Origin of the sequence: Ruminococcus sp. XPD3002 (assembly GCA_900119535.1) — a bacterium.
Classification (GTDB): Bacteria; Bacillota; Clostridia; order Oscillospirales; family Ruminococcaceae; genus Ruminococcus; species Ruminococcus flavefaciens_H.
Window position 1 is genome coordinate 153,710 of the sequence record FPJT01000001.1, and the last position, 220,430, is coordinate 374,139.

The window sequence follows — 220,430 nt, forward strand, 5'->3', positions numbered from 1 at the left end:
ATGACTGATTCCATATACTACAACAGCAAGTATTACTATGCTAAGTCCAAAACAGCTATGACAAACGGAGCAAAACTCGGCGACATTATCACTCCCACTGACTCCGATTTCATAACACTCAGCGTGGCTGCAATGGGAACAGATTTCCACACTGCATGGAGAAAGTCCGACGGCTCACCTGATCCCCGCGGCTTCGCTGAGACCCTCTCTGACGGCAAATACTCATCAATCGGCTATCACATGTCAGGCGGAGTTTCACAGCCTGTAGTTACCACACCTTCAGTTCCTGCAACAACACCTGCGGCTCCTACCACAGCAGCTCCACAGGTACAGCAGACGACTACAAAGGCACAGTCTGTAACACCTGTTGCAGGGGGCTATACTCACGATTTCACAGCAAACGGCAAGGAGAGCAGCTTCTATACTATCAACGGAAATCTCTCAACAGCCAAGGGTACAGTCAGCTACGGCGGAAAGACGCTTTCACAGGCACTTAAGATAGAAACAGCAACAACTATCGACTTCACAGCACCATCCGACGGAAAGTTCACCCTCGTATTTGCAGAGCCTTCCGCAACTATAAAGATAGACGGCACAAAGTATACAGCTGACGGCAGCGGTATAGTAACCGCAGACCTCAGAGCAGGCAGCCACACTGTTACAAAGGCTGATGCAGCTAACCTGTTCTATATGGACTATTCTGCAAACGGACAGCAGTCCGCACCGACAACTACTCAGCCTGTACAGGATGATATTGTATACGGTGATGCAAACGGCGACGGAGCAGCAAGTCTCTCGGATGCACTGGCAATACTCCAGTATATAGCAAACAGCAAGAAGTATCCTCTTACAGCTGAGGCACTGGACAGGGCTGATGTATTCAACAGAGGCGACGGCCTTACAGCTATGGATGCGCTTTCGATACAGAAGTTCGATGCAAAGATACTGCCTTCACTCCCTGAGTCGTATCAGCAGTGATATGACGAAGGTCCCTAATATAATGATATAATGAGAAAAGGAGCTTCCCCGAGCTCCTTTTTTCATGTATTGCCTTATTTTATCAGACTGAATGCCTGTTTAAGCGTCGAAACTGGTATTATTTCAATGCTGTAGTCCTTCGGATCAATGGAGGATGCGGACTGACGCGGTATCACGCACCTTCTGAATCCCATGCGCTCGGCTTCTCTTATGCGCTGAGCGGCATGTGAAACGGAACGTATCTCGCCGCCGAGACCTATCTCGCCGAAAGCGATAAGCTCCTCGTCTATCTGCTTGTCCATTATTCCCGAATACAGCGCCATTGCAACAGGAAGATCACCTGCCGGTTCGTCAAGACGGAATCCGCCGACTATATTCAGGTAAACATCGAGGGTACCCATGAATACCCCGAGACGCTTTTCAAGAACGGCGATGATTATATTCAGACGGTTGAAATCGAATCCTGTAGCCATACGTCTTGGAGCGGCATAGCTGGTTTTTGATGCAAGTGCCTGTACTTCGGCAAGTATGGGACGTGTTCCCTCGATGACACAGGCAACACATGTCCCCGATACATTGTGGGGACGTCCTGCAAGGAGCATCTGTGAGGGATTTGCGACTTCGGCAAGTCCCTTGTCCAGCATCTCGAAAACGCCTATCTCATTGGTAGAGCCGAAACGGTTTTTGACTGCACGGAGTATCCTGTAGCTCTGATGACGTTCGCCCTCGAAGTAGAGAACGGCGTCCACTATATGCTCCATGACTTTCGGACCTGCGATAGCGCCGTCCTTATTAACGTGACCGACTATCAGAACGGGTATCTCCTGGTCCTTGGCGGTGTGCATGAAGAGGTTCGTACACTCTCTCACCTGTGTAAGGCTTCCGGGACTGGAGGAGATGCCGTTTATGCTCATGGTCTGTATAGAGTCGATAATGGCTATATCAGGAGCGGATTCGGTAATAGTAGCCGCAATTGCTTCTGCATCGGTAGCTGTAAGGAGGTAGAGATTTTCCGAGTCTACTCCCAGACGCTGGGCACGGAGCTTTATCTGTCTTGCGGATTCCTCTCCCGAAACGTAGAGTATTGAGTGTTCTTTGCCGAGATACTGGCATATTTGAAGGAGAATGGTACTCTTGCCTATACCCGGTTCGCCGCCCAGAAGCACAAGAGAGCCCTTTACAAGTCCGCCGCCGAGAACACGGTTAAGCTCACCGATGCCCGTATCATAGCGTATATCGGTATCTGCGCCTATATCTTCAAGTTCGAGTATATTGTCGCTGAGACCGTGTACAGACTGAGAAGCTCCCCTTTTTGCAACGGGGGAGCTGTCCAGTGTTTCTTCTTCAAAGCTGTTCCAGGCTCCGCAGGAGGGACATTTTCCGTTCCACTTGGAGCTTTCGTATCCGCACTGATTGCAGACGTAAACGTAACGTGACTTAGCCATATCACTCAGCCTCGTCGGTCTCGGTATCGGTTCCGTCTGAACCTGCGGAGAGTGCTTTTTCTATGTTCTTCTCGCTGAGCTCAAAGAGACGTCCGCAGTCGATAATGCTGTCTGAAGCCTTATAATCAGCGGCAGAGAAGCTCTCTGCACCGAGACTCCAGTATGAAGTTCCTGTTGAACCAACGGAGTAGAATACATTGCATCCGATATCGAAGGATATCTGTCCGTAAGCGCCGTAGGAACCTTCAAGTTCGATGAGTTCTTCGCCGCTGAAGTAGTAGATGTGGCAAAGTGCGCCCTCTTCGGTGCCGTCGGAAATAAGAAGCTCGGGGATGAGGTCGGCGTTCAGGTCGCAGAACTCGAAAGCGGCATTGCGGTTTGCATTAACCGCATTGTTGTTTGCCTCTGTAAGGAGGTTCCTGCAAAGCTCTTTCTGCGAGTCGGTAAGAGCGCCGCCCCAGCCGTATGCACAACGTACAGCCTCGTGGATAGATTTCTCGCCGAAAGTGCATTTTCTGCCTGCATCGAAGGAGAAGTTGTTATTGAAGTCGGCAAGAGCCGCATCGAACTCTATACGGCTGACGTCCTCGCCGTTTATTTCGTGGAATATAGTAGCACCTGATGAAGCGGAAGCAGTGTTGTCGCTGTAGGACATTACCTCGTTGAGTACTCCCTCTTCGATATTTACGAACTTGCCGAGCATGAATCCTTGTCCCTCGTATTCGTTTCCGAGGATGTGTATATCGGGATAGTATCTGAAAGTTCCGTAATTGCCGATCTCGCCTGCAGGGGAGAGAGTTGAAGCGGAGTAGGTGTATATCTCGCAGGGTGTGGCAAGGTCTGTATCGGGAGATATTATAAGTTCGGGAGTATCATCGCCGTCCAGGTCACGTATCTCAAACATAGACTGTCCGATGCTGCCTTTTTTATTGGCGAGGTACTTATCAGAGCTCATAAAGTCTTTGAGCTTATTCTCGTAAGCGTTCTGCCAATCGAAGGTTATAGTTGCAGGATCTGTTATCTCAGGTTCTTTTACTTCCGACTCCGTCTGACTTGCAGAGCAGCCTGCGGTAGAGAGTAAACCTGTTACAGCTAAAGCGAGCAGTATGCATTTTGATCTATTCACGATATATTCCTCCGTAATTATACTATATATATTTTATATTGTATCATTTTTGCAGATTAATGTCAATTAAGATATTATTACAACTGGAAATAAACTCTGAAAAATAAGTGTCAGGAATGTGATAAAAATTTGCTGATGTACATATTCTTTTGGTAAGGGACGTTTTTCCTTGAAGGAGATGATGATATGACAGATGAGAACAGAGTGGAAGATGAGATGTATGAGGATGAGCAGACTGACGGTCTCATAGAGCTGAAAAAAGAGCCGCGGGCTGACGACTCTGCGGCTGTACAGGCAGTAGTATGCATAGTTATAGCGGCTGCACTGATAGGTATAAATATTTTCAGACCTGACCTCGGTGGAGAGCTTATCGCACTGCTAAAGGAGCTGAGCAGCCGAGAGGGATTTATAGAGGATCCGATAGGGATGATACTCAGGAGATGGATGGGATAAAGCTTGGCGGTACGGCTTTCAGAGTAAGGTATTCTTTCCTTGTGTTCAATGCGCTGATATTTCTTCTCAGGGACAGCAGAGTGATACTCGCATTTTATGGAGTATGTCTCATCCATGAACTGGGACACTGCATTGCGATACGTTTTTTCGGCGGAAAAGTCAGCAGTGTCGAGTTCAGTGGACTGGGTATCCGTATAACTGCACCTCCGCCCCGTTCGCTCAGGGAGGGGATAGCTGTTCTGATGAGCGGACCTGCGGTCAATATAGCCGCATTTCTGCTGCTGGAGTTGTTTGGCAGGAATTGTTATGCCGCAGAGCTGAATCTGGCTGAGGGACTGTTCAATCTGCTTCCTTTTCCTTTTCTGGACGGCGGAGCGCTTCTCCTGCTGATAGCTGAGGGCAGTCCCTCGGAAGCGCTGTGGAGAAAAATTATGACCGTACTGCAAGCGGTCGCTGTCTGTGTTCTGGTATATTTATTGTTTAGTCTGAAGCAGTAAATATGAAAGTATTTCCCATATAGGCGGTATCAGGTGTTCTTTATCTCGGTATAGTAAAACACTGCAAGCTGAGTTCGGTCACGGAGAGACAGCTTATCAAGGAGCGAACTGATGTAGTTGCGGACTGTTCCTTCGCTGAGGTAAAGCTCGGAGGATATCTCCTTGTTGCTTTTGCCCTCTGCCACAAGTTCGAGTATCTCTTTCTCCTTGTCGCTGATGCCGTATGAAGCGTAGTCGAAAGCGGACTTTGGCTTCATCAGTTCGGGAAGCTTGGTTACTATCTTGTCTCCGAAAACGCTTTGTCCGCCCATAACCGCTTCAAGTGCGGGAGCGATGCCTTCAAAGTCCTGTTTGAGGATATATCCCTTTGCACCGATGTTCAGTGCCTTAACTATATACTCGTCGTCGGAGAAGGTCGTGAGATAGAGGATTTTTGCTTCGGGGAAGTCACTAAGTATCTTCTCGCCTGCTTCAAGACCAGTCATTCCTTCCATACGGATATCCATAAGCATGACATCGGGGCGGACTTCCTTATATATACCGATCGCCTCACTTCCGCTTGAACCCATAGCCGCAACGGTTATTTTGCCTGTGCTTTCCAGGATAGTTTTCAGTGAAAGCGCTACAAGCTTGTCATCATCTATTACTGCGATATTCATACCTTTATTTCCTTTCTTTTACTCTTTCGGAACTGACATAAAAATGCGGAATCCCTTATCCGAAGGGTTGAAACTGATATTACCGTTTACAGCGGCGGCACGGTCCTCCATATTTCTGAGGCCGATGCCGCTTTCTTTTATTGTTCCGCAGCTTCCGTTATCTTCAATGAGAAGCTGATAGAATGCGGGATGCTCGCGAAGTATCACATGGAGTCTGTCTCCGTTTGAATGTTTCAGAGCATTTGATACGCCTTCCTTTACAATGCCTGCAAAGCAGAATTTCAGCTTTCCCGGGATGTCACTGCTGATATCATAGTCAAGGGATGTTCTGAATTTTTCATTGGCACTGCTGATGGATTCCTCCAGTATTTTTTTAAGGTCAACGGATTCGTCGTGAAGACCGTGGACACTTTCGCGTATACTTGTCATAGCGCTGTCAAGGGTGTTTTTCAGACTTGAAAGCGGCTCTTTCATATTCTCGTCCTTGTTTACTATCATGAGGGCACCTGCCTGAAGCAGTGAACGTGTCAGCATATGTCCCACGTTATCGTGTATCTCTCTTGCTATGCGGTTTCGCTCGCTTAGAGTTGCCATTCGTATCTCGTTATCCTGCGCCTCTGTAAGACGTTTGTTCCTTTCGGAGAGAAGTACGTTCTGTTCTTTTACCTTGTCACGGAGTTCGGTAACTTTTTGTAGATTCTGTTCAAATCCCGATATCCTGCGGTATATTATAACAGCGATAAGTATTCCTGCGGCGGTTATCATGTACTGATACGGTTTAAGACCTGTCGGCGTAATGAGAACTAACGAAGCAGGAAGTACAGCCCACCATTTCTTTTCGTACAGAGCGTCGTAAAGCATAAGGGGGACGGTGCAGAAACAGGACGGTATAACGCCGCATACAGCTGAACATACCAGAATTACTGCCGCAGCCTTTTTAGTGCCCGAGAATATCTGCACAAGCGAAGAGCCTGCCATAGCGATTAGGAGAGATGCAACGGGAGCTGCGATATTCTCCGATAGTCCCAGAGCCAGCAGGCAGAGAAGGAGTATCACGCTTTTGTCGATAAGTCTGCTCATGCTTTAAACCTCCTTGAATTCTTTGATCAATCTCATTATAACATATGACGCAGATTCTTTCAAGTGCGGGTATCGGGAGAAAGTTCATGACAAATGTCATGTGAAAATACTGACTGCGGACACTACCGCATCTGTTTTTCATGGTGTATAATGGATACATAAACCAAAGGAGGTACAACAGTATGGCAAATTCAGTTGTAAAGATAAATAACCTTGTTAAAAGATACGGAGAGCTTATAGCTCTCGACCATTTCAGTCTTGATATAAAAGAAGGCGAGGTATTCGGACTTCTCGGTCCGAACGGTTCGGGCAAGACCACTACGATAAACTGTCTGCTTTCACTTCTTGCCTTTGACAAGGGCGATATCGAGGTCTTTGGTAAGGAAATGAGCCCCACAGCCTATGACATAAAGAAGGAAATAGGCGTTATAATGCAGAATGTTGCGGTGTATGAGGAACTCACCGTCAGCGAGAATATCGACTATTTCTGCGGCCTTTACATAACCGATAAGGAGGAGCGCAGAAAGTGTGTTGAGGACGCTATAAAGTTCGTGGGACTGGAGGATTTCAGGAAGTTCTACCCGAAAAAGCTTTCGGGAGGTCTTCTACGCCGACTGAATATAGCCTGCGGTATCGCTCACAAGCCTAAGCTGATAATCCTTGACGAGCCAACAGTTGCGGTCGATCCCCAGAGCAGAAACAATATCCTCGAGGGCATACAGAAGCTTAACAAGCAGGGCGCAACTATTATATACACCTCTCACTACATGGAGGAGGTCGAGCAGATATGCACCCGCATAGCTATCATGGACAAGGGACGAAAGATAGCTGAAGGCACTAAGGATGAGCTGAAGCGGATGATACGCAATACCGAGACCGTGAATATAGAGATTCTCGATGTATCAGAGGATATCATCAAGGAGATATCTGCTCTTCCTCATGTATATGATACAGCCTACGACGGCGAAAAGCTGACGGTTTACTGCTCGGGCGGCAAGCACAATCTCATACGCATCCTTGATGTGCTTCAGAAGCACGATATGGCTTTCGGCAGAGTTTACAGCGAGCTTCCCACACTTAATGACGTTTTTCTTGAGATAACAGGCAAGGCTCTCAGGGACAAGGAGGATTAATATGTTTTTCCATGATCTTAAATACATGCTGATTTCGGGATTCAGGGTAAAGAGCTTCCTTTTCTGGCTCATGCTTTTCCCGATCCTGCTTGGAACTCTTTTCAAAGTTGCGTTCGGCAATGTTTACGAGAATGATGTGCTGTTCAGTTCCATTCCGACAGCAGTAGTTGAAACCACGTCTGATCCTGTCTTTCATCAGGTCATCGATTCTATTGAAGAATCCGACGAGCCGCTTTTAGATGTTGAGTATACCGATGAGGAAAATGCAATGAAGCTTCTGAAAGACGGCAAGGTAAGCGGTATAATCTATGTCGGCGACAAGCTTTCACTCTCGGTTACCGAGCAGAAAATGGATCAGGTGATACTGAAGACCTTCGTTGAGCAGTACGGTGTCAACGAGAAGATAATAAAGGAAACAGCTGAAAAAGATCCGTCGAAGATACAGGCAGTTGTGGGCAAGCTCTCTGAGGATGTTTCAGCATGCAGGGATATCCCTGTGACACACGGTGATCCTGATATCTACGTGCAGTATTTCTACAACCTTATTGCAATGGTGGCTATGTACGGCTCAGTAACAGGACTGCATATCACCGTTCAGAATCAGGCTAATCTCTCAGCTCTCGGAGCAAGAAAGAATTGTTCTCCTACACCTAAATCCGTCTCAATGCTTGCTGATCTTACGGGAAGCTTTATAATGCAGTCGGCTTGTATGATACTATGTGTTACGTTCACTCATTTCGTGCTGAAAATAGACTTCGGCGACAGACTGCTTCTTGTATATGCTGCGGCAATACTTGGAGGAATACTCGGAGTTTCATTCGGTTTCTTTTTCGGCGCTGTGAATCGTTTCAGCTTAGAGGCAAAGATTGGAATAGTTATGGCAGTATCGATGCTTTCATGTTTCCTGAGCGGTCTTATGATGGGACAGATGAAGGGTATCATAGCTGAGCACATCCCGTGGCTCAACAAGATCAATCCTGCAACAGTTGTGGCTGACTCGCTGTTCAGCCTGAATATGTACAGCGATTACTCACGCTTTATTTCAAGAATAATAACAATGCTTGTCATTACGGTTGTTTGCACAGCTGCAGGCATAATCATTACAAGGAGGAAGAGATATGCAAATCTTTAAGGTATTCATGAAGGTCCTTAAGAAAAGGATCAGATTTGCGATGCTCTATGTGGGAATATTCCTCGGTATAGCGATCCCTATGTCGCTGAATTCGTCAAATCCGGGTTCAACAAAGGAAATGTTCGCCAAAGAGAGCAAATCGCACATCGGTATATGCATATTCGATGAGGATAATACTCCCGAAAGCCGTGAATTTACAAGCTATCTTGCTGAGAAGTACACTATCAAGGAACTGAAAAACGACGACGAAGTTATAATGGATTCCCTTTTCTATATTGCAGTTGACCGTGTAATAAACATAAACGAAGGATTTGCGGACCGCCTTGCAAAGGGTGAGACTGACGGCATCATCGATTCAAGGCATATGCACGAGAGCTATAATACCATGCTTCTCGAACAGGACATAAACAGCTACTTCTCGTCTGTTTCAGCTTTTATTGCAGGCGGCGAGGACGCTCTCAGTGCATCTCAGAGCGCAAAAGAGGCTCTTCTGGAGGATGCGGATGTGAACGTTATCAGCTTCACAGGCGATGAAAATGAAGACTATCCACACGGTTTTGCAAGCTATTACCGCTATATGGCATACATCCTTATCGCAGCAGTTGTCGGTACTCTCTGCCCCGTACTCATGGCAATGAACAGAAAAGAACTTCGTTTCCGTACAAATTGTTCAAGCCTTGATTCATCCTCATACACAAAGCAGGTTCTTCTCGGCAGTGCAGTATTCGTTATCGGTGTATGGCTCGTATTCGTCATTGCAGGAATGATACTCTATGGAGGCGTATACAATGGCAGGGCGTGGCTTGCGGTCCTTAACAGCTTTATCTACGCTATGGTCGCAGGTTCGATAACAGTATTCCTTTCAACGTTCGTAAGCAACATGGATATAGTCAATTTCATAAATCAGGTTATAAGCCTTGGAATGAGCTTTATGTGCGGAGTGTTTGTGGAGCAGGAGCTTCTTGGAGCAGGAGTTATCGCAGCAGCACGTTTCATGCCTGCATTCTGGTACATCAAAGCTAATATGATGCTGGACGGCACAGAGGTTTTCAACAGCACGAAATTAGCGCAGTATTTACTTATAGAAGCTTCATTTGCAGTGGTTATGGCACTTCTTACGATAGTTATGAGCAAGGCGCGTTATAACAGTACAGCATTACAGAAAAAAGCGGCAGTTGCAGCAGTTAAAGGCTGAACGCACCTGTCGTTATAGGATGATAATTGAAAATTCGGAAAAAACAGGGTATCTTTCAGATGAAAGGTACCCTGTTTTCGTTACGTATTTTTTTGCGGTAAGCTTATATCGCTTATATATTTACCGTGTTTATGGACTTGTTAAGGTAGTTTGCAGCAAAGTCATTGAAGGTAGTTGGCTTCGAGAAATAGTATCCCTGGTAGACATCGCATCCGCATGCTGAAAGAAACTCTACCTGATCAGGGTGCTCGACGCCTTCTGTAATGACCTTCATATCGAGTGATTTTGCAAGATCAATGATAGTTCTGAGGATAGTACGTCCGCGTTCGGGATTATTGGTCTTCTGCAGGAAGCCCATGTCTATTTTCAGAACATCTGCATTGATATCCTTCAGTGAATTGAGGGATGATGTACCGCTTCCGAAGTCGTCTATTTCGACGATGAAGCCGAAGTTACGCAGCTTATTAACGAGTGGAAGCTGCTTTTCTGGAGAGCTCATTATAGCTGTCTCGGTTATCTCCAGGTGGAGGGAATGCGGATCAAGTCTGTATTTACTGATGAGAGAGGTAAATATCTCGTAAACATCAAGCAGGAAGAAGTCTTTTTTGGAGATATTTACTGATATATAGGTGTTTTTTACGCCATGATCGTTCAGGTATCTGAGGTAGATGCAAGCCTGTTCCCAGACATACTGATCCATTTTGCTTATCAGACCTGTTTTTTCAAATATCTTTATGAATGCCGAGGGAGGTATCTGACCTTCACGGGGATGTATCCATCTGACGAGAGCTTCTCCGCCGTAAATTACCCCGTCGGAGCAGACCTGCGGCTGTATATATACCTGAAATTCGCCCTTTGCAATAGCGCTGTCGAATTCACTTATCACCATCTGCTCGCGGATAGTATTTGCACGGAGAGAATCGTCGAAATACGCCACTGAATTGCGATAGTTGTCCTTGATCCTGCGGATAGCGAGGTTAGCTCTGTCCACCATGACTGATACTCTAAGGTCTCTGTCCCTGACTTTATAGACTCCGATATGGACGAAGACCTTGAAAGAACTGTTGTTCAGGAATGAAGATAAAGCCTCGAATCTTGAAAGTATCTCAGCCTCGCTGAATTCATTTTCCGGTATACAGATAGCGAATCTGTCCCCTGAAAGCCGTCCGTAGCAGGCGTTGCTTCCTGCTGCTTTTTCTACTGTTGCAGCGATCTGTTTCAGGAGTGCGTCGCCCTTTTCAACGCCGAAGATATCATTGATTATCTTGAAGTTCTTGATATCGGTCGTTATGATGCAGTAATCGGTATCGGGATTTTCCGAGATGCGTTCCTTTGCGGATTCAAAGAAATGATCCTTGTTATAGATGCCTGTAAGTGCATCGTGTGTTGCACGGAACTGTTCGATTGAAAAGCGCTGGAATTCGTCGGTCATATCGCGTATAAGGAAGAAGCTTCCGAGGTATTTCATCTGTGAATCGAAAATGCGCTGGAACTCTATCTCGTAATGATGTTCAACGCCTTCGATTCGGCGTACAGATTCCCATTCGTGGTAGTCATAGGAGCCTTTCAGCTGTTCGCCGAGCCATTTATTTACCTGTGTTTCGATGTTGTTCTTGTCTGTAACGGCATCGCAGTAAAGCATTGCAGGCTTATTGTAGTGGATACATCTGCCGTCGATATCGATACAGATGATACCGTCCTTCATATTGGCGACTGTAAAATACAGGAGTCTGTCCATAAGTCCGCGTGGGATATAAACTATTGAGAAATAGAGTATAACATAGGATAGGAGCGCATAGCAGATGAGCGAATAGTCGAAATTGAGAGAAGCACGTCTGTAAATGCAGTGGATCACTATAGTTATGCAGAGGGTTATGAGTATACTTGCGTATTTTACCTTATAGATCTTCGGAGAACGTGAGATCTTCTTAAGAAGGTCTATGATTATGATAAGGAGCGAACCATATACAATGAGTATATGGAATTTTCCTAAGATGCCCCGTTCCTTTATTATATTGAAAGAAAGGCCGAGTCCGTCGTGTATGGTACTGAGTTCAAACTCGGTATCCGTAAAAATATTGGCAATAAGGAATATACCGTCTATCACAGCGGCGATACTGAGTATAGAGGCTTCTTTTCTCAGATTCTTCGGCATTCCCGTATAACGCTTTATAAATACCATAAGGGATATCAGCGTTACATCGATGAAGAAGAAATATGCACCGCTTATGATAAGCGCGACAGTTTCGTTCTTGATAAAAATAGCTGTAGCATAGCATGCCACAGCTGCGGCACTTGCAATCGTTACGCGCCTTACGGGGTGTGCTATGACAATATCATAGGACCGCCGCAGGCTGAAATAGCAGCCGAACAGGATAAGACCTGCCGTAAAATACAGACAGATAATAAAAAACAATATCATATTCCATCACCCTTTAAATACCTCTTAGAAAAGTCCATGTGAGCTTTAATATTAAGAGGCCGTCATATCACCATAGCCGTCACTCATCCGACGGTATCATTCTATCTGAATTATACAATTTCATTTTAGCATACGTGAAAAAGGTTGTCAATCATATGTAATGTGTTTTTTAAAAAATAAATATTATAACTTGCTATTTAAAACGTATGGTATAAAAATGGGGCGATATTACTAAAAAATTTTGTATGCTAATTGACAAATAGTGATAATTGTAGTAAAATTATATTAGGATTATTATACTGCATATAGTATTGATCCGCGTCTGTTTCACGTACTTATCGTGCGTGATGCGCATCAGGACACAGCGCAATAAAAGGATGAAAGAAACTTTTTAATGGAGCAGAATATGCGTAGATCTATAAGAAACAATGTAAGCATGATAACTACAGTTGTTATGACCGCTTTCGTTATCTTTGGGTTTATACTTACTTATGTCTGCGTGAACAGGCTTGATTACAGGGATCAGAAACAATTAGCCGAAGCGTCTCTTGAATTTGCAGCTATAACTATCGATGCTGATAAGGCGAGAGAGTGCCTTTCAACAAGGATGCCCGATTCAGAGTATCTTGATACTCTGGAAAAGCTTAAGGTTTACCGCAATGATAACAGTGAATGGCTCAAAAGGATATCACTTGTAAGCTTCAACAGTACCAACGGAAGCTATATCTATGATACCGAAGGCAGCGGACTCGGAACTAAACTGGAGTTTGACAGATATAAATCATCGGTGAAAGCCGAACTTATAAACGGAAGAAAAACATGGACCTCAAAACTCAACGGGGCATACTATGCGTTTCGTCCCGTAAGAACGCTTGATGATGTTCTTGCGGGATATATAATCATAGAGATGGATACAGGCCATTCAAAGAATTACTTTGCAGCGATCGCATCGGTCTATGCCCTTGTGATGCTGGGAGGCCTTGCTTTTGCTGCCCTTCTGAAAAAATATATGTACAGCACTATATTCCATCCCATAGAGCAGATAACGGAAATGGCAGAGATCTTTTCTTCGTCCTCAGAACGAGAGGTGCCTGCGGATAAGGCGGATTTCATCAATTCCGATAATGAGGACGAGATAAGCGACCTCGGACGAGCTGTAGGCAAGATGTTCATGGATATAAACAGCGGTGAGGAAAGCCTTTCAAAGGCGATATATGACGCTAACCATGACGGTATGACTCAGCTTTTCAATAAGCGCTGCTATAATTCTATGGAGGGACTTTTCAGGAACAGCTCTGCTGTCTGTATCATCTATTTCGACGTAAATAATCTTAAGCTTATGAATGATACCCTCGGCCACGAACGGGGCGATATGGTAATAAAGAATGCCGCTGACTACATCAGGAAGTTCATCGGCGAAAATGACTATTGCTTCAGAATGGGCGGAGACGAATTCATGATGGTGATGACGGAATGCACCTACAGATCGATCGACCGTGTGATCGAATGTGTTGAAGAAGACTCTCCGTACATTCTTAACAGAAGTTCGGATTCTGTTAAGTGTGCGCTTTCTTACGGCTATGCCTATTCAAAGGCGCCTTATAATTACGATGCGCTTATGACCGAAGCCGAGGAAAACATGTATGCCAAGAAATCAGAGCTCAAATCACTGCTCAATATGCCTGAAAGGTAACGGAGGTATCGTTTTGTTCGACAAATTAATATGGAAAAACGGAGCTGCTGTCCTTTCGGATGTCAAGCTGAGGACAAAGATCCGTATCATCAATATCATATCGGTGGTAGCTGCGCTTGTGATGGCGGCTGCACTGATAATCAGCATGTTCGCTGTCAGCAGCAGAAACGAGAAATCTATGGAAAAAACAGCTATTTCAGTTGCGGACGAACTGCTTAAAATGGAACTTGACAATGCTGTATCCATAGCAAGAAACATCTATGCAGACAGCACTATGTATGATTTCTTTGATACAGAATATACGTCTTCTTCAAAGTATTATGAAGCGTATTATCAGTTTCAGAACAATAATCCGCTTACAAAGGCGGAGCTCAATACTATCAAGAGCTATACCGTTTATACCGAGAATCCCACTATCCTCACAGGAGGAATAATAGATACTATCGACAGCATAAAACGAAGCGAATGGTTCCAGAAGTATAAGAAGTATGACAAGGCTATGCTTGTTTACTGCGATCCCGAAACAGGTATCATATCGCTTGTACGTAAAATGGATTTCAACCGCATGACTCACGGTGACTGCTATCTTAAAATAGATATCAATACCGAACTGCTGAAAAAAGCCTGCGATTCCCTTGATTTCGACGGCGGTATACATATTTTCAGCGGAGGTACGATGATCTACAGCAACAGCAGTGAGGAACTGAGCGAGATCAGCATAGATCAGGGATACGAGTGCCTTACAAGGAACTATTATTCCGCCGACTTTGAGTACTATGCCAATGTTGAAGGCTATTCCATCGGCAGTATCCTCATGGAAAACCTGCCGTATTTCATAGTTTTCCTGCTTCTCATACTTGCTGTGCTTGTTCTCGGACAGCTTTTCGCTCATGATATAGCAAAGCGTACAGAGAAGTGCAGGGAGATGTTTGAGCATGAGGGAAATCTTTCTGCGCTTGCAAAAGGTGATATCGGTGCGGATGAGATAGGTCAGATGGCGGATATATGTGTTGAGCTGTCGGAAAGGCTTACCCTGCGAAGCAGTGAATATCAGCAGAAAAATGAGGATATACGTGCAAAGGATCACGATTATAACGACCTGTTCGGCACTGCTATGCGCCTTGATGCCGAACTCAATGTACGTGAACTCTTTCCTTCACTGGTCAAGGAGAGTTATTCCGAAATGGTGCCTCTTTCGGCAGAAGCTGAAATGGTAAAGCGTGTGGGCGAGGCTCATCCGAAGGCAAAGGTCTATGTATCGGAGGATACCAATAATAAAAAGGCTGTTCCTGCATACTGCCTTATGCTCATTGCGAACAATCTCCTCGGATATGAGGGAAATCCTTCACTTAACCTTGAATGTACGGGCAACAGAGTCATACTTCGTTATGATAACGATGTAAAGCCTGCTGCCACACGTATACTAAAGCTCAATGCTATATTTGAGGACGCTGATATCAGTCAGGAGTATTCATTCAACCACAGAAACGTCTATAACCCCTATCTCCGCCTTAAGCATTCCTTCGGAAATAATGCCGAGATAGAGATAGACGCCAAAACGGGTTTCAAGCTCGTTCTGACTATAATAGTTAATATGGAAATGAGGAATGACTGATGGATCTGAAAAGAATAGTGTCATTCACTGCGGCGGCATGTATGCTTCTGGCATCGGCCTCCTGCGGAGAGAAAATAAATGAGCAGAACAATGAAGTGCGTGTATATACGAGCTTTTTTGCCACTACGGGCAATCCTATTGCGGAGGATAACGATATACAGCAGATAATCGCCGAAAAGATAGGGGCGAAGTGCGAGGAGACATGGCTCAACGAAAAAGAGGACCTTAACTCCAAGTTTACGGATCTTATGGTGTCCAACAAATACCCCGATCTTATATATCCCGATTCAGCGAATATGAATAAGCTTATCGATGCGGGCGCTCTCATTCCTCTTGATAATTACTGGGACGACTACCCGTATCTTAAGAACTTCTTCGATGAAAAGACCTGGGACAGGATAAGGAATAAGGACGGGCATATCTACTATATACCGCTTTTCTCGAACGTTTACCTTCAGGACACCAATCCGAACCACACCGATGAGGCGTTCTGGATACAGCTCAAAGTCCTTGAATGGGCAGGCTATCCCAAGCTGTATACCCTTGATGACTATTTCGGACTTATAGAGGGATATATGGAGGCTCATCCCGAGGATGAAGCAGGTGATCCCTATATAGGTTTCGAGCTTCTTGCTACTGATACCATGTTTTTCAGCCTTGATAATCCGCCGATGTTCCTTGACGGCTATCCCAATGACGGCTGCTGTATCGTCGATCCAGAAACTCTCACTGCAAAGGACTATAATCTCTCTCCCACAGCTGAGAAGTGGTTCAGGAAGCTGAACGATGAGTATTCAAAGGGCGTTATCGATCCGGGATGCTTCATGCAGAATTCGGAGCAGTATTACGCAAAGATAAAGACAGGCAGAGTTCTCGGACTTGTGGATCAGAAGTGGAATTTTGATTCAGCGTCAAGAGATCTGCCCGTCGAGAGTACATATATACCTTTCGGCATAGTGGCTGAAAAGGGCATAGAAGAGCATTATCATTCGCGTCAGGCGTTCAACGGCTCGTCGGGAGTTGGCGTATCTATCAGCTGTACCGATCCCGAGGGAGCTGTAAAGTTCCTGAACGATATCCTTTCTCCCGAGATAATGAATCTCAGGTTCTGGGGCGTTGAAGGAGTGGACTACAGCGTTGACGAAAACGGTGTATTCTACAGGAGCGATGAACAGAAGAAGCTTTTGTCAACACCTGACTACGCATATAATCATAACTGCGTATACGGCTATCTGCCCTATGCTTTCGGCATGGCGCAGGACGGAATAAATGCCTATTGTCCTGCATATCAGCCTTACGAATACTATAAATCACTCGATCCCGAGATACAGAAATGCTTTGATGCTTATGATGCAAACACCTATGTGGAGCTTCTGAATCCTGCACCCGAAAATGAACCCTGGTACCCTATGTGGACGTTTTCAAATGCAATGGATGATTCAACTCCCGGAGGAAGAGTCATGGCTCAGATAGATGCGCTGAAGCATAAATATCTGCCACAGGTAGTAATGTCTGATGATTTTGAATCGGAATGGGCGCAATATAAAGAAGAATACGGAAAGATAGACTCACAGGTCTATTTCGATGAACTGACGGAGGAAGTCCGCAGGAGAAGCGGACTGTGATGAGGTGAAAGGACCGCTGTAATTTGCAGCGGTCCTTTTTTGCATATCTGAAGATATCTGCACAAATAATCTTCTCCGCATTGACGGCGGAGCTTCGGCGTGGTATAATGTGAGTAATATAATTGATAAGGAAGTTAGAATATGAAAAGAGCAGTAACTATTCAGGATATATCGTGCTTCGGCAAATGCTCGCTTACCGTTGCACTGCCGATAATCTCGGCAATGGGCATAGAGACCGCTGTTATACCTACTGCGGTCCTTTCAACTCATACAGGCGGTTTCAGCGGATATACCTTCCGTGACCTTACGGGAGACATCCCTGCTGTTGCTGAGCACTGGAAGAATCTGGGACTGAAGTTCGATGCGCTTTATACAGGCTATCTGGGCTCTATAGAGCAGGTGAATATAGTTTCCGATTTCTTTGATACGTTCGGTACGGACGATAATTTCATCGTTGTGGATCCTGCTATGGCGGACGGCGGCAAGCTGTACGCAGGCTTTACGGACGATTTCGTAAAGGCAATGGCAGGACTCTGCTCCAAAGCCGACTACATAATACCGAATATCACCGAAGCTTCAATGCTTCTCGGTATACCATATTCCGAGATACACGATGAGAAAAGCGTAAAGGAGATACTCCGCCGCCTTACTGAGCTGGGATGTCCTACTCCTGTGCTTACGGGAGTGCGCTTTGACGATGTACACCACGGCGCAGCTGCCTATGATTCGGAAAGGGACGAGTTCAGCTTCTATTTCCGCGAACACGTAAAGAGGACCATGCACGGTACTGGAGACATTTTCTCCAGTGTATTCACGGGAGCAGTTACTCTCGGCAAGAGCCTTGAACAGTCCGTGAAAATGGCTGTGGACTATACAGCCGACTGCATACACGCTACGCTTCCCTATGCGGATGAGGTGTGGTACGGAAGCTGCTTCGAACTTTGTCTCGATAAGCTGATAAAATACGTTAAGGAATGATTTCCATTTATTACCGCTGATTACATTTGTTGACTCTGTCCATAATAATACCACAGACAATTTACGGAAGAGGTATTGTTATGGCGTACAACAAGGTAGTAATATCAGGGATAAACACATCCGAGCTCACTGTACTCAAGGAAGAGGAGAAAACTGCTCTCCTGAAAGAGTACAGAGAAACAGGGAACAAGTCGGCAAAGGATAAGCTCATCAAGGGCAACCTTCGCCTTGTGCTCAGCGTGATACAGCGGTTCACAGGCAGGGGAGAGGATGTGGACGACCTTTTTCAGATAGGTGTTATCGGACTTATCAAGGCGATAAATAACTTCGACCTTACAAAAGAGGTGCGATTCTCTACCTACTGCGTACCTATGATAACAGGCGAACTCAGAAGGCATCTCAGGGACTACAGTCACGTTAAGGTGAGCCGTTCGCTCAGGGACCTTGCATACAAGGCGATACAGGCTAAGGAAAAGCTGATACTTCAGAATCAGCGTGAACCCGATATAGAGGAGATAGCCAATGAGATAGGCGAAAAGAGAGCGGACGTTGTCATTGCACTCGAAAGCATAGCCGATCCCGTTTCGCTTTATGAACCTGTTTACTCGGATTCGGATGATACACTCTATATCATGGATCAGATAGGCGATAAAAACGACGTCGAGAGCAGACTGGACGAGCTTTCTATCCGCGATGCTATAAAGGCACTTGGCGAACGTGAGAAAAATATACTCTATCTGCGCTTTTTGCAGGGTAAGACTCAGATGGAAGTCGCCCGTGAGATAGGCATATCTCAGGCGCAGGTCTCACGACTTGAAAAGGGTGCGATAAAACAGATTAAAAACAGCGTGTAGCGCTGTACGATACGGAGGAAGTATGATAATAAAAGGTTTAAACCGAAGATCTCTGCCTGTAGACATAATTACGGGCATAATAATAGCGCTTGTCTCGATACCAATATCCATGGGATATGCTCAGGTAGCGGGACTTCCGCCTGTTTACGGACTTTACGGTTCTATTTTCCCGATACTCATTTTCGGCCTTTTTTCAAGCTCTCCGCAGTTCATATTCGGCGTTGATGCGGCTCCTGCGGCACTTGTAGGAGCTTTTCTCGTATCATCGGGGATAGAGTCAGGCTCTGAACGTGCAGTTGAGGTAGTACCTGCGGTGACGTTCTTTGTGGGGATGTGGCTGCTGCTTTTCTTTGTGCTGAAAGCAGGAAAGCTTGTGGCGTACATATCTACTCCTGTTATGGGAGGCTTTATCAGTGGTATTTCCACAACTATCATACTGATGCAGATACCCAAGATACTCGGAGGTTCGAGCGGTTCGGGAGAACTGATAGAGCTTGCGGAACACATCGTACATACCTGCCGCAGTCAGCTGAATCCAATGTCACTGTTGCTGGGAGCGGTTTCACTTGCGGTTCTGCTTGTGTCGAAAAAACTCGTCCCCAAGCTGCCGATGTCCGTATTCGTAATGGCTGGGGGAGCGCTGCTCGGTTACTTCGGATTTGCGGACAGATACGGAGTTGCAAAGCTTGCTGCTATAGAAAGGGGACTGCCCTCGTGGAGATTTCCTCATTTTGAAGCGGATATGCTGACGGATATCCTTACAGTCAGCTTCACTGTAGCTATCGTTATAATGGCCGAGACTCTGCTTGCATCGAACAACCTTGCCAACAAGAACGGCTACAAACTTAACGAGAACAATGAAGTCCTTGTTTACGGACTTGGTAATATAGCTGCCTGTCTTACGGGATGCTGTCCCGTTAACGGCTCTGTTTCGAGAAGCTCAATGGGTGAACAGTACGGCGGAAAATCGCAGGTCATGTCCGTAACAGCATCCCTTACCATGATGCTGATACTGCTTTTCTTCACAGGATTCATACAGTATCTGCCTGTACCCGTGCTTACGGCGATAGTTATATCGGCACTTCTCGGTGCAGTCGAGTTTGAACTGATAGAGCGTCTTTACAAGCATGACCGAAGGGAGCTTTTCATTTTCTTCGGTTCGTTTTTCGGTGTACTTGTTTTCGGTACTGTCTACGGCGTAATGATAGGAGTTATCCTCTCTTTTGTATCGCTTATCTTCAAGACCGCAAACCCGAAACGTTCCTTCCTGGGTATCATCCCGGGCAGAGAAGGCTTCCACAGCATCGACAGGAATACATATTCTGTACCCCTTAAAGAGGTAGTGCTGTACAGGTTTTCGGGTAATCTGTACTTTGCAAATATAAACCTGTTCATTGCCGATATCGAGAACGCTGTCAAGCCTGAGACCAAGTGCGTTATAGTGGATTCGGGAGCGATATGCAATATCGACATAACAGCTGCGGACAGGATAGCAGCACTTCATAAGTCACTGGAGCGTTCGGGAATCAGCTTCTACTTCGCCTCGCATATTGGTTCGCTGAACGACCGTTTCCGTGAACTGGGCATAGGTTATCTTGTCGAGCAGGGACACTGCCGAAGGACTATTCCTGCCGCACTTGCCGCCGCAGGCTACCGTCCGCCCTATGAGCTTGCGGATAACGAGTTCAGCAAGGATGCGGTACTCAATGCGGGAAATCAGCGCAGACTGGAGTTTGAGTGGGCGTTCGGTTCGATGGCAGAGGAGGAGCTTGAAAGATACACAGAGCAGATGCTTGCCGAGATAGATACCGACAAGGAGAACGCTGAGGAACAGCTTCACCGCATAATCAAGGCTAAAGGCATATGGAAGGGCATCAGTGAGCTGGATCAGGAGGAGCTTCTTGTGCATCTCCAGACTCACCTGAGTGAATTATCCATGAAGCTTGGCATAGACGAGGACAAGATAGAGGAAGCCATAGAGCTGAGAAGGATAAAGCTTGCCATGCGCCTTGAACAGCACGATCCGAAGGCCTTTGAGACTGTCAGGGAGTACGCAAGGCGTTTCGAGAAGGAGCTTGAAGCCAATAAACCCGAGCTGTATGCGGAGCTTATCCGTCACCGTAATGAAGCTGCGGCGCATATCAGGGAGACTGATCCCGGGTATGCGGAGTATATAGACGAGCTGTACGGAAAGGCTGATAAAAGTTGAATTGTTAAAACGATTAAATATGTCTCTTTGCTATGGAAAAATAAACGTCAATATGATATAATAAGAAATACTATTGTTTTTTGGAAAGGTATGGTTCCCTTTGATTTATCTTGATAATGCGGCAACAACAAAGCCGTGCAGTGCGGCAGTAAAGGCAGCCTGCGAGGCTATGACTGATAATTTCGGAAATCCCTCTTCACTCCACCGTGCAGGGCTCAATGCTCAGCTTACAGTGGATGCCGCAAGGAAAACTATCGCTGACTCTATTGGTACTGAAAGCGGATGCATTTACTTCACTTCAGGCGCAACCGAGAGCAATAACCTTGCTATTCGCGGAGCTTCCGCTGCCTACGGAAGGAAAAAACACAGGATAGTGGCTTCGTCTGTCGAACACGCATCTGTGGACGAGACTCTTGCGGATATGGAGAAAAAAGGCTTCGAGGTAGTACGTGTTTCGCCCCGTGAGGACGGCAGATTCTGTGCAGAGGACTTCATTTCCGCATGCACCGAGGATACAGTCCTTGTTACGATGATGTACGTGAACAACGAAACGGGTTACATACTCCCCGTCAAGGAAGTCTTTTCCGCAGTAAAGAGACGTTTCCCCGAGACTGTTACCCACTGCGACTGCGTACAGGCATACATGAAGCTGCCTGTAAAGGTGAATCAGCTTCAGGCGGACCTGATATCGCTCAGCGGCCATAAGGTACACGGCGTAAAGGGATGCGGCGCATTATACATAAAAAAGGGGATAAGAGTTCTACCCATAATAACAGGCGGCAAGCAGGAAAAGGGTATCCGTTCGGGTACAGAGAGCGTACCGCTTATTGCGGCATTCGGTGCGGCAGTTAAGGAGCTTTCTCCCACCATTTCGGAGCGCTATGATACCGTTTCGGGACTTAAAAACAGTCTCATCAACAAGCTTTCGTCCGTTGATGGAGTTACAGTCAATTCACCTGAGGACGGTTCGCCGTACATAGTAAATATATCAGCGGAGGGAAAGCGTTCGGAGATAATGCTCCACTTCCTTGAAAGCAAGGAGATATATGTTTCCAGCGGTTCGGCTTGTTCAAAGGGACAGCAGAGCGGAGTTCTCGGAGAATTCGGCATAACGGGAAAACGTGCTGACAGTGCTGTACGCATAAGCATGACCGCAGAAACTACAGAGGAAGAACTGGAAATGTTCTGCGATGCCGTTCGTGAGGGAATGGAAAAGGTTAGAGGCTGACAATATACATTATTAATAGTATAGGAGAATAAATATGAAAGAGATCGTACTTGTAAAATACGGAGAAATGGTCCTTAAGGGACTCAACAAGAAAAGCTTTGAGGACATGCTGGCTAAGAATATAAAACGCAGACTAAAGGTTCTGGGCAAATTCAGCTATTTCAGCGCACAGTCCACACTTTACATAACACCGCAGGACGAGAATATCGACCTTAGCGACGTTCTGGAGCGTCTCAGCAAGATATTCGGTATCGCAGCATTCTGCCGTGCGTGTGTGTGCGAGAAGGATTTCAGCGACATTTCGGCAAAGTGCCTTGAGTATACAGCTGATATCCTCAGCGGTGCAAAGACCTTCAAGGTAACATCCAAGCGTGCTGACAAGGCATTCTGCATGAAATCCCCTGAGATATGTGCTGAACTTGGCGGAGTCATCCTCGACAAGTTCCCGCATCTGGAAGTGGACGTAAAGAACCCCGAAGTTACTGTTACAGTAGAGATACGTGATACAAACGCCTACGTTCACGCAGAGAATATCAAGGGTGCAGGCGGACTTCCTGTAGGCAGCAGCGGCAAGGCACTTCTCCTGCTTTCAGGCGGTATCGACAGTCCCGTTGCAGGCTATATGATGGCAAAGCGCGGAGTTCATATCGAAGCTATTCACTACGTGAGTCCTCCCTACACTTCCGACCGAGCACAGCTCAAAGTTGAGCAGCTCTGCGAGAAGCTTACGGAATACTGCGGAGGCATCGCATTTCACTGTGTTCCCTTTACCGAGATACAGGAGGCTATCAAGGATAACTGTCCCGAGGAGTATTTCACCATAATAATGCGCCGTCTGATGATGGAGATAGCTCAGCGCATCGCAGAAAAGGATAACTGCCTTGCACTTATTACAGGTGAGAGCGTTGGACAGGTAGCAAGCCAGACAATGGCTGCAATGGTATGCACGGACGCTGTATGCAGGATACCTGTATTCCGTCCCTGCGTAGGCATGGATAAGACCGAGATAATAGAGATATCCCGTAAAATAGACACATTCGACATTTCAACTCTCCCTTATGAGGACTGCTGTACAGTATTTACCCCTCGTCATCCGAAGGTTCGTCCCCGCCTTGAAGATATAGAGAAGGCGCAGAACAGCTTCGACTTTGAACCGCTGATACAGAAAGCGGTAGAGGGTACACAGCTTAAGACATTCTCATTCCCGAAATAAGGAAAAACACGTCCGGACACCTGCTGTCCGGACGTTTAAAGTGACAGACAAGTGATGAGAGTATGAATATTTTATCGTAATCCTTGACAAACCATATGCTTTTGGTGTACAATAAAGAGAATAGTAAAGTGCGATATTATACGCACTTGCAAATAAAAACTGCCTTTTCGGCAAATATTTATGATTGCTGAGGAGGCGAAAGGGTCATAATGAACGAGAATCAGAATCAGAACGATACAGAGGCTCTTTCCAGAGCCGAAAGAATAAAAGCAATAAAGAATTCGCTTCATAATCTTCAGGAAGAACAGGCAGAGAAAAGCCATGAAAGTGCAGAAGCGGCTGCTGAAGCAGAAGCTGTACCTCCTGTTCGGATACAGGAAGAGATACCCGCTGATGATGAGGAGCTTGCCAAGACAAGGATAATGCCTGTACCCGATGAGAGACCGCCTTCACCGCCGCCAGTAAGAGAAAATGTGCAGCCTGTAGGCACAATGCCCGGCGGACCTGTACCTCCTCCTATGCGCGCGGTACCCGAAGGTGCGGCAGCAGTGCCTAAAAAGAAGAAAAAGAAGAAGAAAAAGACCGTCGGACAGAATCTCCGCGGACTTTTCCCCGAAAAAGGTGACAGCTTCTTCGAGGTCCTCAGAAAGATAATATTCCTCATATCTATCATAGCTATAATAGTATGCGGATATCTTGTTGCGGATTATTACCTTGATCTCTGGCGCAACAGCCTGGAGAACAACAGCCTTGCAGAGCTTTACAATACTTATCCCGTAAACAATCAGCCTGCTGATGAGACAAAAGAGGAAAAGTACTACGAAATGCTCACTGGTGCAAAGAAGCTGATGGACATAAATCCCGAAGTTATCGGATATATGACTATCGAGGATACTCCTGTTGACCTTCCTGTTGTTCAGGCATCGGATAACGACAAGTACCTCAATATCAATTTCAACGGAGAGGAGTCCCGTGCAGGCGCACTGTTCCTCGACTACAGAAACCACTACGATGATGTTACAGATCATCATCTCAACTGTGAAAACTCGGATAACCTTGTGGTATACGGTCACAATATGGGCGATGACAGCATGTTCGGATGCCTTAAGTACTACTACCGCAATGTTGATTACTATGAAAAGCATCCCGTTATACAGTTCAATTCCAACTATGCGGCTTATACATATAAGATATTCGCTTTCTTCATCGTTGACGCCGATGACGAGACCGATACAAAGTATGACTGCTGGAATAAACTCGATTTCGCTGACGAGAAGGAATTCTATAAGTTCGTCAACGAGGCGAAGCGCAGGACTCTCCGCATTAATGATGTTGATGTGAAGTACGGCGATAAGCTGCTCACACTTTCCACCTGCAACGATGACGTTCTTGTGGACAGGGGAAGACTTATCGTAATGGCAAGGCTTGTACGTGACGGTGAAGATCCTGTCAAGGGTACTGTCGGAAGTCAGGCTAACCCCAACATCAAATGGCCGTCTATGTACTACGCAACAAAGAAAAACGAGAAATATGACACAGAAGCAGAATTTGTGCCTTATGGTCCCGAGAAATAACGGAAATAAAGGAAAGACACTTAGCAATGGATAAAAAGGCAAAAACTATCGCTGCCTGCGCAGGAGCACTTGTACTTATCGGAGCAGGCGTGATAACATACACAGTTACAAGAAAAGACAATGAGGAACCTGTATCGCAGTCCGTGGCAGAAGTTACAGAGGCTCCTACGGAAGCGCCTACAGTTCCCCTTTACGATTACGTCCCCTCAGAGGAGGGAATGACTGAAAGAGCGAAGATGCTCCTGAAAAAGAACAAGGATGTAGTCGGCTGGATAAGGATACCGAATACCGATGTCGATTATCCCTTCGTAAGAGATCCCGGCGCGATACCTGCCGGAAAGGATTATTACGGCGGCGAGGCTTATGAAGAAAACTCCTACTACCTTGACCACGACCTGGACGGAAGCTTCCTCCGCTGCGGAACACTGTTCATGGACTGGCGTGACAGGTTCGGTGCAGATGAGGACGATCAGTCCGAGAATATCATAATCTACGGACACAACATGGCAAACAACACCATGTTCGGTTCGCTGAGAAGATACCGTCAGGACTTCGATTTCTACGAGCAGGCACCTTTCGTTCAGCTCAGCTCCAATTACCGTGATTACGATTATGTTATCTGCGGATTCCTCATTACCAGCGGAAACTGGTACTCCGATTTCCTTTACTGGAATATGGAGGAACTCGACAACGAGAAGGAGTTCAAGGAGTTCATGGATACCGTTCATGCACGTCAGATGTATGATACAGGCGTTGATGTAAAGTACGGCGACAAGCTGGTAACTCTTTCCACCTGCTACGCCGATGAGGATAACTCACGTTTTATAATAGTTGCAAGAAGACTCCGTGACGGCGAAGTTGCAGGAGACCTCAACTCTATAGAACGTACAGAAGAATATAAAAAGGCACACGCACCTACCGAAGCTCCTAAGGAGACCGAACAGGCTGCTCAGGGACAGTAAGGTACTTATTTAAGATGGAGTGTATTTATGAATATCAAGAAACCATTTAAAAGAGCGGCAGCTCTGCTTGCGGGATTTGTGATATCATGCACGATGCCTGTAAGCTCGGCATTTGCCGCAGAAACTACAGCTGAAACTACGGCTGCGGAGACTACAGAGACTACCGCAGTTACTTCAACTGACACTGAATCAGCTACAGAAGCCTCTACAGAAGAGACTACGGCGGCTGAGGAAGATGAAAACAAGGAGATAGAGTGGTACAAGGCTGAACTTGATGAGTATGATGACAGCCTTTCACTCATCAGCTACGAGACTTCTCCCGAAGCTTCTGCCGACGGAAAGGCTAAGGCTAAGGACAAGAACAGTGCTAACGGCAAAAGTAAGGATCCTACACCTGTTGAACTTAACGTCACAGGCGGTTACGTCGGAGACATCCCGTGGTTTGAAAGTGAACCGCAGATAGACAGCGTACCGGGTAAATTCGCTGTCGTTACCTACGGTTGGGGACACGGAGTAGGTATGAGCCAGAATGGTGCAAACTTCTATGCACAGTACAGCGGCTGGACCTATCAGGACATCCTCTTCCACTATTATCCCGATACATACCTTATGAATACGGGCATGGCAGAGGAAGAACAGATAACTGTTGCAGGCGTTTCGGGTGATGTACTTTCAATGGTATCACAGATAGTTTACAACGAAGTCGGCGGAAGCATGGCTTACGAGGCTATCAAGGCTCAGGCTGTTGCAGTATATACTTATTGTAAGTACAACGGAAACGATTCAAGTGACCTTCGCTGCAAGCCGTTCCCGCCACAGAACGTGGTTGACGCTTGTGCAGAGGTACTCGGACAGGCCCTCTACTATGACGGCGATTTCGCCCTGACTATGTTCTCGGCATCAAGCGGCGGCGTTACTGCAAACTGCAGTGAGGTATTCTGGTCCGATCCTCCTTACCTCAGAAGCGTTTCAAGTGACTACGACAGGGCTTACGATCCGCATTACGGTACTGTTACATACTTCGATGACTTCCAGCTTAGAAATATGATACAGGCAGCTTACGGAATAAAGCTCTCGGATAATCCCGACAGGTGGATACAGCCAAGCTATTCCGACGAGACGGGATATGTCACATACGTAAACATCGATGATAAAAAGACGGTCAAGGGTTACGAGTTCAAGCTTGCTATGGGACTTAAATCCTCGAAGTTCAACGTTTACTATACTCCGAGACCTGACGGCGAACCGATACCTGAGGGCAGCTCGACTCCTGTAGTTGTTGATCCGAACTACGCACCAACTCCGTCGATCTACTACTCCAACGGTTATCCGACGGATATCGGCGGAAATATGATATTCCCGACAGAACCTGAGGATCCGAACGGAGAAGGCGGTACAGAGATGCCTACAGAGGCTTCTACAGACTGGGGCGTCCAGACTCCTACAGATCCTTCCGGCTGGACCGATCCTTCACAGCCTTCAACAGGCTGGACTGATCCAACATGGACTGATCCTTCGGGAACAGAACCTGCATGGAGCGATCCCGGCAACAGCGGATATACCGATCCGAGCGCCGCTTCATGGAGCGGAGACACAGGAGCAGCTGCATGGACTCCCGATACAGGAACACTAAACGGCGATATAGATTACAATTACAACGGATATTAATCTTAATAACTGATCTGAACTGATAAGATAAGTCTTTGAACGGGCGGAAAGAGAGTCCCGTTCAGAGACTTATTGCCGTTTTTTGGAAAAAGGGTGCTGAGAGGGGATAAAAATGCCCTGATGGGCACCAAAAGGCACCGAAAGGTGAAAAATCAAGAAAAAATTTAACCAAATAAAGAAACTTTGTTCTGCTTTTTGCTACGCTGACAGCAAAATCACTAAATCGGACTTTGCGATTTTAAACAACATTGTGTGAAATGTACATTGCTTATTTTGCTTTAATGTTATATAATATTTGTAGAGGTAAATTAAGGTGATGAAATCCAATTTAAAGTCATTTTGAGGTGATGAGTTGCATCAGTTTAGCAGAAAGTGAGGCGAAGAACATGAAAGAGCCATTATTTGGTACGTATACTCCAAGTATCGATCAGAAAGGCCGCATGAGCTTCCCAAACAAACTGCGTGAGATACTGGGCGCTGAATTCTACCTCTGTGTTGGCTATGAGAATAATTACATCGCCGTTTACTCTCCTGAGGAATTTAATGAATACTGCCAGAAACTCTACTCCATCGAGGGCGAGGTTGGTACCGCTTTAAGACGTGATCTTCTTGCAGGCACCGATAAACAGGTCCCCGATAAGCAGGGCAGAATTTTTCTCGCCCAGCACCTTAGAGACTATGCAGGTATCTCCGACAATGTAACGGTTGTGGGTGCTCTTAATAAAGCCGAGATATGGGATACAGAAAGATATCTTGCTGTTAAGAATTCTATCGATCCCGAGGCTAAAAAGGCTGCATTGGCTCACATGGTATTATAATACATTGTTAGTGCGCCTCTTTTGGAATGGTTTATGGTGCACCAAAGGAGTTATCTATGGAAATGGAATTCAGACATATTCCTGTACTGCTCAATGAGTGTATAGAGGGACTCGATATTCGTCCCGACGGCATTTACGCCGACCTCACAGCAGGCGGAGGCGGTCATTCCTCTGCAATTGCCGCAAAACTCAGCGATAAAGGACGACTTATCGCTTTCGACCGTGATCCTGATGCGGTAAAGGCTGCTTCGGCACGCCTTGCTGAATACAGCAACGCTATGGTGGTCCACAGCAATTATTCGGACCTGCGGTCTGTCCTTGACGACCTCGGTATCGATAAGGTCGACGGCATACTTATGGATCTGGGGGTATCTTCCCACCAGCTCGACGAGGAAAGCAGAGGCTTCTCTTACCACTCGGACGCTCCTCTCGATATGAGAATGAGCCAGACAGGTATGAGCGCCGCAGATATCGTGAACACTTTCTCAGAGCGTGAGCTCGCTGATATCATATTTGAGTACGGCGAGGAGAAATTCTCCCGCAGGATAGCTTCAAATATCATAAAGCAGCGCGAGATCGCTCCGATCGAAACAACACTTCAGCTTGCAGACATCATACGTGCAAGTGTTCCGCAAAAGGCAAGGAGAGAAAAAAACCCCTGTAAAAAAACTTTTCAGGCTATACGTATCGCTGTTAACGGCGAACTCGATCACCTTTCAAAAGGTCTTGACGAAGCTTTCTACAGCCTGAAACCCCAAGGCAGACTTGCAGTTATAACCTTCCACTCATTAGAGGACAGACTTGTGAAACAGAGGTTTGCAGGGTGGTGCAAAGGATGCATATGTCCGCCTGACTTCCCCCAGTGTGTATGCGGTCGCAAGCCGCAGGGAAAACTTGTGAACAGAAAGCCAATAGAGGCAAACGAACAGGAACTTGAAAGTAACAACAGAAGCAGAAGCGCAAAACTGAGAATAATAGAAAGGAGTGCGGAGTGCAATGGCTGAGAGAGCCTCTATCTATTATTACGACGATAATAGGTACAGAGCTGAGGCTGCCGAATATGCAAGATCGGGCAGTGGGCAGAGATTGCCGGAAGAGAGACCGCAGATCGAAATGAGACGTACAGAAGTAAGAAGCGGATCTGTGATAGCTATTATTCTTGGTTCATTAGTTGCAGCCGTGCTGCTCGGGTCTGTTATTTACAGTCTTGACAAGCGCAATACCGCATACAATAAGGTAGCGGCACTTAACGAACAGCTGAGTCTTGCAGAAGCAGAAAACGTAAGACTACAGTCGGAACTTGAAAGCAGAATGTCTGCTAAACACGTCGAGGAATACGCCGAGAACGTTCTGGGAATGAAGAAGATAGATTCATCACAGATAACGTATATCAGGATACAGACAGACGACGTGGTAAGTATCCCGCAGCAGGATGACGGGCTGATAGCCAAGGTAAAAAGATTTTTTGAAAGCTGTGTGGAATATTTCAGAGGGTAGTACCAATATATATAAATCAAAGGACTGCCAGCAACAAAACATTTAAATACTAACGGCATAAAAAATATAAACGCCGTAGTGATAGTAGAACACGGAGATACAGCGGGTGTCGGAATACGAGATCACCTCCCCGGTCTGTGGGCGCAGATCGGGGGACGGTGGTTTCACGCTAACGTCGTATCAAACAACAGGAACATCGCAAAAAATAAAAAAAGATGTTCAGGGGCGGGGCATGAAAATATCCCGCCCTTTTTATTGACTGCCTGTGGAATGTATGCAGACGTCAGAAAGGATAGTCTATGGATAATCGCGCTCCTTCGGGAAAAATGAAATTCAGGGCAAAGGTCATCATGACCTTTATATTTGTTATCCTGTTCACAGTCGTGGCGGGTAATTTTTTCCGTATTTCAGTGCTTAACAATAAAAAGTATCAGGAAATGGCTAACAATCAGCATTTCGGTTCTATAGTCATTTCTGCAAACCGCGGTTCTATCTACGATGCAAAGGGAACTCCCCTTGCAAAAAGTGCAACGGTATATAAGCTCATCATCGATCCGAAGAAGTTCCGTGAAGAGCTTGAGGACCTTCAGTCACGGATAGATAAGCGCAACGAAGCCAAGAAGAACGGCACATACCAGCCTGAGTTCGACGAGGAAACAGGTCTTGAAAAAAATTCTCTTCCCGAATCGGCAGAGACTTTCAAGAACGAGGCTGTGGCTCTGCTGTCCGAGAAACTGGGTATATCTCCTGAAAAGGTTCAGGAGGCGATGCTTGCGGACACTCAGTGGCAGATGCTTCAGGATCAGGTGGAGAAGCCTGTTTCGGACGAAGTTCTCGCTTTTTTCACTAAGTATGGCTTTATATCGGTAAACGTCGAGGAGGACACCAAGAGATACTATCCGCAGAATGAACTTGCCGCATCAGTTATCGGATTCACAGGTTCCGACGGATACGGTATCTACGGACTTGAAGCTTCCTATGACGAATACCTTGCAGGTATCGACGGACGTACTATCTCCGCAAAGGACTCTAACGGAAATGCCCTTCCTTACAGGTATTCAAAGACATATCCCGCTCAGGACGGCGATGATGTCTACCTTACACTTGATATGAATATCCAGTACATACTGGAAAAGCATCTTCAGGAAATGGTCACCAAAAACGAAGTAAAGAACCGCGGATGCGCTATACTCATGAACGCCAAAACAGGTGCGATATACGGTATGGCAACATATCCGAGCTTCGACCTCAACTCTCCAATGGAGCTTGCAGATCCTCTTGCAAAGCAGGCTATAGAAGGCCTTACGGGCGATAAACTCGATGCAAAGGTGATCGAGGAAAGAGAAAAGCAGTGGAAAAACAAATGCATCAGCGAAAGATATGAGCCGGGTTCTGTATTCAAGGTAATAACCAGTGCTTCGGCAATTGAAGAAAACCTCATTGACTTTGATGCAAAGGAGTATGTCTGCAACGGTAAGGTCGATTTCCCCGGAGTTGAAGATCCTGTTTACTGCTGGGAGAGAGGGGGCCACGGTGCACAGACCTTCCAGGAGGCACTTACTCACTCCTGCAACCCTGCATTTATGACGATCGGTGCAAAGCTTGGCATCGATAAGTTCCTTTACTACTTCGATGCCTTCGGAATGAGAGAACCGACAGGAATAGACCTTCCTGCTGAAGCAAACGGTTACAACAAGGATAAGACAAACAACCCCATGACGGACTTCGACCTTGCTATCTGTTCCTTCGGACAGTGCGAGACCGTAACTCCCATTGAAATGCTTGTGGGCGGATGTGCGACCATAAACGGCGGATATCTCCTTCAGCCGTATGTAGTTGATAAGGTCCTTGACGAGGATGGAAACGTAGTAAAGAAAAACGAGCGTACAGTAAGACGTCAGGTAATATCGGAAGAGACTTCGGCAAAGATGCGCGAGTGCCTTGAAAATGTCGTTACAGGCAACAACGGAGGAAACGTTACTATCAAGGGCTACTCCATCGGCGGTAAATCGGGTACTTCACAGCGACTCAGTGAGACTCGTCAGGGTGACAAGGAAGGTACAAAGCAGGAATACGGTGCATCTTACCTCTGCTTTACACCTGCCGACGATCCCGAGATAATCCTTCTTGTACTTGCTGATATGCCTAACGAGCAGATCGACTACTACGGAAGCAAGGTAGCTGTACCTTGTGCAAGAGATATACTTACGGAAGTGCTTCCGTATATGGGTATCAGTCCGCAGTATTCAGAGAGCGAACTTGCTAATCTTGATGTAAAGGTACCGCTTCTTGAAGGTTCCTTCGAGAACGCAAAGACCGAGCTCATGTCTATCGGACTTGAACCGCAGAGAGTCGGCGACGGTGCAACAGTAGTGGCACAGTGTCCCGAGCCGGGCGAGACCGTTGCGAAGGGCGGCACAGTATATCTGTATACCGATCCTACTCATACAGCGGACTTCACTACAGTTCCCGACCTGAGAGGACTCGATCCGCAGGTAGCAAACGATTCGCTGATATACTGCAACCTTAACTACGTATCACGCGGTGCATCAATAGATCACCCGGGCGCTGTAGTAAACAGTCAGAGCATAGAGCCGAATACAAAGGTGCCGAACGGTACTGTTATCGAGCTTGAATTCATAGTTGACGATCCCGGAGACTGATGCCGCGGGATCACAGAAAAGAGAGGAATTGGAATGAAACTTAATGATCTTCTTGAAAATAACGCCGTAACTTCTGTCGGCGATACAGAGATAACGTCCGTAACGGACGATACCCGAAAGGTAGTGGAAGGAAGCCTGTTCTTCTGCGTAAAGGGCGGAAGCTTCGACGGTCACACCGCTGCTGCCGAAATGCTTGAAAAAGGTGCTGCGGCTGTAGTCTGCGAGCATGACCTCGGACTCGGAGAACGTCAGATACTCACTGACAACTCACGTTTCCTTTACGGCAAGGTATGCTCTGCGTGGTTCGGACACCCCGAACGCCGCATGACTCTCATCGGAGTTACAGGTACAAACGGAAAGACTACCACCACAAACCTTATAAAGCACATCCTCATGTCAGCAGGTCACAAGACGGGACTTGTAGGCACTATACAGAACGAGATAGGTGACGAGGTGCTTCACACCGAGAACACCACTCCCATGACCTACGACTTCATGGCACTTCTGAAGAAAATGGCAGACGCAGGCTGCGAGTACGTTGTTATGGAGGTATCATCCTTCGGACTTGTACAGAACAGGATAGGTTCATCATGGTTCAGGACTGCGGTTTTCACGAACCTCACTCAGGATCATCTTGATTACCATAAGGATATGGAGGACTACTATCAGGCAAAGAAGATGCTGTTCGATATATGCGATATGGCGCTTATAAATACCGATGATGATTACGGCAGAAGACTTTACAGTGAAGTGAACTGCGAAAAGAAGTCCTTCAGCGTAAAGGAAAATGCAGACTGCTATGCTGACGGCATAGAGATAAAGTCCACGGGATGCCGCTTCTGTCTGCATGCCGACGACAAGGACTACGAGATAACCTCACGTATCCCGGGCATGTTCAACGTATCGAATCTTACGGCGGCTATATCGGTATGCCTGAGAGAGAACATCCCTGCGGAAAAGATAATTTCAGCTATAGCTGAGTACAACGGAGTCAAGGGACGCTGCGAAGTCATTCCCACAGGCAGGGACTTCACAGTTATCTGCGACTACGCCCACACTCCCGATGCAATAGAGAACATCCTCAGAAGCGTCAAGGAATATACCGATAACAGACTTATCTGCCTTTTCGGATGCGGAGGAAACCGCGATGCGGCAAAGCGTCCCAAAATGGCGGCGGCTGCGGCAAAGTATGCGGACAGACTTGTTATAACCTCGGATAATCCCCGAAATGAAGAGCCTGAAGCTATCATCAGCGACATCCTTAAAGGCATAGAAAACGACAAAATACCATACGATGTAGTGACAGACAGAAAAGAAGCTATATTTCATGCCTTGAAAATTGCTGAAAAAGGTGATATAATAGTCCTTGCGGGTAAAGGCCATGAGGATTATCAGGTGCTTGCCGGCATGAAACACATCCATTTCGATGAACGTGAAGTGGTTGCAGAGGGAATGAAATTACTGGATTGAGTCCCCTCGGAAGGAAATTAATAGATCAGGAGCTGTATATTTAAATGATGATGTCATACTGGATAATAAATCTGCTGACAGCGATGCTGTCATTTGTGATCGCAGGAGTTTCGGGCAAGTGGCTTGTACCGTTCCTGCACAGGATAAAGTTTGGTCAGCCTATAAAGACCGAGGACGGTCCACAGTGGCATGCCAAGAAACAGGGAACTCCCACAATGGGCGGATTTATGTTTATCATATCGACTATCATAGCGACTATGGCAGGATACTGGATATATCGTCTCAGGTCCGCACCTGATGTGACTGCTATCGCAACACATCATGCTTTCTACAGAGTGCTTGCCTGCCTTATATTCTCTCTCTGTTTCGGACTCATCGGATTCATCGATGACTACACAAAGGTTGCAAGGAAGAACAACGACGGCCTTACACCGATGCAGAAGATAGCTCTCCAGCTTGTTTGCACCGCAGGATTCCTGCTGGCGCTTTATAAGTTCGGAGACGTTTCCACAAGGATAGACCTCGGATTCTGGCGCAGTCCGTCACTGGGCATATTCTACTATATACTCATGGTGCCTGTGATAATCTACCTTACCAATGCGGTAAACCTTACGGACGGCGTTGACGGTCTCTGCGGATCGGTAACATTTGCGGCAATGCTGATATTCACAGTATGCTGTGCAATACTGAGACAGTTCGAGCTTTCATACTTCACTATGGCTCTTGCAGGCGGATGCCTCGGCTTCCTTATCTGGAACTTCAACCCTGCAAAGTGCTTCATGGGTGATACAGGTTCGATGTTCTTAGGCGCAGCTGTAACAGCTGTGGGACTTGTGCTCCACAATCATCTTCTCCTTCTTCTTGTTGCACTTGTTTACATCATCGAGGCTCTCTCGGTTGTTATTCAGGTAACCTACTTCAAGTACACAAAGAAGAAATACGGCGAAGGCATACGTATCTTCAAGATGACTCCTATCCACCATCACTTCGAGATGAGCGGATTCAGCGAGTACAAGATAGTTATAACATTCACTGTAACAGGCATTATTTTCGGAATACTGGGCATAATTACCCTGTTGGCATTCAATAAATAACCGATAAATCAGTCCCGTGCAAAGGGGCATTCAGGAGGAACTATGGCGGCATCTGTCAGCAATGAAAACAGAAGACGCAGAAGTCATGCGGGACTTTGGACCCGTTTTACAGGCGACAGCAGAAAGACTGATATGAGCCTTTCTTTCTTCGCCTATGTAATGATACTTCTTGTAGGCGGACTTGTAATGATGGCGTCCGCAAGCTATGCGTGGGCTTACAGCGAACACGGCGACGGACTCTATTACGCAAAGAGTCAGGCGAAAAATGCTTTATACGGCGTTATTGCCATGATCTTCTTCATGAAGATGGATTACCACAACTTGAAAAAGAAACTGCCGATATTCAAGGGCGTGAGCGTAGCTTCACTGTTCTTCATCGGCGTCGGAGTACTGCTTGCAGCAGTACTTTTCATCGGTAACGATGAGGGCGGCAGCATGGGTGCCCGCCGCTGGATCGATATCGGTCCTATCAACCTTCAGCCTTCAGAGGTAGCGAAGCTTGCAATGATAGTGTTCTTTGCCTACTGCATGGAACGGGACGGAAAGAACATGGACCGCTTCGGCGTCGGAATCTGCAAATACGTTGTGATAATGGGCGTATACGTTGTACTTATCGCACTGGAGAAGCACATTTCGGGTATCATCCTCATCGGTACTATCGCTATTGCTATGATACTCTGCGGAGGTGCGAACATCAAGCAGTTCCTTCTCCTCGGAGTCGGAGCGGTAGCTGCTGCGATCGGATACATTTCGTGGCAGGCAAAGGTACCTGACAGTTACGTACAGGTCAGAATAAAGTCATGGAGAGATCCCTTTGCTGATATCCTCAATGATACATGGCAGACTGCAAACTCCATAATCGCTATCGGTTCGGGCGGACTTTTCGGACTCGGACTCGGTAACTCGCGTCAGAAGTATCTCTATCTCCCAGAGACCAAGAACGACTTCGTTTTCCCTATCGTGTGCGAGGAGATAGGCTTCGTAGGCGCACTTGCGATAATAATCGTATTCTTCCTTCTCATCGTGGAAGGCTATTCTATAGCAGTACGCTGCAAGGACAGATTCGGTATGCTTCTTGCGGTCGGCATAACAACTCAGATAGGCATACAGACAGTGCTGAACCTTGCCGTTGTCAGCAACCTGATACCTAACACCGGTATCAGTCTTCCGTTCTTCAGCTACGGCGGTACTGCGCTTATAATGCAGCTTGTGGAAATGGGCATCATGCTGAATATATCGCAGCAGAGATACTATCCCAAGAAAACAGCAGCTCCTCCGCCTCCGCCCCCGAAAAAGGAAGAGGATATAACGGTAGAGGAGTTCCTTGAAGAACTTAAAAACGCATAAAGGAGCATGAATATGAAGGTTCTCATAGCCTGTGGAGGTACAGGCGGACATATAAATCCCGGTCTTGCTATTGCGGACATAATAAAAAGCAAATATCCCGATGCGGAATTCCTCTTTGCAGGAACTCCGAAGGGAATGGAAGCAAAACTCGTGCCGCAGGCAGGATACAAGCTTGAAACTATAAAAGTTGCAGGCTTCCAGAGAAAGATATCCCTTGAAAACGTGGGAAGAAACATAAAGGCGGCAGCTTACCTTGTAACCTCGGGCAAGAGGGCAAAGGAGATAATCGAGGGCTTCAAGCCCGATATCGCCATAGGTACAGGCGGATATGCGGCAGGTCCCGTTATCCGCAAGGCTGCAAGAATGGGAATCCCTACAGCTATCCATGAGCAGAACGCTTACCCCGGAGTTACAAACAAGCTCCTTGCCAAGGAAGTGGACTACGTTATGCTCACTGTTATTGAAGCACTTAAGTTCATGGATAAGGATAAGTTCGAGTACAGCGTTACGGGACTCCCCGTAAGAAGCAACATCAACACCATGTCCAAGGCAGAAGCAAGGGCAAAGCTCGGGTTCAATGACGACTTCACTATCCTCTCCTTCGGCGGAAGTCTCGGTGCAGGCTGCATCAATGAGACTATGACTGCGACTATCAAGTGGCATGTGGGCGAGGGACTGAATATAAACCACATACACGGCTACGGCGGAATGGGCAAGGATACTTTCCCGCAGGCTATGAAGGCGGCAGGTATCCCCCTCAAGAGCGACAGGCTCCGCATAACCGAGTACATAAACGATATGGACGTATGCCTTGCGGCTGCGGACCTTGTTATATGCCGTTCGGGAGCTTCAACTCTTGCAGAGCTTGAAGCAGCAGGAAGAGGTTCGATACTCATCCCGTCTCCGATAGTTGCAGGAAATCATCAGTACCACAATGCAATGGTTCTCGGCAAGGCAGGTGCAGCGGTAGTCATCGAGCAGAAGGATATGACCAATGAACGCATGATAGCTGAGATAAAGAAGCTTTACGAATCTCCCGAAAAGGCTGCGGAGATGTCCGGAAAAGCAGCGGGACTCTGCGTGAAGGATACTAATGAGCGCATACTTGCGGTCATAGATAAGCTGCTGGAGAAAAAGAAAAATGGAAACAGGTAAGAAAGTTGATGTGGGCGGAACCGTCCTCAATGTATATACCGAAGGAAGAGGAAACGTAACAATAGTATTCCTCGCAGGCGGAGGAGTTACCTGTCCCATGCTTGAATACAAACCGATATACCGCAGAATGTCCGATAAATACAGGATAGCTGTCATAGAAAAGGCAGGTTACGGCTTCAGCGGCGAAATGAAGACTCCGCGCACTATTGAAAATCTTGTGAGTGAGAGCCGTGAAGCGCTTATGAAAGCAGGGATAGAACCACCTTATGTGCTTGCCGCTCATTCCTATTCGGGCTTCGAGACCGTTTACTGGGCAAATACGTATCCCGACGAGGTAAAGGCTGTTCTCAGCATTGATATGGGCATACCTGATTATGCGGTGCTTCAGGGCAAGGAGATATCTGAGGATAAGCGTGAAAAGCTACTTGAAAAGAACCACAAACTGCTTAAGACTATTGCTAAGAACGGCCTTATAGCAAAGCTTTTGAAGAACAAGACTGAAAATGTCTCCGGACTTCTCACGTCTGATGAGTTGACAGAGGAAGAAAAGAAAATTTACCGACAGCTTTTCTATAAAAATCTCGCTAACAGGGAGTATGTGGAAGAGTCGAGGCTTATGACATCTAATGCGGCGAAGGCTGCGGGCACAGGTGCCCTTAAATGTCCTTCCTGCTTTTATATAAGCAATATGAAGGGCATGTGCAAGAGCAAAACATGGCGTCAGGCAGGTCTGGACTATGCCGAAAAATGCGGCGCAGAGGTACATTTATCCGATAAGGGACACATGATGTACGGCTTTATCTCCGACGAGATGTCTGAAACTTTCATGAAATTCCTTGAGACTAAAGGAATAACCTGACAGTAACAGCATACCTCAATACAGCATACTATATTAAAAATGCTGTGAGGTGGTATGATGCAGAAATTGATAGTAACGGGCGGAAAACGTCTGGAAGGCGAGCTGGTGCTTCAGGGCAGCAAAAACAGCGCCCTTCCAATAATGGCGGCAGCGCTGCTTGCGGAAGGCGAATGTGTACTTAAAAACTGTCCCCGTCTTACGGATGTTTACTCCGCATCGAGGATTCTTGGATGTCTGGGATGCAAAAGCAGCTTCTCGGACAACACGGTGACTGTAGACTCCTCTGCGGCGGATTGTGCTGTTATCCCCGAAGAACTCATGAGGGAGATGCGCTCTTCCATTATGTTCATGGGAGCTATGCTCGGCAGGATGAAGGAGTGTACCATAAGCGTCCCCGGAGGCTGCGAGCTTGGTCCCCGTCCCATAGACATGCACCTTTCCGCAGTGAGGAAAATGGGCGTTGAGGTAAGCGAAACAGGCGGACGTATAGTCTGCCGCATACCGTCGGGACGTCCTAAAGGTGCAAAGATAACACTTCCATTCCCGTCGGTGGGTGCTACCGAGAACGTTGTTCTGTGTGCTGTGCTTGCCGATGGTGAGACTGTTGTGAACAATGCGGCAAGGGAGCCTGAGATATGTGACCTATGCGGTTTTCTCAGGGCATGCGGTGCAGATATCACAGGTGACGGCGAAAGCCGCATAGTTATAAGAGGAAAAGAACATCTTCACGGCTGCGAGTATACCATAATGCCCGACAGGATAGTGGGAGCAACTTATCTTTCACTTATCGCCGCAGCAGGCGGTGAGATAATACTTAAGAATACATGCAGCGCTGAAATGGAGCCGTTCATTTCGGTGCTTGAACAGACGGGATGCAGTATTTATCCCGCTAAAGACAGGATATATATGCGCTCGGGGGCAAGACTCCGTGCGGTAAGCAGTCCCATAAGGACCATGCCCCATCCGGGATTCCCTACGGACGCTCAGGCTGTACTTATGGCGGCACTTTCAGTTGCCGACGGTACCAGCGTCTTTGAGGAGAACATATTCGACTGCCGTTACAGACATACTGATGCCCTTATAAAAATGGGTGCGGATATACAGGTGATGGGCAGGATAGCGGTAGTCAAGGGTGTGAACAGACTTCATGGCGCAGACGTCAGGGCAACGGACCTGAGAGGCGGTGCGGCACTTGCCGTAGCGGCGGCTGCTGCGGATGGCGTAACGGAAATAAGCGGAATTTCACACATAGACAGAGGATACGAAAAAATAGAGGAGGCATTCAGGCAGCTCGGAGGCAATATGAAGAGAGTCTGAGATGAAAACGACATGAATGATGTAGAAAAGACCAATATAGAAAGGAAAAACAGCGGTAAGCGCATGCGCCGCCGAAAGCGCAACATGAACCTGTATGCATTTGTGGTGCTGGCGATCGTTGCGGCAGGTGTAGTCAGTGCGAGCCTGACTTTCCTTTTCACTGTTGATAATATCGTTATCTCAGGCGAATCTGAGACCTATACCTATATGGAGATAATCAACGCTTCAGGCATAAATGCGGGAGATAACCTTATCCGTCTCAATACAAAAGAGGCTGAAAACCGTATACTCGACAACATGCTTTATGTTGAGACTGCCGATATAACCAAGGACTTCCCCTCAACTGTAAAAATCAATGTAACAAGATGCATCCCTGCTTTCAATGTACCATACGACAGCGGAGTTCTTCTCGTCAGCCGAAAGGGAAAGATACTCTCCAACAACAATTATTTTGTTGATGAATATCCGATAATATACGGCTATGAACCCGATGTTTTTGAACAGGGACAGAATATCAGTTCCTCAAACGAAAACAAGAACGAGGCGTTTGAGGCTATAGTTTCAAGACTCAACAAGGATAAGGACACTGATGAGTCACAGGCTGCAATTGCCAATATCGACATGACCGACGAGTTCAGCATAATCGTTAACTACAGAAGCGGCATGATCTTCAAAATGGGCAACTGGAACGATGTTGAGTATAAGCTGGAACTTGCTTCAAGCGTAATGAACGATCCTTCCGTAAAGGGCAAGAAGGGATATCTCACGATGATAGGCTCTAATCAGTGCAGCTTCCGTTCAAGCGGAGAAGCTGCGGACAGCCAGACGCTGATACAGACTCCAACAGGCGAGGCGGCAACAGGTACAGGCACAGCAACAGGTACCGATACATCGGCATCTTCAACTGCTGTTACTACCGAGACTACAGCTGTAACGACTGCGGCTGCCGATAACAGCGGCTACGGCGGTGAGAATCAGTGGAGTGCTGATACCAACAGCGGTTACGGCGGAGATACTCAGTGGAGTGCCGATACCAACAGCGGCTACAGCGGAGACACTCAGTGGAGCGCTGATACGAATAACGGCTACAGCGGAGACACTCAGTGGAGTGCAGATACCAATAACGGTTACGGCGGAGATAACCAGTGGACTGCCGATACAAACAGCGGCTATGGAAGCTACGATAATAGTGGCGAAGGATACAATGATAATGTTTATTATCAACAATAATTTTGTACAAATTAGCAGAAAATTTTTTTAGTATATTGTAAGATATGCAGAAAATAAAAAAAATACGATTCTCTCTTGAAAAAATCAAGCTGTTATGGTAAAATTATAAGTGTATTTATAGCTTGACTTTCATTTGAAGGCGGCAGCGCACAGCGGCTGATCTTTTTCGGCTGCCGCGCGGTGCTGCCTTATAGAATAAAATCAGGATAAATAAAAGTAGGAGGAGTTTTAATGTCAGATTTTAATTACGAAGAGGCTATGGAACCCGATGTTAATATAAAAGTTATCGGCGTAGGCGGAGGCGGCGGAAACGCTGTTAACTGCATGGTCGAGTCGGGTGTCAGCAATATTGAATATATCGCGATCAATACTGACGCAAAGGCTCTCAATAAGTCAAGAGCGACAACAAGGATCCCGATCGGCGCTAAGCTCACAAAGGGAAGAGGCGCAGGTAACAAGCCTGAGATTGGTCAGCGCTCTGCAGAAGAAAACAGGGATGAGATAGAGGCACATCTTAAGGGTGCCGATATGATCTTTATCACCGCAGGTATGGGCGGCGGTACAGGTACAGGAGCTGCTCCTGTAGTTGCAAGGATCGCTAAGGAAATGGATATTCTCACAGTTGCTGTTGTTACAAAGCCTTTCCTCTTTGAGAGAGAGCAGAAAATGGCTCAGGCTGAAAAAGGTATCGCAGAACTGAAAAAATATGTTGATTCACTCATCGTTATCCCTAATGAGAGACTTCTCGACGGCCTCGATAAGCAGCAGCTTACTATGAAGCAGTCGTTCTCTCTTTCAGATGACGTTCTCAAGACAGGTGTAAAGAGCATCTCTGACCTTATCGTTGAAGAGGGCTACATAAACCTCGATTTCGCAGACGTTTCAACTATCATGCGCGGTGCAGGCTATGCTCACATGGCTATCGGTCACGGCGAAGGCAAGGACAAGGCAAAGGAAGCTGCAAATGCAGTTATCTCCAGCCCGCTGCTTGAGACTTCTATCTCAGGCGCTAAGCGTCTCCTTATCAATATCGCAATGTCAGAAGATATCCTTTCTTCCGATGTGGATGCTGCTACAAAGATGATCACAGATACAGCTGCTGACGGCGTTGAGTTCATCTTCGGTACTGCTTTCAAGGAAGATATGCAGGATGAGATGACTATCACAGTTATCGCAGCAGGCTTTGATGATCCTAACGATCCTAACGAGGGCGATTTCGGTCTCGGAAACAACGAGGAAGAGGAAGTTATCCCGATAGATAATCCTCTCATCGACGGACTTGGCTTCGGCAACGACAACAGCAGTCCCGCTCCTGCTTCAAGACCACAGACAAGTCAGGACTATGATCTCGACGATATCTTCAAAATGCTCGGAAATTGATAGCGTATCTAAAGGCAGTCTCTTTCGTGAGACTGCCTTTATTGTTTATTCCTACAAATAATAGTATTAAACTTTGTGCAGTATTCAACCTGTTTTGTAGTAAAATGCACTAAAATCAACGTAATTTTTCTACATTTTAATGGTTGAATCAGATTATAAAATGTGTTATAATTATTTAAAGGCGCATTGTTCCTTAATTAAAGTCCGCAGTCCTCTGCGGGGAAATGGAGTGTATCATGGACGAACCAACCGTATTAAGAACCGCTCGTGTGGGCGGATTTGTAAAAGAGGACGTAATGACGTACCTCGATGAACTTAATTCAAAAATAGTTTCCCTTGAGGACGAACTGAAAAAAGCTCAGGAAGCTGGCGGAAACGGCCCTGCTGACAATCACGAGCTTACAAAGTACAGAAATCAGGTGGATAACCTTCAGGAGAAGCTCAATGCTTCAAATAATGCCCTCAGACAGGCTAAGAAGGAAAACGAAGAACTCCAGAAGCAGATCGCTTCTCTTAAGGCAGGCGGTGCAGTTCCTGCACAGGGCAACGCTCAGATCAATGCCCAGACTGCTGCTGCTTTAGAGGCTGCTAAGAAGGAGATCGATTCACTCAGAAATCAGCTCAGAGCTGCTGAGCAGAAGAACGGCGGAAATGCTGTTAACCCACAGGCTGCTGTTGCTCTCGAGGCTGCTAAGAAAGAGATCGAAACTCTCAGAAATCAGGTCAAGGCTGCTGAGCAGAAGGCTGCAGCTGCTGAACAGAAACTCGCTTCTGCACCTGCTGGCGCAGGCGGAAATGCTGCTGACAGCGCTGAACTCGCTAAGGTCAAGCAGGAACTCGAAAAGCTCACAGGCGACCTTAAGGCTAAAACTGCTGAACTCGAGTCCAAGACCAGAGAGATCGCTGATAAGAACAGCAAGATAGACGAGCTTACAAAGGCTGGAAGCAATGCTGTTTCAGCTGAGGATCTTGCTAAGAAGGACGATGAGATCAAGGAGCTCAATGCTCAGATCGTCAAGCTCAAGGAAGAGGCAAGCAATCCTATCGCTCAGATGGGCGCTATGTTTGCTGAGGCTCAGAAGAACGTTAACCAGATCAAGCAGGCTGCTCAGGATGAGGCTGACAAGACTGTCAAGGATGCTCAGACCAAGGCTGAACAGATACTCAATGAATCAAATATCAAGGCTGAAAAGGCTATCAAGGATGCTAATGCTTCAGCTGAAAAGTGCATAAGCGATGCTAACAGGATCGCTAAGTCTACTGTTGACGACGCTAATACAAAGGCTGACAAGATCAACGAAATGTCTTCAACTGTACGCAATATGCTCATGAACGAGATCGACAGCATCAATACAAAGTTCAGCGATATTACAAGTGCTATAAGCAAGCTCACAGGTCAGGCTTCTGACAGAATGAGCGAAGCACAGAATATAATCGGCGAAGCTCGCAAGGCTATCGGCGATAAGGAAAGCAATACAGTAAAGAGGGCTGAGGCTCCTGTTGCTGCTTTTGAAGCTGCAAAGGCTCCAACTGCTACACTTGATGATATCGGCGCTAAGAAGGTTGAATCCAAGAACAGCGATCCTTTTGCTGATGTTGCTTCAAGCTCATTCGGCGGTTATAACAATAACCACAGCAATAATAACAACAGTTCAAGACCTGCAAACAGCTCTGCTCCACAGCAGGAACAGAAGAAGAAGAGCGCAAACTTCAATTTTGATATGGCTGAACTGCTTAAGGCTGCTGAGGAAGAGGCTGCTAACAACCCCGAGGAGAACTGATCTTCTCATCTGAAAACGATTTTTTCCTGCGGTCCGTGTATTTATCCGGACCGCGGGAATAATAATTCTGATGCCGTCTTGTCGGTACATCGGTCATACTTGAACACTGTTACTGAATGTTGGGTGGATATCTTGCTGGATTCTGATTTTGATCTGATTGATTTTCGCGGGACCTCGGATGAGGAACTTGCAGTTATGGCAAAGTCCGATAAATCAGCGGCAAATGCCGTTGCACTGCGTTTCCTGCGCCTGATCTGCATTAAAGCCGAGCTTTATGCGGGTTCTGATATCGACAGCGACGATCTGCGTCAGGAAGGTCTTCTCGGACTTCTAAGCGCGATCGCTTCGTTCGATCCTTCAAGAGGTGTTAAGTTTTCTACGTTTGCAGAGACTTGTATCGTAAACAGGATGTTTTCTTTCCTTTCAAAAGCAAGAAAGACAAGCTCCGAAAGCCTTGATGACGCTATCAAGGAACAGCTTTCAGAGGATGAGACTCCCGAAAGTATCTACATCAATAAGGAATTCTATTCGGAGTTTTTCAAGTATATTGCATCCGTGCTTTCTGAAAAGGAACTAAAGGTGTTCAATATGTGCATACAGGGCAGTTCGTATAAGGAAGTTGCCGAGAAACTCGGTATGTCTGTTAAGGCAGTGGATAACGCCATGCAGCGTGCCAGACGTAAGATACGGGACCTTCCGGAAGAATTGCAATTATGACCGCATAGCTTAAATCCAGAGCGTTGTTTATCAAAGGTGCAGGTGAAAGTCCTGCCGTGGTCCAAATATTTTAAGCGAGGTATGTAAAATGTACGAAGACAAGACATTAGTCTGCAAGGAGTGCGGAAACGAGTTCGTTTTCACAGCAGGCGAACAGGAGTTTTATGCAGAGAGAGGCTTCACAAACGAGCCGCAGAGATGCAAGGCTTGCCGTGATGCAAGAAAGAATGCAGGCAGACCGGAGAGAGTTATGTATACTGCTACATGCGCTACATGCGGTGCTGAGGCTAAGGTTCCTTTTGAACCAAAGGAAGGCCGTCCTGTATACTGCAGCGAATGTTTCGCAAAGCTCAACGCAGAATAATTTCTGATGATCCATCGGCACAGCCTCGGCTGTGCTTTGGGTTTTTATAGAGAATGATGAATAATCATTTAAAAAGTTAAATGTGAAAGGAAGATGTATCATGCAGATCACAAAGGATACTATCATTGGCGATATCCTTGATGCTGATTTTGACGTTGCCCCCTATTTCTTAGAGATCGGTATGCATTGTCTCGGCTGCCCCGCTTCAAGAGGAGAGACCATTGAAGAAGCGTGTGCTGTTCACGGTAATGATCCTGAGCAGTTAGTAGCTAAACTCAACGCTCATTTTGCTGCAAAGGCTAACTGACGCTGTGCAGCTTTCTCCGATATTGCTTCGGAGTATATTATGAAGGCTTTTCGGCGTGTCGGAGCTTCGACACGCTTATTTTTTAGGGTGAGCCGCCTCGCTGCTCATTCGGAACGGAGTGGATCATGATAGATAACAGACTGAAAAAGTGTGCAGAGCTTGTAAGAGGAGAAGGCGTAGTCTGCGATGTTGGTACAGATCACGCCTATCTCGCTGCCGAACTCATTACCTCAGGCAAGTGCAGCCGTGTTATAGCCTCGGATGTCAGGGAGGGACCTCTCGAATCCGCGCGCAAGACCGTTGAAAAGTACGGTATCTCAGATAAGGTGGAGCTTGTCCTGTCCGACGGACTTCAGAATATCGATACCGACGGCGTATCGGATATCGTTATTGCAGGTATGGGCGGAGAGACTATTGCTAAGATAATCGGCGAATCGGATCGTGATTTCGAGAACGTAAGACTGATACTCCAGCCCATGACAAAGGCGGAATTACTGCGAAAGAAGCTCTACGAGTACCAGTTTGAGATAGTCGGAGAGTATGCAGTCGAGGACGGTGACAAACTTTACGTTGTTATGGTTGCGGAGGAGTCGGGAGACTGGCGTACTCTTACTGAGGCGGAGTCGCTTTACGGCTTTTTCGACGAGGATGATCCGCTTGGAGAAAAGTACCGCAAGCGTGAATCACAGCGCCTTGAAAAGGTGAGTGAGTCCCTTGAATCGGCAGGAAATGCGGAGGCCGCACAGCATTATGCTGCCCTTGCGTACAAAATGGATAAGGGTACGGAGATAGTCCGCATAAGCGACGTTTACAGCTATCTTGACTCGATTTACCCGTTCTCAACTCAGGATAGCTGGGACAACTCGGGACTTCTGATCGAGAATTATGATATGGAGTGCAGCAAGGTCGTGCTCTCGCTTGATATAACAAACAGGGTAGTTACCGAGGCATCGGAGAAAGGTGCAGAGCTTGTAATATCGCATCATCCCGTTATTTTTGATCCGCTTAAAAAGATCACGAGAAACAGTCCCGTTTTCGGACTTGTTGAGAGCGGTATCGCAGCTATCTGTATGCATACGAACCTCGATATATGCGACGGCGGCACCAATGGCGTTATTCTTGACAGGCTCCTTGAAAAGTACGGCATATCGGGCGAACCTGAGCCATTTGAGGAGCTTGGTGACGGAAGACACTACGGCTGGATAATCAACCTTTCCGAGCCTGTAAAGACTACCGAATTCGCCGAGGAACTTAAAAAACTTTTCGGCTGCGAGTACGTCCGTATGAGCAAACGCCGCATGAAGATTTCAAGGATCGCATTCTGTTCCGGTTCGGGAGGTTCAATGCTTGAATTAGCGATAGCTAAAAATTGCGACGGTTATATCACAGGTGACGTGAAGCATGATGTGTGGATAGATGCGAACAACTCACATATCGCACTTTTTGACTGCGGACACTTCCACACCGAGAACATTGTACTCACCGAACTCAGACGAGTGCTTGAAAAGAAGTTCCCGCAGCTTGATATCGAGATAGCGGATCATTCAACTGATCCCGTTCAGTACATATGAGGTGAAACATGAGCGTGTATATGTGTCCTGTGTGCGGAAGATCCCTTGAAATGGCGGAAAGAAGCTATGTCTGCGGGAATCGTCACTGCTTTGACCTTGCCCGCAGCGGTTACGTGAACCTGCTTATATCAAAGCATACCGCGAAGACAGTTCACGGGGACAATAAACTCATGGTGCAGGCAAGACGTGATTTCCTCGATAAGGGTTACTACTCGCCCCTTTGTGATAAGCTGTGCGAAACGGTGGTCCGGTACAGCAAAAACGATAATATTTTACTGGACGCAGGATGCGGTGAAGGATATTACACTTCAGCTGTGAAAGCAAGTCTTGATAAGTCCGATATTGCTGCTGAGATATACGGCATCGACATATCAAAGACTGCTGTGGACTACGCTGCAAAGCGTGACAAGTCCATACATTACGCCGCTGCAAGTGTGTTCCATATACCTGTTGCGGACTGTTCCTGCGATATGCTGATCACACTGTTTGCGCCCTACTGCGGAGAGGAGTTCGCAAGAGTCCTGAAAAAGGACGGCATCATGATAATGGCGATACCCTCCGAGGATCACCTTTGGGAACTGAAACAGGCTATTTATGACACTCCATATAAAAATGAAGTAAAGCCGTATGAACTGGAAGGCTTCGAGTTCCTTAACAGCGAACGCATTACCTTTACCATGCAGCTTGACTCAGCGGAGGATATACAGAGCCTTTTCTCAATGACTCCATATTACTACAAGACGGGAAAGACTGAACAGGAGCGACTGTGTGCCCTTAACAAACTGGAAACTAAAGCAGACTTTGAACTTCTGACTTATCGCAAGAAAGGGTGAGTTATGTGAAAAAGCACTTGTCATTTATTGCAGCACTTATTTTATCGCTGATCGTTGTGTACTGCTGTGCTGTCCCTGCTTCGGCTGATATGGGACCTAAACCGAGCATCGAGCTTCACCTTGAAAATCCTCCTGATGGCGAATATTACGTTGATATCCTGTATGAAGGCGCTCGGGGTTACTGTTTTCTGGATGAGAAGGAATGTGCTGAAAGAGGCCTTAATTATGAAATGGTACAGGTTCTTAAGAACTTTGATCTTAACGGGCAAAGACCTCGCTTTGGCGGAGCTAACAGCGGAGACAACACTATCAACAAACCTGCTGCAGTTTATGAGTTTACCTACGATGTGCCGTCGAGATTCCGCATAATATTGGTTACGGAGGACCTGCGTACTATCGTAAGTCCCGAGATAGAGCCATATAGCTATAATTCCGTCATTACTTTTGACATTGCAAAAATGGGTACAGACAAGGAGAAGCATGCAGTCCGTGAAGAAATGGGCAGAACTGTCCGCAAGACCGTCAAAGTTTTTCTGGTGACTCTGGCTATCACGCTGTTTATTGAGTGGATAGTCTTTTTATGCCATAAGATCAGCTTTGAACCGCAACACAATGCACTTGTATTTTTTCTTGTCAATTTACTGACGCAGATAATGCTCTATATTACGTTGATTATAGCTTATCAAGCGGAAATAAGCTTCTTCCGTTCGATGTTCGTTATCGAAATAGTCATAATAATTGTTGAGGTGGCTCTGCTTCGCCGATTCTTGAAAGATGTCGATAAAACACGAGTCGGAAGTGCGACGGTAACTGCGAATATAGTCAGTGCGCTGCTAAGTCTTCCTGTGTGGTTTGTGATAGAATTTGCAAAGCTTCTGCACTGACGGGAAAAGGAGATATCAAATGAAGATACTGGTCACAGGCGGTACAGTTTTTGCGAGCAGATTTACTGCGGAGTACTTTGTCGGCAAGGGACACGAGGTTTATGTACTGAACCGAGGAAGCCGTCCACAGTCCGAGGGAGTCCGCCATATCTGCGCCGACCGCTTCTCCATTGGAAATGAACTGAAAAGCATCAGATTTGACGCTGTTCTGGACGTAACTTCCTACAATGAGAATGATGTCCGAACGCTTCACGAAGCTCTTGGTGAGTTCGGGGACTACATTTTTGTAAGTTCCAGTGCAGTTTATCCCGAGACGCTTCCGCAGCCTTTCCGCGAAGATATGAAGTGCGGTCCGAACTCCATATGGGGCGGTTACGGTACAAATAAGCTGGCTGCTGAAAACTACCTGAGAACCAATGTACCTCATGCCTATATTCTGCGTCCGCCCTATCTCTACGGACCTATGAACAACCTCTATCGTGAGGCATTTGTGTTTGAGTGCGCCGAGGAGGACAGACCGTTCTATCTACCGAAAAACGGTCAAATGCAGCTTCAGTTCTTCCACATCCGTGACCTCTGCCGCTTTATGGAACTGCTCCTTGAAAAGCAACCTCAGCAGCACATTTTCAACGTCGGCAACGAGGAAAGCATAGACGTCCGCAGCTGGGTTGAAGTGTGCTACGGTACACTTGGAAAAACTCCCGAACTTCGGTATGTGACTGATGATATCCCGCAGCGGAGCTACTTCCCGTTTTATGACTACGAGTACAAGCTGGACGTATCAGAGCAGATGAAGCTCATGCCTGATACGGTACCCTTTGATACAGGTATTGCGGAGTCGTATGAGTGGTACGCTAATAATCGTGAACTTATCGTCCGCAAGCCGCTTAACGAATTTATAAGCAAAAACTTCAAGTAAAGGAATGATCTTATGGCTCTTGACGGAGCATTTCTCTATACAATAAAAACCGAACTTATGCCGCTTATAGGTGCGAGAGTCGAGAAGATACACCAGCCCTCACGAGAGGAGATAATCATATCCCTACGCACTAAGCAGGGCGGCAAAAAGCTGTTCATATCGGCAAATGCAGGCAGTGCGAGAGTACATATGACAGAGAAGGCTGTGGATAATCCCCAGACTCCGCCTATGTTCTGTATGCTGCTGAGAAAGCACCTTGGCAGCGGTAAACTCATCGATGTGCGTCAGGACGGTCTTGAACGTATACTGTTCCTTGACTTTGAATGCGTGAACGAACTCGGTGACGTAGTTACAGTAACTCTTGCCTGCGAGATAATGGGACGCTGTTCTAACCTCATCATTATAGGGAATGACGGACATGTTATCGACAGCATCAAGCGTGTCGGTGAGGATATGTCCCGTGAGAGAATGGTCCTTCCGGGAATGAAGTACACCATGCCGCCCCGTGATGACAGACTGAGTTTTCTAACTGCAACACCTCAGGAGATAACTGACCGACTGAGAGCTGTAGGCGGAACGGAGCTTTCAAAGGCGCTTATTCGCGTGTTCGAGGGTATTTCTCCTGTTCTTGCAAGAGAGTGGAGCTTCTTCGCAGGACGAGGTGCTCACCTTGAAAGCGATACCATAGACGGCGACCAGCTGGACAGACTGCTCTTTGCCATAAAGCGTACAAAGGAGCAGCTCCTTGAAAACGACTGCTGTTTCTCGGTAGTTATGGATAAGGAAGGTATGCTGAAGGATTTCTCCTTCATACGCCTTTCCCAGTTCGGTACGCTGATGTATACCAAGGAGCTTACGGGGGCATCCGAGCTTCTTGACTACTTCTACTACGAGCGTGACCGTGCTGCACGTACCAAGCAGAGGGCAAACGACCTGTTCAAGCTGCTTGTGAACCTTACCGAACGTACTTCACGCCGTATCGGCAATCAGCGTGAGGAGCTTTCTGCCTGTGCGGAAAAGGACAGATACAAGCTCTGCGGAGACATTATATCGGCAAATATGTACCGCATAAACAAGGGGGACAGCACCGCAGTTCTCGAAAATTTCTACGATGAGAACTGTCCCACAGTGGAGATAGCTCTTGATGTGAGAAAGACTCCGTCCCAGAACGCACAGCACTACTACAGCGAGTACAAGAAGTGCGTAACTGCCGAGACTATGCTTGCTCAGCAGATAGAAAAGGGCGAGGAGGAACTACAGTACCTGGACAGTGTTTTCGATGCACTTACCCGTGCGTCTTCCGAGAATGATATCTCACAGCTCCGTCTTGAACTCAGCGAACAGGGTTATATCAGGTCGGGCGGCAGCAAGAACAAGCCTCCAAAGGCGCTTCCGCCAATAGAGTACAGGTCCAGTGACGGTTTCAGCATATATGTTGGACGGAATAATTACCAGAATGACCGCCTGAGCCTTAAAATGGCGGAAAAGACTGATATGTGGCTCCATACCCAGACTATTACGGGTTCCCACGTTATCATAGCTGCAAACGGCGCAGAAATACCTGACAGGACCATAGAGGAGGCTGCGATCATCGCCGCAGTCAACAGCAGGGGACGGGGTTCAAACTTAGTACCTGTGGATTACTGCCTTGCAAGGTACGTTAAGAAGCCTTCAGGCGCAAAGCCCGGAAAGGTCATATTCAGTAACTATCAGACTGCCTTTGTGAAGCCTGATACAGAGCTTGAAGAACGTCTGAGGGTAAAGTGATGATACTGACAGAGGAATTCTTTCACAGGGATGTACTGGAGGTCGCTCCCGAGCTTGTGGGAAAGGTGATAGTACGCAGACTTCCCGACGGAAGCGAACTTCGTGTACGCATAACCGAGACGGAAGCCTACCGCGGTGAAGAGGACAAAGCCTGCCATGCCGCAAAGGGACGCACTAAACGTACCGAGCTGCTTTACGGCAGGAGCGGACAGATATATGTATATCTGTGCTACGGTATACACTGGCTGATGAACGTTATAACAGGCGAGGAAGGTCAGCCGCAGGGCATACTTATACGCTGCGGTGAGGGACTGAACGGACCTGCGAAGCTGACGAAGTACCTGAAAATAGACGGCAGCTTCAATAATACTCCCGTTTGCGGCAGGGATGATATCTGCATCGAGGATGACGGTTTCCGTCCCGTGATAAAGACTGCCCCGAGAGTCGGGATAGACTATGCAGGGGAGTACTGGAAGGACATAGAATGGCGGTTTATAGCTGATCGGGGTGATATATGAACGTTAAGACCATATGCAGCGGTGCATTTTACCATGAGGACTACAGCTACAGGGATGATTCCGTGAGCGGAGACCATATGCTGCTGCTTACGAGAAGCAGAGCGAGACTTGATACAGGGGAGAGGTCCGTAACAGTTCCCGAGTACACTCTCATACTGTGGAGCGGAAGCTGTCCCTACGGCTTCGGTGCTGCGGACGAATATCTTCTCTGTGACTGGATATGCTTCGATCCCGAAGGGGATAAGGAATTTGCTGAAATGTTCTCTGTGCCTCTTGACGAGCCCCTTATGAATGTGGACGGCGAAATGATATCGCAGCTCATCCGCAGTATTTCCGAGGAATTCTATACTATCAACGCAAGGCGCAGCAAGATGTTAGAGACCATGATGCGTATAGTACTGATGAAGGCAGGGGAGTCCCGCAATGTACGTGCCGATGCACAGTCGGCATCCGATCCTCATTACAGGCTGCTGGAGGAACTGAGAGGGAAGATATACCGCAATCCGCAGCTTAAGTGGAACGTGGACGCTATGGCGGCGGACGTAAACATGTCCCGTTCGTACTTTCAGCACATCTACAGCGAAGTGTTCGGTGTATCATGCATCAATGACGTTATAAACAGCAAGATAGAAAAAGCAAAGGAGCTTCTTACCGAGACCTCATGTACTGTTTCGCAGATATCCGCAATGTGCGGTTATGACAACGAGGAGCACTTCATGAGACAGTTCAAAAAAATAGTAGGCAAAACGCCTACGGGTTACAGGAAGAAATGATCGCTGAAAGGCGGCTGTCATTATCGGGAAATACTTTATACACTGAAAGGAAACCGGTTATGTTTTTTAAAAAAAGTAAAGTGATCGATCTCAGAAAAATCTGCTCCTTCGAGACAGCTCGTTTTGGAGATAAATTAAAAATATCCTATGATAGTAAAAACCTCGAGCTTAAGTATCTTATTGAAAAAGAGGGCATCATGTACGTCCTCTTCAAAAAAGACCAAAACGGAGAATGCCGTGAGGACTTTATGTATTTTTCTTTAGATGATTCGGTCTCGAATGAGAATATAGATATCCCCGTGTATTCTATAACAGGAAACGGCTCGGAAGCCAGATTTGAGGATAGATTCCTTGAGATCCCTCTGATAATGAGGGAAGTCATCGAAGGCTACCGTGACTATGAAACAAGGAAAAAAATGGGACTTCCCGCTGATTATTCAACAAAGGAAATTGAAGTTGAAAAGGATGATTTTCAGGGTTTAAATGTAACAGAAGGCGTTATAGAGCTTGAAAACCCTATAGGACCTTCTGCTCAGTCATCCCAGGATCATGAGGATGATCTTCAGGGTTTAAATGTAACAGAAGGCGTTATAGAGCTTGAAAATCCTATCGGACCTTCTGTTCAGTTATCTCAGGATTATGAGGCTGATCTGTATCCTGCAAGACCATACTATTCTAAATTATATGACGGCTATTTCATAACTGTCAAAAACAGGCTCATGGACTATTTTGCAGCAGCAAATTCTATACCGTTTCTCCCGTTCCAGCAGCAGGAATCGGCAAAAGTCCTCGTAAAAAGGATTGACAGTTTCCTGAATAAGCGTTTATTGCCGACTGTGGAACAATTCATTGATCTGTATTGTGAGGAAAGTCCTGATGAGAGAGTATTAAAAAAATTTATTCATGATAACATGAATGGAGAACACAAATTCCTGTTTGTCAAGAATTATTTTTTCATGGAATACCTTACCTTCAAATCTATGGAGGAAAACGCAGGGAAAAGCTACTATCCCAATGTTTCTCTTATGACTACTCTGCCTGCTGAACAGGTGTTTCCCGTCCTTCAGCGTTCTGCCGAGGAATTCGACAAGCTAAGCAGATGCCGCAGCAGAGCTGATTTTACGGGACTGCTCTACTTCAAGGGACTGGATGAATTATTTACAGCTGCTATGGACTGTCAGATAATGTTGCGTGTAAATAATTCTGAGGAATCTGCTGCTATTGCAACAATAAAACCAAACTCAGAAGAACAAACAAGGAGCATAGTAAGATTCTTTGAGCTCAACTGGGATGAAAAAACTGACGGATGCAGAGGAACTACATGCTATTTTAATGAGTTTACAGGTGAACCTGAGCTTACTTTCAATCTTAGCTTCGGAAAGAATGATCCTGCGGGCAGAGAACGTTTCCATCTGTATCGTATGGGATTAAAGCCGACGCAGTATAATCTGACACGAAGCATAGATATAACCGACAGAGATATTCCTCTTGATCTGTTTGACGAGCTTTTCAATAATGAGGAGATGTTGAACTGGATGAAGAAATCAACAGGTCTTCAATAAGCTCGAGGCCTTGCTGACGGAATGAGCAATAATGATAAGAAAAGACCGTCCTTACTGTTTAATGCAGTGGGGACGGTCTTATTGATCGTGATATTATTTCCCTGCGGAGTATGTCTCTTCAAGCCAGACTATCATTGAATCGAAGCCTTCCTGTGAGCGCTCAAACTCCTTTTCGTTCTCTATTTCAGCCTTCATGGAGCATAATCTGCCGTGCCACGTAAGGCATTTGAGAGTTTCGCCTGTGATTACCTTGTAGGAAAAATCATCACGGCTTCCAGAATAGTCGTTTCCGCTGTCAAAGTAGTAGAATTTAGGGATATCGAATATTTTGGATACGCTTGTGTCAGCCAATTTCACCGCTCCTTTCAAAGAACTCCACAGCTTCATCGAGACTGTTGTAAACTGCGTTTATATAGGGCATTATCTCCTCATCGGGAGGAGTCATATCGGGGATCATGATAGTTTTGCAGCCTGCGCTGTGAGCTGAACGTATACCGTTCGGAGAGTCCTCAAAAGCGGCGCACTCTTCGGCAGGCAGACCGAGTTCTCTTGCGGCAGTCAGATATATTTCGGGATCGGGCTTGCCGACTGTGACCATATCGCCGCAGATCACCGCATCAAAGCGTTCCGCAGCACCTATCATGCCGAGGTATTTCAGTGTGCGTTCACGGGGAGTTGCAGTAGCAACAGCGATCTTTCTGCCTGTACTCTGAAGGTAGTCAAGTAGCTGAAAGAGTCCCTTTTTTACGTCGAAGCCGTGCTCTGAGATATACTCGTTCATAAGTTCTGTGCGGTGCTCCCTGACTTCTTCCGTAGGAAATTCCTCACCGAAGAAGCCTTTCAGCTTGGGAATGGAGTATTTTCTTGCCAGACTGCGGATAGCGTAAACGTGTTCGGGCTTCATATCGTAGCCGAAGTCCTTTGCGGACTGTATCCAGAACCTGAGATAGAGCTTTTCGGTGTCTATCATAAGACCGTCCATGTCGAATATTGCGCCTTTTAACATTCTTAGACTCCTTTATATAGCTGTCATAAAAAGGGACGCCGAGAACGGCGTCCCGAGATCGTTTATCGCAGTGAAGGGACGTTTCCGCCCGTCCATAAGCTTACCAGTTTATCATCCAGCTGTACATGCCCTCGTACTGACGTGCGGAGCTGTTCCACGAGAAGTCTGCTTCCATGCTTCTCTTGACCATTTTATCCCACTGGTCACGGTGGTTGTAGTAGATATGCTTGGAGTAGTTGATAACGCCGAGCATCTCGTCACCGTTGAAGTTAGCGAATGAGAAGCCTGTACCTGTTCCGTCGAACTCGTTGTAAGGCTGGACGGTATCCTTAAGACCGCCTGTTTCGCGGACTATAGGAAGAGTACCGTAGCGGAGCGAAATAAGCTGAGTAAGACCGCATGGCTCAAAGAGCGAAGGCATGAGCATAGCATCAGCCGCAGCATAGAGCTTGTGTGCAAGGTCGTCGGAATAGAGGATATTAGCGGAAACTCTGTCGGGGTATTTCCACTGATAGTGCTTGAACATATTCTCATAGCGCTGGTCGCCTGTACCGATTATCACAAGCTGAGTATTCTCGTCGCAGATACGTTCGATAGCGTAGTTGACCAGATCGAGTCCCTTCTGATCGGTAAGGCGTGAGATCATAGCGATCATATACTTATCCTTATCCACGGGAAGTCCGAGCTGTTCCTGGAGTTTTTCCTTGTTTACAGCCTTTTTAGCCTTTGCTGTAGCAGGTCCGTATTCAGCGAAGATCTTCTGATCGTTTGCAGGATCGAAGATATTATAGTCGATACCGTTGAGGATGCCTCTCAGTGAAGCTGAACGTGCACGAAGGAGACCATCAAGCTGTTCGCCGTAGAACGGGTATTTTATCTCCTCTGCGTAGGTCTCTGAAACTGTAGTGATATAGTCGGCATAAACCAGACCGCCCTTGAGCATATTTGCACCCTGATGGAATTCGAGCTTGTCTGAAGTGAACATATAATCAGGAAGTGCGGTATTGTATTTGAAGGTATCTATATCCCATACGCCCTGGAACTTAAGGTTATGGATAGTCATTATGGTCTTTGTCGAGCTGAAGAATGGATTTGTAGCGAAAGTTGAGTGCAGGAAAACGGGGATAAGTGCGGACTGCCAGTCATGGCAGTGGATAATGTCGGGACGGAACCCGATAACGGGAAGTATAGCGAGAACTGCCTTGCAGAAGAAGGTGAATCTCTCTATATCCCATTTTATATCGTTGGAATATGGAGTGTCGCACTTGAAATAGAACTCGTTATCCACGAAGTAGAACTTTATACCGTTGTATTCGTATTCCATTATACCAACATGAACACCTTCGCTGCGCAGACCGTAGTCCATATAGAAATGAGTAACATACTTGAACCGGTCGCGGTATTCTTTTGGGATACATGTATAATACGGCATTATAACTCTGACATCGAATTCATCTTTGTTTATATATTGCGGAAGAGCGCCTGTAACGTCTGCCAGACCGCCTGTTTTGATGAACGGGACACATTCTGAAGCAGCGAATAAGATATTTTTCATATTGATAACTCCTTTAAGAAAGATTACTGCGGCAGCAGCTTTCATAAATATATTATATACCAAAATACAACATTAGTCAATAGAAAAGTATAATTGTTGCACAAATCATACTAATATTCTGTCGGTTATTTTGTCGATTGAATATACTCTTGGGAAAATAGCCTGCGGAATGCAGATGTACTCTTCTTTTATTCGATCACAAGACCTATCGGACAGTGGTCGCTGCCTAATATATCGGTGTAGATCAGCGAATCCTTAACACGCTCCATAAGTCTTTCCGAAACCACGAAATAGTCTATACGCCAGCCGATGTTCTTTTCTCTTGCCTTGAAGCGATAGGACCACCATGAGTATTCCACCCTTTCGGGGTAGAGTGTGCGGAATGAATCGGCAAAGCCTGCCCCGAGAAGTTCAGTGAACTTGCCTCGTTCCTCGTCCGAGAAACCTGCGTTTCCGACGTTGGATTTAGGGTTCTTAAGGTCTATCTCGTTGTGAGCGACATTAAGGTCTCCGCAGTATATGACAGGCTTTTTCTTGTCGAGTTCTGAAAGATAGCTTCGCATATCGTCCTCGAACTCCATACGGTAGTCGATACGTTTCAGCTCATTCTGAGCGTTAGGTACATAGCAGCACACGAAATAGAAGTCCTCATATTCGCAGGTTATTACACGTCCCTCGTTGGTGTGAGTACCGTGTATTCCGAACTCAACGCTTATGGGTTCGGTTTTTGTGAATACCGCAGTGCCCGAATAGCCTTTTTTCTCGGCACTGTGGAAATAGCGGAAATAGCCTTCGGGAGCAAAATCCGCCTGATCTGGCTGCATTTTAGTTTCCTGTATACAGAATATATCGGCATCTGCCTGAGCGAAAAAGTCGCCGAATCCCTTTGTTAGACAAGCGCGGAATCCGTTGACGTTCCATGAGATAAGTTTCATAACATTCTCCTTTAGTCAGGGTATGGGATTGGTAAGGCTGAACTTGTAACAGCCCGGGAGTCATCATTTTTTATGATAAACTTTAATACATATATTGTAACTCATTTTGCATTATTTGTCTATTAATAATCTGTTAACAATTTTAAAAACTGCCTGTAAATAGCCGAAAATTAATTTTTATCGTCAATTATGGTGAATAATAATGCGTGAAATAATGAAAGTTTAGTGAAATCGTAAAAATCCCTTGACAATTCAATGATTATATTTTATAATATTCTTGTAGCCGATTTGCAGAGTGCAATTATGGCAAGTTCGCTGCCGCACCTGTTGTCTCGGTATACATATTGCTGTGAGGGGTTCACAGCTGTATGCATTATTTTTTCAATACATGACAGGAGGATTTAAAAATGGGTGTATTTGGAAGACTTATCGATTTACTGAAGTCAAATGTTAACGATCTTATCGACAGGGCAGAAGATCCTGAGAAGATGGTCAAGCAGATCATCATCGATATGCAGAAGGAACTGAACGATAATACTCAGAAATACGGCAAGGCTAAGGCAAGCGAGCGTCTTGCTCAGAAGAAGTATGAAGAGGCTCAGAAGGTTTCCGCAAACTGGGAGAACAAGGCTAAGGCTGCACTTTCTCAGGGCAATCAGGAAATGGCTAAAGAGGCTCTCGCTCGTAAGGTAAAGGCTGACGAGGACGTTGCTAACTATAAGGAAATGTACGATTCTATCGCAGATCAGACCGAGGCTATCGGCAATCAGGTAGAAGTTCTCAAGACAAAGCTCGACGAGGCTAAGGCTAAGCAGGCTATGCTCATCGCTCGTTCACAGGCAGCTGATACAAAGAAGCAGCTTGCTAAGAGCGTTGGCGGTATCGATACAGCAAGTGCTATGGAGAAGTTTGACCGTATGGAAGAGAAGGTTCAGCGCAAGGAAGCTGAGGCTGACGCTTTCACAGAGATCGCAGGATCAGGTCAGGACTTAGAGCTTCAGGACTCATTCCAGAAGATCGAGAGCGATGCTAAGGTAGATGCAGAGCTCCAGAGACTTATGGCTGAAATGGGCCAGACTCCTGCAGGCGGTAACGAAGTTGAAGCTGATATAGCTGACGAACAATAATAAATAAAGCGAAGGTAATTTTATGAGCAGCAAAAAAAATGAGATCACTCCCAATAAGGTTCTTGATATGTTCCTTCCGATAGTGGGTGCTGTGTTCATAGCAGTAAGCGCTATTCTCTATATTCTGTATAAGAGTTGGAGCAATAAGGTTTACTTTGAAAAATGGAAGGACTATGAGGACTGCGGAGTATAATGCAAAATTACAAAGCCGACGGGTAAAACCGTCGGCTTTTTTGCTGTATACATGTAAATTAAAAGGGAGACCATAAGGTCTCCCATATTTTTATATCAGTCGCTTACGTAAGGAAGCAGAGCGATCTGTCTTGCCTTCTTGATAGCGCTTGTGAGCTCACGCTGATGGAAAGCGCAAGTACCTGTAACGCGTCTTGGCAGGATCTTAGCTCTCTCAGTCATGCACTTTCTGAGCTTAGCGAGGTCCTTATAATCAATTCTCTCGATTCTGTCAGCACAGAACATGCAAACCTTCTTGCGAGGCTTCTTCGCAGGACGTGGATTTCTTTCCTTTTCCATGACATTTCCTCCTATTCATATAAAGTAAAGTTTTTCCGATCAGAACGGAACATCGCCGTCACTGAGTATCTCTTCAAAATCACTCAGGTTGCCGTAAGACATACTGTCATTATTTGGTGCGGGCTGCTGAGGAGCTGCCTGCTGTGGAGGAGCCTGGAAGTTATTCTGGGGAGCGCCGTAGTTATTGTTCTGATAACCGCCGCCGTTACCGTTTCCGCCGTCATTTTTACCGCCCACGAACTCTACATTATCGACCATAACGTCCATAGTATAGTGAGTTACATCGGGATGATTCCTGTCCTGATAGTTGTTATTTCTGAGTGAACCCTCAATAGCGATGAGTTTACCCTTGTTGAAATAACGTGAAACGAACTCAGCAGTCTGTCTCCATGCGATACATGTGATAAAATCAGCCTGTCTTTCACCGGTGTTCTTATCAGCGAATCTTCTGTCCACTGCAACGGTGAATCTGCAAGAAGCAACGCCGCTCTGAGTCTGTCTCAGTTCGGGATCAGCAGTAAGTCTGCCGACTAAAATAACCTTATTCATCTGACCGCCTCCTAAATAATGAAGTAGAATTATTCAACAACTGTTACGAGTGAACGAAGAACGCCGTCTGCAATGTTGAGACGTCTTGAAAGCTCAGCAGGATAATCAGGCTTAGACTCGAATGTGTAGATCACGTAGTAGCCCTCTGTCTCGTCTTCTATAGGATATGCAAGCTTGCGCTTACCCCAATCCTCGTTGACCTCAACAGCTTCAGCGTGACGCTCGATTCTCTCCTTGAACTTCTCAACGAGAGCCTTCATGGGTTCTTCACCGTTCTTGAGGCTGAAAACAACCATTACTTCATACTTAGCGGATACCTTTGCCATTATGCACACCTCCTTCTGGATTTCGCCCGACAACCAACTGTGGGCAAGGATAATATGTACCGCACAACACGATACTTGAATATTATATCATGCCTGTCTGAAAAAGTCAAGCATTTTTTTATTTGTCCGCAAGATTTTTCTTGCGTTTCTTTTTTCTTGTTATACCGATAATAGCCGGGATGAAGAGTGCGAAAGTTCCGCCTCCTGCAACAGCAGCTGTTTTTACGAACTGCTCATCGCCTTTTCGCTCGGTGTACTTGATTTCGCTTCCGTCTCCGAGTATTTCAAGGAAAGCCTTGCCCTCGCTGTTGAATACGAGAAGCTTTGCATTTTCCGCACCATTGCTGCGAACTATCCTTACGTCCCTGCCGCCGAGGGATACATTTTCCCATTTTTTCAGCGGTCCGTTCTCGGATGCAGCTCTGTTGATGGTGATGACAGTCCTGTCGTCGGAACCCTGTTTCAGCCTGATATCATCCTTGCCGTCGGGGATGAAGATGAACTTGTCACTGCCTGCAAACCGCATGGTTGTGTTTATAGTGCCGCGTTTTTCGGTGTCTGTTATATCACCGTCTCCGCTTATGCTTATAAGGAGCGAGTCTGTCTCGGCGCAGGAGAGAAAACTGCTGCTTTTTCCCGATTCAGCGAAGTCCATATAGCTTTGCAGGAGACTTTCGCCATCGAGACCGTTCACGGTATATGAATGACCGTACTGCGAGAACAATTCAGCCTTATCAAATGGCTGAGAGTCCTTTGGGGGAGTCAGGTCCTGAGAGCTGTGGAGATTGTGGATGCCTGCGTACTGAACAGAGCGCTTGTCGGAAAGAACGCCGTAGTATACGGCTTTTGCAGGTGAAAACGTGTAGGTGCAGACCTGTCTGTTCTCCTCGGAGAAATCGGCTGCCACAAGGTTCACGGCAGCACCGCCTGTACCTGCACCTGCGGCAATAAGTCCCCATTCTCCGCCGCCGTGTGAGGAAATGTAATTTTCCGCGGTATGCTTCATGTCCTTATAGAGCGCATATGGAGTTTTAAACACTCGCCTGTAGTCATCGTCTGCGGTCTCCGTATCATCGGGGATGTTTTCGCCGCTGTCCGCAGATATCAGCATGAGGTACTTTCTTCCGCCGTATTCAAGAGTACCGAGTATGTACTTCTGTTCGTCCACTGAAAACACCTCGAAGCTGTCACGGACTCCGCCTATATCGACGCAGGACTGCACTCCGAATACCGTATCCTCGGAAGCGTCTGTAATTAGCTTGGCAAGGGTGTACATCATGCTGTCGGAGTATAACTCGGGGTGGTCGAGGTCGGTGATGCAGAAGTCGTCAGGATCGATTTCGGTCTCGGCAGCGGTTATGTACCTGTCAGGGTGATGACCTGCCCAGTCAAAGAGACTTTTGTATTCGTAGCTGTCGAAGAAACGTTTCTGACCTACTACAGAGGCGTTAGCATAGGTCAGCTTTGCATTGAAAATATCCGCACCTGTTATGAGCTGTCCCGGGATATCGGTAACAATATCGCTTCTGTTTATGATGTTTATGATGTTGCTGCAATCATTCTTTGTCAGCTCTCCCGAGGCGGTTGTCGGACTTGCATAGGTGTAAACGTAAATATCGTCCTGAGCTGTCTTGCCGAGGGAGAATTCGTCGCTGTCGAGGTACGCTCCGAAGAGGTTTGCGCCTGCCGCACCGAGACTGTGTCCCGTTACGAGTATCTTGAGTTTATCTTCTTCGGCGGCTTTTGTGATATCAGGATTGTTTCTGATGTACGCATCCAGACCTTTTACGGCCTTGTTGCTGAAATCCGCAAAGCCCGAACCCGCCATTCCGCCGAGGTATGATGCGGCAAAAGCGGACATGAGGTCCTTGCTGACGTCTGTATCGTTTGTATCGTCCGTACCTCTGAAGGTGATAGCCATAAGTGTAGTATCGCCGAGCTTTTTGCTTACGATTGAGAATGCAAGGGAGTCATCAGCCATGCCTTCAGTCTTGTAGGGATCGTTTTTCTTGTGGGAGCTGTAGCTGAAAAAAGCAGTCTTATCCTCGGGAAAACCCAGTGCCTTGTAGGCATCCGAAATAAACGTGCCTTTTCCGCGGGTATCGGCAGTATCGTAAGCGGAACAGGCAAATGCCAGAGCGAGCATACCTATATCGTGATGATAGACCGAGCTGTCCTGCAGAAACATTTTCTCATCGAGCTCAACATCCATGACTATGCGGTCGGTAGTGGTTATCTGTGCCGTTACAGGCTCATCGGCCTTTGCTGGTATGTTTGCGGCGGCAAAGGATGCAGTCAGAACGACCGAACTCGCCGCAGAGATGTATTTTTTTAATGCCATCAGCTTTCCTCCCTTATTGTTGTTTGTATCATCCTTTTTCATTATACCATATAAGCGAAGCGATATGATATAATTGCCCGATATGCAGGGCGTTCCCTCTTTCAAAACAGTCCACCGGACTGTTTTGAAATTCACCCTTTGCGGGGCGCTTGATGTAATGTGGGACGCTGTCCCACACCCTGCCAAAGGCTCTGCCTTTGGAATCCGCTAAAGGGATGGTATCCCTTTAGAATCCCCGAAAAATGACTTCAGGCTTTTTTTACAATCTCAATATAATGAATGCTATACATTCATTATATCATACCATATATATATGTGCAATTCAATCAGGAAAAAGAAAAAAATAATTTTATAAGGCGTTAGCTGAGGGTAACAAATTGTTATACAGCCATAACATCGGAGTATAATTATATAGTGTTTGTTGACGCAAACTATTATTTTACGGAGTTGGTCACATTGGAAAATATATGCGGATCGGAAACAGGATACGTAAGAGGATATGTCTCCGGAATCCGTGCCGGAAATGAAGTAATCAGCGGTATTTCCGTGGCTTTTGCGGAGTATGATACAGATAAGAAAGTCGGGGCCAAAAGCGGCGTACTGTCGGTAGATCACTGCCGTGAGGGAAGCCTTGATATAATATGCGGTGACCGTACATACCGTCTGTCCGCAGGTGATATATGTGTTAGTATATGCTTAGAGAAACGGTATGAGATAAGCCCTCAGAGCGGAAAATACAGCGGTGCGGCACTTCTCATCGATCCCGAAAAAGCTCCGCGGAACCTTTCATCTGTGATAGAGGATATAAACGTCAGCACCTCGGAACTGACAGAACGTTTCTCCGAACCGCTGATTCTCCGCAGGTCGAATACCGCAGAGCGCATATTTACCGAGCTTTACAGCATCCCCGAGGGAATAAGGACTGCATTTACCAAAATAAAGGTGATAGAGCTGCTCCTTTATCTTTCCTGCATAGACACAAAACCCGAAAATACTGCAGGATGTACCCGTTCGCAGATAAGGCTTGCTGAACAGGTATCGCAGTACATATGCGAAAACACAGGCAGCAGGATGACTATAGCCGAACTTTCCGAGCTTTTCGGAGTTTCGCCCACACAGCTGAAAAACAGCTTCCGTGCAGTCTATGGTTCATCAGTATATTCATTTGTCCGCAAGCAGAAAATGCTCTCAGCCGCAAAGCTGCTGAAAGAGACGGACAGAAGTATACTTGATATTGCAGGCGAGTGCGGATACGATAACGGAAGCAAGTTCTCAAAGGCGTTCAGCAGCGTGATAGGAACTACTCCGAGCAGATACAGGCGTGAAAATTTTTTTACAGGTGAAATGTCAGATAATTACTTGAATCATAGTAAAGGAACGGCAGATAATACTCTTGCGGCAGATGCCGCAAAAAATGAGTAAAGGCAGTTGTTGCCCATGAGATACACTGCTTTAGCAGCAGGACTGCTTGCTGCTGCCGTAATACCAAACGGTGCAGTATATGCAGCGGATACGACAGTTAAAGGCTACGGTCAGGGCGTTGAGACAGATAGTCTGAACCGTCCTGTGGGAGCGACCGAATTCACCGACAGATACCGTGAACTCGGGGCAGTTGCGTTGTCCTCGGATGCGGACAGAGTGATACTGACCTTCGATCAGGGTTACGAGAACGGCTATACCGAAAAGATACTTGATACCCTCAAAGAAAAGAACGTGAAGGCGATATTCTTCCTTACAGGCGATTATGCAAAAAAGGAAGAGTCCCTTGTCAGACGTATGATAAATGAGGGACATATCCTCGGAAACCACGGAATGAAGCATGCAAGTCTTCCTAAACTTTCGGACAGCGAAGCGGAAGATGAAATAATGTCGCTTCATAACTACGTCCTCAACAACTACGGTTACGAGATGCAGTATTTTCGGCCTCCCTGCGGAGAATACTCGGAACATGCCCTTGAAACGGTACAGAAATGCGGATACAAAACGGTATTCTGGAGCTTTGCCTATGTGGACTGGAAGACCGATCAGCAGCCTTCCCCCGATGAGGCAAGGAAAAAGCTCTCGGATTCAGCGCACGGCGGAGAGATACTCCTTCTGCACTCTGTATCAGCTACAAATGCGGAGATACTGGGAGATGTCATAGACGATCTCCGTGCAAAGGGTTTCAGGGTATAGGACGCTTTTTAACGGATAATACCGCAGCTTGACTACAGCGATCATAAGCCATAGTATTTCTGATGTGATATCGGGAGTGCTATGGCTTTTTGCTGATATATCGACATATAAACTGTGCCCCGAAGCGTTAAAAGGCGTTTCGGGGCTTTGTGCGGTGCTTCCTATATGTTTTTTCTGTACAGTTCGGGAACAAAATCATAGTAGAGCGAGTGTATCTGCTCTGTTATCTCTTCAAATTCATCTTTTCTGAAATCCTTATCCGAACATATCACTTCAAGTTCAACATCATCGTAGTACAGATACCATCCTGTTGAGACCATTCCGTTATTGAGGTAAAAGTTTCTGCGGCGAATGCGGTTTTCCGGGTTATCACATTCCTCGTGTATCGACTCGATCTCAATAACGATCTGTTTATCACCGTAATAGTCCTTCAGGAGGTTGAATGTTCTGCTGCCGTAACCTTTGCAGCGGTGTTCGGGCGCTATTGCAAAATAGCCAAGATAAGCAAGCGATTTATATCTTCTGACGGAGAAAAAACCGATAAGTTTATCCATATGATAGATGCCTAATATATCAAGGTCGCCTTTATCGGATGCAAACAGATCATCGATAGAAGTAATCTGCTCTTCTGCAAAAGCGGTTTCGTTGATCCTGTCAAGTATTTCTTTGTCAGGGGAGTCCTTGCTCATTTTTCTGAGGGACATATCGCTGGTAAGCGACAATTTCAACAGCGGTACCCATTCATCTTCGATGAACCGTTCACCTGTCAGCTTGAATCCGTTTCTTTTATAAAATGCGATGCCGCGCTTGTTGTACTCCAATGCCCATAACCATGTGATCTTCAGTTCTTTTACGGCATATCCGAGCAATGCCGCACCGATACCGCAGCTCTGAAACTGCGGCTCGACATATAGTTTCACGAGTTCATCGCCGTTGACAAGAATCATGCCTTTTACTACTCCGTCATCATAAACATAGGTGTTCTTAAGAGCGTCTGCATCGAAATCCTTTGCAACGTCGAACACATTCAGCTCTGAAAAATAAAATGATTCGTTATGAAAGAATTGAAAAAAATTCATTCTGTAGTTTACCACGATCATTTCTGCGATTCGTGACAAATCGTTTTCTGTTGCTTTTCGTATCATATCCTTTTTCATCTCCTGTACATCGTTTAATCGTTGAAACAATTATATCATAGTGTCAAATCACTGTCAACAAATGAGGTAAGTTCTGCTTTGTATGCATTATAGTGATGTGAATCGTCACAATTATGGAGCTTATAGTGCATATCAGCCTGATATCAACATGGAGAATGTTACAAATAAATTTCTTATATGGGTATATAATATATTGACTTTGTAAAATTATCATGATATAATTTAATTGCTGAATTATAGAAGTTTGCCTGTATCTGCGCTTTTTTGCGGATAAGGCAGCGGACCGTGAGGAACGGTTCGGGGAAAATAACAGGAGGAATAAAAATGAGTCTGAAAAAAATGATAAGCGGACTTGCTTCGGCTGCACTTGCAGTCACTGCTTTTGCAGGTGCTTCAATTGCTCCGACGAATGTGGAGATAACGGCTGAGGCAGCAACGGTCACAGACTGGAAGTTCGATTTCGGAGGCGGCGGTACCGCAGGAGGCTACACAGGCGTTTCGGCTTCGGACGGCTATAACGCAGGAAGAGGCTACGGCTTTGCGCAGACATATAACATGTCAAACGTTGGAGCTTCAGGCGGCGGAGCACTGAGCGATGCAGTACAGTTCAAGGATACGGGCAAGGGGAATACCTTCAATGTGGACCTTCCCAACGGACTGTATCAGGTAACGGTGATACTCGGAAATACGAACCGTACAAGCGTAAGAGCAGAGGGAATGCTCCAGCTCATAAACCTTACGGGCAACAACTGCTCCGAGACCTTCCAGATACCGATAACTGACGGTCAGCTCAATATACAGGCGGTTCCCGGAAAAGACGGCTATGCCTACACAATGAGCGCTCTGGAGATAAAGCAGATATCCTCTGATGCAACAATGAAGCCGACTATCTGGCTCTGCGGTGATTCTACCGTATGCAACTACTATAACACTGCCGATACTGCTCAGCACGGCTGGGGACAGTTCCTCAAAGACTACCTCAGTGATAAGAAGTATGAAGTAAGGAACATGGCAGCAAGCGGTCAGTACGCAAAGGGATTTGTCGATGCAGGACAGTTCGATGCGATAGAATACTACGGCAAGCCCGGCGATATATACATAATTTCCATAGGTATCAACGATATCAACTACTCCAATGCCACAGAATATAACAATGTAGTTACCGATATGGTAAAACGTGCAAAGGCAAAGGGAATGGAGGTTATCCTTGTAAAGCAGCAGGGACGCCGAGGCGATTTCCAGCGCAGTTCAAAGCTTCCGGGACGCTGGTTCGGCGGTGAGCTCGACAGTATCGGTGCCGCACAGAATGTAAAGGTGCTGGACCTGTTCAACAAGTGGCAGGATTTCGGCTTCTCGGTCGGATATGAAGGAATGGCTTCATACTATGCTATACAGGCAAACGGTGATAATGACGACCTTCATCAGAGCATGAAGGGTGCCAAGAAAATAGCGGAGATAATGGCTTCTATGCTGGAGCTTGGCTCATCCTCCTCACAGCCTGCAACAGAACCTCCTCAGCAGCAGTTCATAGCTCCCGAGGCAGGCGTCAGCTACATGATAAAAAACGTCAACAGCGGACTTTATATGGACGTTGCGGACGGAAAGGCTGAAGAAGGCACGAACGTACAGCAGTGGGGAGCTTCAGGTCCCTCTGCAAACAATACATGGACATTCAAACAGGCAGTAGGCGAGTACTACTGGGTATACTCGAATGTAGGAGACGGAGCTACCTATATGCTTGATGTTACGGACGGAAGCAAGGACAATGGCACAAATATTGCTATCCGTACCTCCAATGGCTACAGTTCACAGTATTTCAAGCTCCTTGACAACGGTGACGGTACGGTAACTATGCTTACACGCGCTTCAAGGGATGCAAGTGCAGTCGAGATAATCAATGCGCTTACAGATAACGGCGCAAATGTGCAGCAGTGGGAGGTAAACGGTCACAATTGCCAGAAATGGATACTTGAAAAGACCGATTACGGTTCAGCACCTGTTATCGTGCCAACTGAAGCGCCCACCGAAGCACCTACCGAGCCGCCGACACAGGCTCAGCCAAAGCAGCGCAGAGTAGTCGGAGACGCAAACGAGGACGGAGATGTAGGACTTCCTGATGCTCTTGCTATCCTCCAGTATATAGCTAACGCAAAAAAATACAGTCTTACTGAGCAGGGCATAATAAACGGCGATATTTTCAGCGACGGTCTCACCGCAGCTGATGCCCTGTACATACAGCAGGTAGATGCAGGAATACGTGAACTGCCTGTGGAAGAGGATATCCCCGCACCCACAGAGCCTGCAACAGAACCGCCTCAGGAACCTTCCGAGAAGATGTATCTTGCGATAGATCAGCAGTGGGACAGCGGTATGACCGAGACCACCAATGAAGGATACACCGACCAGAGAGGCTATCTTAATCTTGATAATGCACTTGGTTCAAGCGTGATATTCAGCGTAGATGCTCCTACAGAGGGCAACTACATGACTCATATCCGCTTTGCCAACGGTTCAGCAAACGACAGAAGCATGAAGGTCATTGTAAACGGTGATACCAATGCTTACTGGATGCAGCCGTTCCCTTCCACAAGTGCGTGGACACAGTGGAACGAGTTCGGAATAGTTCTTCCTCTTAAGGCAGGAAATAACAGCATAAAGTTCGAGTCTGCAACATCCGAGGGCGGACCTAACCTGGATTATATCACACTCAATCTGACCGATGAGCCTTACGCTGAGATATATCAGCCTTCACAGGAACCTGCAACACCTGTTTCGGATAAGCCTGTTGTTTATCTTGCAGGTGACTCTACGGTACAGACCTACGGTGAGAGATACAAGCCTCAGCAGGGTTGGGGATACTATCTCGGTAATTACTTCACTGATAATGTAAGCGTTTCTAATCAGTCCATGGCAGGTCGAAGCTCCAGAAAGTTCTATGAGGAAGGCAGATGGAAGACTATCGCAGATAGCCTCAAGAGCGGCGACTTTGTAATGATACAGTTTGCTATCAATGATGCAGGTGCGAACAATGCTGACAGATATGCTCCTACATGCGGAAATGTCGATAATCCTTCAAGCGGTTCATACGAGTGGTATATGACGCAGTATATCAAGGAGACCAAGGAAAAAGGTGCAACTCCGATACTTGTAACGACTACACTCGGAATGAAGGCTTATTCAAACGGCAGATTTGTTAACAGCTACACCAACTACATTGATGCCTGCAAGGGACTTTCGAGAAAATACAACGTTCCTTGTATCGACCTCAACACTCTTATGGTGAACCACTATAATGCTGTAGGTTATGATACAGCTAAGTCATATCACCTTATGGGTGCAGTTTCGGGTTCAACTGACGGAACTCACTTCTGTGAAAAGGGTGCAGATATCATAGCAGGTATCGTTGCCAAGGACGTTAAGGATCAGGGCATAACAGGACTTGCACAGTACGTGAAATAAACATCGTTTCGGGGGAAACCTTTCTGAGGAAAGGCTTCTCCCGATTTTTTTCGGTTTTTCTGCCTGCTTATCAATATGAAGCAAGGCAGTTTTTTAATATATTTATCCGACTTTTCCTATGGTGAAAATATACAAATTTCATAGTTAGAAGTTGCTAACAAAAATAGGTTTTCAACAAAGTTGTCCGACGTTCGTTTTTATCAATTGACATGCGGTCACTTCTGATATATAATGAGTTTAGTTAGAAAAATCTAACGATTTATAGACCATTTATTTGCGGTATAAGGAGGAAAATATGATGCCGTTATCGTTTGCTGAGATCGGAAGCGAGCTTACGATCATAAAAGTCGGAGGAACTCCGGAAGTGAAGAAACACCTTGAGAATCTTGGCTTCGTTGCAGGCGGTAAGGTCCGTGTAGTTAATACTGTGGACGGCAACCTGATCGTCAATGTCAAAGAAGCAAGAGTCGCTATAAGCCGTGAAATGGCGCAGAAGATCATGGTGTGAGGAGGAGAAAAGAATGAATCTGAAGGAAGTTAAGATCGGAGATACTGTTACTGTAGTCAAGCTTAACGGCGAAGGCGCAGTAAAACGCCGCATTATGGATATGGGTATCACCAAGGGCGTTAATGTAACTGTAAGAAAGGTCGCTCCGCTTGGAGATCCTATCGAAGTAACTGTCAGAGGCTATGAACTTTCGATACGAAAGGAAGATGCCGAGAAAATAACTGTAAAATAGTTTGTTGGTATTAACACAATTTAATAGCAGCCTGAAAGTGAGGAAATGTTCAAATGAGTATGAGGATAGCTCTCGCAGGTAACCCTAACTGCGGTAAAACAACTCTCTTCAATTCACTCACGGGTTCAAACCAGTTCGTAGGTAACTGGCCCGGAGTTACTGTAGAGAAAAAAGAGGGTAAACTTAAGAAGCATGATGATGTTATCATCACCGACCTTCCCGGTATCTATTCGCTTTCACCGTACACCCTTGAAGAGGTAGTTGCAAGAAATTACCTTATCGGTGAACGTCCCGATGCGATACTTAATATAATCGACGGTACAAACCTTGAAAGAAACCTCTATCTTACAACACAGCTTACAGAACTTGGCATACCAATGGTAATTGCTGTCAACATGATGGACGTTGTAAAGAAGAACGGAGATAAGATCAATATTTCCGAGCTTTCAAAGTCTCTCGGCTGCAAGATAGTAGAGATATCGGCTCTTAAGGGTGACGGTATAACAGAAGCTGCCGAGGCTGCAATAGCTGCTGCAAAGGACGGCAAGACCGTTCCGAAGCACACATTCTCGGGACCTGTTGAGCATACTATCGCTCACATCGAGGAAGCAGCAGTACACGATATGCCTGAGGAGCAGCAGAGATGGTATGCAGTAAAGCTCTTCGAGCGTGATGAAAAGGTGCTTGAACAGCTTAATATCTCCGCAGATGTCAAGAAGCATATCGAGGAAGATATCGCTGCTGTTGAAAAAGAAATGGACGACGATGCAGAGTCCATTATCACAAACGAGCGCTATGAGTACATAACAAAGCTCATCAAGGGAAGCTACAAGAAGAAAAGTGCCGGTAAGCTCTCCCTTTCGGATAAGATAGACAAGGTAGTTACTAACCGCTGGCTCGGACTTCCGATATTCGCCCTTATCATGATCGTTGTATACTTAATCTCGGTTACAACAGTCGGCGGATGGGCCACAGACTGGGCTAATGACGGACTCTTCGGAGACGGTTTCCACCTGTTCGGCATGAGCGGAGATTATGATGACGAGGTCGACAAGTGGGCAAATGAATTCGTGTTCACAGATGATGTAAAGGCAATAGTTGACGCTGCTGCTGCCGACTCCGACATCAAGGGTGCAGAAAAGCTTCAGGGCGCTGTCGAGGACGCTGACTTCGGCGCATTCGAGGAAGCTTACGGCAGCTACGTTGACGAGTTCTACAAGAACGAGGAAAACGGCGGCGCAGTTTACGATATAGACGCTGCTCTCGGTGAGGCACTCGACGAGGAAGGTGAGTTCACAGCTCCCGATCCTGCTGATTATGGCACATGGGTACCGGGCGTTCCTGTTGTTGCTGAAAAGGGACTGGATGCTATAGGATGCGGCGACTGGCTCAAGAGCCTTATCCTTGACGGTATCGTAGCAGGTGTCGGTGCAGTTCTCGGATTCGTACCGCAGATGCTCGTGCTCTTCATATTCCTTGCATTCCTTGAATCATGCGGATACATGGCAAGAGTTGCATTCATTATGGACCGTATCTTCCGCAGATTCGGACTTTCAGGTAAATCCTTCATCCCGATCCTCATCGGTACAGGATGCGGCGTTCCCGGTATCATGGCTTCACGTACTATCGAGAACGAGCGCGACAGACGTATGACTATCATGACTACTACATTCATCCCATGCGGAGCCAAGCTCCCGATCATTGCCATGATCGCAATAGCACTTTTCGGCGGTGCATGGTGGGTAGGACCAAGCGCATACTTCCTTGGTATGGCAGCTATCATAGTATCAGGTATCATGCTCAAGAAGACAAAGATGTTCGCAGGAGATCCCGCTCCTTTCGTTATGGAGCTTCCTGCATACCATATGCCTACAGTAAGCAACATCCTCCGTTCAATGTGGGAGCGCGGATGGTCATTCATCAAGAAGGCAGGAACTATCATCCTTCTTTCATCCATCATCATCTGGTTCGGTTCAGCACACGGCTGGCCGGAGGGCGGTGCATTTGCATTCGATCCCGATATGGAGCTTGCTGATTCTATCCTCGGTCACATCGGTGACGCTGTAAAGTGGATATTCGCACCTCTTGGATTCGACGATGCTGCTGCTACAGTTGCTACATTTATGGGACTTGTTGCAAAGGAAGACGTTGTCGGAGTATTCGGCGTTCTCGACTTCGAGGGACTTTCAAAGCTCGCAGGCTACTCATTCCTCGCATTCAACCTCCTCTGCGCACCTTGCTTTGCAGCTATCGGTGCTATGAAGCGTGAGATGAACAGTCCTAAGTGGACTCTCTTCGCAGTAGGTTATCAGTGCGTATTCGCTTATGCAGTATCGCTCATAATCTATCAGTTAGGATGCCTGTTCACAGGAAACGTACACATTGTAGGACTTATCGTTGCATTAGCACTCATCGCATTCATGATCTATATGCTCGTTAAGCCATACAAGGAGGCTACAAAGCTTACACACAAGGTAAAAACAGCTTCATAAGCTTCCCGTTAAGGAGGGATAAGCAATGGGAAATATCATAGTTGCACTTATCCTTATTGCCATAGTCGGAGCAGTGATCTACGGCATGGTAAAAGACAAGCGTTCAGGAAAATCAGGATGCAGCCACGGCTGCGAGAACTGTGCGATGCATGGTCAGTGCCACAGCATCGGAACTGAAAAGAAGTAAAGAAAGCCGCAGGGGAGCATAAAGCTTCTCTGCGGTGATTTTTTTGAAAAAAATAACATTGTGCAAACAGGAAAAGTGTGATATAATAATGATATTGCTTCATCAATTAAAATAATTCGTTTTCGAGGTGAACTATGAAAAAACGCTATCTGATACCTGTTATAGTGCTGGTAATATCCGCTGTTCTTACGGTCACTGCAAGGCTTTGCCGTCCTTTTGCGGACTTCTATGCGAATAATATATTCCCCGTTATCTCAACGCCCTTTGCGTGGCTTTCGGGAAGGGTACCGTTTTCGGTTGGAGAGATAATGATAATATGCGGTATACTTCTTGTTGTTATCGGACTTCCGCTGCTGATAGTACTCCTTATAGTCCGAAAGAAAAAGCGGATGAGTACTTTGTGCGGAGCACTTACGGTATGCCTGTGGGTACTTGCGTACATAGGCGGTACCGAGACTCTCAACTGCTTCATGCTTTACGGCTGTACACGTTTTTCCGAGCGGTATTTCCCGCAGGGAGAGCATACCCGAAGCGAACTTGTGGAGCTTTACGGTATGCTCATCGATGAGACTAACGCACTCGCCATGCAGGTGCCGAGGGACAAGGATGACCGCTTTGAACTGACTATTGATCCCGAGACCGAATGTAAAAAGGCGATGCATAAGGCAGCGGAGTCCTATCCGCAGCTTTCGGGTTATTATCCTCCGCCGAAGCCGATAAAGTTCAGCTATTTCATGAGTCAGATGGACCTTCTCGGCATGTACATACCATTTTCGATGGAGTCCAATTACAATAACGATATGGTCAGGACTAATCTCCCTGATACCATTTGTCACGAGTACGCACACCTGAAAGGCTTCATACAGGAGGACGAGGCGAGCTTTGTAGCCTTTGCGGCGACTTTTCAGAGCGACGATCCGCAGGTAAGATACAGCGGATTCCTTGATGCACTGGCTTACGTCCGCAATCAGATAGTAAAGAACGATATAACAGAAGCCGAGGAATATACCGAGAAGATATCCGAACAGGTAAAGCGTGACTGGTACAGATTTCTGCCTGATACCTACTGGGAGGACAATAAGCAGAAGGAAGTGTTTGATACCGAGACCGTCAATACAGTATCGGAAGCGGCAGCAGATGCAAGTCTGAAAATGAACGGCGTAGAGGACGGCATAGAGAGTTACAGCCGCATGGTAAACCTGCTTCTGGACTATTTCTACCCGTCACAGAAGTGATAATGAAGCGATTTTTTTAGGGATGTTTATGCAGATATTTCAGGCGTATTATTGGGGCAAAAGTCTTTGGGGAACCCTTCCCTCAGAAAGGTTTTCCCCCGATAAATACATATAAAACTTTTTTGTATAAGTACAGTCCTTATGGCGAGTACTCATATAGAAGTTATGCCCCTGAGCATTTCAAAATGCTCAGGGGCATAGTACTTATTGTTACTAAGCTAAATCAGAATTTGCCGCTGAGCGAGCGACGGCGCATACCACGCTTCGCTCGTAAACTCGCTTACTCTCTTGCAGTGCCGTCAGTCTGCTTTCGCTCACTGTAATTATTCGCATAAATCAGAATTTAACTTTGAGATGATGAATCCATATTATCCTCATATTGTTCCATATGCAATTCTATCAGCAGAAGAACCACAAAAAGATTTTCCCAAATGAAGAATGTCTGAAACAAAGGAGTAAATCCGATAAAGTAGAATAAAACGAACATGATCGCATAGAAAATCGAGAACGCAGATACAGTTCTCCGTTTCCGTATTCTGGTGAAAATACAAGTCAGAATGAATGAGAGTGTTGTCAAAAGCATCAGAACGATCGCAAAGCTGTTATGCAGATTAATTGTCATAGCCGTCGGTGTATCACTGAATGTATTAAACGGAAAAAAAGCTGTCGCAAGTATACAGATCAAAATCAGCACATAAACTATTCTTTTTAGCAAGTTAATTTTTGTTTTCGTAATGTAATAAGCAAGCATCGGAACAAAGAGCGTCGCTATGATGAAATACAAAACAGAGGTCACCCGAAACATTCCGACATATGCTGAAAAAGATATGCCAAAATCATACTGATGAATTCCCAGTATCCAAGCACTTGAAACACAAATTATATTTGCCAGCAAAAATAATATTCCCGAGACAACAGGTATTATTTTCCTGAATCCGCTCATAAATGATTTCCTCCGCAAATTCCGATTTTTGTTAGTAGCAATTATAGCACAGTATTGAAGGTCTGTCAATAGAAACGCCATAGTACTTCTGACTTTGTATCAGAAATACTATGGCATAAAACTTCTATATCAGCGCTGCCTTTAAAAAACAGCTTTTTTGATAAGGGCAAGTTCTCTGAGGTCGATACAGTTATCGAATCCGTCCTCATCGATAACAGCGAGCATCTCATCGATCTCAGCCCAGCACACGTCCGAGACCTCTGATGACTGGAGTACAAGATCCTCGATATGGACCGTTCCCCTGTAGAGATATATCGAACGAAGCTCGTTGTCATTTATGTCTCCCTCGGAGTAGTGGCTTTCAAGAAGTCCTATATGTTCAAGCTCACTGCCGTGTATTTTCAGTCCGAGCTCCTCGGCGGTCTCTCTTACGGCTGCCTTTCTGAACTCGTCGCCCTGTGAAAGATGTCCTGCAGCCGATACATCATAGCAGTCGGGACTTATCTTCTTTTCATGCGATCTTTTCTGGAGAAGTACGAATATACCCTGATCCCTTCTGCGTATTATCCATACATGAACAGCAGGATGAAGGTCTCCGTCACGGTGTACAAGGCTTCTCGGCTTGCTTGTATCGGTGAGATGAGCGGTATCGTCTATCAGGTTGAGGAACTCGTCCTCGATTATCTCCATTTTTACGAATTTACTGTTCTTTTCGCACTCGCGGAACACTTCCGTTATCTCGTCTATAGTCTCGTTCGGAATGTCCTCATTGGATACATAGAGTCTGAACTTGCTCTCGCTGTCAACATTCATGAGCGCGCCTGCAAGCTCGTTTTTATCGGTCACAGCATTGCTGCCGAGCTTTTCTGCAAGTTCCGCATAAAGCTGCTTTTCCGAAGCGAAACGGTTAAGGTAAATTTCAACGTCTTCCATAATAACTCCCTGCCTGTCATATTATATGACCTGTAATTCTTTCAGCGTTAGTTATTATATACCTATTGAGCGAAAAAGTCAATGGTTTTGCGTAATTTCGGACAATTCCACAATTATTGACAAACCTCGTCACAAAAACGGTCAGAAAGCGCAACGATCACTCCTTGTGGTAGCCTACGGTCTTGACCTCCGCCGCAATATTGCCAAGGTCATCCTTTACCTGTATGCGGTAACAGCAGACTGTTCTGCCGTCCTTGACAAGAGTTGCTTCGGCAGTTAGTTTTCTGCCCTTTACAGCGCCTATGAAGGATATATCCGTACTCAGCGCAACTGTGCCCATATGCCTTACGTTTGATGCCACTGCAAAAGCAAAGTCCGCAAGTGTGAAGTGAACTCCTCCCATAACTCCGCCCATAGCGTTCATGTGGCGTTCGCTGAGTACGACACTGCATTTAGCGTAGTCTTCACCTATCTCGTCTATTACCATGCCGTTTTCTGTTGCGAAACGGTCTTTCCGGAATAATTCTCTTACTTCTTCAAGCTTCATTTTTATTGGTTCTCCTGTTCTTAACGCGTATGCTTTTTGCCCTTTTTGACCTCATACATAAGTTCGTCGGCTTTTTTGATGACTTTATAGAGAGTCATTCCCTCTTCTGCCCTGACGATTATACTTCCTATGCTTACGGCTATATCATATGGCTTTGATATTATCACGTTTATCTGGTCAAGCTTTGCTTCGATAAGTGACTTAAGTGCTTCGTCGTCGCCTTCTTCAACTCCCATGTCGAAGATAACGAATTCGTCTCCGCCGAACCTCGCACAAATACTGTTTTCATTGAGTTTACATTCATTTATTACGGAAGAAAGACGCTGTATCGCAAAATCTCCCTCATCGTGTCCGTAGTTGTCATTTATGAACTTAAGTCCGTCCATATCGATAAAGCTCATCATTATGCGGGTTTTGTTCTCGGCGCACTTGTTGAAAGCCTCATCAGCAAGCTTTATGAAGCCGTTGCGGTTATACAGTGCACTCAGCGGATCTATCACATAAAGTTTGTTCAGCTCGTCAACAGCAAGGTTTATATGATGTATCTTGCGGATATTCTCGATCGAATTGCTTATATTCATTGAAAAGCTGTGACACTGAAGGCTCTCTATCGGGAAATCACTGTTTGTGATTATGCAGTAGCCGAAACAGCGTTCACGGAAATGCAGAGGCAGGAAGTAGTTGATATTTCCGCCGTCCTCGTCCTCAACAGGAAACATATTGACGCTCATGAAGCGCTTGCGGAAAATGCGTATCCCCTTATCCCATATCAGCGGCACTGTCATGATATCCTCGTATGTCTTGCCGGAAGGCTTTATGTTGTATGTATCATGCCAGTTCTCGCTGAGGCAGAGCGTGAATCTCTCGCACTGAAGCTCGGGGACAAAGTCGCCGAGTGCTGAGAACAGTGCATCATCAGTCTCGGCATCTGCAAGCTTAGCCGTCAGTATATTCAGGCTGTGAGTATTCTCATAGTTGCTTTCCAGCTTCTTGTAGGTACGCTTCTTATAGTCCCGAAGGTCTCCGCTGTTTTCGGGAGAACATCCGCAGCTCTCGGTGAATACGGGAGAAGCTTCAAGGTCGATGCAGTGCTCTGTTTCCTTCCCTTCAAGAACATCAAGGATCATCCTGCAAGCCATACGTCCCGAATCGAAAAGCGGTCTCGCCACGGAGCTGAGTGCGGGACAGTAATTCTGTGCGTTGTAGGTATTGTCAAAGCCCGTAACTATAACGTCCTCGGGCACTCTGTATCCCAGACGTTCCAGCGCACTTAACGCCGTAAGTGCCATTGCGTCATTTGCACATATGAAGGCATCGGGCATCGGAAGTCCGGATGCAGAGAATTCCTCTATCGCACGTTTGCCGTCATGGGTACGGAATTCGCCGTAAAATATGCGCTCCTCATCTGCCTCTAAACCGTTCTCTGCAAGTACGCTCCTGAAGGCTTCAAGTCTGTCTCTTGCCTCGGGATTCTGCATAGGTCCCGAAATGTAATTTAGTACCCTTGCACCGTGATGCTGTATGACATGGCGGACTATTTCCTCCATTGCCCTGCGGTTGTTTATGCGTATATTGTAGAACTCCGGCTCGTCATCGCAGTCGAATACCACCGCAGGTATCCCTGCCCTTTTTACTCTTTTTGTAACGCGTTCTCTGACGCTCTGATCGTTTATCGTATTGGTAAGGAGTACAGCACCGTCAAAAACATCGAAATTCGCCACATTATAGATACTGTATTCTCCCGCATCAAAGCGCTTGCTGTCCAGCATACCGCCAAATGCCGAGAAATAAGATACATTTGTATTATTCTCTTTTACAAAGCTGTTTATTCCTCGTATTATATTATTCTGATATTCCTCGTCAAGTCCTGCTGCTATAACTGCAATATGCGGAACCCTGTCTTTTTCCATTGTCATCTCTCCTTCTTAATGGATCTCAATTGTTTCACGTACAAAAATATCCATTATGACCTATAATAAATATTATAACATCATTTCGCCAAAAATGAAAGAAGCGCTCATGACGAATAATTATTTTCGTCGCGTTGCACATCAAAGCAAGCATTTTGTTGTGCATAAAAACGAAACGTTCTTGCGGATATGTCCGGATATTTCCATTTTCACAAAAAATCGTTCACAGGGTATTTACTTTTTGAGTTATATGTGGTAAAATATATTCATGATTTTATTACTTTACAGCTTTTGTGCTTTTGCATATAAAAGCTGTCAGGAAAGGACAATTGAAATGCCTATAACAGAACTACTTGCAAGAAATGCAGAACTTTACGGAAATGACGTTGCTCTCGTTGAGGTCAACCCTGAGATAACAGAGATACGCCGTGTTACATGGAAGGAGTATGAGCTCATAGAGCCCGATCCCATGTGCCACTACCGCCGTGAGATAACATGGAAGGTCTTTGACGAAAAGGCTAACCGCTTCGCAAACCTTCTCCTCGAAAGAGGTGTAAAAAAAGGCGATAAAGTCGGAATACTCCTTATGAACTGCCTTGAATGGCTGCCTATATACTTCGGTATACTCAAAACAGGTGCACTCGCTGTACCGCTGAATTTCAGATATACTGCCGACGAGATAAAGTATTGTCTCGACCTTGCAGAAGTTGATATACTTATGTTCGGTCCCGAATTCATCGGCAGAGTCGAAGAAATTGCCGAGGAGATAAGCCGCAACCGCCTGCTGTTCTACGTAGGTGAGGGATGCCCGACTTTTGCTGAGCATTACGACAGCCACGTTGCGAACTGTTCAAGTGAAGCTCCCGATATAAAGCTCACCGATGAGGATAATGCTGCTATTTACTTCTCGTCAGGTACAACAGGCTTCCCGAAGGCTATACTCCACAACCATGAAAGCCTTGTACACTCGGCTAAATGTGAGCAGATGCACCACGGTCAGACTCGTGATGACGTGTTCCTCTGCATACCTCCGCTCTATCACACAGGCGCTAAGATGCACTGGTTCGGAAGCTTACAGTCAGGAAGCAAGGCTGTACTCCTTAAGGGAGTCAAGCCGAAGTCTATCATTGAGACAGTATCAAACGAGGGCTGCACTATAGTGTGGCTGCTTGTTCCGTGGGCTCAGGATATACTCGACGCTATCGACCGCGGCGACATCAATATGGATGATTACGACCTCTCACGCTGGAGACTCATGCACATCGGCGCTCAGCCTGTTCCGCCTTCGCTTATCGCTCGCTGGAAGGAGCATTTCCCGAATCATCAGTACGATACAAACTACGGACTCAGCGAGTCTATCGGTCCCGGCTGCGTACACCTCGGTGTTGAGAATATACATAAGGTCGGCGCTATCGGCAAGGCAGGCTACGGCTGGGAAGTAAAGATAGTCGATGAGAACGGCAAAACCGTTGAACGCGGTGAAGTCGGCGAACTCTGCGTAAAAGGTCCCGGAGTTATGACATGCTATTACCGCGACGAAAAGGCAACTGCCGAAACCCTTAAGGACGGCTGGCTCTTTACAGGTGACATGGCTCAGGAGGACGAGGACGGTTTCATCTACCTCGTTGACCGTAAAAAGGACGTTATCATCAGCGGCGGCGAGAACCTCTATCCCGTACAGATCGAGGACTTCCTCCGTTCACATCCTGCTGTCAAGGACGTTGCTGTTATCGGTCTTCCCGATAAGCGTCTCGGCGAGATCGCTGCTGCTGTAATTTCCATAAAGGAAGGTATGACCTGCACAGAAGAGGACATCAATAACTTCTGTCAGAAGCTTCCAAGATACAAGAGACCGCATAAGCTTATTTTTGCGGACGTTCCGAGAAATCCCACAGGTAAGATCGAGAAGCCGAAGCTTCGCCAGATCTACTGCGGCGAAAGTCTCGTTGCAAAGCAGATAAAGAACTGATAAAACTGTATCTGCCATAGCGGCGATGCTTACACAAATGCTTTTAAATGTATTATTGAGGGAAACTCTTTGAGTAAGGGTTTCCCTTAATCATTTTCAGCCTTACATGGTGCTCAAATATTACTTCCGATTCAGTAATATTATGAGGGAGTACCCTGTAAGGCTGAAAAAATTATGAGCAGATTGTCATGCCCTTTCCTTATCCACTTGTATATTATAACATTCAGAGAGAGTTTACCGGTTTTCTTCCTCTGCCATTCTTTCAAGAGCGCGGAAATCCACTTTTCCTACGGCTGTGACAGGGAAGTCATCTATCACGCTTGTCTTTCTCGGATGAGCGTAGGCGGCAAGTTTATCCTCGTATATCTTCATGACAGCATCCTCCTCCTTGCTCGTCCATTCAGAATCTGGAGTAAGCTTCACATAGGCTACAGGTACATAGCCTCTCAGCGGATCACTGCGCTTTACTACCGCACTTTTCTCAACAAAAGGAAGCGTATTTATCAACTCCTCGATACCATCAAGGATTATCTGTTCACCGCTCGATTTAATCATTCTGTCGACACGTCCGATTATCTCAACTCTGCCGTTCTTGCGTATCATGGCGTTATCGCCGGTGTGCAGCCAAAGTTTTCCGTCGGCATGACGTCGGAGAACATTCTTGTTGAGATCTGAGTCTTCATAACCCATCATTATCTGCGGTCCTGAGAGACAAAGCTCTCCGAGCTGTTCATATCCCAGTTCGTTTTCGGTTCCGGCACCGCATATCTTAACGCCCACACTGAAATTCGGTATGCCGTCAAAGATAACTCCGCCCGACTCGGTCATTCCATAACCGTCATGCACTTCTGCCTTGGAATTATGCGCCCTGAAGAACTCGGTTGTACGCTCTCTTTCTGTACTGTCGATCATTGCACCGCCTGACAGGATATACTTAACGTGTGAAAGATCAGCCTTCCTGAAACGGGGATTATTGCGGATAGCCGGGAACATATTGGGAACACCTCCGAAAAGGTTGTCCTTTGCCCGCAGGAAAAGCTTGTCAAGTCTCTCAAGATCAACTCTGAGGATCACGTCAAGCTCCACTCCGAGAGTAGCCGCAACGTGTGTGCCTATGATAAGTCCGAAGGTATGGTTCAGCGGAAGAAAGGCAGCTATCTTGTCTCCGCGTCTGAATGCGTATCTGTCGTTGTAGAACTGCTTTGAAGCGTATTCAAGATTCTCCTCTGAGAGCAGCACTCCCTTAGGTTTGATGGTTCCGCCGGTGAAAAGCTGTACCGCCGGATAGCTCTTGTCATAGGAAGTATCAACTTCGATATGCGGAGCCTTTCTCGCTTCATACACCTTGAAAGGTATCATATTCGCTGAATACTCAGGTATAGTTATTCCCTTCTTCGGAGCAATGAACTTTCTGAAGGCAAAAGCAGTAAGCTTAGGCATCGAATCAGATATGGATACAATGATCCTCTGTACATCTGCCGGGAAGATGTCCTTGAATCGGTCACATACGATATCTGACATGAATACTTTTGTAGAGGAAAAACCGGCAGCTCTGTTGCGCTCACAGATGTTACTGATCTTATCCTGCATATCCTCCTTTGTTGACATCGGGAATATTGGAGCTATCGTAGCTTTGAGTCTGAAGAGCGCATATACTATGATAATAGCTTCCGGAGTATTCGCAAATATGAGGGGCACACACATACCCTTGCGAATGCCGTCTGCATACATTACATCGGAAAGAGTTTCCACACGACGGAAGAATTCGCCGTAGGTGATCTTTTTGCCGAAGTACTCCATGGCATATTCATCATGCCAGTCCTGATTGGAAACGACTATTCTTTCATAGGGGGAAAGATCTTTGTCATTCCATCTGAGGTCTCCCTTGCGGTAATACTTCATCCATATCCTTTCCTCAGAGGGAAGACCTGATGGCTCTGTATCTTCGGGGATGACAGGCTCCCTGTTCTTCTCTATAACAGCGTTTATACAGTCAAGTATCTCCTTTGTGCTTTTTCCGAATGAACAGACGCTGTCAGTGAAGTGACCAAGGCTTTCGCAGATCTGCTCCGAGGGTGTTACGAATATATCTATATGATTACGGTCTGCCGCACCTGTTATATCATCCTTTCCTATACAGGCAAAACGGAAAGACGGTACTCCGTCCATACCGCACTTCCTGAGAAATCCTTTTTTGTACTTTCCTGATCCTTTCCTGTCAAGTCCTGAAGGAAAGAAGATGAACAATTCATTGCCGGAGCTCTCGAGAGTGGCAAATAGCTCCCTGATGACGGCAGTGTCATCTGAGGTCACATTTTCCGTGTCACTTACCAGTGAACGTAAATCAAAACCGATCTTCATTATATACTTTCCTTTTTCTCTATTGAAGCAAGGTACTCTTTATACTTTTCCCTTACCTCTTTCAATTCATTTGTTCTGTTTTTCTTTGTCAGATAATACTCAAAGTTTTCCATGCTGAGCTTTGCTACTGCGGCTTCTATTTCGCAGGTCTTTTCAGCTATATCATCTGTGGGCGATACATATATCAGCTCACCGAAACGCACCAGTCCACGGCTGCCGAAAGAATTGCAGGCAACCGGAAGTATGGCTGCTCTTGTTTTCTGTGCGAGTACTGCTGTACCTGCCTTGAAATGGTTCTGGAATTTTGCTCTGCCCTCGGGAGTCTTGTTCTTCCTTGTGCCCTCGGGAAATATGAGAGATATCCTGCCGTGTGCCATGTGTGAAGCCATCAGTTCGGCGGCGTTGTGCTTATCAGTCCGGTCATTGCGGTCGATGAATATGCAAAGACCGGTAGAGTCAAACAGTCTTCCGCGGAAGGTATCTGCTATCTCCTTTGCCGCATACCCAACGAATGGTCTGTTGCCGAATGCAAGTCCGAAGCGGTACTGGTCATAGCTGTTGCAGTGATTGCATATAACAATGAAGCCGTTCTGATAGGGGATGTTCTTTTTGCCGAAGGCCTTTACATGAAAAAACAGCTTTAAAGGAAGATTCAGCAGCCTGTAAATCCTGCGAAAGCGGTTCTCTCCTTTTTCAAGCTTTTCATGATCGAATGGTGTTTCCTGCAAATGCCGCTGATAGAGCCGGAAATAAATATTCTTCTCCTTATCGCTCAGTTCAGCTATCTGCTCACGTTCAAGCCTTGTCCAGCCTTTCTCAGAAGGGACAGGAAGTGTGGTCAGTATTTCCTTGACCTCATCCCAATTGTGAACGCGGGTAACGTTCTCATGAGAAATATCCTTGTTGTAGGGGGCATCGAACATGAGAACACGTATGCCGTTCTCTGCAAGGTACATCACATTATCCGGCCTGTCCTCTATCATGGCATCGACTCCGAGCTTGCGGCAGGCCAGAAGTTTGTCTCTCGGACTCTGTTTCTCGCTGCATATTTGCACCGAGCTGAAATTGAATTCACGTTTCTTCAGCCATCCTGTTAGCCAGCTGCGGGAAAGATATCCGAGGATCCCGCGGTAATCCGCAAACATGCGGGCTGTTATCAGGTGAAAGTCATACCCATTGCCGGAAAGCTCGTTGATCACGCTGAGAGCTTTCTCACGGGGCGGTTCTTTCTGACAGTAGCGGCGGAATATACCAACTGCTTTTGCATAACGCAAGACCACCGGGATATCGCTGATGTCATATACCTCGTCAACTCCGTAGGCATTCAGATCGACAGGCTCACGTTGGAAAACCTCTCTTCCTGCACGTACATTATGGGTATACAGATCAGTAAGAACTCCGTCGCAGTCGCATCCGATGATGAATCTGTACATTCTCGCTCTCCTTTTACTACACGATCTATGCTTCCGAATATAATAAACCTATATATGATCGGATAATTGCTAATATCTTTTAATATTGCTCCGCCAATTAACTCTTGAAGAATTATAGTGAAGGACAAGCAAGACAATTCAATAGTTAGTTGGTGGAGCAATAATACACTATGAACAAAGTTCGGGGCAATAACCGCCTTTAGACGGTTATTGAGTGCACATTAATTATAACATAAAAGAAAAAGTTTTTCAATACTATAGCCGCACTGAGAAAAATATTTTGTTCTTTAAAAAATAGTTGTTTTTCAGCCTGTCAAAAAAGTCCAGCTTTCGGCTGGACTTTTAGTGGCTTTTTTTACAGCACGCTGTGCAGGCAGTTCAATATGGTTTATCTGATGTTCCTATTAGTGATAAGTCATGGCTTTTATTGCAATAATCACCTGTTTATCGCACTTTTTGGCTGTTCGCAAGGTGCTGGGGGGAGGGGGATCCCGATAAATACATATAAATCTTCTGTATGAGTGAAGTACATAAAACGTTATTCGCTGAACTCGGAACGTTTTTCTCTTGACATGAGCTTATTTACTGCTGCTGCCGGAGGAGCTCCGTCATATACAACAGAGTACACCGATGATATGATAGGAAGCTCAACTCCGTAAAGTGCGGAAAGCTTCATAGCAGGCTTAAGAGCGTTTATTCCCTCAACTACCATACCTACTTCCTTTATTGCGCTTTCAGCTTCGTAGCCCTTGCCTATGAGAATACCTGCCTGATAATTTCTGCTGTGTACGCTGAGGGCGGTAACTATCAGGTCGCCCATTCCTGCGAGTCCGTAGAAGGTCTGCTCACAGCAGCCTATCTTCATGCCGAGGCGTCTTATTTCGGCAAGTCCTCTTGTTATCAGGGCAGCCTTTATGTTGTCGCCGAGGCCGAGTCCTTTAAGCATACCCGAAGCAAGAGCGATGATGTTCTTCAGAGCACCGCAAAGTTCAACTCCGTGGATATCGGGGTTAGTGTAAACTCTCATGCAGGTGTTCATGAACACATCCTGTATTGTCTCTGCGGTTTTAAGGTCGGGGCAGGCAGAAAGGATGGTAGTCGGCATATCGCGTATTACTTCTTCCGCGTGGGTAGGGCCTGAAAGAGCTGCTATCTTAATGGACTTCTCCTTTATTATGTCTCCAAGCTCGTCAGCTATTACTTCGGTCATAGTCATAAGGGTATCTTCTTCGATTCCCTTTGCAACGCTTACGATTATCTGACCGTTCTGAAGATGAGGTGCTGCAGTTTTTGCAGTCGAGCGGATATACACCGAAGGTACTGCGGCGATGAGAATGTCCTTCTCACTGCAGGCTTCAGCTATATCAGCAGTATATTTAATTGCCGCAGGAAGTACCACGTCCCTGAACTTAGGGTGAGTATGTGTGCTTTCGAGAGTATCGATCTCTTCCTTGAGAGCGGACCACACTGTAACGTAGTGACTGCTTTCGCTGAGCATTTTTGCAAGGGCAATGCCCCATGTTCCTGCGCCTAAAACTCCGATTTTCATAATTCTTCTCTCCTTTATCTGATTATTTCATCCTTTTATATCCTCCGCATCATCGTCCTCTTCTTCAGCAGGGGGAGCGTTGATACGGGTTTTTCTTTTTTCGAGATTGCTTATGATTATTTCTCTGTAGATATAATCCAGTATCGCTGCGGAAGGGATAGCAAGAAGGATACCTACGATGCCGTATATCCTGCCGCCTGCGATTATCATTATAAGGATCCACAGTCCGGGAACACCGAGGGTATTGCCGAAAAGTTTCGGCTTGATGACATATCCGTCCAGGAACTGAAGGACCAGCGTGAATACGATGAATATGAGTGCATGTACAGGCTGTACCATAAGAAGTATGAATCCTCCTATGACTGCACCTATCAGCGGACCGAATGTCGGTACGAGGTTGGTAACGCCTACTACCACAGAAACAAGACCTGCGTACTGCATACCTAATGCGGACATGAAAACAGCGTTGACAGTTCCCACGATGAGACCGTCGATGAGGTCGAAAATAACATAGCGGTTCAGTATCAGATTGCAGCGTGTCAGAAAGGTAGAGACTGTATTATAGCGTTCTGTACTGAGAAGTGCGTTGAGGAATCGCTTTGTGCCGGCTTTAAGCTTGTTCTTTGCCGCAAGGAGGTAGATAGAAAGCACGAATGCGATGAACCAGTTGATAACGCTTTTTCCTGCGGTAGTGGATATGTTGATTATTTTCGAGGAGTTGTCCATAATATAGTCAACAACGGTATTGATGATATTATCCGATGAAAGGACTATATTCTGCAGGCTTGGCGACTCGTGATCCTCCGGCATGAAGTCGTGGATAAGTCCCTGAAGCGTTGCCGCATATGAATCAAGGTTGTTGATAAATGTGGCGACGCTGTCGATAAGCTGAGGTATGAGGATACTCATTATGAATATCAGGAACATCAGTACCGTTACCACAGCAAAAACGATCGAAAGCGACCAGCCGAGGGATTCCTTCTTTATCTTTCTGAACAGTAACCGCTGATAGAGTTTTGCAAGCGGATTCATCAGATAAGCAAGAACGCATCCTCCTATGATAGTGGAGAAATAGTTCATGAACTGAGTTATACCGTTCCAGACGTCATTGATATTAGAAAGAATTATAAAGAAAGCGACGGTTATACAGCCTGCAAGTGTATTCGCGAACCATCGCTTTTGAATAAGTTCATTAAAACGTTTCATTTTATGTCAGTCCTTTGTATATCCTTATAATCAATTCTATCACAATTCAATTATTAAATCAAGTGGAAAAGAGATAAAAGAAAAGATTATTTACCTGTTTTTTATCAGATGCTTGTAAAAAAGCGAGATCCTACAAGATACACTTGTTTTTTCGGCTTGACAATAAAATACGGATATGTTACAATTATTATGCAGTTTCGCGCCACGCGGAATGAATTTTATTATAATACAGGGGATAATTATTATGATGAATATTGCAGTTGCACAGTCGGGCGGTCCGACATGTGCTATCAACGCCTCGCTTGTAGGCGTATTCAAGGAAGCACTGAAGGTAGCGGAGATCGACGCCATATTCGGTTCTATCAACGGTATCGAAGGTATCATTGAGAATCATCTGGTTGACCTTAAGTCTACGATCCTTACCAACAACGACATGGAGCTTCTCAGACAGACTCCCTCAACGGTACTCGGTTCATGCAGATACAAGCTGCCGGACTGGTCCGAGGACGAAGAGGTCTACAAGCGTATGCTTGAAACTCTGAAACAGCGCAATATCGGAGCGTTTCTGTATATCGGCGGTAACGATTCCATGGATACGGTAAATAAGCTCTCTGCATATTTTGCAAAGAACGATATCGATATCAAGGTCATAGGCATACCAAAGACCATTGACAATGATCTCTGCATCACAGATCATACTCCGGGATTCGGTTCTGCTGCAAAGTATGTTGCTACAACTATGCACGAGATAACCCGTGACAGTATCGTTTACAGTATACCGTCCGTAACCATAGTTGAGATAATGGGACGTCATGCAGGCTGGCTGACTGCTTCAAGTGCAGTCCTTCACGCTATGGGAGAATCTGCACCGCATCTGGTGTATGTTCCCGAAGTACCGTTCTCACTGGAAAACTTCCTGAAGGATGTACGTCAGGAGATGTCCAAGCATAAGGCTGTTATAATAGCAGTTTCAGAGGGAATAGAAGTACCTGAGGGTGTACAGTCAGGAGTTGTGGACAATTTCGGACATAAATATCTTTCGGGAATCGGAAAATATCTTGAGGACGTTGTACGCAGTGAGATAGGCTGCAAGGTCCGTTCCATAGAGCTTAATGTAATGCAGCGCTGTTCATCTCATCTTGGTTCAAAGACCGATATTGATGAGGCAGAGGCTGTAGGTGCAGCAGGAGTTCGCTGTGCCCTTGAAGGCGAAACAGGCAAGGTAATGGTTTTCCGCCGTATAGAAGACATACCTTACACAGTTGTCATCGAAGCTGCAGATGCAGGAGATATCGCTAATAACGAGAAGTTCCTGCCAAAGAAATACATCAATTCAGCAGGAAACAATATCAGGAAATTCGCACTGAATTACTTCCTGCCGCTCATACAGGGCGATCTGAATCTCATTACCGAAAACGGCATACCTAAACACTTCACTCTGCACGAATCGGTATTGAAATAAAAGGAGGAAATATAACATGAGCAGGATACTACTCGCAGGCGGTGCTGGCTATATAGGTTCACATACCGCCGTAGAGCTTTTAGAGGCAGGCTATGAGGTAATCATAGCAGATAACTACTCTAACAGCTGTCCCGAAGCAGTAAAACGTATCGAGGAGATAACAGGCAAGTCCGTAAAGGCATATGAGCTGGATATAAAGGACACCGAAAAACTCGAGAACGTTTTCAAGGAGAATAAGATAGACGCTGTTATTCACTTTGCAGGTCTTAAGGCTGTAGGTGAATCCGTTGCAAAGCCTGTTCTCTACTACAGGAACAATATCGATACCACACTTTCTCTTCTTGAATGTATGGAGAAGTATGGCGTTAACAATATCATATTCTCATCAAGTGCAACTGTTTACGGCGAGGAGAATCCTGTACCATATACAGAGGAAATGAACCGCGGTACATGTACTAATCCTTACGGATGGACTAAGGTAATGATGGAGCAGATACTTGAGGATGCCGCAAAGGCAAATAAGGATCTCTCCGTTGTACTGCTCAGATACTTCAATCCTATCGGCGCACACGTATCAGGCAAAATAGGCGAGGATCCTCAGGGAATACCTAACAACCTCATGCCGTATGTTGCACAGGTCGCAGTAGGACGCCGTGAGCAGCTTACCATTTTCGGAAAGGACTATGATACTCCCGACGGTACATGCCGCCGTGACTATATCCATGTTACCGATCTTGCGATCGGTCACGTTAAGGCGATCGACTATGTTCTGGAACATAAGGGCGTTGAGATATTCAACCTCGGAACAGGTACACCTTACAGCGTTACTGAGATAGTAGAGACCTTCGAGAAGGTAAATGATATAAAGATCAATCACGTTTACGGTGCAAGACGTCCGGGCGATCTTCCCGAGAGCTACGCAAATGCGGACAAGGCACTGAAGGTCCTCGGCTGGAAGACAGAGAGAACTCTTGCAGATATGTGCCGTGATACATGGAACTGGCAGAAGAATAATCCTAACGGATACAATAAGTAAGGTGTGCTCATTGGCCGTCCTTTTTCGGTTGTTGACACGGCATTGAATAGCATTGAATCGCCCCGAAGTCAGTGTTTACACTGATCCCGGGGCGTTTTTGTGTCAGCAAATACTCATTTTCTGTCACCTGATATGAAGTCGTTTATCCCAGCGAACAAGGTCATGGCTACCTTCTGGCGGTATTCCTCGGTATTCAGCATAGCCGCCTCATCGGGGTTCGATAAGAATCCGCATTCTGCCATGACAGTCGGATTTTTGCTGTAGTAGCAGAGAAACAGTTCCTTGCCGCACAGCTTTATCTCACGCTGATTATCAGGCTGTAACAGTTCGGCGAACCTGCTTTGAAGTGAACGTGCAAGTGCTTCGTTCTTTTTGTTAGTTCCCGAATAGAACATCTGCGCTCCGCTGTAGATCGGATCCGTGAACTGATTCTGATGTATCGATACGCATATCGCATCGGAACGGCTGTTGAACAGCGCAAGCCTGTTATCCATGTCCGAGCTTTTCTGGGCTGCGATACCTTCAATGCCGTCGTCATGTATCGAGCGGTCGCTGTCCCTTGTAACTTCAACTGTATAGCCTGATATGGTCAGCATATCCCGCAGTCTCAGCAGGATATCGAGGTTTATCCCTTTTTCGGGGACTCCCTCTGCTGAAGTGCATCCACCGTCGATGCCGCCATGTGGCGAGTCAACTAAAACCAAGTCGCATTTTTGGCTTAAAATAGTCTTTTGTTGATTTGTTCATACACTTAATATCCTTTCAAAAATTCAATGGTAGTACCATTATAGCATTATTTCAGCGTGATTACAAGACTTTGAACAAAAATGAGTACGCCCAGAACAGTAGTGATATAGAAGTTTTTTCTCCATTAATTCAGGCCGCAAAAAAATAGACATTATGAGCATATCATAAGTGGTCTGCTTGCTCTGTATGATGATCTTACGCCTGCGTTCAAGGGCAGCTCTCACAGTCTTGTCAGCATTGTCGATCTTAGCTTTGGTTGTCGTTCAAATTTCCATGCATTCAATTCATTACATGTTTTAGTTTGGATTTTTAGGACAACACCTGATGATTATATTATAGCGCGCAATAAAGCTGTTTGTCCAGATGTATTGCGCACGAACTTTCTGTTTCGTTAGAGTTTTACGTTCGACAGATCGTTATGGGGAAATAATAAAGCTGCGGAGCGGAAATATATTCCGCTTCACAGCTTTTGTGTCGTACAGACATTGTGTATTATTCGATTGGAAGCTGAGGTTTCTTAGGGTTGAACGGATGAGCTTTTTCATAATCGGCAGCGGCGGAAGATAATTCTTCAACACTCGCCTTGTCGAAATATTCTCTGCGCCATTTTGTGTAATCAAATCGTTCACTCAGGATATAGGATATGAAACGCTCAGTTTCAATCGTACCGAGATGTTCAAACAGGCAGCCATATCCACGCTCAACGATCTCAGCTGTAGTAATGTTATTATTCATCATCTTCAGTCCCTCCTAATATCATAATAAATTCGGTCGGGTTGACAACTTTGATCTTATCGCTCTTATACTTCAAGAGACGGTCGTCGGTAGTCAGCATATAATCGCAGTGTGCAAGGATAGCGCAAGCGGTATGCAGGGCATCAGCAGATTTAACACCAGTAGCCATGATCTCATTTGCGATCACATCTGCCTTTTCACGCCATTCACTGCTGACATAAACAGATGAATAGCTTTCCATGAATGAAGTGATAGCGTTACGCTTTTCTTCAATGCGGTTCTTTGAATTTTCAAAAGTGAGCATAAACGAAGTTACAAGCTCCAGCTCATCGTTACGTATCATGCTCTGTATATGCATCTTCGCTTGTGCTTCAAGTGATATGCGAAGCTGTGACTGATCGTCATAGGGACGATTGTAGCAACAGTTATCAAGGTAAATCCGCATAGTTATCATCTCCATTCTCCAACAATATTATACCATAGCAGAGTAAAAAAGTCAATGACAATTTAGTCGTATTTCAAGGAATATGCTTGCACTTTCCACAAGTCAGCACCGCCGTAAACTGTTCGCATTATGAATAGAAATCCAGTGTTGAATTTAGGCATAAGGGGGGTACCGGCATGAACAAAGTGTAAATTACTCGGAAAATCATTAGCAAATCCTCAAATTTCACGGTAGATAAGCAGAGGGAGATTTTCACCAGAATGCTGCTCATCCAGTACGATAACTGCTCCGTACCAGTTTACTATTTAAAGTGTGATGATATAGAGAGAATCACGCAGTTTTTTACCCTCAAAAAACTGCTCGAAAATGGATTGTCTAAGTTATCCAATCTCGGCTCTTTTTCTTGAAAAGTGGGATACAAGCTGAGAGTACGCCCGATGCGGGCGTACTCCTATAGCTTCCAGTGTATATTTATCTCACGACCGCCGTTTTCATCGGTCATACCTATTTCAATGAAGTCGATGAACTCATCGGCGACAGAACGGTCGAGCTTGTCGAAGTGAGTATACTTTTCAATGATAGCCTTCTGACTCTCAGCGCTCTCCTGACGCTTACGGCAGTCCTCTATCTGACCTTTGACTTCCGTTATCTGCTCCGAAAGAACTGTTTCCTCATGGCTGAGATTCTGACGAAACAGAGAGTAGTCCTCATCTGAAATAATTCCGTCCAGCTTATCCTTGTACATCTTCACAAGACGTTCTTTGGCAGAACTATGCCTGTCCTCAAGGGTGGAGAGCCTGAGTTCAAGCTCCATGAGCTGTTTGGAGTGAATATCCGTTAGCTGTATCGCATCAGCCTGACAGTAGTTCGCAATGATAGCGTTCAGCTCTGTCAGGATATGCTTTTCGAGGATAAGACCGCTGATGCTCGATTTGTTGGGACAGTTCATGGGACCTGTCTTGTAGGTCGCACACTGGAGTCCGTAATACTTGATAGTCTTAGTCTTGTTGTAGTAAACGTTCCGCTTCATGGGACGTCCGCAGCAAGCGCATTTAACCTTGCCGGACAGGGGAGAGAGCTCCTGTGAACGTTTGCCGACTCTTGTATGACTGTTCAGCCTTTCCTGTGAACGTTCCCAGGTATCAGCATCAATAATAGCTTCGTGAGCGTTGGGGATACGCACCCAGTCGGCCTTATCCACCTTTTTCCGCTTTTTATTTTTGTAGCTGATGTGGTGACTTTTCCCCTGCACAAGTGTACCTGTGTACATTTCGTTGGCAAGGATCCTTGCAACAGTAGACTGAGTCCACATTCCCTTTGAACTGCTTGAATCTGCGTTGCTGTTGACATATTTTGAACCCTTCTGACGCTTGTACTCTGACGGACTGACTATTCCCTCATCGTTGAGACGTTGAACTATTTTGCGGTAGCCCTCTCCGTTTACGTACATATTGAAGATCGTGCGGACAACAGGAGCCGTTTCCTTGTCGATAACAAGGTGATGCTTATCCTCAGTGTCGATCATATAACCATAAGGCGCAAACGAACCGATGAACTGTCCCTGTTCACGCTTGAATGCAAGAGTACGCCTTATCTTAGCCGAAATGTCCTTGACGTACATTTCGTTGTAGGCGCTTGTGAACAGGCGCATCGTTGAGTAGCTCTCGCTGTCCGAGTCAGCGTTGTCCGCAACGCCGATGAAGCGTATTCCCCATTCAAGAAACTTGTCGTTTATGTACTGCTCTATCACCACTGTGTCACGCGAAAAACGGGACTGATCCTTGCAGAGAACGATATCGATCCGACCTGCCTCGCAGTCACGCAGTAGGCGGTTGAATTCGGGACGGCTTCGGTCAATACCGCTGTAGCCGTCGTCAACGTAGATGTCGTACACTGCCCAGTCACGCTCACGGCAGTAGTCCCTGAGCATTGCCTTCTGATTCTGTATGCTTTCGCTTACATCATCTCCGACCTTGTCCCTGTCCTCTATAGACAGACGGCAGTATATCGCCACTTCAGGCATTGACCTCACCTCCCTTCAAATCATTTTCCTATGGTCAGCCTTATTTTTTGATCTTAATGTTTATCAGCTTTTCTACCTTCTCGGTAACTGCCTTGCGCAGATGCTCGGTATCAGCTGATTTGAACGTGTTTTTTGTATGTATCATATCTTTCATAGTGCTTACTCCTTTCCTTGAATATTATGCTGTCAGGGTTCAGTGTATTACTGCTTGACCGATTATGAATTTTGAGCTATAATGTTATGTAACAGATGAGTCCGATCAATCGGTATTTGGAGTTCCTTCTTCTTTTTTGATATATTCATCGGCTGGGAAAGGATAAATATGACCGCTGATCGTAGTTTGTAAATTACGTCCCTCTTCCTTATTAAAGAGACTGCCTTTGATGATCGCATCACCGCGGTTCATAGAGTCAAAGCGAGCCATATCAGCCTTATTCCAGCGAAGCTCCGCTGCGACCAGATTAGCACTGTCCTGTGTCGGACGATGATGTATCTGCATTCCAGCCTTACCGAGAGCAGAGCCTATCTCTGTGCTGCGGGCGTAAAAATCCTGTGTAGCAGCTACGATAGAAAGATGATGCTTGCGCCCCTCTTTCAATATCTTACGGATAGGACTCGAAGCCGAAAGATTATGATTCTGAACTTCATCAATGAAAATGGATAACGGACGCTGAGGATTTTCACGCTTGTAATTGAACAGACCTGCAAGCAGTGCGTCCACGATCTGATTTCCGTTCCCTGAGAAGCCCTCGTTGATCTGAACTACATGTATTCTATGTTCACCGCTGAAGAAATCTTTCCAGGTTCCCTGCGTAAGACCGTACAACTGAATATCCTCAATGAAGGGTTCTAAACGATTACGAAGGCTCTCATATGTAGCTCCTTCCTTATTAAGGGCTCTCAACAGATTATCTGGAGATATGGACTTGTCTGGATCAGGCTTTTCGAGCTGTTCTGATACAACTGAACGGAGAGCGTTTGTCTGCGGGACTGACAATTCTCCGACACCAGCTACAATAATACCTGTTACCTCCCTTTTCTGTGTGGGCAAGCTTGCTGCGCGATCAGTGTTGAAAATATCAATATTTAAGGTTCCATCATCAAGGCTATGGAAAATGACATTCTTGTCCACAAACTCCTTTGAAAGGTTAGCGCACAAGGCTTCATAAGTGGCTGAATCGCTTGTGTCGAAGACTAATATGTCGTATCCGAGAGCGAAACGACCTCCCATGATTTGCTGTTCGGTGAAGCTTTTGCCCTCACCTGCCTGACCATATATAGCGATACTTTCATTTTCAATATTATCGTAGCAGAAGAGCTTGCCGGCAAATTTGCCGCTTTGGTCACATATAATTGGCAAGAAGCCGGGCATCTGTATTTCCTCTTGTGTGAGCAGAAACGCAGCTTTTTCCGGATTCTGAAGCATGTAGAGTACATCCTCGTCGAGGATATCCGCAGGGAAATCGTAGAAGTAAAGGCGTTGGTATTTGCCTGTACTGTCGTGTGAATCGAACGGATGCGTATTTCCGTCAGTGCAAATAAGATCGCCGTCGGTTCGGAAGGCGTTTATCACACTTTCACTGCTTTTAATACTGGGCATCTCCTGCACTACGTTGTCTATCATCGAAGAACTGGTCAGCAGACGATCGCCTGAAATAACAGCTGTTATTCCGTCATCGTCCAAGCGGAGATTACGCACCTTTTTTACGGCGGTAAAGACTTTTGATCTGAATTTTTCACTGAGTTTAGCATTAAACTCTGTCTTTATAATTGTATTTGCGTTCATAACCATTTCTCCTTTATTGCTAATTGTTTTATTATAGTACAAAAGTAAGTCCGTGTTTAATCGCTTTATTCCTATGAAGTTATCCAAAAAAGCATCAATAGTAAGCATTGCTGTGAGTGTATCGAGACTTGAACCTGATACCTCTCTTGATAATTCCTGACGGAACATGGAGGCATTTTGAGTGAAAAATGTTTGCGCCTTCATCGGATCGGAAAATGCTTTTTGGTACACAAGAGCAGTCATTTCATCGGCTATGCTCTCGAGCTTCTCTGCTGTACAGTCAAGCTCAATGCCCTCTGTGTCTATGACGATAGCATTTTCCGGAGCAAGCTTTGAAGCGGTATATCCGGCATTCTTTGAGAGTATCATCGATATGTTCCTGCCAGAGTTATTCTTCTGAGCACATCGGATCATTGTCTTGACTCCGTTGATTATTTTGTTTTTCTCATCGGCAAAGGAATTATCCTTTACTAAGAATACGCCGTCATACACTTCGGAATGAGCCTGCTCGATCGAATCAGGAGACGATATCAATGTTGGAAGTGGGTGTTTGTGAAAATTGTTGGTCGAGAGCATCGGTATCAGTTTTTCTTCCGTTAAGCCTATTTCTGTATTTGAAGGCTTGATACACAGAAAGTCCATGATGATAATACCTGCATGTTTCAGAAAATACTGCATTACCCCCATAATGTACCAGTTGCTCAGAAAGCATAGTACAGGATGCTGACAGAGGGTTTTTCTCCAGTTTTCTATTACTTGCTCCTCAGATACAAAGCCTACTAAAGGCTTGCGTTTGAGAACTCCGGGAGATATGTATTTTTCAACCTCCTTTATGAATCCGGGGTTACAGGCAAAGCTGATAACTCTATTCTCAAATTCACATATTCCTTGGTGTGGGAAAAGTTTCTGTTTCTGACAGGGGGCTGTTTTAATTGCGAAACCTATCAAAGCATTAAGTTCGGATTTGGAACAACCCGGCAAGCGTATAATACCTTCAAAATGTTTATCGAATTTTCCGGCATTATAATCCTCACCCGGAATAATGGTAACGTAATTGACTTTTCGCGTATAATAATGCAAAATTGCAAATGCAATTTCACCTGAGTCATTGTAATTCTCAACCACATTACCAATGCTGAAACCGTTAGTTAATCTTTTTATCTTGACTTTACCCTTGCTGTTTATGAATTCGATCTCCATTGTGTCGTCGACGGAGTTACGTTTGTAGGATGTGTTGTTGACAGTTACATCCAACTGCTGTGGGGTGTATCCGGTGGTCGGACTGCCGTAGGGATAACCGTAAAGAGTGGGGGCAGACATGTTAACCGCATTCCAGTCGGGAAAGCGTCCCTTAGTTAATTCATCAAACATAATTATTTCTCCTTTTAACTTAGTGAAAAAAGATTCTGATTTTTCTGAAGTGTAGGTCAGTCGAACGAGCTGTAATCAGAACTTTTGAAAATCCCGGGTTTTTCATAAGTTTTTTTGAAGTTCAATGTTTTCTGACCTACGATTGCAGAAATCTTAAAGAGTTTCTTATGTATTTCTGCTATGATTTCATTCTAACATAATACAGCCTATAATACGAGGAATCGTTTTTAGGCATTTCTATTCCTAAGATAATTTGACAAGAGGTGTAAAATATATGAGCGAAGAATATATTACTTTACAAGAGCTAAGCGAAGAAATATATAAAGAGCAAATCTCAGATAAGCAAACAATGAATGAGAGTTTTAGAAGAAGTATTAGTAACAAATATAATTTTCTGGTGAATCGTATTGTCATGCGTAGCAAACTTGATTGGCGATATAAGAATAAGGATAGGATACCTTTACGAGATAAAAGCATTGTTAAAGCGCTGCTTATAAAGTCATATTTACCAAAACCAGATACTGATGACGAGCTCTTTGTAAAATGGTTTAATAATAGCATAGAAGAAACAGACTTTGAAACGATAATAAACCTGGGTTTCCGTGTTGAAAGCCTAATCAAAGACGAAGTCGCTTATGATGATTGGGATCTGGACGATGTTACTATAGACGAGTGGGTAAATGCAATACATTCATCTATTAATTTTTCCAGGGCGTTAAGCGTAAAGGAATTCGCCTATGAAATGATACAGCTATATGATGCTTCCAATGTTCTTAACCATGATATCCCATTTGGAGATCTTATAAGAGGAAATGAATATGGGCAGCGTTCGTATATATGGAAAGGACTTCATCCCAGTATTGATACTTCCTTGCCTCTTAATGAAGTATTAAAGGGCTGCTTTTCTCAAGAAGACTATGCTAACATTGTTATGCAATTTATGCATGTTATATTGCAGGATTCCCAAGATAAAACTATTGATTTCATAAAAGCGTATGCAGAACTCAAAAAGAAGACGGGTTACTCATGTGCTGATGAAATGTTAGACAAAGAATCCTTAGCTTCTGAATATACTAAATTTTTCCAGAACATTTACGATTATCTGTATGACAGACCTGAACTGACAAAGGATATTGAGAATGAGATAGGAACTGAGAATCTGCTTAATTTCTTTAAGATGAAGGACAGGAATGCTAAAAATCCCAAAAAGGCGAATAAGGATAAGTAAGATTTTTCTGAGAATGGATACACTATTTAATTCAAATATGTATGACATCAGCAGCACTTGATTTCTTTCTGAGATAATGGTATAATAATCGAAAAGCACACAGGAGGTGAGAGCAATGAAGTACACTCTTATGCACAAGAACATTGCAGTTGCAGACGTTGAGATAGACGAAGACCTGGGCGTTATAACAAGCATTGATAATATATCAGCTAAGAAGCATCTGCCCGTGGGAGTTGTTCATCAGCTCCGCCGCGAAAAGACAGTTGACAGATACGCCATGAATCACTGGTGGGCAGGACGTTCTATTCCTGCAAGTAGAATGGGTGTTGCTGATGCTCTTGAAACACTCGGAGTATACAGTTCCATGCAGCTGCTTACTAAGTGTCTTGGACTCAGTCTTTCCGATCACTACTGGCTCAGACCTTATGACAGCAACATCACATGGGAAGCAGTCAACTTTTTCGATAACGACTTCTCCGACGATATAGGAGACGTGCTGTTTGGTACTAATACTAAAAATGATGGTTTCGACTTCGTATCACCTGATAACACATCTGACGGTAACTTGAAGAAGCGTTGGAAAATCATTGACGGAAAGCGCTGCCTGGTGAAATCCGGTTCTGATCCATACAGTCAGCAGCCGTTCAATGAAGTCATTGCTGCTATTATAATGAAGCGGCTCGGTATAGATCATGTATCGTACTTATTAACGTGGCTGAACGATAAGCCATACAGCGTGTGCGAGGATTTCATTACAAAGGACACTGAGCTTATCAGTGCATGGAGAGTATTGCAGCTTCGTCCTAAAGCAAACCACGAAAATGAGTATCTTCACTATGTAAATATCTGCAAAGAGTTAGGCGTTGATATCGTACCTGCCATTGACCGCATGATAGTTCTTGACTATATCATTGCCAACGAGGACAGGCACTTCAACAACTTCGGACTTCTCCGTGATGCAAATACCCTTGAATGGATAGGCGCTGCACCGATATTCGACAGCGGTACTTCTCTCTGGTATAACAAGTCAGCTTCACGTTTTATATCCAGTGATATCATCTGCAAGCCGTTCAAAAAGACTCACGGTGAACAGCTCAAGCTTGTTTCATCATACGACTGGTTTGACATCTCAAAGCTTGACGGTATCGAAGGTGAGATATTGAATGTGTTGTGCGAGGATAAGGCTGTACGCTATGTTGAAGCTGAACGTGCTAAAGCTATAGCTGCTGAGGTGAGAAAACGTGTAGATGCACTTGAAAATATCGTTTCAAATTGTTCAGCATATGATGTATCGTCAAATGACGGTGATGTCGAAGGAAACACCGCTGCAAGTTATAACTAATTAAGAACAGCCTGCCCCCATGAAGGGGCAAGCCTATACTTACTTCTGATTTTTATTGTAAAGCCTGTAGTAGCATGAACGGGAGATACCAAGCTCCCGCATAGCTTCTACAGGCTTTTTGTTTCCGCAGCGGACTTCCGCCAGTACCTCACGCCAGTTATCAGGCAGCGGCTTTGACGGACGTCCAAAGCGGACGTTTTTCTTTTTGGCAGCTTCTATGCCTTCACGCTGCCGGGCACGTATTTTCTTACGCTCATTCTCTGCTATAGCACCGAGGACTTCGATGAGAATAGCGTTTATCATTTCGAGTACCCATGCCTGATCCGGCGGAAAGTCTGTAAGCGTTGTCGGTATATCAAGTATCTTCACCCTGACTCCCATTTCCTTGAACTGTTCAAGCTCACGCTTGATGTCGGACTTGTTTCTGCTGAGCCTGTCCAGTTCCTTGATAACAAGTGTATCGCCTTTGCGGAGTATCTGACGTTTGAGGTATTGATAGCCTTCACGCTCCGTGTCCTTACCCGAAGCCTTGTCAATTATAATGTTCTGCTCAGGCACTCCAAACTTAGTCAGAGCTTCAAGCTGCCTGTCCTCGTTCTGCCCGGTGGTTGATACTCGAACGTATCCGTAGATTCGGTTATCCATAATGCTCCTTTCTGTCCCAAAAAGTGGTGGTGACTTTCGGAACGTCTCAAAAGTCAAAAACGGACTTTTTGGAATGCTTTTTTCGCTGTTTTTCAACTTTGCCATAAAGTATACTTTTTGAGACTTTAATTAAACAAAAATAGCCGCCATTAACTGGCGGCATAGTATTCATATCAAATTTTTTATAGTATCAAAGTATCTCCTCATCTCGGCATTGTCAGGTCCAATTTGCATTGCAAACGCAATTTGTCCGAGAAGGGAACGCAAGTATTTGTCAGAGGGAATATCGAGTCCCTTTCGGTTGATACTTTCAACAGCTCCGTACTTCTGACAGTAGTATACTTCCTGACGTATGGCTCTGCGCTGACTACGGGAGAGAACAGGCTTTTCGTTTACAACTATACCTGTTACACGCTGCTGCTGCGACGAACTGATAAACACTGTCTTTTTATCATTGAGCGTAAATCCCATATGATACAGCTTACTCCTGACCTTACTTATGATCCGACTTTCACGAATAGCTGATTTTGTCCCGGAGAACGTCATATCATCGCAGTAGCGGGTATAGGTGATATTGTTTCTGCGGCACCAGCATCCCAGCTTTTCGTCGAATTGCTTCATTACCAGATTAGCAATATATGGTGATGTAGGAGCTCCCTGCGGAAGTCTTGTCTTATAGGTACAGAGGTGCGTCAGCAGTGCAGTTGCGGGAACAGATAGTCCAAGATGCTTCATCACAAGATAGACCATATCATCATCAATGCTGTCGAAGAAGTGTGATATATCGAGTTTCAGAACACATTCCTTTCCGACGTGAGGTGAGGCGTTATCAAGCAGGGACTTCCCCTTGCAATAGGCAGTTGAATGATCCGAGACTTCAAGCTGATACAGATAGCATTCAAGTATCCTGCGCTGTACCATTTTAAGGAAAGCATTAGGTACACTGAGCCTGCGGTTCTTGTGTCCACGTCCGTGGTGAATGACTACCGTGTGATAGTTTTCGTATGTACTGCCACGGCGCTTCTTGCGAGGCTTATAATTGTTGCTGAGCATATATAGCTTATTTACGGGAACATCGAGCGCTTCCGATATTTTTATAATGTCAGCATCAAGCATACCTGAAGTCTCCTTCCGTTTTAAAATAAACAGCCGACGGCACAAAAGCATTAAAATGTTCGGAGCCGAATTTCTATTAACGAAGTTAATTCATGATTCGGTGGAGAACTTTTTATATCGGTAATATTCCTGAAATCATCCGCGGCGACTCGCCGCAGCTTTGCTTGTGCAAATTCGCTGCCGACGGCTGTTTTATTGATTATATCACATTAACCTTATATTTACAAGTGTTATTTCAAAATACTCCGAAGCATCCTTCATACACATCTTCTCCAAGCATATACTTCACATCACGAAGAGCCTCATGAAGCATATCGGTATCAAACAGCATCTGTTCGACTTCATCATAGCTGTAGTATTCAAGCAGGAGTTCAACGTCCTCGCTGTCTACTCCATAGAATCCGCACATCATAAGAAGGTCATTTTCATAATTCTTATCATTTGTTCCGTAATCGAACCAGTCATACAGACGGCGCGAGCGATATATATAATGAGGTTCAGTATAGTCGAAGCTGCTTATCGATAGTTTACCGCCGCTGTCAATGCGGACAATATTACCGCTTTCGACCTTAGTATTTTCACACACGGAATTAAAGCGTAATTTCTTGAAGGCATTGAAAAGTATCTCTGTTGTTGACGCATACAGGTAAAGTCCGTATTCGGGAAAATGCATGAGCGTTAGCGGATTATCGCCTTTCAAAAGGAACAGCGTATTATCGTCTCTCAAAACGGTGAACACAAAGCTGCCGAGGACAGTCTCCGCAACTGATTTCAACGCAGTACTGTCAACTGCATCCATTTTTTCTAACAGCTGAACGGCAACATAGGTGTCTGTTTCAATTCTGGTTGCAGGAAGATGATTGCTCTTCTGTATCTCTCCGTCATTGTATAGAACGCCGTTATGAGCAAGGGAAAAGCTATGTGACGTAGTTCTCCCCTCAAAAGGATGATTATTGTAATTACGCTTAGCGTCACCCTGAGTTGTCATTCGGTTATGACCGATAAGAGCCGTTGTGTCAGTAGGAAACACAAGCTTCATTTTGTGAGCAGGTTTAGCCTTCTTGAACGTGACGATCCTGCCGTTTCTGACATAGCTTATCCCTGTTGCATCTGTTCCTCTGCACTCGGCATTTACTGATATTTCGCGCAATATCCGTGTTAACAGCTTGTGAGGTATCTTTTTTCCGTAGTTTAAAAGCCCATATACAGCACACATTTTTATTCCTCCTTTTCATCATCATAGCCGATACTGTCTATAGCTCCGCCTGCAAGCAGTATCGTTGCAATAACACCGACAGTCTTAAGTACATCTTTTATATCTTTTTCAGTTTCTTCGTCAATGTCGAAAATGTCCGATAATAAGCCCATTTTACATGTCCTCCTCTGCATTGATATTCTCGTTGATATACAGCCGACGTTCCTTCAGGTATTGTATCAGCTCAGGCTCTGTAAGCGTACCGACAAACTCGCTCCAGCTCATATTAGCAATACCGTCGTCGGTCAGACTGATAGCAAGGTCACAGATAGTGTTTACAAGCTCCAGTGCGGCTATCAGGGTATTGTATTTGAGCGTACCTCTGAACAATCTAAATTCGATAGTTGAATAATTGCAAAGATTTACCGCGGCATAGCGTCCTTGACAGCCCTTTTTAGCCTTGTCCAGTATTTCCTTACCTGTTTTTTCGTATCCGTAACGAGCTGCCCAACGATTGATTGAATATTCGCTTCGACGTGAGAACTTGAGAAGCTCCGCCCAGTGAGTCTCAACGAAGAACAGGATACGGCTGATAACTTCGTCCTGCTCCTCACGTTCTTCACCAAAACAGTCTCTGTTTACGTGTATGTGCAGTCCGCAAGTTGAAGTCTGGTGCGAGCGATAACCCAGTGATATAGCCTTTTGCATTATGTTGTCCCAACAGAAGGTTTTGTGATATTCAAGATCCATGGGATGCGTTACGAGCTCTAAACCTTCATCGAGTGAACCGTCCGATTTGACATAAATATGCTCACCGTGAACGTTGGCGATTTCCTTGAGAAAACGGGCATTATCATTATCTTTTCCACCACAATCAATTTCAAGCTCGACGCCAAAGAAACGCTTGCCTTCGCCATAAAATATCGGTTCCGGTTTGTAGTTATACTCTTCAATTTCAGTGCTCATATCGTCATAGCATCTGTCACAGTACGGATAATCGTCACGCCAGTTGACGTGGTCATCATGAATTATCCTGTTACAGCATTCACAGCGGTGATAGAAATCGTTATAACAGCCCTGACAAAGAGTGATATCATCATCTTGTACCGCATCATCGATGATAATTCTTTCTCCGCATCTGTCGCAGATTACGGTATTTTCGTCTATGCAGACGTCGCACCATATCTGACCGTTGACGGTATCATAGTCCTCGTTTTCAATGCGGTCACAGCAATGAGCGCAGTATATTTCGTTTTGGTTCTTTTCCATTTTAGACCTCCGTAAATAGATTGAGCCGTCCCGAAGGACGGCATTCGTGTTTAATATTCGCTTGAAAGCAGCATGGTGCTGTGACTGTCGTCATCAATGACGTACAGCTTTTCCGTGATCGGATCATCCGACGGGAGCAGGTACTCCATACGGTATTCCGGCTCTTCTGAGGTGTGAGTGATACACTGTAGATTCCCCACAGGTTTAAGCTCGAAGACCTGTAAATAGTCCTTCGGCTCGGGGAGACGCTCAACGCACTCCCACATAAAAAGCTGAAGTTCTATGGGAATAGTGCTGTCAACTCCGCAGGTGAGGTATCGGCTGTTGTCAAACACAGGTTGTTCCTCCTTTCTGAATTTGATTACCACGAACATGGTATCGCTATAATAATATATATACAGAAAAGAGAAATTCTCGGAACAGGCTATATATAGAAAAAAATAAAAGCTTTCATTATGAAATAATTATTATTTCATAATAATTATATATATTTACAAAATTGAAAAAATAGGATCCTGTCATTGCACTGAAAGAAAAATGCACTTCATTTCAGCTTCACCGCCCCATTACGGGGCGGCGGTATATGAAAAAAGCTGTATCGATAGCGACACAGCTGCGAGAAAAAGATATTATGCATCGGAAAGAATTAACCGAAGCATTCTGCTTATATAATAGTATATGTTTATGGACAATTCTGAGATCAGATATGCAGAGAAATTGTGATACGCATAAGAATCAGCGGCGAACATTCAGCGGTCAAGGTATGGAGAGCATATCTGAGTGATTATTTTTGGCTAAAACAGTACATATATGTAATTCCGTAATACGTTTTCTCTATACTTATATCCTGTAATATATAATAGCAAAATATCTGTATCGGATACACAACATAAGTATGTTGAAGATGTATACGGAATAATATATACACAGGAGTGATCATTATGAAAGATCAAAAAGAAAAGAAAGTACCGTTACCAATGAAAGTAAGAGAATCAACATTACAAGAGTTGGATCAGATCGCTAAAGAGAAAGGAGTTCCACGTTCTGATATTGCGGCATACAGGATAGAGCACTATCCGATCCCTCTGACACCGGAACTTATGGCGGAGTTACAGAATTCTGCAAACAAGAAATACGAGGAGCTTAAACCTGATATGCCGGAAGAAGCTGTCAGGATACAGAGAAAGGTGATGGAATTATGGAAACTCTTAAAGTGATATTACATACAAACGGCAATGATAAATGTCTGAAGAATGTTGTGAACTATCCAATAGGAAAGGATCAGGTGCTGAAGGAAGGATTCGGGATAGATGCGGATAATCCCCGTAACGCATACGAACAGTTCAAAATAGCAGCACATTTTTGGGGCAACGAGAATAAGACGCCTGTATTCCACTATGTGACATCATATACGGAAGAGACTGCGTCTACACCGGAACAGGCTATGGAACTTACAAAGGCTATATTCAAACCGCTCACAGATACGCATCTTGCGGGAATAGGTATACACGAAAAGCAAAGGGACGAATGCCGATATCACGGTCATACCGCCATGAGTCCCACTGATTTGAAGAGTGGTGAGATGCTTTATGCGGATAACACTACAAACTACGGTCTGGCGCAGCGCATGGCTGATGTAACAGGAAAACCTACTCAGCTCATTGTCAGGAAAGAGGACGGAACTGAATGGATCTGCAAACAGAAGTTCGTTCCACATGAGGATGAATGATTATGATTTGCTGCTTCCGGCTTAATGAAGGATACTGAGGCTGCTGAAAGTAATACCGGTATTCCCTTGACAAAGAAAAATGAAGTATGATATAATTAATCTGCAAACATGGAACAGAGTTGTTTTCAAAATGTTTACAATCATTATATGATAAAGGAGTTGACAGCTATGCAGAAGTTTGTTATAATGCGACAGACAGGGCATAGCTATGTAAACTCGCAGAATAATGGTGATCAAGGCGCATTATGCTTTTAAGGGCATAGTGTGCCTTTTTATATTTTAAGGAGGAGAAATAATGAAAAAGGGTTTATTTGCAATTTGTATGGCAGCGGTCATGCTGACAGGCTGCGGAAATGCTGCAACATCGGGGGAAAGCACCGTAGATACAAGCTCAAAGGCTGATACGGCTTCTTCGGCGGTTTCAGATGACGAAAGCAAGGATGAAGCGAATTCGGAGACAGAAACGCCTACTGAACAAGCTGAGGAAGAATTAAACTATAGTGGCAGCATTTCTTACGATGTTGAAATTCCTTATCCTGCAAGGTTATATAAGCATACGGCTTCTTCTTGTGAGCTTTATGCAACAGATGAGGTATCAAATCCGGATTATAACGAGGATACTGTAGTGTATTTTGCTGTTGACTCGTCTTCTTATGATGTGCCTGATACCCTTGAAGATTTTTTAGAGAAGGCGTTTTCCACTGATTTAAGCTCTAATATAACAGATATTATTTATTCTGCTTATAGCGAATCAGCAATTGATTGTGTCATTGATTCAAAGGAAGAAAAAGAGGTGTTAGGCTATAAGGCGCTTCGTGTATCCGGAAGAGTTTCTTTGTATAATGATGACCGCCAAGTCAACTTTGCGGCATATGTTTCTAAATTTAAGGATTGGGACGGCAAAGAGGATGAGGCTGTTATGTGGATCGCTTTTACCATTTCAAATAATGAAAAAGAGCTTAATGATATGAATTATTTTGTTGATCTTTCGTTAACAAAAGCAAAGCTTAATGATGCGATGGAGTCCTACAAAGAAGAACAATAAGACAAAGCACCTGCTTCAGAGGTGCGCCGATATAGAAGTTTTGATCCTAAGAAAAAAGGCTGCGTAACTTGCGCAGCCTTTATCTGTATGATATTTGAAGTCTTTACGTTGTTTTCAGTCTACCCTGAGCCTTTCAACAATGCTTTCCCTGCATATCTTATTATATGCCATTGAGGGGATCAATGCTGAAAGAAATACGAGTATCGGGATGCAGATAAGTATCGGAAGCAGTGTAAAATGATATGAGAAGTAGGAAAGACCTTCTGTGACCATTTTAACGACTGAATAGCTGAAAACTGCGCTGAAAAGGAATGAGCATACAGCAGTCAGAGCTGCATAATGGATGCCTTCCCACATCAGCATGGAAGATTGCTGTTTACCCGTCATACCGACTGCATTCATCATAGCAAGTTCGCGTTTGCGTGAGAGGATACCTGTCACGACCGCATTTACAAAATTCAGGATACCGATGAGTGCGAGTATACCTGAGAGCGTACCTCCGACCAGCTTAATCATTTTCATGAAGTCGCTGTATTCTTCTGCGTAAGTCTTCTTGCTTTTAATGATGAGGTCGGAATTGTAACTGCCTGTCAGCATACTTATCTGACTATCCGCATCTTCAAAGTGTCCGTCTTCAGCATTCACCAGAACTGTCATCGCATTCGGCTGGTTTACCAGTTCGGAGTATGCTTTTTCGGAGATCATCACCTGAGCGCCGAGGGGATAGTAGGACTGGGTGCTTAATGCATAGGGCATTTCACAAATAGCCATAACTTCAAAGTCCTGTGTTTTTCCGTCCCAGGTTGAAAGCGTGAGAGTATCACCGATCTCATAGAACTGATCGTCTGTTGAATCCTCAGCAGCACCGATATAATCTGTCATAACTAAAGCATAATTTCCGCTTTCAAATTTCTTAATGTCCGAAATTCCTTCTGTTGACTCGAAATAGCGAAGAAGCTCCGGTGAAATACCGTAAATATCAGTGATTACCTCTCCGTTTGCTGCTTCTTCAAATGCATCAAACGAATCTGTATCTGCATAGGTGTCAAGCAAAGCATTAAGACGTTCAAGAGGCTTTCCGCCGAGCTTGAGTCTGCCCCATGCGAAGAATACGGGATCAACTTCGGCAACGCCGTCAGCCTGACGCAGAGAGCTTATAACTTCGGGAGATATTTTCTGATAAGTATCCTCGTCATTCTGTGAAGCCTGATCCTGCTTTATAACGAAATCACCGACTATCTGTGAGCTGATATATTTGTCAAGATCGATCCCGCGCAGAACAGTGAACATAGTGTTTACAAGTATCAGACTGAGTGAAAGGGAGAGAACAACTATCACAGTTTTTTTACGGCTGCGTGACATATTGCTTCTTGCTGTTGAAAAGGGACTGACTTTAACAGTCTTTCTTGTTTTTTTACCACAGGAAATATCTGTGTCATTATAGCGAAGGGCTTCGATAGGTGAAACTCTGCCTGCTATCCTGCATGGCTTGCGGCAGCTTGCCATTACAGTTGCAAATGTAAATACTGCGGCTATAAGACACATCAGGAAAAGAAGCTTTGCACTGATTTCATAACTGCCTTCCGATCTGATATTCAGCGTTCTCATGATCGAGCCTGTAATAAGTTTACCAAGGAGGGATCCGAGTATCAGTCCTGACGGTATGCCGATAACACAATAAACTACAGCCTGAATACGTACCATGCGGCTAAGCTGTCTTGATGTGGTACCGATTGTTTTCAGCAGACCGTATCTGCGGATATTGGACGAAATGTTGATGTGAAAGATGTTATAGATGATGAGGTATCCTGCTGCAAAAATGACCAGCAGAATGAGTATTCCGCCTGCAAGTGCTTCACCGTCTATATTGCCTGCGGAGTATGCCCAGTTTATACCGATATCGGGACGATTTTCAGAAGTACCGTAAATACGTGTGAGCAGTTTTTTCGCCTTGCCTGAGATATCCCAGCTGCTGTGGAAGTTGAAATCCACCATATAATAGCCTGTATACAGCGGAGACTGCGGAGAAAACGGAGTACTCGGAGTAGGGGCATATATATCAGCAAAGGCTTTTGATACCCAGCTTTCCTGTGCCATAGCGAGACGGTCTCCCTTCCAGTAGCCGCAGAGCGAAAAACTATGCTCTGTGATCTCGCCGTCCCTGTCAAGAATAATGGGGACCTCTGTTCCGAGCTCATGCGGAAGTCCGAGTTCATCAAGGACAAGTGTGCTGACTGCTATCTCGTTCTCTTTCTCGGGAAGTCGTCCTGTTGTGGGCAGGCAGAACATTGCTTCCGCAGCTTCATCGTTTCCTGCACAGTTTAACTCGACTGAGATCTTTTTCAGTTCATCATTCACAGCTCGTCCGACAATGATACGATAAACAACATCGCAGGCAGCACTGTCCGCTTTAACTTTTTCGTGATCTTCGGGAAGAACGCATTTCAGACCTGCCATTCTGTTTCCGCCGACCTGACGCATAGTTTCCTGCTGTATACCGTTTATCAGGCTTCCGCCTACAGAAGTAAGTGCAGTGAAAAGGATACAGGTAAGAACGATTGAAAGAATGACTACAACATTCATTTTTCGGTTCGCTTTCAGTTCACGGAACGCAAGACGTCTTATGACCTGACGGTTATTCACTTTAGTCATTTTGTCAGCCCCCTCATATCCGATGTCAGAATACCCTCACTCTCGGCAGAATCCAAACTCGTGTAAGGGCGACCGCCTTTGATGATATGACCGTCCTCAATGCGGATGATACGGTCTGCCATCTGTGCAATGGCTTCATTGTGAGTTATCATTACAATGGTCTGGCTGAACTTCTGTCCCGTAACTTTAAGGAGACTCAGTACGTCCTGAGAGGTCTTGCTGTCAAGATTGCCTGTTGGCTCGTCTGCAAGGATAATGGCAGGCTTTGCGGCAAGTGCCCTTGCAATGGCAACTCGCTGCTGCTGACCTCCCGAAAGCTGGTTAGGCAGACGTTCCTGCATATTTTCAATGCCGAGAGCATTTATTACCTCTCCTACAAACTTCTCGTCTACTGTATTATCGTCAAGCTGTATCGGGAATACGATGTTTTCGTACACATTCAGCGTAGGTACAAGATTGAAAGACTGGAATACAAAGCCAATCTTGCGTCTGCGGAAGATAGTCAGCGCCTCGTCCTTAAGGGAAAAGATGTCTTTACCTTCCACAAATACCTTGCCCGATGTAGGTCTGTCGAGTCCGCCGAGCATATGCAGGAGCGTTGATTTGCCGCTTCCCGATGTGCCGACTATTGCCGCAAATTCTCCCTGTTCCACACTGAAATATGCCTGATCCAGTGCTGTTACTTTATTCTGCCCTTTACCGTATACCTTGGTAAGCGCTTCAGTTTTTAAAATTTCCATGTTATCACCTCACAAAAAATGCAGTGAATTTCTTTCACTGCACTTATTGTAACAAAGGATCCTTTCGAGAATCTTTCTGAAATCTAACAGTTCTGACAGAATTCACTTTGGCAGGAACACTCTGAACACCGAGCCTTTTCCTGCGCCCGATTCTGCTGTGATATATCCGCCCTGTCCTTCGATTATCTGTCTGCTGAGGTACAGTCCGATACCGACGCCGTTCTGCTCACGGACATTCTGTCCGCGATAGAATCTGCCGAAAATACGGGGGAGTTCATTCTCTGCAATACCGATGCCGTGATCGGATATGACAATGCTGACGAACATCTCAAACTCCTTCACAGATACGGTGATCCTGCTGTTGGCAGGGGAATACTTCACAGCATTATCCAGAATATTGAACAGTGCTTCCTGTGTCCATTTGCGGTCGAATTTTGCGGTACAGTTTTCGGGAGTATAAGCAATCTCTATCTGTTTGCTGTCGGCTTTGGGAGTGATCTGCTCTATTGTCGGTCTTATGACGCTGTCAGTATCACTTTCACAGGCTGAGAACTGAAATGTACCTGTTTCCAGCCGTGATGTCTTGACCAGTGACTGTATCAGGAATTCGAGCTTTTCCGCCTGTGTACGTATCTCGTCGGCAAGCTCACGGCTTTGTCCGCTGAGTTCCTGTTCCTGTAAAAGCTGTGTGTACAGCAGGATATTTGAAAGCGGTGTTCTGGTCTGGTGTGAAATATCCGATACAAGTTCTTTCAGTTTTTCACGTTCCTGTTCTGTTTTCTGCGCAGAGAGCTTCGAGGAGGTCAGATACCTCAGCCACTTTGATTCTAATTTGGAGAGCTTTGTTTCATCATAATCGGATTCGGAAAATGTACCGTTGATACCGTCCTCCAGCATTTTGTCAAGGTGTGCGATAAGCTTTTTGTCAGTGAACATTATTCAGCCCTCCACACATAACCGATACCGTAGACCGTCTGGATGCGTTCCGAAGCATTCAGCTTTTTGCGGAGTCTGCCGACTGTAACAGACAGCGCATTTTCATCCACATATTCCGCACCGTCCGTCCATATCCTGTCAACGAGCTGTTCTCTCGTGAGTGTCTGTTCCGGATTCTGCGTAAGAAGCCGCAGAAGTTTCTGTTCCGTTTTGCTTAATTTTGCGGAAGTGCCGTTGACATTGAATTCCATTTTCTCAAAATCGAACATATAACATGAATCAGAATATACGCCCGATTTCGGACGTTCAGATTTCCGCAGCACTTTATCTATCCTTGCCCGTAGTACCATAAGACTGAAAGGTTTTGTGATGTAATCGTCTGCACCAAGTTCGAGTCCCGTGACTTCATCGGTTTCGAGGTCGTTTGCCGTAAGGATGATAACAGGAACATCCGATGTCTGACGGAGTTTTCTGAGGAGATCGAAGCCGTTACCGTCGGGCAGGTTGATATCGAGGATGATTAGATCGGTGGGTTCTGATATACGGAATTCGCCGAGTGTGTGGAGCTGTTTGAAAGAATAGTCTGCATGTTTCAGAGCAAGGACAATACCGTTGTTCAGACCGATATCGTCTTCAATGATAGTGATGTGCTTCATAGTGGAACCTCGCTGATAAGTATTGATATAATTGTATCACAGATAGTACGAAAAAGCAAGGGAGAGGAATTATGAGTCGGTCTTTTGCTGTATACTTGCCATTATACAAGAAATGCCCTCCGAATATCGGAGGGCAGGCTTATATCATTTTAAGTCACTTTCAGAAGGACTTTATCTCACCGAGGATGAACTTGTTGAGCAGCTTCAGATCATCGGCATTGATAGCGTCATCGCCGTTTAAGTCGGCAGCTCCGAAGATCTCGGCTTCACCCGATGCGGCTGACGATCTCATGATGCATACATCATAAGCGTTGATCTTTCCGTCACCGTTGAGGTCTCCCTTGGTGTATTTGACTGCGGGACTGTCAGGTCTCCACCAGTTTATATTGAAGAGATATCCCTCTCCGCCCTTGAATACGAAATAAACATCGTGTTTGCCTTCGGTTTTCTCAACGTTGCAGGTCTGTGTAGTCCAAGTCTGCCAGCCGTTCGTACCCTTAACGTCCATTCTGCCTATTACCTTGCCTTCGGGACTGTCAAGACGTATTTCAAGAGATGCCATTGCGCCGTCCGAACCGATACGGAAATCGATATTGTTTACGTTGGTAAGGTCGATATCCTTGAATCCGATATAGTCGTTATTCTCGATATATGCCACATCGAGACCGCCTTCGGAGCAGTTTTCGGTATCAACACCTGACTTGTAGTTACAAGTTTCAGCCTGAATTACCTTTCCTTTTTTAGCACTTCCTGTCTGTGCAGGAGTTGTAGTTTCAGCAGGTGCATCAGTAGCAGGCTGTGAACCTGTACCGTAATCAGCTTCTATCCTTGCATCTGCACTGAGTTTAACGCTGATAACAGGTGAATCTGCGCTTCCCTTGGTTATTTCGGCACCGCTGATATTCCAGTGATAGAAGGTGCTTCCTTCCTTGGGGTTTGCTGAAAGAGTTATTTCGTAATCGGGGTGATAATAGCCGCTCCACTGGCTTATATCGCCGAGTTTAAGGGTATTGAGGTCAATGCTTCCGCAGTCGGAAGGATTTACGATACTGAGTTTATGAGGCTCGGAGGAGAGCTTCATAGCGGACCTTGTAGTACGCTCCGCATATGAATAACGCTTTGCGTAGAAGTCGGTAACAGTTGCTATCTCGTTCTCGAATCTTCTCTCTGCATTTGCACCTGACATGCTTCCCGAGTAGAAACGTGCAAAGGTGTCTGCAACCTGCTGCTTGTAGCTGTTCTTGTAGCCTTCTATGACTGCCTTTGTTCTGTCGGGAGTGAAGTTATAGTTTGCAAGGTCCATGAGAGTTCTTGAATATCTCAGTCTGAACTCCTCATTGTTGATGAGTCCGTTGAACATCTTTGCAAGCTGACCGTCAGTCTGACGTAAACGTCTGTAGCAGTCCGCAGAGAATGACTTGTCCTCAGAACCGTAGAGTCCCTGTCCCGATTCCGTATCGAAGAGCACCATTCTCCATTTACCGTCGGCATAGGGGTTGGTCTCATCTATTGCATCCGAGCGCCATGCGATGACGTTTCTCTGGGGCCAGTCTGCATTGGACCAGTATACCTGAGATGCAAAGTAATCGATGAATCCCTGAACGTCCACCTTATTGCAGAACTCTTCATAGGACACTCTGCCGTCTGCAACTCCGCTGCAAAGCTCTTCCCAGTCTCTGAGGTCATTTTCGGTACCTTCTTCGAGTTCATCGTTCTTTATCATTGCAACGTCGCTTTTCTTAACGCCGTAATGCTCACTGATATAGCTGTCGTCAGTCTTTTCCATAAGCTGATAGATGCCCCAGAATTCGCCGTCCAGGAACACGATACATTCCGTAGTTGCCTGATAAGCGAAGGCTCTGTCCGTAATGAGGCTCTGATTTATGCTGTCACGGAAGAAAGCGGCAGTATTGTCGTTTCCGCCGTTTCTGAGAACGATGCCGTCATACTTCTTTATAGCCTTGCCGTTTTTAGCTTTAACAGCCTTGCCTGAGAAGAAGTCGTAATCGAATTCTGCTGCACCGTACTCCTGACGAGTGTATATGTTGAAGCTCTTCTGAGGGAGACTTCTTGAATAGTTGCCCTTTATTCTGATACCAACGTTCTGTTCAAGGATCTTTTCGCCGTTCTCGAACAATGTGAAGCTTGCGGGACGCTCCCATTCTTTTCCCTTCATAGAGTAGTTTGCGAGGTATTCCCATGAATTCCTGCGGCCGCCATTTCTGTTCTCCTCGAAGACTTTTCCGAGGCAGTATATGCCCTTTTCGTTATCGAAGAGATTATCGGGATCGGTAACGAGAGAGACTACCTTCATCTGCTTATAGTATCCCGAGTTGGTCTTGCCTGTGAAATAGGTCTTTGTAACAGGTTCGCTGATATTGCCCTTGCTGTCCACTGATACCGCACGTATAACTGCACCCTTGTCCACGTTCTCACGGGGCGCTTCCGCACCGTCGGGAGCGATATCTGTACGCTTGCTGAGGCGGTTCGGAGTCTCGGACATATCCTCAATGGTTATCGGTCCTGTGTACTTCTCGGACTCGGTAGTAGGAAGGCTTCCGTCTGTTGTATAGTAAATGGTGCATCCTTCGTCAGCCTGAAGTGTAAGAGCGAAGCTGCTGTCATAGTATCCGCTGTCCTGTGAGAAAACAGGAACGTGTACAGCTGCGCTTCCCTGAGGGGCACTGTTAGCCTTATCGGGGGTACAGCTGAAGTTATAGAACTCACCGCTGCCGTCGGGGTACTGTCCGTAGGAAGTATCGGAAGCGAGAGCGCCGAATGTAAGGGTATTTGCGGCATTTCCGCTTTTGTCGGTAAGAATGAGAGTCTCACCTGATGCAGAAAGTCCGAATGGAGCTATCCTGCTGTTGATTGCTGCTGCATCGCTGTCGCAGTAAACGAGCAGACGTCCGTTTGCAGGGATACGGGTACCGTCGGGGAAGACGTACCTGTAAGGTTCACTTTCCTTGTCGGAAAGTCCCCAACCCGAGATATCGGCTTCATTCCTGTCATTGTTGTAAAGCTCTATCCAGTCGTAGAAATTGCCGTCTGACGAGGGATAGGAAGTGTTTTTCGAGCACACCTCATTAAAGGATACCTTTGCGTTTGAGTCTGCATTTGCAGGGATATAAGCGGCGCTCTGAAGCAGAACTCCGAGGCTCATTATCCATGCGGCAGTACGCATTCTTGATAATTTTTTCATTGTTTTCCTCCACATCTCAATAGATACACCCAGTAAGCAGAGTAAGTTATTTATATTTATTTACAGAGCGTATTATCTGTTATATATATTACAGCGTAATAATTATATCACATACAAACGTCTATTGCAAGCGTTTTTCAACTTTTTTACGGACAAAAACATTGGTTTCTGATGAATGTGTACTGATGATTGAATAGTATATTTATTTTATAATATAATTTGTGAACTGTATATATTTTTGTAAAAAATACCTATGAGTTAGAAAATCAAAAGCCGGTTTTGGGCATTTGTCCGATTTTTACTTAAAAGACTATTATTTTCGTGATTTTTGCGCTATAATAATAGTAGTGATATGTTCGGCGCTGCAAGATGGCTTTTGAGGTTTATGCCTGTGCATCGCCGGTATTGACACACAGTTAGGGCTGTGTATCGATATTTCGGGGGGCAAATAATTTAATGGATAAAAAACCAATACGGCGTGATTTTTTCAGGTACATATTGGCGAATGTTATCAGCTCTTTAGGCGTATCGGTATATATTCTTATCGATACCTTTTTTATTTCACGAGGAATGGGTACAAGAGGTCTTACTGCCCTGAATCTGTCCCTGCCTGTTTTCAATTTCATGAACGGCTTCGGACTTATGCTGGGTATCGGCGGCGGAAGCAAGTTTTCCATGCTCTACTGCCGGACAGAGCGAAAAGAGACAGATGCAGTATATACCAACTCGGTCGCAGCTATGCTTGTAGTTGCAGCGTTTTTCGAGGTTCTCGGCATCTTCTTTTCAAAGACGGTAACTCATCTGCTGGGTGCGGACGAAATTGTCTTTGAGATGTCCCACAGCTACATAAAGACCGTACTTCTCTTTTCACCTGCATTTCTTATGAATAACCTTATGGCTTGCTTTATGCGCAACGACAGCGCTCCGCGGCTTGCCATGCTGGGTATGCTGAGCGGCAGTTTCGCTAATATCATACTTGATTACGTCTTCATTTTCAAACTGGATATGGGAATGGGCGGTGCAGCTCTTGCTACCTGTATTTCGCCTTTCATAAGCATGGGGATAATGAGCATCCACTTCATTACAGGCTGGAACGCTTTCAGTCTGCGGCTCATAGTTCCTTCGCTGAAAAGTATAGGTGAAATAGTCTCGCTGGGACTTCATTCCTTCTTATCCGAGGTCTCGGGCGGAGTTGTGATAATGCTTTTCAACTTCGTTATCTACCGCATCTCGGGAAACACAGGCATTGCCGCCTACGGAGTAGTGGCAAATGCAGCAATAGTCTTTACGGCTATATACACAGGTATCGCAAGCGGTATTCAACCGCTTATGTGCAGATACCACGGACGAAGTGATGCTTCCGCAGTAAAATATGTACTCCGTCTCGCTCTGTGGACATCGCTGATATTCTCCGTTTTCGCATATGCTGCTGTTTTCTTCGGTACACCGTATATAGTCACCGTTTTCAACAGCAGAGGAAGCTCAGTGCTGAGGAAGATCGCTGAAACCGGTCTCAGGGAATACTTCCTGTTCATGCCTTTCATGGGTACAAACACGATCATTTCGGTTTACTTCACATCGAAGGAAATGCCGAAACAGGCTCAGCTCATATCGCTTCTCAGAGGAACTTTCCTCGTTATACCGATCGCATTTTTAGCCTATATGTTAAGGAGCATGACGGGCGTTTGGCTTACCGTTCCCGCATCCGAACTGATAACCACATTAATCGGTATGACGATCCTTCTGATGACGTTCAGACGTTCATGGACGGAACCGCAGGATCCGCGCACGATATATCTGATGAGATGACTAACTTCCTTAAGAGTGATATACATTTATATTGCTCCACCAATTAACTCTTGAAGAAATATTGCGACGGACTGGCAGAGAAAGGCAAGGAAGAAAGCCGCAGGAATGCTGTCGCATTTCAAGACTTTCTGACGCAGTATTTCGCTGTCAGGACAAGCAAGAAAATTCAGGAGTTAGTTGGGGGAGCAATAATAGATATACGCAGGCGATAAGTAATTATCGGGGTAGATCCTTTCTAAATGGATCGCCCCGATTTTTGTTTCGGGAATGAACTGTGCAGGGACATCTTTTCAGCAGTTCACCGTTATGCATTTTTGATAAATGAATAGCCGCAGAGTAGTGCAATACGCCAAAAGCGGGAAAATACATTGACATCGTGTCAGGATAGTGCTATACTATGAATAATGACGCTGTGTCAAAACACTCGTTCAGATATGGGTTACGGCGGTATTAGTCCCCCGTAATCATTGAAATATGAAATGCGAACAGGAGGTTAGATCTATGCAGAATTTTGACTATATGACTCCCACACGGCTTATCTTCGGTAAGGGCGTCATCGAAAAGCTCCCCGAAGTCATGGGAAAATACGGAAAAAAGGTGCTTCTCACCTACGGCGGCGGAAGCATTAAGAAGCTCGGACTTTATGACAAGGTGAAGGAACTGCTTTCGGACTTCGATATCGTGGAACTTTCGGGTATTCAGCCGAATCCGAAATACGATCCGAGTGTCCTTGAAGGTGTCCGCCTTTGCAAGGAACATAATGTGGACGTGATACTTGCTGTAGGCGGCGGAAGCGTACTGGACTGTTCCAAGGCTATTGCAGCAGGCGCAAAATACGACGGGGACGTATGGGACCTCATTTCATATAAAGCCTTCGCAAAGGATGCACTTCCGATAGTCGATATCCTTACCCTTGCCGCTACAGGAAGCGAATATGACTGCGGAGGAGTTATTTCAAGGACCGAGACAAATGACAAGATAGGTTATGTGGATCCACATCTGTATCCTGTTGTATCTTTCCTTGATCCGACATATACTTTCACGGTTTCCAAAAAACAGACTGCCGCAGGCTGTGCTGATGCTATGAACCATATAATGGAGCAGTATTTCTGCGAGGATGCTACTCTCCTTAATGACGGCTTCTGCGAGGCAGGTCTGAAGAGTCTGATGATAAATGCGAGAAAATGTCTCGATAACCCCGAGGATTACAACGCAAGAGCTGAAATGATGTTCACCTGCACTCTCGGCTGCAATGGCATTTATGCGCTGGGCAACAGCGAGTCCGGCTGGCCTTGCCACGGAATAGAACATGCACTCAGCGCTTACTACGACATAACCCACGGTGAAGGTCTTGCTATCATAACTCCAAGGTGGATGAAGCATATCCTCAGTGAAAAAACTGTGGATCGTTTCGTGAAATACGGCGTGAACGTCTTCGGCATAGACAGCAGTCTTGAAAAGTTCGATATAGCTGAAAAAGCAATACAGGCAACCTACGATTTCTTCGAGTCTATCGGTATACCGATGCACCTTAAGGACGTTGGCATCGACGAAAGCCGCATAGGTGAAATGGCTCACCATATCGCCGTGAATGAAGGACTCGAAAACGCATACGCACCGCTTACAGAACAGGATATCACCGATATACTGAACGCATCACTTTAATACAAAGGAGAAAACCATCATGAGAAAAAGTATCAAAACTACAGAAGCTATCTTCCCTATGCCTGTACTTCTCGTTTCAACTTACAACGAGGACGGCAGTATTGATGTAATGAATGCAGCATGGGGTACTATGGTCGAGAGAAACATAGTCGCTCTGAACCTGACTGAAACTCACCAGACTGTTGCCAACATCAAAAAGAGAAAAGGCTTCACCGTTGCTATCGCAGACGTTAAACACGTTACCGAAGCTGACTACTTCGGCGTTGTCTCAGGCAAGGATACTCCCGATAAGTTCGCAAACAGCGGCCTTAATGCAGAGAAGTCCGAACTTGTTGATGCTCCCGTTATCACCGATTTCCCCATTGTGCTTGAGTGCGAGTTCATCGAATATCAGGACAGCGAGTACGGTCTCGGCGTTATCGGCAAGGTGGTAAATGTTACTGTAGACGAAAGCGTCATGAAGGACGATAAGGTCGATGTTGATGCCGTTAATGCTATCGCTTTCGATCCGTATACCCACGGCTACTACAAAGTCGGCGGAAGAGTAGGAGATGCGTTCAAGGACGGTCTTAAACTGAAGAAGTAATAAGGTTTTGGCATTATATCCTTAAAACCGTAAAAATTTAAACAGGCAGATACTTGCACTCGTGACATTTACGTCTTTGAGTGCTGTATCCGCCTGTTTTATTTTTTAAATAGTATTATTAGCTTTAATATATCCGGAACTCTCTAAGTGTATGATAGTGAAACTGTAATATACCGTTGATTATATACTCGGTGTATAATTGAGCTTCGGCCTTATGATTTCCTTGAGTGATACCGTGAATTTATTTCCTTCTGAAAAAATATCGGATTATAGAGAAAAACATAATATTTCCGACTAAAATGGTATTATTTTCAAAATGAAAAAACGGTTGACAAATTATACGATCTGATATATAATTGAAGTTGGCATTTGGCTTAAGAATGTTATTATCGATATTTGCTTTTTTGTTTATATATACAAATTGCGTTCGTAATCTTGATATAAACTTGACAAAAGAAAATGGATGTATTATAATATGCTTTAGTGCTTGTATTATCATCATTCTTTTGATTTGTTGAGCAAACAATTTACAAATTAGGGCTAAAGCTATGATCATACGGTCAGAATGGTGGTTTGATTTTAATAAATAAAAAATCCATTTAGTTCCATCTGACCTACTACAGGCGAATATGCTAATGGTGGGGAGTTTGACGGAGTGTTGGGGCGGTAGTTGGCTTTGAGCATATAAATTCGTGTGAATTGTAGAATATGTGCGAATTGTTAGGTAGAAAATGAACTTGTAGAGTTCTGACGATGAACGGGTGGGCGTACTCGTTTATTGTTTTATTTAGAGAATTGTGAAATATGGATTTTGGTGGTGAGATTGTGGTGAACTTGAGTAGCCGTGATTTGCATGTGGTATATGCATCGGATGATAAGTTTGCGGAGATTCTTGGAGTCTCACTTGTTTCTTTGTATGAAAATAGCACTGAAATGAACGGGATTCACATTTATGTTCTGGATAGCGGCATTTCCGATAAGAACAAGAATCGGTTGCTCTCAATTTGTGACAAGTATGATCGAGAGCGTATTCAGTTTATCTCAGCTAGAGATATCAGCAAAATTTTATCAATGAATGTCAATACAGATCGCGGTTCTTTGAGCCAGTATGCACGGCTGTTTGTTTCCAGAGATCTCCCGGAAACTTTGGAGCGCGTACTTTATCTTGACTGCGATATTATTATAAACGGAAGCCTATACGACTTGTGGAATCTGGATCTAAAGGGCAAAACAATCGCTGCCCTGAAAGATGCATTTAGCAAGCAGTACCGAAAGAATATTGAACTTCAGCCGAATGATGTTATGTTCAATTCCGGTGTCATGCTGATAGACATGAAAAAGTGGAAAGATAAGCATATTGAAAAGAAGCTTCTTTCTTTTATCAAGCGACATAATGGCGTTATTCAGCAAGGGGATCAAGGCGCACTCAATGCGGTGCTGTCGAAGGATACTTATTGTTTCCACCCGCGTTTTAATTCAGTCACTATTTTCTATGATTTTACTTATGAGGAAATGCTGGCTTACCGTAAGCCTGTAGATTTTTATAGTAAAAGGGAAGTCAAACAGGCTGTGGAGTATCCGGTTATCATCCATTATACGACGAGCTTTACAAGCACACGACCGTGGATTGAAGGAAGCAAGCATCCGTATAAAGACAAGTGGCTGTATTATAAAGGGAGAAGTCCATGGGCGGATGAGCCATTGTGGAAACCGTCAAAACCAGGAGGCTTGAAGGGAGCATATGTAAGTATGTCAAAAAAGCTACCTAGAAAGATGATGATTCATATATCAAGTTTGCTGCAGGTGCATGGAAGACCATTAATTTACAGTATGAAGAAATAATCATAATAGGCAACAATGGGAAGATAGGTACAGGTGATACTGACGCGCACGATGTTATGGATGGCGTGGCTGCGGTGTTTTGTAACACAACTATCGAATGAAGAAATACTGTAAAGGAGATTTAAGTGTATAGGATATTATTTATAGAAGCAACGTCATCCAAGGGCGGCATAGAAACTTTTATTCTAAACACATGCAAGTACCTTGATAAGGATAATTACCAAATCACTGTTCTTGCAAATTGCCCCGAATGCTCTATTGAGTGTGAACTATCGGAGATAGGTATTTCAATAGAACATATACGTCCTGCTGAACAAGGACTTATCGCATACTATCGTGACTTGAAACGGGTGATCAATACAGGTGGTTTTGATATTGTTCATATCAATAAGAATTCGCTGGCTGATCCGTTGACTCTATTATTATGTAAAAAGAGGCATATTCCCAAAATTGTTCTGCATTCGCATAATACCCATCCCACGAGCAGGAAGATATCAACTTTGTTGCATCAGGTTTTTAGAAAATTATTAGTAAATAAACATATTATAAAAATCGCGTGTTCACAAAAGGCTGCTGATTGGATGTTTTCAAATCGCAGCAGCGATAATTGCTTATTGCTAAAAAACGGAATTGAGACCGAACGATATGCTTTTCGTCAGGATATACGAGAATGTGTGCGCAATGCCTTAGGAGTGCTGCCAGATGAACTTGCTATTTGCAACGTTGGAAGGCTGTGTGAGCAAAAGAATACACTCTTTTTAGTCGAGATTATGCGTGAAATCGTCAAATTACACCCGGCAGCAAGGCTGTTCTTGATTGGTACAGGAGAAATGGAAAGTGCAGTTAGGGAGAAAGTACAGGAATTGCGTCTCTCTGAGCATGTAACATTTCTTGGAAAACGCACAGATGTTAATGAATTACTTCAGGGAATGGATTTGTTTTTGATGCCATCTCTGCATGAAGGACTTCCGATTGCCGCAATTGAAGCGCAGGCTGCCGGATTGCCGTTATTGATTTCAGACACAGTGGATCAAGAGGTGAAACTCTTAGAATCCACGGAGTCAGAGTGCTTGACTTCAGCACCGAATGTATGGGCTTCACATTGCTTAAAGCTGGTTGGGGCGAATCGGCGAGACGATGCATACAAAAGGATTAAGACGGCTGGATATGATATTTGCGAGTCAGTCATTCGACTGGAGAATTTATATTCAAAATAAGTATTTTGCCATAGCCGATTTATAAGGATAGTTAAAGCATGATTTATTTGGCTGTATTTTTTTTATCGTGTGGTTTTTTGATGATATCAGAACGACTTGAAAAGAAGGAATTAAACTTTCTTGGCGTTTCGCTTGGTAAAAAAAGGCAGAGCCTTTTTTATTATATTTGCGTTGCAATTGGTCTGTTGCTGCCAGCAGTATTGGCAGGGCTAAGAGATTCTTCCATAGGCACGGATGTTGAACTGTATGGAAACTATTGGTTCATATATGCAGGAAAGTATAGATTTATTCCCTATATGAAAATGGCTTCTGAACAATCGATTGGTCCTGTATATGCACTTATGAATTACCTTGTATCAATTGTGACGGATGATGTGAAGGTGTTCTATTTTGTCCTGTCGCTTATAGAAACTGTCTTGGTTTATTTCGGTATACGTGGGTTTAAAGATAAGATATCAGTACCTTTTGGAATGTTTTGTTACTATACAATTTTTTACAACAACACACTAAATTTGCTTCGTCAGATGTTGGCAGTTTCAATTGTCTGCTTTTCTTATCGCTTTTTAGTAAAAAATCAGTATGCTGTTTTTTTCATTTTATCACTTTTGGCAATATTGAGTCATTCTTCAGCTGTATTTGTTATTCTGTTATTTTTTGGGTGGATATATTTGAAAAAAAACCAAGCAAAATCTGATGTCTATTTCTCAAATATTATCATTTTTGTTGTAATCGCATTTGTCATGCTTGCTTATAAGCCCTTTCTGAAAATGATGATTTCGAGTCATATATTATCTGCTCGCTTTTTAACGTACTTGGAGGAAACGGTTGTTGGCGGCAGAATGATTCGGCTTGGGTTTTGGGTGATTTTAGCTTGCTTTGCGTATTTTGCATTCTACCAGTTGGTTAATTATGATAAAAGAAATAAGTTTATAATTAGTTGTATTACGACGTCCCTTGCATTTTCACTTGTCATGTTCATGGGGAATGTATATGCAATTCGTATGGCGTATTACTTTGATGGAGCGGCAATCATTTTGATTCCAATGATTCCAAAAGTATATAAATTGCAGGTTGATGGTACAGGCAAAATGAAATATCTACTTTATATTATTTTAGGCTTATTTCTTATAGTACGATGGTATTTGGAATATGTGCGCTCATTGAATGGTGAAACATATCCTTATCAGTTTGCGAGTTTTTAGTGTATTGAAGAAGGAGAGTATGATGATATATATTGTTACACACAAAAAGTATAATATGCAAGAACTGGATGGATATTCACCAATTCAAGTTGGCGCTGCTTTACATGATGATTTAGGCTATTTGAAGGATTCTGGCGGTGATAACATTTCAAAGAAAAACCCGAATTACTGTGAATTGACTGCTCTATATTATATTTGGAAGAATAGCACTGAAGAAGTGGTTGGAATGGTTCACTACAGAAGATATTTTTGCACTCAAAAAACTATTCACCCCAAAAAGCACCTGCTTTCTTATGCTAATGCAGTGCAGCTTCTTCAGCAATATGATATCATTCTTCCTTACAAGATGTATCGCCGCGGACGAACGCTGCGGGAGGATTATGCGCTGGCTCATAACATCAGGGATTATGATGTTTGTCGGGATGTGATCGGACAGATCTATCCGGATTACTTACGGGCATTTGATGAAGTGTCGAATCAGAAAACACTTTATCAGTACAATATGCTGATTTGTAAAAAAACGCTGTTTGATTCTTATTGCAAATGGCTTTTCGATATCCTGTTTGAAGTGGAACGCCGTGTGGACATCAGGAAATATGATGCGTATAATCAGAGAATTTTCGGGTTTCTTTCAGAGAGACTATTTAATGTCTGGCTTTATCATGAACAGCTAAAGATTAAAAAGTTGGAGGTCTATAACATTGAAGACTCCACGGCACAACTGCTAAAAGCAAACATCAAAAATATCATTAAGCCTATCGTGGGAGTGGAGAGATAATGAAAAAAATAGGAATTATTACATTCCATTCCGCATATAATTACGGTTCGGTGCTTCAGGCGTTTGCGACGCAAGAAACTGTCAGGGCACTTGGATATGTTCCTGAGATCATCAACTACCGCCTTGCGGAACAGAGAAGGGTTTACGCGAATCTGCGGTTTAAGTATGGCGTTAAGGAACTGATAAAGGATTTGACACTGCTTCCAATGTACAGGAAGCGTAATCAGAAGTATGCTGCTTTTGAAGATTTCTTTGCAAAGCATCTGTTTTTGACACAGGAGGTCGCAGGTGTGGAGGAAACCCTTGCGCTCATGCAGCAGTATGAGACAGCAATCAGCGGCAGTGACCAGATCTGGAATAAACATTCCCTTGAGCTTGAGGCAAATAGCTGGGACTTTATGAAGCCCTACCTTCTTGCAGACTTTGCAGGTAAAAAAGTGTCCTATGCGTCCTCTACCGCAAATATGAGCCATGAGGAGCTGGAGAAGATAAAGCCCTATCTGGATAAGTTTGCGCATATAGCTATGCGGGAGTCGTCCAGTGCAGCAGTCATCTCCATAATGCTTGGCAGAGCTGTAGAATCGGTCCTTGACCCAACATTTCTGCTTGATCGCACAGCATGGATTAAAGCTCTGTCTTTAAAAGACGAACCATCCAATAATATCGTGTACTATTCTCTTGGTGGCCTGAAACGTTTCAATGTGATTCGACCTGTGCTAAATGAGTTGGCAAAACGTGAAAAGTGTAAGGTAATAGTTATTACTCCGTTTTGTTATGTGGGTGGAAACAGAGTCTTTGAACCGCATCCGGAATATGGCCCTGTTGATTTTCTTCAGGCACTTCGGAATGCAAAAATGGTCGTAACCGATTCCTATCATGGTACGATTCTATCTGTAAATTTAGGCAAGGATGTTTATTCTCTCTGTAAAAAAGGCGGCTCAGAGTTTAGAAAAACGGATATTCTGAAAGCAGTTGGTTTGGAGGAACGAGTCATCTATGAGCCCCAAAAGTTGGTTGAGGTGCGTATGACTCCAATCGATTATAATGTCGTGCAGGCGTATATTGAGCAGCACAGAGAACAGAGCATTGCCTATCTGAAACATGCGTTAGAGGGATAACTATGGGAAACGATTTTTTATGTGATCCGAAGAACTGCACTGGCTGTGGAAGCTGTGCAAATGCCTGTCCTAAGGCGTGCATTCAAATGCGCGAGAATCACGAAGGTTTTCCGTATCCGGTAACGGATATGGAGCAATGCGTCCGCTGCGGAAAATGCGGAAAAGTATGTCATGTGCTTCATGAGGCCGACAAGCATGAGGGAAGCTTCTATATGTGTTGGAACAACAACCGTGAAATTTTGAAAAAGAGCTCATCAGGCGGTGTTTTTACAGCACTCGCTATGACTGTACTCAACAGAAACGGTGTAGTTTATGGTGCGTATCAGGATTTTGAACAAAAATGTGTCTATCATACGGTAGTCAGAAGCGAGAACAGACTCGATAAACTTAGGAAGAGCAAATACTGCCAGAGTGATATGAAAGCTGTCTGTCGTGAGATATGTGAACTGCTGAAAGCAGATACTCCTGTATTGTTCTGCGGTACTGCCTGTCAGGTAGCAGGACTTTTATCATATCTGAAAAATTCGCCGGCCATAACAAAGCTGGAGTTGCTTTATACTGTAGATGTGCTTTGTCATGGTGTTGCAAGCCAGAAAACAGTGAATGCATTCCTCAAAAGCAAGGAGCGCATGAAGCATAAGAAGATCAAGCGTTATTATTTCAGAGTTAAGGATACCGGTGTTGGCTGGAAGTCAGGCTGTACAAGAGTGCGCCTTGTATATGAGGACGATTCCGTTTACGTTGCGCCTCTGGGAGCTGACACATTTTTCATGGGCTTCAATAATAATCTGTTTCTGCGTGAATCCTGCTATCGCTGCCGTTACTGCGGCACAGCAAGAATTTCGGATTTTACCATTGCAGATTATTGGGGAGTTCCCGAGGAATCACTTCCTGAGGGACAGACCCGCTACGGTGTAAGCGTCATGACAGTAAATACTGAAAAAGCAGAAGCACTGATGCCTGAGTTGAAGGATTCTATGTATATAGAAAAAATCAATCCTGACATTGCCGTTGCTAATAACCGTTCTTTCAAGAAGCCGAATGACAGGCCTGAAAAACGTGATGAGTATTTCAGACTGCTTGATACTACCGATTATGATACCCTCATCAGAAAATTGCTCCGGAAGACTTACTGGAAGGGAAAGGTCAAGGCACTGATTGGTGCAGAAACCATCAAGAAAATCAAAAAAATCATAAAAAGGAACTGATAGTTATGCAGCAAAAGCCCTTAGTTGGGATCAAGTGTTTGGCTTATAATCATGAAAAAACCATTCGTCAATGTCTTGACGGTTTTGTGAAGCAAAAAACCGACTTTCCGTTTATTGCTGTGGTGCATGATGATGCATCGACAGATCATACGGCGGATATTATTAGGGAATTTGCAGAAAAATATCCGGATATTATCAAGCCGATCTTTGAAGAGAAAAATTTGTATTCCACGGCGCCAAAGGGAACGATTACAAAGATTGTAGAAAAGGTCATGGCGGATTGCAAATATGTTGCGATATGCGAGGGCGATGATTTCTGGACATCTCCGGATAAACTACAACGTCAGATCTCATTCATGGAGCAGAATCCGGAATATACAATGTGCTGTACAGACGCTGCTGTGCTGACAGAACATGGGGAGGAAGATTGGCGTATCTCTGACAACGATATTGATTTAACACTTGAAAATTTGATTCGGCGCGGCGGACTGTATTTTGCAACAGCAGGGATCGTATATAGGCAAAGTGTAAAGTATGACTATCCGGAGTGCTGTTTACAATGCAGTGTGGGCGATCATCCGCTTCAGATCATGTGTGGATTAAAGGGAAGAGTGAGATATTTCAGTGACAAAATGGTTGCTTATCGCTATGCGATGGGGAATTCATGGTCAGCAACAAGAAAAAACGTTGACATCGACAAGCTAATCGGTTCGTGGAAAACATCTATCACAATGCTTGAGGGGCTTGATGCATACAGTGATTATCAGTACAGCGAATACTTCAAAGCAGGCGAGATCAGCATCATTCTGCGGAATGCCAGCACATTTCCGGACAAGGCAGAATATATATTGAAGGAAATGCTGAATCTTTGCCCCGACAGCGTAAAGTATGCAGACGGAAAGGAAAAAATAAAGTTATTTCTCATACAGCATCACATGGCATTTATATTGGTTTGGATCAAAAAGATGAAAAGCTGATTGATTCAGCGTAAGAAAGGTCGCCAGTCAAATGAACAAAAAAAACGTATTTTCCAATTTTATATGGCGATTCCTTGAGCGCTGCGGTGCGCAGGGAGTCACTTTTGTGGTTTCAATTGTACTGGCGCGGTTGTTGGATCCTTCCGTCTACGGCACGATCGCACTGGTAACAGTATTTACAACGGTCATGCAGGTTTTTGTTGACAGTGGCATGGGTTCTGCATTGATCCAAAAAAAGGAGACAGATGATCTTGACTTTTCAAGCGTATTTTACTTTAATATGGTAGTATGCTGCTTTCTGTATTTGGTCATGTTCTTGACAGCTCCACTTATTGCTATATTTTACGATATGCCTGATCTGGTACCTGTGATCCGCGTTTTGAGTTTGATCCTGATTATCTCCGGCGTTAAAAATGTGCAGCAAGCCTATGTATCACGGCATATGCTGTTCAGAAAGTTTTTTTTCTCTACATTAGGCGGAACAATAGGCGCAGCCGTCGTAGGCATTGTAATGGCATACTGCGGATTTGGCGTATGGGCGCTTGTGGCACAGATGCTTTTTAATACCATCATCGATACGACAATCCTTTGGATCACAGTCAAATGGAGACCTAAGCGGATGTTTTCAATGGAACGACTGAAAGGCTTGTTTTCATTCGGATGGAAAGTGCTTTTATCCGCATTGATCGATACGATATATACGGATCTTCGTCAGTTGATTATCGGTAAGATGTACACAAAGGACGACCTGGCTTTCTATAATCAAGGCGATAAGTTCCCTAAGCTTGTTGTTACGAATATCAACACTTCTATTGATAGTGTTTTGCTTCCGACCATGTCAAGAGAGCAAAATAATCCGGATCGTGTTAAGGATATGACACGGCGCGCGATCAAAACAAGTACATTTATCATGATGCCGATCATGGTGGGACTAGCCGTATGTGCTGAGCCGTTAGTCAGACTGATTCTTTCGGATAAATGGCTTCCCTGTGTGCCTTTTTTACGTATTTTTTGCTTTACTTATGCGTTCTATCCTATTCATACAGCGAATCTGAATGCAATCAAAGCTCTGGGTCGAAGCGACCTGTTCTTGAAGCTTGAGATCTGTAAAAAAGGCGTAGGTCTGATCGTTTTGTTGTCTACCATGTGGTTTGGCGTGATGGCAATGGCATACAGTTTGCTTTTCACTTCTGTCATCAATCAAATCATCAATTCCTTTCCAAATAAAAAGCTTTTGCACTATAGTTATCTGTCCCAGTTCAAAGATATGTTTCCGCAAATTGGGTTATCGCTCGCAATGGGTGGGATCGTATATTGTGTTCAGTTTATCGGATTAAATGATATCCTGACGCTAATGCTCCAGGTAATCGTGGGAGTGGTCACATATATTGTGGGTTCTAGGCTCTTCCATATTGAAAGCTTTGATTATCTTCTGAATATCGCGAAAGGATTTCTTCATAAGGGAAAGAAGGGAGTAGAATCGTGAAAAGAATCTTAATGCTTGGTGGCTCACCGCAACAGGTCATTGCGATCGATACTGCTAAAAGGCTTGGATATTATACCGTATTATGCGATTATCTGCCGGATAATCCTGGTCAATATAAAGCAGATAAGTTCTATCTGGCAAGTACCACAGACAAGGAACTCATGCTGAAAATCGCTCAAGAGGAAAAGGTGGACGGAGTCGTGGCCTATGCCTCTGACCCCGCTGCACCGACAGCAGCGTTTATTGCTGAGAAAATGGGATTGTCTTCCAATCCATATGAATCTGTTGAAATACTATGTAACAAAGACAGATTTCGCAGCTTTTTAGCTGAAAACGGATTCGCTGCTCCCGTATCTGCTGGGTATGGGGACATGGAAACTGCTCTTGCCGGGCGATCAAGATTTAGACTGCCTGTTATTGTCAAGCCAGTCGATTCATCCGGCAGCAAGGGCACAACCGTTCTGCGTTCCTGGGATGGATACGCAGAGGCCTTGCGGTTTGCTTTCTCTTTCTCACGCAGTAACCGCATCATAGTGGAGGAGTTCGTTAAAAAGCAACATCCCTATTTAATTGGCGGTGATCTGTTTATCTGGAAGGGCAAAGTAATCATGTGGGGGTTAATGAATTGTCACAGAGATCAGAACGTGAATCCTCTGGTTCCAGTAGGAAAAAGCTATCCGCCGCAGCTTTCACCAGAGAAACTGGCAAAGGTGAAGGGGACGTTGCAGTCTCTTGTGGATAAGCTGCATATTCAAAGCGGTGCCATGAATGTAGAGCTTGTGATCGATAAGAATGACAATGTATGGCTTATTGATGTGGGACCGCGGAATGGGGGAAATATGATCCCCGACCTTCTCGGATATATATTCGGGGTGGATGTAGTAGAAATGACCATCCTTGCTGCCATGGGAGAGGTCCCTTGTACGCAGGTAGAACGGACAGTGCAGTCACCCTATTTTGCTACACATAATCTTCATGCAGACCATAACGGCAAGTTTATAGGTGTTCGTTATTCCAAGGAACTGCAGCCATTTATAATTCGTGAGTGTGTCTATAAGAAAAAAGGAGATATGGTCGAATATTTCGATAATGCATCAAAGGCACTTGGAATCGTGTTTTTTAAGTTTGACACGGAAGAAACGATGTGCAGGCTCCTGGGAGATATCAATCATCATATTGAGATCTGTCTTGAACCTGCAATATAGGAGGCAATATGAAGGAATACGGCGGCTACATAGAGCTTGACACTTACAGATCATTAATGCTGCACGACGGAGCAATCGCATTGAATTGCGGAAGAAACTGCCTTGCCTACTTGATCGAAGCAAGGCAGATATCCAAGATAATGTTACCTTATTATATATGCGATAGTGTACTGAATTTATGCAAACAATACGACATTGCGGTACGCTTTTATCATATTAACGATCGTTTTATGCCGGAGAATGTCATTATTAATGACGATGAGTGGCTCTATGTAGTGAATTATTATGGCCAGTTAACGTTGGACTATTTATCCGGGTTAAAAAGTAAATATGGCAGAGTCGTGATCGACAATGCCCAAGCCTACTTTGATGCTCCTATTAATGAATCAGATACATTGTACACATGCCGGAAGTTTTTCGGGGTGGCTGATGGTGCTTTTCTGTATACTGATGCTGTTCTAGAAAAGGAGCTGCCAGTTGACGAGTCATATGACCGAATGCATTTTTTGCTAGGCAGATATGAAAGAACCGCTTCAGAATTCTATGAGGAGTATAATGCTAACAATCATCATTTTGCGAAGGAACCGATCAAGCGGATGTCCCGACTGACGATGAATTTACTCCATGCTGAGGATTACGGATTTGTCAAGCAGCGCCGGACAGACAATTTTACAGCCTATCACGGACTCCTTGCAGATCGGAATCCACTGCAGCTTCGTGTACCGGAGGGAGCATTTGCGTACCCTTTTTTTGTTGAAAATGGCAGTAAAACCAGAAAAGCACTTCAGCAGAAGAAAATCTATATTCCGTTGCTATGGCCGAATGTACTGGAGCAGCACACTGTACAGGAGCTGGAATATCGGTTTGCAGATGGTATATTGCCACTACCGTGCGATCAAAGATACAGTGCTGAGGATATCTATTATATCGTTGAAAACTTGCTTGCGGTTGTATCATAAGAGGAGGAAAAAAACTTGAAAATTGCAATTATTGGTGCTGGTCAGATGGCAAAGATTTTTGCTGTCAAAGCTAAAGCAATGGGAATAGAATCGCATTGCTTTGCATGGGAAAAAGGAGCTGTGGCTAAGGAATTTGTAGACCATTTTCATCCTGTCTCCATTTTTGAAAAGGACGAGATCGTAAAAATTTCCCGTAAATGTGGGATTGATGGTGTGCTTGCCACAACAGAATTGACCGTAGCGGTTGCTTCATATGTTGCAAATGAGCTTGGGTTGCCATGCAATCCGCCGGCCATTGCAGAGCAGATCACTGCAAAGGAGTGGGTACGCCAGAAAGTGGCAGGAGCTAAGCATTTGCATCAGCCTGAATTTTGGTATCTGAAGGATCAGCGGCAGGCGGGTCAACTGAAGCTGTTACAGTATCCTGTCATTGTGAAGCCTGTGGCAGAGGGTGGAAAAAGAGGTATCACTGTTGTCAACCAGGCAGCAGAGCTACCAGTTGCATTACAGACTGCATTTGCAGCAGATCAGCGCGGCCAAGGCGTATTAGTAGAGGCATTTCTCGCGGGCGGTCAAGAATGCTCCGTAGAATCTCTGTCCTTTCAGAAAACACATCAGATCATTCAGATCACCGAAAAGATCAGTTCTGGTCCTCCGCATTGTGTCGAGTTGGGACACAGTCAACCGGCAAATATATCTTTAGAGATGCGTGAAAAAATAATAGAAGCCGTTACGGAACTGCTGGATTGTGTTGGATATCAAAATGGACCTTCACACACGGAGATCAAAATCATAGATGATCAGGTGTATCTGATCGAACTGAATTCCAGACCTGGCGGGGATCATATCGCCTATCCGTTGACCGAACTAAGTACCGGATATGATTATATTGGGGAGATCATTCACGCAGCAGTCGGGATCCAGCCAAAAGCCAGAAATCATAAGTCTTGCATAAAATATGCCGGTGTTAGGTTTGTAGCGAAGCAAACTGCCTTTTTGAAGGAAGTGTTCGATCACTGTGATGCACAGCCGTGGCTGTACGAAAAACATGTCGAATCTGAAACGCTTCAGGAGATCGACCATAACGACTGCTGTCACTTAAATTATTTTATCTATTGCGCGGATAAGAAGCTGGAATTTCCAGAATGCTAAAGCAGGAGGTATCGTATGAAACGAGTAGTTGTATTAGGGGCAACAGGTACATTGGGCTTGCCTATATGCAGACATCTTAAAGAAAAGGGATATGAGGTCATCGCGGTAGGTCATAACGGAGCCGGACGTGAGCTGTTTCAATCACTCGGCATAGCCAGTACTGCGATTGATATTACGCGAAAAGAAGATTTTGACCTATTGCCGCAGGAAAATGTTGAATGTGTAATTCAGTTTGCTGGTGCTCTGCCTGCTATGATGAAAGAAGAAAATGATAATACAATGTACCCGGATACAATCATCTGTGGTGTAATCCATACGCTAGATTATATGCGGAAGATCGGATGCCGCAAATTGATTTTTCCACAGTCTGTTTATGATCTACATCATCTGTTTGGCACACCTGAACCGATTTCTCCTGATGCTGAGCGTGTCAATCCGCTGGAGGGAGATCATTCAATCTACGTAATCTGCAAAAACGCAGCATTAGATGTTATTTCATACTATGAGAATACATATGGCATAAAAGGGATCATCCTGAGGCTTCCAGGCGTATATCAGTATCATCCGAAGCCGTTCATTCTGATCAATGGAACAATGCGGGTGAAATCTGAACGTATCCTGATACATAAAGCGCAGAAAGGCGAAACACTTGAAATTTGGGGAGACCCAAAGCGTGTTTTGGAAAGTGTATGTGTAGAGGATTTCCTTCAAATCGTTGAAAAGTGTGTTTCCTCTGAAACAGCCAGAGGAATCTATAATGTAGGAAACGGTGGTTCTACTTTGGAGGAACGTATTTTGGGAATCCGTGAGGTTTTTTGTACTAAGGATCATATTTCTGATATTGTGTATCGACCTGAGAAAAAGGATTGCACGCAGTATTTGCTCGACATTGAGAAAACTAAGAGAGAGCTTGGTTATGTTCCTCAGTATACATGGACAGATTACTTGAAGAAGCTCAAATGGCATATGGAAAACCAGCCAAATCGCTCTGTATGGGGCGCTTTTGAGGACTACTATCATTTATTGGAACGATAGGAGGATATTCGCTATGGAACATAATATCTTAGTCACCCGTTCCTCAATGCCTGGTTTTGAGGAATACTGCGAAGAAATCAAAGAATTATGGGACAGCCACTGGCTGACCAATATGGGTGTAAAGCACAAACAGCTTCAGGCAGAACTGGAGAATCTGTTGAATGTACCGCATGTAACGCTGTATACAAACGGTCATCTCGCCCTTGAAAATGTGATTGCGGCAATGAATCTTCCGCAGGGGGGAGAGGTCATCACAACACCGTTCACATTCGCATCTACAACTCATGCGATCGTGAGAAATGGACTTACGCCTGTTTTCTGCGATATCAATGCAGAGGATTTCACAATTGATACTACGAAAATAGAATCACTGATTACTGACAGGACTTGTGCGATCGTTCCGGTTCATGTTTATGGTAATGTCTGCGATGTGGAAGAAATTGACCGGATTGCAAAAAAATACGGTCTGAAAGTTGTGTATGATGCGGCACACGCTTTTGGCGTGAAGTATAAGGGGATAAGCACTGCCTGCTTCGGCAATGCTTCCATGTTCAGTTTCCATGCAACAAAGGTATTCAACACCATCGAGGGTGGTGCTGTCTGCTTCTCCGATGATGCGCTTGTACAGCTTCTCAATGACATGAAGAACTTTGGCATTCATGGTCCGGAAGAAGTTGCATTTGTTGGCGGCAACGCCAAGATGAATGAATTCCAAGCAGCAATGGGTATCTGCAATCTGCGTCATTTGGATGCAGCAATCGTTAAGAGAAAAGCTGTTGTGGAACGTTATAGAAGTCATCTTGACGGAGTAGAGGGGATTCAGCTCAGTCCGATCCAGGCTGATGTCGAGTCCAATTATGCATATTTCCCTGTTGTATTCGACGAGAAGAAGTTTGGAGCATCGCGCAATGAAGTCATGGATGCGCTTGCTGAAAACGGTATCGGTGCGAGAAAGTATTTTTATCCGTTGACGAATACGTTTGCTGCATTCCATGGAGAATTTGATGCGAACAAAACTCCTGTCGCTTTACATATCAGTAAGCGTGTTTTGACACTTCCGCTTTATGAGGAGTTAGCATTAGAAGACGTTGAACGTATTTGCAAAGTTATTCTGAATTGTAAGAAGTAATCATGAATCAAATTTTATGATGGATGAGGTGGTAAAATGAAGGGAATCATCCTTGCCGGTGGATCCGGCACAAGACTTTATCCGATTACAAAGGTGACTTCAAAGCAGCTTTTGCCAATTTATGATAAGCCTATGATTTTTTATCCGCTTTCGACATTGATGCTGGCAGGAATTCGGGACATTCTCATTATTTCCACCCCGTCAGACACACCGCGGTTTCAAGAACTTTTAGGTGACGGAAGCAGTTTAGGTATCAACTTATCCTATGCTGTACAGGAATCACCGGATGGATTGGCGCAGGCGTTTCTGATCGGGGAAGCGTTTATCGGAAATGAGTCTTGTGCAATGGTTCTTGGCGATAATATTTTCTATGGTGGTTGGTTCAGAAGAAATCTTTCTGAAGCAGTCAAGAATGCTGAATCAGGAAAAGCTACAGTGTTTGGGTACTTTGTGAAGGATCCTGAACGGTTCGGAATTGTTGAATTTGACCAGAAACGCAACGTGATATCAGTCGAAGAAAAACCAGAACATCCAAAGTCAAATTATGCGATCACGGGACTCTATTTCTATCCCTCTGGTGTCAGCGAAATGGCGAAAAAGGTGAAACCTTCCGCACGAGGAGAACTGGAAATTACCGATCTGAACCGACTGTATCTGGAACAGGATGCACTTAAGGTTCAGATCCTTGGTCGTGGTTTTGCTTGGCTTGACACCGGTACAATGGAGAGCCTGATGGAAGCTGCGGAGTTTGTGCAAACCGTGCAGAATCGGCAGGGGGTTGTCATTTCTGCACCAGAGGAAATCGCGTATCATGAGAAATGGATCTCCAAGGAACTGCTTTTACATACAGCAGAATTGTACGGAAAGTCGCCTTATGGTGAGCATTTAAGACGTGTAGCTGAAGATAAATTTGTTTTTTAGGGAGGCATATATGACCATCATCGTAACAGGTGGCGCCGGCTTCATCGGCTCCAATTTCGTATTCCACATGCTGAATACATATCCGGACTACAGAATCATCTGTCTGGACAAGCTGACCTATGCAGGCAACCTGTCCACGCTCGCTCCCGTCATGGATAACCCGAACTTCCGCTTTGTGAAGCTCGACATCTGTGATCGTGAGGGCGTATACAAGCTCTTTGAAGAGGAAAAGCCGGACATCGTTGTGAATTTCGCAGCGGAGTCCCATGTTGACCGCAGTATTGAAAATCCGGAGATCTTCCTCCAGACCAATATTCTCGGTACACAGGTGCTGATGGACGCTTGCCGCAAGTATGGAATTCAGCGCTATCATCAGGTATCGACTGACGAGGTTTACGGCGATCTGCCGCTTGACAGACCTGACCTGTTCTTCACAGAGACGACTCCGATCCATACCAGCAGCCCGTACAGTTCTTCCAAGGCTGGAGCAGATCTGCTCGTAATGGCATATCACAGAACTTACGGTCTGCCTGTGACGATTTCCAGATGCTCCAATAACTACGGCCCGTATCATTTTCCGGAGAAGCTCATTCCGCTGATGATCGCCAATGCGCTTGCGGACAAGCCGCTTCCGGTTTACGGCGAAGGTCTGAATGTTCGTGACTGGCTGTATGTTGAGGATCACTGCCGTGCAATTGACCTGATTATTCATAAGGGCAAGGTCGGTGAGGTCTACAATGTCGGCGGCCACAATGAGATGAAGAATATCGACATTGTCAAGCTCATCTGCAAGGAGCTCGGCAAGCCGGAATCCCTGATCACGCACGTTGAGGACAGAAAGGGACACGATATGCGCTACGCAATCGACCCGACCAAGATCCACAATGAGCTTGGCTGGTTGCCCGAGACAAAGTTTGAAGATGGCATCAAGAAGACCATCAAGTGGTATCTGGAAAACCGCGAGTGGTGGGAGACTATCATTTCTGGTGAGTATCAGAATTACTATGAGAAGATGTACGGCAACCGGGCGGAGGTCTGAACTATGAAATACGATTACCTGATCGTCGGCTCCGGCCTCTACGGAGCAGTCTTCGCTCACGAAGCGAAGAAAGCAGGCAAGAGCGTACTTGTCATAGACAAGCGTCCTAACATTGCCGGTAACGTTTACACACAGGAGACTGAGGGCATCAACGTTCACATTTACGGTGCACACATCTTCCATACCAACAACAAGGAAGTATGGGACTATGTAACTCAGTTTGCTGAGTTTAACCGTTTCACAAATTCACCTGTAGCAAACTACAAGGGAGAGCTTTATTCACTCCCATTCAACATGTACACATTCAACAAAATGTGGGGCGTGGTGACACCGGAGGAGGCTGCTGCAAAGATCGAGGAGCAGCGCAAGGAGATCACAGGTGAGCCAAAGAATCTTGAAGAACAGGCTATTTCGCTTGTCGGACGTGACATCTATGAGAAGCTTATCAAGGGTTACACAGAGAAGCAGTGGGGACGTGACTGCAAAGAGCTTCCTTCCTTCATCATCAAGAGACTTCCTGTACGTTTAACATTTGATAACAACTACTTCAACGCACTCTATCAGGGAATCCCTGTAGGCGGCTACACTCAGATGGTAGCAAATATGCTTGAGGGTATAGAGGTTCGCCTTAATACAGATTATCTTGCAAATAAGGCAGAGCTCGATGCACTTGCTGACAAGGTAGTTTACACAGGTCCTATCGATGCATACTTTGATTTCAAGCTTGGTACACTTGAATACAGAAGCGTTCGTTTTGAGACAGAGCTTCTGGATAAGCCTAACTTCCAGGGTAATGCTGCTGTCAACTATACTGACAGAGAAACTCCTTGGACTCGTATCATAGAGCACAAGTGGTTTGAGTTCGGCAAGGATAAGAACGGAAATGACCTTCCAAAGACTGTTATCAGCCGTGAGTATTCTTCTGAATGGAAGCCCGGTGATGAGCCGTATTATCCTGTAAATGATGAAAAGAACGGTGCTCTTTATGCTGAGTACAAGAAACTTGCTGACAGCGAGAAGAACATAATCTTCGGCGGACGTCTCGGAGAATACAAGTACTATGACATGGATGCAGTCATTGCTTCTGCACTTGATCTCTGCAAGAAGGAACTGTAATATATCCTGACAGTTTTTGACTTGACTTTCAATAACAATTATAGTATAATTAAATGAACGGTACGTGGAAATCCATGCACCGTTCATTTGGTATATGCAGAAACAATCAATAATATCGGAGGTTATATATGAAGCACAAAGTATCGGAGATGCTGAACATGCTTGAACAGGAGCATATCGTAAAGCATTTAAAGTCTCTCAGCGAAGAAGAGCAGCTTGAAATGGTATCACATATCGAGTCACTTGATTTCTCTGTACTTAATGCAGGAGACAGTGAAGAGAAGCGCGGAAAGTTTGAACCGCTTTTTGCAACTACACTGTCTGACATAGCAAAGAATCACGAACGTTATACAGAAGCAGGACTTAAAGCGATACGTGAAGGAAAAGTAGGTGCAGTTCTGCTTGCAGGAGGACAGGGAAGCCGTCTCGGATTTGATCATCCAAAGGGCATGTACAATATAGGAGTAAACAAGGAGCTTTATATATTTGAATGTCTTATCAATAATCTCCTTGACGTAGTAAAAGAGGCAGGAGCATGGGTTCCGCTGTTTATTATGACAAGTGCTGATAACAACAAAGAGACAAGAGAATTCTTTGAAGAACATAACTATTTCGGATACAGCAGTGATAATGTATGGTTTTTCGTACAGGAGCAGCTTCCTACTGTTGATACCAACGGAAAGCTCATGCTTTCTGGCAAGGGAAGGATCGCTATGGCTCCTAACGGAAACGGCGGCTGGTATGCTTCCATGGCAAAGACAGGAATGCTGAAGATAGTTCAGAATGCACACATCGAATGGCTGAACGTATTTGCAGTAGACAATGTATTGCAGAGAATAGCAGATCCATGCTTTGTGGGAGCTGTTATAGAATCGGGAAAGGTATCAGGTGCAAAGGTAGTAGCCAAGGCTGATGCTGAGGAGAAAGTCGGCGTTCTCTGTCTTGAGGACGGCAGACCTTCTATCGTTGAATATTACGAAATGACTGACGAAATGCTTCACAGCCGTGAAGCTGACGGAACTCTATCCTACAACTATGGAGTTATACTGAATTACTTGTTCCGTGTTGATAAGCTGAATAATACACTGTCCGTAAAGCTTCCGCTGCACCGTGCATTCAAGAAGCTTAAGTATATGACCAATGAAGGAGAGATAATAACTCCTACAGAGCCAAATGCATACAAGTTTGAGACTCTTGCACTGGATATGGTCAAGCTTCAGGACGACTGTCTTGCTTATGAGGTGGACAGAAACAAGGAGTTCGCACCTGTAAAGAACAAAACAGGTGTCGATTCGGTGGATACTGCCCGTGAGCTTTTAAAGGCAAATGGCGTGGAACTCTGATAAGACGATAATTGTAACAGGCGGTGCAGGATTTATCGGTTCTAATTTCATATTCTACCTGCGAAAGAAGTATCCCGATATCAGGATAGTTTGTCCTGATAAGCTTACCTATGCAGGGAATATGACCACTGTTGCGCCGCTTCTGAACGATGATAAATTCCGTTTCGTAAGACTTGATATATGCGACCGTAAGGGCGTATACGAGCTGTTTGATGAGGAGAAGCCTGATATAGTTGTGAACTTTGCTGCTGAGAGCCATGTGGACAGAAGCATAGATTCACCCGAAGTTTTTCTTCAGACCAATATCACAGGTACTTCCGTACTCATGGATGCGTGCAGGGAATACGGCAATGTACGCTTTCATCAGATAAGTACGGATGAGGTGTACGGCGACCTTCCCCTTGACAGACCTGATATGCTGTTTACGGAGGAAACTCCGCTTGATCCGAGCAGTCCCTATTCAAGTTCAAAGGCAAGCGCAGACCTTCTTGCAATGGCTTATTACAGGACATACGGACTTCCTGTTACCGTATCAAGATGCTCGAATAACTACGGTCCCTATCAGTTCCCCGAGAAGCTCATACCTCTTATGATAGTCAATGCGCTGAATAACAAGTCTCTGCCTGTTTACGGCGAGGGACTCAATATACGTGACTGGCTCTATGTTGAGGATCATTGCAGGGCTGTTGATCTGATATTACAGAAGGGCAGAGTCGGAGAAGTGTATAATATCGGCGGGAACACTGAAATGAAGAATATCGATATAGTAAAGCTGATATGCAAAGCTCTTGGCAGGTCCGAAGAACTTATAGTTCACGTTGAGGACAGAAAAGGCCATGATAAACGCTATGCCATAGACCATTCAAAGCTCAGCAGTGAGCTTGGCTGGAAACCGCTTACCGATTTCGGCAAGGGGATAAAAAATACAATAGAATGGTATGTTGAACACCGTGAATGGTGGGAACCTGTCATAAGCGGTGAATATCAGCGGTACTATGAGAAAATGTACGGTGAACGTACTTAGAACCACAGCCCAAAAAAGAAAGTGATAAAATGAGGATAGAAAACAAAAGAAAATTCATTATGCTCCTTTTCGGAGTTTACATGATAGGCGTACTCAGTCTCACCTTCATTGTCCGTGAGACAATGGTACTTCGTACTCCCGAAAACCGCGGAGTAATACTCGAACCCTTCCGTGAGATACAGGCTATGATAGACGGTCCGAAACATTTTTTCTGGTTCATGCAGATATTTCTAAACGTACTCCTTTTCGTACCATTCGGCTTCTTGCTTCCTATGGTACAAAAGCGTTTTAACAATGTATTTGCGGTAACATTGCTTGGATTCATATTCTCCTGCGGGATAGAGTCCATGCAGTACATAACGGGACGAGGCCTGACCGAGATAGACGATATCATAAATAATACCGCAGGTGCTTTCTGCGGCTATCTGCTGTATGCTGTATTGTCAGCCGTGTATCGGCAGTTAAAGGAATACTGAAAAAAGGGGGAGACATTCACGTGGTGTCTCCCCCTTAATATTTCGAGAATATAGATGCATACGATTATTTTTCTTCGGCAGGAGCCTTGTCTTCAAGGAGCTTCCTTGCAACGTGACTGCTGAAAAACTCTATCAGCGGTCCCATGAAAAAAGCGGTTATTATAGTTCCTATGCCTGCGATAGTGGGTATCTCTCCGATACGTCCGCCGCCTGCAATGAACATTACCGAACCGAGTATGACACAGCATACATCGGTGCAGATGCGGATGAACTTGAACTTGCCTATTTTCCACTTGTTAGCCATTATCAGGGCAACTGCATCATAGGTTGAAACTCCGAGGTCGGCAGTGATATAGAGTGAAGAACCGATGCAGATGATAACTATGCCGAGTATCAGGAAAAGGGCACGCAGAGGCATTGAGGGTTCGGGGACGAGCCACCTGAAAAGCTTATAGGAGTATTCTGTCACATATCCTAACAGGAAAAGGTTGATAAAGGTAGCAATGCCTATGTAATGGCGGTCGAAGATAAGACTGAATAACAGCAGAGCCGCATTGACGATGACATACAGGGTGCCGAAGCTGATAGGTATGAGGTTACTGATACCGCTCATAAAGGACTGGAACGGATCTACGCCGAAGGCTGCCATTTTAAAAATGGCTACACTTACAGCACCGATCATGACACCGAGTACGGACATAATTATTCTTTTTTTCATGTTTTCTTCTCTTTTCATATAATTTTTTCTATATGATTATAACACAGGCGGATATTTTAGTCTTGTCGAAAATTGCGGTTTTTACGGACGTCATCTACAGCTCGTATTTACGGCGGTATTTCCGCATATATTCCACGGTTTTGTGGAGAGTTTCATAGTTGTATATCTTGTCCAGATTTGAAGCAAAGTCCAGTCCGTAACGTTCCTGAAGGCGGCTGAGGAGAGTCTCTCGTATCCTTGCATCGGCTTTCAGGTCATCTGCTAACATGTCCTCGAAGGTGAGCTGACGCTCCTCATCTTCGCCTGAGAGATTATACAGTCCCAAACCTATGAGACGGACGGGACGCTGTTCAAGCTGTTCGAGCATCTGAGAGGTCTCCTGATATATCGTAACGGCAGAATCGGTAAGCAATACGGTACGTGAACGGGATATCTGCTTCATATCGGAATAGGTCAGCTTAAGAGTAACGCCCTTGCCTTTCAGTCCGACACGCTTTGCGCGCTGTTCAACGCAGACAGCAAGGAGAACAAGTATGTCCTGCAATACGGTATAGTTTGAAACGTCCTGCTGAAAAGTTACCTCACGTCCGATAGATTTGGCGTCCTCGGGACGGTAAGGCGTTACCTTGCGGTCATCGATGCCGAAAGCCAGCTGAGTGAGCCAGCGTCCGTGTTTACCGCAAAGACGTATTACTTCTTCCGCATTGGTCTGTATGTCCCTTACGGTGTGGATGCCTGCCTTGTGAAGCTTTTCCGCAGTTTTTGCTCCCACAGTGTAAAGAATACGCACATCACGGTCGATAATAAGCTTTACAAAAGCCTCAGCCGACGGTATCTCGAAGTAGCCGTTCGGCTTTTTTTCTTCGCTTGCCATTTTTGCCGCAGTCTTTGAATAGGCAAGTCCCACCGAACAGGTCAGACCGAGTTCATTGAGAGTGCGCTGTTTGATAGTACGGGCGATGACTCGTGCCCCTTCCCATGTTTTAGCTGTTTCGGTAACATCAAGGTAGGCTTCGTCCAGTGCGATAGTCTGCGAAGCTGCGGCGTATGTGTCCCAAATCTCGTGGAGCTTATCCGATACCGCCTTGTATTTGTAGAAGTTCGGATGCATGTATATCCCGTGTGGACAGCGCCTGTAGGCTTCCTTAATGTTCATTGCGGAGCGGACACCGTATTTTCTCGCTTCATAACTGCATGTAGCCACAACTCCTCGCTCATTGGGAAGCGAACCGATTATCAGCGGTTTTCCGCGCAGAGAAGGATCATCCCTCACCTCGACAGAGGCAAAGAACGCATCCATATCCACATGTATGATTATCTGATCCACAGACGCTGCCTCCTTGTAATTGGTATCGTAAATCCATTTAAATAAAATATAATGAATGCTATGCATTCATTATATCATATATTTTGCAATGGTGCAATAAACATGGACTCTTACTCACTTACACACTTCATGTAGGGGCGCTTTCCGAGCGCCCGTGATATCATCGATAACTTGAATAGAACATTGTAGGGACGGCGATTCGCCGTCCGCATTATACAATATATACATGTTCAACAACAAAGGACCGCCAAAGGCGGCCCCTACACATTGTTTAACCATATATGTTCGGTTATCTGCGGACGACCAATGGTCGTCCCTACAGGGTTTAAGGGTTACGGGCAATTGTACGTGTACCAACGGGCGCTCGGAAAGCGCCCCTACACATTGTTTAACCATATATGTTCGGTTATCTGCGGACGACCAATGGTCGTCCCTACATGAAAGCGTTCAAGTGGCTATATGCAAAATGATTCATTTTTTGCACCTTTTCTTCATTTTTTTGGTTGTGGAGCTCTTTTTTTTCTGATATCATTTAAGTAGGGGAAAATTATAAATTTTCAAAGGAGGTAATCAATGAAAAAGCTAACAGGATTTGCGGCGGCATTTATCGCAGCCGTTTCGGCAGCTGTCAGTGCGGTTCCTGCGGTAACAATTGCAGACAACCCGATAGTACAGACAAGCTATACTTCCGATCCTGCACCTCTTGTGCATGACGGAGTGTTCTACATGTACACTGGTCACGATGCGGACGGCGCAAAGGACTATGTTATGCCCGACTGGAAATGCTTCTCGTCCACCGATATGCAGAACTGGACAGACCACGGAACGATCCTTTCCGAGTCCACATTCAAGTGGGCAGGTGAGAACTCCGCATGGGCAGCGCAGTGTATAGAGCGCAACGGTAAGTTCTATATGTACGTAACTGTAGTTCCTGCAAATGGCGGAGGAAGAGCCATAGGCGTTGCAGTTGCGGACTCTCCCACAGGTCCATTTAAGGACGCAATAGGCAAACCGCTCTGCGGTCCCGACTGGGCGTTCATAGATCCGACTGTATTCATCGACGATGACGGTCAGGCGTATCTTTACTTCGGCAACCCGAATCCATATTACGTTAAGCTGAACGAGGACATGATATCGTATTCGGGCAGTATCACAAAGGTGGATATGACGGCTGAGGGCTTCGGCACCAAAGCCGACGGCGGAAGGATGTATGTTGAGGGACCGTGGTTCTATAAGCGGGGGGATATGTACTATCTTCTCTATGCGGCTAACGGCATCCCCGAGAATATAGCCTATTCCACTGCACCTTCGCCAACAGGACCGTGGACTTACCGCGGTGTCATAATGCCCTCTGAGGGAAGAAGCTTCACAAACCACTGCGGTATCGTCGACTATGAGGGACATTCCTACTTCGCATATCACAGCGGCGCACTTCCCGGAGGAAGCGGCTTTCAGCGCTCGGTGTGCATCGAGGAGTTCAGCTATAATGCGGACGGTACTATCCCGACCATAAAGATGAGCAGTTCAGGTCCCAAACAGTTACATTCACTTGATCCCTTTGTGCGAAATGAAGCGGAGTGCTTCTGCTGGGAGGAAGGCATAGAGACGGAGAAGTGTTCGGAAGGCGGACTTGATATTGCCAACATCGAAAAGGGCGACTATGTAAAGATAAAGGGAGTTGACTTCGCAGAGGGTGCGGAGAGCTTCACCGCAAGTATAGCATCGGCGGAAAATGGCGGAAGTATCGAACTGCATATCGACTCTCCCGACGGTGATATCATCGGCGTATGTGAAGTGCCCTCAACAGGCGGCTGGCAGGAGTGGCAGGAAGTCACCTGCCCCGTTGAGATAAGCGGCGAACATGACCTGTATATGAAGTTCACAGGCGGAAGCGGTTTCCTTTTCAATGTGGACTGGTGGAAGTTCGGCGGTTCGGGTGAAACTGCGGATGACGGTTCTCTGTACCACAGCACCTTTGAGCGTTCAGCTGACGGCTGGAGCGGCAGGGCAGGTGCAGAAATATCGGTAACGGACGAGGTTTCATTCTCGGGAGAGAAGTCCGCAAAGGTCACGGACCGTACAAGCTCGTGGCAGGGTATAGTGAAAAAGCTCGGAAACGCCTTCGCAAGCGGAAACAGCTACAGCTTCAGCGCAAGGGCAATGTGTCCCGATGAGGACACGGTATTCCACCTGACTTTCCAGTACACGGAGGGCGAGGAAGTTAAATACACAAAGATAGACACAGTTGACGCCGAAAAGGGAAAATGGGTGCAGCTGTGCGGAAATGATTTCGGCATACCGGAAGAAGCTTCGGATATGTACGTCTATGTCGAGACCAACAGCGGAATTGCTGATTTCTACGTTGACGAGATGACGGCAGCAGGTGAGGGTACAGACCTTTCCTCGCCCGATTTCATGAAGGTTATAAGGGGCGACGTGGACAACAACGGCAGTGTTACCCTTTTCGACTTGGTACACGCAAGACGGGGACTGACAGAAGGCTTCACGGATGCTTATTCGGAAAAAGCGGCTGATATAGACCGCAGCGGCAGCGTACAGGTAAACGACCTTGTGCTGCTTCAGAAATATCTGCTTGGTGCAGTGAACGGTTTCACTGCTGAATAAAAAAAGCACAGAAGGGGTTAATCAAATGAAAAAGACAATTTTAAACAGGCTTGTATCGGCGTGTTCCGCAGCAGCTGTTATGTGCAGCGTCGGCGGATATATGTCAACTGACCATGCATCAGCTTATGAAGCTGATATCACGGATTTTTCCATTTCGGACGTTGCTGTTACGGACGATTACTGCACAAACGCTCTCAACAAGGAATTGGAGTATCTCCTGTCCTTTGATACGGAAAAACTGCTTGCAGGCTTCCGTGACAATGCAGGACTCAGCACAAACGGTGCAACACGCTACGGCGGTTGGGAGAATACAAATATCGCAGGTCACTGCGTGGGACATTATCTCACCGCGCTTGCACAGGCTTATCAGAGACCTGATATCAGCTCCGAACAAAGGGACGCTCTCTATAAGCGCATGAAGACACTGATAGACGGTATGAAGACCTGTCAGCAGCACTCCCGCGGAAAGACAGGCTTCCTGTGGGCGGCACCTGTTCCCTCGGACGGAAACGTTGAGCGTCAGTTCGACCGGGTTGAAATAGGCAAGGCAAATATATTCGATGATGCGTGGGTGCCGTGGTACACCATGCATAAGCTCATTGCAGGTATAGTGGACGTTTATAACGCAACAGGCTATGCGCCTGCAAAGGAAGTAGGTTCCTCACTTGGCGACTGGGTATACAACAGAGTCAGCCGCTGGAGCCAGCAGACTCGCAATACCGTTCTCTCCATAGAGTACGGCGGAATGAACGACTGTATGTACGACCTGTACGCAATAACAGGCAAGGACAGCCACGCTTCGGCAGCTCATTCCTTCGATGAGGACGCTCTCTTCCAGAAGGTCTCAAACGGCGGAAGGGACGTTCTCAACGGCCGACACGCCAATACAACTATCCCTAAATTCATAGGCGCCCTGAAACGTTATACCGTTCTGGACGGCAAGACCGTCAACGGTCAGAAGGTGGATGCTTCCGCATACCTTAAATACGCCGAGAATTTCTGGGACATGGTAACGACTCACCATACCTACATCACAGGCGGAAACAGTGAATGGGAGCACTTCGGCAAGGATGATATCCTCGATGCAGAGCGTACAAACTGCAACTGCGAGACCTGCAACTCCTACAATATGCTGAAGCTTTCCCGTGAGCTTTTCAAGATAACCCATGACAGCAAGTACATGGATTTCTACGAGAAAACCTACTACAATTCCATACTCTCCTCACAGAACCCCGAAACAGGTATGACTACCTATTTCCAGCCTATGGCTACGGGATTTTTCAAGGTCTACAGCACTCGCTGGGACAAATTCTGGTGCTGTACGGGAAGCGGTATGGAGAGTTTCACAAAGCTTGGCGATACCATTTACATGCACGATGACGATACTCTTTACGTCAATTTCTATCAGAGCTCCATACTTGAATGGGCTGAAAAAGGCGTGACTATTACTCAGGAAAGCAGTATCCCCGAGGGCGCTTCCGTCAAGTTCACCGTAAAGGGCGATTCGGCAATGGACCTTCGCTTCCGTATCCCCGACTGGATAGACGGTAACATGAATGTTTCGGTAAACGGTTCAAAGTACAACTATAAGACCGTCAGCGGCTATGCGGATGTTTCGGGTAATTTCAGAAACGGCGATGTTATCGAACTGACGGTGCCCTCTAAGGTAAGAGCTTATCCTCTCCCTGATTCACCCGATGTATACGGCTTCAAGTACGGTCCTCTGGTACTCAGCGCAGAGCTTGGCAAGGAGGACATGAAGACCGACAGTACAGGTATGTGGGTAACTATCCCGAAGGAGAAAAAGGTCGCAAGTGAGACCATAAAGCTCGCAAAAACAGGACAGTCCGTGGCTTCGTTCATGGCTGAGATAGACGAACACCTCCTCCGCAGTTCGGACGGCCTGACATTCACCCTCAATGATACCAATACAAAGCTGACTTTCACTCCGCACTACAGGCAGTATCAGCAGCGCTACGGCATATACTGGAAATTCGTGCCGAACGGTACAGTCATCGAGGAAAAGCTTCCCCGTGCAAAGACTTCCGTAACAGATACTGTACAGCCGGGTTACGGTCAGTACGAGAGCGATAATCTCCACGGCATGTTGGAAGTCGGTTCTCTTGGCGTTACAAACGACAGCACCTACCGCTATGTGAAAAACGGAGGCTGGTTCACCTACAGAATGGCTGTGGACGATTCAGCACCTATGCTCAGACTGCATATAAAGCTCCGCAAGTCCGATAACGGAAAGACACTTCGTGTAAGAGTTGGAGATGCAGTACTTATGGCGGAAAAGCTCAGCTACAGCGGCAGTCAGGACGTATACGACAGGACATTTGTTATACCCCAGGATGTACGCGACCGCTGTATCTACAGCCTTACAGCAGACGGTACCGAACACAGCGTTATCGATGTTACATTCTCGGCTGACGCAGATGGTGAGGAGTCCGCAAAGGTTTGCGACTTCATCTATATGGAGGCAGTACGTCCCGTTTACGAGTCCGACAGCAGTATCGCATATTTCGTGGACTGCGGCGACCATAATTCCGATACAGTTACAGGCAGGGACAAGCTCGGTATGTACAACAGCGTGACAGAGCAGAGTTTCGGTATCGATGAAGTTACAGGCAGAAAATGGGGACTTATCGACGATACTACCGACCAGTACAACGGTTCATCAAAGAGCGGCGGTCTTTATACCGCAAATACATGGTGCGACGAGGCTAATACTGCGGACGGCGCAGACAAGTCCAGCAGCTTCCGCTACACCAAAAACCAGTACGAGAACAATATCGCAAGACATATCGACTACAGCTTTGAACTGCCGAACGGTACATACTCAGTGGAGATGAGCTTCTGTGATCCTTGGGGATGCTCCAAGAATCCGACGGTTTACGGCAACTACGGTAAAACAGGTGAGACGGTCCTCGTGAAGAATGCACCTGTGGACAGAACTCCCGTAAGCGGTACGGTAAAGGTCACAGACGGCGAACTGACGCTGAATCTCCGCTCCGACGACAAGGCGATAAACATATGCTACATCATCATTCGTCCCGTTGAAACGATCCCTGCTTCAACAAGCGGCAGAAAGGGCGATGTGAACCTCGACGGAAGTGTTGATACATCCGATGCAGTACTGATGCAGAGCTATCTCCTCGGAAAGGAAAGCCTCAGCAGTGAACAGGCTTATGCTGCGGATATTATTCCGGATGCAGTACCTAACGTATTCGATATGGTCATGCTCAGAAAAATGATCGCAGAATAAAGAAACAGCCATAGAGCGGTAAGCACCGTTCTATGGCTGAAATTTTTATATTATGTCGCTTTTATTTATTTCCTTGTCTTGCCTTGAAGAAGTCTTCGGACTTTGTTGTTCCGCCTGTTGATGCGTGTGAATAGTATTCAAGTACCAGTGTTGCATCGCTGGCATCAAGGAGACCGTCCTTATTGACGTCACCGAGAGTTATGGACTCCTGTGTTACGTCCTTGCTTCCAGTTGAAAGCTTAGCATAGAGACCGAGTATCATTGTTGCGTCGTTTGCATCGATAAGCTTGTCACCTGTGAGGTCGCCAAGCAGTATGTCTGTAACTTCCATTGTTTCGATCTGTGTTTCAAAGCTTCCGTTATCGTCAGAGTCAACTGAAATGCCGATCTCGTCCTCGGTTATCTCGTGGATGAGTACCTTGTCGTAGTCTGTTGAGAAGCTGCATGCAGGCTCGTAGGTATTGCCGTTTGCAGAGACCTTTACATCTGTGAGGTCATCGCCTGAAAGGATGTAGCCGTCATCTGTAAGTCTGAACTCGACCTGAGCGCTTTCACCTTCAACATCTACCCTGTGCCAGTCAGCAGCCGAATATTTTACGTTGGATGCTGTTGATATGTTGAAGCCAGATTTCTCTCCCGTAACCTTTATCGTTCCGGAAGGATCAATTATAACTTCATCAGCATTTTCAAAATCAATATTGATAAGTCCGTTATCTGTATCAAGTGTCAGACCGATATCTTTTTTATCACCCGGTTTTAAAAGGTAAGCTTTGCTCTTGTCATTAAGGTAATAGTTGAGATGCTGAAGACCACTGTCATCATCATCGTCGAAAAGCGGCAGTATCTTTATATCCTGCTCTTCATCAGGACATATTGTATATGAACCGTCGTTGTTAAGGTCTATTTTCTGAACTGTACAGTCGGATTGTACTGAATATGCAGTCAGAACCGGTGCGAATTCATAATCCTCGGGGATTTCGTTAACTACAGAAGCAGATAATGGATTAGTATATGCTGGCGTTTCAAATAAACCATGATAATTCAGATAATTGATATCAGATGAACAATTTCCAAGTTTTGCACCTAATTTTGAATCAGCGTTTTTATTCAGATACCTTGGTATTATCCATGAGCCGTCATTGGTATTGATATATACACAAGCTTCATCATTATATTCAATGCAATTCGGATCGTATGTTATTATTTTTTTATTGTATTCTGAACCGTTAAAGCTATAATTACCATCTTCAATATCATATCCTACTATTGCATGACCGCCTCTCTTGATATTTCCGTTTTCGTCAGGATAATAGTATTTAAAAGAGATATGTGTAGGTAAACCTGCTGAAACCTGATTTATTACAAATCTGGTTTTTTGCGCTTCACTATAGTCATCATATCCTATTGTGCGGAGTTCACTGATTTTATCGGTACACTGGATTACGTAATAATAACTTATTGCTGAAAGAATTTCATATGTCGGAGGAATTGAAACATTATAAAGTGTTGTAGCATTATAATCACGTGTTGACGGATCAAATATACCGTAACATGAAAGAACTGCAAGAGATGACATACCATAGCATGCACCGTGCCATTCTTGCAATAACATATAACTGAGACGTGATCTTTCTTCATCGGTAAGTCCTTCCATTAGTGCGCTATAGTCATCTTGATTTATATAATAAGGAAGGTAAGTGTCGTTTTTAAAATTTGAAGATGAATTATTGAATCCCCAGTTATTGATACCATCTCTGAACTTTCCGTCAGGAATTATGACAGGAATAGTTGTGGTAGTAGTCGTAGTTGTAGTAGTAGTGGTTGTTGTGGTTGTAGTAGTGGTTGTAGTTGTAGTTGTAGTGGTTGTAGTAGTTGTTGTGGTGGTGGTGGTAGTAGTTGTCGTCGTGGTAGTTGTAGTAGTGGATGTAGTAGTCTCCTGACCTCTGCGGATAGCGATATATCCGTCACAGTAGGAACTAACTCCCATAATATCGGATGGGTGTGGTTCAAATGTATTATTGTATTCTCTGTTGTGAATACCCTTCGTGAAGAGATAAGCCTGCATCATTCTGCTGGCGAGAGTATCAGGTCTGTCGTTCTCAAAATAGCATAATGGAGTGTATTCGATATCAAGCGGGAATGCATCAGGATAAGAAGCGTATGAAGGTATCCTTACCTTGATCGTTACTGCTGTACCGGTATGGCTCTTCTTTTTGTCTCCTGAATAGTGGACGTAGATGCCTGTCCAGTAATCGGACTGTTCATCGGTAACTATCTCATATCCGAAATCGTCTGCATCAGCAATAGCCTCGCCCTTTTCGATGAGGTATTTTCCTGTTGTTTCGTCCTTAAGGATCTCAAGGCTTTTATCGAGTTTCAGATAGAGATTGAATTTATCGTACTCATTTTCACAGTCTGCCAGTGACAGTTCAATGGTGTATTCGCTTCCTGCGCGTGATTCATAGAGCAGATCGCTTGACAGAGATGCTATTGGTTTTATCGTTGCTTTGTCCAGCTCGCTCATACTGAAACCGCCGTCAGCTGTTGGCTCGGCAGTTGTTGCAGGTGCGGTGGAGGTAGTAGTTACGATAGTGCTTGCAACAGTACTTGTAGTAGTAGGTTTATTTGTTGTGGTAGTTGTACTTGTGGATGTGGTAGTGGGTTTGTTCGTTGTGGTGGTTGTGCTTGTGGAAGTAGTTGTGGGTTTGTTCGTTGTGGTAGTTGTGCTTGTGGATGTGGTTGTAGGTTTATTTGTTGTGGTGGTTGTGCTTGTGGATGTAGTTGTGGGCTTGTTTGTTGTGGTGGTTGTGCTTGTGGATGTAGTAGTAGGCTTGTTTGTTGTGGTGGTTGTGCTTGTGGATGTGGTAGTGGGTTTGTTTGTAGTAGTTGTGCTTGTGGATGTGGTTGTAGGTTTGTTTGTTGTAGTAGTTGTGCTTGTGGATGTGGTAGTAGGCTTGTTTGTTGTAGTAGCAGGTTTATTTGTTGTAGTAGTAGGCTTGTTTGTTGTAGTAGCAGGCTTGCTTGCGGTGGAAGTAACAGGCTGTGTTGCTGCCTTTGTAGTAGTCGAAGGCTTAGCCGTGGTTTTAACTGCTGTAGTTACAGGCTTTGTTGCTGATGTGGTAACAGCAGGTGTCTCGGCGGTATCCTCGATAGCAATATATCCGTCGCAGTATAAAGGAAGTTCTGCAAGCTTGCTTGCGCTTTGGATATCATCAGCAGATGCTTTGAACTGAGAATTGTAGTCCTCGTTATAAATGCCATTGGTGAAGAAATATGCCTGCATCAGTGCGGCACGGTCCTCGGGACTTACAATGCTGGTGAATCTGTCGCCGGGACGGTAGTTGATGTCGATCGGATAAACATCGCCGGGCATTGCGTTTTCAGGAATCTTTACGGTGATCTCGGCAATAACGCCGTCGGTGCCTGTGTTATCGCTTTCAACGTTCATAAGGTAATACTCGTTCCAGCCTTCATCGGGTTTAGCGTATTTACCTGTGTTGAGTGCGGGACAGTTCTCCAGTGCAGAACCCTTCTTGATGCTGAGTTTTCCGCTGTTCTCGTCAACGGGTATCTCAAGACGGCTGTCCATTCTGAAATGTGTTGCGAATGTACTGTATTCACCATCGCAGCCTGAGAGTGTGTAGTAGACAGTGACTGTATCTCCTGCGCTGTCAGCAGGGAGTACGAGCTTTGAAAGGCTTGCTACAGGCTTTACAGGAGAAGCTGCTATCTCGTCAGCGGAGAATCCGCCGTCAGCCTTTGGTACGGTAGTTGATACGGGTACTGAAACAGTTGTTGAAACTCCGCTGTTTACAGTTGTTACAACTGATGTTGAAGTGGCAGGCTTAGCAGTGCTTACGGGTGCAGTGGTTGAAGCGCTGTTCTTTGTTGTGGAAGGAACTGCTGTAGTAGCAACTGTTACGGTAGTAGTAACAGGCTTTGAAGTTGTTACAGGAGAGGTTATAGTCATAGGAGGCTGTTCCTGATATGGCTTTGAAAGATCGAAGCTGTAAACGCTTCCGTCGATCGGTATAGTGAACCAGCGTGATTCGGAAGGTTCATAGCCGTCAGCCTTGCAGACTACCTTCCAGTCGCCGTAAGGGATCGACCATACATATTCGCCGTGTTCATCTGAATATGTATGTGCCTTTTGACCGTACTTAGTCATATCGCAGGTATACTCTTTGCCGTCCTTGTCGATACCTACGAGGGTAAGCTCTGCACCTGTTATCGGGTGCGCGGTATCTTTGTCGTATACCAGTCCGTTAGAGCCGTAAGAGAAAATGATTCCGCTCGGATGAGAATAGTATGTATCGTTGTAGTTGATATCAACTCCATTTTCAATGTCCTCCTTTGGTACGATAAGAACGTTGAAATCATGAAGTTCGTCAGCTATCCATGTTGAGTAGTTGCCCTCAGCGATCCAGAGTCCGCTTTCCTCATCATAGTGTCCGTTGATAGTCGCACGGACATTACCGTACAGTCCGACCATGATGACCTTGCCTATCTTGTCGGAATTGGTTATATCGAGAGTGAAGCGCATATCCTCGTCTCTGCGTGTGCGTATTACAGGAGTATCGAGCCCTGTAAATGCACTTGTCACGTCCACATCGCCCTCGGAAGGTGATACGCAGAGCTTGATGCTCTTTATGACAGGTTCAGACTTTGAATAGGTAAGTGTATGTTCTTCGGTCTTAACGTCATCGAACTGTGAATAGAATGTAAAATTGGTACCTTCCTTGGTATCCTTTGGAAGATCTATCTTTGCGGAGTACTGACCGGTTACTGCATCGCTCACAGGTGAAGCAGCGAGCTTGCCGTTCATATAGATGTCAACAGGTACACCCTTTGGTCCCTTACCGCTTATCACGGGACTGAGATCTTCACTTATCTTTGGAACATTTATCTCAACAGGCTTAACGGAGAATCCCTGAATGCCGATTGGAGCCTTTCTGGAATTGTTTCCGCCGCGTGTCATAAGCAGATCGGCAGATATGTTGAAATCGCTGTTCTCGTTTACGGTAGCTGTAAAACTGATGCTTCCGCTGTCCGATGAGAATGGAACGTGGAAATATGTCACCCAGCCGCCGCCGAAATCAGGATCTCCCGAAGCTGTTCCTGATAATACCTTGACGGATTCCTCATCTACGTCAAGCCAGTAAGGAGTATTAACGGATATTATCCTGTCTGTACCTTCGTCCGCATATCCTTCAACAGCATCAAAGGATATGGTGCAGGTTATCTTGCTTCCGCTTGTAAGGCTTGTTCTGTCTACAGTTATCTTTGAACCAGGATAGTTGAGGTTTGTGAATCTCGGATCCTTAAGGGAGTAGCATCCGTGGGCTACGTTATACATATTTCCCTCTGCTATAGCTTCGTCTGAATAAATAACTTCATTGAGCTTTGTGCAGTTGTTGAATGTAGTGTTAAGAGCAAGACCGTGATCGGGAAGTATCACTTTTTCAAGGTTAGAGTCGCCTGTGAAGCAGTTCTGACCTATAACGGTCACGCCTTTACCGACAACAGCATTTTTGAGGCGTGTACAATTCTGGAATGCAAAATTCTTTATCTCGGTAACGCTGTCGGGTATCACTATGCTTCTCAGACCGCTCTTTTCAAAGGCTCTTCCGTTGATGAGTTCAAGACCTTCGGGCAGTGTAATGGTCTTAAGAGAGGAAGCCTCCATAAATGATTCGCTTCCGATGGTCTTTACTGTAGAAGGCAGTATGACATCTGTGAGATAACTTGCGCTTGAAAATATATTATGAGGTATATTCACGGTACCCTCTGCGAATGTTACCTTTTTTACACGAGAATCCGCAAATGTATGGTTTGTGTTTGTAAGTGAAGCAGGGATAGTTACTTCTTCAAGACCTGCATCACGGAAAACCGATGAACCTGCGATCTTAAGAGTTTCAGGCAGCTTTAAGCTTTTAAGGCTTGCACAGTATTTGAATGACTCTCCGCCTAATTCCTCAAGACCTTCGGGCAGGTTTATGGTCTTAAGAGCTTTACAGCTTTGAAATGCATAAGAGTCTATCTTTTTAACGGAATCGGGAAGTACAGCTTCTTCCAGCATGTATGCATCGTCCATACAGTTATAGGGGATAGTTACCATTCCGTCTGCAAATGTGACTTTTTTAAGCGTACACTCATAGAAAGCACGGCATGATGTCAATGTAGAGGGTAGAGTTACCTCCTGAAGTCCTGAATGGGAAAAAGCTGCATTGCCAAGTGTGGTTATTCCTTCGGGAAGGTCGATGGCTATAAGGCTTTTGCAGTAATTGAATGCGTCCTCACCGATATTTGTTACGGTATCGGGGAGGATAACGGTTGCAAGTTCTTCGGCACCGTACATTGTGTCATTCGGTATCTTTTCTATGCCTTTTGCAAATGTTAACTTTTTGACCGCACTGCCGTCAAAAGCCTTATCACATGACTTAAGTGTTGAAGGAAGAGTTATCTCTTCAAGTCCGGTCAGATAAAAAGCATAGTAATTTATAGTTGTAATGCCTTCATGGAACGGGAATTCTTTGAGGCTTCCGCAGCTATAGAAAGCTTCGGAACCTATAGAAACCACTGAATCGGGAACTACAACTGTCTCCAGACCTGTGGCGTTCTTAAGACAGCCTTCAGGGATAGCAGTCATACCGTCGGGGAAAGTTACCTTTTTCAGTGCTTTACAGTTGTAGAACTGGTTTTCGCATGAAGTCAGGGTTGAAGGGATAGTGATCTCTGTTACAGCAACACTGTTGAATGCTTCTGAACCTATAGAAGTGATTCCTTCATGGAGCTTGATGTCCGAGAGGTTTGAACACAGCTTGAATGCGTTTCTTCCGATCGATGTGATCGTTTCGGGCATTTTCAGCGACTTAACTGCGTCGTTGCCGTAGAACGCATCGCTTCCTATGGCAGTTACAGGCTTTCCGCCAAGAGTTGCAGGAATAGTGACGGCTTCATCGCTACCTGTGTATTTTGTGAGTGTAACGCCGCTGTCGTTCTCAACATAGGTGAAGTCACCTTCAGTGAGGTCTTCGGCGTTTGCAGTGAATACCTTCGGAAGGATATCCGCACTGCCTTCAGGCAAGTATGCGAGACTGCCTGTGCTCATTGCAGCAGCCAGAAAGGCGGCAATGAACCGAGAGACTTTTTTCTTCATTTCATGTTCCTCCAATAATATATTTGCGATTTTGATACCGCAATATATATATTATATACCAATCGGAAGAGAAATTAAATGCTTTTTTGAAAAATCGTGTATGTGCTTAAATGAACGGGTAAACCGTCAGTATTGATTTGTGGAATGTGCTTTAAAAATAATGCGGATATAGCGGATGATTTGTTCATAACAGCCTGTTATTAACAAAAAAGCCACTCCTGTGGCGTACACAGGAGCGGCATTAATACCAACGACAGATCGGAAACATTGAAAACAGACTGATATTCCAATAAATGATCGGTCAACGGTTTATCGGATGGAATGTTGCTTTAAGATATGATATGTATGTTTTGAACTTAACAGCTATATTACCAGTTTAACTGATAGATCAGTCTGTAGATGGTCTTTGAATTTAATAATGATAAAAGCATTCTTAAGAGAATACAGGGAGATGAATAAACTGCATTATTCGGTTCTGGAGCCTTTGGCTGCTGTATTGTGAAATCGATGCTCTTTGTACCTGTATAGTCGTTTATTCCATTTATGATCGCAGTAGCAGTTCCTGCTGCGTTGTTGTTCAGATAGCTGATAGTGTAGTCCTTATCGGGCACGAGGAGAGTATCGCCGTTCTTGACTGTAACAGCGGGTTCAGCAGCACTGCCTGAATAGGTAACAGCAGGGATATCGCTGAATGTGCAGTCGTTGATATCATAAACTGTTTTTTCGGGAGCGTTCCAGTGTTCAAGTGAGAAGTACTTCCACCAGTTGTTATAGATGCCTGTTTCTTCGTTTTTGCCCTCAGCGTGGGGGAGATGTCTGAACCACCATTTATGGTGCTCGGTAATATCACCGTTACCCCATTCGGAGCAGTTAACTGTCTTAGCCTCGCCTGACAGGTCAGGGTATGAGAGCCAGTTATCGCAGTAGGACTGTACATCTGTAGGATTGCCCCAGTCATAGTCCGACTTGCTGTTAGGGGAGAAGTGTACATTTCCTACACCTGAATTACCTTCGGATACAAGATCGTAAGCTGTGAATTTCTCCCAGTCGTTATACTCGGAATAGTCCTTGCTGTAATTTGGCTTGCCGTATACCTGATCCATTATTCTTTCTGCACGATGACCTGCATCCTCCAGCATTTCGCCGAGTCCGCGCTCGTAGTTGAATCCGTAAGTGATGAAGTTGCGGCAGTCCTCTTTTACCAGTGCATTGCCGTTTACCCAGAACGCATCCTTACCTGTCATCATGGACTCGAAAAGTGTTGTTCCCGAAACAGGACCTGCAAAGAACCATACTTCATCGATCGCTCCGCTGTTTACTTTCTCGTAAACGTCATATTCTTCGAAATACTTCTCATAGTCGAAATAGAAACCGGAGTCTCTCCAGCCCGGGTAGGACCAGTACCTTCCGCCTGTTGCATTGCATGCCTCGATGAGTGTATCGTAGTATTCTTCTGTTGTGTATGAATTTCCGTCCTTGTCAGTAGGTAACTCGTTCAGCTCGATAGTTTCGGCAATTGTGTAATTTACATTGCCGTAGCTTATCTCGGACATTGCATCCGCAAACTGATCTGCAAGTTCATAGGGATCGTTCCATTTCTTAAAGAATTTTTCCTTTACATCTATAGCTTCCATAAGATCATGCTGTTTTACCTTCTTGCCATTTACGTCAAAAACAGGATCAAAATTGATGAGCAGAACTTTATACGTATTATCTTCAGCCATTGCCGCACCTGAAACGGATACCAGCATTGATGTTGCAGCAACTGATGCTGTTATTATCAGAGCTGATACCTTCTTTAATAACTTCATAATTATTACTCCTTTTCATTATACACCGATCGATCTGTCCCGAACTTTGATGAGCGTTCGGACTTTGAGGATAACATCTGTTTTACAATATTATTTTCTTAATCTGTCGAAAATATTTTTCAAGGTGCTATGATATATATACTTTTATTAACTATCTTTTTAATTATATCAGGTGACAGCATAAAAGTCAATACATAGAGCTAAAAAAGAATAATTTGTTTACTAATTCCTCCGCGATAATGCATCCGCCGCTTGCCGGTATAGCAAAGGAAACCGCCCGGGCTCGGCTATAGCGCTGAACTCAGGCGGTAAATTAGGATAATGAAGAAATGCTGAATCACAAATGGATCATTTGTATGAATATGGGAGAGAATCAAAAATGGCCATTATAACATCTTATCGGGATAGGAGCAACTCAGTTTTTGTTGACTCGCCATGTCCTGCGTCCAGGATAATAACGGGAGGAGCGGTGTCAATATCGGTCAGTGAAACGGGAAGAGCTGCATCAGGTGTCTTGGCTATCAATCGGGATGAACCATAAAGCATAAGGAGACTTATACCTCCGAGAATAGCACCGCTTACAATTTTTCTGTGGATCCTGTTCATATAAAAAAACTCCTTTCGATATCTTATAAAATAATATCAATGAATGATATTCAAAAGGGGAGAGATATATGAAAAAAAGCAGAATAAACGCTCATCGGAAAGAATTTTAAAAAAGATCCGATGAGCGTTGTTTATGTCTGTTTAAGTGTCAATACTCATTTAACGTTTTTTGTCGCATCCCATTTCTGTAATTCAAGAGCGTCCATAGGAGTAACGCCGTCGCCTGTATTGTATACATCGGCATTGAATTCACCTGTTTTGCTTAAGGGGTATTTCTGAGAGTTGGCATTGTTCTGAAGGATAATGAGGGCATCTGCAAGACCTGTTTCATTATCGCAGTTTGCATCGCCTGAGCGCTCGATATCGAGCTTTGAGAGTATCTGCATATTCTGCTCATAATTATCGCCTTCAAGGAGCTGATCCATGTCTTCGTTAGTGATCACTGAATCATTTGTAGCGTAGATGTAGAAAATGCCTATTGTTGTATCATAGATATCACCGCTTATGCCGTTTCTGTTAAGATCAAAGTCATTGTTGAGCTTTTCCCATTCCTGAGCAGTAATGAATGTATTTGATTCGCCTGGATATTCTTCACCTGAGTGTAATTCAAAGAACATGAGTACATGGATATCATTTATATCAAGAATACCGTCACCGTTGATATCAGGCTTCTGCATTGTGCCTTGTTCAACTTCATCAAGATATCTATTTGTATAGACTTCATACATTGATTTGCTGTATAACACATCTCCGACCTGCATTTCTGTTTTGGAAGAATCGTAATGATATTCGCAATATATACGTACAAGCTTGGATGTTTCAACAGCGGCGTGGAAGCTTGGAATTATGTTCAGGTAATAGGCTTCTTCAAAGCATTCGGGAGAAACATCAGCATCCCTTAATACATAATCGAGTATATTATCAAGACCTGCTATGCTTTCGGCAAACATAGCATTTTCTATATCATCAGACTCGAATAAATATTCTTTGTTATCATATTTGTTATAGAACTTTTTGCAAAGCTCAAATTCTTCTTCTGTTACTGCTTCCTTGCCTATGAGTTTTATGTTTTCATATTTATCTGATTCACTTAAAGCTTCTTTAGGATCATAATCATCTTCATGAGTAGACATGTAGTCGCCTATGACTATCATTTTGTTCCATAGATACGTGTCGTAAATATAGTAATCATCAACATTGAAAACGCCGTCGCTGTTAAAATCAATAGTGATATCTGTATTACTCATTATATCTTCGATAACAGTGTATGAGTTCGGCGGCTCGATTTCTTTGGTTACAACAGTATAAGCCATTTTGTTATTGACGTCTGTGATAGTTTCCGCATCATTTTCAGCGTGTGCGGTAAGTATGCTGTCATAGTTGTTTTCGTAATATGAAACAAAACCGTAGTCTGCTTTCATACCGTGAGTAAAGAGGAAATGATCGATGAAAAGATCGGGCAGATCAAAGCCGTCAAGATAACCGTTCGCCTTATTGTCGAGACTTTCCTTGAATGCGGCACATGAAGCAGCAAGGCTGTCATCGATCCTGATATTATCATATTCGTTATAAACAAAGAATGCATAGCAGTCTTTAAGATCATATATTCCGTCGTTGTTGATATCCTTGTTTATATCTTTAGCATCGATGTAATTCAGTGCTTTGATGTAAGGTCTGTAGTCCTGATGGTTTACGTAGTATTCTGAATAACCGAATGTGTTCATATCTGTATCAGCTGCATCTGTCGGAAGAGGTGTGAGATTTGTTCCTATTGACATTGCAGCAAGAAAAGCTGTTAATTTTTTCATGATAATACTCCTTTCGTCAATGATACTTTCAGCTTCTGTAGTGGTAGTGAAGTTCACCTGTACAGAGGATGCAGGAAGACTTGTCTGAACGTTAGTTACAGCCGCAGTATTCAGGGCGGCGGCAGGACGAGTCTCATTCCTGTTATCGTTTATGCTGTTCGGATCATTAGCCGGTTTTGCGCTTGCTGCGGAAGTTTTAACTTCTTTGCGGTCGGCGCTCTTTTCTGATACCAGCGAGGAGCGTACAGAGGAAACGGCAGCGGTCCGTGTTTCATTTATCAGAGAAGCATTCTGCGTAAATGGTACGGTTGTTGCGATATCTTCTGATGCGGTAACTGTTGTTGCCATAACTGTTATGTCAATATCGGGATAATGCTGATCAATAATATCCTTTCTTGCAGATATCCCGCCCCATACACCTATGACAGCTGCAGCTGCGGCGACAAATGTTGTGCATCTTATTATGGTTTTAGAGATGCCGCTGCCGTTTCTGCAATCTGTTTCACTGACTATTTCAGCCATTTTCTTTTCAAATTCGGGCGAGAAGGAATAATCGGGAATGTCACTGTTCATAATGTCATTATAAGAGTCCATGAGCTGAGCTTCGAGGGCTTTTTTTAATTTCGTATCCATTATTCTCTTCACCGCCTTCCAGTTCTTTTTTCAGAGCAGACTTAGCTCTTTGTAGTCTTTTATAGACATTTTCGGCACTGATGTTGAGCATATCCGTGATCTGTGAAACTGAATAGCCATAAACAAACCGCAGCATAAGTATGTCTCTGTACTCATCCTTAAGCTGTTTGATAGAGAACACCACAGAGTCGAAAGAATAGCTGTCGAAGCTTACTGTTCCCGAAAGTTCTTCGGGAGCTTCGGCTGCGAAAATCTTTTTGTTGGCTCTGTATTTATCGATCGAGATGTTTCTGACAATTATAACGAGGAGCGAGGTCTGTTTTGGACAGTCGAGAGAAGAAAATTTTTCAAAATTTCTTGCGGCTCTAAGAAAGGCCTCTGATACGCAGTCTTCGGCGTCTGAGCGGTTATTGAGTATCTGCATTGAAATATGCATCATGATATTGCGGTTTTTAAGGTACATCTGTTCAAACATATTTTTCTGGGAATTGTTTTTCAGAAGTGAAAAGCAGGCGGCGATCAACGTATTCAGCTCCTTTCATTAAGATAGGTGTTAGAGATCATCGGAAATAGTTCTATTTACACCGTACACAATTCATAACGATAATTTTAGCATATTTTGGACAGTTGATTTGTAAACATTTTGTGAACAAAAAAAGAGCGGACATTTCTGTCCGCCCCTGTATTAGTCTTCAGTCGTGTCTTCGTCCTCTGTGTCTGTTACTTCATCGAAAATAACTGTATCGGCTGCATCTGAGTATACCTCTTCATCAAAGGTCTTTTTCTCTGACTTTGCCTCAACGGCAGTATCTTCTGTCTGCGGCTTAGCGCTTCCGAGGAAGCCAGCAAGGAGTGATCTGATGTCAACTCCAGTAGCCTCTGTAAGACCGTCGGTTATCTTAGTTGTCGAACCTATGATGTCGCCTACAAGTCTGCTTGAATTGCCTTCGCCGTACATAGTGATCTTGTCAACACTTGAAAGAGGAGCAGCTGCGTTCTTTACTACCTCAGGCAGTGCCTTGAAGTACATTTCGAGTACGGCAGCTTCACCGTATTTCTTCATAGCCTCAGCCTTAGCGTTGATACCTTCAGCTTCAGCAAGTCCCTTTGCACGGATAGCGTCAGCCTCTGCCTTACCTACGGCAGCGATACCTTCAGCTTCCTGCATCTTGGCGAATTTCTGAGCTTCAGCCTCAGCCTTCTGAGCCTCAGCTTCCTGTTCACGCTGGAAACGGTCTGCTTCTGCTTCTTTTTTGAGCTGATAGAGCTTTGCATCGGCTTCCTGCTGAGCCTTATAGCGGTCAGCCTCAGCCTTTTTCTTGATCTCTGCGTCGAGAGCTTTTTCCTTTACCTCAGCTTCCTTAGCCTTAAGGTCGATAGCCTTTTCCGAAGCTGCGATATCAGCGTTAGCTCTTGAGATCTCAATGCTCTTACGCTGTTCCTCCTGCTGTATCTGGTAAGCCGCATCAGCAATAGCGAGCTGAGTATCGGCATCTTTTTTCAGTTCAGCCTGACGGATAGCGAGTTCGTTGTTTCTCTGAGCAACTTCTGTCTCGGCAGTTACACGAGCATCATTTGCTTCCTTCTTTGCGAGAGCCTTAGCGATCTCGATCTCCTTTTCGGACTCTGCCCTTGCGATAGCAGCCTTTTTCTGTATCGTAGTAACGTTATCGATACCGAGGTTCTCGATAAGGTTCTGGTCGTCGGTGAAGTTCTGTACGTTGAATGATACGATCTCGAGTCCCATTCTGTTAAGGTCGGGAGCCGCATTTTCCTGTACCTTTTCGGCGAAAGCCTTACGGTCGTTTACCATAGCTACGAGAGTCATCTGTCCGACGATCTCACGCATATTACCTTCGAGCACTTCACGAGCTACCTTAGCGATGTAAGCTGTCTCTTTATTAAGGAAGTTCTCAGCGCCGAGCTTGATGAGCACGGGATCGCTGCTGACTTTAACGTTAACGTTTGCGTCAACGTTTATGTTGATGTAGTCTGCTGTAGGAACAGCGCTTGAAGTTTTTACGTCAACTGCGATGAGCTGGAGCTTTAATTTATCGACTCTTTCAAAGAAAGGTATACGGATGCTTGCTTTACCGATTATGATTTTTCTTCTGAGTCCCGATATGATATAAGCTGTATCCGGGGGAGCTTTGATATATCCCATAATGAATATGAGTATAACAACTATAGCTGCGATCGCTATTGGTATGATTGTGCCTAAATTCAGTTCCATAAAACATTCCTCCATTTCGATCATAGGCATTGCAATGTATCAACTGCATGTCAGTATTATACTATGCGGGAAGAAAAATGTCAATATATCGGAGGATATGAATTATATAAAAATAAATATAACTGAGGATAAATTCAGGCATATTTGCTGAACTCAAAATGAGTTCAGACGAACTCAAAATGGATAGTATTGATTTGATGAACTGCGGATAATGACTGCGGAATGAGCTTTATCATATTGATTCGGTTATGACGTTATTCCGACAAAATATGCGTCCTGAATATGGTATACTTTTCGGGAAAGCGTTTCAGAACAAAAAGAGAGGAAGATAACTATGATAAGAATCAAAGGTATGAGGCTGAGCCGTGCTTCGGAGGCTGCGGCAGGATTCATCGTTTCACTTGCGGCAGGAGCCCTTCTGTCGGGGACCGGTATCGCAGGAGTAGCATCATTTGCGGATATATCCCTTTCAGGTGCGCTTCCTATGCCCTATTCGTCAGCTGTACTCGTGGGAGAGATTGCAAGCTGTGTACTTAGCGGAACCGTCGGAAAAAATATAGTAAAACTCTCCGCAATGATAATAATAATGATAGCAAAGCTTTTCCTTGAAAAAGCGGACGATCCCCGCACCTGCGGCATAGTCACGGCGGTGGGAATAATCATTTCGGGCGGAGCGGTCTCGTTCCTGATCGGGGACATAGTGTACAAGATAGGGTTCTATGTGTTTTACGGCGGAGTTGCAGGCTATACTGCTTACTCCGCAGCTTCCGCTGCTGCCTGCGTAAGGCGTGAGGGAAACGTTGACCTTACAGAGCATAACGGCTGTACCTATGCGGTACTGTATACGGTGTTTATCTCCGCACTGTGTGCTGTGAAGCTGCCTGCGCTGAATGCAGGCGTTATTGCAGGTTCGGCTGTAACTCTTCTTGCAGCGTATTATTACCGTTCGGCAGGAGGTGCGCTCTGCGGCGCTCTTACGGTCTGTGGTGCCTTTCTTGCTTCGCAGGATGCAGGTATGACGGCAGTTGTACTCCCTGCGGCAGGCTTCCTCACAGGCTGCTTCTCGCGAAAAAGAACGCTCTATTCCGCAGGACTCTTTGTTTTCCTTTGCTTTGCATTTGCTGTTCTTGCAGGCATGAAGGGGGATAGTGCCGCACTTATTGCAGATACTGTCATTGGTGGACTGCTTTTTCTTGCGCTTGCGCCGAAGTATTCGGACAGGTGGATAACTGCTGGCTCGCCCTCGGCGGAAACGGTGGCATCTCTCATCAAAGCAAGAATGGATTTCCTCAGCGACTCTATCGGAGTTATACGCAGCGAAACTGCCAAGGTATCTCTGCTTCTGGACAGGGAAGAGCCTGCGGAAGAAATATCGGATGACAGACAGAAAAGCGTGTGTGACAGCTGCTACAGGAAGTGCGACTGCTGGAACGAAAACAGAGCTGAAACGGAACGTGCATTTACCGAGCTTTCAGGGATGTCCGAGGTCACAAAGGAGAACTTTCCCTGTGCCCTTGCGGACTGCCTTCGCAAGGACGAGCTTATCAGGGCGTTCGGTGCAGCTGCCCGTGAACGCATTGCAGGGAGAGTGATGATGCTGCGTCAGACGGACGGCAGAAAACTTCTTGCAGAGCAGCTTCTTATGACGGAAGAAATGCTTGCGCTGGCAGGGGAGTCGGTGGACATGCGCTGTTCAGAACCTCTCAGCAAGCAGATAGCCGCAAAGCTCATGCGTCACGGACTTGCGGCGGAGAAAGTTGCGGCAGGATATGGTGAGGGCGGAAGAATACGTGCGGAGCTTTACTTCTCTGCGGAAAATGCCCCCGACAGTACGATAAGGGTATGCGACCTCATATCCGATGAGCTTGGAATACGACTTGAAAATGCAGGACAGGTGAGTGCCCTGAGACAGGTGAGGATATGCTTGTATGAACCCTCGGCACTTATGCTTGAAGTCTACGGAGCATCTTCCTGTGCGGACGAAAGCAGTGAGAGCGGTGATACATCGGCGGTATTCTATGACGGTTCAGGTGCAGGCTATGTGGTGCTGTCGGACGGCATGGGCAGCGGTAAGGAAGCAGCTGTGGAATCACGTATGGCAGTACGCCTTTTCCGTCGGCTGATATGCAGCGGTGCGGATGTGCCTTCCTCTGTGCGCCTTATCAACTCGGTGATGCTGACAAAGTCACGCAGCGAGCTGTTTGCAACTCTTGACGCTGTGAGGATAAGTCCCGACGGAAGCTGTGTCACGGTTATCAAGTCGGGAGCGGCTGCAACTCTTATCAACAGCGGAGGAACTCTCAGGAAAATATCGGCTCCGACCTTTCCCATAGGCATCTATGAGCAGTCCGAAGTCTACATATCTGAATATACAGTGGCATCGGGGGACATGATAATAATGTTCTCGGACGGCGTATGCGAGAACGAGTATCCCTTCATAAGAGAACTGCTTTCGGGCGGCGGAGACCTTAAGCATATCGTGGACGAGATATGTGCAAAAGCGGAGGTCTTCAACCCCTCTGTAAGAGCAGATGATGTGACCGTTATAGGGATACTTGTTAACCGCCGCTGATTATATCACAGGGGACATTTGTTCACTTCTTGTTTCTGTTCATAGTTTGTACAGCAAAAACGGCAAATTGCACTAAATGATACAGCAATTTTTAGTGTAACGTCTAAAAATTGGGCGTGTATACCAAAAATACTTGAATAATAGTTCTGTTTCTGTTAAAATGAATATAGCAAAGGAGGCTGAATTATGGCTGTTAAATCTAATAACAATCCAAATGATTTTCCGCTCTATCTCTTCTATCAGGGAAAGAACTATGAAGCTTACAGATTCTTTGGTGTACATGCGTCAAAAAAAGGAAGAAGCAAGGTCTTTACGTTCAGAGTTTGGGCTCCTAATGCGGTAAGCGTTTCAGTTGTCGGTGACTTCAACAACTGGGACAGAAACTCGGATCCGATGCAGCTTATTGCTGACGGCATCTGGGAAGTGTCTGTACCTAAACTGAAACAGTTCGACGCTTACAAATACAGCATTGAAACAAAGGATGGAAATATTCTGCTCAAATCAGACCCTTATGCCTCACATTATGAAACACGCCCCGGAACTGCTTCCAAGATTTATGAAAGCAGTTATGAATGGGGCGATATGTCGTGGTATGAGGAGAAAAAGAAGAAAATAATATACAAAAGTCCTGTGAACGTGTATGAGGTGCATCTCAGCTCGTGGAAGAACTACGGCGAAGAGGTATTTATGGATTATATCACCTTCGCTAAGGAGATAATACCCTATCTTCAGAAAATGTCCTATACCCATGTTGAGTTCATGCCCCTTACAGAGTATCCCTATGACGGCTCGTGGGGATACCAGGTCACAGGTTATTTTGCTCCTACATCACGCTACGGTACTCCCGATGACTTCCGTGCAATGGTGGATATGTTCCATAAAGCAGGGATCGGCGTCATCCTCGACTGGGTACCCGCTCACTTCCCGAAGGATGCATACGGACTGTATGAATTCGACGGTACATGCTGCTATGAGTATTCCGACGACCGCAAGAAGGAGCATAAGGCGTGGGGAACGAGAGTTTTCGACTACGGTAAAGCCGAGGTCTGCTCGTTCCTGATATCAAGTGCGAATTACTGGTTCGATGAATTCCACGTTGACGGACTCCGCGTCGATGCAGTGGCTTCCATGCTCTACCTGGACTACGACAGACAGGACGGCGAATGGGCTGCGAATATCTACGGCGGCAACGAGAACCTTGAGGCAGTTCAGTTCCTTAAGCACCTGAACGAGGCGATCTTCTCAAAGCATCCCGATGCCCTTATGATAGCTGAGGAGTCCACCGCATGGCCGCTGGTGACACGTCCCACAGATATCGGAGGACTCGGCTTCAACTTCAAGTGGAACATGGGCTGGATGAACGATATGCTGAGCTATATGTCGCTGGATCCGATATACCGTGCATTCAATCACGACAAGCTGACATTTTCGTTCTTCTATGCATTTTCAGAGAATTATATACTGCCTATATCTCACGATGAGGTAGTACACGGAAAATGCTCGATGATAAACAAGATGCCCGGAGAGTACGGACAGAAGTTCGATTCATACCGTGCGTTTCTTGCCTATATGATGGCTCATCCCGGAAAGAAGCTCCTCTTTATGGGACAGGAATTCGGTCAGATGAAGGAATGGGACTACAAGTCCCAGCTTGACTGGGGACTTATGGAGTATGATTCCCACCGTGATCTGCTTAAATTCAACGAGAAGCTTAACAGGTTCTATCTGGAGAACCCGCCGCTGTGGGAGAATGACGACTCATGGGAAGGCTTCAGCTGGATATCAAACGATGACTATAAGCAGAGCGTTATATCCTTCCGAAGGATAGACGATAAATTTAACGAGATAATAGCTGTATGCAATTTTGTGCCTGTAGAGCGAAAAGGCTACCGCATAGGCGTTCCTGCAAAGGGCACGTATAAGGTAGTGTTCAATTCCGACGATAAGGAGTTCGGAGGAAGCGGTATAGCCGAGAAGTCCTACAAGGCAGAAAAAGAACCGATGCACGGCTTTGATTACAGTATATCAATGACGCTGCCGCCTCTCTCGGTCATGTACCTTAAGGCAGCGCCTGCACGTAAAACAGCGAAGAAGTCCGATGATACGGCGTCTGCGAAGACTGCTAAGAAGACTGCGGCTGCAAAGCCCGAGACAGCGGCAAAGACTGCAAAGAAGACTTCGGCTGCAAAGTCCGGGACAGCAACTAAGACTGCAAAGAAGTCAACGGCTGTAAAGTCCGAGACAGCGGCAAAGACTGCAAAGAAGTCAACTGCTGCAAAGTCCGAGACAGCGGCAAAGACTGCCAAGAAGTCAACGGCTGCAAAGTCCGAGACAGCAACTAAGACTGCAAAGAAGTCAACGGCTGCAAAGTCTGGGACAGCGGCAAAGACTGCCAAGAAGTCAACGGCTGCAAAGTCCGAGACAGCAGCAAAGACTGCAAAGAAAACTACTTCTTCCAAAAAGAACAACAAATAGTACCAATATATACAGGAGGTTCAGAACAATATGAATACAAAGAAAAGAGTCGTTGCCATGCTGCTTGCAGGCGGTCAGGGCAGCAGACTGTATGCCCTCACCAAAAACGTTGCTAAGCCTGCCGTACCATACGGCGGCAAGTACCGGCTTATAGATTTCCCTCTCTCAAACTGCACTAACTCGGGTATCGACACTGTAGGCGTGCTTACCCAGTATCAGCCCCTTGTACTTAACGAGTACATCGGAAACGGCGAGCCATGGGACCTCGACAGGATGAACGGCGGTGTACACGTACTTCCGCCTTACGAGACTCAGTCAGGCGCTTCATGGTACGAGGGTACAGCTAATGCGATATACCAGAATATCCGCTTCATCGAGCGCTACGATCCCGAGTATGTTGTAGTTCTCGGCGGTGACCATATCTATAAAATGGACTACTCGAAAATGATCGATTTCCATGTCCGCAACAATGCAGACTGCACGATCTCGGTTATCGATGTACCAAAGGCTGAGGCTTCACGTTTCGGCATAATGATATGCAATGACGAAGGCAAAGTCACAGACTTCGTTGAGAAGCCGAAGGAGCCTAAGTCCACCCTTGCATCAATGGGTATCTATGTCTTCAGCTGGGACAAGCTCCGCAAGTACCTTATCGAGAACGAGAAGGATGCAAATGCAAAGCGCAAGGCAGGTCAGCCCTGGTCCAAGGACTTCGGCAAGGATATCATCACGTCTATGCTCCGCGACGGACAGAGCCTCTTTGCTTATGAGTTTGAAGGCTACTGGAAGGACGTCGGAACTCTCGATTCCCTCTGGGAAGCTAATATGGATCTCATCAATCCGAATGTTCCACTCGATCTCTATGATCCGAGATGGAAGATATATACACGAAGCAGTTATACTCCTCCGCAGTATATCGGCGAAGACGCAAAGGTAGAGAACTCTATGGTCGCAGAAGGCAGCAATGTTGACGGCGAAGTTGATTTCTCTGTACTGTTTGCAGGTGTCACAGTTGAAAAGGGTGCCGAAGTAAGGTACAGTATCGTTATGCCCGGAACTGTTATAAAGGCAGGCGCAGTTGTAGAGTATGCCATTGTAGGCGAGGACTGCGTTATCTGTGAGGGCGCAAGAGTCGGAAATCCGCCGGAAAAAAGCGGCGACCGCGATGACTGGGGCATTGCGGTAGTAGGCCATAATGTGACTGTTTCAGAGGGCAAGTCTGTTGCCCCGAAAGAGATCATAAGCGATAATGTCTGAGCGGAGGTTTTAGTATGAGTGTTAATTTTAATGTTTTAGGACTTATCTTTGCAAGTTTGCACGACAGCAGCCTGCGTGAGATGACAGAACTGAGAACTATGGGATCTGTTCCCTTCGGCGGAAGATACCGCCTTATAGATTTCCCACTTTCAAATTTTGTTAATTCGGGTATTTCAGAAGTGGGAGTTATCACAAAGCATAACTACGGATCGCTCCTTGACCATATCGGTTCGGGACGTGACTGGGATCTTGCCCGTAAAAGAGGCGGAATACACATTCTTCCTCCTTACAGCCGTACAGATAACCGTGAAGGTATGTATACCAGCAGACTGGACGCTCTCAAGAACGTCTGGAGCTATGTGGATCATTCCAAGGCTAAGTACGTTATCCTTTCAAACGCCAATTTCGTAGCTACTATAGACTTTGATCCGATCCTGGAACAGCATATCTCTACAGGTTCGGATATAACCCTTGTTTACGGAACAGGCTATTACGAAAAGGAGAAGCGTACACATCCCGCAAAGAATACCGTTCTGGAATTCGACAATGAAAACTACTTTGTAAGCGCAATGGTGGATCCTGATTTTTCAGGCGAGTGCAAGATTTGGCTCGAAACAATGATAGTATCCAAGAACGTGCTTTCAAATATCGTTTCATCTGCTTCAAGCAGCGGTATCTACAGCTTTACAAAGTCGATACTCCAGACAAGCGGACATGTTTACAAGATAATGGGCTACGAGCATAAGGATGTGTTTATGCGCATCGACAGCATGCAGAGCTTCTATAAGGCTAATATGGCACTGCTGGACGCTGATACGAGAAATGCTCTCTTCCCCAAGGGCAGACCTGTCTTCACAAAGGTAGGAGACAATGCTCCTGTTCATTACGGCATAGATGCAAAGGTCAAGAATTCCCTTATTGCTGACGGCTGCATCATCGAGGGTACTGTTGAGAACTCGATACTGTTCAGAGGCGTCAGAGTCGCAAAGGGCGCTGTAGTCAAGAACTGCGTACTCATGCAGGGCACTATCGTAGGTGCGGACAGTGATATAAACGCAATGATTACAGATAAGAATGTTGAAGTGCAGGAAAACGCTGTACACACTTGCTCGGTACAGCATCCTCTGTTTATAGGAAAAGGCGGTAAAGCCTGAACGGCGGTGATCATATGAAAATATTATTTGCTGCCAGTGAGGCAGTTCCGTATGCAGCTTCGGGCGGACTTGCAGATGTGGTAGGTTCGCTTCCCAAGGCAATCAGCGCCAAGGGACACAGCTGTGCGGTAGTAATGCCGCTTTACAAGTCGGTAAGCGAAAAGCTCGGCGGAAAGGCGGAGTTTATTACAAATATAACTGTGGATGTTTCGTGGCGGAAGCAGTACTGCGGGATATTCAAGACAGAATGTCTCGGCGTTACATACTACTTCATAGATAACGAGTATTATTTCAGCCGTGAGGGACTCTACGGTTTCTATGACGATTGCGAAAGGTTCGTCTTCTTCGACAGGGCAGTGCTTGAAATGCTTAAGCATATAAAATTCAAGCCCGATATTATCAGCTGCAACGACTGGCAGACTGCTCTCATTCCTGTCTACTATAATGTCTATTATAAGTATCAGCAGGGCTATGACGGACTTAAAACAGTATTTACCATACATAATATAGAATATCAGGGCAAATACGGTAAGGAAGTCCTCAACGAGCTTATGGGAGTTCCCTCCTACAACTCGGGACTCCTTGAATATGACGGCCATATCAATATGCTGAAAGGCGCTATCGAGTGTGCGGACAGGATAATCACAGTCAGTCCGAGCTACGCATGGGAGATACTTGATCCGTGGTACGCTCACGGTCTGGACCGTATACTCGTTACAAAGCAGTATAAGCTGAAGGGCATACTCAACGGAATCGACACCGATATGTATGATCCCGATAATGACATATTCATTGAAAAGAACTATTCATCTGAAGATACTTCGGGCAAGGCTGAGTGTAAACGTGCGCTTCTTGAAGAGGTCGGACTTGAAGACAACGGCGAGCCTGTTATCGGAATAGTTACACGTTTCGTAAAGCATAAGGGTATCGACCTTATCCGCTGCGTTTTCGATCAGATAGTAAGAAGCGGAGTCAAGTTCGTGGTTCTCGGAAGCGGCGAGAAGATATACGAGGACTTCTTCGTTGAGATGTCCCGACGCTACCCCGACAGGGTATCTGTGACACTGGGATTCATCCCCGAGCTTTCCCACAAGATATATGCGGGAGCTGATATGTTCCTGATGCCTTCACAGAGCGAGCCCTGTGGACTTGCACAGATGATCGCCATGCGATACGGTACTGTGCCGATAGTCCGTGAAACAGGCGGACTTCGTGACACGGTCCGTGATAACGGCGGAGAGAACGGCAACGGATTCTCTTTCCTGACATACAATGCGAATGATATGTTCGATGCGATAAAACGTGCTCTTAAGGACTACGCTGATAAGAAGGAGTGGTCGGCACTGGTTAAACGTGCAATGGAGTGCGATTACAGCTGGTCGGCTTCGGCGGATATCTATATCGATACCTTCGATGAGCTGGTTTCGGAATAAAAAAGTAAAAGGCAGGGATAAGTCCCTGCCTTTCAGCATATTGAGGTATATATAATCATAGGAGATCTGCGGAGTGTGATATGTGCTTATTCATAGTCCACTACATTTACCCATGAGAGGAGAATGTCCTTTTCCTTGTCCTTTTTCTTGACAGACTGTGATGCAGCAACTATCGGCATCCACGACTGCACATATTTCTTTGCGGTAGAACTCTTTTTGCAGAACAGGTCGAGGTATTTGCCTGCTCCTGCAATATTTCCTTCAAGGCAGAAGGTAAGGTAAGTTCTTGCAGCATCTGCTGAAGCGTTGCCCTGTGTAGCGTGTGCCCAGTCAAGGATATAGGGCTTGTTATCGGGAGTGATGATTATATTTGAAGGAGTATAGTCTCCGTGGCAGAGCTTATTGTGCTTCTTCATGCCGTCAAGACGTGTGTGAAGATCGTACTTTGTTGTATCATCCAGTTCTGTAAGCTCGATTTTTCGGTTCATCTTGTCCTTGAGTCTGCTAAGGAGCGGACAGCTTCTTGACTGGATATCAAGCTGTATATCCACGAAGAGTTCCAGGTATTCTGCGTATTTTTTCGGGTTTGCAGCTATAAGGTCCGAGAGGCTCTCACCTTCGATGTATTGCGATACGATCGCCCATTTTCCGTCTATTCGTGTTACCTCATAAAGCTCGGGGACATTCAGACCTGTTTCCTCAACTCTTGCGTGATTGAGAGCTTCATTGAGTACGTCTGACTTGGAGTAGACCTCATCAAACAGCTTTATGCACTTGTTTCCGTCACGGATGATCTTCTTGTTTGTTCTTTCTGAGATACAATTATCAAGTTTCATAGCATTTCCTCCTTCTTAAGCCTTTGGATACTCTTTTTCGGTAAATGTTCTGCCGTAGTATGCATTGAGGTATATCTGCTTTATCTCGCTGAAGAGAGGATAACGGGGATTTGCGCCTGTACACTGATCGTCAAATGCATTTTCTGTCATCTCATCAAGAGTAGCCATGAAGTCCTCTTCTGAAACACCGTAATCGGCGATCGTATCCTTGATGCCTATTTTATGACGGAGCTCTCTTATAGCGGAAATGAGCTTTTCAAGCTTATCCTTCGGAGTCTTTCCGCCGAGTCCGAGATAGTCAGCGACTTCGGCATAGCGTTCAAGTGTGTGCGGATGATCGTACTGTGGGAAAGTACCCATCTTTGCAGGAGCTTCCGCAGCGTTGAAACGAAGTACGTCTTCAATGACCAGTGCATTTGCGATACCGTGTGGGATATGGTGGTAAGCACCGAGCTTGTGTGCAAGAGAGTGGCTTACTCCGAGGAAAGCATTTGCGAAAGCCATACCTGCCATTGTAGCGGCATTAGCCATTTTTTCTCTTGCTTCGGGATCGTTCGGACCGTTGTCGTATGCACGGGGAAGGAACTCGAAAATGATCTTAAGTGCTTTAAGTGCAAGTCCGTCTGTGAAATCTGTTGCCATTACGGAAGCGTAGGCTTCAAGAGCGTGAGTTACTGCATCTATACCTGAAGCGGATGTGAGTCCCTTAGGAGCGCTCATGTGAAGGTCTGTATCGATTATAGCCATATTCGGCAGGAGCTCGTAATCGGCAAGAGGGTATTTTACTCCTGAGCTTTCATCGGTGATAACCGCAAATGGTGTTACCTCAGAGCCTGTACCTGCGGAAGTCGGGATAGCTACGAAATAAGCCTTTTCTCCCATTTTCGGGAAGGTGTAGACTCTCTTCCTTATATCCATGAAGCGCATTGCCATGTCAGCAAAATCAACCTCGGGATGTTCATAAAGCACCCACATTATCTTTGCGGCATCCATAGCTGAACCGCCGCCGACAGCTATTATCACATCGGGATTGAATATGGATATCTGAGCTGCACCTTCTTTAGCACATGCAAGTGTAGGATCGGGAGCAACGTCGAAGAATGCGGCATGCTGTATGCCGAGCTCGTCGAGCTTGTCGGTGATCGGCTTTGTAAAACCGTTTTCATAAAGGAATTTATCTGTAACTATAAAAGCACGTTTCTTGTTCATTATTGTTTTGAGTTCGTCAAGAGCTGTAGGCAGACAACCGCGCATCATATATATCTTTTCAGGTGCTCTGAACCAAAGCATATTTTCTCTCCTTTCGGCAACTGTCTTGATATTGAGCAGATGCTTTACGCCAACATTTTCGCTTACGGAATTTCCTCCCCATGAACCGCAGCCAAGTGTCAGCGACGGAGTCAGGCTGAAATTGTATATATCGCCTATACTGCCGTGAGATGAAGGAGTGTTAACAAGGATACGGCAGGTCTTCATACTTTTTCTGAATTCTTCCAGTTTATCCTGCTGAGTAAGAACGTCGAGATATATTGAGGATGTGTGACCGTAACCGCCGTCGGCGATAAGTTTTTCGGCTTTGTTGAATGCATCGTTTATATCATTTGCCTTATACATTGCAAGAACAGGGGAGAGCTTCTCGTGAGCGAATTCCTCTGAAAGCTCAGTGCTGTCTGTCTCGCCGATAAGTATCTTTGTACCCTCGGGAACAGTAACACCTGCAAGTTCAGCGATCCTGCATGCGCTCTGACCGACTATCTTTGCGTTAAGAGCGCCGTTGATGAGGATAGTCTTGCCGACCTTCTCCTTTTCGTCCTTTGAGAGGAAATAGCAGCCTCTTGCTGCGAATTCAGCCTTCACCTTGTTATAGATGCTCTTATGAACGATAGTTGACTGCTCGGAAGCACAAATCATACCGTTATCAAAGGTCTTTGAGTGGATTATTGAATTTACGGCAAGAATGATATCGGCGGATTCATCGATTATAGCGGGAGTGTTTCCTGCGCCTACACCTACGGCAGGCTTTCCGCTTGAATAAGCAGCCTTGACCATTCCGGGACCGCCTGTAGCAAGGATGATATCAGCCTCAGCCATAACAAGGTTAGTCATTTCAAGGCTCGGTACATCTATCCATGAGATTATGTCTTCGGGAGCGCCTGCTGCAACTGCTGCTTCAAGCACTATTTTAGCAGCTTCTATGGTAGACTTTTTAGCTCTCGGATGAGGACTTATGATTATTCCGTTTCTTGTCTTAATGGCAAGAAGGGACTTGAAAATTGCAGTTGAAGTCGGGTTTGTGGTAGGGATAACTGCTGCTATAACGCCGATCGGTTCAGCTATCCTTGTGATGCCTGCTGATTTATCTTCCTCGATGATACCGCAGGTCTTTACGTTTCTGTAAGCGTTATAGATGTATTCTGAAGCAAAGTGGTTCTTTATTACCTTATCCTCAACTATGCCCATACCTGTTTCCTCGACAGCAAGCTTTGCAAGGGGGATCCTGTTTTTATTTGCAGCGGTAGCGGCTGCAAGGAAGATCTTGTCCACCTGTTCCTGAGTGAAAGAAGCAAACTGTTTCTGGGCGTTTTTAACCCGCTCGATCGTTTTTTCGAGTTTTTCGGTACTGTCTGTTATTTCATAATTCTTTTTAACCATATATTCCTCCGTTTGGTCTGTTATCAGAGAACTGAACAGCTCCCCGAGATCGCTTCGTATCATTCTTTACGAAGCGTGATTTCTGACAATGACTGCTGAAAGGCTGTTCATTCTATTATAGCCGTCACTAAGCCTGTCATGCATAATTGCTCCGTTATCTGAACATTGTCGGTTAATGGTTGGAGCAAAACACTATCGGATCACCCACCTTGATATTTTTTTGTCAATACAATAATACCACATTGATATTTTTTTGTCAATATATGTTAGCTTAGTCTAACTATGTGCGAGCATTTCAATATCAAATAAAAAGGCTGTGCAATTTAGCTGCACAGTCCCAATTGGTCAAAAAGTATGAATTTATCAGGGAACGCCCTCTCTTGCAGGGCGTTCCCTCTTTCAAAACAGTCCACCGGACTGTTTTGAAATTCACTCTTTGCTGAGCGCTTCGTATCGCAGGGCTCTGCCCTGCAACCCGCCAAAGGCTCTGCCTTTGGAATCCGCTAAAGGGATGGTGGCCCTTTAGAATCCCCGAATTAATAATATCAGGCTGTGCAATTTAGCTGCACAGCCTGTATCGGTTTTATTTAATTACTTCTCTGCAAGGAGTTTCTCAGCGCTTACGAGCTTTACGCAGATAACGAAGAGCTCCATAGCCTTCTGAAGATCCTCTATCGGAGGATATGTAGGTGCAAGACGGATGTTCTTGTCATCGGGATCAACGCCGTAAGGGAATGTAGCACCTGCGCCTGTAAGTGTAACGCCTGCTTCACTGCAAAGCTGAACTATGCGCTTAGCACAGCCGTTAAGAGCGTTGAATGAAATGAAGTAACCGCCCTTTGGATCAGTCCAGCTTCCGATGCCGAGCGGAGCGATCTCCTTGTTGAGTATATCGCATACGAGCTTGAACTTAGGAGCGATGATAGCCATGTGCTTCTTCATGTGAGCGAGCATATTGTCGAAGGTTCCGAAGAACTTTACATGACGGAGCTGGTTCATCTTGTCGTAGCTGATTATGCTGATGCCGAGATGCTTTTTCAGATCGTCTATATTCTTCTTGCTTCCGCCCATTACTGCGACACCTGCGCCTGGGAATGTTATCTTTGAAGTTGAACCGAAGATGTAAACGATATCCTCGTTGCCGACTTTCTTTGCTTCTTCGAGAATGTTGAGGATGTACTCGGGTGAATCTGTAAGGTGATGGATGCAGTAAGCGTTATCCCAGAAGATACGGAAATCCTTTGCAGCAGGCTTAAGAGCGGCAAAACGCTTTACAGTCTCATCGCTGTAGCTGATGCCGTCGGGGTTTGAATACTGCGGAACGCACCATATACCCTTTATGGAATCGTCCTCTGCAACGAGCTTTTCGATCATATCCATATCGGGACCTGTTGATGACATGGGGATATTTATCATTTCAATGCCGAAGAATTCTGTCACCTTGAAGTGTCTGTCATAGCCGGGTACGGGACAGAGGAACTTTACCTTATCAAGCTTGCTCCAGGGAGTTCCGCCGAGAACGCCCTTGTTGAAAGCGGTCTGAACTGCGAAGAACATTGCATTAAGGCTTGAGTTGCCGAAAATGATTATCTCATCCTCGTTAACGCCGATCATTTCAGAGAAGAGCTTCTTTGCCTCGGGAATACCGTCGAGCATACCGTAATTGCGGACGTCTGTACCGCAAGAGCTGATGAAATTTCCGTCATCGAAAACATTCAGCATATCAACGCTGAGTTCAAGCTGTTCCTTGCAGGGGTTGCCTCTTGCCATATTCAGACAGAGTCCCTGACTTTTAAAGGAATCATAAAGCGCCTGATTTTCGTCTCTGAAAGCTTCGAGCTGTTCTTTAGTCATCTGAGATAAATTCATTCCCATACCTCACCTTTCGTATATTGAGCGGAAAACCGCATAATTTGTGCATGATCCGAATCGTCCTGAATTGCAGCAGTACTGCGAGGACGAGACTGACAATAATTTACCAATAAAAGTATACCATAGCACAGCGAGTTTTTCAAGGTGATAAGATGACAAATAATATGGCGGAAAACAGGTTTTTTTTAGCGCTTTCGGCATATTAAAAAAGGAATATGTCTATATTCGGCGGTTTAGTGTGCGCCAACGGCGGACAGCTATTTGTGGAAAATGTATGAATTTTTGCGTTTTCTATTGACTTTTAACGTCGGATTTGTTATAATGCAAGTAGATATATAACTTTTTCAGGCGGTGCTGTCCGAACACAGTGTGTGTCCCGTGAACAGTGATATGCCTGAATATGGGGTTGGGAAAGTACTGATAATCAGGAGGTTTTCATTATGAAAAAATGGTTCAGATCAGGATTTTCTCTTTTAACTTCTCTTGCAATGGTAACAGGTACAACATCCTTTACAGCGTTTGCAGATTCGATAACTACAACTTCAGGCGTTATCGATATGTCAGAAGAGGAGATCAATTTCGCGGAATTCGAGGAAATGGGACTGACTATCCAAGATATTCCTGCGATCAAGGGTAATTATAACGATGGGGCTTATAATTACGGCTATTCACTTGACGAAAACAACGCCGAGGTCTATATGGCGTTCATGAAGCTCATCAATCCTTCAACGGATGAAGTGACGGTAACGCTTCCGAATCCTGTGAAGTTCAGCTCTTCTACAAGGAATTTCGGAACAACAGAGGGAAGCGCTTTCTACGAGGCGGTGTTTACTAACTGCAAACCGGGTATGGACTGTGCAAGCTTCGACCTGCCCGAGCTTTTCTGGCTTGACGAGGTAATGACAAATGTAAGGGCGACTCAGATGCCTTATACCTACAACTGGCTCACCCGTGAGTATACCTTCACTATCGAGACACTGACATTCTCTCCCGCGATAAAGAGCGGTTACGGAGACCTTGAAACAGTCATTGAAGCAAAATCACAGCTCGATGACAAGGTGAACGAGATAGCGGAGATAGTTACAAAAGACGCAGATACAAGATATGATATCATCAAGAATATCCATGACTATATCTGCCTTAATACATACTACACCACAGAATGTATCGACTATTCTTCCGCATACGGAGCTCTTGTGGACGGAAATGCAGTCTGTGAGGGCTATTCCAAGGCTTTCAAGATAGTATGTGATGCACTTGATATCCCATGTGTTGATGTTTTCGGCAACTGGGATAAAGAGGACTCCACTGCACATATGTGGAATTACGTTCAGATGGAGGACGGCATATGGTACGCTATCGACGTTACATGGGATGACAACGACGGCAAGGACGGCAGAGAGATAGTTTACAGATACTTCCTTGACGGTTCGCTGCATTTCCTTACAGCGCATGATCCTTCCGAGGACTTTGATATAACTTACTTCACTTATCCCGAGATATCAAAGACTGCTTATGATCCGAACAAGGCAGTTCCGGGAACTACCGCACCGATAGTAACTACCACCACAAGTACATCTACAGTTACTACAACAACTACGACTCAGCCAACCACAACGACTACAAAGCCGACAACTACAAAACCCACTACTATTACCACCAAACCCACTACAACGAAAAAGGTGACTCAGACTACTCTCACCACAACAAAGAAGGGCGGAAGAAAAACTACAACTACCACAGTACCGCCCGTGACAACAGTGCCGGCTACAACTGCAACTACAGTGCCTGTACAGCCTCTTAAGGGCGATGTTAACCGTGACGGAGTAGTAAATATGGCTGATCTGGTATATTGTGCAGAGGCAGTAAACTGTATGATAAAACCCGAATATTCCTGCGATGTCAACGAGGACGGACGTATGAATGTATTCGATGTTGTTGTAATGCGTCAGCTTATCCCGACGTATTCAGTGGCACCTGCTGAAAAGCCTGTGATAACTGTATAACGGGAGATCTTTTTAAACGAATCTATGGCGGAACCTTTCCTGCGAAAGGCTCCGCCTGTTTTATTGTATTAAGGCGTGAAAAAAGGGAAAACCCTTCCGCAGAAAGGTTTTCCCCGATAAATATTCATATGATCTCTTAGTCAGTACGCTGTATCATCAAGTGGTTCCCTCATCGTTCTTGACTCTCTGGAGTATGACCTTGCCTGATGAATAGAGCCAAGCGTCGGAAGGAGCGCTGTTCAGCGTATAATTAACGTTTGCGCTGTACTGCTCGGTAGTTGAATTAGCCGAAACGGAGCTTGCAGAGATGAAGCTTATCTCAGCCTTGATATCGTCTGCGGTTATCTCGTTGACTATTTCCTCGGGACCGATAACAGATACATCAAGACTCTGTGTCACAAGGGAATATGTGTAACTGTTGTCGGTTATATTGCTTATCTCGACCTTTGAAGGATCAATGGAAATGTTCTTCTTGATTAGTCCCGAACCATCGAATGAAACGATAACGTTTTCAAGCTCGGAAACGTTTGTAAGTTCGTCTGGGAGAACCTTGCTGAGCTGGAAAGTACCCGTATAGTTGAGGTCGATATCGCTGAGAGGTATCTTGCCCAATTCAAGCTCATCCGGTATCTCGTCCTGTATGTTATCCGAAGCAAGAACTACGCTGTCCGCAGAGAGCTTGAGCCTTGAAAGCAGTTTTTCCTGATCGAAGCCGTTTGGAGTACCTGATATTCCGACTTTAAGCGGAACAGTCTTCTGACGTATAACAGGTATCGTTATATTGAAGCTTGTGCTGCTGAATTCCAGACTGGACTGGTCAACAAGTGCATCGTCAACGGTATAAAGCTGGAGCTCGTCATTCTGTATCGAAAGTGTCTGGTCAAGAGTGCGCTGCTTGCTGAGAACTGCATTGCAGGTGTCTATGGTGTCAAGAGTAGCGGAAGGACCTGTTATCTTTACCTTGTTCGGTACGCAGGTTATCTCGTCATAGTTAAGTGACATGCCCTCTGCGTAGGTTATGTTCTGGAGGTAAGGTATAACAGGAAATTCCCTTGTTTCTATCTTGTCAAGGAGTACGGTAGCTGTGGAAGGCCTTATGGATTTTACCTCGTATGTTGAGCCTGTACTGCTTTTGACCTTGATCGAGAGCTTTTTCGTACCCGAAGTTGTAACGTTGTCCGCATCGAGATATGCAACGAGGTTATCGCTTGTGATATTGCCGACCTGAGTACGTTTTCCCAGGAGTTCCACCTTAACTTCCTCTACATCGCAGTTTATAACGCTGAGACCGTTTGCTTCCGCAATGGTACCTGCAAGATCGGTAGAGAGAACGATGTGGTCAACGGTTATCTGCTTTGAAGGGAACTGTGATATCGATACCGTGAACCATACTGCAACGGCAATGATTATCGAAAATATTGCAAGAGCGAAGTTGTTGTCGAAAAGTCCCTTTTTAATCTTATTGCTGTTCATTTCTTCTTCCTCCTTTCAAAAAGAGAGGAGAATTTCTTTTTTTCGTTCTGCTGAGCAGTGCTTTTAACGTCATATATTTCGTCATGCAGGAGAGTTCTGAGCTTCTCCCTTGTATAGTCGCGAGTGAGTATGCCGTTCATAGCGACCGATATCTGACCTGTCTCCTCTGAAACGACTATTATGATAGCGTCCGAGTTTTCGCTCATTCCGATAGCGGCACGGTGACGGGAACCGAGCTTCTTGTTGATGATAGCGTCGTTCTGGGGTTTCGGAAGGAAGCAGGCTGCGGCGAGTATTATACCGTCGCGCATGATAACAGCGCCGTCATGAAGGGGAGTTTTCGGATAGAAGATATTGCCGAATACCTCCTTGCTTGGAGTTGCGTTCAGTATCGTGCCTGTTTCTATCTGTTCGCCGAGACGTACCTGCCGTTCAACAACGATAAGAGCGCCTGTACAGCTTGCGGAAAGTTCAACGCATGAATCGCATATCGCCTCGATAGCGGTATCCCACTTCTGTGAAAGTTCATCGGAGCTGAGATTCAGTCCGAGGGCACGGAGTCCCACTCTTGCACGTCCGAATTTTTCGAGAGTTCTTCTCAGCTCTGGCTGGAAGAGTATGAGTACGGCAATAAGACCGATGTTCAGTGCCTTTGAGAGTATGAACTGCATTATTTTAAGCTTCAGTACGCTGCACAGAAAGTAGCCTGCAACGAGAAGCACTATACCCTTTACCAACTGACCGGCTCTTGTTTCGCGGATGAGTTTCAGGAGCAGGTAGATTATGTATGCAAGAACTATGATATCTATAAAGTCTCTGAATTCGAGTGTCTTTAGTATACTGAAAAAAGCATATTTCAGATTTTCCAACGAGGGCATTTTCTCACGTCCTTTCGTTTGTTCTGAATACTCTGCGGCTGCAAATAAAAGAAGCAAGGTGTCGGAGGAGATGATCCCTCCGACTGAGTGCAGAGTCCTACATATATTATTGTACCACAAATTCAGATAATTTCAATAGTTTTTTAATAATTTCGCATGTTTGTCACATTTTTTATCGCTGAAGCAAGGCGTGAAACGTCCTCGCTGCGGCTGAAGAACGATGGCGAGAACCTTACTGTTCCCTCTTTAGTGCCAAGCTGTGCATGTGCAAGTGCGGAGCAGTGAAGACCTGCACGTAGACAGTAGCCCTGTTTTGCGAGTATATCAGCAGTTCTGCCTGAGGGCATACCGCGTATATTGAATGAGACTATCGGCATATATGAGGCGCTTTTATCACGGTAGACAACTATATCGGCGATGTCGGATATCATGCTGATGAACTGCTCGCACAGTTCTGTTTCGTGCCTGAAAATATAGTCCGTACCTGTGCGCTTTACGAAGCTGATGCCTGCTTTCAGGGACATTATTCCCGTGGTGTTGAGAGTTCCGCTTTCGAGACTGTCAGGCAGCAGATCGGGCTGTATCATACTTTCGGAGCTGCTGCCTGTTCCTCCCTGAATTATGGGATGTATCGGATAGCTGCCATCCGAAATGAGGAGTCCCGTTCCTGTAAGACCGTAAAGGCCCTTGTGTCCCGAAGTGCAGAGGATATTGATTCCGTCACCGAGACTTACGGGGATAATACCGCAGACCTGTGCGCCGTCCGCAATGAAGCATATTCCCCGTTCTCGGCAAAGCTCCGCAATACGGCGGTATGGCAGAAGCTGACCTGTTACGTTGCTTGCGAGGGTACAGATGACGGCTTTTGTGTCATCGGATATTAGACGACGGAAGGATTCAATTGTCCTGTCATCATCGGGAAATACCTCTGCAACTGAAAGTGATGCTTTTCCCTGCCTGACAAGCTCCGCAGCAGGTCTTGCAGAGGAATTGTGTTCGAGACTGCTTATTATCATGTGACCTCCGCCGTACATGACTCCCTGTATCGCCATGTTGAGAGCGTGGGTGCAGTTCAGCGTGAAAACGGTATTCTCAGGTTCTGCACCGAAAAAATCGGCAGCCTCTGCCCTTGCCGAGTATACTGCCTCGGAAGTTCTTGCTGCAAGTTCGTGACCGCCTCTTCCCGAGTTTCCGCCGTACCGGACCATAGCTTCACGGGCGGCACGGATCACGCTTTCGGGCTTTGGAAAAGTGGTAGCCGAATTATCAAAGTTTATCATGATCTTCCGCCTCCGCTTCTGTACGGTATGGGATATCATAGAGCTTAAGCACCCGCAGTGCTTCGCTGCAGCTACGGGATATAATAAGCCTGTAGCCGCATCCCCGTTCCGTTCTTACAACTTCGCAGGGGAAGCCTCTTGAACGAAGCAGCCGCTGACTTTTAACTGCGTAGGTGTATGAGGGCATTTCTGCAATACATTCCTTCATGGTATCACCCCTTTATGACTCTGCGGAAGCATGGTACACTAACATTATATGCGAATGAACGTTTACTGTGATTTGCCGATCATACGCAGTTTTTTCAGTTTTTGAAAAAATTTTCCGTAAATGTGTTATAAATCTGTTTTGCCGTGCGAGTGTAGTAAGTGTCAGAGCAATACAGGCTCTATTTTTATAAATGATGGAGGTTGAAATATGAAAAAATTACTATCAACGGTCGCAGCATTATCATTGCTTTTATCCGGTGGGACAATACTTCCGGAACAGGCATCATTTGTTGGAATGAATGCCTTTGCTGATACCGTTTCTGCTGAGGAAGCAGACGAAACAAGAAAAGAAACTATAGGCGACTTCGTTTATGAGATCTCAGACACAGAAGCTAAGCTCTGTGAGTGCAATAACAAGGACATTGTTGATCTGGTGATACCGTCAGAAGTAAACGGACTTCCTGTTACAGAGATATTGTGGTTTACATTTAGCGATATGACGAGTATCAGGTCTGTGAAAATACCGGATACTATAAAGCATATTGATGATTTTGTTTTTTCCGGCTGTACTTCACTTACAGATGTAAAACTGCCAGATAATTTTGAGAGTATGCAAATATCAGCATTTACTTTTATGGATACGCCGTGGAGAAATATGCAGGTAAATGAAGACGGATATTTCATTTTGGGAAGTACACTTGTTGATGCACTTGACTGTACAGAAGAGAATGTTGTGGTACCTGATGGAATAACCAGAATAGCAGCTGATTGCTTTTCAAATACAGATGACAGAACCGGTACTAAAATCAAGAGCGTTTCCTTGCCTGATTCACTCAAGGAGATAGGAACTATGGCTTTTTGCCATCTTGAAGAACTTGAAAGCATCGATATCCCTGACAGTGTTGAAACTATCGGTACAAGTGCTTTTTCAGATTGCTATAAGCTAAGTAAAGCTAATCTTCCGAAAAGCCTTAAAGAGATATCAGGCGGTTTATTTAGTAACACTGCTATTGAAGAAATAGAAATTCCGGAATCGGTAAAAAAAATAGGCGGTTCGGCTTTTTGTGAAACACGTATTACCAAAGTTGTTATTCCATCAACAGTAGAAGAAGTTGAGGACTATGTTTTTAGTGACTGTCATCATCTTGAAGAAATATATTATGATGCTCCTGAGCTAAAATACTATATATCTCAAGGAACTCCTGTAAATAAGGTGGTTTTGGGTGAAAATGTCAGAAAGGTTAACAGAAGCGTTTTCTGGTTTTGTGATCAGCTTAGCAGTATTACATTCCTTAATCCTGATTGTGAGATAGATGACCGCATGATAAGCTGCTGGATAGGACCGACCGGTTCATCTCCCGAGAGTACTACCGTTACCGAGAGCAAAACCGAGTCTGAAGCAGCAGACGATCAGACGGATGAAGGTCTGCACAAAAAAGATGTGAAGATATTAACTTCTTTCCCTGCTGGTTTTACAGGATATCTCGATGATTCAAACTACAAGTCACGTATAACGATATGTGGTTTTAAAGGTTCAACAGCAGAGCTGTTTGCGGATAAAAACGGATATTATTTTTCAGAAATAGATGGGAATATTGTAAATGAAACAAGTATTAATGTTGAGGAAATGACAGTCGATAATATAGGCGATGCCAACGGAGATAACGAGATCGGACTTGCAGATTCACTCGTTATCCTCCAGAATATAGCCAACAGCATCAAGTATCCGCTGACAGAGGAAGCTCTTGACAAGGCTGATGTATTTAACCGTGGGGACGGTATTACAGCCAATGATGCGCTCAGCATCCAGAAATACGATGCAAAGATCATAAGCGCGCTTCCCGAGTCTTACATGAAATGATATAGTTTATATAGGTTAAGAAAGAGATCTTCAGCGGACGTCTCTTATGATGACGATGCCCGCTTACAGGATAAAGAAGAAAAGTGATGGGTTTGCAGGAGGCGCAATTAGTGCGCCTCCTTGCATTTTCTGTTCATGAAGCACAAAAAGAAAGGCTGCCCCGAACAAGTCGGGACAGTCTTTCATTTGAAAAGGTGTGTTATGATTAACGCCAGGAGGTATAGAAGGCGTTGATACGGTTTTGTTCTTATTTCTTTTTCTGAGTATATTATAACTCAAAGATGCAGATAATGCAATAACAGGCTGATATCAGCTGGAATACAAAACAGTTCCGTAAGGTTACACAATAATAACAAGATCTGACTGTAAGAAATTTCTTTGTAGCTTTTTGAGAAAATCTGCATAGAATATATTAAAGAGCAGTGTGATACAACTGTCTTGCGGCAGTTCCATTACCGAAGGTGGCTGATATCAGTAAATGCTTGTATGCCCGCGGATAGCCTTGCAGGTGTGTATGAGTATCAGACTGCTGCTTTAACATAAAGACAGTCCTTAAGGGGACTGTGGTACGGACGTTTTATCCCGGACGTCCGTACTTTTTTTGCTCTGCAAGACGGCGGTATTTCTGTTTTGTAGCCATTCCGCCGCGGATATGCCTTTCACGTTTGTTTATTTCAAGGATGTTCCTGACTTTTTCGTACAGAGCAGGATCTTCTTTTCTCAGTCTGTCGCTGACGTCCTTGTGGACGGTGCTTTTGGATATGCCGAAATGCTGTGCGGCATTTCTGACAGTTGCGTGGTTCTCGGCTATGTACATCCCGAGGGTGACTGCACGCTGTTCGGGCTTTTCTTTCATGTGTATCAACTCCACTGTTCTATTTCTGCGGACAGTAATTAATATGCATCGATCCCGCATTTAAGAATCAGCTGCGTCAACTTAATTGGAAAGTCGCTTGTTTTATTGGTGCTAACGAATAATTTGGCTGTGAATCTTGACTTTTAAGGTAATATGTGGTAAAATAAAAGCACATTATTTGATTCGGAGGTTGTTAATATGGCTTTTTGTAAATTCTGTGGAAAAGAGATCCCTGAGGGCGGAGCTTGCGACTGTGCTGAGAGCATAAAGGATGCAGCAGCAAGTGCCGTTGAAGGATTAAAGGAAAAGGCAGAGAATGCTGCTGAGGCTGTAAAGGACAAGACTGAGGACGCTGTTGAGGCGGCTAAGGACAAGGTCGAGGACGCTGCCAAGGCAGTAAAGGACAAGGTCGAGGATGTTACAGAGGCAGTAACAGACAAGGCTGAAGACGCTGTCGAGGCAGTAAAGGATAAGGCTGAGGACGTTAAGGAAGACGTAAAGGATGCCGCTGCTGAGATCACAAAGTCCGACAAGAAAAAGGAAAAGAAGAAGAAGGAAAAGAAGTCCGATGCCAATGACGGCGAAGGCAAGAAGAAGGGCAAGACAGGCGCAAAGGTGATCGCTGTACTGATACTGGCTGTTCTTCTGATCCTCGGTCTTCTCATATGGAGCGGCATAAACAGTATTGCAAGAAAGAAGCCTGTTAAGCAGTATGTAAAGGGTATCAACAAGACTGATATCGAAATGGTGATGGAATCTATCTATCCCGAGGAGCAGATCGCTGTTATCAAGACAGGTTACAGCTATGATGCACTGGATTCCGAGAAATCATTCAAGAGCAATCTTGAGAGCACTGGCTTCAAGAAGGCTAAGGTAAAGTTCTTAGAGGGCGAAAAGCTCAAGGATGAGGATTTCGACCGTGCAGCTGAGTACTACAACTCTGTAAGCGGCGGTTATGGTATAGACAAGGCGTACAGATACAAGGTTGAGGTAACTGTTAAGACCAAGAAGGGCAAACAGCCTCCGAGAACAGGTTATGTTACCGTTGTAAAGCTTGAGGACGACGACTGGAAGTATTTACCATACGGCGACAGCTCGGGACTCAGCACTTACTTCTCACTCTACTGATAAAAGACATAATTCAGGGACTGCATTTCGCAGTCCCTTTTTATGGGATAAAAAATATTGGAGGTTTTTTGCTTGGCTGAAACTATACTGAGACAGACTCTTATTATGCTGATACTTATGTTTATCGGATTTATATGCAGTAAAACGAAGATAATCAGCAATGACGCAAATAAGGAGCTTTCCCGTTTTGTGCTTCAGATAGTCAACCCTGTTGTTATTTTCATGTCATATCAGACCGAACTGCACGGCGATCTTGTCAGGAATCTGCTGATAACGTTTCTGCTGTCCGTGCTGGCATTCGCGGTTGTCATACCTGCTGCATACCTTATTATAAGGAACAAAAAGGAACGTGATACTTCCATAGAGCGGTTTGCTTCTATCTATTCCAACTGCGGATTTATGGGAATACCGCTGATAAATGCGATGTTCGGCATGGAGGGAGTGTTCTATCTGACCGCATTTATAACGGTATTCAACCTTGTGGTTTGGACTCACGGCATCATCCTCATATCAGGTGAAAAGGACTTCAAACAGGTAATAAAGGTCTTCTATTCGCCGACTATTATTGCGATAGTTCTCGGTATCGTTACGTTTTTCCTTCAGATACGGCTTCCCGAGATACCATATGCGGCGCTCAATTATATCAAGGAACTCAATACTCCTGTGGCTATGATAGTATCGGGCGTTACAATGGCTGGCACGGACCTGCGGAAGCTCGTAAAAAAAGCAGGCGTTTACAGAGTCTGTGCGGTTAAGCTTCTTGTGCTTCCGTTTATAGTGTCATTAGTTCTCTCGTTCCTTCCTGTGGACGAAAAGGTAAGACTTATCGTTGTAGTCGCTTCTGCGGCACCTCCTGCGGCGATGTGCACATTGCTAAGTCTTAAATATGGTAAAAATTCTATCTATGCATCCGAAATTTTTACCGCTGGAACTATACTATCCGTAATTACTTTACCAATTATCACAATGACTACGGAATATTTAACAAAAATGGTGAAGTGACTTTGTTTATTACGCTGATTTTTAGAAATTTAGCGCAAAACAGTTTGAAATTTAGTTGGTTTGTGTTATAATAAATGTATCATAACGGACAATTCCTTTACAATTGTTACGGTGATGGCCTTTATGGGCAATTAGGTGATAGGCATTATATTTTATGAAACGGAGTTTGAGAATTATGGAAAAAAGAGGAATAAGCAAGCTTGATCTAAAGCGGCGCAACAGAATGCAGATTTTGAGAGTTATCAGAGAATCGGGACCGATTTCAAGAGTCGATGTGGCGAGCGCACTCGAAATTACCCGTGCTGCTGTAACTATCATCACTAACGAAATGATCGAAGAAGGAGTTCTCGTAGAGATCGGAGAAGCTCCTATCAATACCGAAAAGCTCCAGAAGGGCAGAAGAAAGATACTTATCGATATCAATGTGAACAGCCGTTTTGCACTGGGCGCAACCGTTGATGAAAAGGAAGTTAGTATCGGCCTTACAAACCTTAATTCAGAGGTGCTTGATAAATCAAGCATGGTCATAGACGAGCGTACCACAAGCAAGGATATCATCAATTACATCATAAAGACAAGCAACACTATGATCGAGAACAGCGCTCTTACAAAGGATAAGATCCTCGGCCTCGGCGTTGGCGTTGTACCGTCTATGTGGGGTAAACTCAAGATATTCTATAAGGACGGCGTACTTGATTTCACAAACTTTATCGACAAGCTCCAGAGCGGACTTGATATCGATATCCACTGCGGAAATGCTATCGGTCTTATGGCTCTTGCAAGCAATGATTTCCGCACCCAGAACGGCTACCAGACAAATACAGCATTCCTTCATAACGGCAATCAGGTAAATCTCGCTATCGTTAACAAGAACGAGCTTTCAAACGACTATGTTTCATATACCTCAATGATAGAGAAATATATCGTTTGTCCCAACGGAAGAAGCTATGAAGGCTATCCGAACGGCTCCGTAAAGGCTGAGCTTTCACGTTCTGCTATACTCTCTGCCTTTGCTGAGATCTATTCAAAGGAAAAGACTCCTGTGCTCTATGAGCTTACAGAAGGCGATAAGAGCAAGATCAATACAGATAATGTATTCGGCGCTCTTATGAGAGGCGAAGAGCCTGTAAAGAACCTTGTTGACGACCTGATAGCTAAGTACACTGTGCTCCTGAACAACCTCGCAATAAGCCATTTTGCTAAGAAAATAGTGCTTCATAACTATCACCTGAACGAGAAGCAGTTTGACTATATCAAGCGCGAAATGATACGTCTTGTAAGCGAAGAGATAGCTGACAGAGTAGTTCTCAGCAAGCTCGACGGAAAGAATAATTTCCTCGGCGGCTGTGCTCTTATCATTCAGGATAACTTCTTTGTACGCGGCGGTATGCAGTAATAAAGAATATGATGGCTCCCGAAAAGGGAGCCATTTTTTGCAATATAACATCCAATAAAAATGAACAAATAATATACCTTTTGTATATAATTGACCTTCTGAGCTGTTTTGCTGCTTTTAAAAAAATCACAGAATGAAGCCGCTTAAATCTCCGTTTTGCTACAAAATGCTAAAAATTATTAATAAACAATGACCAACTATTGAAATCGGTCTTTGAAAGCGCTATAATGAACAATATCATTAGTATTGTGCCGTATTGCGCCCTTTTTGCAGTATGGCAGGGGTGATTACTCCGAAGCAGCGCTTCGGAAGAAAAAGATAGGCGTATCTGTATCTAAAAGGATAACGGGTGCGTACAGAAGGAGAAGTTATGAAATTAGAGAGGTTTATCGCTTCTGCATTGTCAGCGGCGGTTGTGGGCATTTGTGCGGTGTCTGCAACGGCTTTTGCAGAAGAGGAGATCGATATCGTTCAAAGTCAGGCGATATCGGGCCGCGGAGCGGTGGCTGACATTCTGGCTTCGGACAAAAAAAGTTCGCTGGGCGATGTGAACGGCGACGGAACTATCGATGCAACGGACGCTTCCGACATCCTTGTTGAGTATTCGATACTCTCAACAGGCGGAACAGGAAAACTCACCGGTGAAGCTTTCAGAGCCGCCGATGTTAACAAAGACGGCGTCATCAATGCATCGGATGCATCAAATGTACTTGAATACTACTCGTATCTTTCAACAGGCGGTAAGGGCTCGCTTGAAGCGTATTTCGGGGTTCAGCCTGTTGTGACGACAACTGCGGCAGCAGCGGTTCCAAAGACTACTGCAACTACAGCGGCTGTACCGGTTACCACAGCAGCACCTAAAACCACAGCGGCTCCACCAAAGACTACTGCTGCTCCACCGAAGACTACAGCGGCACCGCCAAAGACAACCGCTGCTCAACCCAAAACTACAGCAGCACCGCCAAAGACAACCGCTGCACCGCCTGCAACAACGGCAGCGCCTATTACTACAGCAGCTCCGCCTGCAACAACGGCAGTACCTTCAACTACTGCACCTGTTACCACAGTTAAACCTGATGTAATTACGGAACCTTCAAATAAGGTATCCTCAATAAAGCTCAGCAAGACAGAACTGAATCTTTCTGTGGGCGAAGGTGATATCTCATACGTAACAATGCTTCCCGTAACAGCATGGAACAAGGCAGAAAAGTGGACCTCCTCCGACGAGAGCATCGCAGTCGTAGACGGCGAAGGCTGGGTAGTCGGTCTTAAGGAAGGCACCTGTGTGGTAACGGTCACAAGTGTGGACAATCCAAGTGTCAAGGCTGAAATAAAGGTCAATGTACATGATCCGAATAAGGTAACGGGTATAAGAGTCAGCAAGACTTCGCTTAATATCGCCGTAGGAGAGGGCGATATCTCCTACGTTACAATTCTTCCGGGCAGTGCTTCGGATAAGGGCGAGATATGGACTACATCTGATGAGAGCATCGCAACTGTTGACAGCGAAGGCTGGGTAGTCGGAAAGAAGGCAGGCAAGTGCGTAGTTACTGTTGCTTGCCACGGAGATCCGACTATAAGCGCTGATATCATCGTAACAGTTTACGGTAATAACCCGCCTGTTACTGAGGTACCTGTTGTTACAACTACAGAGCCTCCTGTTACCGTTACAGAACCTGTGGTTACAACAACTCAGCCTGTTACAACAACTCAGCCTGTAACTACTACAAAGGATCCTTCGGCTGTATCAGAGATAAAACTGGATAAAACATCCATGAATTTAGAAACAGGCAAGGGTGCAGGCGCAAGAGTAACTATTTTACCTGAGACCGCTGCGGATAAGAGCCTTGTATGGGAAAGCTCCGATGATTCGATAGCTTCTGTAAGTTCCGATGGATGGATCATGGGCAAGAAGGAAGGCTCGTGCGTCGTTACCGTAACAAGCTCTTCAAGCAGGGACGTTAAGGCTCAGCTCATCGTTAACGTTAAGGCTCCCGATCCGACTAAGGTACAGGAGATATCACTTTCACGCTATGAGGTAGAGATACCTCTTGCAACATGCGATCTTTCTGCATGGGTAACGATGCTTCCCGCAACAGCCTACAACAAGGCTGAAAAGTGGGTGTGCTCGGATGAGAGCATTGCTTCTGTAGATCAGGACGGCTGGGTATACGGACGTAAGCTCGGCGAGTGTACAGTAACTGTCTCAAGCGTTGATAACCCCGAGGTAAAGGCTGATATAAAGGTAAAGATAGTTTCATCACTGTCAACTACATCTGCAACAACAACTACAACAACTACTACCGAGTCAACACAGTCGCCTGTGGTAGTTATTGATACAACAACAACTCCTACAGTTATCCCGATAAGCGTTGAGAACCACAATGTTGAGGTCAGAAACGGTGTTACCTACATCGACGGTATGCTTATCGTAAATAAGACCTATGCGCTTCCTCAGAATTTTGCTCCGGGAATGAATTCAACTGCTTCCAACCAGTTCAGCAAGCTTTCAGCAGCTGCTGCTGAGGACGGTCTGAATATCTACTTCACATCGGGCTACCGTTCATACATCGCACAGCAGGAGTTGTATAATAACTATGTTGCTCAGGACGGTCAGGCTGCTGCCGAGAGATATTCCGCACGTCCGGGACATTCAGAGCATCAGTCGGGACTTGCCATAGACGTAAATAACCCCGATGACAGCTTTGCAGGTACTCCCGAGGCTAAGTGGCTTGAGGAACATGCTCATGAGTACGGATTCATCATCAGATATCCCGAGGGCAAAGAGAGCATTACAGGCTACAAATACGAACCGTGGCACATCAGATTCGTAGGCATACAGACTGCTGCAAAGATACACAACAGCGGCAAGTGCCTTGAAGAATATCTTGGGATAGATTCATTCTATCAGTCATAATACAGCTTCAGAAGCCGATACCCGGGAGGTATGTGAGCTTTCGGAGCAAACGGACAGGAGAGAGTTCTCCTGTCCGTTTTTTATGTGGAGAAAAAATAAAAGAAACCACTTGACAAGTGTGTATATACATGTTATACTGTGTATAGTGTATATATACAATTTCTTCGGAGGAAACTATGGATATCATTTTAAGAAACGAATCAGATGATCCGATCTATCAGCAGATCATCGATCAGATCAAGGCTCAGATAATCGAGGGGAAGCTCACAGCAGGGGACGCTCTGCCGTCAATGCGTACTCTCGCTTCACAGCTCCGCATCAGCGTTATCACTACTAAACGTGCGTATGAGGAGCTTGAACGTGCAGGCTATATCGAAAACTTTACGGGAAAGGGTTGCTTTGTCAAACAGCAGAATACCGACTTCCTGCGTGAAGAAACACTGCGTCAGACAGAGGAAATGCTTGCTCAGGTCTGCAAAAAGGCAAGGATATGCGGACTTTCTGCCGATGAACTGAAAGAAATGGTCGATCTTATATATTCGGAGGATAATGAAAATGACTGAATATGAAAACGCTATTGAAATAAACGGTATTACCAAGAAATACGACGGCTTTACTCTTGACAATGTCAGTTTTACTGTACCAAAAGGCTCTATCATGGGTTTTGTCGGTCAGAACGGCGCAGGCAAGACTACAACAATCCGTTCTCTGCTGAATATAATCCGTATTGACAGCGGAGAGATAAAGCTGCTTGGAATGGATCACATAAAGGATGAATATGCCGTAAAGGAGCGTATCGCTGTAGTTTTTGACGAGCTTCCTTTCCACGATTCATTTACAGGTGAGGCACTGTCAAAGATGTTCTCGGGACTTTATAAGTCGTGGAACAAAGAGGAGTTTTTCAGACTTTGCGACAGATTTGCTCTGCCTGTAAAAAAGAAGCTTTCAAAGTTTTCAAAGGGCATGAAAATGAAGATTCAGATAGCTACAGCACTCTCCCACAATGCAGAGCTTCTTATCATGGACGAAGCAACAACGGGACTTGATCCTATAGTTCGCAGTGAGATACTTGATATTTTCCGTGAATACCTCATGGACGGCAACAGGTCCATACTTATGTCTTCGCATATCACAAGCGACCTTGAAAAGATAGCCGACAGCGTTACTTTTATAGACAAGGGTAAAATACTCATCTCAGGCTACAAGGACGATATCCTTGATACTCACGGAATGATAAAGTGTACAAGGGAAGAATACGGTGAAATAGATAAAGCTGATATAGTCAGTGCAAGGCTCAATGACTTCGGCGCTGATATAATGACTTCTGACCGCAGGACTGCTGCAAAGAAATACTCGGGTGCAGTTATCGAAAAGACTACGCTTGAAGAGATAATGCTGTTTTATGTAAACCGCGAGAAAAAGGAGTGGTCTTAATGAAAAAGAGTTCATTTGCAGGACTTCTTTACCGTGAATTTTACTTGGGAAAACCAAGCTATATAATTCAGCTCATAATTTTTCTCATGTTTGCGCTTGTTGGATTGCTTGCGGTTCTCAGTATGAATTCAGGTAACCTTAAACTGCTTCTTTCTGAGGATGTCATCGCTGACAGATCTCAGGCGGAGGAACTCAGAAAAGCACTTATTAGTTGTATAAGGTTATTTCCGGCGTCCATGATCGGAACTTTTATCTTTGGTCCAGCGGATGTTGCTTCTAAGGATGCGATGATATTATGGGAACGTTATGAGCACTGCACTCCTGTTACTCCGAAAATGTATGCTTTAGTAAAGCTTACAGCAACTGTTGCTGTATCTGCGTTTGCTTTTCTCCTTTCTTTCCTTTATTTGTTCGTGACTGATATAGCTTTAGGCGAGATAAGCACAAACTTCGGATATATTTTTGTTTTTTTACTTTTAACATTTTTTATAGTGTTTAATGTGCTTGCACAGATCTTTATAACTTTTTTCAGAAGCAGGGATATTGGCATGATTGTGTCAATGCTTGTTATGATAGGCGGATTATCAGCGGTTTCAGTTTTTATCAACAGTAAAGGGGAAAGTATGGCAGATGATCAGGTGATGGATCTGTCAGAAATTGCTGAAGCAATACATGACAAGCTTCCGATAATGCTGACCTTGATCTTTCTTGTATATGTTCTGTTTTTTGTTTCAATGTATCTGCTTTACAAAAGGAGGGAGAAGTAATGAAGGGACTCCTTTACAAGAACTTTCGCATTAATTTTCTGTCCGTGATCGCTGTTGTTGTAGTTACACTCTTATGCTGTGTCAGCGAGATAATTACAGTTACATTGATCAGTAAGGATGGAATAGATGATGAGACATTTCCGGAATTAGTTATGATATCTGCATCGCTGTATTATTGTGTATTTCTGTTTGCTTCAATGACCATGGGGTTTGTATTTCAGGCGGACGAAAGCAAAGTCTGCTCAGCCTTTAACATGTCCGTACCTCAGGGCGGAAGGGGACATATCAAGTCAAAATACCTGTATATCCTGATAGTGTATTCTATCGTGCTCTTTATGGCATTATTGACGGATGCGATATCCTTCGGCATCCTCAAAGGAAGATATACCTCTGCACCATTTATCTTGTTCATGTTCTTCTACAGGCTCTTTCTTTCTGCTGTAGAGGTTCCGTTCATTATACGTTTCGGCTCGATTAAAGGCACAAATATAAAGGGACTTGTTGTATTGGGTGTATCTTTTCTCATGCTTATCTACTTTATGTTCGGTGATATATCATGGCTCATCGGAAGTGATGATGTTTTTGCTTCGTTTACGGACTGGCTGAAAAGCGGAAAGGTGCTGATACCGATATTAATGTTCCCGTTTTTCACTATTGGTGCTTACTGGCTGTCCTGTCAGATATCGATAAGGGTATTCAGAAAAGGCGCGGAGAATTACGAGCAATAAAGCTGTATTACGTAAAACATAAGAAAAACAAAATGCCCTGAAGCGGTACTGTGAAATGCTTCGGGGCACAACTTTTTTGCCATGCGGCTTAGGAAGATTTTCAGTATGTAATTATGACTTATAGGGGAGTGTTATAGCTGAATAAAAAATGTTTATCCTGCCGAAACTCATTTTTTACTATTGACAACCTGACACTAAATTGATATAATACATATAGGTTAAATAGGGATAAATGAAAGGAGCAATTTCTATGACGCTTCAACAGCTTAAATATACTATAGTTATTTCCGAAACAGGCTCGATGAACAAGGCTGCCGCACAGCTTTACGTTTCCCAGCCTTCTCTTACTTCGTCGATACAGGAACTCGAAAAGGAGATAGGCATAAAGATATTCAACAGAAGCGGCAGGGGAGTTACTCTTACCAATGACGGTGCTGAGTTCATACAGTATGCACGTCAGGTGTGCGGACAGTTCGACGTTCTGGCAGAAAAATATATGGGCGGAGTGAACATCAAGAAAAAGTTCGGAGTTTCGACTCAGCACTACTCCTTCGCAGTAAAAGCCTTCGTTGAAATGGTAAAGAAGTTCGATATGGCGAAGTATGAGTTTGCAATAAGAGAGACAAAAACTGCCGAAATAATCAGCGATGTGGCAAATATGCGAAGCGAGCTCGGTATAATCTACCGCAACGACTTCAACCGCAAGTCCATTACAAAGATGCTGTCGGCAAATGGTCTTGTGTTCCACCCTCTTACGGTTTGCGGTGCATATGTCTACCTCTGGAACGGTCATCCACTTGCAAACGAAAAGTCGATAACCTTCGAGCAGCTTATCGACTATCCATGTCTTTCATTTGAACAGGGCGATCACAGCACCTTCTATCTTGCGGAGGAGATACTCAGCACCAACGAATACCAGCGTATAATCAAGGCAAATGACAGAGCGACCATGCTCAATCTCATGATCGGTCTGAACGGTTATACACTTTGCTCGGGAATCATCTGCGAGGAGCTGAACGGAAGCGATTATAAAGCAGTGCCGTTTGACAGCGGTTCCGATGAAGAAACTATGGAGATCGGCTATATAACGCTGAAAAACGTGATACTGAGCCGTATGGCGGAGATATATCTGGATGAACTGAAAAACTACCTCGGCATCTCGGATGAACTCATTTCCGCTGATAAATAGGATGAAATTCCGCCGGCACTGCGTCGGCGGTCTTTATTTTACTCCGATTATCTTAAGGCTTTTCAGATACTCCTTATGCTCGTCGGTCACGCGGAAACTCTCCCTTGCTTTCTGTATCGCCTTGTTGTGTACCCACGGTGCAAGGCGGCGCTCTTCGATGTACTTCACCGCAGTATCGTACTGTTTTGCCAGTGCTGTTGCGAAGTACCACGCTGTCATCATGTTGACGTAATACTCGTCACTTCTTACGGATGCCGCAAGGTCGGTGTATTCGGGGAGGAAGTCCGAATCGAGGTAATGTACCATGAGCATACCAAGTCCGAAGCGCTTGGTGTAGGTGTGCTCCGAGGCTATCCAGTGTCTTACGTGTTCAATGAGTTCTGACCTGTGCTTCTTGAAGGCGGTGGGACGAAGCTGGTCGCAGGTCGCCCAGTTGTCAACGTATGGCAGGAACTGCTCAGTAAGATCCAGCGCCTTGCTGTAGTCTTTTATTATCGATATGATAAATGCATGGAGCTGATACTCCTCGAAGTAGCGGTGGGGAAGCTCTGCAAGGAAGTCCTCAGCCCTGCCATCCGAGACAAGTTCCTTTGCAAGCGCCTTTAGTGGCGGAGTCTTTACACCGAGGAAGAGTTCTCTTTCCTTATCGGGGATAAGTTTTGCGACGAATTCGGCGTCTTTTTCATTTGCGTACTGTTTTATCATTTCGGTAACTGTCATGGCGGTTCCTCTTTTCAAGTAGTTTATATTATTGTATCATATTTTGACTTCAATAGCAACAGAAAAAGCATGAAACCATTAATTCGGGGATTCTAAAGGGATACCATCCCTTTAGCGGATTCCAAAGGCAGAGCCTTTGGCGGGTGCAGGGCAGAGCCCTGCAATACGAAGCGCCCCGCAAAGGGTGAATTTCAAAACAGTCCGGTGGACTGTTTTGAAAGAGGGAACGCCCTGCAAGAGAGGGCGTTCCCTGATGGATCCAACCTTTTTGGAAAGCAGAAAGGACGCCGCAGGGACGTCCTTTTTGTTATTAATTCCATACAGTCGGATACATTCCTACTTCTGTTCCATGTTGTTTGAGATAATCTATCTGTGTTTGTGTCATGTATCCTTCATGATGCTCTTCAAATGCGCCCATATCGGGAGTTCTTCTCCATACCCAGCCGCTGCTCAAATTCAACCAGTATATGGTTCCATCAGGAGCATTAAGCACATACTCGGGCAGTCCGTCACAGGTGTAAGGAGCGTAACTCAGACCTGCAAGACTATTGAAGATATCGAAGTTTGCAAATTCATCAGGTTGACTTACTATTGGCTGAGTTGGTGTTTCATCTGACTGTATGATCATCTGACTTTCTGTGGGTTTCGGAACTATTTCTCTCAGCACAAGGTCGTTTGTTGTTGAAGGTATCTGCTCGGTTTCTTCCGTTATGTCTCCCACAGTAGTCTGTTCGATAACTTCCTCCTCTGCCTTTTCGTCGGGCTGAGTTTCCTTTTCGGGTTCGGTCACAGCAACAGTCGCCGAAGCTGTCTGTACGGCGGCTTTTTCGGTTTTTACTGCAACAGCGGCTGAACTCGGCTTCTCTGTATGTACCGCTTCAGTCTCCTCAGCGGTCCGTGGTTCGGTAGCTGCTTCAGTTGCAAATGGCATGGTCGGAGTGTCATCGGGGAGCATAGGTGCGCGGTTGTCGATCATAAGCTTTCCTCCTGCACCAACTCCCGCTATCAGCAGGAAGGATGCCGCTATAAGTGCGAATCTGCGCCATTTATTCGGTCTGTAGGCTTCAACTCCCGTAACAGAGATATTTTCGCCGACAGTCTCATCGGCAGTATCGGCATTGACCGAAGCTTCACCTATGAGCTCGTCATCCAAAAGGCTCATAGTTTCTATAATTTTCACTTTATTCATATTCATAGCCCTCTTTCCTCAAAAATTCTCTCAGTTTCTTTCTCGTGCGGAAGAGATATGTAGCTACAGTTTTCTCATTGATGCCGTAATGTCCCGATATATCCGCCAGTGAATCGCCGTACCAGTACCTTCTGATGAATACCTTTCTGTATTTTTCGTCCTGTGTTTTCAGAAATCTGCTGATATCTCCGGCAAGCTTTCTTGCGGAGATACTGTCGTCGCTGTCCGCAGGTAGACATTCCGCAAGCTCGTCCAGTGAAACAGCCATAGTGGGATTGCGCTTTTCTGCGAAGTTGTATTTCAGCTTGTCTATCGCCTTGTTCTTCACGATGCGGCAAAGGTAGGTCTTAAGGTCTTCGGGGGAATCTGGAGGGATATTGTTCCACACGTCAAAATATGCGGAATTCACGCACTCCTCGGCATCCTCACGCTGAGAAAGAAGGTTTCCTGCAACGCATAAGCACAGCTTATCGTATTTCCGCTTGAGTTCAGCGAGCGCTCTTTCGTCCCTGCTGCGGAGCAGTTCCATTATCAATGCATTATCCATTGGATAAGCCTCCTTTCGTAAGGCTTTGAGGTCCTCTCACTAATATACTCGAATTTGCGGAAGGAATATTTCACTGAAACAGAAATTTTCCTGAAAAGGGGATAAAAAAACCGAGGGTAATAAATACCCTCGGCTGAATTAAAAGCTATTTATTAGTTAACGCTTCTCTTTACGTAAGAAGTGTGGAGAACCTCGTGAGCCTTATGGCTGCCTGGCTTCTCGAAGAATTCCTCGTAAACCTGCTTGATAGCCGGATTGTTATGTGACTGACGGAGAGGCATTGACTTATCAAGGTTGTAGAGAACCTTTGCACGCTCCTCACGGATATCAACGAAGTTTCTGATACCCATTGCAACCTGTGGCTGACCGCCGCCGTTTACACAGCCGCCGGGACAAGCCATGATCTCGATGAACTGAGCATTGCAGCTGCCGTCTCTGATGCTGTCGAGAACCTTACGTGCATTTGCAAGGCCGCTTGTTACGAGTACGTTAACATCGAGGTCGCCAACCTTGTAAGTAGCTTCCTTGATATCCTTTGTACCACGAACCTCAGGGAGGTCTGTAACTGTCTCGCCTGTAAGAGTATGAACAGCTGTTCTGAGAGCAGCCTCCATAACACCGCCTGTAGCACCGAAGATAACGCCTGCACCTGTTGAGATTCCGAGCGGATCGTCGAACTTCTCTTCAGGAAGTGCGTTGAAGTTGATGCCTGCGCGCTCGATCATTCTGCCGAGCTCACGTGTTGTAAGAGCGAAATCAACGTCAGGTACGCCTGCAGCGCTCTGATCAGGTCTGCCGATCTCGAACTTCTTAGCTGTACAAGGCATGATAGATACCATAACGATATTCTTAGGATCAATGCCCATCTTCTGAGCATAATATGTCTTAGCTGTAGCACCGAACATCTGCTGTGGTGACTTACATGTTGAAAGGTGATCGAGAAGATCAGGATAGTAGTGCTCGCAGAACTTTACCCATCCAGGTGAGCATGATGTGATCATCGGGAGCTTACCGCCGTTCTGAACACGCTCAATGAATTCGTTAGCTTCTTCCATGATAGTAAGGTCAGCAGAGAAGTCTGTATCGAATACCTTATCGAAGCCGAGTCTGCGGAGAGCTGCAACCATCTTGCCCTCTGCGTTTGTACCGATAGGATTGCCGAAGCACTCGCCGAGACCTGCACGAACAGCAGGAGCTGTCTGTACGAGAACAGTCTTCTCGGGATCTGCGATAGCAGCCATAACGTCCTTAGTGAAGTCCTTCTCAGAGAGAGCACCAACAGGACATACAGCGATACACTGTCCGCAAGATACGCAGCTTGTTTCGCCAAGGCCCATATCGAAAGCAGAGCCGATGTATGTCTGGAAACCACGCTCGTTAGCACCGATAACGCCGATACCCTGAGTCTTTGCACAAACTGCTACGCAGCGGCGGCAGAGGATACACTTGTTGTTATCGCGGTACATATGAGCAGCAGTATTGTCAACTTCATAAACGTTGTTAACGCCGTCATACTTTGAAGCATCCTCAACACCGTAGTCGCGGCAGAGCTTCTGAAGCTCGCAGTTGCCGCTTCTTACGCATGAGAGGCACTTTCTGTCGTGAGTTGAAAGGATGAGCTCGAGAGTCTTTTTGCGAGACTCGATAACCTTAGGTGAGCTTGTGAGAATTTCCATATTAGGAGAGCAAGGATATACGCAGGCAGCAACAAGGCGGAAGCCTCTGCCCTCGTTTACCTCAGTAACGCAGATACGGCAAGCACCGATCTCGTTGATCTCTTTCATGTAACAAAGTGTAGGGATCTCGATACCTGCCATATGAGCAGCCTCAAGAACAGTAGTGCCCTTAGGAACGGAGATCTCAGCACCATTTATTTTAACTGTAATATTTTCCATTGATTAATTCCTCCGCTTACTTCTTGATGATCGCCTTGAACTTGCAGGTTGCGATACAAGCGCCGCACTTTACGCACTTGTCCTTATCGATGCTGTATGCAGGCTTCTTCTTGCCGGGTGCAGTGTAATCTGTAACAGTGATAGCCTCAGCAGGACACTGCTTAGCACACATTCCGCAGCCGAAGCACTTATCCTTCTCGATCTCGTAGCTGAGGAGGTCCTTACATACGCCTGCAGGACACTTCTTGTCAACAACGTGAGCGATATACTCATCACGGAAGCATCTGAGTGTGGAGAGAACTGGGTTAGGAGCAGTCTGTCCGAGACCGCAGAGTGAGTTAGCCTTGATGTGGTAAGCGAGTTCCTCGAGCTTATCAAGATCCTCAAGAGTACCCTTACCCTTGGTGATGCGGTCGAGTATCTCCCACATTCTCTTAGTACCGATACGGCATGGTGTACACTTACCGCAGGACTCGTCAACAGTGAATTCGAGGAAGAACTTAGCGATATCGACCATACAGTTATCCTCGTCCATAACGATAAGTCCGCCTGAACCCATCATAGAGCCGATGCTGATGAGGTTATCATAGTCGATCGGGATATCGAAGTGTTCAGCAGGGATACAACCGCCTGAAGGACCACCTGTCTGAGCAGCCTTGAACTTCTTGCCGTTCGGGATGCCGCCGCCGATCTCTTCGATAACTTCGCGGAGTGTAGTACCCATCGGGATCTCAACGAGACCTGTATTCTTGATCTTGCCGCCGAGAGCGAATACCTTAGTACCCTTTGACTTCTCAGTACCCATTGAAGCGAACCAGTCAGCTCCCTTGAGGATGATCTGTGGGATATTAGCATAAGTCTCAACGTTATTGAGGATAGTTGGCTTCTGGAAAAGACCTTTTTCAGCAGGGAAAGGAGGTCTTGGACGAGGCTCACCGCGGTTGCCTTCGATAGAAGTCATAAGAGCAGTTTCCTCACCGCAGACGAAAGCACCTGCGCCGAGACGGAGGTCTATATCGAAGCAGAAGTCTGTGCCGAAGATGTTCTTGCCGAGCATACCTGCTTCACGAGCCTGCTTGATAGCGATGTTAAGACGCTCAACAGCGATAGGATACTCTGCACGAACGTAGATGTAACCCTGAGTAGCGCCTATAGCATAACCTGCGATAGACATAGCTTCAAGAACAACGTGTGGATCGCCTTCGAGAACTGAACGGTCCATGAATGCACCCGGGTCGCCCTCGTCAGCGTTACAGCAGACATACTTCTGATCTGCATTAGGAACGATATTTCTTGCAAGCTTCCACTTCATACCTGTCGGGAAGCCGCCGCCTCCTCTTCCGCGGAGACCTGAATCGAGGATAGTCTGGATTACATCCTCAGGAGTCATCTCTGTGAGCACCTTGCCGAGAGCCTGATAACCCTCACGGCCTATGTACTCATTTATATTCTCAGGGTTGATAACGCCGCAGTTTCTGAGAGCAACACGGTGCTGCTTCTTATAGAAATCGGTATCATCAAGAGCCTTGATATTGTCGCCGTCAACAGTTTCCTCATAGAGGAATTCCTTTACAGGATTACCCTCAACGAGGTGTTCTTTAACGATACGCGGGATCTCATCAACATTAACACGTGAATAGAAAGAACCCTCAGGATAAACGATCATGATAGGACCTCTTTCGCAGAGACCGAAACATCCTGTCTTTACGATCTGTACCTTTTCAGCAAGGCCGTTTGATTTGAGTTCTTCCTCCAGCTTCTCTATGATCTTGGGGGAACCTGATGATGTACATCCTGTACCGCCGCAGACAAGTACATGTCTTTCATATTTTGAAGAAGCGTTGCCATGGGTTCTGAGAGCAACCTCGCCCTCCATTGATTCTCTGACAACCTTGAGTTCTTCAAGAGTCTTCATAAGTTAACCTCCTATACGGTAATTATAGTTTATGCAGTATATTTATTGAGTATCTTTTCTACATCGTCAACAGTAAGACGTCCGTAAACATCTTCATTGACAGTGAGAACGGGAGCGAGTCCGCAGGCACCTATGCAGCGGCATGCTTCCAGTGAGAATTTACCGTCAGGAGTACATTCGCCGCCTGCGATACCGAGCTTTTCCTGGAGCTTATTGTAGATATCTCCTGAGCCCTTAACATAGCAGGCTGTACCAAGACAGACAGAAATGGTATACTCGCCCTTGGGATAGAGTGAGAACTGAGCATAGAAAGTAACTACGCCATAGATCTTCTCAAGGGGTATACCAGTGTTATCGGAAATAATTTTCTGTACCTCTATCGGGAGATAGCCGTATATTTCCTGTGCTTTCTGAAGGATAGGCATAAGTGCGCCCTGAGTATCCTTCTTCTCCGCGATAACTGCCAGAAGCTGAGCTTCCTGTTCGGGAGTGCCCTTAAAAGGAACAGTAGATTTAGCTGAATTCATGTGAGATGGACCTCCTTTTTATTCTGTGAAAGAAATAACGATTCCATATAGCAAAGCATATTTCATTCCACATATCTTAATGTATTATAACATATAATAAGAAAAATTTCTATCAACAAAATGCACTAATTCGCAACAAATTTGATGTGCATTTTGCACAAGATAATACAATAAAAATAGGTTAGTATGTACTAACTAACTAATTAGCCAACTGCAACAAATGCCGTAAATTTGCATATCACAGCATGATATGACAGGCGATTGTCTTGTGCCGAAACTCTTTGACCGAGGGTTGCTTTATAGCCGCTCTGACGGTCATTTGCAAAAATTGCTGTTTTACAGGTTGTTTTGCCATATATTGCGGGAAAATTAAATCATCAATAATTTTGCTTAATAAATTGTTTTTATATTTATTGACAGCATTATGCTTTTTGCTAAGTTTTACTGCTATTTCCATATATGCAGAATTGTATCTTGATTTTACTTATTGCTTAAAAGTTAACATTTAGGCTTACTTGAAATATATTGACAAATTGCTATTAGTATTGTATATTTATTTTTGTAAGAGATACGTGATTTTGTGAGGTTTGCACTGCTCCTCACTTTGCGGCGGCAGCTGTTCTGCACTGCGGCTGCTGATCGGGTTCAGACCTGTCGAAAGGAGGCAAGATTTTGAGTATTCCAAATGATCCTGTTATACTTCTGAGCTATATCAATACAAAGCTGAGAGATGAGTTTCCTTCTCTCGAAGAGCTTTGCAAGACGCTCGGTGTCGATCAGGCAGAGCTTGAGAAAAAACTCGCCGCTATCGGGTACTGTTACAACGAAGAAACCAATTGTTTTAAATGACGATAAGATGCCTGAGCGGCATATCGTCAGAATGGGAGGGACCAATGAATAAATTCACAAGAAAGGCCGTAGCTCTGTTTTCTGCGGCTATTATGTCGGCTTGCTCGGTCGGAACTGTTTTTCCTGCTACAGCACTGGAAACAGGTGACGTAACAGTTATTTTCGACTGCTGGAGCGATGATATATCATTCGCTGCAAAGACCGATCCTACATTGTTCGAGACAGCTGTTCTCAACACAGGCTATGTTAAGATCCCCGAGGGTAAGCTCGAAAAAGACGGCTATCGCTTCGAGGGATGGACTCTCGACGGCATTATCGCCATGAAAGCCGGCGATATCATAGATTTTGAGGACGGTACTAAAGAAGTCAAGATCGAACCTGTATGGACCAAAGATGACGATAAGGAGTTATATTCACTTAAGTATATTCTCGACAGAGAGGATGCTGTAAGACCTGAAGACCTTATCGACAGAAAACCTACTTTAAAAGAAAATCAGGTCATCGGTATCTATGAGAATAAGATCGAGGCAGGCGATTATTTCACAAAGGGCTGGACAGACGGCGAGCATAATTACGTCGGAGACGGTATGACTCCTCTTTATATTATAATGCCTGCACATGACCTTGAATTAAAGCCTATCTGGAAGCACGTTACATCGCTCCGCTATATAACAGGTGATGTTGACCGTATCACAGGTATGGAAGAATTCGTTACTGCAAGCAACGAGGATACTCATACCGAGCTTGCTGCTGCAAACCGTTTCACAAGAGTCGGATTCAACCTTGTCGGCTGGAAGAGCGATCTTGACGGCGAGACCTATGAACCCGGAAAGACTATCACTGTACCCGGCGAGAATGTAACTTATACTGCTGTATGGGCTCCGAGGGACTATGTTGTAGTGTTCAACGGTGGTACAGGAAAGACAGCTGATATCATTAAAGTACAGACCGCTACCGATGAAGTTATCAAGGTGCCTGAGTTCTCGGGAACCAAGAGTGGATATGTATTTACAGGCTGGAAGAACAACTCTACAGGCGATATCTATCAGCCCGGCGATGATTACACTGTTTACGGTGCGCTTCCGGGAATGGGAATCAGTTTCGCAGCTGTATGGGCTCCCGAGGGCTCTGTTCCTGCAACAACTGCTCCTGCAACTGCTGCAGTTCCTACAACTACAACAGTTACTAATGATGGTGTATCAAGCGCCGGTATACCTACTGCAACTGTCCCGAATCCTTCAGCAGGCATACCTACTGAAACTCAGCCTACACTCTGTCCTACAGGCATTCCTGTTTCAACTCAGCCTGTAACAGAGGGCGACACTCACGGAATACAGACTGAAACTCAGATTGCAACTACTCCTGCAGCAACAGGTTTTCCTGTTCAGACTCAGAATGGTGAAGCAAAGTTCGTAAAGGTCAAGACATACCCTACAAGGACTACATACACAGAGGGCGAGAAGATCAGCTTCGATGGACTCGTTATCGAGTATGAGACAGCTGTAGAGTACACAGGTGAGAATATGGGCAAGATCGTTTATAAGAACATGCCTGCCGAGTTCAGACCTGATCCATCGAGTGTAGTCGTAACATCAAAAATACCTGAATGGGAGTATATCTATGATGCTGACTCTAAGCTGCCAAGCGGAGACTACACTGTTAAGTTCAGCGGTGATGCAGTTATCGACGGTATCCTCGTAAAGGGAATCAAGTTTGAGTATGATATTGAAGTTGTACACGTTCTGCCTCCGAACTACGGTGACGCAACTCTTGACGGCGATGTAACCCTTGCAGATGCACTGGTTATACTCCAGTACGTTGCAAACAGCCAGAAGTACAATCTTTCGGAAGAAGCTCTTCGCAATGCGGATGTATTCGATAACGGCGACGGAGTTACTGCTATGGATGCACTTGCTATCCAGCAGCTCGATGCTAAGATGATAAAGAGCCTTCCTTACTCTTATCTTATCAACGGCAAACAGGTACTCAATAAAGACAATCAGTAATATACTTTTCTAACATTAAAAAAGGCGGACGCAATGTCCGCCGTTTTTTTACAGTGCAGCTTCCACAGCCTCTGCAACCTTCTTCATTGGTACAGTTGGCTCGAATCTTGCAAGTATCTTTCCGTCCCTGCTTATGAGGAACTTGGTGAAATTCCACTTTATAGCGCTGTTGTTCTTGTAGTCCTTGTCCATTTTCTTGGCAACTGCGTTCATGGCAAGTCCTGCGGGACTCATTCCGAAGCCCTCGAATTTGCTGTTCTCTACCAGATACTTGAAAAGCGGAAGAGCGTTCTCGCCGTTCACCTCGATTTTTGAGAACTGCGGGAAAGTAATTCCGAATCTGCCTGTGCAGAAGGAGTGTATTTCCTCGTCATCTCCTGGAGCCTGTTCGCCGAACTGATTGCACGGGAAATCGAGTATTTCGAGTCCCTTTTCATTGCATGCCTCGTAAATGTCCTGAAGCTCGTCATACTGGGGAGTAAATCCGCAGCCTGTAGCAGTGTTGACGATAAGGAGCACCTTGCCCTTATAGTCAGCCATTGAGACTTCCGAACCGTCCTGAGCCTTGAAGCTGTGATCGTAAATAGTCATAATTATTCCTCCTTGATTTAGCTTGATTTAATTGAGTTCAATCTATCTGTTACAACTATTATATCTTATTTTTTCTCATTTGTCAAGCATTATTAATAAAAATTTGATTTCTTGACTTGAAACCGTTTTTATGGTATATTTTATTCAGATGACTAAAGAAAGGACTTTTTAGCAAATGAAGCGGCATAATAAGCAGGATTTACCTAACCGTAAAATCAAAACGGTAGTTGATATGATGTTCGATGATATCCCTTATTCCGAGGAGATATCAAAGGCGCAGGATAAGATAGAACAGTCACTTAACGCAGAATTCGACAAGCTGAAAGGGGACAGGCACGAGGACGAAGCCTTAGAGGAGCTTCTGGGGAAATACGGCAGACTTTCGCAGATGGCGGAGCTTGCAGGTTATCCTGCGGACAGTGCTGAAAAGTGGCGCGGGGACAGCGAAGCTGTAGATATCCGACCGCTGAAAAAGGAAATATGGCATCAGAGGGTAAGAGTGTATATAACTGCGGCATTCTGCGTGTTTGCACTGCTTCAGGTGTTCTGGATAATTTACAACATAACTGCAAGACCTTCCGCTGTTATCGGCAATATAGCAGTTATGGCGGTGGACCTCTTCATAGCGTCCGTACCATTCAGGAAGTATCTCAGGACCGAAAAAGCCGCTGAGGGAAGCAAGTACGATACGGACTCATATAACTACCTGAGAAGCAGGAGCGATAAATACGCCAAGCGTCTGCTCAACAGTATCGCACTGCTTTTTGCGGTGCTTTTCACATTCTTTTTCTCGGAGCTCAGCTTCTACATATTCGGAAACTCGAAATCAGCGGAGTTTGCGGAAAACTTCTTCAATAACAGCATAGTGATAGAGATACCTGTTTTTCTGATACTTAAGAACATCTTCTGTCTCAGGATATTTCAGAAGCGCATAAGACTTCCCGAAAAATCAAGGTACAAAAAGCACGTTATCGGCATTACGGCATTTTCCGCAGTATACTGGCTTGCAGTAACTGCTTTTACGGTACTTGAAAAGAAAAACATTTCCTATCCGGGAAATGTCTTCATGACAGCAGGTGTAGTTTTCGGACTGCTGATACTCCTGTATAATATCACTCTTAGAAAGAAGGTAACGTTCAGAAATATAGCGGTCAATAAGCCGAGAATAGCGGTCTTTGCCGCAGCTGCTACTGCGGTTTCAGGATTTACCTTCCTTCAGCAGGATACATGGTACACACAGAGCTACATCAATTCCGTTCCCGTTGTTGAGCATAACACTCACAGGATAGATTACAATGATGACACAGGCGTTTACACCATTACCAAAACAACGGATGATTTCAAAATACTCCACCTGACCGATATCCACATCGGCGGAAGTCTCTACTCTTACCGAAAGGACATGAAAGCACTGAAAGCATGCTATGCGGAGATAGAACACACTCACCCAGATCTTGTTGTCGTAACGGGAGATCTTTGCTTTCCGCTCGGTATCATGTCCATGTCCCTTAACAATACCGCACCTGTGGGACAGTTTGCGGCATTTATGCGAAATACAGGCATCCCGTGGGCATTTACCTATGGAAATCACGATACCGAGACTCTTGCCTCCGCAAATAAAAAGGAGCTGAATGACGTATACAAATCTCTGTCCTATAAGACCTCGGGAACGCTTCTATATCCCTACAAACAGCCTGATATCATGGGTAGGAACAATCAGCTCATCGAGATACGCAATGCCGACGGTTCGCTGAATACGGGACTTTTTATGATAGACTCCAACGCATATACGGACGAAGGCATCAACGTCTATGACTATATCCATGACGATCAGGTTGAGTGGTACGCCAAAGAGACAGAGCGAATGAACTCCGAGGCAGGGGACAAGGTCAATTCTATGGTATTCTTCCATATACCGCTTCAGGAATACAAGACCGCCACGGAGCTTTATTTACAGGGCAGCGATCAGGTTAAATGGTACTTCGGAGAGAATCCCGGAGATCACGGCGGTATTACCAACGATCTTGTCTGCTGTTCCGATTATCCCAGCAGTATGTTTGACAAAGCGCTTGAACTTGGCTGTACTACGGGATTCTTCTGCGGACATGACCACTACAACAATGCATCCATTGAATACAATGGCATACGCCTTACCTACGGCATGAGCATTGATTATCTTGCAATGCCGGGTATCGAGAAGGAAACGAAACAGCGCGGCGCTGAACTGATAACGCTTCACTCCGACAGCAGCTGGGACCTCAAACAGATACCACTTACATCCATAACATAAAAAAGAAGGTGATACAGAGGTTATCCGTATCACCTTTTTGTATTACATATTTGCTCTTGCTTTAGCATCAAATGAAGTAAGGTCCTTTATGACCTCACCTGCGATTATCAGACCTGCAACAGAGGGAACGAATGCATTTGAACCGGGAGCAGTCTTTTTTCCCGTTCCTTTCCTTGTGCCGGGACTACTGTCGCTGTTTGCTGAAAGCTGTTCGTAAGGCTTTATGGACTGCTCTGTGGAGTATACCACTTTGAGCTTTTTTACTCCGCGCTTTTTCATTTCGTGTCGCATTACCTTGGCAAGGGGACACATTGATGTCTTATAGATGTCCGCAACTCTGAAAGCTGTTGGATCGACCTTGTTTCCTGCGCCCATACTGCTTATAACAGGCGTACCTGCGGCCTTTGCGCGCATTATTATCTCTATCTTGCCTGTGACGGTGTCTATGGCGTCGATTATGTAATCGTATTCTGTGAAGTCGAACTGATCGGCAGTATCAGGCATATAGAATGTCTTGTAAGTCCTTACCTTACAATCTGGAGCGATGTCCTTTATGCGTTCGGCAGCAACATCGACCTTATACTTTCCAACAGTACTGTGAAGGGCGATGATCTGGCGGTTGAGGTTGGAAAGACATACTTTGTCATCATCGATGATGTCCAGAGCACCGACTCCCGAACGTGCAAGCGCTTCAACGGCGAATCCGCCTACACCGCCAACTCCGAACACGGCAACCCGTGAAGCTGCAAGTTTTTCCATAGCTTCACTGCCGAAAATAAGTTCTGTCCTTGAAAATTGATCCAACATATGTTCCTCCTGTACTGACGCATAAAAGCTTCGACTATCCGCCGAAGCTTTTTATGTTATATATTCTTTGGTATTCTTTTTATTATGAGTTCGTAAATAGCAACCGAGCTTATAACTCCCATAAATCCCTGAACAAGGTCTCCGTAAGCTCCCGAAACAGCTGCTGCAAAAGAGCCGTAAATGAATGTTTCATAGAGCACATATCCCGCTGTCATGATTATTTCAGCTGAAACAGCGGCGATTATCCTTGCGGGGAATGTACGGTTAAGGTGCTTTTCGACTGTTTTGAATACATGAAATGACACAACTGCCATAAGTGCCTTTATTACGAGAGTTGCAGGAGCGAAGACAGCATATCCCGAAATGATGTCCGCAAGTGCCGAGCCTATACCTGCTGCGGCTGCACCGAACAGCGGTCCGAGAAGCCATGCGGAAACATTTACTATACAGTCGCCTAAATTAACGTATCCCTGACCGGGAGAAGGTATCTGTATAAGCATAGTGGCAACGCAGGTCATAGCTGCCATTAAAGCCGATAAGGTAAGTATCCTTGTTTTATTGTTTGATGTATGGTTCATAAAAACACCTCTTTTTCAGGTTTATGACACACCTGAGACATACAATCATAACACAAGGGAGCATAAGCTCCCTTGGAATTATACCGCATAAGCGAAGCGTTGTGGTATAATTACCCGATATGCAGGGAGCAAATCGAAGATTTGCGTATCTGCAAGGGGATTCAGATAAATTATAATGAATGCTTTGCATTCATTATACCACATTTCGCATTATAATGCAAGTATTACTTTACTGCATCAAAACCGTGCTGAAGGTCCGCAATAATATCGTCGATGTGTTCTGTACCGATAGAAAGACGGACTGTGTTAGGCTTGATACCTGCTGAAAGCAGTTCCTCTTCGCTCATCTGTGAGTGAGTTGTTGAAGCAGGATGTATAACAAGTGACTTGACATCCGCAACATTTGCAAGGAGCGAGAAGAGTTCGAGACTCTCGGTGAACTTCTTTGCATCCTCTGCACTGCCTTTCAGCTCGAATGTGAATATTGAAGCCGCACCGTTAGGGAAGTATCTGTCATAGAGTTCCTTTTCTCTGCCTTCTGCAAGTGAAGGGTGGTTTACCTTCTCAACCTGTGGGTGTGACTTAAGGAAGTCAACTACCTTGAGAGCGTTTTCGGTGTGACGCTCCAGACGGAGAGAAAGTGTTTCAAGTCCCTGAAGGAGGAGGAAGGAGTTGAAAGGGGAGATAGTTGCGCCCTGATCTCTCATGAGTGTTGTGCGGAGTTTGAGAATATAGGCAAGGTTGCCGCAAGCCTCGGTGAATACGACTCCGTGATATGAAGGATTAGGCTTTGAAAGTCCCGGGAACTTGTCATTCTGTGCCCAGTCGAACTTGCCTGAATCGATAACAACTCCGCCCATTACTGTACCGTGTCCGCCGATGAACTTTGTAGCGGAGTGTACTACGATATCAGCGCCGTGCTCGATAGGTCTCAGGAGGTAAGGTGTAGCGAATGTATTGTCGACGATAAGTGGTATGCCGTGCTTATGAGCGATAGCGGAGATAGCTTCAAGGTCGATGACGTTTGAATTCGGGTTGCCGAGAGTTTCAGCGTAGATAAGCTTAGTGTTTTCTCTGATAGCCTTCTCGAAGTTTTCGGGATCGGAAGGATCAACGAATGTTGTAGTAAGTCCCTGCTCGCGGAGAGTGTTGGAAAGCAGATTATAGCTTCCTCCGTAGAGGTCAACTGATGAAACGATATGATCGCCTGCTGTAGCGATATTCTGTATCGCATAGGATATTGCCGCAGAGCCCGAAGCTGTAGCCAGTGCACCCACGCCGCCCTCTAAAGCTGCGATACGCTTTTCAAAAACGTCCGAGGTAGGATTCATGAGGCGGGTGTAGATGTTGCCGCCTTCTGTAAGGCCGAAGCGTCCAGCTGCCTGAGCAGAATCCTTGAATACGTATGAAGTTGTAGCATAGATCGGGACTGCTCTTGCGTCCGTAGCAGGATCGGGAGACTCCTGACCTGCATGTATCTGTATGGTTTCAAACTTATAGTTACTCATTATAACCGACTCCTTTTTATTTAAATTCCTACTTAATAGATAAAGTAAGTATACTATATCATACATTTCCTACTTTGTCAATAGGATAACTACATATTTAATGATTTTAATTTGATTCTATGCTTATAAGTCCTTTTATCCGTCGCATTCGCTTGGTAAGGAGCTGAAATTCTGCGCTGTCGCCTATATCAAGGACTGCACGGAAACTCGAAACCGGACAGCCGCTGCGGTCCATAGTAACTACAGCGCCGTGCTTGACAACACCGATGCCGAGATTTTTTATTATGCCTGTTATTTCATTTACGAGACCTATCCTGTCCCTGACTTTAATGTGAATCGTTGTGTTCACGACTGTCACCTCTTTTCTGATGTTATTATACCACAGCTTTCGCAATTTGTGAAATATCGGTATTTTATCATTGGTTATAGTATGTATCTATAAAAAAACGGAAAACATCTCTGCTTTCCGCTTATCGTATCAGTTTTTTTCAATACGGGCACGTATATACTTTTCAAGCATATCTACAGTACCCTCAATGCCGAGGCATGAGCTGTTTATCGAGAGGTCGTAAAGTCTCGAATCGCCCCAGTGTCCCGAACAGTGATAGTTATGATAGCTCTTTCTCTTTTTGTCCTTTTTCTCCATGAAGCGCTTTGCGTCCTCTTCCGAAAGCTCGTAAAGCTTCATGACTCTCTTGACCTTTTCTTCGTGGTCGCCGAGAATGAAAAGTGAGATGAGCTGCTTGAAGTCATTGAGCTTAGTCTCTGCACAGCGTCCCACAACAACGAATGAATCGCCGTTTTCAGCATGCTGTCTGAGGAAATTGAACTCCATTTCAGCTATATTATCCTCTATTGAGTTGCTGTAACCGTTTACACGGCGAGAAAATATCTTCATCTTGGGCTTTTCGTCATACTTTTCGACTTCTTCGGGAGTAAGTCCCATTTTCTCGGATATTTCGTTGATAAGATATCTGTCGTAGAACGGTATGTCGAATCGTTTGGCAAGTTCCTCGGCGATCTCTTTTCCGCCGCTTCCGAACTCTCTTCCCACTGAAATAATTATCTGTGACATATACTGACCTCCTTACAATTCAGGGTATCATAAATATCTTACGAATATATAGACTGTTGAAATAGCAAGTACTATAACTGTTGCAGGTGCAAGCTTGCGGCAGTATTTGCCCCAGCCGATAGGATGACCGTTCTTTGCGGCAACAGATGTTCCAACTACGTTTGCAGAAGCTCCGATAGGTGTAGCGCTTCCGCCTATGTCAGTACCGATAGAGAGTGACCACGCAAGGGTGTGAAGATCGACACCTGCGGTAGCTGCAAGGCTTTCGATGATAGGCACCATAGTAGCAGCAAACGGGATATTGTCAACAAAGGCGCTTGCAATAGCAGAGAGCCAGAGTATGATAGCTACCATGACGTAAACATTTCCGCCGCTTATCTTTCCGATGAAGTCAGCGATCAGTTTAAGTATGCCGGTTTCTTCGAGTCCTGCAACAACGACGAAGAGTCCCACGAAGAAAAGAAGTGTCTTATAGTCGACCTTTTTGAGCAGCTCGGGGATGTGCTTTGCATTTGCGATAAGGGTTATCACAGCGATAAAAAGTCCGATAGTTGCTACAGTAAGGTGAGTAGTTGCGTGAGTTACGAGAAGGATAACAGCGATACCGAAAATGATACTGCTTATGATGAAATCCTTTTTATTTGTAATAGCCTCGGAAGGCTTCGGGAATTTCGACATATCCACATCCGAGCCGCCTTCTGTGACGATCTCTTTGCGGAATACAAAATAGAAGAATATAACAGAAACGATCAGGCTGATACCGGCGACAAGACCTGTATTCATCAGGAAATCGAAGAATGAAAGTCCGATAGAAGTTCCTACGATGATATTCGGAGGATCTCCGCACATAGTTGCCGAACCGCCGAGGTTCGCACAGAAGATCTCTGAAAGGATCATAGGTACGGGGTTGAACTTAAGCAGCTGAGCAAGCTCGATAGTTACAGCTGCAAGGAACATGATAACTGTGATACTGTCGATGAACATTGAAAGCACCGCAGACATTACCATAAAGGTGATGAATATGGGAATGGTCTTACATTTAACAAGGTAGGCTATCTTCATGCAAAGCCATCGGAAGAATCCTGCTTTTGCCATACCCTCGACCATTACCATCATACCTGCAATGAAGAGGATAGTCGCCCAGTTTATACCTTTGCTTTCGCTCTCGGTGACCTGATACCAGAAACTCGTCGCGGCGAAGTCTTTGATCGCAAGAGTGTCCCATACCGCCGAACCGCTTTTCATACATATACCGAATACAACGATAAGAGTAAGCAGTCCGCAGCCGAGAGTAACGATGTGTCTTTCGATCTTATCCATAACGATGAGAAGGAACATCGCAACGAATATGATCACAGCGAAGATCTGTGCTGCTGCCATAAAAATACCTCCAAGCTGAACGTTCAACGTTCATGATACTGTTTCCTGCCAAGGCGGAAAACGCACTAAATCGAATTATATCACAAACCGCAGCTTATTTCAAGGAAAAAAATGCTTTTTTTCCTTAATTTCTCAAATTTCACGAAAAGCATTTGTTTTTACTGACTGAAGGTCGGATTTTTGGGCAATATTCCATTTTGTATCATCCGTAATACATATTATTATATATCTTGAACAGCCTGAGAGCAGCTTCGGCAACGGTATTCTTATCGTATATCACAAGGTTGCTTGCTTCTATGAAGGATTCTATCATTTCTTCGTTTTCAAGCTGAGGATCCATGCGGCTTATTATATAGTTGTTTTCCATCTGAACAGCCGCATCATACTGAAGTCCTTTGAGCATACCCTTGCTGTCAAGGTAGTTCCTTGCGTGAGTGCTTATGGGAACGCCCTTGTCGAGTCCCTGATAATCAGCCATATCGCTGCTGTTAAGGAGAAAGTCCATAAGCATTGCCGCTTCCTGCGGATGTTCGGTATTTCTGCTTATGGCATACAGAGTTGCAGGCTTAGCGAACCAGCCTGAGCCTGCTTTTTCGGGCATCCACGCTGTATATGGTGCAACGGTTATCTCGCTGCCGTTATCAATCGCCTTGCCGTAATAGTTCATGGCATCGCTTATCCAGCCTACAGTGCCTGCATATACGCCGTTATCTATGTTCAGCTTATTGAAGTCCTCGACCTTCGGAACGACATTTCCCACTACAAGACCTACATAGAAATCGATCATTACCATAAGCTCATTGACGTTGAAGCGGATATGTCCGTTATAGTCCATGATGCTTTTCTGGCAGGTCTGTTCGGCATACGCTATGCTGTAGAGCCACATGGACTTTTTTGAGCCTGCCAGCGGATATACTCCGTCAGCTCTCATTTTTTCTGCCGCTTTGTAAAGATCATCCCATGTATCTGGGACATCGAGACCATACTTGTCATAAATGGACTTGTTTATATATACGGTCTCGGCATTCATTGCAATGGGAAGGGCGTTGAGTACGCCGTTTTTTCTGCCGTAATCCAGCATATTATCATCAAAACCCGAAAGGTCGATATGGTCCTTCAGCATTTCAAGGTCGAAATAGCCGTTGCCGTCTGAAGAATATTCATCGAGCCAGCCGATATTTATCTGCATAACGTCCTCTTCGGTACCCGAGAGCATACGTATCCTGTTGCGTTCCTCGAAGCCTGTCCACTCGGAATAGCTGCACTTAACATGGATATCGGGATGAAGCTCCTCGAATTTTTCTATAGCGGACATGGTGTATTCATTTCTGTAGTCGTTACCCCACCACGAGAAGGTTATCTCGGTCTTTTCGGTTTTTGTGTGGACTACCTGCTGTTTTTCTCCGCAGGAACAGAGCATTGCACCTGCCAAAGCCATAGCAAGGGGTATCCTTATGAATTTTTTCATTGCTTGTCCTCCTTGTTATGTCCGCCGTCATAAATGGTGTAGGTGTCTTTGCCTTTGCCCTTTGAGTAGTAAAGAGCCTTGTCCGCAGATGAATAGATATCCGCGAAATTATTGCCGTGATCGGGGAAAATAGCGGCACCGATACTTGCTGATATCTTGTATTTTCCGTCATCGCCTGTATAGTGAGTGCTGAAAGCATCGCAGAGATCGGCACATTTCTGATTGAGAACGTCGAACGAGCTCTCGTCATCGAGACGCATGAGAGCACCGAATTCGTCACCGCCGAGACGTCCGCTGATATCGGTATCATCGGAGAAAACAAAGCGGAGGATACTTCCCGTTTTAGCAAGGACACGGTCGCCGTATGCATGACCGAGATTATCGTTGACTCCCTTGAAGTTATCCAGATCAAGAAGAATAAAGGCGTATTTTTCGGAATCCTTCCTGTTTTCAAAGTGCTGATTAACTGCGTCCTCGAAGGTCAGCTTGTTGAATACGCCTGTAAGCTGATCGATACTTGCCTTGGTATCAAGGTGCATGACCACATCGGTCACGGGAGCAGTTATACGGAAAGAGAAGCGGACTGCTATCAGTGCAGAGAGCAGAGCCGCAATAGCCGCTGTTAGATATATATAAATATGCATATTGTTTTTTTCGTGAAGGAGAGAAGCAGTATCAATGGTAGTGACTATATGCCATTTTCCGTTCTTCTCGATAGATATAAGGTACTTATCGTCCATCATGACCGCCGAGTTTTTATCTTTGGTCCTTTCGGTTATAGCAGTGTCTATCTCCGTACCGATCTCATCCCTTTCAAAGGAATAGATGATATTATTCTGGTCATCTACAAGGCGAACGGTCATATTCCCGTTTATCTCCGAGCTGTCGAATACAGATTCCAGCTCTTTTACGTAGAACGAGATAATGAGGATAGCGTTGCTGTGGACTCTTTTTACGTAGTATATGCGTCTGTAATCGCCTTTGCATCCTGCTGCCCAGCCGTCGTTAGTACGGTGACGGGTTATCATGGAGCTGAGTTCCTTGAACATATTCTCTCCGAAAAGCGTTGTGGTACTGTTGGAGATCTTTCCGACGCTTCTGTTATTGCTGTAGATTATACCGTAATCCACAAGGTTATCCATGATACAGAGGCTCGAAAGCTTATCTGTTATTCGTTTTTCTGTACTTATAGCCTCATATTCATCATTTGAGGGATCGGTGGCATCATAGCTGTAGGTGGTTTCGTCGCCGAAAGCAAGTGCACCGATAGTTTCGATACGAGAAAGATAGCCTTCGAGGTTCAGCTTCATCTGAGTGCTGAGAGATGAGGACATTTCTGTTACCTTGTTAATAATAACTTCGTCGGTCTTTTTCATATAAAGGAATGATACCGACATGATAGCCGCGATAAGTATAAGAACATATCCGATTATCATATAGAATTTCAGCCGACGTATGGTTTTGATACTCGGCTTTCCGATAGTACGCTTTGACATTTCAAGCTCCTTTGTTTGTTATTATTGCTCCGATTAATTAAACTCTGACGGAGATGAGGAAGAAATGCTGTTTTGTATGGCAAGGTTTAATTCGTGAAGCAATAAGCCCTGAATATACTGATGATCCCCACGGCAGTCCGTAAATGCAGACACGCCATAACGCTGACAGGTTATTTTTTACCTTTCAGCTGTTAACAATTTTCCTTGTAAATATAGACTTTTTTTGAACATGCAAAACAATTATACCATAATGCTCCGACAAATTCATGGACATTATGTGAACAATCGTCATTTTCTGACAGCAAATGCAAACTCTGAATTATCTGTTGACTGTAAAAGAAAATACAGTTATAATAAATGTATACTCAATAACCGCATCCAAAACACAGGAAAGGAATGAAATCTATGAACGGTAAACTTCTGAAAGGACTTGCGGCTTCTGCGGCGCTGGTACTATCTTCATTAAGTGTACAGGGTACTGCGGCAGCGGAAGCAGGAATGAAGGACAGCGGTATAAGCTACAGAGAGACAGTAGAAACGATACAGAACCCTGCCGCAGGTTACACCTCTACGGTCTGGGCTTACTGTTCTCCGGGCAAAACGAACGTTTACAGTCCCACAGGCACTTTCGTTCTTTTTTTCATAGATATAGGCGGATTTTCCTGCGGTGCGAACGGTACTTCTTCCGATGACGGCACCTATACCGAGGGTAAGGACTATCCCCTTGATGACACGTTCTTCTCTGCATGGCGTCAGACTCTTGAAAACTGCCGCAGGAACGGATGCATGGTGGGAATGAGGTTCAGGTACGATGCCAACGGAAAAGAAAACCCCGAACCTGCGTCATTTGATATGGTCCTTTCGCATATAGACCAGATAAAGAAAAGCGGCATACTTTCAGATTACAGCGACATAATAACGCTTGTCGAGTCGGGATTTGTAGGCAAATGGGGCGAACAGCACGGCGGTAAATATACTTCTTTGGAGTACAAGGCAAAGCTGCTCGATGCGCTCCTTGATGCTGTCCCGGATAACATACCCGTTACGGTAAGAACTCCCGATACCTTTGCAGAGTGGGCAGGGATAAAACGCTCACAGCTGACGGATGCCGACTTATACGAAAAGGCACGTCTCAGCAGTGATTCCGTAGATCAGCGTATCCTTTCCCGACGAGTTGGTATGTACAATGACGGATATATGGGCAGTGATTCGGACCTCGGTACTTTTGCCGACCGTAAAAAGGAAACGAACTGGCTCAGCAGTGTTACTCCCGAGACCTACTACGGCGGAGAGTTTTCGGGAAATATCGATTTCGCCAGAAAGTACGATACCTACCTGCCCGAAAATGCAATACCCGAGATGTACAAGACTCACCTGAGCTACATCAACGGCAATATCTTCGGACTGTACAAGGACTATACCTTCAACAGCGCACTTGATACAGTAGATGCCGATAATTCCGCTTATTACGGACAGAATGTGTTCACGTTCATCAGGGACCACTTAGGCTACAGGTTCGTACTCAGAAAATCGGAGATTTCGGACAGCGTACAGCAGGGCGGTCTTCTGAAGCTGAAATTCAGCGTGGAGAATACTGGCTTTTCTGCACCTGTGCCCCATACACAGGGATATATCATACTCGAAAGAGACGGCGTTTACATTAAGGTACCCGTTGACCTCGACTGTCACAGCTGGGACTCCTGTACCGTGACCGATAGTGAGCTTACCGTAAAGCTGCCCGACAATATCAGGACGGGAAAATGGAACGTCTGCCTTAAGGAAACTATGGGCGGATACAGCGATGAGTTCACGGAGCTTCCGCTGAGGTCCATACGTTTTGCAAACAAGGATGTGTGGAAGTCCGAACTTGGTGCTAACTATCTTGGAAGTGTGGATATAACCGCTTCGGACAGCAAGGGTGCCGATAATTCGATGTACGGGATAACTCCTCAGGGCAGAGGACTTTCTTCCGATGAGTTCCTCTGTTCCGAAAGCAGGACTGTTGTGGACGGCATTATGACATATAACAGCGAGTGGACGGATGATATGCTTCTTGCAAAGAACGAAAACGGTACTTCATTATCGGTTAGGGCAGATGAGAAATACCTCTATGTGATGAGCCGTATGCCCGAAGGTTCGTCCGCCCCTGTTTACAATATACAGTTGAATGTACCGAAGAATGATAATGAATATTTCTGGCTGTACTACGCTTCAAACGGATTCGTTTACTTCAATCACGACAACAGGGATGGATGCGAGTGCAAGTGGAAGGGCGATATGGTAGAGTTCAGACTGCCTTTTGATGTATTTGGAATCAGTGCAGGAGATGAAATAAAGAACCTGAGAGTCTTTCTGCAGGACAGCGGAAATGACTGGAAGCTTATGGGCGATGCAAAGGCTGCGGAGCTTACAGTTCCCGCGGATATGACGGTTTACACTGCGGAAAAGGATATTGTTTTAGCTGAGGGCGAAAGCAGTACACTGAGAGTAAGGACTCCTGTTGAAAATGTGTCATATCAGTGGATGAAGGACGGCACAGCATTGAAGAACGGTTCCGGGGACACTTATACTATTAATAAAGCGTCAGCATCCGACAAGGGAGTTTACACAGTAAAGCTGACATCGGCGGACGGTATCGTCAAGGAAGTTACAGCGGCTAACGTACTGGATGTCATAAGCGGCGGACTTACAGGTGATACGAACGGGGACGGAGCGATAACATCAGCGGACCTTGTACTGCTGAGCAGGTGGCTGATGAACGCAAAAGACGCAAAGACTCCGCAGAATGCCGACATTATCCCCGACGGACGTATAAACGTCCATGACCTTACTGCTCTCAGGAAGCTGGTTATTTCCTGATTTGATACGGAAGAAAGGATAGTAATGAAACATCTTAGAAAAATAATATGTGCAGCTTTATGCGTATCTGCGCTTTATTCTTGCAGCGCTGATATAAATGTTATTTCGGGCAGTGATGAGCCTGCGGAGGCTGTTCGGGAGTCAGAAGAAGTTACCGATGCAGAGGAGTTCACCGAAGCGGAGACTACTCAGATGACAGAGGAAGTCGCTGAAGAAGAACCTTTTACAGAAGCGGAGACTCTCCCTCCCACGGAACCTTCATCGCTGTTATCTTCTCCCGAGGATATCGGACTTTACGATGCGGACGGTCTCGGACAGAATTATGTTTTCACCTATGACGGCGAGGAATATTACGCATTGTGCGAGCCTGACAACTGGCACATAACAGATTCATACAAGATACAGGATGAGTATGATATACTTACAATATGTCAGGCGCTGAACAGCGTACACATTGTACCAGGTGCGGACGGAACTTCATTCAGAACTGCGGAGGATATGGCTTACGAGTGGGTGCAGCACAACATTGCGTATCAGCTTCTGCCTGATGATTCACCGTGGAAAGAAAGTGCCAAGGATGTTGACCTTGATTCAAAGGATCAGGGTAAGAGCGCATATCAGATGCTTATAGAAAGATTGCAGTAAAGGAGGAAAAAATGGAAAATGCATACTTTTTTGTGACCGCTGCTTTTGCAGGTGCACTGCTTATTTACGCAGGGATACTCTATGCGGCTAAGTCCGTGGATCTGATACCGAAGAGTCAGTTTGCAGACATAAAGGACAAGAAAAAATACGCAGTACAGTTTGCGAAGCTCATTGCAGTGATAGCTCTGGCGCCTCTGATAAGCGGTATTATCAGCCTGTTTGCACCGATACCTGCTGCACTGGCGGTGCTTGTAGTCGGAATTGTTGCAGCAATAAATGCAGGAAGACTTCTGATGAAGGATGTATTATGAGCGGAAACTACTGTAATGAAGAAACTCCACAGGATAAGTGAACCGCACCACATTGTGCGTACAGCACAAAAAAGCCCCTATGGCAAATAGAATTAAGCTACGAACTGGCTTCGCAATTCAAGCGGAGTCAGTTTTGTTTTGAGTTGAATGCGCTGGTGATTGTAAAAGTAGATGTAATCATCGATGAGCCGTCTTGCATCGGCAAATGTTTTGATCTTTGTCCTGTGAATACACTCTGTTTTTAGGATCGAGAAAAAATTTTCCGCTAAAGCATTATCATATGGGTTCCCACGTCTTGACATTGACGGCGTAATGTTGTATGATTTAGTTAGGTT

The 220,430-nt window shown here is 45.2% G+C and carries 176 protein-coding genes (1 of these 176 cut by a window edge); 105 read left to right on the top strand and 71 right to left on the bottom strand.

Annotated elements, in window-relative coordinates:
- Positions 1-978 carry the 3' end of a right-handed parallel beta-helix repeat-containing protein gene (locus tag BT127_RS00595; RefSeq protein ID WP_075423083.1) on the top strand. It extends 2,790 nt beyond the left edge of the window, so the window shows 978 of its 3,768 coding nt (coding positions 2,791-3,768); the start codon falls outside the window, past its left edge; it ends in the stop codon at positions 976-978.
- A gap of 74 nt (positions 979-1,052) precedes the next feature.
- Here the strand turns inward: BT127_RS00595 and radA are convergent, their stop codons facing one another.
- Both radA and BT127_RS00605 read right to left on the bottom strand, forming a co-directional pair.
- Positions 1,053-2,423, bottom strand: coding sequence for a DNA repair protein RadA (gene radA / locus BT127_RS00600; RefSeq protein ID WP_075423084.1), 1,371 nt, complete (start codon positions 2,421-2,423; stop codon positions 1,053-1,055).
- A 1-nt stretch (position 2,424) separates the two neighbouring features.
- Positions 2,425-3,549: a hypothetical protein gene (locus BT127_RS00605; protein ID WP_075423085.1), complete on the bottom strand. Its 1,125-nt coding sequence runs from the start codon at positions 3,547-3,549 to the stop codon at positions 2,425-2,427.
- Positions 3,550-3,735: 186 nt separating this feature from the next.
- Here BT127_RS00605 and BT127_RS00610 point away from each other — a divergent pair, with 186 nt between their 5' ends.
- The gene (locus BT127_RS00610) at positions 3,736-4,002 is read left to right on the top strand and encodes a hypothetical protein (protein WP_075423086.1); all 267 of its coding nucleotides are present in this window, start codon (positions 3,736-3,738) and stop codon (positions 4,000-4,002) included.
- Positions 3,990-4,499, top strand: coding sequence for a site-2 protease family protein (locus tag BT127_RS00615; protein ID WP_075423087.1), 510 nt, complete (start codon positions 3,990-3,992; stop codon positions 4,497-4,499). The genes BT127_RS00610 and BT127_RS00615 overlap by 13 nt, the downstream gene beginning before the upstream one ends.
- 29 nt (positions 4,500-4,528) lie before the next feature.
- On the opposite strand, the gene BT127_RS00620 is transcribed toward BT127_RS00615, so the two are convergent.
- Together BT127_RS00620 and BT127_RS00625 are read right to left on the bottom strand one after the other, a co-directional pair.
- The gene (locus BT127_RS00620) at positions 4,529-5,158 is read right to left on the bottom strand and encodes a response regulator transcription factor (RefSeq protein ID WP_075423088.1); all 630 of its coding nucleotides are present in this window, start codon (positions 5,156-5,158) and stop codon (positions 4,529-4,531) included.
- An 18-nt stretch (positions 5,159-5,176) separates the two neighbouring features.
- A complete protein-coding gene (locus BT127_RS00625) occupies positions 5,177-6,238 on the bottom strand; it encodes a sensor histidine kinase (RefSeq protein ID WP_075423089.1) in 1,062 nt (353 codons plus the stop codon).
- A gap of 182 nt (positions 6,239-6,420) precedes the next feature.
- On the opposite strand from BT127_RS00625, the gene BT127_RS00630 reads away from it, so the two are divergent.
- From BT127_RS00630 to BT127_RS00640, 3 genes are read left to right on the top strand one after another with little or no spacing between them, the layout of a single operon-like run.
- Positions 6,421-7,371, top strand: a complete 951-nt coding sequence (locus tag BT127_RS00630) for an ABC transporter ATP-binding protein (protein WP_075423090.1) — start codon at positions 6,421-6,423, stop codon at positions 7,369-7,371.
- A gap of 1 nt (position 7,372) precedes the next feature.
- On the top strand, positions 7,373-8,503 hold the full coding sequence (locus BT127_RS00635; protein WP_075423091.1) for an ABC transporter permease: 1,131 nt from the start codon (positions 7,373-7,375) through the stop codon (positions 8,501-8,503).
- A complete protein-coding gene (locus BT127_RS00640; protein ID WP_075423092.1) occupies positions 8,490-9,698 on the top strand; it encodes an ABC transporter permease in 1,209 nt (402 codons plus the stop codon). The genes BT127_RS00635 and BT127_RS00640 overlap by 14 nt, the downstream gene beginning before the upstream one ends.
- A 112-nt stretch (positions 9,699-9,810) precedes the next feature.
- Here the strand turns inward: BT127_RS00640 and BT127_RS00645 are convergent, their stop codons facing one another.
- Positions 9,811-12,120: an EAL domain-containing protein gene (locus tag BT127_RS00645; RefSeq protein WP_075423093.1), complete on the bottom strand. Its 2,310-nt coding sequence runs from the start codon at positions 12,118-12,120 to the stop codon at positions 9,811-9,813.
- Positions 12,121-12,526: 406 nt separating this feature from the next.
- Here BT127_RS00645 and BT127_RS00650 point away from each other — a divergent pair, with 406 nt between their 5' ends.
- The 35 genes from BT127_RS00650 (at position 12,527) to BT127_RS00820 (ending at position 54,565) form a co-directional block, all read left to right on the top strand.
- Positions 12,527-13,813 (top strand): GGDEF domain-containing protein, encoded by a 1,287-nt coding sequence (locus tag BT127_RS00650; RefSeq protein ID WP_175541890.1) that lies wholly within the window; start codon positions 12,527-12,529, stop codon positions 13,811-13,813.
- A gap of 13 nt (positions 13,814-13,826) precedes the next feature.
- Complete coding sequence (locus BT127_RS00655) at positions 13,827-15,428, top strand: hypothetical protein (RefSeq protein ID WP_075423095.1); 1,602 nt, start codon at positions 13,827-13,829, stop codon at positions 15,426-15,428.
- On the top strand, positions 15,428-17,053 hold the full coding sequence (locus BT127_RS00660; protein WP_075423096.1) for a type 2 periplasmic-binding domain-containing protein: 1,626 nt from the start codon (positions 15,428-15,430) through the stop codon (positions 17,051-17,053). Before BT127_RS00655 ends, BT127_RS00660 begins: the two co-directional genes overlap by 1 nt.
- A gap of 141 nt (positions 17,054-17,194) precedes the next feature.
- Entirely contained in the window at positions 17,195-18,031 is an 837-nt protein-coding gene (locus BT127_RS00665; protein WP_075423097.1) for a pyridoxamine kinase, read from the top strand.
- A gap of 80 nt (positions 18,032-18,111) precedes the next feature.
- On the top strand, positions 18,112-18,885 hold the full coding sequence (gene sigG, locus BT127_RS00670) for an RNA polymerase sporulation sigma factor SigG (RefSeq protein ID WP_075423098.1): 774 nt from the start codon (positions 18,112-18,114) through the stop codon (positions 18,883-18,885).
- Positions 18,886-18,907: 22 nt separating this feature from the next.
- The gene (locus tag BT127_RS00675; protein ID WP_075423099.1) at positions 18,908-21,094 is read left to right on the top strand and encodes a SulP family inorganic anion transporter; all 2,187 of its coding nucleotides are present in this window, start codon (positions 18,908-18,910) and stop codon (positions 21,092-21,094) included.
- 100 nt (positions 21,095-21,194) lie between these two features.
- The gene (locus tag BT127_RS00680; protein WP_075423100.1) at positions 21,195-22,322 is read left to right on the top strand and encodes a cysteine desulfurase family protein; all 1,128 of its coding nucleotides are present in this window, start codon (positions 21,195-21,197) and stop codon (positions 22,320-22,322) included.
- A 34-nt stretch (positions 22,323-22,356) separates the two neighbouring features.
- Complete coding sequence (gene thiI, locus BT127_RS00685; RefSeq protein WP_075423101.1) at positions 22,357-23,535, top strand: tRNA uracil 4-sulfurtransferase ThiI; 1,179 nt, start codon at positions 22,357-22,359, stop codon at positions 23,533-23,535.
- Positions 23,536-23,744: 209 nt separating this feature from the next.
- Positions 23,745-25,109 carry a class B sortase gene (srtB, locus tag BT127_RS00690; RefSeq protein ID WP_075423102.1) on the top strand — a complete coding sequence of 455 codons (1,365 nt, stop codon included), beginning with the start codon at positions 23,745-23,747 and terminating at the stop codon, positions 25,107-25,109.
- 26 nt (positions 25,110-25,135) lie between these two features.
- Complete coding sequence (locus tag BT127_RS00695; RefSeq protein WP_075423103.1) at positions 25,136-26,071, top strand: class B sortase; 936 nt, start codon at positions 25,136-25,138, stop codon at positions 26,069-26,071.
- 27 nt (positions 26,072-26,098) lie between these two features.
- Entirely contained in the window at positions 26,099-27,739 is a 1,641-nt protein-coding gene (locus BT127_RS00700; protein ID WP_075423104.1) for a hypothetical protein, read from the top strand.
- Positions 27,740-28,125: 386 nt separating this feature from the next.
- Positions 28,126-28,557, top strand: coding sequence for a division/cell wall cluster transcriptional repressor MraZ (locus BT127_RS00705; protein ID WP_075423105.1), 432 nt, complete (start codon positions 28,126-28,128; stop codon positions 28,555-28,557).
- A gap of 62 nt (positions 28,558-28,619) precedes the next feature.
- Positions 28,620-29,561, top strand: coding sequence for a 16S rRNA (cytosine(1402)-N(4))-methyltransferase RsmH (gene rsmH, locus BT127_RS00710; RefSeq protein WP_139275348.1), 942 nt, complete (start codon positions 28,620-28,622; stop codon positions 29,559-29,561).
- Complete coding sequence (locus BT127_RS00715) at positions 29,554-30,054, top strand: hypothetical protein (RefSeq protein WP_075423107.1); 501 nt, start codon at positions 29,554-29,556, stop codon at positions 30,052-30,054. The genes rsmH and BT127_RS00715 overlap by 8 nt, the downstream gene beginning before the upstream one ends.
- Positions 30,055-30,353: 299 nt before the next feature.
- Positions 30,354-32,717, top strand: coding sequence for a penicillin-binding transpeptidase domain-containing protein (locus tag BT127_RS00720; protein WP_075423108.1), 2,364 nt, complete (start codon positions 30,354-30,356; stop codon positions 32,715-32,717).
- A 33-nt stretch (positions 32,718-32,750) separates the two neighbouring features.
- Positions 32,751-34,187, top strand: a complete 1,437-nt coding sequence (locus BT127_RS00725) for a UDP-N-acetylmuramoyl-L-alanyl-D-glutamate--2,6-diaminopimelate ligase (RefSeq protein ID WP_075423109.1) — start codon at positions 32,751-32,753, stop codon at positions 34,185-34,187.
- Between the two features lie 44 nt (positions 34,188-34,231).
- On the top strand, positions 34,232-35,281 hold the full coding sequence (gene mraY, locus BT127_RS00730) for a phospho-N-acetylmuramoyl-pentapeptide-transferase (RefSeq protein ID WP_318257075.1): 1,050 nt from the start codon (positions 34,232-34,234) through the stop codon (positions 35,279-35,281).
- A 42-nt stretch (positions 35,282-35,323) separates the two neighbouring features.
- Positions 35,324-36,628, top strand: coding sequence for an FtsW/RodA/SpoVE family cell cycle protein (locus tag BT127_RS00735; protein ID WP_075423110.1), 1,305 nt, complete (start codon positions 35,324-35,326; stop codon positions 36,626-36,628).
- A gap of 12 nt (positions 36,629-36,640) precedes the next feature.
- Positions 36,641-37,783 carry an undecaprenyldiphospho-muramoylpentapeptide beta-N-acetylglucosaminyltransferase gene (gene murG / locus BT127_RS00740; protein WP_075423111.1) on the top strand — a complete coding sequence of 381 codons (1,143 nt, stop codon included), beginning with the start codon at positions 36,641-36,643 and terminating at the stop codon, positions 37,781-37,783.
- Positions 37,770-38,642 carry an alpha/beta fold hydrolase gene (locus tag BT127_RS00745; protein ID WP_075423112.1) on the top strand — a complete coding sequence of 291 codons (873 nt, stop codon included), beginning with the start codon at positions 37,770-37,772 and terminating at the stop codon, positions 38,640-38,642. The genes murG and BT127_RS00745 overlap by 14 nt, the downstream gene beginning before the upstream one ends.
- Positions 38,643-38,696: 54 nt before the next feature.
- A complete protein-coding gene (gene murA / locus BT127_RS00750; RefSeq protein ID WP_318257076.1) occupies positions 38,697-39,959 on the top strand; it encodes a UDP-N-acetylglucosamine 1-carboxyvinyltransferase in 1,263 nt (420 codons plus the stop codon).
- Between the two features lie 12 nt (positions 39,960-39,971).
- Positions 39,972-41,189, top strand: coding sequence for a cell division protein FtsQ/DivIB (locus tag BT127_RS00755; RefSeq protein ID WP_075423114.1), 1,218 nt, complete (start codon positions 39,972-39,974; stop codon positions 41,187-41,189).
- 231 nt (positions 41,190-41,420) lie between these two features.
- Positions 41,421-42,569 (top strand): cell division protein FtsZ, encoded by a 1,149-nt coding sequence (gene ftsZ / locus BT127_RS00760; RefSeq protein ID WP_075423115.1) that lies wholly within the window; start codon positions 41,421-41,423, stop codon positions 42,567-42,569.
- Between the two features lie 236 nt (positions 42,570-42,805).
- Entirely contained in the window at positions 42,806-44,350 is a 1,545-nt protein-coding gene (locus BT127_RS00765) for a coiled-coil domain-containing protein (RefSeq protein ID WP_075423116.1), read from the top strand.
- A gap of 123 nt (positions 44,351-44,473) precedes the next feature.
- Entirely contained in the window at positions 44,474-45,067 is a 594-nt protein-coding gene (locus tag BT127_RS00770; protein ID WP_318257078.1) for a sigma-70 family RNA polymerase sigma factor, read from the top strand.
- Between the two features lie 88 nt (positions 45,068-45,155).
- Entirely contained in the window at positions 45,156-45,431 is a 276-nt protein-coding gene (locus BT127_RS00775) for a zinc-ribbon domain containing protein (protein ID WP_075423118.1), read from the top strand.
- Positions 45,432-45,531: 100 nt separating this feature from the next.
- Positions 45,532-45,738 carry a DUF1858 domain-containing protein gene (locus BT127_RS00780; protein WP_173541081.1) on the top strand — a complete coding sequence of 69 codons (207 nt, stop codon included), beginning with the start codon at positions 45,532-45,534 and terminating at the stop codon, positions 45,736-45,738.
- A gap of 125 nt (positions 45,739-45,863) precedes the next feature.
- A complete protein-coding gene (locus BT127_RS00785; RefSeq protein ID WP_075423119.1) occupies positions 45,864-47,309 on the top strand; it encodes a Nif3-like dinuclear metal center hexameric protein in 1,446 nt (481 codons plus the stop codon).
- 8 nt (positions 47,310-47,317) lie between these two features.
- A complete protein-coding gene (locus tag BT127_RS00790; RefSeq protein ID WP_075423120.1) occupies positions 47,318-48,142 on the top strand; it encodes a putative RNA methyltransferase in 825 nt (274 codons plus the stop codon).
- A gap of 5 nt (positions 48,143-48,147) precedes the next feature.
- Positions 48,148-49,026, top strand: coding sequence for a hypothetical protein (locus BT127_RS00795; protein ID WP_139275338.1), 879 nt, complete (start codon positions 48,148-48,150; stop codon positions 49,024-49,026).
- Positions 49,027-49,045: 19 nt separating this feature from the next.
- Positions 49,046-49,945, top strand: a complete 900-nt coding sequence (locus tag BT127_RS00800; protein WP_075423122.1) for an NAD-dependent epimerase/dehydratase family protein — start codon at positions 49,046-49,048, stop codon at positions 49,943-49,945.
- A 12-nt stretch (positions 49,946-49,957) separates the two neighbouring features.
- Positions 49,958-51,712 (top strand): Rqc2 family fibronectin-binding protein, encoded by a 1,755-nt coding sequence (locus BT127_RS00805; protein ID WP_075423123.1) that lies wholly within the window; start codon positions 49,958-49,960, stop codon positions 51,710-51,712.
- Positions 51,712-52,230, top strand: a complete 519-nt coding sequence (locus tag BT127_RS00810; protein WP_075423124.1) for a DNA-3-methyladenine glycosylase — start codon at positions 51,712-51,714, stop codon at positions 52,228-52,230. Before BT127_RS00805 ends, BT127_RS00810 begins: the two co-directional genes overlap by 1 nt.
- Positions 52,227-53,003, top strand: coding sequence for a helix-turn-helix domain-containing protein (locus tag BT127_RS00815; RefSeq protein ID WP_075423125.1), 777 nt, complete (start codon positions 52,227-52,229; stop codon positions 53,001-53,003). The genes BT127_RS00810 and BT127_RS00815 overlap by 4 nt, the downstream gene beginning before the upstream one ends.
- A 59-nt stretch (positions 53,004-53,062) precedes the next feature.
- Entirely contained in the window at positions 53,063-54,565 is a 1,503-nt protein-coding gene (locus tag BT127_RS00820) for a hypothetical protein (RefSeq protein ID WP_075423126.1), read from the top strand.
- Between the two features lie 93 nt (positions 54,566-54,658).
- Here BT127_RS00820 and BT127_RS00825 read toward each other — a convergent pair whose 3' ends face one another.
- The 4 genes from BT127_RS00825 to BT127_RS00840 all read right to left on the bottom strand — a co-directional run bounded on the left by BT127_RS00825 (position 54,659) and on the right by BT127_RS00840 (position 58,061).
- Positions 54,659-54,916 carry a hypothetical protein gene (locus BT127_RS00825; protein ID WP_318257079.1) on the bottom strand — a complete coding sequence of 86 codons (258 nt, stop codon included), beginning with the start codon at positions 54,914-54,916 and terminating at the stop codon, positions 54,659-54,661.
- Positions 54,909-55,571 (bottom strand): HAD family hydrolase, encoded by a 663-nt coding sequence (locus BT127_RS00830; protein ID WP_075423128.1) that lies wholly within the window; start codon positions 55,569-55,571, stop codon positions 54,909-54,911. Before BT127_RS00830 ends, BT127_RS00825 begins: the two co-directional genes overlap by 8 nt.
- 100 nt (positions 55,572-55,671) lie before the next feature.
- Positions 55,672-57,126, bottom strand: a complete 1,455-nt coding sequence (gene glgA / locus BT127_RS00835) for a glycogen synthase GlgA (protein ID WP_075423129.1) — start codon at positions 57,124-57,126, stop codon at positions 55,672-55,674.
- Between the two features lie 188 nt (positions 57,127-57,314).
- Positions 57,315-58,061, bottom strand: a complete 747-nt coding sequence (locus tag BT127_RS00840; RefSeq protein ID WP_075423130.1) for an exodeoxyribonuclease III — start codon at positions 58,059-58,061, stop codon at positions 57,315-57,317.
- Positions 58,062-58,468: 407 nt separating this feature from the next.
- Between BT127_RS00840 and BT127_RS00845 the strand changes: the two genes are divergently transcribed.
- Positions 58,469-59,188, top strand: a complete 720-nt coding sequence (locus BT127_RS00845) for a PspA/IM30 family protein (protein WP_075423131.1) — start codon at positions 58,469-58,471, stop codon at positions 59,186-59,188.
- Between the two features lie 22 nt (positions 59,189-59,210).
- Positions 59,211-59,381, top strand: a complete 171-nt coding sequence (locus BT127_RS16620; protein WP_173541092.1) for a hypothetical protein — start codon at positions 59,211-59,213, stop codon at positions 59,379-59,381.
- 95 nt (positions 59,382-59,476) lie between these two features.
- Here BT127_RS16620 and rpsR read toward each other — a convergent pair whose 3' ends face one another.
- From rpsR to BT127_RS00865, 4 genes are all read right to left on the bottom strand, one after another.
- Entirely contained in the window at positions 59,477-59,719 is a 243-nt protein-coding gene (gene rpsR / locus BT127_RS00850) for a 30S ribosomal protein S18 (protein WP_075423132.1), read from the bottom strand.
- Positions 59,720-59,758: 39 nt separating this feature from the next.
- The gene (locus BT127_RS00855; RefSeq protein ID WP_075423133.1) at positions 59,759-60,268 is read right to left on the bottom strand and encodes a single-stranded DNA-binding protein; all 510 of its coding nucleotides are present in this window, start codon (positions 60,266-60,268) and stop codon (positions 59,759-59,761) included.
- 29 nt (positions 60,269-60,297) lie between these two features.
- The gene (gene rpsF, locus BT127_RS00860; RefSeq protein ID WP_075423134.1) at positions 60,298-60,594 is read right to left on the bottom strand and encodes a 30S ribosomal protein S6; all 297 of its coding nucleotides are present in this window, start codon (positions 60,592-60,594) and stop codon (positions 60,298-60,300) included.
- A gap of 118 nt (positions 60,595-60,712) precedes the next feature.
- Complete coding sequence (locus tag BT127_RS00865; RefSeq protein ID WP_175541891.1) at positions 60,713-62,935, bottom strand: lipase family protein; 2,223 nt, start codon at positions 62,933-62,935, stop codon at positions 60,713-60,715.
- A 456-nt stretch (positions 62,936-63,391) separates the two neighbouring features.
- Between BT127_RS00865 and BT127_RS00870 the strand changes: the two genes are divergently transcribed.
- The gene (locus BT127_RS00870) at positions 63,392-64,357 is read left to right on the top strand and encodes a helix-turn-helix domain-containing protein (protein ID WP_075423136.1); all 966 of its coding nucleotides are present in this window, start codon (positions 63,392-63,394) and stop codon (positions 64,355-64,357) included.
- Positions 64,358-64,372: 15 nt separating this feature from the next.
- A complete protein-coding gene (locus BT127_RS00875) occupies positions 64,373-65,110 on the top strand; it encodes a polysaccharide deacetylase family protein (RefSeq protein WP_075423137.1) in 738 nt (245 codons plus the stop codon).
- A gap of 161 nt (positions 65,111-65,271) precedes the next feature.
- On the opposite strand, the gene BT127_RS00880 is transcribed toward BT127_RS00875, so the two are convergent.
- On the bottom strand, positions 65,272-66,255 hold the full coding sequence (locus BT127_RS00880) for a GNAT family N-acetyltransferase (protein WP_075423138.1): 984 nt from the start codon (positions 66,253-66,255) through the stop codon (positions 65,272-65,274).
- A 336-nt stretch (positions 66,256-66,591) separates the two neighbouring features.
- Here BT127_RS00880 and BT127_RS00885 point away from each other — a divergent pair, with 336 nt between their 5' ends.
- The 6 genes from BT127_RS00885 (at position 66,592) to BT127_RS00910 (ending at position 74,380) form a co-directional block, all read left to right on the top strand.
- Positions 66,592-69,726, top strand: a complete 3,135-nt coding sequence (locus BT127_RS00885; protein ID WP_075423139.1) for an SGNH/GDSL hydrolase family protein — start codon at positions 66,592-66,594, stop codon at positions 69,724-69,726.
- 295 nt (positions 69,727-70,021) lie between these two features.
- Positions 70,022-70,234, top strand: coding sequence for a FeoA family protein (locus tag BT127_RS00890; RefSeq protein WP_075423140.1), 213 nt, complete (start codon positions 70,022-70,024; stop codon positions 70,232-70,234).
- 13 nt (positions 70,235-70,247) lie between these two features.
- Entirely contained in the window at positions 70,248-70,466 is a 219-nt protein-coding gene (locus BT127_RS00895; protein WP_075423141.1) for a FeoA family protein, read from the top strand.
- Between the two features lie 53 nt (positions 70,467-70,519).
- A complete protein-coding gene (gene feoB, locus BT127_RS00900; protein ID WP_075423142.1) occupies positions 70,520-72,958 on the top strand; it encodes a ferrous iron transporter B in 2,439 nt (812 codons plus the stop codon).
- 25 nt (positions 72,959-72,983) lie between these two features.
- Positions 72,984-73,145 carry a FeoB-associated Cys-rich membrane protein gene (locus tag BT127_RS00905; RefSeq protein ID WP_075423143.1) on the top strand — a complete coding sequence of 54 codons (162 nt, stop codon included), beginning with the start codon at positions 72,984-72,986 and terminating at the stop codon, positions 73,143-73,145.
- 134 nt (positions 73,146-73,279) lie between these two features.
- Positions 73,280-74,380, top strand: a complete 1,101-nt coding sequence (locus BT127_RS00910) for a DUF3810 domain-containing protein (RefSeq protein WP_075423144.1) — start codon at positions 73,280-73,282, stop codon at positions 74,378-74,380.
- Positions 74,381-74,723: 343 nt separating this feature from the next.
- On the opposite strand, the gene BT127_RS00915 is transcribed toward BT127_RS00910, so the two are convergent.
- The 4 genes from BT127_RS00915 to BT127_RS00930 form a co-directional block, all read right to left on the bottom strand.
- The gene (locus BT127_RS00915) at positions 74,724-75,323 is read right to left on the bottom strand and encodes a hypothetical protein (protein WP_075423145.1); all 600 of its coding nucleotides are present in this window, start codon (positions 75,321-75,323) and stop codon (positions 74,724-74,726) included.
- A gap of 141 nt (positions 75,324-75,464) precedes the next feature.
- Entirely contained in the window at positions 75,465-76,256 is a 792-nt protein-coding gene (locus BT127_RS00920; protein ID WP_075423146.1) for an NUDIX hydrolase, read from the bottom strand.
- 157 nt (positions 76,257-76,413) lie between these two features.
- Positions 76,414-76,803 (bottom strand): PaaI family thioesterase, encoded by a 390-nt coding sequence (locus BT127_RS00925; RefSeq protein WP_075423147.1) that lies wholly within the window; start codon positions 76,801-76,803, stop codon positions 76,414-76,416.
- Positions 76,804-76,823: 20 nt separating this feature from the next.
- Positions 76,824-78,713, bottom strand: a complete 1,890-nt coding sequence (locus BT127_RS00930) for a GGDEF domain-containing protein (RefSeq protein ID WP_075423148.1) — start codon at positions 78,711-78,713, stop codon at positions 76,824-76,826.
- 334 nt (positions 78,714-79,047) lie between these two features.
- On the opposite strand from BT127_RS00930, the gene BT127_RS00935 reads away from it, so the two are divergent.
- The gene (locus BT127_RS00935) at positions 79,048-80,682 is read left to right on the top strand and encodes a class I adenylate-forming enzyme family protein (RefSeq protein WP_075423149.1); all 1,635 of its coding nucleotides are present in this window, start codon (positions 79,048-79,050) and stop codon (positions 80,680-80,682) included.
- A gap of 234 nt (positions 80,683-80,916) precedes the next feature.
- On the opposite strand, the gene BT127_RS00940 is transcribed toward BT127_RS00935, so the two are convergent.
- The 4 genes from BT127_RS00940 to BT127_RS00955 form a co-directional block, all read right to left on the bottom strand.
- Positions 80,917-83,043 carry a class I adenylate-forming enzyme family protein gene (locus BT127_RS00940; RefSeq protein WP_075423150.1) on the bottom strand — a complete coding sequence of 709 codons (2,127 nt, stop codon included), beginning with the start codon at positions 83,041-83,043 and terminating at the stop codon, positions 80,917-80,919.
- A complete protein-coding gene (locus BT127_RS00945) occupies positions 83,043-84,476 on the bottom strand; it encodes a 5' nucleotidase, NT5C type (protein WP_075423151.1) in 1,434 nt (477 codons plus the stop codon). The genes BT127_RS00940 and BT127_RS00945 overlap by 1 nt, the downstream gene beginning before the upstream one ends.
- A 538-nt stretch (positions 84,477-85,014) precedes the next feature.
- Complete coding sequence (locus BT127_RS00950) at positions 85,015-86,025, bottom strand: NAD(P)H-dependent glycerol-3-phosphate dehydrogenase (RefSeq protein ID WP_207647495.1); 1,011 nt, start codon at positions 86,023-86,025, stop codon at positions 85,015-85,017.
- Positions 86,026-86,052: 27 nt separating this feature from the next.
- The gene (locus BT127_RS00955) at positions 86,053-87,231 is read right to left on the bottom strand and encodes an AI-2E family transporter (RefSeq protein ID WP_075423153.1); all 1,179 of its coding nucleotides are present in this window, start codon (positions 87,229-87,231) and stop codon (positions 86,053-86,055) included.
- A gap of 247 nt (positions 87,232-87,478) precedes the next feature.
- Here BT127_RS00955 and BT127_RS00960 point away from each other — a divergent pair, with 247 nt between their 5' ends.
- Both BT127_RS00960 and galE read left to right on the top strand, forming a co-directional pair.
- Positions 87,479-88,693 carry a 6-phosphofructokinase gene (locus tag BT127_RS00960; RefSeq protein ID WP_075423257.1) on the top strand — a complete coding sequence of 405 codons (1,215 nt, stop codon included), beginning with the start codon at positions 87,479-87,481 and terminating at the stop codon, positions 88,691-88,693.
- A 16-nt stretch (positions 88,694-88,709) separates the two neighbouring features.
- The gene (gene galE, locus BT127_RS00965) at positions 88,710-89,729 is read left to right on the top strand and encodes a UDP-glucose 4-epimerase GalE (RefSeq protein WP_075423154.1); all 1,020 of its coding nucleotides are present in this window, start codon (positions 88,710-88,712) and stop codon (positions 89,727-89,729) included.
- A gap of 113 nt (positions 89,730-89,842) precedes the next feature.
- On the opposite strand, the gene BT127_RS00970 is transcribed toward galE, so the two are convergent.
- The 5 genes from BT127_RS00970 to BT127_RS00990 all read right to left on the bottom strand — a co-directional run bounded on the left by BT127_RS00970 (position 89,843) and on the right by BT127_RS00990 (position 96,836).
- Entirely contained in the window at positions 89,843-90,433 is a 591-nt protein-coding gene (locus BT127_RS00970) for an N-acetylmuramoyl-L-alanine amidase (RefSeq protein WP_318257082.1), read from the bottom strand.
- Positions 90,434-90,968: 535 nt separating this feature from the next.
- A complete protein-coding gene (locus BT127_RS00975) occupies positions 90,969-91,214 on the bottom strand; it encodes a hypothetical protein (RefSeq protein ID WP_075423155.1) in 246 nt (81 codons plus the stop codon).
- On the bottom strand, positions 91,204-91,656 hold the full coding sequence (locus BT127_RS00980) for a hypothetical protein (protein WP_207647496.1): 453 nt from the start codon (positions 91,654-91,656) through the stop codon (positions 91,204-91,206). The genes BT127_RS00975 and BT127_RS00980 overlap by 11 nt, the downstream gene beginning before the upstream one ends.
- Before the next feature lie 451 nt (positions 91,657-92,107).
- Positions 92,108-93,679: a recombinase family protein gene (locus BT127_RS00985; protein WP_075423157.1), complete on the bottom strand. Its 1,572-nt coding sequence runs from the start codon at positions 93,677-93,679 to the stop codon at positions 92,108-92,110.
- 259 nt (positions 93,680-93,938) lie between these two features.
- Positions 93,939-96,836 (bottom strand): ATP-binding protein, encoded by a 2,898-nt coding sequence (locus BT127_RS00990; protein WP_075423158.1) that lies wholly within the window; start codon positions 96,834-96,836, stop codon positions 93,939-93,941.
- A gap of 274 nt (positions 96,837-97,110) precedes the next feature.
- On the opposite strand from BT127_RS00990, the gene BT127_RS00995 reads away from it, so the two are divergent.
- Both BT127_RS00995 and BT127_RS01000 read left to right on the top strand, forming a co-directional pair.
- Entirely contained in the window at positions 97,111-98,064 is a 954-nt protein-coding gene (locus tag BT127_RS00995; RefSeq protein WP_075423159.1) for a hypothetical protein, read from the top strand.
- Positions 98,065-98,179: 115 nt separating this feature from the next.
- Positions 98,180-99,406, top strand: a complete 1,227-nt coding sequence (locus BT127_RS01000) for a HipA domain-containing protein (RefSeq protein WP_075423160.1) — start codon at positions 98,180-98,182, stop codon at positions 99,404-99,406.
- 39 nt (positions 99,407-99,445) lie between these two features.
- On the opposite strand, the gene BT127_RS01005 is transcribed toward BT127_RS01000, so the two are convergent.
- From BT127_RS01005 to BT127_RS01025, 6 genes are all read right to left on the bottom strand, one after another.
- On the bottom strand, positions 99,446-100,051 hold the full coding sequence (locus tag BT127_RS01005) for a recombinase family protein (RefSeq protein WP_075423161.1): 606 nt from the start codon (positions 100,049-100,051) through the stop codon (positions 99,446-99,448).
- A 168-nt stretch (positions 100,052-100,219) separates the two neighbouring features.
- Complete coding sequence (locus BT127_RS01010) at positions 100,220-101,167, bottom strand: reverse transcriptase family protein (protein WP_075423162.1); 948 nt, start codon at positions 101,165-101,167, stop codon at positions 100,220-100,222.
- Positions 101,168-101,402: 235 nt separating this feature from the next.
- On the bottom strand, positions 101,403-102,383 hold the full coding sequence (locus BT127_RS01015; RefSeq protein ID WP_075423163.1) for a class II glutamine amidotransferase: 981 nt from the start codon (positions 102,381-102,383) through the stop codon (positions 101,403-101,405).
- A 2-nt stretch (positions 102,384-102,385) separates the two neighbouring features.
- A complete protein-coding gene (locus tag BT127_RS16625) occupies positions 102,386-102,535 on the bottom strand; it encodes a hypothetical protein (RefSeq protein WP_175541892.1) in 150 nt (49 codons plus the stop codon).
- A 1-nt stretch (position 102,536) separates the two neighbouring features.
- Complete coding sequence (locus tag BT127_RS01020) at positions 102,537-103,631, bottom strand: amidoligase family protein (RefSeq protein WP_075423164.1); 1,095 nt, start codon at positions 103,629-103,631, stop codon at positions 102,537-102,539.
- 50 nt (positions 103,632-103,681) lie between these two features.
- Positions 103,682-103,966: a DUF960 domain-containing protein gene (locus BT127_RS01025; RefSeq protein WP_075423165.1), complete on the bottom strand. Its 285-nt coding sequence runs from the start codon at positions 103,964-103,966 to the stop codon at positions 103,682-103,684.
- A 606-nt stretch (positions 103,967-104,572) separates the two neighbouring features.
- Between BT127_RS01025 and BT127_RS01030 the strand changes: the two genes are divergently transcribed.
- The 3 genes from BT127_RS01030 to BT127_RS01040 all read left to right on the top strand — a co-directional run bounded on the left by BT127_RS01030 (position 104,573) and on the right by BT127_RS01040 (position 106,405).
- Positions 104,573-104,848 (top strand): hypothetical protein, encoded by a 276-nt coding sequence (locus tag BT127_RS01030; RefSeq protein ID WP_075423166.1) that lies wholly within the window; start codon positions 104,573-104,575, stop codon positions 104,846-104,848.
- Positions 104,830-105,360 carry a relaxase/mobilization nuclease domain-containing protein gene (locus tag BT127_RS01035; protein ID WP_075423167.1) on the top strand — a complete coding sequence of 177 codons (531 nt, stop codon included), beginning with the start codon at positions 104,830-104,832 and terminating at the stop codon, positions 105,358-105,360. The genes BT127_RS01030 and BT127_RS01035 overlap by 19 nt, the downstream gene beginning before the upstream one ends.
- A gap of 295 nt (positions 105,361-105,655) precedes the next feature.
- Positions 105,656-106,405 carry a hypothetical protein gene (locus BT127_RS01040; RefSeq protein WP_075423168.1) on the top strand — a complete coding sequence of 250 codons (750 nt, stop codon included), beginning with the start codon at positions 105,656-105,658 and terminating at the stop codon, positions 106,403-106,405.
- 114 nt (positions 106,406-106,519) lie between these two features.
- Here the strand turns inward: BT127_RS01040 and BT127_RS01045 are convergent, their stop codons facing one another.
- The 5 genes from BT127_RS01045 to BT127_RS01065 all read right to left on the bottom strand — a co-directional run bounded on the left by BT127_RS01045 (position 106,520) and on the right by BT127_RS01065 (position 114,591).
- The gene (locus BT127_RS01045) at positions 106,520-109,057 is read right to left on the bottom strand and encodes an ABC transporter permease (RefSeq protein WP_075423169.1); all 2,538 of its coding nucleotides are present in this window, start codon (positions 109,055-109,057) and stop codon (positions 106,520-106,522) included.
- Complete coding sequence (locus tag BT127_RS01050; RefSeq protein ID WP_082334840.1) at positions 109,054-109,797, bottom strand: ABC transporter ATP-binding protein; 744 nt, start codon at positions 109,795-109,797, stop codon at positions 109,054-109,056. Before BT127_RS01050 ends, BT127_RS01045 begins: the two co-directional genes overlap by 4 nt.
- A 102-nt stretch (positions 109,798-109,899) precedes the next feature.
- Positions 109,900-110,733 (bottom strand): sensor histidine kinase, encoded by an 834-nt coding sequence (locus tag BT127_RS01055; protein ID WP_082334841.1) that lies wholly within the window; start codon positions 110,731-110,733, stop codon positions 109,900-109,902.
- Positions 110,733-111,389 carry a response regulator transcription factor gene (locus tag BT127_RS01060; RefSeq protein ID WP_075423170.1) on the bottom strand — a complete coding sequence of 219 codons (657 nt, stop codon included), beginning with the start codon at positions 111,387-111,389 and terminating at the stop codon, positions 110,733-110,735. Before BT127_RS01060 ends, BT127_RS01055 begins: the two co-directional genes overlap by 1 nt.
- A 160-nt stretch (positions 111,390-111,549) precedes the next feature.
- Positions 111,550-114,591, bottom strand: a complete 3,042-nt coding sequence (locus tag BT127_RS01065; RefSeq protein ID WP_075423171.1) for a CotH kinase family protein — start codon at positions 114,589-114,591, stop codon at positions 111,550-111,552.
- 456 nt (positions 114,592-115,047) lie between these two features.
- Here BT127_RS01065 and BT127_RS01070 point away from each other — a divergent pair, with 456 nt between their 5' ends.
- The 22 genes from BT127_RS01070 (at position 115,048) to BT127_RS01175 (ending at position 139,878) form a co-directional block, all read left to right on the top strand.
- The gene (locus tag BT127_RS01070) at positions 115,048-116,400 is read left to right on the top strand and encodes an MATE family efflux transporter (protein ID WP_075423172.1); all 1,353 of its coding nucleotides are present in this window, start codon (positions 115,048-115,050) and stop codon (positions 116,398-116,400) included.
- Between the two features lie 501 nt (positions 116,401-116,901).
- Complete coding sequence (locus BT127_RS01075; RefSeq protein ID WP_075423173.1) at positions 116,902-118,065, top strand: iron-containing alcohol dehydrogenase; 1,164 nt, start codon at positions 116,902-116,904, stop codon at positions 118,063-118,065.
- 19 nt (positions 118,066-118,084) lie between these two features.
- Positions 118,085-118,651 (top strand): flavin reductase family protein, encoded by a 567-nt coding sequence (locus tag BT127_RS01080; RefSeq protein WP_075423174.1) that lies wholly within the window; start codon positions 118,085-118,087, stop codon positions 118,649-118,651.
- 804 nt (positions 118,652-119,455) lie between these two features.
- The gene (locus BT127_RS01085; RefSeq protein WP_075423175.1) at positions 119,456-120,493 is read left to right on the top strand and encodes a glycosyltransferase family 8 protein; all 1,038 of its coding nucleotides are present in this window, start codon (positions 119,456-119,458) and stop codon (positions 120,491-120,493) included.
- A 125-nt stretch (positions 120,494-120,618) separates the two neighbouring features.
- Positions 120,619-121,710: a glycosyltransferase gene (locus tag BT127_RS01090; protein WP_075423176.1), complete on the top strand. Its 1,092-nt coding sequence runs from the start codon at positions 120,619-120,621 to the stop codon at positions 121,708-121,710.
- Between the two features lie 38 nt (positions 121,711-121,748).
- Positions 121,749-122,912, top strand: a complete 1,164-nt coding sequence (locus BT127_RS01095; protein ID WP_075423177.1) for an EpsG family protein — start codon at positions 121,749-121,751, stop codon at positions 122,910-122,912.
- Between the two features lie 19 nt (positions 122,913-122,931).
- Positions 122,932-123,690: a DUF4422 domain-containing protein gene (locus tag BT127_RS01100; protein ID WP_075423178.1), complete on the top strand. Its 759-nt coding sequence runs from the start codon at positions 122,932-122,934 to the stop codon at positions 123,688-123,690.
- Positions 123,690-124,808 carry a polysaccharide pyruvyl transferase family protein gene (locus BT127_RS01105; protein ID WP_075423179.1) on the top strand — a complete coding sequence of 373 codons (1,119 nt, stop codon included), beginning with the start codon at positions 123,690-123,692 and terminating at the stop codon, positions 124,806-124,808. Before BT127_RS01100 ends, BT127_RS01105 begins: the two co-directional genes overlap by 1 nt.
- A gap of 2 nt (positions 124,809-124,810) precedes the next feature.
- Entirely contained in the window at positions 124,811-126,016 is a 1,206-nt protein-coding gene (locus tag BT127_RS01110) for a Coenzyme F420 hydrogenase/dehydrogenase, beta subunit C-terminal domain (protein WP_075423180.1), read from the top strand.
- 5 nt (positions 126,017-126,021) lie between these two features.
- Positions 126,022-126,993, top strand: a complete 972-nt coding sequence (locus BT127_RS01115; RefSeq protein ID WP_075423181.1) for a glycosyltransferase family 2 protein — start codon at positions 126,022-126,024, stop codon at positions 126,991-126,993.
- A gap of 31 nt (positions 126,994-127,024) precedes the next feature.
- Positions 127,025-128,479 (top strand): lipopolysaccharide biosynthesis protein, encoded by a 1,455-nt coding sequence (locus BT127_RS01120; protein WP_075423182.1) that lies wholly within the window; start codon positions 127,025-127,027, stop codon positions 128,477-128,479.
- The gene (locus tag BT127_RS01125) at positions 128,476-129,684 is read left to right on the top strand and encodes an ATP-binding protein (RefSeq protein WP_075423183.1); all 1,209 of its coding nucleotides are present in this window, start codon (positions 128,476-128,478) and stop codon (positions 129,682-129,684) included. Before BT127_RS01120 ends, BT127_RS01125 begins: the two co-directional genes overlap by 4 nt.
- Positions 129,685-129,692: 8 nt before the next feature.
- Positions 129,693-130,643 (top strand): aspartate aminotransferase family protein, encoded by a 951-nt coding sequence (locus BT127_RS01130; protein WP_075423184.1) that lies wholly within the window; start codon positions 129,693-129,695, stop codon positions 130,641-130,643.
- A gap of 15 nt (positions 130,644-130,658) precedes the next feature.
- Positions 130,659-131,795, top strand: a complete 1,137-nt coding sequence (locus tag BT127_RS01135; RefSeq protein ID WP_075423185.1) for an ATP-grasp domain-containing protein — start codon at positions 130,659-130,661, stop codon at positions 131,793-131,795.
- 15 nt (positions 131,796-131,810) lie between these two features.
- The gene (locus BT127_RS01140) at positions 131,811-132,830 is read left to right on the top strand and encodes an NAD-dependent epimerase/dehydratase family protein (RefSeq protein ID WP_075423186.1); all 1,020 of its coding nucleotides are present in this window, start codon (positions 131,811-131,813) and stop codon (positions 132,828-132,830) included.
- A gap of 13 nt (positions 132,831-132,843) precedes the next feature.
- Positions 132,844-133,959, top strand: coding sequence for a DegT/DnrJ/EryC1/StrS family aminotransferase (locus tag BT127_RS01145; protein WP_075423187.1), 1,116 nt, complete (start codon positions 132,844-132,846; stop codon positions 133,957-133,959).
- 36 nt (positions 133,960-133,995) lie between these two features.
- Positions 133,996-134,880 (top strand): glucose-1-phosphate thymidylyltransferase RfbA, encoded by an 885-nt coding sequence (gene rfbA / locus BT127_RS01150; protein WP_075423188.1) that lies wholly within the window; start codon positions 133,996-133,998, stop codon positions 134,878-134,880.
- Positions 134,881-134,890: 10 nt separating this feature from the next.
- Positions 134,891-135,919, top strand: a complete 1,029-nt coding sequence (rfbB, locus tag BT127_RS01155; protein WP_075423189.1) for a dTDP-glucose 4,6-dehydratase — start codon at positions 134,891-134,893, stop codon at positions 135,917-135,919.
- A 3-nt stretch (positions 135,920-135,922) separates the two neighbouring features.
- Positions 135,923-137,035 carry a UDP-galactopyranose mutase gene (gene glf, locus BT127_RS01160; protein WP_075423190.1) on the top strand — a complete coding sequence of 371 codons (1,113 nt, stop codon included), beginning with the start codon at positions 135,923-135,925 and terminating at the stop codon, positions 137,033-137,035.
- Between the two features lie 128 nt (positions 137,036-137,163).
- Complete coding sequence (locus BT127_RS01165; RefSeq protein ID WP_075423191.1) at positions 137,164-138,378, top strand: UTP--glucose-1-phosphate uridylyltransferase; 1,215 nt, start codon at positions 137,164-137,166, stop codon at positions 138,376-138,378.
- Positions 138,362-139,402, top strand: coding sequence for a dTDP-glucose 4,6-dehydratase (gene rfbB, locus BT127_RS01170; RefSeq protein WP_075423192.1), 1,041 nt, complete (start codon positions 138,362-138,364; stop codon positions 139,400-139,402). Before BT127_RS01165 ends, rfbB (BT127_RS01170) begins: the two co-directional genes overlap by 17 nt.
- A 29-nt stretch (positions 139,403-139,431) precedes the next feature.
- Positions 139,432-139,878 (top strand): VanZ family protein, encoded by a 447-nt coding sequence (locus BT127_RS01175; RefSeq protein ID WP_075423193.1) that lies wholly within the window; start codon positions 139,432-139,434, stop codon positions 139,876-139,878.
- A 64-nt stretch (positions 139,879-139,942) separates the two neighbouring features.
- Here BT127_RS01175 and BT127_RS01180 read toward each other — a convergent pair whose 3' ends face one another.
- Both BT127_RS01180 and dinB read right to left on the bottom strand, forming a co-directional pair.
- Positions 139,943-140,596 (bottom strand): YczE/YyaS/YitT family protein, encoded by a 654-nt coding sequence (locus BT127_RS01180; RefSeq protein ID WP_318257084.1) that lies wholly within the window; start codon positions 140,594-140,596, stop codon positions 139,943-139,945.
- A 94-nt stretch (positions 140,597-140,690) separates the two neighbouring features.
- Positions 140,691-141,923 (bottom strand): DNA polymerase IV, encoded by a 1,233-nt coding sequence (dinB, locus tag BT127_RS01185; protein WP_318257086.1) that lies wholly within the window; start codon positions 141,921-141,923, stop codon positions 140,691-140,693.
- 573 nt (positions 141,924-142,496) lie between these two features.
- Here dinB and BT127_RS01190 point away from each other — a divergent pair.
- Complete coding sequence (locus tag BT127_RS01190) at positions 142,497-144,548, top strand: family 43 glycosylhydrolase (RefSeq protein WP_075423195.1); 2,052 nt, start codon at positions 142,497-142,499, stop codon at positions 144,546-144,548.
- A 25-nt stretch (positions 144,549-144,573) separates the two neighbouring features.
- Entirely contained in the window at positions 144,574-147,816 is a 3,243-nt protein-coding gene (locus BT127_RS01195) for a beta-L-arabinofuranosidase domain-containing protein (RefSeq protein ID WP_075423196.1), read from the top strand.
- Positions 147,817-147,877: 61 nt separating this feature from the next.
- Here BT127_RS01195 and BT127_RS16160 read toward each other — a convergent pair whose 3' ends face one another.
- From BT127_RS16160 to BT127_RS01240, 6 genes are all read right to left on the bottom strand, one after another.
- Positions 147,878-154,975, bottom strand: a complete 7,098-nt coding sequence (locus BT127_RS16160) for a leucine-rich repeat protein (RefSeq protein ID WP_082334845.1) — start codon at positions 154,973-154,975, stop codon at positions 147,878-147,880.
- A 368-nt stretch (positions 154,976-155,343) separates the two neighbouring features.
- Positions 155,344-156,786, bottom strand: a complete 1,443-nt coding sequence (locus BT127_RS01220; protein ID WP_075423197.1) for a hypothetical protein — start codon at positions 156,784-156,786, stop codon at positions 155,344-155,346.
- Positions 156,787-157,182: 396 nt separating this feature from the next.
- Entirely contained in the window at positions 157,183-157,392 is a 210-nt protein-coding gene (locus BT127_RS01225) for a hypothetical protein (RefSeq protein WP_075423198.1), read from the bottom strand.
- 155 nt (positions 157,393-157,547) lie between these two features.
- Entirely contained in the window at positions 157,548-159,833 is a 2,286-nt protein-coding gene (locus BT127_RS01230; RefSeq protein WP_075423199.1) for a hypothetical protein, read from the bottom strand.
- A complete protein-coding gene (locus BT127_RS01235) occupies positions 159,781-160,356 on the bottom strand; it encodes an RNA polymerase sigma factor (protein WP_075423200.1) in 576 nt (191 codons plus the stop codon). The genes BT127_RS01230 and BT127_RS01235 overlap by 53 nt, the downstream gene beginning before the upstream one ends.
- Positions 160,357-160,518: 162 nt before the next feature.
- Positions 160,519-162,066: a flotillin family protein gene (locus BT127_RS01240; protein ID WP_075423201.1), complete on the bottom strand. Its 1,548-nt coding sequence runs from the start codon at positions 162,064-162,066 to the stop codon at positions 160,519-160,521.
- 334 nt (positions 162,067-162,400) lie between these two features.
- Here BT127_RS01240 and BT127_RS01245 point away from each other — a divergent pair, with 334 nt between their 5' ends.
- From BT127_RS01245 to glgA (BT127_RS01265), 5 genes are all read left to right on the top strand, one after another.
- Positions 162,401-164,638 carry a SpoIIE family protein phosphatase gene (locus BT127_RS01245; protein ID WP_075423202.1) on the top strand — a complete coding sequence of 746 codons (2,238 nt, stop codon included), beginning with the start codon at positions 162,401-162,403 and terminating at the stop codon, positions 164,636-164,638.
- A gap of 186 nt (positions 164,639-164,824) precedes the next feature.
- Positions 164,825-167,113 (top strand): 1,4-alpha-glucan branching protein GlgB, encoded by a 2,289-nt coding sequence (glgB, locus tag BT127_RS01250; RefSeq protein WP_075423203.1) that lies wholly within the window; start codon positions 164,825-164,827, stop codon positions 167,111-167,113.
- A 30-nt stretch (positions 167,114-167,143) separates the two neighbouring features.
- Entirely contained in the window at positions 167,144-168,370 is a 1,227-nt protein-coding gene (locus BT127_RS01255) for a glucose-1-phosphate adenylyltransferase (RefSeq protein WP_075423204.1), read from the top strand.
- A gap of 14 nt (positions 168,371-168,384) precedes the next feature.
- Entirely contained in the window at positions 168,385-169,524 is a 1,140-nt protein-coding gene (glgD, locus tag BT127_RS01260; protein ID WP_075423205.1) for a glucose-1-phosphate adenylyltransferase subunit GlgD, read from the top strand.
- A 14-nt stretch (positions 169,525-169,538) separates the two neighbouring features.
- Positions 169,539-170,957 carry a glycogen synthase GlgA gene (glgA, locus tag BT127_RS01265; RefSeq protein WP_075423206.1) on the top strand — a complete coding sequence of 473 codons (1,419 nt, stop codon included), beginning with the start codon at positions 169,539-169,541 and terminating at the stop codon, positions 170,955-170,957.
- 86 nt (positions 170,958-171,043) lie between these two features.
- Here the strand turns inward: glgA (BT127_RS01265) and BT127_RS01270 are convergent, their stop codons facing one another.
- From BT127_RS01270 to BT127_RS01280, 3 genes are all read right to left on the bottom strand, one after another.
- Positions 171,044-171,793: a phosphotransferase gene (locus BT127_RS01270; protein ID WP_075423207.1), complete on the bottom strand. Its 750-nt coding sequence runs from the start codon at positions 171,791-171,793 to the stop codon at positions 171,044-171,046.
- Between the two features lie 15 nt (positions 171,794-171,808).
- Positions 171,809-174,445 (bottom strand): bifunctional acetaldehyde-CoA/alcohol dehydrogenase, encoded by a 2,637-nt coding sequence (adhE, locus tag BT127_RS01275; protein WP_075423208.1) that lies wholly within the window; start codon positions 174,443-174,445, stop codon positions 171,809-171,811.
- Positions 174,446-175,036: 591 nt separating this feature from the next.
- Positions 175,037-176,314 carry an aspartate aminotransferase type Ic gene (locus BT127_RS01280; RefSeq protein ID WP_075423209.1) on the bottom strand — a complete coding sequence of 426 codons (1,278 nt, stop codon included), beginning with the start codon at positions 176,312-176,314 and terminating at the stop codon, positions 175,037-175,039.
- A gap of 443 nt (positions 176,315-176,757) precedes the next feature.
- Between BT127_RS01280 and BT127_RS16630 the strand changes: the two genes are divergently transcribed.
- Positions 176,758-178,323: a transglutaminase domain-containing protein gene (locus BT127_RS16630; protein WP_075423210.1), complete on the top strand. Its 1,566-nt coding sequence runs from the start codon at positions 176,758-176,760 to the stop codon at positions 178,321-178,323.
- 156 nt (positions 178,324-178,479) lie between these two features.
- Here BT127_RS16630 and BT127_RS01290 read toward each other — a convergent pair whose 3' ends face one another.
- From BT127_RS01290 to BT127_RS01305, 4 genes are all read right to left on the bottom strand, one after another.
- Entirely contained in the window at positions 178,480-179,796 is a 1,317-nt protein-coding gene (locus tag BT127_RS01290; RefSeq protein ID WP_075423211.1) for a CdaR family protein, read from the bottom strand.
- On the bottom strand, positions 179,793-180,674 hold the full coding sequence (gene cdaA, locus BT127_RS01295) for a diadenylate cyclase CdaA (protein ID WP_075423212.1): 882 nt from the start codon (positions 180,672-180,674) through the stop codon (positions 179,793-179,795). Before cdaA ends, BT127_RS01290 begins: the two co-directional genes overlap by 4 nt.
- 143 nt (positions 180,675-180,817) lie before the next feature.
- Complete coding sequence (locus BT127_RS01300; protein ID WP_075423213.1) at positions 180,818-181,954, bottom strand: aminotransferase class V-fold PLP-dependent enzyme; 1,137 nt, start codon at positions 181,952-181,954, stop codon at positions 180,818-180,820.
- Positions 181,941-182,162 carry a DUF3343 domain-containing protein gene (locus BT127_RS01305; RefSeq protein ID WP_075423214.1) on the bottom strand — a complete coding sequence of 74 codons (222 nt, stop codon included), beginning with the start codon at positions 182,160-182,162 and terminating at the stop codon, positions 181,941-181,943. Before BT127_RS01305 ends, BT127_RS01300 begins: the two co-directional genes overlap by 14 nt.
- A 207-nt stretch (positions 182,163-182,369) precedes the next feature.
- Here BT127_RS01305 and BT127_RS01310 point away from each other — a divergent pair, with 207 nt between their 5' ends.
- Positions 182,370-184,022 carry a leucine-rich repeat protein gene (locus BT127_RS01310; RefSeq protein ID WP_082334846.1) on the top strand — a complete coding sequence of 551 codons (1,653 nt, stop codon included), beginning with the start codon at positions 182,370-182,372 and terminating at the stop codon, positions 184,020-184,022.
- A 577-nt stretch (positions 184,023-184,599) separates the two neighbouring features.
- On the opposite strand, the gene BT127_RS01315 is transcribed toward BT127_RS01310, so the two are convergent.
- Complete coding sequence (locus BT127_RS01315) at positions 184,600-184,878, bottom strand: sporulation transcriptional regulator SpoIIID (protein ID WP_075423216.1); 279 nt, start codon at positions 184,876-184,878, stop codon at positions 184,600-184,602.
- 198 nt (positions 184,879-185,076) lie between these two features.
- On the opposite strand from BT127_RS01315, the gene BT127_RS16385 reads away from it, so the two are divergent.
- The 9 genes from BT127_RS16385 to BT127_RS01360 all read left to right on the top strand — a co-directional run bounded on the left by BT127_RS16385 (position 185,077) and on the right by BT127_RS01360 (position 195,439).
- Positions 185,077-186,006, top strand: coding sequence for a hypothetical protein (locus BT127_RS16385; protein WP_075423217.1), 930 nt, complete (start codon positions 185,077-185,079; stop codon positions 186,004-186,006).
- 72 nt (positions 186,007-186,078) lie between these two features.
- Entirely contained in the window at positions 186,079-187,008 is a 930-nt protein-coding gene (locus BT127_RS01325) for an AEC family transporter (RefSeq protein ID WP_075423218.1), read from the top strand.
- 175 nt (positions 187,009-187,183) lie between these two features.
- A complete protein-coding gene (locus BT127_RS01330; protein WP_075423219.1) occupies positions 187,184-188,404 on the top strand; it encodes a MarR family transcriptional regulator in 1,221 nt (406 codons plus the stop codon).
- Between the two features lie 370 nt (positions 188,405-188,774).
- The gene (locus BT127_RS17040; RefSeq protein WP_075423220.1) at positions 188,775-191,321 is read left to right on the top strand and encodes a D-alanyl-D-alanine carboxypeptidase family protein; all 2,547 of its coding nucleotides are present in this window, start codon (positions 188,775-188,777) and stop codon (positions 191,319-191,321) included.
- A 176-nt stretch (positions 191,322-191,497) separates the two neighbouring features.
- Positions 191,498-191,884 carry a GntR family transcriptional regulator gene (locus BT127_RS01340; RefSeq protein WP_075423221.1) on the top strand — a complete coding sequence of 129 codons (387 nt, stop codon included), beginning with the start codon at positions 191,498-191,500 and terminating at the stop codon, positions 191,882-191,884.
- On the top strand, positions 191,877-192,755 hold the full coding sequence (locus BT127_RS01345) for an ABC transporter ATP-binding protein (RefSeq protein ID WP_075423222.1): 879 nt from the start codon (positions 191,877-191,879) through the stop codon (positions 192,753-192,755). The genes BT127_RS01340 and BT127_RS01345 overlap by 8 nt, the downstream gene beginning before the upstream one ends.
- A complete protein-coding gene (locus tag BT127_RS01350; protein ID WP_075423223.1) occupies positions 192,755-193,522 on the top strand; it encodes a hypothetical protein in 768 nt (255 codons plus the stop codon). Before BT127_RS01345 ends, BT127_RS01350 begins: the two co-directional genes overlap by 1 nt.
- Positions 193,522-194,250, top strand: coding sequence for an ABC-2 transporter permease (locus tag BT127_RS01355; RefSeq protein ID WP_075423224.1), 729 nt, complete (start codon positions 193,522-193,524; stop codon positions 194,248-194,250). The genes BT127_RS01350 and BT127_RS01355 overlap by 1 nt, the downstream gene beginning before the upstream one ends.
- Positions 194,251-194,500: 250 nt before the next feature.
- Positions 194,501-195,439, top strand: a complete 939-nt coding sequence (locus BT127_RS01360) for a LysR family transcriptional regulator (protein WP_075423225.1) — start codon at positions 194,501-194,503, stop codon at positions 195,437-195,439.
- A 33-nt stretch (positions 195,440-195,472) separates the two neighbouring features.
- Here BT127_RS01360 and BT127_RS01365 read toward each other — a convergent pair whose 3' ends face one another.
- The 7 genes from BT127_RS01365 to BT127_RS01395 form a co-directional block, all read right to left on the bottom strand.
- Positions 195,473-196,159 (bottom strand): DNA alkylation repair protein, encoded by a 687-nt coding sequence (locus BT127_RS01365; protein ID WP_075423226.1) that lies wholly within the window; start codon positions 196,157-196,159, stop codon positions 195,473-195,475.
- 310 nt (positions 196,160-196,469) lie between these two features.
- On the bottom strand, positions 196,470-197,348 hold the full coding sequence (locus BT127_RS01370) for a hypothetical protein (protein ID WP_139275340.1): 879 nt from the start codon (positions 197,346-197,348) through the stop codon (positions 196,470-196,472).
- On the bottom strand, positions 197,341-197,895 hold the full coding sequence (locus BT127_RS01375) for an RNA polymerase sigma factor (RefSeq protein WP_075423228.1): 555 nt from the start codon (positions 197,893-197,895) through the stop codon (positions 197,341-197,343). The genes BT127_RS01370 and BT127_RS01375 overlap by 8 nt, the downstream gene beginning before the upstream one ends.
- A 152-nt stretch (positions 197,896-198,047) precedes the next feature.
- Positions 198,048-199,790, bottom strand: coding sequence for an NADH-dependent [FeFe] hydrogenase, group A6 (locus BT127_RS01380; protein ID WP_075423229.1), 1,743 nt, complete (start codon positions 199,788-199,790; stop codon positions 198,048-198,050).
- A gap of 16 nt (positions 199,791-199,806) precedes the next feature.
- Positions 199,807-201,705, bottom strand: a complete 1,899-nt coding sequence (locus BT127_RS01385; protein ID WP_502687124.1) for an NADH-ubiquinone oxidoreductase-F iron-sulfur binding region domain-containing protein — start codon at positions 201,703-201,705, stop codon at positions 199,807-199,809.
- 29 nt (positions 201,706-201,734) lie between these two features.
- The gene (locus tag BT127_RS01390; protein ID WP_075423230.1) at positions 201,735-202,232 is read right to left on the bottom strand and encodes an NADH-quinone oxidoreductase subunit NuoE family protein; all 498 of its coding nucleotides are present in this window, start codon (positions 202,230-202,232) and stop codon (positions 201,735-201,737) included.
- Positions 202,233-202,470: 238 nt separating this feature from the next.
- On the bottom strand, positions 202,471-202,689 hold the full coding sequence (locus BT127_RS01395) for a hypothetical protein (protein ID WP_075423231.1): 219 nt from the start codon (positions 202,687-202,689) through the stop codon (positions 202,471-202,473).
- 215 nt (positions 202,690-202,904) lie between these two features.
- Between BT127_RS01395 and BT127_RS01400 the strand changes: the two genes are divergently transcribed.
- Together BT127_RS01400 and BT127_RS01405 are read left to right on the top strand one after the other, a co-directional pair.
- Positions 202,905-203,081: a DUF4250 domain-containing protein gene (locus tag BT127_RS01400; RefSeq protein WP_318257091.1), complete on the top strand. Its 177-nt coding sequence runs from the start codon at positions 202,905-202,907 to the stop codon at positions 203,079-203,081.
- 44 nt (positions 203,082-203,125) lie between these two features.
- Positions 203,126-205,087 carry a dockerin type I repeat-containing protein gene (locus tag BT127_RS01405; protein ID WP_075423233.1) on the top strand — a complete coding sequence of 654 codons (1,962 nt, stop codon included), beginning with the start codon at positions 203,126-203,128 and terminating at the stop codon, positions 205,085-205,087.
- 48 nt (positions 205,088-205,135) lie between these two features.
- Here BT127_RS01405 and BT127_RS01410 read toward each other — a convergent pair whose 3' ends face one another.
- On the bottom strand, positions 205,136-205,678 hold the full coding sequence (locus BT127_RS01410; protein ID WP_075423234.1) for a glutathione peroxidase: 543 nt from the start codon (positions 205,676-205,678) through the stop codon (positions 205,136-205,138).
- Positions 205,679-205,853: 175 nt separating this feature from the next.
- On the opposite strand from BT127_RS01410, the gene BT127_RS01415 reads away from it, so the two are divergent.
- Entirely contained in the window at positions 205,854-207,968 is a 2,115-nt protein-coding gene (locus tag BT127_RS01415) for a metallophosphoesterase (RefSeq protein WP_075423235.1), read from the top strand.
- Between the two features lie 42 nt (positions 207,969-208,010).
- Here the strand turns inward: BT127_RS01415 and BT127_RS01420 are convergent, their stop codons facing one another.
- The 8 genes from BT127_RS01420 to BT127_RS01455 all read right to left on the bottom strand — a co-directional run bounded on the left by BT127_RS01420 (position 208,011) and on the right by BT127_RS01455 (position 216,280).
- The gene (locus BT127_RS01420; protein ID WP_075423236.1) at positions 208,011-208,775 is read right to left on the bottom strand and encodes a tRNA threonylcarbamoyladenosine dehydratase; all 765 of its coding nucleotides are present in this window, start codon (positions 208,773-208,775) and stop codon (positions 208,011-208,013) included.
- A gap of 56 nt (positions 208,776-208,831) precedes the next feature.
- Positions 208,832-209,353, bottom strand: coding sequence for an ECF transporter S component (locus BT127_RS01425; protein WP_075423237.1), 522 nt, complete (start codon positions 209,351-209,353; stop codon positions 208,832-208,834).
- A gap of 224 nt (positions 209,354-209,577) precedes the next feature.
- Positions 209,578-210,861, bottom strand: coding sequence for an O-acetylhomoserine aminocarboxypropyltransferase/cysteine synthase family protein (locus tag BT127_RS01430; protein ID WP_075423238.1), 1,284 nt, complete (start codon positions 210,859-210,861; stop codon positions 209,578-209,580).
- Between the two features lie 106 nt (positions 210,862-210,967).
- Complete coding sequence (locus BT127_RS01435) at positions 210,968-211,210, bottom strand: ACT domain-containing protein (protein ID WP_075423239.1); 243 nt, start codon at positions 211,208-211,210, stop codon at positions 210,968-210,970.
- A gap of 129 nt (positions 211,211-211,339) precedes the next feature.
- Entirely contained in the window at positions 211,340-211,936 is a 597-nt protein-coding gene (locus tag BT127_RS01440) for a cytidylate kinase-like family protein (protein WP_075423240.1), read from the bottom strand.
- Positions 211,937-211,963: 27 nt separating this feature from the next.
- The gene (locus tag BT127_RS01445) at positions 211,964-213,316 is read right to left on the bottom strand and encodes an ArsB/NhaD family transporter (RefSeq protein WP_075423241.1); all 1,353 of its coding nucleotides are present in this window, start codon (positions 213,314-213,316) and stop codon (positions 211,964-211,966) included.
- 202 nt (positions 213,317-213,518) lie between these two features.
- The gene (locus BT127_RS01450; RefSeq protein WP_075423242.1) at positions 213,519-214,784 is read right to left on the bottom strand and encodes an ABC transporter substrate-binding protein; all 1,266 of its coding nucleotides are present in this window, start codon (positions 214,782-214,784) and stop codon (positions 213,519-213,521) included.
- On the bottom strand, positions 214,781-216,280 hold the full coding sequence (locus BT127_RS01455; protein WP_075423243.1) for a sensor domain-containing diguanylate cyclase: 1,500 nt from the start codon (positions 216,278-216,280) through the stop codon (positions 214,781-214,783). Before BT127_RS01455 ends, BT127_RS01450 begins: the two co-directional genes overlap by 4 nt.
- 405 nt (positions 216,281-216,685) lie before the next feature.
- Between BT127_RS01455 and BT127_RS01460 the strand changes: the two genes are divergently transcribed.
- Genes BT127_RS01460 through BT127_RS01470 form a run of 3 tightly spaced genes read left to right on the top strand, consistent with a single transcriptional unit; the run spans position 216,686 to position 220,095 of the window.
- Positions 216,686-219,139, top strand: a complete 2,454-nt coding sequence (locus BT127_RS01460; protein WP_075423244.1) for a DUF4832 domain-containing protein — start codon at positions 216,686-216,688, stop codon at positions 219,137-219,139.
- A gap of 24 nt (positions 219,140-219,163) precedes the next feature.
- A complete protein-coding gene (locus BT127_RS01465) occupies positions 219,164-219,784 on the top strand; it encodes a hypothetical protein (RefSeq protein WP_075423245.1) in 621 nt (206 codons plus the stop codon).
- 11 nt (positions 219,785-219,795) lie between these two features.
- A complete protein-coding gene (locus BT127_RS01470; RefSeq protein ID WP_075423246.1) occupies positions 219,796-220,095 on the top strand; it encodes a hypothetical protein in 300 nt (99 codons plus the stop codon).
- Positions 220,096-220,187: 92 nt separating this feature from the next.
- Here the strand turns inward: BT127_RS01470 and BT127_RS01475 are convergent.
- Positions 220,188-220,430, bottom strand: a 243-nt coding sequence (locus tag BT127_RS01475) for an IS3 family transposase (protein ID WP_139275342.1), incomplete at its 5' end; no start/stop codon positions are given.

What these genes read in the sequence shown, in the direction of transcription:
- radA (WP_075423084.1), bottom strand. Translation starts at nt 2,423, where the DNA reads ATGGCTAAGTCACGTTACGTTTACGTCTGCAATCAGTGCGGATACGAA.
- BT127_RS00610 (WP_075423086.1), top strand. Translation starts at nt 3,736, where the DNA reads ATGACAGATGAGAACAGAGTGGAAGATGAGATGTATGAGGATGAGCAG.
- BT127_RS00615 (WP_075423087.1), top strand. Translation starts at nt 3,990, where the DNA reads ATGGATGGGATAAAGCTTGGCGGTACGGCTTTCAGAGTAAGGTATTCT.
- BT127_RS00620 (WP_075423088.1), bottom strand. Translation starts at nt 5,158, where the DNA reads ATGAATATCGCAGTAATAGATGATGACAAGCTTGTAGCGCTTTCACTG.
- BT127_RS00625 (WP_075423089.1), bottom strand. Translation starts at nt 6,238, where the DNA reads ATGAGCAGACTTATCGACAAAAGCGTGATACTCCTTCTCTGCCTGCTG.
- BT127_RS00630 (WP_075423090.1), top strand. Translation starts at nt 6,421, where the DNA reads ATGGCAAATTCAGTTGTAAAGATAAATAACCTTGTTAAAAGATACGGA.
- BT127_RS00635 (WP_075423091.1), top strand. Translation starts at nt 7,373, where the DNA reads ATGTTTTTCCATGATCTTAAATACATGCTGATTTCGGGATTCAGGGTA.
- BT127_RS00640 (WP_075423092.1), top strand. Translation starts at nt 8,490, where the DNA reads ATGCAAATCTTTAAGGTATTCATGAAGGTCCTTAAGAAAAGGATCAGA.
- BT127_RS00645 (WP_075423093.1), bottom strand. Translation starts at nt 12,120, where the DNA reads ATGATATTGTTTTTTATTATCTGTCTGTATTTTACGGCAGGTCTTATC.
- BT127_RS00650 (WP_175541890.1), top strand. Translation starts at nt 12,527, where the DNA reads ATGCGTAGATCTATAAGAAACAATGTAAGCATGATAACTACAGTTGTT.
- BT127_RS00660 (WP_075423096.1), top strand. Translation starts at nt 15,428, where the DNA reads ATGGATCTGAAAAGAATAGTGTCATTCACTGCGGCGGCATGTATGCTT.
- BT127_RS00665 (WP_075423097.1), top strand. Translation starts at nt 17,195, where the DNA reads ATGAAAAGAGCAGTAACTATTCAGGATATATCGTGCTTCGGCAAATGC.
- sigG (WP_075423098.1), top strand. Translation starts at nt 18,112, where the DNA reads ATGGCGTACAACAAGGTAGTAATATCAGGGATAAACACATCCGAGCTC.
- BT127_RS00675 (WP_075423099.1), top strand. Translation starts at nt 18,908, where the DNA reads ATGATAATAAAAGGTTTAAACCGAAGATCTCTGCCTGTAGACATAATT.
- thiI (WP_075423101.1), top strand. Translation starts at nt 22,357, where the DNA reads ATGAAAGAGATCGTACTTGTAAAATACGGAGAAATGGTCCTTAAGGGA.
- srtB (WP_075423102.1), top strand. Translation starts at nt 23,745, where the DNA reads ATGAACGAGAATCAGAATCAGAACGATACAGAGGCTCTTTCCAGAGCC.
- BT127_RS00695 (WP_075423103.1), top strand. Translation starts at nt 25,136, where the DNA reads ATGGATAAAAAGGCAAAAACTATCGCTGCCTGCGCAGGAGCACTTGTA.
- BT127_RS00700 (WP_075423104.1), top strand. Translation starts at nt 26,099, where the DNA reads ATGAATATCAAGAAACCATTTAAAAGAGCGGCAGCTCTGCTTGCGGGA.
- BT127_RS00705 (WP_075423105.1), top strand. Translation starts at nt 28,126, where the DNA reads ATGAAAGAGCCATTATTTGGTACGTATACTCCAAGTATCGATCAGAAA.
- rsmH (WP_139275348.1), top strand. Translation starts at nt 28,620, where the DNA reads ATGGAATTCAGACATATTCCTGTACTGCTCAATGAGTGTATAGAGGGA.
- BT127_RS00715 (WP_075423107.1), top strand. Translation starts at nt 29,554, where the DNA reads ATGGCTGAGAGAGCCTCTATCTATTATTACGACGATAATAGGTACAGA.
- BT127_RS00720 (WP_075423108.1), top strand. Translation starts at nt 30,354, where the DNA reads ATGGATAATCGCGCTCCTTCGGGAAAAATGAAATTCAGGGCAAAGGTC.
- BT127_RS00725 (WP_075423109.1), top strand. Translation starts at nt 32,751, where the DNA reads ATGAAACTTAATGATCTTCTTGAAAATAACGCCGTAACTTCTGTCGGC.
- mraY (WP_318257075.1), top strand. Translation starts at nt 34,232, where the DNA reads ATGATGATGTCATACTGGATAATAAATCTGCTGACAGCGATGCTGTCA.
- BT127_RS00735 (WP_075423110.1), top strand. Translation starts at nt 35,324, where the DNA reads ATGGCGGCATCTGTCAGCAATGAAAACAGAAGACGCAGAAGTCATGCG.
- murG (WP_075423111.1), top strand. Translation starts at nt 36,641, where the DNA reads ATGAAGGTTCTCATAGCCTGTGGAGGTACAGGCGGACATATAAATCCC.
- BT127_RS00745 (WP_075423112.1), top strand. Translation starts at nt 37,770, where the DNA reads ATGGAAACAGGTAAGAAAGTTGATGTGGGCGGAACCGTCCTCAATGTA.
- murA (WP_318257076.1), top strand. Translation starts at nt 38,697, where the DNA reads ATGATGCAGAAATTGATAGTAACGGGCGGAAAACGTCTGGAAGGCGAG.
- BT127_RS00755 (WP_075423114.1), top strand. Translation starts at nt 39,972, where the DNA reads ATGAATGATGTAGAAAAGACCAATATAGAAAGGAAAAACAGCGGTAAG.
- ftsZ (WP_075423115.1), top strand. Translation starts at nt 41,421, where the DNA reads ATGTCAGATTTTAATTACGAAGAGGCTATGGAACCCGATGTTAATATA.
- BT127_RS00765 (WP_075423116.1), top strand. Translation starts at nt 42,806, where the DNA reads ATGGACGAACCAACCGTATTAAGAACCGCTCGTGTGGGCGGATTTGTA.
- BT127_RS00775 (WP_075423118.1), top strand. Translation starts at nt 45,156, where the DNA reads ATGTACGAAGACAAGACATTAGTCTGCAAGGAGTGCGGAAACGAGTTC.
- BT127_RS00780 (WP_173541081.1), top strand. Translation starts at nt 45,532, where the DNA reads ATGCAGATCACAAAGGATACTATCATTGGCGATATCCTTGATGCTGAT.
- BT127_RS00785 (WP_075423119.1), top strand. Translation starts at nt 45,864, where the DNA reads ATGATAGATAACAGACTGAAAAAGTGTGCAGAGCTTGTAAGAGGAGAA.
- BT127_RS00790 (WP_075423120.1), top strand. Translation starts at nt 47,318, where the DNA reads ATGAGCGTGTATATGTGTCCTGTGTGCGGAAGATCCCTTGAAATGGCG.
- BT127_RS00800 (WP_075423122.1), top strand. Translation starts at nt 49,046, where the DNA reads ATGAAGATACTGGTCACAGGCGGTACAGTTTTTGCGAGCAGATTTACT.
- BT127_RS00805 (WP_075423123.1), top strand. Translation starts at nt 49,958, where the DNA reads ATGGCTCTTGACGGAGCATTTCTCTATACAATAAAAACCGAACTTATG.
- BT127_RS00810 (WP_075423124.1), top strand. Translation starts at nt 51,712, where the DNA reads ATGATACTGACAGAGGAATTCTTTCACAGGGATGTACTGGAGGTCGCT.
- BT127_RS00815 (WP_075423125.1), top strand. Translation starts at nt 52,227, where the DNA reads ATGAACGTTAAGACCATATGCAGCGGTGCATTTTACCATGAGGACTAC.
- BT127_RS00820 (WP_075423126.1), top strand. Translation starts at nt 53,063, where the DNA reads ATGTTTTTTAAAAAAAGTAAAGTGATCGATCTCAGAAAAATCTGCTCC.
- BT127_RS00830 (WP_075423128.1), bottom strand. Translation starts at nt 55,571, where the DNA reads ATGTTAAAAGGCGCAATATTCGACATGGACGGTCTTATGATAGACACC.
- glgA (WP_075423129.1), bottom strand. Translation starts at nt 57,126, where the DNA reads ATGAAAAATATCTTATTCGCTGCTTCAGAATGTGTCCCGTTCATCAAA.
- BT127_RS00840 (WP_075423130.1), bottom strand. Translation starts at nt 58,061, where the DNA reads ATGAAACTTATCTCATGGAACGTCAACGGATTCCGCGCTTGTCTAACA.
- BT127_RS00845 (WP_075423131.1), top strand. Translation starts at nt 58,469, where the DNA reads ATGGGTGTATTTGGAAGACTTATCGATTTACTGAAGTCAAATGTTAAC.
- BT127_RS16620 (WP_173541092.1), top strand. Translation starts at nt 59,211, where the DNA reads ATGAGCAGCAAAAAAAATGAGATCACTCCCAATAAGGTTCTTGATATG.
- rpsR (WP_075423132.1), bottom strand. Translation starts at nt 59,719, where the DNA reads ATGGAAAAGGAAAGAAATCCACGTCCTGCGAAGAAGCCTCGCAAGAAG.
- BT127_RS00855 (WP_075423133.1), bottom strand. Translation starts at nt 60,268, where the DNA reads ATGAATAAGGTTATTTTAGTCGGCAGACTTACTGCTGATCCCGAACTG.
- rpsF (WP_075423134.1), bottom strand. Translation starts at nt 60,594, where the DNA reads ATGGCAAAGGTATCCGCTAAGTATGAAGTAATGGTTGTTTTCAGCCTC.
- BT127_RS00865 (WP_175541891.1), bottom strand. Translation starts at nt 62,935, where the DNA reads ATGGCATTAAAAAAATACATCTCTGCGGCGAGTTCGGTCGTTCTGACT.
- BT127_RS00875 (WP_075423137.1), top strand. Translation starts at nt 64,373, where the DNA reads ATGAGATACACTGCTTTAGCAGCAGGACTGCTTGCTGCTGCCGTAATA.
- BT127_RS00880 (WP_075423138.1), bottom strand. Translation starts at nt 66,255, where the DNA reads ATGATACGAAAAGCAACAGAAAACGATTTGTCACGAATCGCAGAAATG.
- BT127_RS00885 (WP_075423139.1), top strand. Translation starts at nt 66,592, where the DNA reads ATGAGTCTGAAAAAAATGATAAGCGGACTTGCTTCGGCTGCACTTGCA.
- BT127_RS00890 (WP_075423140.1), top strand. Translation starts at nt 70,022, where the DNA reads ATGATGCCGTTATCGTTTGCTGAGATCGGAAGCGAGCTTACGATCATA.
- BT127_RS00895 (WP_075423141.1), top strand. Translation starts at nt 70,248, where the DNA reads ATGAATCTGAAGGAAGTTAAGATCGGAGATACTGTTACTGTAGTCAAG.
- feoB (WP_075423142.1), top strand. Translation starts at nt 70,520, where the DNA reads ATGAGTATGAGGATAGCTCTCGCAGGTAACCCTAACTGCGGTAAAACA.
- BT127_RS00905 (WP_075423143.1), top strand. Translation starts at nt 72,984, where the DNA reads ATGGGAAATATCATAGTTGCACTTATCCTTATTGCCATAGTCGGAGCA.
- BT127_RS00910 (WP_075423144.1), top strand. Translation starts at nt 73,280, where the DNA reads ATGAAAAAACGCTATCTGATACCTGTTATAGTGCTGGTAATATCCGCT.
- BT127_RS00915 (WP_075423145.1), bottom strand. Translation starts at nt 75,323, where the DNA reads ATGAGCGGATTCAGGAAAATAATACCTGTTGTCTCGGGAATATTATTT.
- BT127_RS00920 (WP_075423146.1), bottom strand. Translation starts at nt 76,256, where the DNA reads ATGGAAGACGTTGAAATTTACCTTAACCGTTTCGCTTCGGAAAAGCAG.
- BT127_RS00925 (WP_075423147.1), bottom strand. Translation starts at nt 76,803, where the DNA reads ATGAAGCTTGAAGAAGTAAGAGAATTATTCCGGAAAGACCGTTTCGCA.
- BT127_RS00930 (WP_075423148.1), bottom strand. Translation starts at nt 78,713, where the DNA reads ATGGAAAAAGACAGGGTTCCGCATATTGCAGTTATAGCAGCAGGACTT.
- BT127_RS00935 (WP_075423149.1), top strand. Translation starts at nt 79,048, where the DNA reads ATGCCTATAACAGAACTACTTGCAAGAAATGCAGAACTTTACGGAAAT.
- BT127_RS00940 (WP_075423150.1), bottom strand. Translation starts at nt 83,043, where the DNA reads ATGAAGATCGGTTTTGATTTACGTTCACTGGTAAGTGACACGGAAAAT.
- BT127_RS00945 (WP_075423151.1), bottom strand. Translation starts at nt 84,476, where the DNA reads ATGTACAGATTCATCATCGGATGCGACTGCGACGGAGTTCTTACTGAT.
- BT127_RS00950 (WP_207647495.1), bottom strand. Translation starts at nt 86,025, where the DNA reads ATGAAAATCGGAGTTTTAGGCGCAGGAACATGGGGCATTGCCCTTGCA.
- BT127_RS00955 (WP_075423153.1), bottom strand. Translation starts at nt 87,231, where the DNA reads ATGAAACGTTTTAATGAACTTATTCAAAAGCGATGGTTCGCGAATACA.
- BT127_RS00960 (WP_075423257.1), top strand. Translation starts at nt 87,479, where the DNA reads ATGAATATTGCAGTTGCACAGTCGGGCGGTCCGACATGTGCTATCAAC.
- galE (WP_075423154.1), top strand. Translation starts at nt 88,710, where the DNA reads ATGAGCAGGATACTACTCGCAGGCGGTGCTGGCTATATAGGTTCACAT.
- BT127_RS00975 (WP_075423155.1), bottom strand. Translation starts at nt 91,214, where the DNA reads ATGATGAATAATAACATTACTACAGCTGAGATCGTTGAGCGTGGATAT.
- BT127_RS00980 (WP_207647496.1), bottom strand. Translation starts at nt 91,656, where the DNA reads ATGCGGATTTACCTTGATAACTGTTGCTACAATCGTCCCTATGACGAT.
- BT127_RS00985 (WP_075423157.1), bottom strand. Translation starts at nt 93,679, where the DNA reads ATGCCTGAAGTGGCGATATACTGCCGTCTGTCTATAGAGGACAGGGAC.
- BT127_RS00990 (WP_075423158.1), bottom strand. Translation starts at nt 96,836, where the DNA reads ATGTTTGATGAATTAACTAAGGGACGCTTTCCCGACTGGAATGCGGTT.
- BT127_RS00995 (WP_075423159.1), top strand. Translation starts at nt 97,111, where the DNA reads ATGAGCGAAGAATATATTACTTTACAAGAGCTAAGCGAAGAAATATAT.
- BT127_RS01000 (WP_075423160.1), top strand. Translation starts at nt 98,180, where the DNA reads ATGAAGTACACTCTTATGCACAAGAACATTGCAGTTGCAGACGTTGAG.
- BT127_RS01005 (WP_075423161.1), bottom strand. Translation starts at nt 100,051, where the DNA reads ATGGATAACCGAATCTACGGATACGTTCGAGTATCAACCACCGGGCAG.
- BT127_RS01010 (WP_075423162.1), bottom strand. Translation starts at nt 101,167, where the DNA reads ATGCTTGATGCTGACATTATAAAAATATCGGAAGCGCTCGATGTTCCC.
- BT127_RS01015 (WP_075423163.1), bottom strand. Translation starts at nt 102,383, where the DNA reads ATGTGTGCTGTATATGGGCTTTTAAACTACGGAAAAAAGATACCTCAC.
- BT127_RS16625 (WP_175541892.1), bottom strand. Translation starts at nt 102,535, where the DNA reads ATGGGCTTATTATCGGACATTTTCGACATTGACGAAGAAACTGAAAAA.
- BT127_RS01020 (WP_075423164.1), bottom strand. Translation starts at nt 103,631, where the DNA reads ATGGAAAAGAACCAAAACGAAATATACTGCGCTCATTGCTGTGACCGC.
- BT127_RS01030 (WP_075423166.1), top strand. Translation starts at nt 104,573, where the DNA reads ATGAAAGATCAAAAAGAAAAGAAAGTACCGTTACCAATGAAAGTAAGA.
- BT127_RS01035 (WP_075423167.1), top strand. Translation starts at nt 104,830, where the DNA reads ATGGAAACTCTTAAAGTGATATTACATACAAACGGCAATGATAAATGT.
- BT127_RS01040 (WP_075423168.1), top strand. Translation starts at nt 105,656, where the DNA reads ATGAAAAAGGGTTTATTTGCAATTTGTATGGCAGCGGTCATGCTGACA.
- BT127_RS01045 (WP_075423169.1), bottom strand. Translation starts at nt 109,057, where the DNA reads ATGACTAAAGTGAATAACCGTCAGGTCATAAGACGTCTTGCGTTCCGT.
- BT127_RS01050 (WP_082334840.1), bottom strand. Translation starts at nt 109,797, where the DNA reads ATGGAAATTTTAAAAACTGAAGCGCTTACCAAGGTATACGGTAAAGGG.
- BT127_RS01055 (WP_082334841.1), bottom strand. Translation starts at nt 110,733, where the DNA reads ATGTTCACTGACAAAAAGCTTATCGCACACCTTGACAAAATGCTGGAG.
- BT127_RS01060 (WP_075423170.1), bottom strand. Translation starts at nt 111,389, where the DNA reads ATGAAGCACATCACTATCATTGAAGACGATATCGGTCTGAACAACGGT.
- BT127_RS01065 (WP_075423171.1), bottom strand. Translation starts at nt 114,591, where the DNA reads ATGAAAAAATTATCAAGAATGCGTACTGCCGCATGGATAATGAGCCTC.
- BT127_RS01070 (WP_075423172.1), top strand. Translation starts at nt 115,048, where the DNA reads ATGGATAAAAAACCAATACGGCGTGATTTTTTCAGGTACATATTGGCG.
- BT127_RS01075 (WP_075423173.1), top strand. Translation starts at nt 116,902, where the DNA reads ATGCAGAATTTTGACTATATGACTCCCACACGGCTTATCTTCGGTAAG.
- BT127_RS01080 (WP_075423174.1), top strand. Translation starts at nt 118,085, where the DNA reads ATGAGAAAAAGTATCAAAACTACAGAAGCTATCTTCCCTATGCCTGTA.
- BT127_RS01085 (WP_075423175.1), top strand. Translation starts at nt 119,456, where the DNA reads ATGGATTTTGGTGGTGAGATTGTGGTGAACTTGAGTAGCCGTGATTTG.
- BT127_RS01095 (WP_075423177.1), top strand. Translation starts at nt 121,749, where the DNA reads ATGATTTATTTGGCTGTATTTTTTTTATCGTGTGGTTTTTTGATGATA.
- BT127_RS01100 (WP_075423178.1), top strand. Translation starts at nt 122,932, where the DNA reads ATGATGATATATATTGTTACACACAAAAAGTATAATATGCAAGAACTG.
- BT127_RS01105 (WP_075423179.1), top strand. Translation starts at nt 123,690, where the DNA reads ATGAAAAAAATAGGAATTATTACATTCCATTCCGCATATAATTACGGT.
- BT127_RS01110 (WP_075423180.1), top strand. Translation starts at nt 124,811, where the DNA reads ATGGGAAACGATTTTTTATGTGATCCGAAGAACTGCACTGGCTGTGGA.
- BT127_RS01115 (WP_075423181.1), top strand. Translation starts at nt 126,022, where the DNA reads ATGCAGCAAAAGCCCTTAGTTGGGATCAAGTGTTTGGCTTATAATCAT.
- BT127_RS01120 (WP_075423182.1), top strand. Translation starts at nt 127,025, where the DNA reads ATGAACAAAAAAAACGTATTTTCCAATTTTATATGGCGATTCCTTGAG.
- BT127_RS01130 (WP_075423184.1), top strand. Translation starts at nt 129,693, where the DNA reads ATGAAGGAATACGGCGGCTACATAGAGCTTGACACTTACAGATCATTA.
- BT127_RS01140 (WP_075423186.1), top strand. Translation starts at nt 131,811, where the DNA reads ATGAAACGAGTAGTTGTATTAGGGGCAACAGGTACATTGGGCTTGCCT.
- BT127_RS01145 (WP_075423187.1), top strand. Translation starts at nt 132,844, where the DNA reads ATGGAACATAATATCTTAGTCACCCGTTCCTCAATGCCTGGTTTTGAG.
- rfbA (WP_075423188.1), top strand. Translation starts at nt 133,996, where the DNA reads ATGAAGGGAATCATCCTTGCCGGTGGATCCGGCACAAGACTTTATCCG.
- rfbB (WP_075423189.1), top strand. Translation starts at nt 134,891, where the DNA reads ATGACCATCATCGTAACAGGTGGCGCCGGCTTCATCGGCTCCAATTTC.
- glf (WP_075423190.1), top strand. Translation starts at nt 135,923, where the DNA reads ATGAAATACGATTACCTGATCGTCGGCTCCGGCCTCTACGGAGCAGTC.
- BT127_RS01165 (WP_075423191.1), top strand. Translation starts at nt 137,164, where the DNA reads ATGAAGCACAAAGTATCGGAGATGCTGAACATGCTTGAACAGGAGCAT.
- rfbB (WP_075423192.1), top strand. Translation starts at nt 138,362, where the DNA reads ATGGCGTGGAACTCTGATAAGACGATAATTGTAACAGGCGGTGCAGGA.
- BT127_RS01175 (WP_075423193.1), top strand. Translation starts at nt 139,432, where the DNA reads ATGAGGATAGAAAACAAAAGAAAATTCATTATGCTCCTTTTCGGAGTT.
- BT127_RS01180 (WP_318257084.1), bottom strand. Translation starts at nt 140,596, where the DNA reads ATGAAAAAAAGAATAATTATGTCCGTACTCGGTGTCATGATCGGTGCT.
- BT127_RS01190 (WP_075423195.1), top strand. Translation starts at nt 142,497, where the DNA reads ATGAAAAAGCTAACAGGATTTGCGGCGGCATTTATCGCAGCCGTTTCG.
- BT127_RS01195 (WP_075423196.1), top strand. Translation starts at nt 144,574, where the DNA reads ATGAAAAAGACAATTTTAAACAGGCTTGTATCGGCGTGTTCCGCAGCA.
- BT127_RS16160 (WP_082334845.1), bottom strand. Translation starts at nt 154,975, where the DNA reads ATGAAGAAAAAAGTCTCTCGGTTCATTGCCGCCTTTCTGGCTGCTGCA.
- BT127_RS01220 (WP_075423197.1), bottom strand. Translation starts at nt 156,786, where the DNA reads ATGAAGTTATTAAAGAAGGTATCAGCTCTGATAATAACAGCATCAGTT.
- BT127_RS01225 (WP_075423198.1), bottom strand. Translation starts at nt 157,392, where the DNA reads ATGAACAGGATCCACAGAAAAATTGTAAGCGGTGCTATTCTCGGAGGT.
- BT127_RS01230 (WP_075423199.1), bottom strand. Translation starts at nt 159,833, where the DNA reads ATGGATACGAAATTAAAAAAAGCCCTCGAAGCTCAGCTCATGGACTCT.
- BT127_RS01240 (WP_075423201.1), bottom strand. Translation starts at nt 162,066, where the DNA reads ATGGAACTGAATTTAGGCACAATCATACCAATAGCGATCGCAGCTATA.
- BT127_RS01245 (WP_075423202.1), top strand. Translation starts at nt 162,401, where the DNA reads ATGATAAGAATCAAAGGTATGAGGCTGAGCCGTGCTTCGGAGGCTGCG.
- glgB (WP_075423203.1), top strand. Translation starts at nt 164,825, where the DNA reads ATGGCTGTTAAATCTAATAACAATCCAAATGATTTTCCGCTCTATCTC.
- BT127_RS01255 (WP_075423204.1), top strand. Translation starts at nt 167,144, where the DNA reads ATGAATACAAAGAAAAGAGTCGTTGCCATGCTGCTTGCAGGCGGTCAG.
- glgD (WP_075423205.1), top strand. Translation starts at nt 168,385, where the DNA reads ATGAGTGTTAATTTTAATGTTTTAGGACTTATCTTTGCAAGTTTGCAC.
- glgA (WP_075423206.1), top strand. Translation starts at nt 169,539, where the DNA reads ATGAAAATATTATTTGCTGCCAGTGAGGCAGTTCCGTATGCAGCTTCG.
- BT127_RS01270 (WP_075423207.1), bottom strand. Translation starts at nt 171,793, where the DNA reads ATGAAACTTGATAATTGTATCTCAGAAAGAACAAACAAGAAGATCATC.
- adhE (WP_075423208.1), bottom strand. Translation starts at nt 174,445, where the DNA reads ATGGTTAAAAAGAATTATGAAATAACAGACAGTACCGAAAAACTCGAA.
- BT127_RS01280 (WP_075423209.1), bottom strand. Translation starts at nt 176,314, where the DNA reads ATGAATTTATCTCAGATGACTAAAGAACAGCTCGAAGCTTTCAGAGAC.
- BT127_RS16630 (WP_075423210.1), top strand. Translation starts at nt 176,758, where the DNA reads ATGAAAAAATGGTTCAGATCAGGATTTTCTCTTTTAACTTCTCTTGCA.
- BT127_RS01290 (WP_075423211.1), bottom strand. Translation starts at nt 179,796, where the DNA reads ATGAACAGCAATAAGATTAAAAAGGGACTTTTCGACAACAACTTCGCT.
- cdaA (WP_075423212.1), bottom strand. Translation starts at nt 180,674, where the DNA reads ATGCCCTCGTTGGAAAATCTGAAATATGCTTTTTTCAGTATACTAAAG.
- BT127_RS01300 (WP_075423213.1), bottom strand. Translation starts at nt 181,954, where the DNA reads ATGATAAACTTTGATAATTCGGCTACCACTTTTCCAAAGCCCGAAAGC.
- BT127_RS01305 (WP_075423214.1), bottom strand. Translation starts at nt 182,162, where the DNA reads ATGAAGGAATGTATTGCAGAAATGCCCTCATACACCTACGCAGTTAAA.
- BT127_RS01310 (WP_082334846.1), top strand. Translation starts at nt 182,370, where the DNA reads ATGAAAAAATTACTATCAACGGTCGCAGCATTATCATTGCTTTTATCC.
- BT127_RS01315 (WP_075423216.1), bottom strand. Translation starts at nt 184,878, where the DNA reads ATGAAAGAAAAGCCCGAACAGCGTGCAGTCACCCTCGGGATGTACATA.
- BT127_RS16385 (WP_075423217.1), top strand. Translation starts at nt 185,077, where the DNA reads ATGGCTTTTTGTAAATTCTGTGGAAAAGAGATCCCTGAGGGCGGAGCT.
- BT127_RS01330 (WP_075423219.1), top strand. Translation starts at nt 187,184, where the DNA reads ATGGAAAAAAGAGGAATAAGCAAGCTTGATCTAAAGCGGCGCAACAGA.
- BT127_RS17040 (WP_075423220.1), top strand. Translation starts at nt 188,775, where the DNA reads ATGAAATTAGAGAGGTTTATCGCTTCTGCATTGTCAGCGGCGGTTGTG.
- BT127_RS01340 (WP_075423221.1), top strand. Translation starts at nt 191,498, where the DNA reads ATGGATATCATTTTAAGAAACGAATCAGATGATCCGATCTATCAGCAG.
- BT127_RS01345 (WP_075423222.1), top strand. Translation starts at nt 191,877, where the DNA reads ATGACTGAATATGAAAACGCTATTGAAATAAACGGTATTACCAAGAAA.
- BT127_RS01350 (WP_075423223.1), top strand. Translation starts at nt 192,755, where the DNA reads ATGAAAAAGAGTTCATTTGCAGGACTTCTTTACCGTGAATTTTACTTG.
- BT127_RS01355 (WP_075423224.1), top strand. Translation starts at nt 193,522, where the DNA reads ATGAAGGGACTCCTTTACAAGAACTTTCGCATTAATTTTCTGTCCGTG.
- BT127_RS01360 (WP_075423225.1), top strand. Translation starts at nt 194,501, where the DNA reads ATGACGCTTCAACAGCTTAAATATACTATAGTTATTTCCGAAACAGGC.
- BT127_RS01365 (WP_075423226.1), bottom strand. Translation starts at nt 196,159, where the DNA reads ATGACAGTTACCGAAATGATAAAACAGTACGCAAATGAAAAAGACGCC.
- BT127_RS01370 (WP_139275340.1), bottom strand. Translation starts at nt 197,348, where the DNA reads ATGAATAAAGTGAAAATTATAGAAACTATGAGCCTTTTGGATGACGAG.
- BT127_RS01375 (WP_075423228.1), bottom strand. Translation starts at nt 197,895, where the DNA reads ATGGATAATGCATTGATAATGGAACTGCTCCGCAGCAGGGACGAAAGA.
- BT127_RS01380 (WP_075423229.1), bottom strand. Translation starts at nt 199,790, where the DNA reads ATGGAAAATATTACAGTTAAAATAAATGGTGCTGAGATCTCCGTTCCT.
- BT127_RS01385 (WP_502687124.1), bottom strand. Translation starts at nt 201,705, where the DNA reads ATGAAGACTCTTGAAGAACTCAAGGTTGTCAGAGAATCAATGGAGGGC.
- BT127_RS01390 (WP_075423230.1), bottom strand. Translation starts at nt 202,232, where the DNA reads ATGAATTCAGCTAAATCTACTGTTCCTTTTAAGGGCACTCCCGAACAG.
- BT127_RS01395 (WP_075423231.1), bottom strand. Translation starts at nt 202,689, where the DNA reads ATGGAAATAGCAGTAAAACTTAGCAAAAAGCATAATGCTGTCAATAAA.
- BT127_RS01405 (WP_075423233.1), top strand. Translation starts at nt 203,126, where the DNA reads ATGAATAAATTCACAAGAAAGGCCGTAGCTCTGTTTTCTGCGGCTATT.
- BT127_RS01410 (WP_075423234.1), bottom strand. Translation starts at nt 205,678, where the DNA reads ATGACTATTTACGATCACAGCTTCAAGGCTCAGGACGGTTCGGAAGTC.
- BT127_RS01415 (WP_075423235.1), top strand. Translation starts at nt 205,854, where the DNA reads ATGAAGCGGCATAATAAGCAGGATTTACCTAACCGTAAAATCAAAACG.
- BT127_RS01420 (WP_075423236.1), bottom strand. Translation starts at nt 208,775, where the DNA reads ATGTTGGATCAATTTTCAAGGACAGAACTTATTTTCGGCAGTGAAGCT.
- BT127_RS01425 (WP_075423237.1), bottom strand. Translation starts at nt 209,353, where the DNA reads ATGAACCATACATCAAACAATAAAACAAGGATACTTACCTTATCGGCT.
- BT127_RS01430 (WP_075423238.1), bottom strand. Translation starts at nt 210,861, where the DNA reads ATGAGTAACTATAAGTTTGAAACCATACAGATACATGCAGGTCAGGAG.
- BT127_RS01440 (WP_075423240.1), bottom strand. Translation starts at nt 211,936, where the DNA reads ATGTCACAGATAATTATTTCAGTGGGAAGAGAGTTCGGAAGCGGCGGA.
- BT127_RS01445 (WP_075423241.1), bottom strand. Translation starts at nt 213,316, where the DNA reads ATGGCAGCAGCACAGATCTTCGCTGTGATCATATTCGTTGCGATGTTC.
- BT127_RS01450 (WP_075423242.1), bottom strand. Translation starts at nt 214,784, where the DNA reads ATGAAAAAATTCATAAGGATACCCCTTGCTATGGCTTTGGCAGGTGCA.
- BT127_RS01455 (WP_075423243.1), bottom strand. Translation starts at nt 216,280, where the DNA reads ATGTCAAAGCGTACTATCGGAAAGCCGAGTATCAAAACCATACGTCGG.
- BT127_RS01460 (WP_075423244.1), top strand. Translation starts at nt 216,686, where the DNA reads ATGAACGGTAAACTTCTGAAAGGACTTGCGGCTTCTGCGGCGCTGGTA.
- BT127_RS01465 (WP_075423245.1), top strand. Translation starts at nt 219,164, where the DNA reads ATGAAACATCTTAGAAAAATAATATGTGCAGCTTTATGCGTATCTGCG.
- BT127_RS01470 (WP_075423246.1), top strand. Translation starts at nt 219,796, where the DNA reads ATGGAAAATGCATACTTTTTTGTGACCGCTGCTTTTGCAGGTGCACTG.